This is a genomic window from Psychrobacter sanguinis (assembly GCF_020736705.1).
Taxonomy (GTDB): Bacteria; Pseudomonadota; Gammaproteobacteria; order Pseudomonadales; family Moraxellaceae; genus Psychrobacter; species Psychrobacter sanguinis.
In genome coordinates this window covers 1,095,757-1,326,442 of sequence record NZ_CP085990.1, presented here as the reverse complement: position 1 = coordinate 1,326,442, position 230,686 = coordinate 1,095,757, and the positions used below count along the sequence as shown (strand labels likewise).

193 protein-coding genes, 7 tRNA genes, 9 rRNA genes, 3 pseudogenes and 1 riboswitch are annotated in these 230,686 nt (G+C 41.6%); of the genes and pseudogenes, 92 read left to right on the top strand and 120 right to left on the bottom strand.

Going from position 1 to position 230,686, the window contains the following annotated elements:
• Positions 1–144: 144 nt before the first annotated feature.
• From ccmC to ccmE, 3 genes are all read left to right on the top strand, one after another.
• Positions 145–933 carry a heme ABC transporter permease CcmC gene (gene ccmC, locus LK453_RS05630; protein ID WP_201537623.1) on the top strand — a complete coding sequence of 263 codons (789 nt, stop codon included), beginning with the start codon at positions 145–147 and terminating at the stop codon, positions 931–933.
• A gap of 143 nt (positions 934–1,076) precedes the next feature.
• Positions 1,077–1,283: a heme exporter protein CcmD gene (gene ccmD / locus LK453_RS05625; RefSeq protein WP_007395870.1), complete on the top strand. Its 207-nt coding sequence runs from the start codon at positions 1,077–1,079 to the stop codon at positions 1,281–1,283.
• Positions 1,284–1,433: 150 nt separating this feature from the next.
• Positions 1,434–1,961, top strand: a complete 528-nt coding sequence (ccmE, locus tag LK453_RS05620; RefSeq protein ID WP_007395871.1) for a cytochrome c maturation protein CcmE — start codon at positions 1,434–1,436, stop codon at positions 1,959–1,961.
• A gap of 293 nt (positions 1,962–2,254) precedes the next feature.
• On the opposite strand, the gene LK453_RS05615 is transcribed toward ccmE, so the two are convergent.
• Entirely contained in the window at positions 2,255–3,274 is a 1,020-nt protein-coding gene (locus LK453_RS05615) for a putative bifunctional lysylphosphatidylglycerol flippase/synthetase (protein ID WP_007395872.1), read from the bottom strand.
• A 411-nt stretch (positions 3,275–3,685) separates the two neighbouring features.
• Positions 3,686–3,895, bottom strand: a complete 210-nt coding sequence (locus tag LK453_RS05610) for a cold-shock protein (RefSeq protein WP_096065671.1) — start codon at positions 3,893–3,895, stop codon at positions 3,686–3,688.
• A gap of 646 nt (positions 3,896–4,541) precedes the next feature.
• Between LK453_RS05610 and LK453_RS05605 the strand changes: the two genes are divergently transcribed.
• On the top strand, positions 4,542–5,003 hold the full coding sequence (locus tag LK453_RS05605) for a universal stress protein (protein WP_007395873.1): 462 nt from the start codon (positions 4,542–4,544) through the stop codon (positions 5,001–5,003).
• An 85-nt stretch (positions 5,004–5,088) separates the two neighbouring features.
• On the opposite strand, the gene LK453_RS05600 is transcribed toward LK453_RS05605, so the two are convergent.
• The 4 genes from LK453_RS05600 to LK453_RS05585 all read right to left on the bottom strand — a co-directional run bounded on the left by LK453_RS05600 (position 5,089) and on the right by LK453_RS05585 (position 10,131).
• Positions 5,089–5,508, bottom strand: a complete 420-nt coding sequence (locus tag LK453_RS05600; protein WP_201538078.1) for a YbaN family protein — start codon at positions 5,506–5,508, stop codon at positions 5,089–5,091.
• A gap of 31 nt (positions 5,509–5,539) precedes the next feature.
• Positions 5,540–6,571 carry an ornithine cyclodeaminase family protein gene (locus LK453_RS05595; protein WP_201541626.1) on the bottom strand — a complete coding sequence of 344 codons (1,032 nt, stop codon included), beginning with the start codon at positions 6,569–6,571 and terminating at the stop codon, positions 5,540–5,542.
• Between the two features lie 143 nt (positions 6,572–6,714).
• Positions 6,715–8,058 carry a branched-chain amino acid transport system II carrier protein gene (gene brnQ / locus LK453_RS05590; protein WP_201538074.1) on the bottom strand — a complete coding sequence of 448 codons (1,344 nt, stop codon included), beginning with the start codon at positions 8,056–8,058 and terminating at the stop codon, positions 6,715–6,717.
• Positions 8,059–8,643: 585 nt separating this feature from the next.
• Positions 8,644–10,131 (bottom strand): peptide MFS transporter, encoded by a 1,488-nt coding sequence (locus tag LK453_RS05585; protein WP_265088891.1) that lies wholly within the window; start codon positions 10,129–10,131, stop codon positions 8,644–8,646.
• A 577-nt stretch (positions 10,132–10,708) separates the two neighbouring features.
• On the opposite strand from LK453_RS05585, the gene LK453_RS05580 reads away from it, so the two are divergent.
• Positions 10,709–11,581, top strand: coding sequence for a bile acid:sodium symporter family protein (locus tag LK453_RS05580; RefSeq protein WP_201538070.1), 873 nt, complete (start codon positions 10,709–10,711; stop codon positions 11,579–11,581).
• A gap of 113 nt (positions 11,582–11,694) precedes the next feature.
• Here LK453_RS05580 and LK453_RS05575 read toward each other — a convergent pair whose 3' ends face one another.
• The 10 genes from LK453_RS05575 to LK453_RS05530 all read right to left on the bottom strand — a co-directional run bounded on the left by LK453_RS05575 (position 11,695) and on the right by LK453_RS05530 (position 22,546).
• Positions 11,695–12,111 carry a YajG family lipoprotein gene (locus tag LK453_RS05575; RefSeq protein WP_201538068.1) on the bottom strand — a complete coding sequence of 139 codons (417 nt, stop codon included), beginning with the start codon at positions 12,109–12,111 and terminating at the stop codon, positions 11,695–11,697.
• 157 nt (positions 12,112–12,268) lie between these two features.
• Positions 12,269–12,739 (bottom strand): hypothetical protein, encoded by a 471-nt coding sequence (locus LK453_RS05570; protein ID WP_201538066.1) that lies wholly within the window; start codon positions 12,737–12,739, stop codon positions 12,269–12,271.
• Positions 12,740–12,860: 121 nt separating this feature from the next.
• Entirely contained in the window at positions 12,861–13,325 is a 465-nt protein-coding gene (locus LK453_RS05565) for a hypothetical protein (RefSeq protein WP_201538064.1), read from the bottom strand.
• Between the two features lie 263 nt (positions 13,326–13,588).
• A complete protein-coding gene (locus LK453_RS05560; protein ID WP_201538062.1) occupies positions 13,589–15,214 on the bottom strand; it encodes a hypothetical protein in 1,626 nt (541 codons plus the stop codon).
• Between the two features lie 249 nt (positions 15,215–15,463).
• A complete protein-coding gene (locus LK453_RS05555) occupies positions 15,464–18,394 on the bottom strand; it encodes a valine--tRNA ligase (protein WP_201529330.1) in 2,931 nt (976 codons plus the stop codon).
• 341 nt (positions 18,395–18,735) lie between these two features.
• Entirely contained in the window at positions 18,736–19,227 is a 492-nt protein-coding gene (locus LK453_RS05550) for a YbjQ family protein (RefSeq protein ID WP_201538060.1), read from the bottom strand.
• Positions 19,228–19,350: 123 nt separating this feature from the next.
• The gene (locus LK453_RS05545) at positions 19,351–19,791 is read right to left on the bottom strand and encodes a YbjQ family protein (protein ID WP_007395888.1); all 441 of its coding nucleotides are present in this window, start codon (positions 19,789–19,791) and stop codon (positions 19,351–19,353) included.
• A 56-nt stretch (positions 19,792–19,847) separates the two neighbouring features.
• On the bottom strand, positions 19,848–20,399 hold the full coding sequence (locus tag LK453_RS05540; RefSeq protein ID WP_044298394.1) for a YecA/YgfB family protein: 552 nt from the start codon (positions 20,397–20,399) through the stop codon (positions 19,848–19,850).
• A 274-nt stretch (positions 20,400–20,673) separates the two neighbouring features.
• Positions 20,674–20,925 carry a PA3496 family putative envelope integrity protein gene (locus LK453_RS05535; RefSeq protein ID WP_007395890.1) on the bottom strand — a complete coding sequence of 84 codons (252 nt, stop codon included), beginning with the start codon at positions 20,923–20,925 and terminating at the stop codon, positions 20,674–20,676.
• Between the two features lie 205 nt (positions 20,926–21,130).
• A complete protein-coding gene (locus LK453_RS05530) occupies positions 21,131–22,546 on the bottom strand; it encodes a hypothetical protein (RefSeq protein ID WP_201538058.1) in 1,416 nt (471 codons plus the stop codon).
• Between the two features lie 97 nt (positions 22,547–22,643).
• Here LK453_RS05530 and serB point away from each other — a divergent pair, with 97 nt between their 5' ends.
• The 5 genes from serB to hemJ all read left to right on the top strand — a co-directional run bounded on the left by serB (position 22,644) and on the right by hemJ (position 27,869).
• The gene (gene serB, locus LK453_RS05525; protein WP_201541624.1) at positions 22,644–23,948 is read left to right on the top strand and encodes a phosphoserine phosphatase SerB; all 1,305 of its coding nucleotides are present in this window, start codon (positions 22,644–22,646) and stop codon (positions 23,946–23,948) included.
• A gap of 535 nt (positions 23,949–24,483) precedes the next feature.
• On the top strand, positions 24,484–24,936 hold the full coding sequence (aciT, locus tag LK453_RS05520; protein ID WP_227674358.1) for an AciT family ciprofloxacin tolerance protein: 453 nt from the start codon (positions 24,484–24,486) through the stop codon (positions 24,934–24,936).
• Positions 24,937–25,311: 375 nt separating this feature from the next.
• A complete protein-coding gene (locus tag LK453_RS05515) occupies positions 25,312–25,839 on the top strand; it encodes a hypothetical protein (RefSeq protein ID WP_007395894.1) in 528 nt (175 codons plus the stop codon).
• Positions 25,840–26,047: 208 nt separating this feature from the next.
• Entirely contained in the window at positions 26,048–27,211 is a 1,164-nt protein-coding gene (gene bioB, locus LK453_RS05510) for a biotin synthase BioB (RefSeq protein ID WP_265335048.1), read from the top strand.
• Positions 27,212–27,434: 223 nt separating this feature from the next.
• Positions 27,435–27,869, top strand: coding sequence for a protoporphyrinogen oxidase HemJ (gene hemJ / locus LK453_RS05505; protein WP_201529344.1), 435 nt, complete (start codon positions 27,435–27,437; stop codon positions 27,867–27,869).
• Positions 27,870–27,952: 83 nt separating this feature from the next.
• Here hemJ and LK453_RS05500 read toward each other — a convergent pair whose 3' ends face one another.
• The 8 genes and pseudogenes from LK453_RS05500 to LK453_RS05465 form a co-directional block, all read right to left on the bottom strand.
• Positions 27,953–28,753, bottom strand: a complete 801-nt coding sequence (locus LK453_RS05500) for a hypothetical protein (protein ID WP_201538052.1) — start codon at positions 28,751–28,753, stop codon at positions 27,953–27,955.
• A 246-nt stretch (positions 28,754–28,999) separates the two neighbouring features.
• A pseudogene (locus LK453_RS05495) lies at positions 29,000–29,454 on the bottom strand (IS630 family transposase).
• Between the two features lie 70 nt (positions 29,455–29,524).
• A complete protein-coding gene (locus LK453_RS05490) occupies positions 29,525–29,836 on the bottom strand; it encodes an IS630 transposase-related protein (RefSeq protein WP_227945197.1) in 312 nt (103 codons plus the stop codon).
• A gap of 303 nt (positions 29,837–30,139) precedes the next feature.
• Complete coding sequence (locus LK453_RS05485) at positions 30,140–31,195, bottom strand: IS701 family transposase (protein ID WP_227945196.1); 1,056 nt, start codon at positions 31,193–31,195, stop codon at positions 30,140–30,142.
• A 298-nt stretch (positions 31,196–31,493) separates the two neighbouring features.
• Positions 31,494–31,982: a hypothetical protein gene (locus LK453_RS05480; RefSeq protein WP_201537610.1), complete on the bottom strand. Its 489-nt coding sequence runs from the start codon at positions 31,980–31,982 to the stop codon at positions 31,494–31,496.
• Between the two features lie 50 nt (positions 31,983–32,032).
• Positions 32,033–32,749, bottom strand: coding sequence for a ribonuclease PH (gene rph / locus LK453_RS05475; protein ID WP_007395899.1), 717 nt, complete (start codon positions 32,747–32,749; stop codon positions 32,033–32,035).
• A 139-nt stretch (positions 32,750–32,888) separates the two neighbouring features.
• On the bottom strand, positions 32,889–34,655 hold the full coding sequence (locus LK453_RS05470; RefSeq protein WP_007395900.1) for an AMP-binding protein: 1,767 nt from the start codon (positions 34,653–34,655) through the stop codon (positions 32,889–32,891).
• A gap of 361 nt (positions 34,656–35,016) precedes the next feature.
• Positions 35,017–36,747, bottom strand: a complete 1,731-nt coding sequence (locus tag LK453_RS05465) for an AMP-binding protein (RefSeq protein WP_007395901.1) — start codon at positions 36,745–36,747, stop codon at positions 35,017–35,019.
• A 625-nt stretch (positions 36,748–37,372) separates the two neighbouring features.
• Between LK453_RS05465 and parC the strand changes: the two genes are divergently transcribed.
• Entirely contained in the window at positions 37,373–39,673 is a 2,301-nt protein-coding gene (gene parC, locus LK453_RS05460) for a DNA topoisomerase IV subunit A (protein ID WP_007395902.1), read from the top strand.
• A gap of 60 nt (positions 39,674–39,733) precedes the next feature.
• A complete protein-coding gene (locus LK453_RS05455; protein WP_227954069.1) occupies positions 39,734–40,924 on the top strand; it encodes a L,D-transpeptidase family protein in 1,191 nt (396 codons plus the stop codon).
• A 37-nt stretch (positions 40,925–40,961) separates the two neighbouring features.
• On the opposite strand, the gene LK453_RS05450 is transcribed toward LK453_RS05455, so the two are convergent.
• The 4 genes from LK453_RS05450 to LK453_RS05435 form a co-directional block, all read right to left on the bottom strand.
• On the bottom strand, positions 40,962–41,504 hold the full coding sequence (locus LK453_RS05450; RefSeq protein WP_201537606.1) for a hemerythrin domain-containing protein: 543 nt from the start codon (positions 41,502–41,504) through the stop codon (positions 40,962–40,964).
• Positions 41,505–41,809: 305 nt separating this feature from the next.
• On the bottom strand, positions 41,810–42,508 hold the full coding sequence (locus LK453_RS05445) for a hypothetical protein (protein WP_007395906.1): 699 nt from the start codon (positions 42,506–42,508) through the stop codon (positions 41,810–41,812).
• Between the two features lie 105 nt (positions 42,509–42,613).
• Positions 42,614–43,963 carry an FUSC family protein gene (locus LK453_RS05440; protein ID WP_007395907.1) on the bottom strand — a complete coding sequence of 450 codons (1,350 nt, stop codon included), beginning with the start codon at positions 43,961–43,963 and terminating at the stop codon, positions 42,614–42,616.
• Between the two features lie 53 nt (positions 43,964–44,016).
• Positions 44,017–44,574, bottom strand: coding sequence for a DUF421 domain-containing protein (locus tag LK453_RS05435; protein WP_007395908.1), 558 nt, complete (start codon positions 44,572–44,574; stop codon positions 44,017–44,019).
• A gap of 404 nt (positions 44,575–44,978) precedes the next feature.
• On the opposite strand from LK453_RS05435, the gene LK453_RS05430 reads away from it, so the two are divergent.
• The 6 genes from LK453_RS05430 (at position 44,979) to LK453_RS05405 (ending at position 49,971) form a co-directional block, all read left to right on the top strand.
• Positions 44,979–45,134, top strand: a complete 156-nt coding sequence (locus tag LK453_RS05430) for a DUF1328 domain-containing protein (protein ID WP_201541961.1) — start codon at positions 44,979–44,981, stop codon at positions 45,132–45,134.
• Between the two features lie 245 nt (positions 45,135–45,379).
• Positions 45,380–46,360 (top strand): metallophosphoesterase, encoded by a 981-nt coding sequence (locus tag LK453_RS05425; protein WP_007395910.1) that lies wholly within the window; start codon positions 45,380–45,382, stop codon positions 46,358–46,360.
• Between the two features lie 265 nt (positions 46,361–46,625).
• Positions 46,626–47,186 (top strand): 5-(carboxyamino)imidazole ribonucleotide mutase, encoded by a 561-nt coding sequence (purE, locus tag LK453_RS05420; RefSeq protein ID WP_007395911.1) that lies wholly within the window; start codon positions 46,626–46,628, stop codon positions 47,184–47,186.
• A 132-nt stretch (positions 47,187–47,318) separates the two neighbouring features.
• On the top strand, positions 47,319–48,512 hold the full coding sequence (locus LK453_RS05415) for a 5-(carboxyamino)imidazole ribonucleotide synthase (RefSeq protein WP_007395912.1): 1,194 nt from the start codon (positions 47,319–47,321) through the stop codon (positions 48,510–48,512).
• A 26-nt stretch (positions 48,513–48,538) separates the two neighbouring features.
• A complete protein-coding gene (locus LK453_RS05410) occupies positions 48,539–48,988 on the top strand; it encodes a YaiI/YqxD family protein (RefSeq protein WP_044298570.1) in 450 nt (149 codons plus the stop codon).
• A gap of 341 nt (positions 48,989–49,329) precedes the next feature.
• Positions 49,330–49,971, top strand: coding sequence for an NAD(P)H-binding protein (locus LK453_RS05405; protein ID WP_007395914.1), 642 nt, complete (start codon positions 49,330–49,332; stop codon positions 49,969–49,971).
• Positions 49,972–50,183: 212 nt separating this feature from the next.
• Here LK453_RS05405 and LK453_RS05400 read toward each other — a convergent pair whose 3' ends face one another.
• From LK453_RS05400 to glyQ, 7 genes are all read right to left on the bottom strand, one after another.
• Positions 50,184–50,699, bottom strand: coding sequence for a GNAT family N-acetyltransferase (locus LK453_RS05400; protein WP_007395915.1), 516 nt, complete (start codon positions 50,697–50,699; stop codon positions 50,184–50,186).
• Between the two features lie 27 nt (positions 50,700–50,726).
• A complete protein-coding gene (gene epmA, locus LK453_RS05395) occupies positions 50,727–51,716 on the bottom strand; it encodes an EF-P lysine aminoacylase EpmA (RefSeq protein WP_007395916.1) in 990 nt (329 codons plus the stop codon).
• A 69-nt stretch (positions 51,717–51,785) separates the two neighbouring features.
• Positions 51,786–52,958 (bottom strand): META domain-containing protein, encoded by a 1,173-nt coding sequence (locus LK453_RS05390; RefSeq protein ID WP_201537602.1) that lies wholly within the window; start codon positions 52,956–52,958, stop codon positions 51,786–51,788.
• A 57-nt stretch (positions 52,959–53,015) separates the two neighbouring features.
• Positions 53,016–54,152 carry a 4-phosphoerythronate dehydrogenase gene (locus LK453_RS05385; protein WP_007395918.1) on the bottom strand — a complete coding sequence of 379 codons (1,137 nt, stop codon included), beginning with the start codon at positions 54,150–54,152 and terminating at the stop codon, positions 53,016–53,018.
• 8 nt (positions 54,153–54,160) lie between these two features.
• Positions 54,161–55,495, bottom strand: coding sequence for an AI-2E family transporter (locus LK453_RS05380; RefSeq protein ID WP_007395919.1), 1,335 nt, complete (start codon positions 55,493–55,495; stop codon positions 54,161–54,163).
• A 317-nt stretch (positions 55,496–55,812) separates the two neighbouring features.
• On the bottom strand, positions 55,813–57,906 hold the full coding sequence (glyS, locus tag LK453_RS05375; protein WP_007395920.1) for a glycine--tRNA ligase subunit beta: 2,094 nt from the start codon (positions 57,904–57,906) through the stop codon (positions 55,813–55,815).
• 116 nt (positions 57,907–58,022) lie between these two features.
• On the bottom strand, positions 58,023–58,976 hold the full coding sequence (glyQ, locus tag LK453_RS05370) for a glycine--tRNA ligase subunit alpha (RefSeq protein WP_007395921.1): 954 nt from the start codon (positions 58,974–58,976) through the stop codon (positions 58,023–58,025).
• Positions 58,977–59,511: 535 nt separating this feature from the next.
• Between glyQ and LK453_RS05365 the strand changes: the two genes are divergently transcribed.
• On the top strand, positions 59,512–60,531 hold the full coding sequence (locus LK453_RS05365) for an IS701 family transposase (protein ID WP_201599183.1): 1,020 nt from the start codon (positions 59,512–59,514) through the stop codon (positions 60,529–60,531).
• A 106-nt stretch (positions 60,532–60,637) separates the two neighbouring features.
• On the opposite strand, the gene LK453_RS05360 is transcribed toward LK453_RS05365, so the two are convergent.
• Complete coding sequence (locus LK453_RS05360; protein ID WP_007395922.1) at positions 60,638–60,850, bottom strand: PspC domain-containing protein; 213 nt, start codon at positions 60,848–60,850, stop codon at positions 60,638–60,640.
• Positions 60,851–61,510: 660 nt separating this feature from the next.
• On the opposite strand from LK453_RS05360, the gene nadR reads away from it, so the two are divergent.
• Together nadR and pnuC are read left to right on the top strand one after the other, a co-directional pair.
• Entirely contained in the window at positions 61,511–62,551 is a 1,041-nt protein-coding gene (gene nadR, locus LK453_RS05355) for a multifunctional transcriptional regulator/nicotinamide-nucleotide adenylyltransferase/ribosylnicotinamide kinase NadR (protein ID WP_007395923.1), read from the top strand.
• A 115-nt stretch (positions 62,552–62,666) separates the two neighbouring features.
• Entirely contained in the window at positions 62,667–63,401 is a 735-nt protein-coding gene (pnuC, locus tag LK453_RS05350) for a nicotinamide riboside transporter PnuC (protein WP_007395924.1), read from the top strand.
• A 173-nt stretch (positions 63,402–63,574) separates the two neighbouring features.
• On the opposite strand, the gene htpX is transcribed toward pnuC, so the two are convergent.
• The gene (gene htpX / locus LK453_RS05345; RefSeq protein WP_007395925.1) at positions 63,575–64,474 is read right to left on the bottom strand and encodes a protease HtpX; all 900 of its coding nucleotides are present in this window, start codon (positions 64,472–64,474) and stop codon (positions 63,575–63,577) included.
• Positions 64,475–64,893: 419 nt separating this feature from the next.
• Between htpX and LK453_RS05340 the strand changes: the two genes are divergently transcribed.
• The 3 genes and pseudogenes from LK453_RS05340 (at position 64,894) to LK453_RS05330 (ending at position 67,723) form a co-directional block, all read left to right on the top strand.
• The gene (locus tag LK453_RS05340) at positions 64,894–65,343 is read left to right on the top strand and encodes an Mpo1 family 2-hydroxy fatty acid dioxygenase (RefSeq protein WP_007395926.1); all 450 of its coding nucleotides are present in this window, start codon (positions 64,894–64,896) and stop codon (positions 65,341–65,343) included.
• Positions 65,344–65,618: 275 nt separating this feature from the next.
• On the top strand, positions 65,619–66,203 hold the full coding sequence (locus LK453_RS05335) for a YceI family protein (protein ID WP_044298398.1): 585 nt from the start codon (positions 65,619–65,621) through the stop codon (positions 66,201–66,203).
• Positions 66,204–66,515: 312 nt separating this feature from the next.
• Positions 66,516–67,723, top strand: a pseudogene (locus LK453_RS05330) (low temperature requirement protein A).
• 103 nt (positions 67,724–67,826) lie between these two features.
• On the opposite strand, the gene LK453_RS05325 reads toward LK453_RS05330, so the two are convergent.
• Complete coding sequence (locus LK453_RS05325) at positions 67,827–68,066, bottom strand: DUF1653 domain-containing protein (protein ID WP_007395931.1); 240 nt, start codon at positions 68,064–68,066, stop codon at positions 67,827–67,829.
• On the bottom strand, positions 68,053–68,637 hold the full coding sequence (locus LK453_RS05320; RefSeq protein WP_201537600.1) for a GNAT family N-acetyltransferase: 585 nt from the start codon (positions 68,635–68,637) through the stop codon (positions 68,053–68,055). Before LK453_RS05320 ends, LK453_RS05325 begins: the two co-directional genes overlap by 14 nt.
• A gap of 311 nt (positions 68,638–68,948) precedes the next feature.
• On the opposite strand from LK453_RS05320, the gene LK453_RS05315 reads away from it, so the two are divergent.
• Positions 68,949–70,076, top strand: coding sequence for a transposase (locus LK453_RS05315; RefSeq protein ID WP_227954068.1), 1,128 nt, complete (start codon positions 68,949–68,951; stop codon positions 70,074–70,076).
• 120 nt (positions 70,077–70,196) lie between these two features.
• On the opposite strand, the gene tyrS is transcribed toward LK453_RS05315, so the two are convergent.
• Positions 70,197–71,432 (bottom strand): tyrosine--tRNA ligase, encoded by a 1,236-nt coding sequence (gene tyrS / locus LK453_RS05310; RefSeq protein ID WP_007395933.1) that lies wholly within the window; start codon positions 71,430–71,432, stop codon positions 70,197–70,199.
• Positions 71,433–71,792: 360 nt separating this feature from the next.
• Between tyrS and LK453_RS05305 the strand changes: the two genes are divergently transcribed.
• The 3 genes from LK453_RS05305 (at position 71,793) to LK453_RS05295 (ending at position 75,382) form a co-directional block, all read left to right on the top strand.
• Positions 71,793–72,848: an IS701 family transposase gene (locus LK453_RS05305; protein WP_227945194.1), complete on the top strand. Its 1,056-nt coding sequence runs from the start codon at positions 71,793–71,795 to the stop codon at positions 72,846–72,848.
• Positions 72,849–72,926: 78 nt separating this feature from the next.
• A complete protein-coding gene (locus tag LK453_RS05300) occupies positions 72,927–73,946 on the top strand; it encodes an IS701 family transposase (RefSeq protein WP_227945193.1) in 1,020 nt (339 codons plus the stop codon).
• Positions 73,947–74,083: 137 nt separating this feature from the next.
• Complete coding sequence (locus LK453_RS05295; protein WP_007395935.1) at positions 74,084–75,382, top strand: anhydro-N-acetylmuramic acid kinase; 1,299 nt, start codon at positions 74,084–74,086, stop codon at positions 75,380–75,382.
• A gap of 82 nt (positions 75,383–75,464) precedes the next feature.
• Here the strand turns inward: LK453_RS05295 and trxC are convergent, their stop codons facing one another.
• The gene (gene trxC, locus LK453_RS05290; RefSeq protein WP_007395936.1) at positions 75,465–75,902 is read right to left on the bottom strand and encodes a thioredoxin TrxC; all 438 of its coding nucleotides are present in this window, start codon (positions 75,900–75,902) and stop codon (positions 75,465–75,467) included.
• A 386-nt stretch (positions 75,903–76,288) separates the two neighbouring features.
• On the opposite strand from trxC, the gene LK453_RS05285 reads away from it, so the two are divergent.
• The 3 genes from LK453_RS05285 to LK453_RS05275 all read left to right on the top strand — a co-directional run bounded on the left by LK453_RS05285 (position 76,289) and on the right by LK453_RS05275 (position 79,070).
• Positions 76,289–78,097 carry a SulP family inorganic anion transporter gene (locus LK453_RS05285; protein WP_379652725.1) on the top strand — a complete coding sequence of 603 codons (1,809 nt, stop codon included), beginning with the start codon at positions 76,289–76,291 and terminating at the stop codon, positions 78,095–78,097.
• Positions 78,098–78,298: 201 nt separating this feature from the next.
• The gene (locus LK453_RS05280) at positions 78,299–78,625 is read left to right on the top strand and encodes a protein tyrosine phosphatase family protein (protein ID WP_201529397.1); all 327 of its coding nucleotides are present in this window, start codon (positions 78,299–78,301) and stop codon (positions 78,623–78,625) included.
• A gap of 112 nt (positions 78,626–78,737) precedes the next feature.
• Complete coding sequence (locus LK453_RS05275; RefSeq protein WP_007395939.1) at positions 78,738–79,070, top strand: protein tyrosine phosphatase family protein; 333 nt, start codon at positions 78,738–78,740, stop codon at positions 79,068–79,070.
• 317 nt (positions 79,071–79,387) lie between these two features.
• Here LK453_RS05275 and ahpF read toward each other — a convergent pair whose 3' ends face one another.
• On the bottom strand, positions 79,388–80,965 hold the full coding sequence (ahpF, locus tag LK453_RS05270) for an alkyl hydroperoxide reductase subunit F (protein ID WP_201538012.1): 1,578 nt from the start codon (positions 80,963–80,965) through the stop codon (positions 79,388–79,390).
• Between the two features lie 514 nt (positions 80,966–81,479).
• Between ahpF and LK453_RS05265 the strand changes: the two genes are divergently transcribed.
• Both LK453_RS05265 and rnr read left to right on the top strand, forming a co-directional pair.
• On the top strand, positions 81,480–81,707 hold the full coding sequence (locus LK453_RS05265) for a YdcH family protein (protein WP_201538014.1): 228 nt from the start codon (positions 81,480–81,482) through the stop codon (positions 81,705–81,707).
• A 545-nt stretch (positions 81,708–82,252) separates the two neighbouring features.
• The gene (gene rnr / locus LK453_RS05260; protein WP_201538016.1) at positions 82,253–84,568 is read left to right on the top strand and encodes a ribonuclease R; all 2,316 of its coding nucleotides are present in this window, start codon (positions 82,253–82,255) and stop codon (positions 84,566–84,568) included.
• A 164-nt stretch (positions 84,569–84,732) separates the two neighbouring features.
• Here rnr and LK453_RS05255 read toward each other — a convergent pair whose 3' ends face one another.
• Positions 84,733–85,488 (bottom strand): endonuclease/exonuclease/phosphatase family protein, encoded by a 756-nt coding sequence (locus LK453_RS05255; protein ID WP_007395943.1) that lies wholly within the window; start codon positions 85,486–85,488, stop codon positions 84,733–84,735.
• 356 nt (positions 85,489–85,844) lie between these two features.
• On the opposite strand from LK453_RS05255, the gene LK453_RS05250 reads away from it, so the two are divergent.
• The gene (locus LK453_RS05250; RefSeq protein ID WP_227954005.1) at positions 85,845–86,348 is read left to right on the top strand and encodes a winged helix-turn-helix domain-containing protein; all 504 of its coding nucleotides are present in this window, start codon (positions 85,845–85,847) and stop codon (positions 86,346–86,348) included.
• A 26-nt stretch (positions 86,349–86,374) separates the two neighbouring features.
• Positions 86,375–86,902 (top strand): IS630 family transposase, encoded by a 528-nt coding sequence (locus tag LK453_RS05245; protein WP_227954071.1) that lies wholly within the window; start codon positions 86,375–86,377, stop codon positions 86,900–86,902.
• Between the two features lie 166 nt (positions 86,903–87,068).
• Here LK453_RS05245 and LK453_RS05240 read toward each other — a convergent pair whose 3' ends face one another.
• Positions 87,069–88,181, bottom strand: coding sequence for an AOC03_06830 family ribosome hibernation factor (locus LK453_RS05240; protein ID WP_201538018.1), 1,113 nt, complete (start codon positions 88,179–88,181; stop codon positions 87,069–87,071).
• Between the two features lie 608 nt (positions 88,182–88,789).
• On the opposite strand from LK453_RS05240, the gene LK453_RS05235 reads away from it, so the two are divergent.
• Together LK453_RS05235 and LK453_RS05230 are read left to right on the top strand one after the other, a co-directional pair.
• Positions 88,790–90,961 (top strand): M3 family metallopeptidase, encoded by a 2,172-nt coding sequence (locus LK453_RS05235; RefSeq protein ID WP_201538020.1) that lies wholly within the window; start codon positions 88,790–88,792, stop codon positions 90,959–90,961.
• A 1-nt stretch (position 90,962) separates the two neighbouring features.
• On the top strand, positions 90,963–91,208 hold the full coding sequence (locus LK453_RS05230; protein WP_201529409.1) for a YheV family putative metal-binding protein: 246 nt from the start codon (positions 90,963–90,965) through the stop codon (positions 91,206–91,208).
• Between the two features lie 122 nt (positions 91,209–91,330).
• On the opposite strand, the gene ettA is transcribed toward LK453_RS05230, so the two are convergent.
• Positions 91,331–92,992 carry an energy-dependent translational throttle protein EttA gene (gene ettA / locus LK453_RS05225; protein WP_007395948.1) on the bottom strand — a complete coding sequence of 554 codons (1,662 nt, stop codon included), beginning with the start codon at positions 92,990–92,992 and terminating at the stop codon, positions 91,331–91,333.
• A gap of 525 nt (positions 92,993–93,517) precedes the next feature.
• Here ettA and LK453_RS05220 point away from each other — a divergent pair.
• The 3 genes from LK453_RS05220 (at position 93,518) to LK453_RS05210 (ending at position 95,225) form a co-directional block, all read left to right on the top strand.
• Positions 93,518–93,799: a GNAT family N-acetyltransferase gene (locus LK453_RS05220; RefSeq protein ID WP_201538022.1), complete on the top strand. Its 282-nt coding sequence runs from the start codon at positions 93,518–93,520 to the stop codon at positions 93,797–93,799.
• Between the two features lie 181 nt (positions 93,800–93,980).
• Positions 93,981–94,274, top strand: a complete 294-nt coding sequence (locus LK453_RS05215; RefSeq protein ID WP_007395950.1) for a 4a-hydroxytetrahydrobiopterin dehydratase — start codon at positions 93,981–93,983, stop codon at positions 94,272–94,274.
• Between the two features lie 237 nt (positions 94,275–94,511).
• The gene (locus tag LK453_RS05210) at positions 94,512–95,225 is read left to right on the top strand and encodes a metal-dependent hydrolase (protein ID WP_201541965.1); all 714 of its coding nucleotides are present in this window, start codon (positions 94,512–94,514) and stop codon (positions 95,223–95,225) included.
• A 48-nt stretch (positions 95,226–95,273) separates the two neighbouring features.
• Here LK453_RS05210 and LK453_RS05205 read toward each other — a convergent pair whose 3' ends face one another.
• Positions 95,274–96,260 (bottom strand): Lnb N-terminal periplasmic domain-containing protein, encoded by a 987-nt coding sequence (locus LK453_RS05205; protein ID WP_227674445.1) that lies wholly within the window; start codon positions 96,258–96,260, stop codon positions 95,274–95,276.
• Positions 96,261–96,282: 22 nt separating this feature from the next.
• On the opposite strand from LK453_RS05205, the gene LK453_RS05200 reads away from it, so the two are divergent.
• The 3 genes from LK453_RS05200 (at position 96,283) to LK453_RS05190 (ending at position 98,599) form a co-directional block, all read left to right on the top strand.
• Complete coding sequence (locus LK453_RS05200; protein ID WP_227674446.1) at positions 96,283–96,507, top strand: hypothetical protein; 225 nt, start codon at positions 96,283–96,285, stop codon at positions 96,505–96,507.
• Positions 96,508–96,657: 150 nt separating this feature from the next.
• Positions 96,658–97,548: a CBS domain-containing protein gene (locus tag LK453_RS05195; protein ID WP_007395953.1), complete on the top strand. Its 891-nt coding sequence runs from the start codon at positions 96,658–96,660 to the stop codon at positions 97,546–97,548.
• A complete protein-coding gene (locus LK453_RS05190; protein WP_201538026.1) occupies positions 97,541–98,599 on the top strand; it encodes a patatin-like phospholipase family protein in 1,059 nt (352 codons plus the stop codon). The genes LK453_RS05195 and LK453_RS05190 overlap by 8 nt, the downstream gene beginning before the upstream one ends.
• Positions 98,600–98,724: 125 nt before the next feature.
• Here the strand turns inward: LK453_RS05190 and LK453_RS05185 are convergent, their stop codons facing one another.
• A complete protein-coding gene (locus tag LK453_RS05185) occupies positions 98,725–100,506 on the bottom strand; it encodes a choice-of-anchor I family protein (protein ID WP_201541967.1) in 1,782 nt (593 codons plus the stop codon).
• Positions 100,507–100,841: 335 nt separating this feature from the next.
• A complete protein-coding gene (locus LK453_RS05180) occupies positions 100,842–101,423 on the bottom strand; it encodes a hypothetical protein (protein ID WP_007395956.1) in 582 nt (193 codons plus the stop codon).
• A 539-nt stretch (positions 101,424–101,962) separates the two neighbouring features.
• Here LK453_RS05180 and argA point away from each other — a divergent pair.
• Entirely contained in the window at positions 101,963–103,285 is a 1,323-nt protein-coding gene (gene argA, locus LK453_RS05175) for an amino-acid N-acetyltransferase (protein WP_201538387.1), read from the top strand.
• 229 nt (positions 103,286–103,514) lie between these two features.
• On the opposite strand, the gene LK453_RS05170 is transcribed toward argA, so the two are convergent.
• The gene (locus LK453_RS05170; RefSeq protein ID WP_201529421.1) at positions 103,515–104,273 is read right to left on the bottom strand and encodes an FKBP-type peptidyl-prolyl cis-trans isomerase; all 759 of its coding nucleotides are present in this window, start codon (positions 104,271–104,273) and stop codon (positions 103,515–103,517) included.
• A 624-nt stretch (positions 104,274–104,897) separates the two neighbouring features.
• Here LK453_RS05170 and LK453_RS05165 point away from each other — a divergent pair.
• Both LK453_RS05165 and LK453_RS05160 read left to right on the top strand, forming a co-directional pair.
• Positions 104,898–106,469: a mechanosensitive ion channel gene (locus LK453_RS05165; RefSeq protein ID WP_007395959.1), complete on the top strand. Its 1,572-nt coding sequence runs from the start codon at positions 104,898–104,900 to the stop codon at positions 106,467–106,469.
• Positions 106,470–106,750: 281 nt separating this feature from the next.
• Positions 106,751–107,428, top strand: coding sequence for an SDR family NAD(P)-dependent oxidoreductase (locus LK453_RS05160; protein ID WP_201529425.1), 678 nt, complete (start codon positions 106,751–106,753; stop codon positions 107,426–107,428).
• Between the two features lie 166 nt (positions 107,429–107,594).
• Here LK453_RS05160 and LK453_RS05155 read toward each other — a convergent pair whose 3' ends face one another.
• From LK453_RS05155 to LK453_RS05145, 3 genes are all read right to left on the bottom strand, one after another.
• A complete protein-coding gene (locus LK453_RS05155; RefSeq protein ID WP_201538389.1) occupies positions 107,595–108,260 on the bottom strand; it encodes a 1-acyl-sn-glycerol-3-phosphate acyltransferase in 666 nt (221 codons plus the stop codon).
• Between the two features lie 59 nt (positions 108,261–108,319).
• On the bottom strand, positions 108,320–110,209 hold the full coding sequence (gene parE / locus LK453_RS05150) for a DNA topoisomerase IV subunit B (RefSeq protein ID WP_201538391.1): 1,890 nt from the start codon (positions 110,207–110,209) through the stop codon (positions 108,320–108,322).
• A gap of 150 nt (positions 110,210–110,359) precedes the next feature.
• Entirely contained in the window at positions 110,360–110,998 is a 639-nt protein-coding gene (locus tag LK453_RS05145) for a YqiA/YcfP family alpha/beta fold hydrolase (RefSeq protein WP_201541969.1), read from the bottom strand.
• 199 nt (positions 110,999–111,197) lie between these two features.
• On the opposite strand from LK453_RS05145, the gene LK453_RS05140 reads away from it, so the two are divergent.
• Positions 111,198–111,458: a DUF1289 domain-containing protein gene (locus LK453_RS05140; protein ID WP_007395964.1), complete on the top strand. Its 261-nt coding sequence runs from the start codon at positions 111,198–111,200 to the stop codon at positions 111,456–111,458.
• 123 nt (positions 111,459–111,581) lie between these two features.
• Here the strand turns inward: LK453_RS05140 and rrf (LK453_RS05135) are convergent.
• From rrf (LK453_RS05135) to LK453_RS05045, 19 genes are all read right to left on the bottom strand, one after another.
• Positions 111,582–111,695, bottom strand: a 5S ribosomal RNA gene (gene rrf, locus LK453_RS05135).
• Between the two features lie 149 nt (positions 111,696–111,844).
• A 23S ribosomal RNA gene (locus LK453_RS05130) occupies positions 111,845–114,697 on the bottom strand.
• Positions 114,698–115,011: 314 nt separating this feature from the next.
• Positions 115,012–115,087 (bottom strand) — tRNA-Ala (locus tag LK453_RS05125).
• 13 nt (positions 115,088–115,100) lie between these two features.
• Positions 115,101–115,177 (bottom strand) — tRNA-Ile (locus LK453_RS05120).
• 61 nt (positions 115,178–115,238) lie between these two features.
• A 16S ribosomal RNA gene (locus LK453_RS05115) occupies positions 115,239–116,773 on the bottom strand.
• Positions 116,774–117,343: 570 nt separating this feature from the next.
• Entirely contained in the window at positions 117,344–118,024 is a 681-nt protein-coding gene (locus LK453_RS05110; protein ID WP_201538628.1) for a DUF938 domain-containing protein, read from the bottom strand.
• Positions 118,025–118,195: 171 nt separating this feature from the next.
• The gene (locus tag LK453_RS05105) at positions 118,196–118,486 is read right to left on the bottom strand and encodes a DUF6804 family protein (RefSeq protein ID WP_201538626.1); all 291 of its coding nucleotides are present in this window, start codon (positions 118,484–118,486) and stop codon (positions 118,196–118,198) included.
• A 124-nt stretch (positions 118,487–118,610) separates the two neighbouring features.
• Positions 118,611–118,724, bottom strand: a 5S ribosomal RNA gene (rrf, locus tag LK453_RS05100).
• Between the two features lie 147 nt (positions 118,725–118,871).
• Positions 118,872–121,724, bottom strand: a 23S ribosomal RNA gene (locus LK453_RS05095).
• Between the two features lie 314 nt (positions 121,725–122,038).
• Positions 122,039–122,114: transfer RNA gene (locus LK453_RS05090), tRNA-Ala, on the bottom strand.
• A gap of 13 nt (positions 122,115–122,127) precedes the next feature.
• A tRNA-Ile gene (locus tag LK453_RS05085) sits at positions 122,128–122,204 on the bottom strand.
• A 61-nt stretch (positions 122,205–122,265) separates the two neighbouring features.
• Positions 122,266–123,800 (bottom strand): 16S ribosomal RNA (locus LK453_RS05080).
• A gap of 616 nt (positions 123,801–124,416) precedes the next feature.
• Positions 124,417–124,767, bottom strand: coding sequence for a hypothetical protein (locus LK453_RS05075; RefSeq protein ID WP_201538674.1), 351 nt, complete (start codon positions 124,765–124,767; stop codon positions 124,417–124,419).
• A 186-nt stretch (positions 124,768–124,953) separates the two neighbouring features.
• A 5S ribosomal RNA gene (gene rrf, locus LK453_RS05070) occupies positions 124,954–125,067 on the bottom strand.
• Between the two features lie 147 nt (positions 125,068–125,214).
• A 23S ribosomal RNA gene (locus LK453_RS05065) occupies positions 125,215–128,067 on the bottom strand.
• Positions 128,068–128,398: 331 nt separating this feature from the next.
• A tRNA-Ala gene (locus LK453_RS05060) sits at positions 128,399–128,474 on the bottom strand.
• A gap of 13 nt (positions 128,475–128,487) precedes the next feature.
• Positions 128,488–128,564: transfer RNA gene (locus LK453_RS05055), tRNA-Ile, on the bottom strand.
• Positions 128,565–128,625: 61 nt separating this feature from the next.
• Positions 128,626–130,160: ribosomal RNA gene (locus LK453_RS05050) — 16S ribosomal RNA — on the bottom strand.
• Together the 16S, 23S and 5S rRNA genes with 6 tRNA genes alongside form the textbook arrangement of a ribosomal RNA operon.
• 731 nt (positions 130,161–130,891) lie before the next feature.
• Positions 130,892–131,533 carry a DNA glycosylase gene (locus tag LK453_RS05045; protein ID WP_201538656.1) on the bottom strand — a complete coding sequence of 214 codons (642 nt, stop codon included), beginning with the start codon at positions 131,531–131,533 and terminating at the stop codon, positions 130,892–130,894.
• Between the two features lie 401 nt (positions 131,534–131,934).
• Here LK453_RS05045 and upp point away from each other — a divergent pair, with 401 nt between their 5' ends.
• Positions 131,935–132,573 carry a uracil phosphoribosyltransferase gene (upp, locus tag LK453_RS05040; protein ID WP_044298037.1) on the top strand — a complete coding sequence of 213 codons (639 nt, stop codon included), beginning with the start codon at positions 131,935–131,937 and terminating at the stop codon, positions 132,571–132,573.
• 69 nt (positions 132,574–132,642) lie between these two features.
• On the opposite strand, the gene LK453_RS05035 is transcribed toward upp, so the two are convergent.
• The 4 genes from LK453_RS05035 to hemC form a co-directional block, all read right to left on the bottom strand.
• Entirely contained in the window at positions 132,643–133,398 is a 756-nt protein-coding gene (locus LK453_RS05035; RefSeq protein ID WP_201536215.1) for a hypothetical protein, read from the bottom strand.
• Positions 133,398–133,886, bottom strand: coding sequence for an acyl-CoA thioesterase (locus tag LK453_RS05030; protein WP_201536218.1), 489 nt, complete (start codon positions 133,884–133,886; stop codon positions 133,398–133,400). Before LK453_RS05030 ends, LK453_RS05035 begins: the two co-directional genes overlap by 1 nt.
• Before the next feature lie 117 nt (positions 133,887–134,003).
• Positions 134,004–134,813 (bottom strand): uroporphyrinogen-III synthase, encoded by an 810-nt coding sequence (locus LK453_RS05025; protein ID WP_201536221.1) that lies wholly within the window; start codon positions 134,811–134,813, stop codon positions 134,004–134,006.
• 43 nt (positions 134,814–134,856) lie between these two features.
• Positions 134,857–135,876: a hydroxymethylbilane synthase gene (gene hemC / locus LK453_RS05020; protein WP_201536237.1), complete on the bottom strand. Its 1,020-nt coding sequence runs from the start codon at positions 135,874–135,876 to the stop codon at positions 134,857–134,859.
• A 314-nt stretch (positions 135,877–136,190) separates the two neighbouring features.
• Here hemC and argH point away from each other — a divergent pair, with 314 nt between their 5' ends.
• The gene (gene argH / locus LK453_RS05015; RefSeq protein WP_201536318.1) at positions 136,191–137,576 is read left to right on the top strand and encodes an argininosuccinate lyase; all 1,386 of its coding nucleotides are present in this window, start codon (positions 136,191–136,193) and stop codon (positions 137,574–137,576) included.
• An 87-nt stretch (positions 137,577–137,663) separates the two neighbouring features.
• A complete protein-coding gene (locus LK453_RS05010) occupies positions 137,664–137,960 on the top strand; it encodes an oxidative damage protection protein (RefSeq protein WP_007394936.1) in 297 nt (98 codons plus the stop codon).
• Positions 137,961–138,077: 117 nt separating this feature from the next.
• Here LK453_RS05010 and phoU read toward each other — a convergent pair whose 3' ends face one another.
• From phoU to LK453_RS04980, 6 genes are all read right to left on the bottom strand, one after another.
• The gene (gene phoU / locus LK453_RS05005; RefSeq protein ID WP_201528350.1) at positions 138,078–138,818 is read right to left on the bottom strand and encodes a phosphate signaling complex protein PhoU; all 741 of its coding nucleotides are present in this window, start codon (positions 138,816–138,818) and stop codon (positions 138,078–138,080) included.
• Positions 138,819–138,923: 105 nt separating this feature from the next.
• Positions 138,924–139,835 carry a phosphate ABC transporter ATP-binding protein PstB gene (pstB, locus tag LK453_RS05000; RefSeq protein ID WP_379652726.1) on the bottom strand — a complete coding sequence of 304 codons (912 nt, stop codon included), beginning with the start codon at positions 139,833–139,835 and terminating at the stop codon, positions 138,924–138,926.
• A 96-nt stretch (positions 139,836–139,931) separates the two neighbouring features.
• Positions 139,932–140,828, bottom strand: coding sequence for a phosphate ABC transporter permease PstA (pstA, locus tag LK453_RS04995; RefSeq protein ID WP_044298034.1), 897 nt, complete (start codon positions 140,826–140,828; stop codon positions 139,932–139,934).
• A gap of 195 nt (positions 140,829–141,023) precedes the next feature.
• Positions 141,024–141,974 (bottom strand): phosphate ABC transporter permease subunit PstC, encoded by a 951-nt coding sequence (pstC, locus tag LK453_RS04990; RefSeq protein ID WP_007394932.1) that lies wholly within the window; start codon positions 141,972–141,974, stop codon positions 141,024–141,026.
• A 58-nt stretch (positions 141,975–142,032) separates the two neighbouring features.
• Positions 142,033–143,202: a phosphate ABC transporter substrate-binding protein PstS gene (gene pstS, locus LK453_RS04985; protein ID WP_201536241.1), complete on the bottom strand. Its 1,170-nt coding sequence runs from the start codon at positions 143,200–143,202 to the stop codon at positions 142,033–142,035.
• A 476-nt stretch (positions 143,203–143,678) separates the two neighbouring features.
• Complete coding sequence (locus LK453_RS04980) at positions 143,679–144,380, bottom strand: IS1 family transposase (protein ID WP_227953986.1); 702 nt, start codon at positions 144,378–144,380, stop codon at positions 143,679–143,681.
• A 95-nt stretch (positions 144,381–144,475) separates the two neighbouring features.
• Between LK453_RS04980 and LK453_RS04975 the strand changes: the two genes are divergently transcribed.
• Positions 144,476–144,778, top strand: a complete 303-nt coding sequence (locus LK453_RS04975; protein WP_265088904.1) for a septal ring lytic transglycosylase RlpA family protein — start codon at positions 144,476–144,478, stop codon at positions 144,776–144,778.
• 173 nt (positions 144,779–144,951) lie between these two features.
• A riboswitch (TPP riboswitch) is annotated at positions 144,952–145,093 on the top strand.
• 322 nt (positions 145,094–145,415) lie between these two features.
• Positions 145,416–147,416, top strand: coding sequence for a phosphomethylpyrimidine synthase ThiC (gene thiC / locus LK453_RS04970; protein WP_007394929.1), 2,001 nt, complete (start codon positions 145,416–145,418; stop codon positions 147,414–147,416).
• Positions 147,417–147,548: 132 nt separating this feature from the next.
• Here thiC and LK453_RS04965 read toward each other — a convergent pair whose 3' ends face one another.
• Complete coding sequence (locus tag LK453_RS04965; RefSeq protein WP_007394928.1) at positions 147,549–148,439, bottom strand: fructose bisphosphate aldolase; 891 nt, start codon at positions 148,437–148,439, stop codon at positions 147,549–147,551.
• Between the two features lie 497 nt (positions 148,440–148,936).
• Between LK453_RS04965 and LK453_RS04960 the strand changes: the two genes are divergently transcribed.
• The 5 genes from LK453_RS04960 to LK453_RS04940 all read left to right on the top strand — a co-directional run bounded on the left by LK453_RS04960 (position 148,937) and on the right by LK453_RS04940 (position 153,479).
• Entirely contained in the window at positions 148,937–149,455 is a 519-nt protein-coding gene (locus LK453_RS04960) for an META domain-containing protein (RefSeq protein ID WP_007394927.1), read from the top strand.
• A 406-nt stretch (positions 149,456–149,861) separates the two neighbouring features.
• The gene (locus LK453_RS04955) at positions 149,862–150,914 is read left to right on the top strand and encodes a DUF1852 domain-containing protein (protein WP_007394926.1); all 1,053 of its coding nucleotides are present in this window, start codon (positions 149,862–149,864) and stop codon (positions 150,912–150,914) included.
• A 31-nt stretch (positions 150,915–150,945) separates the two neighbouring features.
• Positions 150,946–151,977 carry a methionine synthase gene (locus LK453_RS04950; RefSeq protein WP_044298033.1) on the top strand — a complete coding sequence of 344 codons (1,032 nt, stop codon included), beginning with the start codon at positions 150,946–150,948 and terminating at the stop codon, positions 151,975–151,977.
• 52 nt (positions 151,978–152,029) lie between these two features.
• Positions 152,030–152,521 (top strand): flavin reductase, encoded by a 492-nt coding sequence (locus tag LK453_RS04945; RefSeq protein WP_007394924.1) that lies wholly within the window; start codon positions 152,030–152,032, stop codon positions 152,519–152,521.
• Between the two features lie 136 nt (positions 152,522–152,657).
• On the top strand, positions 152,658–153,479 hold the full coding sequence (locus tag LK453_RS04940) for a sulfite exporter TauE/SafE family protein (protein ID WP_007394923.1): 822 nt from the start codon (positions 152,658–152,660) through the stop codon (positions 153,477–153,479).
• 101 nt (positions 153,480–153,580) lie between these two features.
• Here LK453_RS04940 and glmS read toward each other — a convergent pair whose 3' ends face one another.
• The 7 genes from glmS to hisF form a co-directional block, all read right to left on the bottom strand.
• Positions 153,581–155,428, bottom strand: coding sequence for a glutamine--fructose-6-phosphate transaminase (isomerizing) (gene glmS / locus LK453_RS04935; RefSeq protein ID WP_007394922.1), 1,848 nt, complete (start codon positions 155,426–155,428; stop codon positions 153,581–153,583).
• 169 nt (positions 155,429–155,597) lie between these two features.
• A complete protein-coding gene (glmU, locus tag LK453_RS04930; protein ID WP_007394921.1) occupies positions 155,598–156,965 on the bottom strand; it encodes a bifunctional UDP-N-acetylglucosamine diphosphorylase/glucosamine-1-phosphate N-acetyltransferase GlmU in 1,368 nt (455 codons plus the stop codon).
• Between the two features lie 209 nt (positions 156,966–157,174).
• Positions 157,175–157,777, bottom strand: coding sequence for a phosphatidylglycerophosphatase A family protein (locus tag LK453_RS04925; protein ID WP_007394920.1), 603 nt, complete (start codon positions 157,775–157,777; stop codon positions 157,175–157,177).
• 89 nt (positions 157,778–157,866) lie between these two features.
• Entirely contained in the window at positions 157,867–158,910 is a 1,044-nt protein-coding gene (thiL, locus tag LK453_RS04920) for a thiamine-phosphate kinase (RefSeq protein ID WP_007394919.1), read from the bottom strand.
• Between the two features lie 297 nt (positions 158,911–159,207).
• Positions 159,208–159,942: a transcription antitermination factor NusB gene (gene nusB, locus LK453_RS04915; protein WP_007394917.1), complete on the bottom strand. Its 735-nt coding sequence runs from the start codon at positions 159,940–159,942 to the stop codon at positions 159,208–159,210.
• Between the two features lie 160 nt (positions 159,943–160,102).
• Entirely contained in the window at positions 160,103–160,627 is a 525-nt protein-coding gene (gene ribH / locus LK453_RS04910; RefSeq protein WP_007394916.1) for a 6,7-dimethyl-8-ribityllumazine synthase, read from the bottom strand.
• A gap of 152 nt (positions 160,628–160,779) precedes the next feature.
• Positions 160,780–161,550, bottom strand: coding sequence for an imidazole glycerol phosphate synthase subunit HisF (hisF, locus tag LK453_RS04905; protein WP_044298032.1), 771 nt, complete (start codon positions 161,548–161,550; stop codon positions 160,780–160,782).
• Between the two features lie 411 nt (positions 161,551–161,961).
• Between hisF and LK453_RS04900 the strand changes: the two genes are divergently transcribed.
• The 4 genes from LK453_RS04900 to LK453_RS04885 all read left to right on the top strand — a co-directional run bounded on the left by LK453_RS04900 (position 161,962) and on the right by LK453_RS04885 (position 166,397).
• Positions 161,962–163,677, top strand: a complete 1,716-nt coding sequence (locus tag LK453_RS04900; RefSeq protein WP_227671987.1) for a Na/Pi cotransporter family protein — start codon at positions 161,962–161,964, stop codon at positions 163,675–163,677.
• 271 nt (positions 163,678–163,948) lie between these two features.
• The gene (locus LK453_RS04895; protein ID WP_007394913.1) at positions 163,949–164,953 is read left to right on the top strand and encodes a homoserine kinase; all 1,005 of its coding nucleotides are present in this window, start codon (positions 163,949–163,951) and stop codon (positions 164,951–164,953) included.
• A gap of 219 nt (positions 164,954–165,172) precedes the next feature.
• Positions 165,173–165,406: a putative signal transducing protein gene (locus LK453_RS04890; protein WP_007394912.1), complete on the top strand. Its 234-nt coding sequence runs from the start codon at positions 165,173–165,175 to the stop codon at positions 165,404–165,406.
• Between the two features lie 76 nt (positions 165,407–165,482).
• Complete coding sequence (locus LK453_RS04885) at positions 165,483–166,397, top strand: class II glutamine amidotransferase (RefSeq protein ID WP_007394911.1); 915 nt, start codon at positions 165,483–165,485, stop codon at positions 166,395–166,397.
• 38 nt (positions 166,398–166,435) lie between these two features.
• On the opposite strand, the gene LK453_RS04880 is transcribed toward LK453_RS04885, so the two are convergent.
• On the bottom strand, positions 166,436–167,020 hold the full coding sequence (locus tag LK453_RS04880; protein WP_007394910.1) for a YchJ family protein: 585 nt from the start codon (positions 167,018–167,020) through the stop codon (positions 166,436–166,438).
• Between the two features lie 207 nt (positions 167,021–167,227).
• Between LK453_RS04880 and LK453_RS04875 the strand changes: the two genes are divergently transcribed.
• Positions 167,228–169,375 carry a neutral/alkaline non-lysosomal ceramidase N-terminal domain-containing protein gene (locus LK453_RS04875; protein ID WP_201536244.1) on the top strand — a complete coding sequence of 716 codons (2,148 nt, stop codon included), beginning with the start codon at positions 167,228–167,230 and terminating at the stop codon, positions 169,373–169,375.
• A 153-nt stretch (positions 169,376–169,528) separates the two neighbouring features.
• Here the strand turns inward: LK453_RS04875 and LK453_RS04870 are convergent, their stop codons facing one another.
• The 3 genes from LK453_RS04870 to LK453_RS04860 form a co-directional block, all read right to left on the bottom strand.
• Entirely contained in the window at positions 169,529–169,912 is a 384-nt protein-coding gene (locus LK453_RS04870) for a DUF2147 domain-containing protein (RefSeq protein ID WP_007394907.1), read from the bottom strand.
• A gap of 257 nt (positions 169,913–170,169) precedes the next feature.
• The gene (locus LK453_RS04865; protein ID WP_007394906.1) at positions 170,170–170,532 is read right to left on the bottom strand and encodes a hypothetical protein; all 363 of its coding nucleotides are present in this window, start codon (positions 170,530–170,532) and stop codon (positions 170,170–170,172) included.
• A gap of 141 nt (positions 170,533–170,673) precedes the next feature.
• A complete protein-coding gene (locus LK453_RS04860; RefSeq protein WP_044298030.1) occupies positions 170,674–171,612 on the bottom strand; it encodes a DNA/RNA non-specific endonuclease in 939 nt (312 codons plus the stop codon).
• Positions 171,613–171,913: 301 nt separating this feature from the next.
• Between LK453_RS04860 and LK453_RS04855 the strand changes: the two genes are divergently transcribed.
• Both LK453_RS04855 and LK453_RS04850 read left to right on the top strand, forming a co-directional pair.
• Positions 171,914–172,004, top strand: a tRNA-Ser gene (locus LK453_RS04855).
• Between the two features lie 283 nt (positions 172,005–172,287).
• Positions 172,288–173,640, top strand: coding sequence for a tyrosine-type recombinase/integrase (locus tag LK453_RS04850; RefSeq protein ID WP_201536255.1), 1,353 nt, complete (start codon positions 172,288–172,290; stop codon positions 173,638–173,640).
• 68 nt (positions 173,641–173,708) lie between these two features.
• On the opposite strand, the gene LK453_RS04845 is transcribed toward LK453_RS04850, so the two are convergent.
• Positions 173,709–174,467 (bottom strand): hypothetical protein, encoded by a 759-nt coding sequence (locus LK453_RS04845; RefSeq protein ID WP_227954067.1) that lies wholly within the window; start codon positions 174,465–174,467, stop codon positions 173,709–173,711.
• Between the two features lie 98 nt (positions 174,468–174,565).
• On the opposite strand from LK453_RS04845, the gene LK453_RS04840 reads away from it, so the two are divergent.
• From LK453_RS04840 to tnpC, 3 genes are read left to right on the top strand one after another with little or no spacing between them, the layout of a single operon-like run.
• Positions 174,566–174,961, top strand: a complete 396-nt coding sequence (locus LK453_RS04840; protein WP_201535522.1) for a transposase — start codon at positions 174,566–174,568, stop codon at positions 174,959–174,961.
• Positions 174,958–175,302: an IS66 family insertion sequence element accessory protein TnpB gene (gene tnpB / locus LK453_RS04835; RefSeq protein WP_227953988.1), complete on the top strand. Its 345-nt coding sequence runs from the start codon at positions 174,958–174,960 to the stop codon at positions 175,300–175,302. Before LK453_RS04840 ends, tnpB begins: the two co-directional genes overlap by 4 nt.
• Positions 175,303–175,344: 42 nt before the next feature.
• On the top strand, positions 175,345–177,102 hold the full coding sequence (gene tnpC, locus LK453_RS04830) for an IS66 family transposase (RefSeq protein ID WP_227945138.1): 1,758 nt from the start codon (positions 175,345–175,347) through the stop codon (positions 177,100–177,102).
• Here the strand turns inward: tnpC and LK453_RS04825 are convergent.
• Positions 177,047–177,622, bottom strand: a complete 576-nt coding sequence (locus tag LK453_RS04825) for a hypothetical protein (protein WP_201542278.1) — start codon at positions 177,620–177,622, stop codon at positions 177,047–177,049. The genes tnpC and LK453_RS04825 overlap by 56 nt on opposite strands.
• 550 nt (positions 177,623–178,172) lie before the next feature.
• Between LK453_RS04825 and LK453_RS04820 the strand changes: the two genes are divergently transcribed.
• The 5 genes from LK453_RS04820 (at position 178,173) to LK453_RS04800 (ending at position 182,821) form a co-directional block, all read left to right on the top strand.
• Positions 178,173–179,087 carry a YagK/YfjJ domain-containing protein gene (locus tag LK453_RS04820; protein WP_201536262.1) on the top strand — a complete coding sequence of 305 codons (915 nt, stop codon included), beginning with the start codon at positions 178,173–178,175 and terminating at the stop codon, positions 179,085–179,087.
• Positions 179,088–179,205: 118 nt separating this feature from the next.
• Positions 179,206–179,496 (top strand): hypothetical protein, encoded by a 291-nt coding sequence (locus tag LK453_RS04815; protein ID WP_201536265.1) that lies wholly within the window; start codon positions 179,206–179,208, stop codon positions 179,494–179,496.
• Between the two features lie 36 nt (positions 179,497–179,532).
• Entirely contained in the window at positions 179,533–180,525 is a 993-nt protein-coding gene (locus LK453_RS04810) for a DUF932 domain-containing protein (protein WP_201536268.1), read from the top strand.
• A 122-nt stretch (positions 180,526–180,647) separates the two neighbouring features.
• Entirely contained in the window at positions 180,648–181,781 is a 1,134-nt protein-coding gene (locus LK453_RS04805) for a YqaJ viral recombinase family nuclease (RefSeq protein WP_201536271.1), read from the top strand.
• Between the two features lie 122 nt (positions 181,782–181,903).
• Positions 181,904–182,821 carry a recombination directionality factor gene (locus tag LK453_RS04800; RefSeq protein WP_201536274.1) on the top strand — a complete coding sequence of 306 codons (918 nt, stop codon included), beginning with the start codon at positions 181,904–181,906 and terminating at the stop codon, positions 182,819–182,821.
• A gap of 85 nt (positions 182,822–182,906) precedes the next feature.
• Here LK453_RS04800 and LK453_RS04795 read toward each other — a convergent pair whose 3' ends face one another.
• Together LK453_RS04795 and LK453_RS04790 are read right to left on the bottom strand one after the other, a co-directional pair.
• Positions 182,907–183,419, bottom strand: coding sequence for an IS630 family transposase (locus LK453_RS04795; protein ID WP_322746167.1), 513 nt, complete (start codon positions 183,417–183,419; stop codon positions 182,907–182,909).
• A gap of 41 nt (positions 183,420–183,460) precedes the next feature.
• Positions 183,461–183,964 (bottom strand): winged helix-turn-helix domain-containing protein, encoded by a 504-nt coding sequence (locus LK453_RS04790; protein ID WP_227954005.1) that lies wholly within the window; start codon positions 183,962–183,964, stop codon positions 183,461–183,463.
• A gap of 150 nt (positions 183,965–184,114) precedes the next feature.
• Between LK453_RS04790 and LK453_RS04785 the strand changes: the two genes are divergently transcribed.
• On the top strand, positions 184,115–184,375 hold the full coding sequence (locus tag LK453_RS04785) for a helix-turn-helix transcriptional regulator (RefSeq protein ID WP_201536277.1): 261 nt from the start codon (positions 184,115–184,117) through the stop codon (positions 184,373–184,375).
• Positions 184,376–184,471: 96 nt separating this feature from the next.
• Here LK453_RS04785 and LK453_RS04780 read toward each other — a convergent pair whose 3' ends face one another.
• Positions 184,472–186,124, bottom strand: coding sequence for an RNA-binding domain-containing protein (locus LK453_RS04780; protein WP_201536280.1), 1,653 nt, complete (start codon positions 186,122–186,124; stop codon positions 184,472–184,474).
• Positions 186,125–186,439: 315 nt separating this feature from the next.
• Here LK453_RS04780 and LK453_RS04775 point away from each other — a divergent pair, with 315 nt between their 5' ends.
• The gene (locus LK453_RS04775; RefSeq protein ID WP_201536294.1) at positions 186,440–187,141 is read left to right on the top strand and encodes a CBS domain-containing protein; all 702 of its coding nucleotides are present in this window, start codon (positions 186,440–186,442) and stop codon (positions 187,139–187,141) included.
• Positions 187,142–187,871: 730 nt separating this feature from the next.
• On the opposite strand, the gene LK453_RS04770 is transcribed toward LK453_RS04775, so the two are convergent.
• The 4 genes from LK453_RS04770 to LK453_RS04755 all read right to left on the bottom strand — a co-directional run bounded on the left by LK453_RS04770 (position 187,872) and on the right by LK453_RS04755 (position 193,013).
• A complete protein-coding gene (locus LK453_RS04770; RefSeq protein ID WP_201536297.1) occupies positions 187,872–188,123 on the bottom strand; it encodes a hypothetical protein in 252 nt (83 codons plus the stop codon).
• 191 nt (positions 188,124–188,314) lie between these two features.
• Positions 188,315–188,524: a hypothetical protein gene (locus tag LK453_RS04765; RefSeq protein ID WP_201536300.1), complete on the bottom strand. Its 210-nt coding sequence runs from the start codon at positions 188,522–188,524 to the stop codon at positions 188,315–188,317.
• Positions 188,525–189,220: 696 nt separating this feature from the next.
• A complete protein-coding gene (locus tag LK453_RS04760; RefSeq protein ID WP_201542121.1) occupies positions 189,221–192,025 on the bottom strand; it encodes an SIR2 family protein in 2,805 nt (934 codons plus the stop codon).
• A 169-nt stretch (positions 192,026–192,194) separates the two neighbouring features.
• Positions 192,195–193,013 carry an abortive infection family protein gene (locus tag LK453_RS04755; protein WP_201536306.1) on the bottom strand — a complete coding sequence of 273 codons (819 nt, stop codon included), beginning with the start codon at positions 193,011–193,013 and terminating at the stop codon, positions 192,195–192,197.
• A 342-nt stretch (positions 193,014–193,355) separates the two neighbouring features.
• Between LK453_RS04755 and LK453_RS04750 the strand changes: the two are divergent.
• A pseudogene (locus LK453_RS04750) lies at positions 193,356–193,609 on the top strand (transposase); the annotation flags it as partial.
• A gap of 666 nt (positions 193,610–194,275) precedes the next feature.
• Positions 194,276–195,565, top strand: coding sequence for an iron-containing alcohol dehydrogenase (locus tag LK453_RS04745; RefSeq protein WP_201542123.1), 1,290 nt, complete (start codon positions 194,276–194,278; stop codon positions 195,563–195,565).
• 108 nt (positions 195,566–195,673) lie between these two features.
• Here the strand turns inward: LK453_RS04745 and LK453_RS04740 are convergent, their stop codons facing one another.
• Together LK453_RS04740 and LK453_RS04735 are read right to left on the bottom strand one after the other, a co-directional pair.
• Entirely contained in the window at positions 195,674–196,582 is a 909-nt protein-coding gene (locus LK453_RS04740) for a LysR family transcriptional regulator (RefSeq protein WP_201536315.1), read from the bottom strand.
• A gap of 233 nt (positions 196,583–196,815) precedes the next feature.
• Entirely contained in the window at positions 196,816–197,784 is a 969-nt protein-coding gene (locus LK453_RS04735; RefSeq protein WP_227945213.1) for an IS4 family transposase, read from the bottom strand.
• Between the two features lie 195 nt (positions 197,785–197,979).
• On the opposite strand from LK453_RS04735, the gene LK453_RS04730 reads away from it, so the two are divergent.
• A complete protein-coding gene (locus LK453_RS04730) occupies positions 197,980–198,387 on the top strand; it encodes a DoxX family protein (RefSeq protein ID WP_201536056.1) in 408 nt (135 codons plus the stop codon).
• Between the two features lie 166 nt (positions 198,388–198,553).
• Here LK453_RS04730 and LK453_RS04725 read toward each other — a convergent pair whose 3' ends face one another.
• Positions 198,554–198,880 carry a GNAT family N-acetyltransferase gene (locus tag LK453_RS04725; RefSeq protein ID WP_201536059.1) on the bottom strand — a complete coding sequence of 109 codons (327 nt, stop codon included), beginning with the start codon at positions 198,878–198,880 and terminating at the stop codon, positions 198,554–198,556.
• Between the two features lie 267 nt (positions 198,881–199,147).
• Between LK453_RS04725 and LK453_RS04720 the strand changes: the two genes are divergently transcribed.
• The 3 genes from LK453_RS04720 (at position 199,148) to LK453_RS04710 (ending at position 201,694) form a co-directional block, all read left to right on the top strand.
• The gene (locus LK453_RS04720; RefSeq protein ID WP_201536062.1) at positions 199,148–199,861 is read left to right on the top strand and encodes a pirin family protein; all 714 of its coding nucleotides are present in this window, start codon (positions 199,148–199,150) and stop codon (positions 199,859–199,861) included.
• Positions 199,862–199,898: 37 nt separating this feature from the next.
• Positions 199,899–200,831, top strand: coding sequence for a pirin family protein (locus tag LK453_RS04715; RefSeq protein ID WP_201536065.1), 933 nt, complete (start codon positions 199,899–199,901; stop codon positions 200,829–200,831).
• A gap of 251 nt (positions 200,832–201,082) precedes the next feature.
• Entirely contained in the window at positions 201,083–201,694 is a 612-nt protein-coding gene (locus tag LK453_RS04710) for a nitroreductase family protein (RefSeq protein WP_201536067.1), read from the top strand.
• 177 nt (positions 201,695–201,871) lie between these two features.
• Here LK453_RS04710 and LK453_RS04705 read toward each other — a convergent pair whose 3' ends face one another.
• The 3 genes from LK453_RS04705 to LK453_RS04695 all read right to left on the bottom strand — a co-directional run bounded on the left by LK453_RS04705 (position 201,872) and on the right by LK453_RS04695 (position 204,664).
• Positions 201,872–202,687 carry an SDR family NAD(P)-dependent oxidoreductase gene (locus LK453_RS04705; protein ID WP_201536069.1) on the bottom strand — a complete coding sequence of 272 codons (816 nt, stop codon included), beginning with the start codon at positions 202,685–202,687 and terminating at the stop codon, positions 201,872–201,874.
• Positions 202,666–203,772 carry an MBL fold metallo-hydrolase gene (locus tag LK453_RS04700; protein ID WP_201536071.1) on the bottom strand — a complete coding sequence of 369 codons (1,107 nt, stop codon included), beginning with the start codon at positions 203,770–203,772 and terminating at the stop codon, positions 202,666–202,668. Before LK453_RS04700 ends, LK453_RS04705 begins: the two co-directional genes overlap by 22 nt.
• A 178-nt stretch (positions 203,773–203,950) precedes the next feature.
• Complete coding sequence (locus tag LK453_RS04695; RefSeq protein ID WP_201536073.1) at positions 203,951–204,664, bottom strand: RluA family pseudouridine synthase; 714 nt, start codon at positions 204,662–204,664, stop codon at positions 203,951–203,953.
• 365 nt (positions 204,665–205,029) lie between these two features.
• Here LK453_RS04695 and trxA point away from each other — a divergent pair, with 365 nt between their 5' ends.
• From trxA to LK453_RS04680, 3 genes are all read left to right on the top strand, one after another.
• Positions 205,030–205,356, top strand: a complete 327-nt coding sequence (gene trxA / locus LK453_RS04690; RefSeq protein ID WP_201528289.1) for a thioredoxin — start codon at positions 205,030–205,032, stop codon at positions 205,354–205,356.
• Positions 205,357–206,493: 1,137 nt separating this feature from the next.
• Positions 206,494–207,762, top strand: a complete 1,269-nt coding sequence (gene rho / locus LK453_RS04685; protein ID WP_041773372.1) for a transcription termination factor Rho — start codon at positions 206,494–206,496, stop codon at positions 207,760–207,762.
• Between the two features lie 237 nt (positions 207,763–207,999).
• Positions 208,000–208,239, top strand: coding sequence for a glycine zipper family protein (locus LK453_RS04680; protein WP_201528287.1), 240 nt, complete (start codon positions 208,000–208,002; stop codon positions 208,237–208,239).
• A gap of 253 nt (positions 208,240–208,492) precedes the next feature.
• Here LK453_RS04680 and ypfJ read toward each other — a convergent pair whose 3' ends face one another.
• Positions 208,493–209,362 (bottom strand): KPN_02809 family neutral zinc metallopeptidase, encoded by an 870-nt coding sequence (ypfJ, locus tag LK453_RS04675; RefSeq protein ID WP_201536075.1) that lies wholly within the window; start codon positions 209,360–209,362, stop codon positions 208,493–208,495.
• A 702-nt stretch (positions 209,363–210,064) separates the two neighbouring features.
• On the opposite strand from ypfJ, the gene LK453_RS04670 reads away from it, so the two are divergent.
• Positions 210,065–210,424: a hypothetical protein gene (locus LK453_RS04670; protein WP_201541534.1), complete on the top strand. Its 360-nt coding sequence runs from the start codon at positions 210,065–210,067 to the stop codon at positions 210,422–210,424.
• A 357-nt stretch (positions 210,425–210,781) separates the two neighbouring features.
• Here the strand turns inward: LK453_RS04670 and LK453_RS04665 are convergent, their stop codons facing one another.
• From LK453_RS04665 to rpmI, 5 genes are all read right to left on the bottom strand, one after another.
• Positions 210,782–211,087, bottom strand: coding sequence for an integration host factor subunit alpha (locus LK453_RS04665; RefSeq protein ID WP_201536080.1), 306 nt, complete (start codon positions 211,085–211,087; stop codon positions 210,782–210,784).
• A 236-nt stretch (positions 211,088–211,323) separates the two neighbouring features.
• Positions 211,324–213,735 (bottom strand): phenylalanine--tRNA ligase subunit beta, encoded by a 2,412-nt coding sequence (gene pheT, locus LK453_RS04660; RefSeq protein WP_201536083.1) that lies wholly within the window; start codon positions 213,733–213,735, stop codon positions 211,324–211,326.
• Positions 213,736–213,837: 102 nt separating this feature from the next.
• Complete coding sequence (pheS, locus tag LK453_RS04655; protein ID WP_227674328.1) at positions 213,838–214,968, bottom strand: phenylalanine--tRNA ligase subunit alpha; 1,131 nt, start codon at positions 214,966–214,968, stop codon at positions 213,838–213,840.
• Positions 214,969–215,214: 246 nt separating this feature from the next.
• Positions 215,215–215,571: a 50S ribosomal protein L20 gene (gene rplT / locus LK453_RS04650; protein WP_007394884.1), complete on the bottom strand. Its 357-nt coding sequence runs from the start codon at positions 215,569–215,571 to the stop codon at positions 215,215–215,217.
• Between the two features lie 90 nt (positions 215,572–215,661).
• A complete protein-coding gene (rpmI, locus tag LK453_RS04645; RefSeq protein ID WP_007394883.1) occupies positions 215,662–215,859 on the bottom strand; it encodes a 50S ribosomal protein L35 in 198 nt (65 codons plus the stop codon).
• Between the two features lie 470 nt (positions 215,860–216,329).
• Here rpmI and hisIE point away from each other — a divergent pair, with 470 nt between their 5' ends.
• The 6 genes from hisIE (at position 216,330) to LK453_RS04615 (ending at position 222,039) form a co-directional block, all read left to right on the top strand.
• Positions 216,330–217,286, top strand: coding sequence for a bifunctional phosphoribosyl-AMP cyclohydrolase/phosphoribosyl-ATP diphosphatase HisIE (hisIE, locus tag LK453_RS04640; RefSeq protein WP_201536100.1), 957 nt, complete (start codon positions 216,330–216,332; stop codon positions 217,284–217,286).
• A 68-nt stretch (positions 217,287–217,354) separates the two neighbouring features.
• Positions 217,355–217,609, top strand: a complete 255-nt coding sequence (locus tag LK453_RS04635) for a Sec-independent protein translocase subunit TatA (protein WP_007394881.1) — start codon at positions 217,355–217,357, stop codon at positions 217,607–217,609.
• A 100-nt stretch (positions 217,610–217,709) separates the two neighbouring features.
• Positions 217,710–218,345: a Sec-independent protein translocase protein TatB gene (gene tatB / locus LK453_RS04630; protein ID WP_201536103.1), complete on the top strand. Its 636-nt coding sequence runs from the start codon at positions 217,710–217,712 to the stop codon at positions 218,343–218,345.
• Complete coding sequence (tatC, locus tag LK453_RS04625; protein WP_201536120.1) at positions 218,342–219,211, top strand: twin-arginine translocase subunit TatC; 870 nt, start codon at positions 218,342–218,344, stop codon at positions 219,209–219,211. The genes tatB and tatC overlap by 4 nt, the downstream gene beginning before the upstream one ends.
• 356 nt (positions 219,212–219,567) lie before the next feature.
• The gene (locus LK453_RS04620; RefSeq protein ID WP_201536123.1) at positions 219,568–221,082 is read left to right on the top strand and encodes a UvrD-helicase domain-containing protein; all 1,515 of its coding nucleotides are present in this window, start codon (positions 219,568–219,570) and stop codon (positions 221,080–221,082) included.
• Positions 221,083–221,268: 186 nt separating this feature from the next.
• Complete coding sequence (locus tag LK453_RS04615; RefSeq protein ID WP_201536126.1) at positions 221,269–222,039, top strand: hypothetical protein; 771 nt, start codon at positions 221,269–221,271, stop codon at positions 222,037–222,039.
• A gap of 224 nt (positions 222,040–222,263) precedes the next feature.
• On the opposite strand, the gene LK453_RS04610 is transcribed toward LK453_RS04615, so the two are convergent.
• The gene (locus LK453_RS04610; RefSeq protein ID WP_201536129.1) at positions 222,264–222,602 is read right to left on the bottom strand and encodes an ASCH domain-containing protein; all 339 of its coding nucleotides are present in this window, start codon (positions 222,600–222,602) and stop codon (positions 222,264–222,266) included.
• Positions 222,603–222,725: 123 nt separating this feature from the next.
• On the opposite strand from LK453_RS04610, the gene LK453_RS04605 reads away from it, so the two are divergent.
• Positions 222,726–223,709: a tRNA dihydrouridine synthase gene (locus tag LK453_RS04605; protein ID WP_201536132.1), complete on the top strand. Its 984-nt coding sequence runs from the start codon at positions 222,726–222,728 to the stop codon at positions 223,707–223,709.
• 178 nt (positions 223,710–223,887) lie between these two features.
• Here the strand turns inward: LK453_RS04605 and LK453_RS04600 are convergent, their stop codons facing one another.
• From LK453_RS04600 to LK453_RS04590, 3 genes are all read right to left on the bottom strand, one after another.
• A complete protein-coding gene (locus tag LK453_RS04600; protein ID WP_201536200.1) occupies positions 223,888–224,313 on the bottom strand; it encodes an MAPEG family protein in 426 nt (141 codons plus the stop codon).
• A 41-nt stretch (positions 224,314–224,354) separates the two neighbouring features.
• Positions 224,355–224,765, bottom strand: coding sequence for an OsmC family protein (locus tag LK453_RS04595; RefSeq protein WP_376751548.1), 411 nt, complete (start codon positions 224,763–224,765; stop codon positions 224,355–224,357).
• 325 nt (positions 224,766–225,090) lie between these two features.
• A complete protein-coding gene (locus tag LK453_RS04590) occupies positions 225,091–227,025 on the bottom strand; it encodes an autotransporter domain-containing protein (RefSeq protein ID WP_201541532.1) in 1,935 nt (644 codons plus the stop codon).
• A gap of 469 nt (positions 227,026–227,494) precedes the next feature.
• On the opposite strand from LK453_RS04590, the gene LK453_RS04585 reads away from it, so the two are divergent.
• Complete coding sequence (locus LK453_RS04585; RefSeq protein WP_007394871.1) at positions 227,495–228,016, top strand: RNA pyrophosphohydrolase; 522 nt, start codon at positions 227,495–227,497, stop codon at positions 228,014–228,016.
• 151 nt (positions 228,017–228,167) lie between these two features.
• Here LK453_RS04585 and LK453_RS04580 read toward each other — a convergent pair whose 3' ends face one another.
• Both LK453_RS04580 and LK453_RS04575 read right to left on the bottom strand, forming a co-directional pair.
• Positions 228,168–229,256, bottom strand: a complete 1,089-nt coding sequence (locus LK453_RS04580; protein WP_265578866.1) for an NAD(P)-dependent alcohol dehydrogenase — start codon at positions 229,254–229,256, stop codon at positions 228,168–228,170.
• A gap of 278 nt (positions 229,257–229,534) precedes the next feature.
• Positions 229,535–230,380 (bottom strand): NRDE family protein, encoded by an 846-nt coding sequence (locus LK453_RS04575; protein ID WP_201536149.1) that lies wholly within the window; start codon positions 230,378–230,380, stop codon positions 229,535–229,537.
• Between the last annotated feature and the right edge of the window lie 306 nt (positions 230,381–230,686).

Below are 230,686 nucleotides of genomic sequence, written 5' to 3'. Positions count from 1 at the left end.
TAATGTGTTCACTCTTTATCTTGCCTATAACTATAGTACGCTGATGGATCGCTTTTCATCCCATACGTAGCCTTATTGATCCGCGTGCTTTGATATTTATAAGCACTGTTTTGCTCACACCGTGGCTTACAAGGTCGTTTTATTATGCCAAATGCTAATTCATCACCTCAAAACCCTGGCTTTTTTTCTCGCCTATGGCAAGGATTTTTAGCCACTGTTGGGACTCGAGAGTTCTTTCGAATCTTCTCGCCCTGGGTAAAGTGGCTTGCAGCTATCGCGGCTATTCTGCTGACTGTTGGCAGTATCTGGGGTTTGGGATTTGCGCCTCCTGACTATTTGCAGGGCAACAGTTATCGTATTATTTTCATTCACGTGCCGGCAGCCAGCATCGCTTTATCTCTGTATTTTGCATTGGCAGTATTGGGTGTTATTTTCTTAGTATGGCGTATTAAAACTGCCAACTTGGTGGCGCAAGCGATTGCCCCTATTGGCTTTATACTGTGTGTTTTAAGCTTATTGACAGGATCTATTTGGGCCAAACCGACTTGGGGAACCTTCTGGGTGTGGGATGCACGACTCACTTCTATGCTTATTTTGGCTTTTTTGTATGCCGGCGTGATGGCATTGTTTGCCGCTTTTGAGCATACCCCAAACCGCGGTAAGGCGGCAGCGATATTATCCATCGTAGGGGCAGTAAACCTTCCTATTATTAAATACTCGGTAAACTGGTGGAATACTTTGCATCAAGGCTCTACATTGACCATTACTGAAGCCCCTAAGATGTCAATGGACATGTTGGCGCCTTTGTTATTAATGATTATAGGTACTTATTTTATGGTGGCTGCTTTGGCCATATACCGTACCAATACGCTAATTTTACGCCGTGACCAAAATAAGGCTTGGGTAAAAGAGTATATCCGAGACGCTAAATAGGACGCTGTTATTATCTAGGTAAGACAGTAATTTGTTTACTCAGTTAGAGCTATTAATTCCCCCTCTAACTTAGACAGACTTAGCCATGACCCCCTTCAAATTAGGAAGGTAAAGCCACGGTCATTAGCCAATAAAGGAGAACAATGGTGCAACCCTATTTTTATAGCTTCCAAGAGTTCTTAGCCATGGGCGAACACGGCGTTTATGTGTGGAGTACTTGGGCCATTACTGTATTGGCGATGCTCGGGTTTATTCTCTATAGCATAAGTCAACGCCGTCGTCTGATTACAGACTTAAAAACCCAACATGCCCGTCAGCAACAGCGCAAACAAGGAAATAAGTCTCAATAGTTGTCTCACCTAAAAAATATTTGCTTGAGTAAGCATATTGGTTTGGACAGAGAGTGAGCTTTTTTAGTTTAGTGACTTGTTGCTAAGACCGTATTACACTTTTATAAAGACCTCATGCTATCTTGAGGCTTAAAAATTAAAGGCAATTTTATGAATGCTGTGCGTCGTAAAAAACTGATTTGGGTCGCTGCTACTTTAGCAGGCGCTATCATTGCGGTTCTGTTGGTTATCTATGCCATCGGCCAACAAACAGATTATTATTTTGATCCCACTGCTATTGCTGCTGGTGAAGCACCGCAAAATAAACGCATACGTGCGGGCGGAATGGTGGTTAAAGACAGTGTGCGCCGCGATCCTAACGATGATTTGAAAGTTCAATTCGCCATTACTGATTTTCAGGCTACGGTACCAGTAAGCTATCAAGGTATTCTACCCGATCTTTTTGCTGAAAACTCTGGTGTGGTGGCTACCGGTGAAATGCAAGGGGATGTTTTCGTGGCCAGTGAAGTATTGGCCAAACATGATGAAAACTACATGCCACCTGAAGTGGCGGCTTCTCTCAAAGAAGATCATGCTGCCAAAGGGGTTACCCCAGACTCAGAGCGGTTTAGCCCGGCTATTCCTGTCAAAGACGCCACTGAGCAAGGCAACCATAGCACCAGCACTTTAGTCGAATAGTCTAAATTAAATCCACTTATTTCAACGACGTCTATTCAGTAGTGTTAGTTTAATACAAGATCTAATCACTTGTTCCTTACTAAAAGTCGTAAATAATAAAAAGGCAGCTTAACGAGGTTAAGCTGCCTTTTTTGATTGTCTTCTTGTCTTATAAAGCGTCAAAGAGGTACGGGGGCATTATCTTAAAGAAATACTTTTATCATTCAATAGCTCAATGACTAATGCATGACTTTAGCTTTAGCACTTTAGAATAAATGATATGAACGTTTAATCGATACTTTACTGCCCGTGATTTACTGCGGTTTACGCAGCCAACGCAACCAGACTTCATGACCAATAAAGAATATTACTGCTAGGAAGAAAGGCAGTAAATAATAAAGCAATCTGAACACCAGTAATACCGCCAGTAGATAAGTCTTATCTACAGAAGGCAGCGAGGCAATCATGGTCAGCTCGAAAACGCCTAATCCGCCTGGTACATGACTCAATATTGCTAAGATCATGGACTGAATAAAAGCAGAGAATACCGTGAAGTACCCTACTCCTGTCCCATGAGGCAAGAGTAAATATAGTACAAATGCCACACTTGCCAAGTCGATAATAGAGATAATAATTTGCTTTATTAGGATGGCTGCAGGCGGTAAATCAAAGCGCCAACCTCGTATCTGAATGTGGCGACCTTTATTACCTGACCATGCCACTAAGCCAACTACGATTGCAAATAGGCTGATACCAATGCTGCGTATGATTGCTTGATTGTGCAAAAAGTTTGGCACATCTATCGAGACTTCAGACAGTTGCATATCGAGCTGACCCATCATAGTAACGGTAGCTTCAGGGTGTAATGCCAGCGACAGTGAAACTAAGGTGGTAATACCGAAGGTAAACGCCATAGATACCAACCACACCACATTAGCGATACTCTCAGGCCTAATCTTATTTACCCCGTACATTCTAAAGCGTACCCCTGACGCTGATAAGATGGCCAACCCAATAGTATGACCAATCGCGTAAGCGGTAAAAGAGGTAAACGCCACCTTCCTAAAAGGCAACTCAATATGCATGTGCTTTAATGCAATACTGTCGTATAAGGTAAGCACCAAATAGCCGAAAGCCACCACCATTAGTGCCAGAAAAATATCCGTGTTCGGAATCTGTTGTATTGCGGCCAAAATTTCCGACAATTTAATAGTATGCGTAATGGTATATAGCGTTTTAATGGCAAGAAAAAATATAAACAGCGCCAACAAAAACAGTGTGCCACGTAGCAAAACTACTTTAGGATTTAGAATTTTTTTTGGGTTTATAGACATACTGCCACTTTATCAAGACACTGAAAATTTCAACGAATTATATATTATAGTCATAGCGTCTATAATAACAGCCTAGACTCTTAGTTTGTGCATATATAATACAAACAAGTGCTCTGGGGGACTTAGGAAATACAGCCTATCTACTGGCAACTATATTTATAGCTTCATTGATGCTAAAGATACGGATGACCTTCCTATCCTATGATCTGTCAAAACCAAAATAGAGGCTATAAACAGCATTGGAATAAAGGCTAGAGAAATGCTTTGTCTTAGAAACAACATCTTAACAATGTTTAAAAAATACAGAAGTTTAAAAAGTACAGACCAAAAAAAACGAGCCATAGGCTCGTTTCTTTGATTCATTTAAAGTAATGTTTTTAAATTATCATCACTCTAAATTATCTTAGCTAATTAGATAGCTGTGATACCGTGGGCTTGTGGGCCTTTAGCACCTTGAGTTACTGTGAACTCAACTTCTTGGCCTTCCGCTAAGGTTTTGAAACCTGAGCTTGCGATTTCGCTGTAATGTGCAAAAACGTCTGGGCCTGATTCTGGAGCAATGAAACCAAAACCTTTAGCTTCGTTAAACCACTTTACTGTACCTTTGATAGTATCTGACATATTCATCTTCCTAATTTTAAAACATAATGACCAATTTGGTCGGGTAACGCTTTGAGCAACTACGGTAAATCTTAAAACGGAGGATTAATGCTAATACTACGAGGTAATGATTTGCTGCGGGCTTCTCTCAAGCAGATGTGCATTATAGGACCCTATTTACTCTTTGGCAAGCTTTATTTTAAAATAACTTAAAATATTTTTAGAAAAAATTTAAAATATAGAGCGATTTCACGCTATACCCCTTGGTAAACATACGACACAGCCTATTACTAAACAGCACATTACTCTTAATTAAATTGCTCTATCGGTATACAACTTTGAAAGAACTAGGCAATTATGGGTAAATTTATAAACCATAACTGCCTAATAGACCAACTTTCAAACAAATTTAACAGTCAGATAAACAATTAATTAGCTAAATAGCTAAATAGCTAGCTGAGTATCTAACTGAACCAATCTAAGGTTTTTTGCCATGTTGTTTATCAAAAATATATAACTCGCGTTAAAATGATACTGCATCTATGATTAAATAAGCTTATGATAGTTATTAGAGAGTAGCGATAAAGTTTTCTCTATCCTCTATTCCTTTTTAATTTAACTTGTTTTGCTTCATTTATTTTCACTTATAACTTATATAGGTATCGCCATGAGCTATAAACATATTTTGTTAGTTACCGATCTACGCTCTGATGCAGATGTGGTTGCCCAAAAAGCAAAATACATCCACTCTCGCCAAGTGAATGCTCAGTTGTCGGTTTTACACATTGTTAAAGACACTGTGGTAGGGTTTGGTTATGAAATGGTGCCAGCAGCGACTCTATATGAAGAAATTGATGATGAGCGCTGTCAAACTGCGAAAAAAGATTTGGCAGAATTTTTAGCCCGTAATCAATTGGAAAGCACCCAACAAGAAGTTACCACTGCTATTTCAAGTAGCGAAGGTATTATCAATTATTGCGATAGAAATAACGTAGACTTGGTTATTATTGGTCGTCACGAACGTCATGGCCTATCGGCTTGGATAAATGGCGCCACAGTAGATGCGATTTTGCCCAACGTTTCGTGCGATGTGTTGGTAGTAAGACTAGAAAAACCTGTTAAAAAATAGAGCGAATGAAAGCTGGCCTTGGTAATAGATACTGTCAGCTAAGTATCGATGGGATCAGTTAGTAGCTGTCAATAGACTGAGATGGTTAGGCGTCTGGCAGTCGCCATAAATAAATAGCGACGCCAGCGCAAATCGATGCCACCAAACCAGCAATCCATATCATACCAGCGGGCACTGTGAAAAATAACATCGTGCTGGACAGCGCCATCATAATAGAGGCTAGCCATTTACCACGTCTAGGCACAGCGCGGCGCTCTTCCCAGTCGCGTATATACTTACCCATAAACCGGTGGTTAATGAGCCATAAATAAAAGCGCTCAGAACCACGAGCCCAGCAACCGGCTGCCAACAATATGAATGGCGCCGTAGGCATTATCGGCAATAACGCCCCTATCACTCCCAGTCCGAAAAACAATCCGCCTAGTATGAGATACAGCCAACGTAAAGAGGCATGTTTTGATTGATTTATTTTGCCAGTATAGTGCTGTTGAGTAGTTTCTATCATAAATTACAGGTCTCTCTCCTACTGTCTCAGCTTATAGTGATGCGCTCTGACCAATTTGATTTTGCTTAGCCACTTGAGCGATTTTTAAGGCCACTGCGCCATCAAAACTTGCAGCACCCACTGATTTAAACAAAGTAATACCTTTGTTTTTATTATCAGTATCTACTTTTAGACTGCCCGATACTAAATCCATCAATTGACCACTTAACTGATCCCACTGCCAGTCACAGTCTGGATTGTCATGTGCTTGAATCAAATCACCTGCCTCGTGCTTACCGCCTTCCAAATCATCAATAACCACGTAAGCACTTGCTTCAATAATTGAGTCACTGACTTCTTTCATATTAGGCTGATAAGCCCCTACAGCATTAATATGGACATTGAGCTTAACCTGATCGACCTCAAACAAGCCTTCGGTCGCGCGAGTGGCTAAGTTAATGATATCGGCGTCTTTCACCGCTTCCTCTATCGTGTCACAGACCGTAAGTGCCACATCCCACTGTGAGTAATCTCGCTCAAAGCTCTGCTTAAATTCTTCCGCTTTTTGCCGAGTACGGTTCCATAACGTAACTTCCTTAATAGCAGGACAAACCGTTAACACCGCATTGAGCTGCTCATAGGCCATACCACCGGTACCAACCACAGCCACGTGCTCACTTTGTGGATTAGCCATATATTTTGTGGCGACTCCTGATAAAGCAGCAGTACGCACTTGAGTGACGTAGATACCATCCATAAAGGCCAAGGTCTCACCCGTCGCTGTATCAGAAACAGTAATGGTAGCGACCGTCGTAGGTAACTTACGTTTAGGGTTGTCAGGACAAATTGTCACCAGTTTAACCACAGCAAATTCATTTTCGCCATCAAACACCACACAAGGCATAGAAAGGTGAGACCCCGACTGATGCTGTTCTGTGTCAGCGAATGTGGCGATCACCAATCGCTCCGGGGACTTAACCCAACTTGGATTTTCATTTTGCAGTTTTAAGAGTGCTTCGATGGCCTCAATCGCCATCGGCATAGTTAATTGCTGCTTTACCGTGTCCAAATTAAGTATCTGCATCCTAACCTCCTAGTTGTGTATTTTTTAGTGGCGTGTCTTCATTATTGTTATAGGTGTTTATTATCCTCGCTCATAAGCTTGGAGAACAAGTTGAGCTATGTGATATTTTGTCACATAGCTAACACGAGTGTAAAAATGACTCTTTATAACTGTGCCTCATCGGTACGCTTAATCAAGAAGCCAATTAATGCCATCAGTAAAGTAGGTACAATCCAGCCCAATCCAAGCTCTGCCAACGGCAATGTGTCTGTTAGACTCTGCCAAGGTAGCGTACCTGACACAATGTTCGACAGCATATCATTGAACGCAAATATGGTAGCGGTACCCACACCCAGTATGTACGTCATTGGCCGATGGGCAATCAATGGATGCATAAGCGACAGCAGCACCAAAGCGATACTGATAGGATATAAAAAGACCATAATAGGTACTGCAGTTGCCAAGATTTTCTCTAAGCCTAAGTTAGAGAAAATTGCGCCCATCACGGTAAAGATTAACACATAACGGCCATAGCTGATTTTGGGAAATATCTGATTGGCAAAACTTGAGCAGGCATTGATAAGACCAATACAAGTGGTCAAACAGGCCAAAATAACAATCATTCCAAAAGCCAAATTACCCGCATCGCCCATCAATTGGGTGGCCGCCATGGACAATAATACCGCGCCATTCTCATAGCCTTCAGGGCGATACATACCAATACCAATCCATGCCAGCCCAAAGTAGATTAATCCCAAAAATAGGCCGGCAATCACCGCAGATTGAATCATTACTTTAACCACATGCTGGTCATTGGTTACCTTATTATGGCCGCCCCCGCTCTCGCTGAGAATGGCATTGGCCAAGACCGTACCAAACGCTAAGCCTGCTAAAGCATCTAAGGTAAAATAACCTTCAATGATACCGGCCGACAAAGGATTGTCTCTAAACTGCTCGATAGCCATGTGATTACTAGGCGTCAGATGCATAAATGCCAAACCACAAAGCAAAGCAATGGTTATCAATAAAATAGGCGTTAGAAACTTACCTATCACATCGACCAATCGTCCAGATTGTAAGGCTAGGAAATAACAAATACTAAAAAACACCACCACATACAGCGTTAAACTAATGCCTTCGGGTAGATCAACAAAATGACGAAATCCCATCTCATAGCCGACGTTTGCCGCTCTAGGAATGCCATACATCGCCCCAATCGAAAGATAAATTAAGATGGCAAAAATATAAGCGAAAACGGGATGCACTCGGCGACCCAGACTCAAAAGTCCGCCACCTGATTTGGCAATGGCGATTAGACTCAGCATGGGCAAGGCAATGGCGGTAGTGATAAAGCCCAAAACTGCAGGCGTAAAATTGGAGCCTGAGTTCATGCCTAGCATCGGCGGGAAGATGAGGTTACCTGCGCCAAAAAAGAAGGACAGCAGCATAAACCCAAAAAACAAAGGATTGGTCGATTTTGTTTGTGTGACAGAACGGTCTTTGCCCATAAGGTATTAACCTTTTTATGTGAGGTTGAAAATCGAGCAATTGTATATGAGTAAAGGGGAGATGGCAAAAAACCGTACAAACTTTTAAGTAAGTACGGCTTGATATGTCAGCGGTTAACTTGTTTTGCTTATAGACATACCGAGATGCGTAGTGGCCTAAATTGTGGCTTGGACTAAAGTCTAAAGAAAGGCAGAACTATAGAAGATATTTATTTAAAAATCCTGCCTAAAAACTAAGCTTAAAACCCGAACTTAGAAATTAGGCTTAAAACTCAAACCGCTATTCATAATTAACTAGTTGTAGTTCCTACTAACCCGGTTACGGTGCAAGCACTCAAGAACAGAGAGCTGGTCATGATTAGCATTAAGCCAATTTTTAATTTATTGAAATTTAATTTGTTTAGCGTTGACATCAGCAATCCTTTTTTAATAAAAGTTTGGCAATCATAAAGCCTATTATAAAACCTGGGCAGGCTAGTTAATACCTTATGCCAGCCCCTATCTGGTATTGGCTCTTATTTTGACAACTATCATCTCGCAGTTAAATGAGCCATAAGTTACAGATTATTGCTAGTACCGCTCAGATTAAGCCGTGGGATCGGTGTCTACTTTTGGGTGTTGTTTGTCCCACTCATCCGCTGCATGCAGCATTTTTTTAATTACTCTAGAGGACACAAAAGCCACCACAGTTAGTACCACCGCAAAGACTGTCAATGCCATAAAGAAACCACCATAGCTTTCTACCGCGATGGCCTGAGTCAATTTTGCGCCTTTGTCTAAAGCAATATGAGTCGAGAGTACGGCGCCAACAATGCCACTAAACGCCATGGCCACCATGAATAAGCTCACCGAAAAGCTAGAGATGGCTTTGGGTGCTACCGAAAGAATATAAGCCACTACTAGGCTGCCCACGATAACCTCAGCGAAAGCTTGGAAGAAATGCACCAATAAGAATACTTCTGGTCGTAACACCACATCTTCCCCAATATTCAATAAAGCGGCAGTCATGATGGCAAACGCAATGGTGGTCAGAATAAAAGAAAAGCCTACTTTGGTGGCGGTACTGATAAATATATTTCGTTTTTCCAAGCGATTGGTAATAAAGGCGATTACCGGACCGGCAACGGCACACCATAACGGATTCATCACCATTGACCCTTCAGGTTGAATAGGAATTACCCCGAATAAATCGCCTCGCATGGTATTAATGGCCACTAGGGTCATCGATGTCATCATTTGACCATAATAAACAAAGAAAGCAACGGTCAAAAAAATCATGATTAGAATAGTACCCATACGTAACGCGGTAGAACGGGCTGTCGAAGCTAGCATGAGCTTTACAAAATAACCAATGGCCGCCGCGCTGATTGCGTAGACAATATACTGCCCTCTGTCCATGTCACTAAACATATAAAACACAACGGCCAACATAGCCATACTTAATAGAGCAAACTTTATCCAATTGTTTAGCGGTACTGGGGCTTTATCAATGTCATCCGCACCAGAGATCAAAGGCTTACGCAGCACAATTAGCGATAACACACTGAGTCCAGTCATGATTGCCGCCAGCATAAAGTTACCTTTATAAGCGATTATCAAGGTCAAAAAAGGGAAAACATATTGGCCTACAAATGCCCCTAAGTTATTCACCGAGTAGTTAATCGGATACACTTTTTCAAAATCTTCTTGTGAAGAAAAAGTGGTCTGGAATAAAGTAGGATAATTCGGTGACATCAGGCCACGACCATAACTGGCCAAAGCAATACCCATCAGACTCATGGCCACATTAATGCTGACAGCACTGATTAACAACAGCACATAGCCTAGGGTAAATGCAATATAACCTACTACCAAAGAGCGATACGCCCCCAATAGACGGTCGCCAATCACCCCGCCAGCGATAGAAAACAACGTCCCTACTGCCCCAAAGGCCCCTATGACCATTAATGTGTCGGCTTCGCTATATTGCAACTCTTCAAGGAAAAAGGGCGTCAAGACGATCATGACCCCATAAAAAGACAAACCGAACGCCATCTGGCAGAACATCATGACTAGGTTTCTTTTATTAAACACAGGCACCTCTTTTGTGGTATCGCCCATTCATCAAATAGGCGACAGGCAATCAAAAACTGAAAAAAGGTGCAATTCTAATCCCATAAAATTAGAAAAGCCACCAAATTGGTGGCTTTTGTGTCATGGAGTCTTCATCAGTTGTTTTAATGATTAAGGCTACTGTATGAAGTTTTAAGTGAAATTATAATTTAACTATAATTTATAACGAGCAATTAGGTTCTAAGTTGGTCTTATAAACATAAGAGAAGTTTTGTTCATTAGGAAATGCACGTTGCAACTCGGGCTTACTAAAAGTTTGATTTAACGTACGTGCGTTGAAACCTAAAATCAGGCATAATCAGATATGTAACAAAATACAGGTATTAAGTAAATTTACGAAAGTTTTTATTGGCTGTTTTAAGCTTGTTTCAAGTTTTTCAAAAACTTCTACGAAAGTCTACGGCCTTTTTAAAACTTAATCGATTTGCATCTACTTACCCCTATCACATATAAATAATAAAGTACGAATAGCGGCTTATTCTATACTCAGTTGTTTTTGAGATAGGAATAAACTTCACATACCTAAATGGATTTTAGTATGGACTCTCTTTCCGTGGCATTACTGCCACTTGTTTTAGGCTTTATCATGTTTGCATTAGGGTTATCAATGCAACTGGCAGATATAAAATACGTTTTCAAAGCGCCTAAACCTTTTTTAATTGGTTTTTTATCGCAACTGGTTATCCTACCTTTAGTCACTTTACTGTTAATTCTTTTATTTAAACCTAGCCCTGCATTTGCGTTTGGTTTTATGTTACTAAGTTTTTGCCCAGGCGGTGTTACCAGTAACGTGCTCAGCAAGCTGGTGCATGGTAATGTAGCGTTATCGGTGGCATTGACCTCAGTAATGAGCCTAGTATCCATTATCACTGTGCCTATTTTAACTACGTTTGCTTATCGCTATTATTTGGGCAATGAGTCTGGGCAAGTAAGCTTACTGAGTATGGGGCTAAAAATGTTTTTGATTACTGCCCTACCTGTGGGGCTGGGTATGTTGATTAATGAGAAAGCATCGAGCTTTACCAATAAACACCGCAATACTTTTATGAATGTAGCTTTGGTTTTATTCGTCATATTAGTAATTTTGGCAGTTGTTAGTAACCGCGAGATGCTTTTAAAAGAAACGGGTACGTTGACTCTGATGGTTACAACCTTATTGGTAACGCTGTTTATTGTTGGTGTTGGCTTACCACGATTATTGGGCGTGTCTTGGAAAAACGCTAAAACCATTGGCGTTGAAGTCGGTATTCAAAATAGTACGATGGCATTAGCGCTTTCTGGATTGCTCGCGATATCGGCAAATATGGACACAATGCTGCCCGCTTTTGCATTGCCAGCGGCCGTTTATAGCGTAGTAATGTATCTTCTGATTGTGCCGTATATTCTTATTTTTCGTAAGGTAGGTAATTAAACAAAGCGCTTAAATATCTTGTTGTTCGTTTATTTGCATCCGTTTAATTCACTAAGCTATTTGATTTGATTTGATTATGAAATACCATATAGCCATCTTTCAATAGTGGCGACTCATTGAGGATAGCTTTCCCAATAGTCCGCGATAACGGCTGGAAAACAATAATCTTTTGGCATGACGGTAATCGCAATTGGGGTTAATATGGACTTAGTCACACCGCCAATGCGGTCACATTGAGCCTTGTCGTCAATATCATAGTGAACGATGTGTATGGTGTTCTCTGGGCAGAGGTCTGAGCAGTGGAATTCTTCAATGACATTTATGCCGTGATGCACGCCGATTACTGAGCTCGATGTGTGCGATTGTGGTTGGCGGTCATCCTGCTTTGCAATGGTTATTAGCGCGGCATCGGATAAGGTGTCGTTAATTGTTGGTAGTTTTGGTTGATTAGGTGTGGTTATACAAGCGGTTAAGCTTGCTGTGGTTAGGCATACGGTGAGTAGTTTGGTTGCTCGTTTAATAATGGGCACGGCGTTTCTCTTTTATGGTTAAGGCAAGCTTCACTATAGCAGATACAAAAAACCGCAACAGTCTTAGGCTGTCGCGGTTTAATACATCACTTATTGTTTTATTTAACGTCGTATACTCAAATTCAATCTGTCTATAATCTTTAATAGACAAATTAATCTATAACGAGCAATTAGGCTCTAAGTTGGTCTTATAAACATAAGAGAAGTTTTGTCCATTAGGAAATGCACGTTGCAACTCAGGCTTACTAAAAGTTTGATTCAACATAAGCGCTTGTTTTGGTACTAACTTATCTACTTTAATGTATGAAAATACTGGCTCGTTTCCATACTGTAGTCCTATAGAGGTTTGCATAGGTATAAGCTGGTACTGCTCCACACTAACTTGCTTATAGCTACCATCGATATAACACTGAAAACGATAGTTATAGCTCATTCCATTCTTGAAGCTAACCACAGCCGCTTCACCATTCATCCCTGAAGTCATGGCCCAATAGCCGTCATATATACCTTGAGGTAATTGGTAGTTGTTACTAGGAGAATTAGGTGCCATACCGGTACTGGCACAGCCTGACAATAATAAGGCGCTACTGATCATGGCAGCAGCTGTAATCTTCATATGATAGCTCATAATCGTTCCTTGATTTTATTGGTTAAGTGAGTCATTTCATATTAACGCTATTTAAATCGTTTGCAAATATTATCGGTTATAAGAGACAGTCTTTCTGTAAACTTTAGCGTAAATTGTCTTACTAGATAGGCTTCCTACGCCAATAATATCCTATATGAAACCTCTCTTCTGCTGAATGACAGATAAAGATCGTATGGCAGATGGTACATTCACATTCATATGAAATTTCAAAAAAGCGGTCATGCTGTACTTTTTTTAATATTTTAACTAAACCTAGGCTTTCTTCTTTTTCAGGATCTGGCTTAATAAATTGATACTTAATACAACGACAATCACCATTTTCTATATATCTTAGGAAAGTAACCAACTCATCCATTTTTCTTAAAACTAATTGCCGTACACCATTATTCTGCCAAGTTTCAGTTCTTCTTAAAATTTGAAATTTCTCACGGTTTTTAGCAAGCTCTTTAAGAATATGCATATCTGAGATACTTAGTATTTCATGAACTTCTATTTCACTAGGCATGATCTCTTTTTCTTCAAAAGTATTATTTCTAATAGACTGTATGATGTCTTTCGTTTTCATATCACGCCTTATACTTATCTTGTCAAATTTACATTTCCCATTACTCTATCTCAGAGGATACTACTTTGATCCTGGCTGAAGTAAACCATAACTATGACACAGAAAATCAATTAAAAAGCACTTATCAAAATTTAGAAATGAAAAAACCGCTATAGTATTACTGTAGCGGTTTTTTGGCCCTAGGCACACTAGAAACTCACTTTTAAATGCTAGAGATGATTTTTAGTTGATTATATAATTTATTTGATCATTCGAAAATATGACTAGCGCTGAGTATGCCTTTTAATAGCTACTATTATCTGCCAAACTAGAATAGCGAACCATATGTAAAAAATTAAACTTATGAACTCCATGCCACTTTTATCTTTAAGGAATCCCCTAAAAGGTAAGAAGTTATTAGCTAAATCATTCAAGAAAACTGAAACACAATCAAACCAAGGATGTATCAGATATTCAAATTTTTCGAAATACCAATTGTGTGCATAATTAAATAATGTATAGATCAATAAGCTATATACAAGTAATCGTATAGGTTTAAAGTAATTTTCACCAAACTCAGAAATACAATAATTTATATTAAATACCAACCTCGCCCTTTTAGATTCATTAAACTCTATGATTTTCTTAAACTCTTTTAAATTTTTTGACTTCTTCAATTGCTTTATTAGACAATTATTTTTAGGCTTTGTATTATCTAACTCCTTTTTATAGGCTTTCATTTCTTTTACGAAAAACTTATTAGCTTCAATTTGATTACCAACACTATCGAAAGAATGTTTAATAATACGGAAGGTCTCTCTGTTTGTATTTGACTGACTTACTTCAGCTCTAAGGAAATTAGGAGTTTCTTTCAAATTTGCACGTTCAAAATCTAGACCAGAGTGAAACTTTGCCTCTCTAAAATTTGAAAAACTCATAAATGTTGTATATATAAACTCAGCTATATACTCTCTCTCACAATTACCTTTTATTCCAAACTGTACCTTTTCAAAACCAACAAAGTCATTAAAAATCATCTTCTGAAATTTAGTTTTGCGAAACCAACTTCCAAATACGTCAAATATTTTGTCAATATTGCTATCGTTCAGCTCTAAATTACTAATACAGGATTCTTTTACCTCAAACTTCTTCTTGAAGATACATTTGTATGCCTTGAACTCATTAGAAAAAAGATTGTTAATCTTGAAGTCTTCGTCAAATTGACATTTTTTAAGTAAAATCCTTTCTATAACACTTACAAAACCATCAGAGTTATTAAATACACTATCCTTGAAGTTTAAGTTAGATAGCTCAATACCTTTATCAAACATACAATTTTCAAATAGCTTAACACTAATATCTCTTGATTTTTCTTCACCAGCACTTCCTGTTAAACTTTCATAAAAATGACAACCATCAAAGATTGCGTTACCTGCTGATTCTAGTAATTCATACTCACTTATACCAAACCAATTTTTAAAAACACACTCATCAAAATAAATCTTACAACCTTTCAAATCCATATTGTCAGTGTAGATATCACATCTTCTAAAATGAACCCCTTTAAATGCTGCCAGTAACTTAAAATAATCGAAATCATCTATAGCTTTCCTTTCAGGTAACGCGATTCTATCAACAACTATTTCTATACTACCCAAAACTCTATAAGAAAAACTATTGTTTTTCTCGTTTCTATTTTCGAAGTCTCTTATCAGACTGATAATACCTTGATGATGCGAAAAAAGTGGGTCAGATAAATAATCCGCAATATACTCTCGTAATAAATTATAAAATTCTTGTAGTAATCCACTTCTTCTATCATCTTGATAACTTTGCTTTTCACAATGCAAAGCACATTTATTAAATGTATTAAAAACCTTATTGGAACAACCTTCTTCAATACACTTCATATTTTAAAAAACCTTCAACAAGCAATTTTGAATAACTTACTTTATTATAGTCACATCTCATTAATGCAAATCTAAAAAATATAAACGCCACCATAAAAATGGTGGCGTTTTTTATAGTTTTTGCTTTTGCGTGAGGGACGAGCGCCGAGCAAAGTCGTTAACAATCGCCTACGCATGACCCGCATATTTCTCACTGTTTAAATCAGTAAATGCTGAGGCCATGCTTTTTAGGCTTTTGCTCTGTTTTAATTACAAAGCTTTTAACTGCTCCATCTGCTCACTCATCACTTTAAGCTGACCTTCTAGCTCTTCTAACTTCGCCTTCTCCGCCTCGACGACTTCCGCAGGGGCTTTGCTGACGAAGCCTTCATTGCCAAGCTTACGAGCAATGCCATCAGCTTGCTTCTGTAGCTTCTCTTGTGATTTAGCCAGACGATTAAGCTCAGCGGTTGGGTCAATTAAACCTTTCATTGGGACCAACACACGAAGCTTACCGACCATACTTGATGAAGATAATGGCACCTCATCACCTTGTTTTAAGATGGTTAGGCTTTCTACTTTAGCTAGCGCTTTAAACTGATTTTCGATACGGTTTAGACGCTCTAGTTGCTCCTCAGTGATGTTCTCAAGTAGCACAGGCAGACGCACCGCATTGCCCAGCTTCATCTCACCACGGATGTTACGCACGCCAGCGATTAGCTCTTGTAGCCATGTCATGTCGTCTTCAACTTGAGCATTTACTTGAGACTCGTCCACTTCTGGGAACTTCGCCACCATGATGCTGTCGCTATTTTTGCGATCTAATAGCGGTGCAATAGTCTGCCAAATCTCTTCGGTCAGATACGGCATCATTGGGTGCGCAAAACGCAGCGCCGTCTCTAACACATGCAATAATACATAACGGATTTGTGCTTTGCGCTGCTCTGATACTGAGCTGTCGTTCAAGCTGGCTTTGGCAAGCTCTACATACCAGTCGCAGTATTCGTTCCAGATAAACTCATAGATATCGTGGCTGACCATATCCAAGCGATACTGCTCATAATGCTGATGAATATTGGCAACCGTCGAGTTTAGGCGGCTCATAATCCATTTTTCTGGCAGTTCCCAAACGTCCGCATTGGCTGCTGTATCGATAGGTAGAGCGTTACCTTCTTTGTCGACACAATTCATCAATACGAAACGGCTAGCGTTCCAGATTTTATTACAGAAGTTACGATAGCCTTCTACTCGTTTTAGATCGAAGTTAATGTCACGACCGGTGCTAGCTAAAGAGGTAAAGGTGAAACGTAGCGCATCAGTACCATACGCAGGAATACCTTCTGGGAACTCTTTGCGAGTCTGCTTCTCAATCTTAGCCGCATCTTTGGGGTTCATCATATTGCTGGTGCGTTTTTCAACCAGGGTTTCTAAGTCGATACCATCGATTAAGTCGATAGGATCTAGCACGTTGCCTTTAGACTTAGACATTTTTTGACCATGGCTGTCACGCACTAAACCGTGGACATATACGGTTTTGAATGGAACTTGTGGTGTACCATCTTCATTCTTCATAAAGTGCATGGTCATCATGATCATACGGGCAACCCAGAAGAAAATGATGTCAAAGCCGGTCACCAACACACTAGTCGGGTGGAAAGTTTGTAGTGCTTTTTGGTCTTGGGTATCATCACCCCAGCCTAAGGTACTAAAGGTCCATAAGCCTGAACTAAACCAAGTGTCTAGCACGTCTTCATCCTGACGCAGCTCAACGCTGTCATCTAGATTGTATTTGCTGCGAACTTCCGCTTCATCACGGGCAACATAAATATTGTCCTCATTGTCATACCAAGCGGGAATACGGTGACCCCACCATAGCTGACGGCTGATACACCAGTCTTGTAGGTCAGTCATCCAAGCCATGTACATGTTTTTGTACTGGGCTGGCACAAACTCAATACGGCCATCTTCTACCGCTTCAATAGCAGGTTTGGCCAATTGTTCTACTGCCACATACCACTGGTCGGTTAACCAAGGCTCAACGATAACGCCACTGCGGTCGCCACGTGGGGCTTTAAGCTGATAGTCTTCAATCTGGTCGAGCCAGCCTTCATCAGTAGCTTGCTCAACTAACTTCTTACGGGCTTCAAAACGCTCTAAACCAACATAGGCTTCTGGCGTAGTCTCAAGCTCAGGATTGCGGGTTTGCAGATTTGGGTAAATCTCCATCTCTGCCAAGATATGCGCATTTTTATCGAAAATATTAATAAGCGGGGTATTGTGACGACGGCCCAGCTCATAGTCATTAAAGTCATGAGCAGGGGTAATTTTTACCACACCGGTACCAAATTCGATATCCACATAGTCATCGGCGACAATGGGCACTTCACGACCAGTAATTGGCAAGGTAATGGTCTTACCCACTAAGTGGGCATAGCGCTCATCTTTAGGGTTTACTGCAACCGCTGTATCGCCCAATAAGGTTTCAGGACGGGTGGTTGCCACAACCACATAGTCTTTACCGTCTTGGGTCTTAACTGACTTATCAGTGAAGTAGTAACGGAAATGCCACAACGAACCTTTTTCGTCATGGTTTTCAACTTCTAGGTCAGACAAGGCAGTTTGGAACTTAGGATCCCAGTTCACTAGACGCTTACCACGATAAATTAAACCATCTTCATGCAAGCGAACGAATACTTCTTTTACCGCGTTTGATAAGCCTTCATCCATAGTGAAGCGCTCACGCGACCAATCCACTGAAGAGCCTAGACGACGAATCTGACGGGTAATATTACCACCCGACTCCTCTTTCCACTCCCACACTTTATCGATAAAGTCTTCACGGGTAAGGTCAGTACGTTTGATGCCTTCTGCATTTAGACGGCGCTCAACTACCATCTGGGTGGCGATACCGGCGTGGTCAGTACCTGGTTGCCATAAGGTATTGTCACCCAGCATACGATGATAACGGGTTAACGAGTCCATAATGGCATTGTTAAAGCCGTGACCCATGTGCAAGCTACCGGTCACGTTCGGTGGTGGTAAGGCAATAGAAAATGACTCATCGCTGTTGTATTTTGGCTGAAAATAGCCATTGTCTTCCCAGCGCTGATACATACCCTGCTCAACTTCACCTGGGTTATACGCATTTTCTAGCTGCTTTAAGGCTGACTGGATGGATGTCGTAAGATTTTGATTGCTCATAATAGAAGTGTCTTATCGTTGGTGACTGTGTAAAAGGATTAGAATTAAATAAAGGATCGAATTAAAAAGTAAATCGTAAGAATAAAATCTTCAGGTAGGTTGATTTTAACGCAGATGACGGAATTTTGTTAGATGGTGAGGCAATTTATGCCTCTACAATGGCAGGGCATCGGTCAAAAGGGAGGTTAAACGGATTAACTAAAGACGTATCATGGATAGACACGCTATAAATAGCTATAAATTGATAGCCTGTAGATAAAGAGCAAAACCAACATAGCAAAAACATACAACAAAAATAAATAGCAACGCCAAATGCTAGAATCGAATGCTACATGACATGGCTATACAGGTAGAGGTGGAGGAATTCGAGGATTATCCACGCTATATACAGCGGTGCCATAGGCGATCGCTTCGACCATACTACCGGTAAGATTGATACTGGTCACTTCTAGACGCAAGCCATACACTTGATTGTAGCCCAAAAACTGAGCTTCTAATTTCATGCGCAGCACAGCTTCACGGCGGGCACGATCTAATAAGGTCTCATAGGTGGTGAGGTTTTTGCCAAATAGACTCAAAATACGGGCGATAATCATTTTAAAGTAATCTTGAGCAATGACCACGCTACCCATGACCAACACACCTTGGGTGCCATCGCTGATTTTGGGCTGATAAAAGCGCTCACTTGAGACAATGATATGGCCTAGCTCTTTTTCAGCCACATCGAGGCGTTTAAGATGGTCCCCTTCATTAAGACGCCCAAAAACCCAGCCCAGAAAGAACAAGCCGATAAAAACGATATTATTAATAATAAAGTCAGAAACGGTATCCATTACAGCCGTATCCTAGGGTTATGCCCATCATTTAAGCCATTTGAGCCGTTTAAGCACTCTAAGCTATCACTATTTGTTGAATCGCTATTATGTAGCAAACTGCGAGTATCTATTAGACCCCGATTACTGGTCAAATTCATTTCTGTCTGTTTCAGCAGAGGGTAATGGCGGTATTGAAGGGCTCTGGGTTGCAACAGACTGAGGAGGATAGGTATTATTCGATAAATGGCTAGCACCATTATCAGGAACAGCTCTAACCGCAGTACCATAAACAAAAAGCTCAGAGGCGCCTTGGGCAATACTCGAGGTAGAAAAGCGTATACCGACAATGGCATCTGCACCTAACGCTTCAGCCTTAACCATCATGCGGTCTATTGCTTCTTGACGCGACTCTTCTAACAGCTCGGTGTAAGCGGTCAACTCACCGCCTACAATGTTTTTGAGACTGGCGAAGATGTCTTTACCCACATGCTTTGAGCGCACCGTACTGCCATACACCACGTCCAAACGCTCAGTAATGATATAACCTGGTAAGTGTTCTAGATTGGACAGTTGTACGCTCATAATTTACGCTTCCGTATTCACTTAATGTTTTATATTAAGCCAATATTTTTATTGAACTAGTCTTCTGTATGGAACAATAAAAACAGTTCGCTTAAGTTACCTTCGATACTATTGGCCATTTGAGCCAACGCATCATCATCACGACGAATGGCGGCTAAATCTTCATCTTCCTCACCGTCAACCGTATCAATACCACTAAATACCATCATCGGTAGGGTCAGCATCGCCACATCTTCACTACTGTCTTCATCGCTAAACCAATCGACATTTTCATCACCATACATGGCATCAACAAAGCCAATTGACCAAGCAGTTAACTCAGATTCTGGTGAGAAATCCATCTCTCCTGAATCTTCATCAATTTCTAGCGGCAAGGCAATGCCTTCCTCACTGTGTAGATCTTCTAGTAGTTCTGCTCGCCACTCTTTAATGGCCGCTTTTACCTCAGCACTTACTTTTGAATCTTGACCTTCGAACAACAGTGACAGCCAGTTAGGTAAAGGCTTACCCACGATGGTTGCCGTCAAAAATCCATGAGTAGCCACACTGTCTAGACCATGTTCATTGGCGTCAGAATCTAGGAAGCTTTGTAACTCTTCTAAAGTCATAGTAATCTCTTTTTTTAATTTAGGAAAATTGAGGGTTAGTGGCGCTATAGGTTGCGACAAAAGGCAAAAAGACAGTGATGAGCCTGATATGAAAGGACTATGAGTCCCGAGGTTCTATTCGAGTTAATAATTCGGTGGGGCTAATTTAATAGTGCTGATCCAATTGTGCTTGAGTCATCATCACTAAGTAAAGCACCCACTGTAGATCTGTGTATTTCCCACCAGATAGCGTGGGTCAAGAACAAAGCGGTCAGCATCGGGCTAACCGCTTATATTAATCTTCCTCTGCTTCGTCATCGAAGTCTTCATCATCAAAGTCTTCGTCATCGAAATCGTCAAAATCATCATCGAAACCATCTCTTAGCTCACGAGCCAAGCGCTTTTCTTCTAGCATATTATCGATAAGACGACGCTTCTCTAAACTGGTTAAGCGCGCAGCTTCCGCTTCGGCTTCGTCCACTTTTTTGGCATCATCATCGTCTTCGAAGTTTTCATCATCGAAATCATCAAGATCATTGTCACTCATTTCGTTATCCTCTTATCTTAATGGTCTGATTCGACCTAGTGAGTTTAGTTGCTAATCTAAGGTAATAACAGTACGGTATTGGTAACTGAGTTGCCCAAGCATAATCGCTAAGACAACTGTAAAGCTTATGAATAACCTATATCCGTCTTTCTAAAAACGCTAGTTTAATTAAGTTAGCCTATTTAGTTAATAGGTAATAACAAATTTAATTTAGCGCCGACAATAATACTGCGTCACGAACGTCTATTAAACGTTGCATCATTGAGTCACTCACTCCCTCTAGAGACGCACAATCACGCTCATAAACAGTGGTTGGATTCTTCAGACTATTAAGCTGAATGTAGCCGCGCAACTGTTTGATGCCCTCTACAGGAAGTAAAGCAAGAATCTCACCTGCTTTGGCATTGTTAATTAACAACTGCTCCATCTTCTCACTGGTGGCTTTATCACTCACCCCTGCCACTACCTGTAAGGCAAAGCGCTGTAGCTCACGATGCTTCATAAATGTCACTTCGTTCAGCATGACATAGGCTTTGGCCAACATCATTGCTGCTAATCCTGCCTTACTATGACTGGTCGTACCAAGAAATTCAACCGTTGCCCCGTTTTCATCGAAGACTGGCTTATTATTTAGTTTAATACCAAATAAAATAGGCTGTTTTAGCAGTTCATCAATGGTGCGCTGCAACAATTGGCTACACAACTCAAAATAGGGCTCTGATTTTTCAATCGCCAATGCACTCAATAATAGATTGGGGTCATAGAAGCGAATTTTAACGGTGGCCACTTCAATCGGTCTATTGGCCACAAGTGAGGGTTGTTTTTGTTCTGCTTCTGCTGCAGTCGCCTTCGAAGTAGTATTACTGTCAGCGGCATTATCATCTATTTTACTCAAAATGTCTTGCTGAGATTGCGCTGTATTATCGGTTGTCGCCAAGGCTTGTTCGTCTTGGCCCTCTTCGCCTTCTTGATGAGACTTAATATAGTCACCCAGTGCTTTATGAATACTTGGGCCACCTTGAGCTTTTATCTCATCGTCAGACCCTTCCCCTTCGCCAGGAAGACGTATCACACCTTGGCCTCGATTTTGAGTGATCAAATAATCTTGAACATCACGGCTAAGCGCTGCCAACTGTTCGCGAGTAGGACGGGCGACATAACCATATAACAACCAGATAAGCAGATGGGTAATAAACGAACCCAAAATAAATATCCACTGCGAAGCAATAATTTCACCATTACCGGTGTCACGAAGCGTCATGTCTACTTTACCAATGACGGTATCACCCATAATGACTTTACGACTGAGGGTCTTACCCTCTAACAGCTGAGCCTGCCCAGTTTGTATTAACACCTGATCATCAATGTCTTTTACAGTTAGGCTGGCGACCGTATTTTCACTGGTATATCTACCGGTTAAAACACTTAAACTCACTTTATCTTTGCTCAAGATAGGCAGTTTAACTTCGTCAATGAGTTGAACAAGCATTCTTTCGCCCGTTTGCATCTTAAGCTCATCAAGCTGTTGATTGGTGCTAATTAGCAGCAACGTGGTGTGAATAAAAAAGCTGATGAGAATAATTATGGCAAACAAGCCTTGCCGTGGCGCTAAATAGGTCATGTTATGCTAAACTTTTGTTGATAGGTAGGGGGTGTCCCATTCGGGCACGCTCTATTATTCCTAATCTTGCTTACGCTTACAAGGGGCTTAGCTCACCATGACCAAAAATACTACAACTAACTATCAAAATAATGCAATTTTGGCCTCTCAGGACACCTCAATTTCATTATCAACTGCCACTGCCAACTTTGCGAGCTTTGGTTCTGGCATGACAGCACATTTGAAAGCTTGGATTAGTGCCTTACAAAAAGCCAACGACTTATTGCCAAGTCATCTACGTTTTGACGATATAGACTTTGAAGCAGGCGCACATGAAAGTGGCAAAATATCCTTGAGTTTGATTGAGCAGTTAGAAACTTTACCTGTCTTTGCACTTTCAGTAGTGGTTCAAAAGCAGGCTTTATTACCTGTAGAATCTGGTGAAGACAAAAAGGCGGCGTTCGAAGCTCATATCGCAGAGTGGGCTACCCAAAATCCGTTGTGGCAAATTATTAAAGTGGTGCGTAGTACAGATACCCTACAAGACCGTACCGGAAGCGACCGTTTAACCCCTGTGCTTACCTATCGTTATATCTTGATGCCCACAGACACCGCTACTATGCAGCCTGGTAAAAAAGCAGCTGCCGCTCGCCTACTAGATGACGGCATTACCTCTCACCTACGCCAATTTATCGAAACCCTACCTATTACTGATAAATTAGGCGGTGACGCAGCGATTGACTGCCATATTGTGTCGTTAGCGAAGATGCTACGCCCTCACCGTGTGGCAGTATTTGACATGGACTCTACGTTGATTGAGCAAGAAGTAATTGTAGAGCTAGCGAAACAGGCCAATATTGGTGATCAAGTGAGTGAGATTACCGAATCTGCAATGCGCGGTGAAATTGACTTTGATACCTCTTTTAGTGAGCGCGTGGCCTTATTAGAAGGTGTTTCTAAAGAAGCTTTGGACCAAATTCAACAGCAGCTAACCTTGTCAGCGGGGGCACGTACTGTGATTGCCACCTTAAAGTCATTAGGCTATCACACAGTATTGGTGTCGGGCGGCTTCACCTACTTTGCGGAGCGTATTGCCAAAGAGTTGGGCATCGATGAAGTACATGCCAATGAGTTAGATATCAAAAACGGCGTGGTTACCGGTAATGTCAGTCTGCCTATCGTGAATGGCGAGCGTAAAGCGGCTCTGGTACAGCAAGTTGCCGAACGTATGAACATTACTACGGCTCAAGTTATTTGTGTCGGTGATGGTGCCAATGATTTACCGATGATGGCCATTGCTGATTTAGGCGTGGCTTATCATGCTAAGCCGATTGTTCGTGCGCGTGCTGATGCGGCTATTAATGCTACTGGTCTAGAAGGCGTATTATATGTCTTAGGCTATGCTGCTCAAGACCTATTATAAGACTTGTATTTAGAGTTTATTAAAGCCTATAAACTTATTTCCTATGCTGCCATGCCTATGACTCAAGTCTATTGATCAAGCCTATTACTTAGTGCTTGTGGTTCAAGCGCGGTAAGTTTAGAAGCAACAGCAAGTTAACCTTTTGACCTTATTTAATTGTTTAAACCAGAGCCAGACTCTACTGCTACTGACAGTAGCGATAGAGTTTGGCTTTTTTATTTGCTATTTGCAAAATTATCGTTTCGAAGACAAATTTTCAAAGAAAGGAGGTCAAAATAAGACTCACAGCCCACTGGTTACAAAATTTAATTTTTCTTTTTTTTATCTTTTTTATTTGGCATTACGCAGCGTCTAGCCTCGACGCCTGTGTCAAATTTCTGACAAAACAATACGACAATCATTGTCGTAAGTTCTCTAGATATTCTTTGTATTTTAATAAAACATCGGCATAATAACTATCAACCAATCGAAACAATCGACTTCCTACACACAGATATTGTGTTGTATCTGTTGACCGTTCATGAGGCAAAACAAAATGGCAACTTTCACCATTATGGCTACCAGCACGCCTGGGCTATCGGGTACTTTATCTTGGTCTACTTTAGGTTATATGCTTCTGTCTGTAGGCATAGTAGCCACCTTTTTATCGGGTCGTCGCTACCTATTAGGTTATTTACTGGGCGGCATGGGCTATTGGGTAATCATAGAAGGTATGCAGTCTATCGTAGTTAATGCGACCTCAATGAGCAGCGGTTATGGCTATCTGACGGCAATACTATTAAGCTTAGCTGTGGTTGGCTCTTATCTAAGCTATCGTTATAAGCAATTTGTTGAAACCTTAGATACTCAAAAAACAGGGGTTGAATCTTTAGGTCGCCGTGCTATTTCAAGATCAGTAGCGGCCAAGGCTAAAGGTCGTATACCTCATGAAAAGTATATCGAACATACCCCTATTTATAATAATTACAAGCCACGCTTTCGCAACTAAAACAGCCAAAATAATTATCCAAATAAACTGTTTTTCAATAGCGCCTCATTTATAAATGAGGCGCTATTTTATTGCAGATTGCAAACAAAAATTTAATACTGAGAATCGTTCACATAATTTCAAACTTAAATTTCATTTAATAATGGCATTAAGCAGATAGGCTATTTACTTAGACTTGCAAAAGGCTTACAACTGGCAATATAAATTAGCCTCAACATGGCTTACAATAGCGTTATTATTGTAGTGTGGCTTTAAATCTCTTGCTTAGCTAGCGTGCTTGTTTAGTCAATCGGTTTGTTTGGCCAATCAGCCTGCCTAGTCAGGTAGACAATTTTAAGCTTATGACCGTTTCATTCTTATTTTTTGGACTCAATTATGTTTTCTTTACCTGCATTAAATGTTAAATCTAACCCTTTAGATGTTCTATTAGCCGCAGTGGGCTATCGTCTTTCTATGTTGGCTAAAAGTGATGACCCAAACATTCAGCAAATCTTGCAAGACCGTCAAGTGACCATCGAGCTTGGCAGTGAAGCGGATGATATTGCCCGTTATTATGTTTTTGACAACGGTAGCTTCAAACAACATAGCGGTAAGGCTGATGAGCCTAGCTTACGCATCGATTTTAAAGACTCAATGACTGGTGTTAAGCTGCTGACAGGCGGTGACGTTGCAGCATTTATGACAGCCATTCAAGACAAAAACCTAAAAATGGAAGGCGATTACAGCTTACTAATGTGGTTTAACCAATTGGCCAAACATATTGTTCCTGCTGTGCCTGAAGAGCTTAAGCCTCTACTAGAAAAAGCACGTCCATTGGCTGAGAAAGCACGTCCTCTAGCCGAGAAAGCACAGGGCTTAGCTTCACAAGTCTTCAGTATGGCCAAACAAAAACTGTCTAAATAAAGTTTGATCTTGGCATTAATTGCTAGCTAAATTTTACAGTCAATTGATTTGATTGATATTAATGCCTAAGTGGCTTAATGCTACTTAGGCATTTTTGTTGCTCTATTTAGGAGCAATTAGATGATACAATTAGGTTACTGTTAATAAGATACGTCTCTTAGTGGGGCGATTTCTACTCTATAAATGCTAACTTACAAAGGATTGTTGTATGAGCACCTTGGTGAAACTTATGGAGCCTGGTACCAGCGCTTGCTTAGACAATAACAAAAAAATGACGTCGTCTACTCGATTTATGGCGCAGGATAACCTGATTCAATCAGACGCAGAACACGATACCTCCTCTACATTCAGCACTGATATCCCTCATGAAATCAGTCGTGAGAAGGTGGCATCATTGTTTGAATTGCCTTTTATGGACCTATTACTACAAGCTCAGGCCGTCCACCGTCAACACTTTCCTGCCAATGAGGTTCAAATAAGTACATTGTTGTCTATTAAGACCGGCAACTGTCCTGAGGACTGTGGCTATTGCTCACAATCGGGTCATCACCGTGATAAGACTGGACTACAAGCAGAAAAACTACTAGAAGTTAATAAAGTACTGGCCGCGGCCAAAGCAGCCAAAGCTTCAGGTTCTTCTCGCTTTTGTATGGGTGCCGCTTGGAAACATCCCACTGCCAAAGACATGCCTTATATTGCTAACCTGATTAAAGAGGTAAAAGCATTAGGGCTTGAGACTTGTATGACTTTAGGTATGTTAACTGCAGAGCAATCAGAACAGTTGGCAGAGGCCGGACTCGATTATTACAACCACAATTTAGACACGTCGCGCCGCTATTACGATCAAGTGGTCAGTACCCGCAGCTACGATGAACGCTTGGCCACCATTGACCATGTGCGTCGCTCAGGTATCAATGTTTGTAGTGGTAGCATTGTGGGCATGGGTGAGAGCCGCGAAGACCGTATTGATTGGGTGTATGAGTTGGCAAGTATGCCTGTGCCGCCAGAATCTATACCAGTAAACCTTCTCGTACCGATTAAAGGCACCCCTTTGGGTGACAAGGTATTGAGTGAGGGTCAACTTCCGGTACTAGAATGGATAAGAACCATAGCCGTCACTCGTATTTGCTGCCCCAAAAGCTATGTTCGTCTTTCAGCCGGTCGAGAAAGCTTATCTGATTCAGAGCAGGCATTGGCGTTTATGGCAGGGGCCAACTCTTTCTTCTATGGTGATAAACTACTAACCACTGGTAATGCTAGCCAGTCCAATGATGATCGATTAATGAAAATGTTGGGATTGAAAGCAATGCCGCCTAAGCCTGCCTTAGCAGTGATAGATGCGTTGAGTGGCCAAAAAAGCTATGTGTCATAAACGATAAATGATAAGTAATAATAAGTCTAGAAGTCAGCCTGTCAATGAGAACAAGCGCAAATGCGACAAATAGTAGGTTCAGTTAGTAGATCCAATTATTAGGTTCAGGAAGTTCGAAAAAGACACATTATTTTATAGAAAGATAGGTTATTTTATATAAGAGCTATAAATACTCGGTGTGATATTTTAACGATTAACCAATCCGTAAGTGAGAGCAGCAACTATGGCAGATTATTTCAATTGGATAAAAGCAGCACATGTTATCTCCATGGTGTGCTGGTTTGCCGCCATTTTCTATTTACCCCGACTATTCGTTTACCACACCATGAGTGAGGATAAAGTGAGTCAAGACCGCTTTGTCATCATGGAACGTAAGTTGTTTCGGGGCATCATGACCCCAGCGATGATTGCCACTTGGCTTTTCGGTCTATGGATGTTGGTACTGGGCTGGGAAGTTTATAAAAATGAGGGCTGGCTACACGTTAAGCTATTACTGGTGGTTTTATTATCCGCTTATCATGGCCTATGTGGGGTCTATCGTAATAAACTTATCGAAAACCCGCAATATAAAAGCCATGTATTCTGGCGTTGGTTCAATGAAGCGCCGGTGTTTATTTTAATTGCAGTAGTGGTATTAGTTATCGTCAAACCGTTCTAGGTCTTCTCACTGAGCTTCACTACGACTAAACCACTACCACCATATCTACCTGCTCACTTACACACTACTCCCAGTTTATCTGCCTATAAGCTGGGCCGCATCACATTATAAGTATGAGAAACATCATAGACTTTATAACGTGCCGGTTCATTTCGCCTCTCACCGGCGTAGCTTAAAATTAAAGCCTCATTGGTATCGCGATTGAGCCAACCCACAAACAGACCGCTGTGCTCTATATCGTTATAACTATGATTGACATAATACAGCCAATCGCCCGGCTGTATCTGACTGGTATCTATAAAAGGTCCGGCTGGATATTCCCCCTTAAATACAGTTTCCTTTCTTACCCCCGCCCTATTAAATGCCGCATTCAAATAATCCCAGCAAGAGCCCTTAATAATCTCTTTATTGTCTAATGCCATTTGACGTACGGTACGCAATACCTGCTGACTAGGCATTGAGGCTATTTGCTCAGCACGATATAAGGTGTCGATATATTCGGGACTGATGTTCGGCGCTGAAACATAGCTTTGATAAAAGCTGGCGGTACCCGGCTGACCAAAAGCTGGACTGCTACCAAAACTAGGCGCAGAACCAAAGCTAGAACTCGTGCCATAAGCAGGGCTAGGTTGGTAAAAAGTTTGGCTCTTCTGACGGATAAGGTCGGCTAAATCATCAGCATGCAGTAGAGAGCTGGACAACATCACCATACTGGCTACAGCAACCTCAACTAGGCGTCTAGCCACTGTAGATTTAAGCGTTTGTACTTTATATTGAAAAAACGAGAAACGTGATTTTTTATGCATGTTAAAAGTGGACACATCCATGTCGTCCTCCTTAATATCAAGCCAATGTGAGGGTTTAGCGTTTTTAAATCGTCTCATTTAGTGCCTTAGACGACTGGGTAACAACCGCTAAGTTATTGAAGCTATTAGTAAATTTATTAATTCTAAAATTCTGACCCTTCAAATATAAACCAAGTTAACTCATTAACTCAAGTGATATAGTCATAAGTAAGTAAATGAGTTGCAATACAGCTGAAAGCAAGTACTACTCTAGTAGACTTAGCAAGGTTAACCCTGCGACATTTTACCTTGCCTGTGACTATCCTATACCTATAGTTAAAGAACTTATAAACTGTCACAAAGCCAAAGAAAATAAAAGAACAAAGTATCGATACACTGCAGACGCCAGTCTTTACGTTTACGCTTGATCCAAGCCCAGGCTTTTTCGATGGGATTTAAATCTGGGCTATAAGGGGTAGCCATAAAATACAGTGTCCTGCATCATTAATAAGCTCTTGAATATCAAGTCTTTTATGGAAGGTGGCGTTGTCCATAACAACAACGCTGTTCTTAGGTAGGTTTGGCAGTAGCAATTGTGTCACCCAGCTATAGAAGACGTCGGCATTGACATTACAATCATAAAGGCCAATGGCGAATAGTTGATTATTGTGAATAGCACCGATAGCATTGGTTTGATTCTTTAGTTGCCAGTTATAACTGCCAAAGCACGGTTTGCCTTTATAGGAATAGCCGTGTGGTCGGTTCTCATGAGACTTAAAACCACTTTCGTCTAAATAAATAATAGCTCTATCGCTTTCTTCAAACTCAGACAGTTGTTCAAGAAATAGACGCCTTAGATCGTCATCTGCTTTAGGGTGATTTAGTGTCTTTTTTTTGAGTAATGCCGAGACGCTTGAGAGCTTTTCCTATGCCTCTGTCGCTACAGTTAAATCGCCTTGCTCGTTCATAATGATAGTCATCAGGATAGGCTTTGACATCTGCTATAAGGGCATCGTTGTCTATCTTACTAGGGATTCGTTTGCATTGTTTGCGCTCAAGCCGTTTCTTCCAGTTTTGTATATTGGTTGGGCTAATTTGATACTCTTCGGCTAACTCTCGAAAGCTGTAGCCTTCGTCAAGTTTGCTAAGAATCATTTGTCGGTAGTCTTTTGAATATGCCATAAGTTTTAGTGTACCACTTTATTCGTTCTTTGACTATATTAGCCTACCTTTTAATCAGGGCAATCGCACTACAAATTGATTTTAGCTACATTTTAATTAATTATTGACCTTTTACAGATGTTATCACCAATTTTCGGTCGCAAATAATAAAAATACGAGATACATAAAAATATTTTAGTTATAGTTTCTAACTATTTAACACATTTTATTTAGATAACCTAATTTAAAGCGGCTATTTTCTATAGTGCGATTGCCCTGACCTTTTAATCTTGTCCCTATTAGCCTTATACTTATTAACTGAAGTTACGCAGCCCTAAGCAAAGTCAGCTCATCGAAAGCCGCTTTTGAAGCCGCGACAAGAAGTTTAGCTTTAAGTGCGAAATGATTTAATTTAGTGGTTAACTTCAAACATTCAAGCTTAACCGTAGCACAAATAGATAAAAACACATGATTGTGCATTGCCCGTTTAGAATGGGCAGGCGACTTAGCCAAACTGGCATTTTGCTTGAGTGACTTATGAAACACTTCTATTGCCCAGCGTTTTTCATAAAGACTCATGATCTTATCAGCAGGGAGTTGTGAATCAGTACATACCAAATATAGCACACCTAAGCTACCGTCTTTGTTTGTAAAGACTTGGCGTATAAAGACAACCTCATGTGGGTAGTCTTTTAAATAGCCTGTCATGGCTTTTTTATCTGGTAGTCCTATCTCATCAATTCGCTGATAACGAGACTGTTTTTTGTCTTGTAGATTCAGAGCGATTAAACGATTGGATTTAAGGGCTGCGATTACATGCTTATCTTTTTTGCGAATATGCTTTAAAGTCTGTTTACTGGTAAACCATGAATCCATCAGCACATAACGGAACTTAACTTGGTTGTGGCAAGCGGTATCAACCATGTCTCTTAGTAACTCATTCTTGGTTATCGTGGCTTTGCGTTTGGTTTTTCGAGTACTGATATCACTGTAGCAAATCGGTTTGGTGACAATGTGAAAGGCTATTGGTATCGAGACACCCTCACAATGGTACAAACAGTTCAGTAGGTTGATGCCTTTGACTGTGGTGTTTGTCGTATGGTCATAGTGCCAGCAATTTGTCTCATTTTCTTTGGTATGGGGTTTTGCTTGTATGGTGTCATCAAATATCAGTACACCGTCTTCGTTTTCTATATCACGTATGGTCGGTTTGACCTGTTGCCATAGATGCTTTGAAGTGTACTCGCTATTTGTTAAAAATCTGGTCACAGCATCATGACTGATGCTACCCTCCATCATCGCCGATAAGCCTGTGGCTGTGGTTTGACCAAAGCTACTGAGTTGATAGTCTGTGTATAAGTCAATCATGTCTTTATTCATGGTGGCAGTATAGCGTTTGTTTAGGTCTTTGCGTAACTTCAGTTATTAACGCTCATGGCTAACTCACCGCTTATTTAGAGCAGTGTTATCGATATTGGACAGAAATAAGATTTACAAGGAAGTAGAGACAGTTATAAATGTTGAGAGGGTGAGGGGCGAAAGAAAGGTACACAAATAATCGAGAGGACTACTTAAGAACAGCAATAGACAAGAAGGCCCTGCTATAAAGGCCTATCCATAAGAATATGCAACTCAGAGAGCTGTAAATGTACGATAGCAAAGAATTTTGTAAAAGCGACTAGGAAGACTGCATCTTGATATTGGCATTACGTTTGCCAAACTGCTGACCTTGCAAGATGGCCCGCATTACTTGAGCTTCTTTTTCGGTATCAAAGCCAGATACCTGACATTTGGTATTGCCCTCTGCTGTCGTTATGGTCAATGAGGTGCCATTAACACTGACAGTTTCATTGGCACCTACAATAATCTGTTGGGTTTTGCCAAACTGATTTTGTACAAACATCCCTGGCTGTACTTTTACTAAGCCAGAGTTGATGTGATTTTGAGTCCCTTTTTGAGCGTTAAGCAGTCTATTAAACACATAGCTGCCCACGACCAATAATGCCAAAGCGCCTATCGCAAGACGCTCTGGCAGCAAACTCATAGCGATTGCCACACCCAATGCCCCAGCCAATAAAGCCACACTGAACCAAAATACGCCATTGCCCTGACCACTTGCTTTGCCTGACAACGTTATGTTGGCACCATTATCCGTAACCTGTAGCATAATTTGTGTATCCTATTGGCTGACTGAGCTAACTATGGACTAATAATCGTTTACCAGCCCAGGGCAGTTTGTTGTAACTTAATCAAATCAGCAATGCCTTTTTCAGCCATCGCTAGCATTTTGTCGGCTTCAGCACGGGTGAAAGGCTTCTCTTCAGCGGTACCTTGAATCTCAATAAACTCGCCTTTTTGAGTCATGACCACATTTAAGTCCGTATCACAGCTTGAGTCTTCTTCATAATTCAAATCAAGCAGAATTTCGCCATTTTTCACCCCAACAGAAACCGCAGCGACCAAACCGACTAAGGGATCTGCTTTCAGTTTTTTCTTTTGTTGTAGTGACTCTAATGCATCAATTAAAGCAATAGCCGCCCCAGTGATACTCGCGGTGCGGGTGCCGCCATCTGCTTGCAATACATCACAATCTAGATAGATGGTATTTTCACCCAGTTTGTTCAGATCAACCATCGCTCTTAAACTACGGCCGATTAAACGCTGAATTTCTTGGGTACGTCCAGACTGTTTGCCACGAGCGGCTTCACGCTGATTGCGGGTATTAGTCGCACGAGGTAGCATACCATATTCTGCCGTTACCCAACCTTGTCCTTTGCCTTTCAACCAGCGAGGTACGCCTGATTCAACACTTGCGGTACAAAGTACCTTGGTATCGCCAAAACAAACCAATACTGAGCCTTCAGCATGTTTGGTGTAATTACGCTCAAAAGTGACCGTACGCAGTTGATCCAGCTCGCGGTTATCTATACGCATTGCTAAGTTATATCCTTTATCTTTGATTCAGTGGTTATTTGAGAGGGCAGGTAAAGCTTAATAAGCCCCCTGCCCCTGATAAGTTCGGTCATCGTAACGTGATGACTAAGCAATAGCAAGTATTAGTCGTCGTCGAAAACTACTCTAAACCTTCCATTTTACGAAGCTCTTTACGTAAGATTTTACCGACGTTTGACTTAGGTAGTTCGTCGACAAACTCGACAATACGAGGACGCTTATAACCGGTCAATTGTTTTCTACCAAAATCAATCAGTTCTTGCTCGGTTACCTTCGTACCTGGTTTTTTCACCACAAATATTTTAGGATCTTCACCGCGATTGTCACTTGGAATGCCGATAGCACCTACTTCTAATACTGCAGGATGCTGTGCCATAGCCTCTTCAATTTCGTTGGGATAAACGTTAAAACCAGATACCAAAATCATGTCTTTTTTGCGGTCGACGATTTTGATAAAGCCTTTTTCATCTAAGATACCAATATCGCCTGTTTTGAAGTAACCATTTTCAGTGAAAGCTTCTTTGGTGTCTTCAGGACGGTTTTGATAGCCCACCATAACCTGTGGTCCTTTCACACAAATTTCACCACGCTCACCCACTGGCATCTCATTGCCTTCATCATCAATTAAGATGATATCGGTGCCTGGTGCAGGTACCCCAATCTTAGCTGTAAACTCAGAGATATTCATTGGGTTAAAGCTCACCACAGGTGAAGTCTCAGATAGACCATAACCCTCTACAATAGGCAATCCGGTAATGTCATGCCATTCTTTAGCCACACTGGGTAGTACTGACATACCGCCACCAATAGATGCTTTTAGATTAGAGAAATCCAATTTTTTAAACTTCTCATTGTGGACCAATCCATTGAACAAGGTATTTACAGCAGGAATATAAGCCGGCTTGTATTTGTCTAGATCCTTAATCAAACCCTCTAAGTCGCGTGGGTTAGGAATAAGTAGCGCCGTATAGCCTGCATGCATAGAGTACATACCACATACCATAAATGAGAACACATGGTATAAAGGCAGGGCAGCTAACAGAACCTCACCACCATTGGTGTCTCCAAAAGCAGCTCTCATAACCGTGTCAATCTGTAACATATTGGCAGTAAGGTTACCGTGGGTCAGCATGGCTCCTTTGGCCACCCCTGTGGTACCGCCAGTATATTGTAATAACGCCACATAACTTTGGTCCAACTCAGGACGCTTATACTGATGTGCTGACACTGAGTCCAAAGCTTTTTTAAACTTAACGCTGTTTGGTAACGAGTAGCTTGGTACTATTTTTTTGATATGGCGTACCACAGTATTAACCACTAGGCCTTTTACCGTACCAAGCATATCGCCTAAACTACAGACGACTACGTGTTCGATATCACCTTTGTCTTTCACGTCTTCAAAAGTCTTAGCGAAGTTCTCAACGATAAATATCGCCTTAGCCCCACTGTCAAGCATTTGATGTTCAAGTTCACGACTGGTATATAGCGGGTTGACGTTGACCAAAATCATGCCGGCACGCAAAATACCCAACGAAACGATAGGATATTGCAAAATATTAGGCATCATAACCGCTACTTTATCGCCCACTTTAAGCCCTAAAGACTGTAGGTAAGCAGCGATTTGACGACTACGATTGTCTAACTCACGATAAGTCAGCTTAGCACCCATACAGATGTAAGCATCACGATTGCCATAACGGGCGAAGTTGCGTTCAAATACTTCCAATAAAGAGGTATCATCCGCAGGCTTTTCAATCGAAGAAGCTAATCCATAACGTTCATACGACTCGAGCCAAGGGCGGTCACTAGGAATGTCAGGATAGGTCGGGAAAATACCGTGAAGTTCACTTATGTCGTTTTGATTGGTAGGATTAGATGCTGTTGTCATTTCGTTACCTATATAATTATTTAATAAATGTATTATTAAAAACAACCCTTTATCTAATAAAGAGTTATGACAATAAAATTGAGTAAAAATGTAAGGTGATTACGGTTTATAGTACTTTTTTTATAACCACTTTGTTATAACCATCAACCCTACATTTATGTTTTTGGCATTTGTAAATAGCGGAGATTGCTTATGTAAGCTTGTTAAGCCTGTATAACAAATCCATTTTCTTCTTTTTTTCACATAAAAAAAGGACACGCCAATTGCTCGTATCTTTTTTAATTAATCCCATTGAGTTTTTATTGTACTCGGTAACTACCCAAACATAAAGTATGATATTTTAAGTTATTTTGTACTAAAACTAGGCTTTATTCTTTGCTTCTTCAATAGCACGTAAATCCTTACGTAAAATCTTACCTACGTTTGATTTGGGTAACTCATCAACAAATTCAACAAAACGCGGACGTTTATAGCCGGTTAGATTCTGTTTGGCATAATCTAGAACTTCTTGCTCAGTCAAGCTTGGGTCATTAGCCACGATAAAGATCTTCGGCACTTCGCCGCTCTTATCACTTTCAACCCCAATTACCCCACACTCTAAGATTTTGGGATGATGTGACATGACGTCTTCTACTTCGTTTGGATAGACGTTGAAACCTGAGACGATAATCATGTCTTTTTTGCGGTCAACAATCTTGAAGTAGCCCTCTTCGTCCATTACTCCGATATCACCGGTACGGAAGTAACCATCTGGGGTCATAACTTCAGCCGTTGCCTCTGGACGTTTCCAATAGCCCTTCATCACCTGAGGGCCGCGCACGCTAATCTCACCGCGTTCACCAATAGCAACTTCGTTGCCTTCTTCATCTAGAACGGCCATATCTGTCGCTGGGAATGGCACCCCAATATTACCAGGAAACTCATCTAGACCCATAGGGTTGGCTGAAGCAACTGGCGAGGTCTCTGATAAACCATAACCTTGAACGATAACGTTGCCCGTCCCTTCTTTCCACTTCCTAGCGGTGTCTGTTAGTACAGCCATACCCCCGCCCATAGACATCTCAAGCTTACTATGATCTAGTGATCGGAAATCTTCATTATTAATTAGGCCGTTAAACAAAGTATTAACTGCTGGGAAGAAGGCCGGTGGATAATCTTTATAAGCTTTAAGCAAGCTTTTGCCATCACGTGGGTTGGGCACCAATGAGTTAATACCCCCTTTGCGCAATCCGTACATACAGCAAACCGTAAATGAGAAAATATGATATAGCGGTAAAGCGGTCATAATAACCGGCTGCTCATTTAATTCCTCATACTTGTCAAAAGCATCGCCGATATAAGTATCGGCTTGAATCAGGTTAGCAATTAAATTGCCATGAGTTAACATTGCCCCTTTAGCAACCCCTGTGGTACCCCCAGTATATTGCAGCACCGCCACATCTTCTAAACCAATATCGGTAGGACGTTTATATTTCTTTTTAGCCCCAACTTTCATCGCTTTTTTAAAGTTAACGCTGCCTGGAATATTGTAAGCAGGTACCATTTTCTTAACATGGCGAACCACAGTGTTCACGATAAAGCCTTTTACCGGACTCATTAGGTCGCCCATAGACGCAACGACCACATGATCCACGGTCTTGCTAGCAATATCAGCATAAGTTTTGGCAAAGTTTTCTAGGAGAATAAGGGCCTTGGTATCTGAATCTTTTAGCTGATGTTCAAGCTCATGAGTGGTATAGAGAGGATTGACGTTCACCAAAACGAAACCGGCACGGATAACGCCTAGGATACAAACTGGAGATTGTAGAATGTTGGGCATCATTACTGCCACTTTATCGCCTTTTTTTAGGCCCCGTGACTGTAAGTAAGCGGCGATATTTTTGCTGTAGGTATCTAAATCATCAAATGATAGCTCTTGATTCATACAGACAAAGGAAATTCTGCCATTATACTTAACAAAGCTTTCTTCAAAGATTTCAATTAAAGAGGTATTGGCTGGTGGCATTTCAATATCGTATTGCATGCCAAACTTTTCGTAAGTTTTTAACCAGGGTTTTTCATTGCGACGAAATTGAGTGGTTTGATTGTCCATAATCTATGGTACTCCTAAAGCTATGCTTAATTTGCTTAAACTGTATGATGTAATGGCACATTTCATTGTTAAAGAACAATTAAACGGCATCTTATGTTAATTTGTTATCTAAAATACACTATTTATCTTATAAATGACAACTAATATATTGATAACGCAGGGCAATCGCACTATAGAAAATAGCCGCTTTAAATTAGGCTATCTAAATAAAATGTGTTAAATAGTTAGAAACTATAACTAAAATATTTTTATGTATCTCGTATTTTTATTATTTGCGACCGAAAATTGGTGATAACATCTGTAAAAGGTCAATAATTAATTAAAATGTAGCTAAAATCGATTTGTAGTGCGATTGCCCTGATTGATAACGGCTGAACTATACTGTGCTTAAGTATCCCTTTAAAATCAAGAGACTTTCAATTAAAAAGCTTATAAAATTGAGGCTCTCTAAAATACAATATCTGGCGTCATCAGTTGACGCATAGAACCTTTCCTACCTTTTTTAATCACCCAATATCCTATACGATATCCTTATACGATACGCTAACTCTATAGTGGTTAGATTGACCCTACTGTTATAATGACTAAATAACTTTTTATATAAAATAAGGCAAAATTACCGATTATGTCTGATATTTCTAATATCCCACCTAGCGCTACTGTCATACCTACTGAAGCAATGGATACCCGTTCTGTCGCTGAATTTACCGAACAGGCTTATCTGAACTACGCCATGTATGTCATCATGGACCGTGCCCTACCGCATATTGCCGATGGCCTAAAGCCGGTACAGCGCCGAATTATTTATGCCATGAGCGAACTGGGTCTTAAGTCGACTACTAAGCCTAAAAAGTCTGCACGTACTGTCGGTGATGTTTTAGGTAAATATCATCCTCACGGTGACACAGCCTGTTATGAAGCCATGGTATTGATGGCTCAGCCTTTTAGCTACCGTTATCCACTAATTACTGGGCAAGGTAACTGGGGTAGCCCCGATGACCCTAAATCTTTTGCCGCCATGCGCTATACCGAAGCCAAGATGTCAGCTTATGCCAATACGTTATTGGCAGAATTAGCTCAAGGTACAGTAGATTGGCAAGATAACTTTGATGGCTCAATGCAAGAGCCAGTGACTCTACCGGCACGCCTGCCCAATATTTTATTAAATGGTACCACCGGTATTGCAGTTGGTATGGCCACCGATATTCCGCCGCATAACCTAAATGAAGTGGTGCGTGCCGCCGTACGTCTGTTAAAAAATCCTGAACTATCGGTCAAACAGCTTACCCAGTCGATACCAGCCCCAGATCTGCCCACTCCTGCGGAAATTATCACCTCCAAAAAAGACCTACAGGCAATGTATGAGTCAGGTCGTGGCAGCTATAAAATGCGCGCTGTTTATCATGTCGATAAGCAAGAAAAGAACCTAGTTATTATCGATGCACTTCCTTATCAAGTTTCTGGCAACAAAATCCAAGAACAAATCGCCAAGCTAATGATTGAAAAGAAACTGCCTTGGGTAGTGGATATTCATGATGAGTCAGACCATGAAAATGCGTGTCGCATCGTGTTAGAGCTGCGTTCTACGCGAGTAGATGTAGACCGAGTAATGAGCCATTTGTTTGCCAGCACCGACCTTGAGACCAGTTATCGGGTCAACATGAACATGATTGGGCTTAATGGTAAGCCTCAGGTCAAAAACTTAAAAGAAATCTTAGAAGAATGGCTAGTTAGCCGCCGTCAAGTGGTGACCCGTCGCTTACTATTCCGTCTGGACAAAATTGACAAACGCCTACATATATTGGCAGGTTTATTAATTGCCTACCTCCATATTGATGAGGTCATTCGCATTATTCGTGAAGAAGACGATCCAAAAACAGAGTTGATGAATCGCTATGATCTGAGCGAAGTGCAAGCCAATGCCATTTTAGACATTCGTTTACGTCAATTAGCCCGTCTACAAGAAATTGAGCTACGTACCGAAAAAGACGAGCTAGAGGCTGAGCGTGCCATTATTCAAGAATTACTCGATAATCCTGAAAGCCTGACTAACTTGATGATTGAAGAGTTAGAGGCAGACATGAAAGAACATGGCAACAACCGTGTTTCACCTGTGGTAGAACGTAATGAAGCCACTGCCCTAAAAGAGTCTGACTTAGTGCCTAGTGAACCCATTACCGCTATCCTATCAAAAGCGGGCTGGATTCGTGCTGCCAAAGGTCATGATGTCGATGCAGCAGGCATGAGTTACCGCTCAGGTGACAGCTATCAGGCCCATATACGCAGTAAATCCAATGAGAAGATTTACATTATGGACAGTACCGGTCGCAGCTATAACATTGATGCCCACACCTTAGCTTCTGCCCGTGGACAAGGTGACCCACTGACCAGTGTATTAAAACCTGCCTCTGGCGCCAGTTTTGAGCAACTGCTTGCCGGGGAAGACGAACAACGTATTATTTTGGCCAGCTCACAAGGCTATGGCTTTATTAATACCCTAGGCAACTTAGAAACCAATCAAAAAGCAGGTAAAAACGTCATTAACTTTGACCAAGATGCCAAACTGCTTAAAGTGGCTTATATTGATGCCAAACCCATATCAGATGAAGATACTGGCAGTGAAGCACAAGCGCAAGACCAAATCGCTGTGGTCACTTCAGCAGGCTATTTATTGATATTTGATATTGATGAATTACCAGAACAACAGCGTGGTAAAGGCAATAAGCTGATTAACCTTAAAGACGGTGAACAAGTAATTGCCGTCACTCCGATACATCATAGTGACAGCTTGACCGTTACTGCGGGTAAACGTCATGTGACCTTGAAGCCAATGGACTTAGCCAACTATACTGGTAAGCGTGGCAACCGTGGTGGTCAACTACCCCGTGGCTTCCAAAATGTGAGTGACATTGAGGTGGCAGAGTAATATTACTCTGCCTATCTGATAAATAACCATGCCCTTATAAATCTTGAAGTGAGAAAATTAATGTTGTTTATGCCTTCTACTTTGAGGCAGTTACCGTTAGGTAAACGCTTGCCAAACCGTGTTTTGATAGTTTCAGCTTTAATGACATCATTGACTCTCACTGCTTGCTCTCCCTCTAATAGCGAGACACAAGGTGTTAATTCAGACTCTGTTGAACAGTTTAAGAATGACCTATTAAGTGTATTAACCCCTGAAGCGTCTACGGAGACGCAAACCGAAATAGAAGCACCTGCTGAACCGGTAAAACAACTACAGCCGAATGTCAGCCAGCAATTTATTGGCACCACGGACTCACAGCAGCGTCTGGCCAAAGCCTTACCCGAGTTGCCTTACGACATAACAGACTTGCCACCAAAAGCGCAGGAAGTTAACCAGGCAATGTGGACACCTGAAGCGCCACTTGATGAAAACTTAATACTAAAAATCCAAGCGCTACTTACCTACAATCATCACTCTGTGGGGGCGGTAGATGGACGATTTGGAGAAAACGTCGTCAAAGCATTACAAGTCTTTCAAGAAAAGAATGGACTGCAAGTCACCGGCGATATTGATTCTGAAACTTGGAACAAATTGACCGAAGACAGTACTATTAATGAACAACCTGTCTTGGTTAATTACACGTTGACTGATGAGGACGTGACTCTAATCTCTAATCCTAAAGGGCAGCAGTTTGAAAGCGTGCTTGAAGCGGTCGCTGAGAAGTTTCATATGAGCCAAGGACTGTTGCTTAGACTAAATGCCGATACTTCCTTTGAAGCGGGCAATACTATTGTGGTTTATAATCCCTATCAGCCCAATGCTATCCCTGTACACCGAGTGGTCGCTGTGAAGAGTAAAAACCTGCTTTATGCGTATGATGAAAATGATACGCTTGTGGCCAGCTATCCGACCACGATGGGCAGCGTCTATAAACCTTCACCTAATGGCGAGTATAAGGTGTTGAGTCGCATTAAAGATCCCACCTATAACAAAGACTTTAAGAACCCAAAAACTGCTTTACCCCCCGGTCCAAACAACCCAGTAGGACGTGTTTGGATCGGTATTAATAAGCGTAGCTATGGTATTCATGGCTCACCCAATCCAGAAAGAATCAGTCGTCAAAACTCTTCCGGTTGTGTGCGCTTAACCAACTGGGATGCACTGGGGCTGTATGGCACGATTGAGGAAGGTGCCAAAGTAGAGTTTCTGTAGCATAAATATTAGATCTTATATTGGCGTACCGTCATCATTAACGTAACGCCAATATAGGCACCACCAAATCCTCTTCATCGGTTAGATGCTGCGATAAAAAATCGCTACCCGTAATTAGATTGGCATGCAGACGGTCGGCCAATGCTTTATCTTCCTGCTGCGCTTTTGCTAACTCATCATTTAAGCTTTGTAACTCATCCAATAAGGCATCCAGCCTAACATGATCTCGCTCCAGTATCTCAAACCCCGTTTTTAACTGAGGATAGGAGCTAACGAACTCTGGGAAAAATCCATGGTCTTCCACGCTGTGATGCTGATGTAGCTTTAGTACATGGGTGCCAATGCGCTGTAAAACCTGAGATCGATAATTATCCCAATTTAAAGCTCCCATCAAGTACTCTTCACTAAGCTGTCTCAAAATACGCTGACGCTTACGAATATTGGTATGTACATTTAGCCAGCCAGAAGTCTTGTAAGCGTAATCTGAGGAATACCATTGATTAGGCGGTAACTTCTCTAATAAAAAAAGCCAATCTGACTGCAAACGAGTCTCGGGATGACGGGGTTTGACAGTAGTCATTAGTAAAATCAGCTGTTTTTTCCAAAGTACTCTCCTTTATATAATAGCACCCATCTAAAAAGAATTATTAATTAACAATTCTAAATAAAATGGTTTTAATGTGTAGTATTAATATAATATTATTATTAGGAAAAACAACTGCTAACTGGGTATATCATTTGTAATACAGACAGTTTGTATGGGCCTCAGTTTTAAACCAGCATTTTAAGACCAGCAATTTAAAATCATTAATTTAAAAACGGCTAGTTTATAGGGACGATAGCCTGCCAGAGCACTTATTATGAACAGTTTGGCTTTGATAGTGGCTATAAGTGATGCCAAACCTCATTGAAAATCGCTTCTAAATTGGCTCTCATTTCGAGGGTTAGCTTAGTGCATAAATGTCGTAAACCATGTACTGGCACGCCCGCCACTTCAGTATAGGCATAATAGGTTTCCATCTTTCCCATCAGTGGCAGTTGTCTTAGCGTTATCTCCTGACCTTCACCGTATTGATCTAAAAATCGGGCAAAGGAGCGCCAACCCATACAAATAATATGTTTCGGCTGAATCTGCTCGATATCAAGTTGGGTCAGGGCTTGATGCTCTGCTTGCATCTCAGCGGGTAACGCCAATAACTGTGCTTGAAGCACTTCCTCTTTGGGCGCGGCAAAATAGGACACAAAGCTAGTCTCAGCACAGTTCTTAAGACGATTAATATCACCGCCACAAATTACATCAACGATGCGATTAGCATAACGGCTGCCCCGCTTTACATCATCAATATACTTACACTCGGTGATTTCAAATTCTTTCACCACTGCTTGAGCACGGCGTGCCTCGATGTCGCCCCAATCTTCTCGGTTACTATGACCAGGATTGATACTGACAAATAGCATATCGGGATGCGTGGGTTGTCCGGTAATGAAGTTACCGGTATAACACAGTGGATTTTCTCCTAGGATCAGATTTGCTTCTGCCACAAACTGATTTATTCTTCGTTGTTTGTCTTCAAAATAATTCATCGTTATTGCCCCTTCAATTTACTTTCGCTGTCTCTACACCTTTCCTCCTAACTGACGGCGGACGGCTCACGTCTTATGGCTGATTGTTATGGCTAACAATCAGCGTTAAACATCTAAATCGCTTTCGCCGCCATGGGCATGCATACGTCGTTGTTCTTGACGTTGATAACGAAGTCCTGAACCTTTATACCACTGAGCTTTACTGTCTTGAAGTAAGTCACTTAAGCTTTGTAATTGGCCTTGCAACGTTTGAGTTAACCAAAAATAACCTTGCCATTCAAAGGGAAGTGTATGCACGCTGGGATAATCGGATACTTGAATACGGGTAATGGGTCGAAACATTTCATCGCTTGGACTTCTTAGCACAGCGGCAATATGTCTCATACCTTGAGTCAACTCACGGTGATAATGGTCGACTAGAATTCTATTTTCTTCATCTATCGGACTGTGTGCCAGCTTAGGCGCGGCACTCAACAGTAAGTCAATAGTGCCTATAATATTGCGATGTGTGCGCTGAATCATATCTAAGGTAGCCACTTCTATACCAGATTCTCTAGCAGTGGCAGCAATATGCCCCCGCACCCGCAATAGCCGCTTATTAATTTCTTTGAATTGTGCCACCATATCAGTATTAACATAGGTGGCTGCAGAGGTATGTGTACCTATTTCATTGGTCGCCGCTGTGGTAGCCCCCAAATCTAAATGCACATGCTGGGCTTGCACTTGCGACGAGTCAGAGCCGGATTGAAAGGCATTATGATTGAAATTAGCACTGTCCTTATTAACCCCAATGGCCGGTGAGCCCGCTTCCGACTCAGCAAACCGATTGTCTAGCTTCGGGTCAGAGATATACGCCTCTACCCCATCGTACATATTGGCACACGCTTCTAAATTATTGGCCAACAAAAAACGCCACATTAGCGTCGACTTCAAGGGCACAATTAACGTGGCCGCTACCGCAATCAACGTCCCTATTAATACATTTAGACCCCGTGCCAGCCCATCGGGTCCGACACTGTCATCACTGGCGATAATCATGCACATCGTAATGCCGGTTAGCAGACCAATATAGCCCAGTTTTTTAATCGAGTAATAGCCGATAACCGAGCTTATAAGTCCTACTATTAGATAATATATCCACGCCACACCAAACAGATTTAACAAATGATGGCTTATCCACAATAATAATAAGCCCACAACAAGACCCAACAAGGTACCGATTATCCGCTCTTTGGCTTTGGTATAAATGGCGCCTTGATACTGTAACAACCCTAAAATGATAAATACGGTAATGGTCGACCACTCCGAATGAGGCATTCCGCTCCATTTGCTAATAAGCAGTGAAGTAACCACCGCGGTACCAAGTCGCATCGCATGTAATACGTCTGCATGAAGATAACGGGCATAAGGCTCTACTAATGGCGCCATTAAGCGTGATTTTAATGATTTATTCATGGTCTATAATTCTGCTGTAATCGGCACAAACAGCTTATTGCTCGGCCTTCGGACTATTTAAGTTTAGCATTATTAATTAAATGCTCACACTCTCTAATATCTTCAAATAAATCGATATCCGGTATGGTATCGTCTTGTTTACTCACGCTCATATCACCCGTGGTTTCCATTACTAGCGCAAATACTTGGCTTTTGGATTTAATGCCATTTTTGCGTAGGACTGTGCCAATGTCATGTTTTGATAGACTCGCCTCAGCGATATTATCCCAATAGTATTCGCCATGCGCCATTAATACGATCGGCTCATTATCCACCGCTTTTTTGAAGGGTTTAACTTTACGGCACAGAAAGGAGACGCTGCCTTGTAGTATGAATAATACCGCTATTGCCAACAGGCCTTTGCTTAGCGAAGGTGACTTTGATAACACCGTTGATGCCAAAATACTGCCCACAGCGACCGTCATTGCAAAGTCGTAACTGGTTAATTTTGCAAAACTACGCAAACCCATTAATCGAGTGAATAATATTAACCCAAAACAAAGCACGATACCCGTGATAGCGATAGCTACCCCTTCTTGCCAGTCCATCACAAACCATTTTGACCAATCCATAATATGTCCTTAACTTTTTTGAAAATTTGATTTAATCGTACAAGTTCTCCTTACACTAACTTCACTGATCATTTATTGAATCGCCTTTGGTTCTTTAATCAGCTCTTATTGCTAACTGTCCCTCTAGCCCTCTATAGCTCATTGAGCCTCTCATTAGTCATAGGGCTATTTTGAACTGAGGATAGGTTATGATCAGCGGCAGTCTGCAAAGTGATACCTAGAGTAATGTATAGTAATGTGACGAAATGTCTCTACAACACAACAATAGTACACTGAATGTATAACAATAACTTACGCTTTAGTTTTTAATCTCGGTTATTATTGATTCATGTTTTAGAGCTCGTTCAAAATTTATAACTGAACCGATTAATAAAAATTAACAACGGTTTTACAAGGAGGATATTATGTTTAGATGGGCTATTATTTTTGCGGTTATCGCTCTAGTGGCAAGTTTACTAGGCTTTGGTGGTGTGGCTGGTTTAAGTAAAGACTTTGTCTACATCTTCTTAGTAGTTGCAGTGGTATTATTTATCATTGGTTTTATTTCACGTAGAACCTAAATTGCCCTTAATGCTTTTTTATAAAAGCTTATGGTAATTTATGCTCTTTATAGTAACTACTTGCTTTTATAGTAACTAGTAAAGTCAAAAAACAAAAAAACACCTTCGGGTGTTTTTTTGTTTTTTATTATAATAATCAAAATCTTGTATAACGCCTCTGTCTGATTTAATACAGCAAACCGTGTCCTGTGCCATACTCAGTACTGCAAGCTACCACTCTCACTTTATCTGAAGGGAATCCATCAATGATTTATGACGTAATTGGAGACATTCATGGTCACGCCGATAAATTGGAAGGTCTACTCGAAAAGTTAGGCTATACGTTACGTGTGCATGAAACGTTAAATATTAACTACTATCAGCCTCCCGAAGGAAATCGTGCGATATTTATCGGTGACTTAATTGATCGCGGACCACAAGAGTTACAGACCCTTGAAATAGTCTATGCCATGATAGATGCCGGGGTAGCGGATGCAGTGATGGGCAACCATGAGTACAATGCTTTGGCATACGCCACGCTAGATAAAACGGCGATGCAGCAAGCTAATTGTAACCAAAACCTCTATTTACGTTGTCATAATGACACCCATAATCGCCAGCACCAAGCGTTTTTGGAGGAAGTGCCTTTTGGCTCGGAGGCACATCACTACTGGCTAAAGCGATTTGCTGAGTTGCCATTGTGGATAGAAACTGAACACGCTTGTTTCGTGCATGCCTGTTGGGATGTGGATAATATGGCGGTACTAAAGCCTATGCTAACCGAAGACAACCGTATTACCGAGGAAGCTTTGCAACGCACTGGACAAAAGCATTCGCTTGAATATGAGGCGTTAGAACGGGTTCTCAAGGGCGTAGAAATACCATTACCTGAGGGTATAAGCTTCACCGATAAAGACGGGGCAGTGCGTCACCGTATGCGAGTCAAATGGTGGCAGGGTTCGCTGCAAGGTCAACGCATTGTCGATATTGCTCGAGCACCCTACTCAGATTTGGCGCAGATTCCACAAGATATAGTTGTTGAAAATTTAGACTTTCAGCTGAAGACGCAAAAACCAGTCTTTATCGGTCATTATTGGCTAACGGGAGATCCGCAGCCTTTAAGTCCGCAAGTGGTCTGTACTGATTATTCAGCAGCAGGCACCGGGCACTTGACCGCTTATCGCTTTGATAGCAACAAGCCTTTGCCCCTGTCCACAGATAACTTTGTACAGTATATTGCGTCTTAAAATTATGTTGCCCCTTGGCATTGGCTTTGGCTTTATCTATCAGTAAATGAGCCAACCTTTGAATAAACTCTAAGTAAATCCCAGACAACGCCTAACTAAAACCTATAATTTGCTGTGTCGTGTGCAATTCTTCTAGTTGGTGTTTTGGTTGAATGACGAAAGTGCTGAATAACTGAACTGCTTAATGACTGAAATTTTTAAAAGTTACTTTTTATTAAGTTAAAAATTTTGTATGATGAATGTTTTTTGAAAGGAAACTCAAACCATGGCAAACGCCACAAATAACCCGCAAACCGATGCTCCTCTTGGACCTATCCAATCTCCGGCCGGCACGCCAAAAGTGGGTATTATCATGGGCTCTCAATCTGATTGGGCCACCATGAGTTTGGGTGTGCAATTATTGGCAGACTTTGGGGTGCCATTTGAATGTGAAGTGGTTTCAGCACACCGTACCCCTGATAAATTATTTGATTATGCTAAGTCTGCCAAAGACAAAGGCCTACAAGTAATCATCGCCGGGGCTGGTGGTGCCGCTCACCTACCAGGTATGTGTGCCAGTCAAACCGAGCTGCCTGTATTGGGTGTTCCGGTGAAATCATCAACCTTAAGTGGTTGGGACAGCTTATTATCAATTGTGCAGATGCCAAAAGGTATCGCTGTCGGTACATTAGCTATTGGTACTGCCGGGGCTTATAACGCTGGCCTGTTGGCCATTCAAATCCTAGCCCTACAAGACGAAACACTGGCCAAACAATTGGTTGAGTTCCGTCAAAAGCAAACTGAAACTGTATTGGCTAGCCCGACACCAGGCGTAATCAATAGCTAAATTTGCTATACTTTACTGATTAATTTATCAACAAACTGGTGCTATTGGCACCTTTTTGTTTTTATATTTCCTCTAAGTTTTTGTAACCCTTTTAAGTTCCTATAACTTCTTTAACTGTATTAAGAGCCAAATATGACCACAGCCAACGCTTATCCTGCTAGCCAAACTATCCGCACCATTGGTATTTTAGGTGGCGGTCAACTCGGTATGATGTTGGCCGAAGCGGCCCTACCCTTGGGCTATCGCTGTATATTTTTAGAAGATGCGCCCAATTGCCCTGCCTCCCTATATGGCGAAGTATTTACCACCGAACAGCTCGATGACTTTGTGGCAGCCGCAGATGTCTTTACCCTTGAGTTTGAAAACACACCGGCCAAAACGGTCGCTTGGTTAAAGCAACTTTCTGACGAAGGCACTAAGCAAGGCATGTTCCCGCCTCCAGAAGCGCTAGAAGTGGCTCAAGACCGCTTAAATGAAAAAAATCTATTCAATGAGCTAGGTATCAAAACGGTTCCGTTTATGAGTGTCAACTCAAAGGCAGAACTTAAAGAAGCCAGTAGCCAACTTGGACTGCCACTGGTATTAAAAACCAGCCGCGGAGGCTACGATGGAAAAGGGCAATTTGTGGTAAAAACTGAAGCGGATATTGAAGAAGCCTGGGCCAGTTTAGGTGATGCAGTAACCGGCAAAGGCAACCTAACCCCGACCCCAGCACCGCTTATTGCTGAAGGTTTTATTAACTTTAGTCGTGAAGTATCGATCATTGCCACACGCGCTCAGGACGGCACAATGCGCACTTATGATTTGGTTGAGAACCATCATCACAATGGTATCTTGGCCAAGTCACATGCCCCTGCAGTAGGTACCAGTCATTTATTACCAGCAGCAAAATCGGCAATTGAAACCTTGATGACCCACCTAGATTATGTGGGTACTATGGCTTTAGAGCTGTTTGTCAGCAAAGATGAGCAAGGCAAAGACACTATCTTAGCCAATGAGATTGCCCCTCGTGTACACAATTCAGGGCACTGGAGTATTGAAGGTGCTGTTACCAGTCAGTTTGAGAACCATATCCGTGCAGTAGTGGGTTTGCCTTTAGGTGATACAGACAATGTCTATCCTTCAGTAATGTTAAATATCTTAGGCGAGTATCCAGACTTGGGCGAACTGCTAAAAATCGATGGCGCTCATTACCATACCTATCATAAAGAAGAGCGTGCTGATCGTAAGATTGCCCACGTTACGTTGATGCCAAACGATGTGGCTGCCTTAGACCAAGCCATCGATAACTTGGTTCGCATTCTACCCAACAAAATGGGTCTTTAGTAATGAGTAATGCCTCGAAAAGCGGTATGACTATTTGGATTGATGCGGATGCTTGCCCTTTGGTAGTGAAAGACCTCATTACCAAAACGGTCCTCCGCACCAATACTCCCGCTATTTTTGTTGCCAATCAGCCCATTAAAGTGCGTAAGTCACCGCTTATCACCATGAAAGTGGTCGGCTCAGGCTTTGATGTGGCTGATGACTACATTGCTGATAACGTTGCACCGGGCGATTTGGTAATTACCAGCGATATTCCACTGGCCAATGATGTACTCGATAATGGTGGGCAAGTGTTAACCCCGCATGGCATTATTTATGACAAAAACAACATCAAGCAAAAGCTAAATGCCCGTGATTTCATGGACACCATGCGTTCTACCGGCGTGCTTGATTTGACTCAGATGGGTGGCCAAAAGCCCTACTCTGATAAAGATAAAAAGCAGTTTGCTGATGGCTTAAATAAGTTGGTGCGTTAAGCTTTTAGCGCACTCGTCTTTTCAGCATTACTAATTTCTATCTAATTAATTGTGACCTGATTCATTAGGTTGCCTGTTCTATCCCTAACGCCTAATACTTGATACCTATTTAACTCATTGTGAGCCAACAATTACTATTTTTAGTATGGATTGTGGGCTTCGACTTGCAAAGCCTATACACTCTGCAACCAATCTCTAGCGTGTTCTCTACAACCTCTCACCCAATCCTATCGCTATTATTGTTACAGTAGCTATTGTCAATTAACGTCAAAATAAAAGACCGTTAATTAAATAGAACTAGACACTTAAAAACAACTAGAAACAATAATAGGAAAGTATTTATGAATATTTTAGTCATTGGCGCCAGTGGTCGAGTGGGCTCTGAATTGGTACAACAGCTTTTAGAAAAAGGCCATAAAGTAACTGGTACTTCACGTGATGATAAACGTTTATTCGAAAACGACAATTACACTCATATGACATTAGATTTAACCGCTGAAAAAGAAGAGATTGCCAAACAAATAGCGGCCAACTTTGATGCCGTATATTTCACAGCAGGCTCAGGAGGTAAAGCAGTATTAGAAGTGGATTTACATGGCGCAGTTAAGACCATGCAAGCCGCTCGAATTAAGGGACTAACGCGCTATATTATGCTAAGTACGGTATTTTCATTAGATACTAGCAAGTGGAACTTACCAGGTATTAATGAGTTAAAAGACTACTACATCTCTAAACATTATGCCGACCAATATTTGGTTGAGAACAGTACTTTAGACTACACCATCGTTCAAGCAGGTGCTCTAAAAGAACGCGCACCCACAGGTAAGATTGCCATTAATGCAGAATCCGCAGGTGAGAATGCCATTAAGGATGTGGCTGCTACTTTAGTAGCAGTATTGACAGCGGAAAACACCTTTAAAAAAGTATTTAGTATTCAAAATGGAGATACCGACATTACCGAGGCAGTCGCTCAAGTGAGCTAAGCTAAGTTTTGAAAATAACTAAGATTATGCGGAATAAGATTGAGCTAAGTTGAGTAAAACGACCTCAATCTTCCAATATTCTAGACCTAAGAAAGCAGTCTCAAAGGCTGCTTTCTTATTAGGTTTGTTCAATGATTTGTTTAACAGCTAATGCAAATTACCCCGACAAACGGCTGCTACAGAATTTTCTTAACAAGCCAAACTTTTTTAAATTACAGCAGTATTTGCATTTTATAGGCAACTAAATGCTGATTGCCCTCGTTATTAGCCTCATTACTTTCGGCTACTTTCTCGTAGATATTTCCAGTACACTCAAAACCATTGGCTAAATAAAACGGCTGGGCGGTCAAAGTGGACTCTGCTGTTAAAGTGCTAATACCCTTGTCTAGATATGCTCGCTTCACTTGATTCAGTAGTGCCCTACCAATACCCTGTCCTTGACTATTTGGCGCCACATAATTGAGTAATATCTCTCCCTGAGGTGATACTAATATAACGCCTTTTATCTGACCTTCCTGTCTAAATATCCAAGTAATATTATTGACCATCCACTGCTTAATATTACTTTGGGTCTTATTAGCAAGCCACTGCTCGATAGCTTCTGGGTTATTTTGATGATCAGCGACACAGGTGCGAATACTGTCTCTTATTACGCTTACAATCCCTTTTACATCTGACTCTTTGATATTCAACTCTTTGACATCTAAAGTGCTTACTAACTCTATCATCGGCTTTCCTTTTTAGCTGTTCTACTTCTAGGCCCGACCTATCCCAAAGCCAATAACCTCATCAATGCTTTTAGCCCCTGTCACTACCATTAATAATCTATCTATGCCCAAGGCAATCCCACTACACGCTGGTAGATGATCACAAGCGGCCACTAGACGCTCATCAATGGGCATAATAGGTAGTCCACGGCGGGCTCGCTCTTCATTATCCGCCTCAAACCGGGCTTGCAAAGCAGCTCCATCTGCCAACTCATCGTAAGCATTGGCAATTTCTATACCGTTTATATATAGCTCAAAGCGCTTGGCAACCTCATTGCCCTGTTCATCGGTCTCTACCTTGGCTAAGGCCGCAGTGGCAGGCGGATAGTCGGTAATCAATGTCGGCGACTGATAGCCGAGGTTAGGTTCAACCAAATGACTAAACAATACATCTAACCAGCCTTGACGGTCTTCTCCTAAATCCAATCCGCCCAGAGCGTTTTTCTCGGCAGCTGCCTTGATTGTTTCAAGACTGGCAGTTAACGGATGGATGCCCACATAATCGATGAAAGCTTTGCTATAGCTGTAATAGGTCAAATTCTGTGACTGTCCATAAACGGTGGTTAATAAATCAGACAGTTCAGCAGCCAGTGCCTCAAGGTCAAAGCCAGGACGATACCATTCGAGCATGGTGAATTCGCTATTGTGACGGCTACCAACTTCATTATCTCGAAACACCGGACAAATTTGATAAATCGCTACCTTCCAACTTGCTAGCATTCGCTTCATCGCAAATTCAGGTGAAGTATGTAAATAATGGGTTTGTGGCTTATCCTGTACCGTGACGTTAGTCGATATCGACGGCACAAAGACATCGGTATTTCCTGCCTTTGACATCAATGGGGTCTGTACTTCAAGCACCTGACGTTCTGCGAAGAACTGACGAATTTGAGTCAACATCTGCGCTCGCTTGTGTGCCATTTTGAGGCTCATGCTAGGATGATAGTCGCAGCAGTTGGCTGGGTTTGAATTTGACATAACTTTTTCTTAAAGCAATTTTATGAATCAATGAAATATGAGTGTTAACTAAAATGTTTCAAGCCGTTTTTACCATTTGGATGTTTTCTCAACACTTCTCCAAATAAGCTGCTCTCCAGTATCTAGATCTTGTATTAGTATATAAGTGCCCTCTGCCAATTTTAAATCCGTATTGCTAGAAGCCTTATCTTTATTGTCCTTATTATTTGGATAATAGTTTAGGGTCAAATGACTGGTTGAGTGGTGCATAAGCTCCCTTAGGGTTTCCTCAGCTTTTTCGCGTGCCCTACCACAGCCCATCACAGTTTGCATACCATAACCAATAAGCAACTTATTCGTGGGTGTTAGTACGTATTCACCACCGATGCCATTACAGTCTGAATTGAAACTGGCATGAGAAAACGTGTCATTATTATATAAATCACGTTTAACAGTATAAAAACTAGCAATGACAGGAATATCCGCATAATTAAACGCTTCAATTGACTTGCCATTAATATCAATAGCTTGCCGCAATTCCCAATTAAAGCGTTCAAGGGTGTCTCTATTTAACAAGGTATTTTCGATACTGGTTTTAGAAACAGGTTTAATAGTACCCTTGAGGACTATTGTCGTACTTTTCTTAGGATATATTTCGGCATCTAAATGAATAGCTAAATAGGCATTATCCGGCAGTGTAGTAGGAATATCAGTGGGTTGCTTGTTTTGAGCAAGCCATTGAAAACCAAAACTTTTAGAAATATATTGCGTTTGTTGACTTTGTCTAAATATTTTTTTGAGTTCTGACAGCGCTACATCTTGGTCATCTGTTCGCTGTGAATCACAACTAGACTTCGTATTGATACCATCATAAACATAAGGGTAGTCCCCTGCTAACATATTCAAAAAAGACATATCATAGCGCTGACAATGGTCTTTAAAAACCAACATATTCGGGCGTATGTCTAGGGTTAAAGATTGAAGATAATCGATAGGCAAATTTTGTTTTGAATCTTCTATCTCCACCACTTTCCATAGGTAGCGATTGAGTATCGAGAAAGCCGGCTGTTCATAAGTAGGCTTTGGGGGTTCAGGATAAATAGGTGTTTCAGAGGACTCAATAATGATTATTTCACTGTTTGGGTTGGGCGACTGTATGCTGAAAGTTTTTTTACTATTAGCATCATTAGAGGCACCCGCGTTTAAAGAGGATATTATCAGTAAGCTTGTTACTAGAAGCTTGTAACTCTTTAATCCCTTCATACCGTTGCCTCTTGCTTCCTCAAAATCGAGTTTAGATAGTAACTGATTATAACAACCCTATTGAAACAGCCACTCACGGCGCAAGGCATAATTTTTGCGTAATGCATCGAAGTCAGGACCCAGAACGGCATGAGCTTCATTATCAACACTTTCTCTTAACAAGGCACCATCAGCTTCAATATCATAAAATTTAGGCAACTGCTCAGGCGCCTGTTTTAACTGCTGCCAGCGATACGGATTCTCTGGTAACAGCTCATCCATCAAATATACAGCCTCTACGGCGACCTCTCCCAAGCCTTGAGGTCCAAAGACATTCAAAAACTCATCAAAAATTATTTGGGTGCCACGCAGTTTACCCTCAAGTGTGTAGCCAGCAATATGCGGTGTGGCAATGGACAACTTATTAAGCAGCCCAGCGGTGACAACCGGCTCATGCTCAAACACATCTAATACCACTTGGCGCTGAGGGTTGTTATCAAAATCAAGCAGTAAATCTGCTTCGCTAATCACCGGCCCACGCGCTGAATTGATTAATATCGTGGTATTAGGTATTTTTGTCAGTGCTTGTTTATCTATCAAGTGATAGGTCGGATAGTCGCTATCTTCAACTTCAGTTAGCGGCACATGCAGGCTAATGACATCACTTTGGGTCAATACTTGTTCAAAGCTAGCATTATTAATATCAGACGCTGGCAATAAAGGGTCATAGCCGAGTACTTTCCAACCAAGGTCTGCCGCATAGCCCGCTAAGGTACTGCCTATGTTGCCTAAACCGATAATACCCAACCTAACGGACACGGCTTGGCTGTCACTTATGCCGGAGTTATCAGAGAGCCAATACTGCGGGCGGAGATTGAAAATAGCGGTCAACACATACTGCGCTACCGAGTGTTTACTGCAACCCGCGGCATTCGAAAAATAAATGCCTCGCTCACGTAAATAGTCTTGGTCAACATGATCAGTCCCAATAGTGGCAGAGCCTACGTATTTTACGCTGTCATTATCTTTTAAAAGCTCAGCATTAACCTGAGTAACTGAACGAATTAATAAGGCATCCGGCTGATACTCAGCGATCATCGCAGCATCAATATCACGTCCTGCCACGGCAATGACGTTAATAGTCTGCTGTAAAATCCGTTCATTAAAATAATCGTGTAAATGGGCAATATTACTATCCGCAAGTATAGTGAGCATGATAGATACTAATCCTTATCTGAATGAGGGGGCGATTTTTGCTCTGTCGCCTCGCCTGACTGCGTCTCGCTACTCTCTGGCAGGTGTGGTTTTTTATTGCTTATGTGTTCGCTACAGTTGTCATCATCACTGATTATATCCACTTTATCTGCCCCATGTAGCGCTGAATCAGCAAACGGATACTTGCTAAACGACACCACATCTGGAGAGATTTCAAATGACATTGGACGGTCTGCAGGCTTCCACTGATGCTGGTTTAGCTTGGCATAGTACGGTGCAAAAATAACATTGCGGTGTTGATTAATCCACTCACGCCATACAGCTAACGCAATGGCCAATACCACAGGGCCAATAAATAAACCCACAAAGCCAAAGGCCGTTAAGCCGCCCAATACCCCAATAAAGATAATAATAAAGGGAATTTTGGTAGCACCAGAGATGACAATCGGCCGAATTAAGTTATCAACCCAACTAATCACCAACATCCCCCAAAGTGCCAAACCAATAGCTTCAGGGGTGTGCCCTTGAGTCAATAACCAGATAGCCACGCCCATCCAGGCAAAGGGAGTACCAAAGGGAATTAGCGCCACAACGAAGGTCATCAAAGTCAATAAGATAGGACTAGGCGCCCCTGCAACATAATATCCAATACCTGCCAATATGGCTTGGGCCAATGCGGTCAAACCAATACCATAGACCACCGCTTGTGTGGTAGAGCCAACAGAATCGATATAATCATCAATACGATTGCCAATAATATTACGCAGCGCCTGACGGATTTGCTTCATCAAATTAATGCCATCACGGTAAAAGAAGAAGATGGTCATTAGTGCCATACCCATTTTGGCCATGGTACTAAGTGCCACATCTAGGGCTACTTTTCCATAATACAAATGCGACTGCAACCAGGCTCGAAATGCACTCAATGATGCTTCTGGATCTTTGTTAATTTCCCACAAGATATCTCTAACTTGCTGACCAATGACCGGCAGATTTTTGATTTCTTCAGGAAGGTCAACATAGCCCACTTTAATTCTATACAATAAATTGCTGTACAAACTCACTGCTTCTTGCTGCAGTACAAAAAGACCTAGGACTACTGGTACGCCTAGCATCAATGAAATACTCACCGTCATGATACCGGCACTGATATTGGGGCTAAGTTTAACTTTTTGATGAAAGAAATTATAAACAGGAAAGGTCACGTAGGCCAAAATAGCGGCCCATAGAGCTGGCACAATAAAAAACTGCACAACTCTAAAGCAAAGAATGAATAATATCACCAATAGAGTAGCTGTCAGCACCCGTTGTGTGACCCGCTCCCGTGTCCAATTTTCAATCATACCAAGCGCATATCCAAATTATGTGAGGGAAAATAACTCAATCTAGAAATAATCTAATAGAAAAATTAGACTGATTTGTAACAACCATATCAGGCCTATTATGCGACAACAACCTTTAAATGAGTAATGATAACTTGTAACTTTTACTTACAATATTACTGCTAGAGCCACTTTGCTATCTCTGACGATAGTTAGCCTCCTAAATTCAAGTTTAAATAGATTTCGACGCGTAAAAAGAGGGCAAAACAAGATGTTATGCCCTCTTTTAATGATGTATTAACTCAACAATAAGCTTAGTCAATACATGACAATACCGATTAAATCTGTAATTCACCCACATCGGCTACGGTTAAAAATAGCTCACGTACTTGTTTTAGCAAGGTTAAGCGATTGGCTTTCAGTGCCTCATCTTCACTGTTCACCATAACATTGTCAAAGAAACCGGTTAGAGGTGCTTCAAGCGTCGCCAAAGACTGAAGAATCTCATTATAGTTGGCGTCTGCTTGTAAAGGAGCAACCGTCGCTTCCGCTTTGGTCACTGCTTGATATAACGTTTTCTCAGCTTCTTCAGCCAGTAAGTCTTCAGTTACTTGATCACTGACTTCGCCTTCAGACTTGGCGAGGATGTTGGCCACACGTTTGTTAATCTCAGCCAAAGTAGCCGCTTGTGGTAAGTTGCGGAACTCGCTCACCGCATGCAGACGTTGGTCAAAATCTAAAGGTACATGAGAGTTAATTGCTAATACGGCTTGGATGCTATCGACACTGATACCTTGTTCAGTGTACATCGCCCGATAACGTGAATTGATAAAGTCCATAACCTGAGTGAGCGTTTTGCTCTCATCAGCCAGTTTACCTTGATAGTTATTAATCGCTTGTTCCACCAGCTCTTTCAAGTTAATCGGTAGCTTTTTCTCGATTAAAATACGCAGTACCCCAATGGCAGAACGACGTAAGCTAAACGGATCTTTAGATCCTGTAGGCGCTTGATCGATACCAAAGATACCCACTAAAGTGTCTAGGCGATCGGCTAAGGCCAAACAAATACCAATTGCTGTTTGTGGCAATACATCACCACTGAACTTAGGCAGATATTGCTCTTCAATGGCTGCAGCGATGGTTTCAGGTTCGCCATTTAGACGGGCATAATAAGTCCCTGCCACCCCTTGAAGCTCTGGAAACTCACCAACCAAAGTACTGGTCAAATCTGCTTTTGATAGCATGGCTGCGCGCGTTGCTTGTTCAACCTCAATATCGGCATAATCAGCAATAGCATGCTCTTTTAATTGGCGAGCAATAAATGTGGCTAATTTGGCAATACGTTCAGATTTTTCCCAAATCGTTCCCAACTTATCTTGGAAAACACGATTTTTTAGACTTTCTGCCATTTCGATTAATGGTTGCTTCTGATCTTGCAGGAAGAAAAACTCAGCATCTGCCAAACGCGGACGCACTACTTTTTCATTACCACTGACCACTTGGCTGGGGTCTTTTGACTCAATATTACTGATAAAGATAAAGTAAGGCTGTAGCTTGCCTTCTTTGTCGGTTAGACAGAAGTACTTTTGGTCCGCTTGCATGGTGCTAATTAAAGCTTCTTGTGGCACTTGTAAGAAGCGTTCTTCAAAGCTTGCACGTAAGGCCACTGGCAGATCAACCAATGCCGTCACTTCATCTAATAGGTCTTGAGGCACAATGGCTTCGGCGTTGACTTCATCAGATAGCTTCTGTACCGCTTCAACAATTAACTGCTGACGGCGGTCAAAATCAACGATGACTTTTGCGGCTTCTAATACGCTTTCATAATCCTTAGCATGTGGAATGACCATAGGCTCTGGTGAATGATAACGGTGACCCAAGGTTTGATTGCCTGACTGCAAGCCTTGAATGGTGGCCGGAACAACTTGGTCGTCTTGCATCAATACCAACCACTTCACAGGACGTACAAACTCCTCACGGCTTGCTCCTGAGCGCATACGCTTGGCAATCGGTAAGTTATCTAGAGCATTTTGGAAAATATTAGGCAGCAGCTCAGTGGTTTCTTGACCTTGAACGGTAAGCTCATAACCAATGTAGTCACCCTTATCAGTTTCAATGGTCATCAGCTCACTGACATCAATGCCCAAGCCTTTGGCGAAGCCTTCTGCCGCGCGCGTCGGTTTGCCTTCACTATCGTAAGCTGCTTTGACCGCTGGGCCACGCTTTTGCTCAATACGGTCAGGTTGTTTGTCACTAATACCTTCGATAAGTAACGATAAGCGACGTGGTGCTGCCATTACTTTTAGGCTGTCATAGCTGATATCAGCATCTTTCAACTGACTTTCGACACTGGCTTGTAATGAATCACGTAATGGCTTAAGGCTTTTTGGTGGTAGCTCTTCACTACCCAGTTCAAATAAAATTGTACTCATGAGACTCTCTGTTTTAGAAGATGTTATAAATATTTATAGGCTATAAACGGCGATAAGAAACTGATTTATCAATTTTTCAGATGTCACCACACGCAGAGAAAAACAGTTATTAATAGCTACTTTTCTGCTTTCTTATCCGCTGCACTCTCATCTTTCGGCAAATACTTGTTAAGAGCGGCTTCTTTATGTGCCTCATCTGCCAACGGGAAGCCAAGCTTAGCACGAGCTTGAACATAGCCTTGTGCTACTTTGCGGGCCAAAGTACGTACTCTTAGGATAAAGCGCTGACGTTCAGTCACTGAAATAGCACCACGGGCATCCAATAAATTAAAGGTATGAGAGGCCTTTAATACCATTTCATAGGCCGGTAATGGTAAGCCTGCTTCTACCAACTTATCTGCTTGTTGCTCATAAAAATCAAACAAATCAAACATCTTAGGCACATCAGCGTATTCGAAGTTATAGGTCGACTGCTCGACTTCGTTTTGATGGAACACATCGCCGTAAGTCACTTTGCCAAATTCACCATCGGTCCACACCAAGTCATAGACGCTGTCTACGCCCTGAATGTACATGGCCAAACGCTCTAGACCGTAAGTAATCTCTCCGGTAACAGGGAAACACTCAATACCACCAACTTGCTGGAAGTAGGTAAACTGGGTTACTTCCATACCATTTAACCAAACTTCCCAACCTAGTCCCCATGCACCTAAAGTAGGTGATTCCCAGTTGTCTTCTACAAAACGAACATCATGAGTCAACGTATCAATACCGATGGCTTCTAATGAACCCAAATACAGCTCTTGAATGTTAGGTGGATTTGGCTTCATGACCACTTGGAACTGATAATAATGCTGTAAGCGGTTAGGGTTATTACCATAACGGCCATCTGTTGGGCGACGTGAAGGCTGCACATAAGCTGCGTTCCACGCTTCTGGGCCTAAAGAACGTAAAAAAGTTGCGGTATGAAAAGTCCCCGCACCCACTTCCATATCGTAAGGCTGAAGTACCACACAGCCTTTTTCCGCCCAATAAGTTTGCAAAGTTAGAATCAGTTGTTGAAAAGTCATAATATCGCCACGTGTTGGTTTTGATTAAATAATGAAATAAGAGTAAATAAGTCAGTCAAATGCGACCGCCTATCGTTAATTTTTTGAGGGGTAAGCTTTAATACGCTCACCTTACTAAAAAAACGCTATTTTATCTATATTGTAAGCCGAATTGATGCAAATATAGACAAAAAAATACCTAGACGGCGAACCATCTAGGTAGGAGGAAAAGTATGCTATCGTGGCCAACTAAGTAACCACTCCTGTTATTGTATTTATACGAACATCTGTCAAACTATTGAATGCAATAAACTAATATCTAATAAACTAGAATTTAGTCCCTCTTTTAAGATGGACTAAGAATGGTCGAGTGACAAGATTTGCGTCACTCTAAAAAAACCATTCAATGTTTATCTCAATGACAGCTAGATTATTTATATTGTTATTATATAATTATTTATAATATACAGGGTTATCTTAATGTTTCAGGATTAGGACTTACGCAAAACCAGAGATATATTGCCAACCTAAAGCACAGCGTAGTACCATAATAGTCATGAAGAAGCCTAAAGTAACCCGACTAGATTATTGCCAATATCTCATGGTGAGCCAAATAAACTACACCATCACCAACTATGCTGATCATCATCCTGAGAACATCAGTCATGACCGTATCAACCGTTATATTAAAGGTGACAAGCTCAAACCTCGTCTAGTATGGGAACAAGTTAAACAAGACATTGTCGCCGATGCTGAGGGTTACTTGCTCTTTGATGATACCGTATTAGACAAAGATCACAGTCATAAGATAGAACTGGTCAACCGCCAATATAGTGGCAATGCTAAACGATTAATTAAAGGCATTGGTCTTGTAAACTGCATCTACGTTAACCCGCATACCCAGCAGTATTGGGTTATTGACTACCGTATTTACGACAAAGCCATCGATGGTAAAACCAAGCTTGATCATTTAAAAGATATGTTACGACACACGATCGAGTACAAGCAATTGGTATTTAAAACGGTGCTCATGGACAGCTGGTATGCCACTAAAGATATCATGCTGACTATTGATGGTTTAGGTAAAATCTTTTACTGTCCGCTTAAGAGCAACCGTTTGGTTGATGATTCTAAGGGGCAACGCGCTTATACCTCAGTCAGTGCTTTACAATGGACTGAGGCCGAACAAGATAATGGCAAATTAATTAAGATCAATAAATTTCCTAAACACTATAAAGTGCAACTGTTTCGGGTTGTGGTGAGTACTCACCGCACGGATTGGGTCGTAACCAACGACACCACTCAAACAAATCGTGATGACGTACAACAGGTGTGCGCCATACGCTGGAAAATTGAGCAGTTTCATCGTGAGATTAAGCAATTAACAGGTATAGAGTCTAATCAGTGTCGAAAAGCACGTATTCAGCGCAATCATATTTGCTGTTCTATATTAGTTTGGATAAGTTTGACCCGTATTGCTAGGCAGACAAAGAAAACGGTATATCAGTTAAAACATGGCTTGCTGGATGACTATCTCTGCGAGCAGTTGCGCTCGCCTAGACTGATTGTTGCGTAAGTCCTAAGGATATTACGCATAGAGCGAACACCCTGAATAACTTACGCCTGAGTTACATGCTTACTCATCACTTCTCCAGTCTTGTTCACCATTTTCTAATAAAACACTACACATAAGACTCTGCGGTAGCTTTTGGCATAATCAACCAAAGAACCAAGTAAACTAGAATACCGGGGACGGCGGCACTGGCACTCGAAATTATCACAAACAAAATACGTGTTAAGTTCGGTGACCAACCAAAATATTCAGCAATACCGCCCATCACTCCTGCTATCATACGGTGGTTACGTGAACGGTGTAGTTTTTTTAATTTTCCCATAATATTTTTCTCCTTTTAAAATATCACTGTACCAAAGTGAATCGTTAATCAAGTATGCTAATTGAACGTCATTTTTGAAAATAGGCACTTTAGATTTAAATGACTCAAAAACTAGTTACTTAAAAAACTGACTTAAATTCGAAAACCCAATTAAACACTTGGTTAAAGATCCGATTAAAATCCAATTTAAGAATTGTTAAAAAATTTTTCAACCATTTATTCAAAAAAATTAACTAGAAGCAAGTCAACGAATTAACCTTATTTGGCCATGATATCCTATAAATTTGTTACAGTAGAGTTTACATCTACCCTAATCAATTTAACTTATATTATTATAGCGCTCATTAAAAATATTGCTGTTTATGGTTTGCACTAACTTTGTAACTTTGTACTAAAAAAGCCTTACTCAAAACTGGCTTATCATGTAATCAATTTGGTAGATAAGGCTATATTTTAACTTCTGTTCTAATAAACTTATCAACAGAGCAAGCTTAGTCACTTTTTAAAAATCCGGATTATTTTGACAGCAGATTGAGTGGCAAAAACTCAGTACTTAAAACCAAAACACTATTAAATAAAACTAAAATAAACTAAAACAAACCTCTTTATCAAATCTATCGAACACGTTAAAAACCTAATTGAGTAAATAAGGATTAGATTATGCAAAAATCAGGACTAATGATTGGCCATTTTGAGCCGCTACATTTGGGCCATATTCGCAGTATTTTACATGCTTCATCGTTGGTTGAAGTTTTACACATTGTCATTACCAAACACCCCAACCCCAATCCTAAATTTCCAGTCACATTGCAAGACAAAGCGCGTTGGCTACAAATGGCATGCAGTGATTTGCCTTTTATCAAAATTCATACTTGTGATGATTTCTTGTTCCCGGTACACGATAGTATTGAAGATATTGCCATCAATATTGATGCCTACAATGCCAAAATTGATTATATTCAGGACAAATTTCAGATCGATGAAGACAATGTGCTATTGGTGACTGAAGGCCATCCTTTATCGAAACCTGCGGTCACCTCAGCGTTAAACATTGACGTCACCACAACGCCACTTCATCCTGAATTTGATAGTACTGCTATTCACTACAATCCTATTGCCAACTGGGATATCATCCACCCTGAAGCACGTGGCAGCTATACGCGTACAGTCGCTATTGTCGGCGGTGAAAGCTCGGGTAAAACCACCTTGGCCCATAAGCTTGCCAACTACTATGGTGCTGATTTGGTACTAGAGATGGGCCGACTCTATGTCGGTACTGACCTTGGTGGCACTGAAGAAGGGCTGCAATACAGTGATTATGGTCCCATTGCTTTAGACCATGCTCAAGCGGTGCGTGAGACGATGTACCAAGCCCAATCCCCTATTACTATCGTTGACACTGACTTCGTCACGACTCAAGCATTTTGTGAGGAGTATGAGGGTCGTAGCCATCCTTTTGTCACAGCTTGTATAGAAGAGTTTCGTTTTGACCATACCTTATTTTTGGCCAACAATACGCCTTGGGTAAATGATGGTATGCGCTCGTTGGGCAGTCATAATGATCGAGAACGTTTTGAAAATAGGCTGAGCGCAATTTTTGAGCGTCATCATATCGAAACTCATCGCATTACTAGTCCAGATTACTTTCAGCGGTATCAGGATGCCATCGCCTATATTGACCAACACGTTTTTAATAAATAAACTGCCATAACAAACGAACGGTATAACAAGCAAATCGCTTCTATAGATAGCCACCTAGGTCTGTGCTTAAGCCAATCACAAACCTTGTCGCTGAATTGTCAGATTAAGGACTTACATGCGTATCCAACTATTAGATAACCTCACCGGAAAATGGGCAATGCAATGGATTGTTGCTTGGTTTGTCTTCGGTGTCATAGCACTCAGCACTGGCTTTTGGCTGACCACAGAACATACCCAGCTAGACTGGTTTTACTTAGGTGTTTCCTTAGTAGGGCTGGGCTGTGTGGTGTCTTTGTCTTTCCGTAGGAATGTGATGGGTAATGGCCTAGGCATGGCGGCCACCGCAGGTGAGGTGGTGGTTCAAGGTACTTCAGGCGCTGTGGGTCTCATGCTGGCCCCGCTGTTTAACTTTTTTACTCATGTTTATGGCTTATTTTACTGGTCAAAAAACACTGACCCCGATGGCAATATGGTCCCCAAATCAGCCACCAAGTGGGTGTGGATAGTGACCCTCGCTTTTATCGCCATTGGTCTGACTTTATTTCCTATCGTTAACGAATGGTTGGCCCAAAAGGGCTATGCCGTGGTGCAAGATGACGGTAGCCAGTTCTTAGGCATGATCGACTTCTACTGGATTAACGTGTTTGCTTTTGTACTGTCCATTACCGCACAGGCAACAATGATCCTTCGTTACTCTTTTAACTGGTGGATATGGATTGCAGTGAATTTTGTCTGGTTGATTGTTAACTTGATGACTGGTAACTATATCTTTGCCATTCAAACCATGGTCTATCAGATTAACTCATTCATTGGGTTGTATGAGTGGCAACGTAGTGCCGAAGAAGCCTAGCAATCAGTTTATAGTGCGTTTTACTGGCTATCCATAGCTATCAGTGGCTGTCAAACATAGTAACTTCTCTACATAAAAAAATACCGCGAATCATTCGCGGTATTTTTTATGCTGTATAAGTAATAACTTCTAAATATCATCACTCATTAAGCCACCAAAGAATCAAATCAAGCCTAGTTAGCGTTTCTCAACGCTGCAATACGATCATCTAATGTCGGATGCGAGCGGAAGAAATTGGCAATACTAAAGCTTTGTGATTGACCACTAGAGATGGCAAAAGCTTGCATACTCTCTGGCATCTGGTCTGGACGCTGTTCCGCAGGACGTAATGCATCAAGCGCACTGATCATCTTATTGCGACCTGCTAATTTGGCGCCCATCGCATCGGCACGGAATTCACGTTGACGTGAGAACCACATAACGATGGCCGAAGCTAAGAAGCCTAGTAAGATATCCATCACCATACTGGTAATGAAATAACCGATACCTGGGCCGTCTTCGTTTTTAAACACCACTCTGTCGACGAAGCTGCCAACGATACGAGCAAAGAACATCACAAAAGCGTTCACTACCCCTTGTATTAGGGCCAACGTTACCATATCCCCATTGGCGACGTGACCAATCTCATGTGCCAAAACGGCCTCTACTTCATCAGGAGTCATAGTATGTAGTAGACCAGATGACACCGCTACCAACGCTTTATTTTTATTCCAACCGGTAGCAAAGGCATTGGGCTGAGAGTTATCAAAGATACCCACTTCAGGCATATCGATATTTACTGCTTTGGCTTGCTTCGCTACGGTCTCTACCAACCACTGTTCAGTCGAATTTCTGGGTTGCTCAATGACCACCGTACCGGTTGATCTTTTGGCCATCCATTTTGATAAAAACAGTGAAATCATTGACCCCACCATACCATATACGGCACACATCACTGCCAAGCTACCGAAATTTACACCCCCAGCACCATGAACGGAACCTAGGCCAAAAAAGGCGGATAAAATACTAAACACAATACCGAAAACCACCAGTACTGCTAAGTTGGTCAATAAAAACAGGCCAATACGCATCATACGTTTATACTTCCTTTAAATATATTTAAGAGACAGCCCTCGATTATAAATATTAGCCAAATCTAATCTTAGGACTGCAACTGTCATGCATGACCTAATAAAATGGGGCCATCCCCTAATAAATCAATATCTCGTGCCTGAGGCAAATAACTGGTTAGCTTATTAAATTGCTAATGGAATAGTCATTCGCTAGAGGAGTTTACTTTACAACCGCTTACTGCAATAATGAATGAACTGAATAGATATACGATGAGGTTTACGCTCTATTTTGTCTGTACTATCTATTCCGTACTATTTATTGTGGCTTGCTACTTAGTATGACCTGCTGTCTACTATGGCTCGTTTTATTATGACTCGATCAGTTAGTACAAGCTCATTTTCCCACGTTCATTATTTTCATCACTAATAAGGATATTAGGATGGCATCACGTAAACGCTCTACAAAGCGTAGCTTAGACCAATGGTTAGCAGAATATGCTGTTAGCCATCAAAACCCCATTAATAAAAAAATCCACTGGCTATGTGTGCCCACAATTTTTGTGAGTATTTTGGGTATGGGTATGTCACTTGCTGCTTGGTTGACTATCGTACTCGCTATGCTAGTGGCCATCTTCTATCTTAGACTGTCTACCCCACTATTTATCGCGATGGGCATATTTATGTTAGTCAGTATGTCAGCCATTGCCTTACTACCTCTAGGCTTTAAAGCATGGGCTCTGATCTTTGTGGTGGCATGGATTGGACAGTTCATCGGTCATAAAATAGAAGGCAAAAAACCCTCATTTTTTGAAGATTTACAGTTCTTATTGATTGGCCCAGCCTGGGTAGCCAATACCTTAATGGGACGAAAAAACAAACCTGCCGCCTAATCCAACTTCGGGTTATCAACAGTTATAACCAAAAGACAACCAAATGGCTGCGTTTTAGGGAAGACTAATCTCCAAAACTTGATAAATTTTTGTTAAACTATCGGCGGTATATATAAGCCCTACTTATTACCGATGTTTGGCTTTGGTATGAACTGACTACCCTAAACTTGTTAATCCGCATTTGCTAAGTCATGGATACAGGTTATTTGATAACGATAATTTATTTAATCTTGTTCCGATTTAACCCATCAAGGTCTTTTAAAGGAGAACCGACTGTGAAATTATTAAAAAACACATTAAGCATTGCCCTACTTGCTGGCTTGGGCACTTTAAGTGTTGCCAGTAATGCGGCCACTTATGAAATTGATCCAAATCATGCCAATGCCCGTTTTTCTGTTGATCATTTTGGTACTTCTACTAACGCTGGTGGCTTTTATGGTCTTACAGGTATTGTAGATTTTGACCAAAAAGCTAAAAAAGGCTTTGTTGGCGTTACTATTCCTATCAGCAACCTAGATACTGGCAATAAAGCTTTCAATAAGCACTTAAAATCTGCAGACTTCTTTAATGTAGAAAAGTACCCCACTGCCTATTTCAAATCAACAGAATGGCAGTTCGATGGTGATAAAGTGAAAGCAGTTAAAGGCAATTTAACCCTACTTGATCAAACTCATCCGGTCACTTTAAAAGCCACTAAGTTCAACTGTTATGATAGCCCTATGTTAAAAACTCAGGTATGTGGGGGTGACTTCGAAACCACTATCGACAGAACCAAATGGGGTATCGATACTTATACCGATGGCGGCATGATGAAAAACATCAAGCTAAATATCCAGATCGAAGCGGGTTTAAAAAAATAATCCTGACTGAAACGATCTGATATAGACAAGCTTTCAGTCATCAAATAGTTATTAAGTAGTTATCTATTAAATAGTTATCAAAGCTCATGACTGGCTTGTCTAAGTTAAGACTGTCGATGTGAATACCGTGCTTTAAAAAAGAGGCGATACTTAATATATTAAGTATCGCCTCTTTTTACACCCAGTGTTTGACGTTGGCGAGGAGCTCTCAACTCTCCGCTCTCTTTTACCGGTTTTAGCTCCCTAATTATTACCTTTGATTTAATCTTAAGTACTGCATTGATTTTAAATACTGCATACTGGAATCTGATAATGAACTTTCTGCCTGCTGTCACCCGAATTTATGCCCGAGACCCTAGTGAGCCACACCGGGCTTCAACCACCCTCGAGCTGTTATTCGATTTGGTTTACGTTATTGCGGTCTCAGCAGCGGCTGAAGGATTTTATCATCGTCTGAGCGAACATGACCTAACCGGATTCGTGACCTTTACCTTGGCGTTTTTCATCTTATGGAATGCCTGGACCAGCTTTACCTGGTTTGGCTCAGACTATGATCCAGACGACTTACCTTATCGCCTGTCTACCTTATTGCAAATGTTTGGCTCTTATTAATCGCAGCCAATATCAGTCAGTTTTTTGAACAAGGTCTAATATGGATTGGCGTCGCCGGCTATGCCATCATGCGACTTGCCAGCTGTAGTCAGTGGTACCGTGTTTACAAACATGTTCCTGATCATAGACAAGTTGCCAAACATAGTATGCTCGGCCTACTGACTTTACAAGCCATGTGGATCAGCTGGCTTTTTCTACCGTCCTCATTGCAGACCCCTGCACTTTTTTTATTTATCATCGCTGAGTTATTGATGCCAATATGGGCCCGTGCCGAACAGTTCAATAATTGGCATCCCGTACATTTGGCCGAGCGCTATGGGTTATTAACGATTATTGTTTTGGGTGAAGGTATATTAGGTGTGAGTGGCACTATTCGTTATTTACTGGCAGATCCGGCTTACAGTGCTAGCGATATTTTATTGACAGGGTCAGGCTTGGTTGCTCTACTCTTTGCCATATGGTGGCTGTACTTTAGCGTGCCCTTCGACAGCATCTTACGAGAAGAGCGTCGTCGGCATGACTTAATCTCATTTGGATATGGGCATTTTTTCATTTTTGCGTCGCTGGCAGGCATTGGCAGTGCGCTAAACTTAGTCGCTGATGCCATGGACTACGCGGTTGATCCATCGGCTTCGAGTACTCAGGTAACTATGCCGTATGCGATGGGCATGGTTATGATACAGCTGGCTGCATTTTTAGTAACGCTATGGCTATTACGCCGCTTTATTTGCCGCAACTCGCATCATAATATCCTGACATTAGTGGTTGCTTTGGCTATTTTAGGCGGAAGCTTTTATGCTGTGGTCTTAGGTCTGCCTATCACTTATGGCATTTGGCTCAGTGTGCTAGCGCCTATTATGATGACCGTCAAATTTAATCGTGAAAAAGCCAAAGCCAAAAAAGCCTAGGTCTACAACCACATTTCAAAAAAATGCAGCTCAAAAAATATAGACTAAAAATAACCAAAAAAAGACAGCTCGAAAGCTGTCTTTTTTATAATCTGTCATTCGTCTAGTCTGTGAGCTCTTTGATTAACTCAAAGCGAGGCACGGATTGACCTTCAACTACTACGGTTTCGGTAAACATCTCAAGCGGACGTACCCAAACGCCATATTCTCCATACAAACAGCGATAGACTACTAGCGCTTCCTCGGTCTCTGAATGATGCGCGGTGTGCAAGACTTGGTATAAATTGCCTTTGTAATGACGGTAGATACCTTGAGGAATAGAGTTACTTTTATTTTTGCTCATGACGTTTCAACTTATTGCTAAGATTGTTTTTTGCATCTGGCCACTCATTGACCGTCATACTATAAACAACGGAATCGGTAATCGTGCCATCTTGACGGATTCTATCACCCCGAATAACGCCATCTCTTTTCAACCCTAAGCGCTCGATTGCCCGTTGCGACTGACTATTTATAATATCTGTACGCAGACCTATGGTTTGATACTTTAATGTCTCAAAGGCATGAATCATCAGCATCAGCTTACAGGTAGTATTGACTCGGCTACGCCAGTACGACTTGGCATACCAAGTATAGCCAATTTCTAACCGTTTCACTTCTGGCATAATATTATAAAAACTGGTAGAGCCAATCGCTTTACCGGTCATCTCATCAATCACAGCAAATGCCATTCTGTCAGCTGTTTCGTTGGCTTTGTTAATATACTCAGCCATTTTCTGTGGATTAGGAACAAAGGTATAAACTGTTTCCCATAGCGTGCCATCTTTACAGGCTTCAGATAAATCAGGAGCATGAGCCATCGTTAAAGCTTCAAGAGTGATACCATTATCAGAAAGTCTGATAGGTTTTATCATATTTATTCCCAGTTGGTCATAATATAACTCAGCCATTGATAACTATTACTAGCCATTAAAAATATTAGGGGCCATTAAAAAGGGCTGAGCTTTCAAAAACTCAGCCCCATCATAGGTCAAAACCAATTGTTTAAGCAATTAGTTAGGCAATAATTTAACTTATCGTGCGTAATTCTCCACCTATAATCTTTGATTTAGGTGGAGATGTAAGCACGGGCGACCTATTCTAAGGATTTAGGTTTATTGCTGATAATTGATGCTAAATGCAAATAATGCTAAGTTATACCTATATTCAAGTTGACTGACAAACCATGCTTAAAGCCTATAAATACAGAATTTACCCAAACAGTGAGCAGCGAGTGCTAATCGAAAAGCATTTTGGCTGTAGTCGGTTTGTGTTCAATTGGGCGTTGGCATTGCAAAAACGCTACTATGCTATGTTTGGCAAATCATTATCACGTAGCAAAATCCAAAGCCATTTAGTAAAAAAGAAAAAGAAAGCTCAGTTTGCATGGCTAAACGAGGTCAATAGCCAATCATTACTTAATGCCTTACTAAATATCTATACCGCTTTTACTAACTTCTTCAAAGGTCATGCCAAATTTCCACGGTTCAAATCTAAAAAAATCCCACAGCGTAGTTATCAATGCCCTCAACATTGCACCGTAAACTTTGAGCAAGGTATTATCAATCTACCTAAAATAAAAGGCATCAAAACCGTATTTAGCCGTGAATTTGTTGGTAATATCAAAACCGTTACTATTAGTAAAACCGCCACAGGCAAATACTATGCAAGCGTACTGGTTGATAAAGCTGATATATTGCCAACGCCTACGACCATTGAACCTAGATTAACGGTTGGCATTGACTTAGGTATTAGTCACTTACTCAATCTATCAGATGGTAGCAAATTTGATAACCCAAAGCATTTAGCCAAAGCCAGTAAACGACTTGCTATACAGCAAAAAATCTTTGCTCGTAAACAAAAGACCAGTAAGAACTATCAAAAACAAAAATTAGCTGTTGCTCGTATTCATGAAAAAGTACGCAACCAACGCTTAGACTTACATCACAAAATCACGCATAGCCTTATCTGCGAAAACCAAGCGACAAGCTATGCGATAGAAGATTTAGGTGTGAAAAACATGGTAAAGAACCGAAAACTTGCCAAAGCGATTAATGACGTGGGTTGGGGGCAGTTTGTTACCCTGCTTACCTACAAGGCGAATTGGTATGGTAAAAACATTCTAAAAGTGAGTCGGTTCTTTGCCAGTAGTAAAATTTGTTCGCATTGTCATCACAAATTAGATACTCTGCCGTTGTCAGTCAGAAATTGGACGTGCCCTAGCTGTCAAACACAGCATGACCGTGATACCAATGCAGCAAGCAATATACGCTCTCAGGCGTTAGCTGATGTAGCAGGACGTGCTACTGTGTAAAGAGTTCCTCCATGCCTATACCTATTAGCGTAGGTGGCATGGCGAAAGGTAACAACTTAGGTTGTTATGGGTCGCAAAGATTCCCCCACCATAATCGTTAGGTTTGGTGGTGGGAGTATGTCAAGCAATAGTCACTTTAGCAAAGGCTTTCTTACCAGCCTGAATCACCACAGTTTGACCCGAAGTCAAACTAAAGCCCGCATTTACCTCTTCCCCATCGACCTTCACTGCATTGCGTTTTAGCATGTCTTTAGCCGCTGCACTGTTTTTAGCCAGATCCGCTTGGTTTAGAATCTGAGTAATGAATAAGGCTTCTTGACCTGCTTCAAGCTCTAATGTCACTTCAGGCAAATCTACTGGCAGCTCACCATCAGCTAAGACGTTACCGGCTGATTTATGAGCATTTTCTGCCGCTTCTTTATCATGGAAACGCTCAATCAGCTCTTCAGCCAAGATACGTTTGATTTCTTGCGGGTTACGGCCATTTTCCATCTCCGCCATTAAGGCATCCACTTCTTCCATTGGCTTAAAGCTTAAAAATTCAAAATAGCGATGGATAAGCGTGTCTGGCATAGATAAAATCTTTTGGAACATAACGCCAGGTGCATCTTCAATACCAACATAGTTGCCTAAAGACTTAGACATTTTATTAACGCCATCTAAGCCTTCCAAAATAGGCACCGTAATACACACTTGTGCTTCATGGCCATAGCGACCTTGTAAGGTGCGACCCATCAATAGGTTAAAGGTTTGATCCGTACCGCCCATTTCAACATCTGCTTCAAGAGCGATCGAATCATAGCCTTGCACTAAAGGATATAAAAACTCGTGAATAGCGATTGGAGTTTGTGAGGCATAACGCTTGGCAAAGTCATCACGCTCAAGCATACGCGATACGGTGAGCTGGCTGGCCAACTGAATCATATCCCCAGCACTCATCTCATTGAACCACTGTGAGTTAAATACTACTTTGGTTTTGTCTTTGTCCAAGATCTTAAATACTTGCTCGGCATAGGTCTTAGCATTGGCCAAAACTTGCTCATCAGTTAATGGAGGACGTGTAGAGTTTTTACCGGAAGGATCACCGATTTTGGCCGTATAGTCACCGATTAAGAAATAGATTTCATGACCTAAGTCTTGGAAATGCTTTAGTTTATTGATTAGAACTGTGTGCCCTAAGTGTAAATCAGGCGCTGTTGGATCAAAACCGGCTTTAATTTTTAAGGGACGACCCAGCTTTAGCTTAGCAATCAAATCTTCTTCTGAAAAAATCTCATAAGTACCACGTTTAATAATGGCAAGTTGTTCTTCAATACTTAAGTTATTTGTTGATTGTTCTGATGTCGCTTGGCTCATATCTGCCTCAATAGTTGGGTAATGAATAGGAAATAACAGTCTAATCAGGACTATGTTAATGAGTATGAAAAATGAATGCTAGGATTTTAAAGAAGAAAACAACAAAAAGCTATGATAACCCTTGTTTTACACGCTTACTAAAATAGTTTGGGCTAAAAAGCTCGGTTCAAAATAGGCATTTAAAACCCAGTCTCAAAAAACGTGCTCAAAATACATAATCAAAAGCTAAACTGGTAAATCACAATGACCCCTTTATTGAGCTCAACAACCTTCAGCCCTCTAGCAATACGATTATCAATGCCTCTCTTAGCTAATTAACTGAAGTTACGCAAAGACCTAAACAAACGCTATACTACCACCATGAATAAAGACATGATTGACTTATACACAGACTATCAACTCAGTAGCTTTGGTCAAACCACAGCCACAGGCTTATCGGCGATGATGGAGGGTAGCATCAGTCATGATGCTGTGACCAGATTTTTAACAAATAGCGAGTACACTTCAAAGCATCTATGGCAACAGGTCAAACCGACCATACGTGATATAGAAAACGAAGACGGTGTACTGATATTTGATGACACCATACAAGCAAAACCCCATACCAAAGAAAATGAGACAAATTGCTGGCACTATGACCATACGACAAACACCACAGTCAAAGGCATCAACTTACTGAACTGTTTGTACCATTGTGAGGGTGTCTCGCTACCAATAGCCTTTCACATTGTCACCAAACCGATTTGCTACAGTGATATCAGTACTCGAAAAAACAAACGCAAAGCCAGGATAACCAAGAATCAGTTGCTAAGAGACATGGTTGATACCGCTTGCCACAACCAAGTTAAGTTCCGTTATGTGCTGATGGATTCATGGTTTACCAGTAAACAGACATTAAAGCATATTCGCAAAAAAGATAAGCATGTAATCGCAGCCCTTAAATCCAATCGTTTAATCGCTCTGAATCTACAAGACAAAAAACAGTCTCGTTATCAGCGAATTGATGAGATAGGACTACCAGATAAAAAAGCCATGACAGGCTATTTAAAAGATTACCCACATGAGGTTGTCTTTATACGCCAAGTCTTTACAAACAAAGACGGTAGCTTAGGTGTGCTATATTTGGTATGTACTGATTCACAACTCCCTGCTGATAAGATCATGAGTCTTTATGAAAAACGCTGGGCAATCGAAGTGTTTCATAAGTCACTCAAGCAAAATGCCAGTTTAGCTAAGTCGCCTGCCCATTCTAAACGGGCAATGCACAATCATGTGTTTTTATCTATTTGTGCTACGGTTAAGCTTGAATGTTTGAAGTTAACCACTAAATTAAATCATTTCGCACTTAAAGCTAAACTTCTTGTCGCGGCTTCAAAAGCGGCTTTCGATGAGCTGACTTTGCTTAGGGCTGCGTAACTTCAGTAATTAATTAGGACTTACGCAAAACCAGAGATATATTGCCAACCTAAAGCACAGCGTAGTACCATAATAGTCATGAAGAAGCCTAAAGTAACCCGACTAGATTATTGCCAATATCTCATGGTGAGCCAAATAAACTACACCATCACCAACTATGCTGATCATCATCCTGAGAACATCAGTCATGACCGTATCAACCGTTATATTAAAGGTGACAAGCTCAAACCTCGTCTAGTATGGGAACAAGTTAAACAAGACATTGTCGCCGATGCTGAGGGTTACTTGCTCTTTGATGACACCGTATTAGACAAAGATCACAGTCATAAGATAGAACTGGTCAACCGCCAATATAGTGGCAATGCTAAACGATTAATTAAAGGCATTAGTCTTGTAAACTGCATCTACGTTAACCCGCATACCCAGCAGTATTGGGTTATTGACTACCGTATTTACGACAAAGCCATCGATGGTAAAACCAAGCTTGATCATTTAGAAGATATGTTACGACACACGATCGAGTACAAGCAATTGGTATTTAAAACGGTGCTCATGGACAGCTGGTATGCCACTAAAGATATCATGCTGACCATTGATGGTTTAGGTAAAATCTTTTACTGTCCGCTTAAGAGCAACCGTTTGGTTGATGATTCTAAGGGGCAACGCGCTTATACCTCAGTCAGTGCTTTACAATGGACTGAGGCCGAACAAGATAATGGCAAATTAATTAAGATCAATAAATTTCCTAAACACTATAAAGTGCAACTGTTTCGGGTTGTGGTGAGTACTCACCGCACGGATTGGGTCGTAACCAACGACACCACTCAAACAAATCGTGATGACGTACAACAGGTGTGCGCCATACGCTGGAAAATTGAGCAGTTTCATCGTGAGATTAAGCAATTAACAGGTATAGAGTCTAATCAGTGTCGAAAAGCACGTATTCAGCGCAATCATATTTGCTGTTCTATATTAGTTTGGATAAGTTTGACCCGTATTGCTAGGCAGACAAAGAAAACGGTATATCAGTTAAAACATGGCTTGCTGGATGACTATCTCTGCGAGCAGTTGCGCTCGCCTAGACTGATTGTTGCGTAAGTCCTATTAATGAACAATAGTAAATAAATAGGCCTCTTTCAGAAACCTTAACTCACTGCATTTGTTATAATGACCCACCATACGTGCATCAAACGCATGCATTCTCATATTACTCACAAATAAAATGTAGTAGGCCCATGACACATAGCGAATTAACACCATCAGACAGCCCATTAGAAAACTTGGCACAACTGGAGTCTGCTTTATCAGAGACCCTTTTTGATAGTTTTGACAGTGGCTATTACATCGGCATGATGTCAGGGACCAGTCTGGATGGAATGGATGCAGTTATTTGCCAATTTTATGACTCTGACAGCGATAAAATCATCGCCACTCATAGCAAACCATTTCCAGAACATTTAAGAGATACGCTGTTGGCATTGTGCCAACCCAATGGATTTACCACCTTGGCACACCCGGTCAAAAATATTATTTTGGAGCAGCAACCCCAAAGTGAACTTGAATGGTTTGGTTGGGCCAGTTGTGAATATGCCGAATTTGCCAGTGCCGTGGTTAATGAATTACTTGAGAAATCAGGTATCAGTGCCGATGAAATACTTGCTATCGGCTGCCATGGTCAGACCGTACGTCACCGTCCCAATTTAGGCTTTAGTCTACAATTGGTAGACCCTAATATTATTGCTGAGCGCACTGGTATTAGTGTGGTTACTGATTTCCGTCGTCGTGATATGGCGGTGGGTGGACAAGGGGCGCCTCTGGCACCTGCTTTCCATTTGGCCCAGTTTGCGACAGACGCTGACAAAGACCAAATTATCGTTAATCTAGGTGGTATTGCCAATATTACTGTATTACCGTCAGCACAGGCGGATAAAGTAACCGGCTATGACACCGGTCCTGCCAACCTGTTGTTAGATGCTTGGTATCAAAGCCAACACCCTGACGCTGACAGTCTTTATGATGAAGAAGGCAAATGGGCTCAGTCAGGCTCCGTGAACCCTGCCTTGTTGTCACAGTTAATGGCGCATCCTTACTTTACCCAAGCAACGCCTAAAAGCACCGGCCGAGAAGAATTCAACTTAGGTTGGCTTGTTGAACAAATTGAACAACTAGACGCTGACACTCAACAGGCTATCAACGCTGATGCAGCGTCGGTACAGGCCACTTTGACCCAGCTTACTGCTCAAACATTATGCGACGCCATTGAATCAGAAGCCAAACAATTAAACCTTACTGCAGGCGACATTATCATTTGTGGTGGCGGTGCCTATAACCCCAACTTGTTGACACAGATTGCCAATTTACTGCCTGAGTGGCACGTTACCACCAGTCAACAGTTTGGTATTGCCCCTACTTGGGTAGAGGCGATGGCATTTGCCTGGCTGGCCCGTCAAACCATTATAGGTGAGACAGGAAATTTACCAGCCGTCACTGGCGCTACCAAACCAGTAATACTCGGCCAAGTTTGCTTTGCTTAAGCTAAAACAAATATAGGTCACGCCGCGTTCTTAAGCCTGCTAACCCAGTTAGCAGGCTAAGCCATTAAGTTAGGTCAGCAAATTAGGCCAACGACTGTACCCACTGTACAATTTGATTTCTCGGCAAAGCACCGGACTGACGGGCAACCTCTTTCCCACCTTTAAAGGCCACCATAGTCGGTAAGCTTCTAATACCGTAAGCAGCAGAAGCCTGTTCATACTTATCCGTTTGTAGCTTAGCAAAAACCACATTGGGTAACTGCTGAGCAGCCTGCTCAAATTGCGGAGCCATCATATGACAAGGCTGACACCAGTCCGCCCAAAAATCGACAATGGTTAATACCTCATTTTTTTGGATGGTCTTATGGGCGGTTTGGCCGGTTAATACCACAGGGGCTGCGGTCAATAACGCTTGCTGGCATTTACCACATACGGGGCTTTCACTCATACGCTGAGCAGGGATTCGGTTAGTAGCGGCGCACTGTGGGCACACCAAATGTACTGATTGGCTATTACTCATAATCTGATACCTTTTATTATTTATTATTTACTCTTATCGTTTGTCTTTACCCTTCATTCTAATTGCTTATTCTAGAGACTCATTTTGAATTTTTCGCAGTCTGTCACGTTTTTAATACGACAGGTTGTTAACATAACAGGCTCTCAATATTGACGGGCTTTCAATATAACCGCTGCTTATCCTTAGTGGCGACTGACATTATCTAAATCTAACATTAACAATAGATAACAGATAAATATTCAATTGTTGTCATACGACATCTCAATCAATCTGTTATATTATACAATTATATATATTGATACTTTATTTCTGATTTCAATAGGCCAAGCTAATACCGTTTAAACGGTATTTGATGTCGGATAATAAGTGGTTAGTGAGAAGCAATCGTGGCGAACAAACACCCATTAAGTGATCACCCTAAGACCGAAAGCTGGCTTGCCAAGTTATTGCCTGAAAGGTTGCTGCCTGAATGGGTGTCAACTTATGATACCGCTCGCTTGCCTGCTGATATTATCGCTGGACTGGTGGTGGGCATTTTAGTCATTCCCCAAAGCTTAGGTTACGCTGTGTTGGCAGGCTTGCCACCGGTATACGGAATATATGCCTCTATTGTACCGGTCCTAGTCTATGCATGGGTCGGCTCAAGTAACGTGCAAGCCATCGGTGCAGTGGCCATCACTGCCATCATGACCGCCAGTAGCCTACATGGCCTAGCCATAGAAGGCAGTGTGCAATACATTATGCTTGCCAGCTTGCTGGCACTGATGATGGGCAGCATACTGTGGTTGGCCGGTAAACTCAGGCTTGGCTGGATTATGCAGTTTATTAGCCGCGGTGTATCAGCAGGTTTCGTCAGTGGCGCTGCGGTGTTGATATTTGTTAGCCAATTAAAGTACCTGACCAATATCGCGGTCAGTGGCAACACCTTACCAGGCTATACCGCTTCTTTAGTAACGCAATTGAGCACATTCCACCTCCCGACTTTTATTATTGGGGGGAGTGCGTTTATCTTATTTATGTTAAACCGCTATGCCAGTGGTTTGTTATGGCAATCTTGGCTACCTGCGTCCAAAGCAAAATGGGCAGGTCGGTTATTTCCCTTGGTCGTGGTTATTGTTGCTATCTTTTTAAGCCACATCGCTAACTGGTCTAGTCGCGGCATTCGGGTTATTGGAGAGATTCCAACTGGGTTGCCTATGCTATCAATGCCTGAGTTTGAATCTTTATCCCAAGTAGCGACTATGCTACCAACCGCAGGCCTCATGGCATTAATTGTCTTTGTCTCTAGTAGCTCTGTGGCCAGTACTTACGCCCGTTTACGCGGTGAGAAATTTGATGCAAACCAAGAGCTTAAAGGACTGGGTTTAGCAAATATTGCAGGGGGCTTTAGTCAAAGCTTCCCAGTAGCGGGCGGCTTTTCACGTACCGCCATCAACGTAGATTCTGGGGCCAAGACCCCTTTAGCCAGCCTCATTACCGTAATTATCATGGTGGCGACTTTATTAGTGCTAAATGAGGCTATCGCTCCGCTCCCTTATGCGCTTTTGGGGGCAATGATTATGGCCTCTATTGTCAGTCTTATTGATGTCGACACCTTCAAAACAGCCTTGAAGACTGACCGTTTAGATGCCATGAGTTTCGCCGCTACCTTTATTGGTGTGCTCATTTTTGGTCTAAACATCGGTTTAGTCATCGGTATTATCGTCTCCTTTGCCGGTCTAATCTGGCAATCGAGCCACCCTCATATTGCGGTAGTGGGTAGACTTTTAGGAACCGAGCATTTTCGCAACATTCATCGCCATGATGTGATTACCTATGACAACCTGCTTATCATGCGGGTCGATGAAAGTTTATTTTTTGGTAACAGCGAATCCGTTTACGGTCGAATCAAAGAAGCGCTTGAGGAGTACCCTAAAGCTTGCGAGTTGGTACTCATCATGTCGTCAGTCAATCATATTGACCTTACGGCGCAAGAGATGCTTATTACTCTGAATCGTGAATTGATGGCGGCCAATAAGCGCTTACACTATAGTTTTATCAAAGGTCCTATTATGGATGTCATTGAGCACACACCAGTGATTACAGAGCTATCAGGTCGAGTATTCTTAAGTACCATGCAAGCTATTACATTGCTCACCGATGACTCTCTTCATAACGATAAGTACCCTACAGTTCAAAAAAGAGAATTTGAATAATCCAACATAGCAATACTTATTCAACAAAATATAGCTACAATTAAGCTAAGCCTCTGGGTTTAAAATGTTAAAATCAGAGTTACTTACTCTTTTATTATCTTATATTCGAGGTTATTTGGTGTTGTTTAACACAAAAATCCAAATTTATTGCCTCAAATATTGGACTCACTAGACTTTATATAGCAGACAGAACTTAATACCATGAGCGATTCGTTAACCATATACAAGCAAATTTATCCCATTCAATGCCCAAAACTCTCTGAGATGGGATACCGCTCGATTATAAATGTCCGCCCTGATAATGAAGTGGAAAACCAACCTTCAAGTGAATTGTTGTGTTCTGCGGCCACGCAAGCCAACTTAGCGTACTCTTATATCCCTTATGATGAAGAGCGTTTAAGCTGTGCGACAGTGGCACATTTTGCTGAGCAATATCATAAAATGCCAAAGCCTATCATGCTGTTTTGTGGCTCTGGTGCTCGTGCCAAGTTGTTATATCAAAGTGCCTTAATGCAAGGGCTGCTATAGTTTAGATTTAGCATTATTTCACTTATTATAAAACCCCTACTTAATACTAAAACTGAAAAACATTCAAAATCTCAACACATAAAACCTCAACATCTAGAATAAGGAACTCCATATGAGTCATCAAGTTAGTTTTGCCGGTCAAATTACACCAGAACAGGTAAAAGAAGTGGCCGCTCAAGGCTTTAAAACCATTATTAATAACCGTCCAGATGGTGAAGCACCTGACCAACCTACCAGTGCTGAAATTGAAGCAGCGGCAAAAGAAGCTGGCCTAGCCTACAAAGAAATCTCATTTGCGGGTAATGAATTAAACATGCAACATGTTGAAGATTTTGCTGATTACTTCAATCAAGCAGAGCAACCTATTTTGATGTTCTGCCGTACCGGTAACCGTTCTAATGGCTTATATGAAGCTGCCAAACAGCGTGATATGTTAGACGACTAGTTTCGAACTGTTACTTTTAAGCCTGTAACTCGCTGCTATAACGCTTGCTTACTTGCATTAACTGCGCCCGTCCAAAATTTGGAGGGGCGTTTTCGTTTATACCCTTTTAATAATCATATTGGATAACCTTATATAATGAGGCCGGTGAAATATTGAGTTTAGAGGGTGTATTAGGGGGTTAATCGCTAGTTTTTAATACTAGCTACTTTAGCCACTAAGAAAAACAAAGCTCATAAAAAACCACCCCAACTAGCACTAGCTGGGGTGGTTTTTATAAAACTTGGAACTAATATTTCAGTTCAAATTTATGGTCTAACTTACTGCATGACTAGGTATTCAAATGCTGACAAGGCCGCTTTTGAACCCTCACCCATGGCGATGTTGATTTGCTTGAATGGTACGGTAGTTACGTCACCTGCTGCGAAGATACCACGGCGGTCAGTCTTACACGCTTCATCAATTTCAATCTCGCCGAAGCGGTTCATATCCACGAAGCCTTTAACAAACTCTGAGTTTGGTACCAAACCAATTTGTACGAACACGGCTGACAAGTCTTGCTCTTTGGTTTCACCCGTGGTGCGGTCTTCATAAACGATCGAAGTTACCTTACCATCTGTGGCTTTAATCTCTTTTGTGGCCGCAGAAGTAATGATATTAATGTTGTCGATTGATTTGGCTTTATTGACCAACACTTGGTCCGCTTTTAAGTCGTCAGCAAACTCAAACACGGTGACATTTTTCACAATGCCTGCCAAATCTAGTGCCGCTTCGATACCAGAGTTACCCCCACCCACGACAGCAATATCTTTACCTTTGAAGAATGGACCATCACAGTGTGGACAATAAGCAACGCCACTACCAATGTTTTCTTCTTCACCAGGAACGTTCAATTTACGCCACTGCGCCCCTGTCGCTAAAATAATACTGCGGGTTTCAAACTGCTCGCCCGTATTTAGATGAATAGTGTAATTTTCATCTTCAGTCTCGCTAAGCTCTTTCACACTGACGTGCTCTTTGATGGTGATCTCATACTCTTTTAAGTGCTTTTCAAAGTTCGCTGATAACTCATTACCTGTGGTTAACGGCACTGAGATTAAGTTTTCGATACTTTGGGTGTCTTTCACCTGTCCACCAATACGGTCAGCGATAAGTGTTACTTTAAGACCTTTACGTGCGCTATAAATCGCTGACGCCACACCGGCTGGACCACCACCGATAACTGTCACATCTTGACGCTCTAACTGCTCAGCATCATCTTCTACGGCAGACAATAAATCAGGATACTGCTGCTGTAATTTATCAATAATACGTGCAGTATCTACTTTACCATTTAAGAAAGGTTGACCATTTAAGAATACTGCTGGTACCCCTTGAATATTGTTGGCTTCAACCTGCTCTTGGAACAGACCACCATCAATCATTTCGTTACTGATACCGTCATTTAACAGCGCAAACTGGTTCAGCGCTTGCACAACTTCTGGACAGTTGTGGCAAGACAAAGACACATAAGTCTGGAATTGAAGTGGCTGACCAATACGCTTCACCATATTCTGAATACTTTCATCAAGTTTGAGGGTGTGCCCGCCTGCTTGAAGAATAGCTAAGATTAACGAAGAAAACTCATGGCCACCTGGGATACCACTAAATACAATACCTGTTTCACTTTCTTTTGAGTCAATCTCAGTGGTAATTTTAAAACTGATTGGGCTAGGTAAACTAGCATCCTCAGCACCTTCATCAAAGTTAATTTTGTCAGTTGTACTGGCAATTTGCTTCAGAAAGTCTACCAACTCTGCCTTTTTGTCATGATTACCTTGACCAATAACAAAACGGATTGGACGAGTCATATGTTCGCTATAACTTTTTACTGCATCTAATAAACCTTGGTCTAACATAACTGGCTCCTCGTAGAATATCTTTATTTTGAATGTGTTGTGTCGTTGCTATATCTGTCGCAAGACAAGGCCTTACCTACCATTGAATCTGCCTTTTTAATATATGTGCTATCAGACAGACTTTTATCACTCTTTTATATAACGGCCTTTCTTTGTCATGCTTATATTATCGGGGCTTAAGGCAGGAACAACAAGCTGATAAATCTTAATCATGCAATTGATAAAACTAAACTAATATTAATTTTCATTCTAAAATACAAAACTACTGGCTTACAATTTACTGTGGTTCTGTCGTAATATAACTGCGTCCCTTAGGCTCATTAGTGGGATTGTAATTCGATAAAAATAATCGATTTTAGTCGTAGTTTTTATTTCTTATTTTGGGTACAATTTAGTAAAGATTAATAAGAAATATAACGCTTTCTCCAACCAGTGGATGGTAAATATCAACTCAATAATTTTTAATTATTTATCATCTATATATAAGTTTTAAACCTACTAAAAGGATAATATTATGTTCCCTGAACATCGTGATTTAATCTCTGAGCTTAAAAACACTGACACTCATTTCCAAAAAATGTTTAAAGAGCACAATGATTTAGATACGCAAATCGATAAGCTTGAAAACGACGTGGTTAAATCAGTAAGTCGTGAAGAAGAAATCGAAGATATGAAGCGTCGTAAGTTGGCACTTAAAGATGAGATTGGTCGTTATTTAGATCAAAAAAGCCAAGAAAAATAGTCTTAGGTATTTAGTTGATCAAATAGAAGCTACCTATATAGCACTTAATATATAGTCTCTTCTAAACATAGCATCTGATAAAGCCCTGCCCTTACCGGTAGGGCTTTATTAATTATTGGCCTCATTTTATCGGTTGCTAGAATGCCGATGAATAACTTATTATTAGAAGGTCAGATTATTAGAAGCTCCAATCATTTAAGAAATCGTTAAATAATTAACAGTCAAAAACTTCTGTTTACGTTAGTTAACGAGTACTATCATAGTTGTGCATACTTATTAACTCTTTTTTTATGTTAATATAGCTTCGATAGGCGTTATTTTGGCCTAGCATATTTTTATAACCTCTTCTTTTATACAATAATTAATAATCTAAATGACTTTATATTGGCTTCTTTGTTTATGATAAGAATCCGATGATAGATGCCAATAAATAAGTACTAATAACTTTAATCTAGCAATAATTTTAGTCTAGTAATGACTTTAGCCTAATGATGGCAGTCTTTTTACTAGCACCCCTCAAATACAAATAACTCATACGGTATTATATGACCTGGAACGATCCTAACGCACAACAAGAAGCTCAAAACTATGACAACCCTATTCCTAGCCGTTTGCTCATTTTGCAAACTTTGGCCGATAAGGGTGAGCTTACTCACAAACAATTGGCTGAATCATTTGGTATAGATAATGAAGACCAATTTGATGCCCTTGGCAATCGTCTAAAAGCGATGAGTCGCGATGGCCAAGTTAACCGCGATGGCAGACCTTATAAGTATCGTGCTGTGACCAAACAAGATGTGGTCACCGGTACTGTGTCTGCACACGCTAAAGGCTTTGGCTTCGTTGTACTAGACGATATGCCAGATTTGTTCTTACACGAAAAACAAATGCGCTGGGTATTTAACGGTGATACTGTTAATGCCATTGGCACCACTACCGATAATAGAGGCCGCACAGAAGGCCGTATTGTTGAGGTAATTGACCGTCAGCAGACTCATTTTATCGGTACTTTGGAAAAAGACGATGAAGGGTATACGGTTAGTTTATCTAGCCCCAATAATCATCAGCCGATTACTGTCACTGCCCAAAACGTTGAAGCTTTGAAAGCCAAACCTGGCTATCCGGTTAAAGTGGATATTATTGACTGGCCCACTCAGCATGAATTCGCCACCGGTAAAATTATCAACGTAATGGACGATGATAATGACCGTGAAGTGATCATCGAAACCACTTTATTAAACTACGATATTCCAAGTGAGTTTGGTGCTGGTGTGCTAAAACAAGCCAACAGTTATCAAGAACCCACTGAAAAAGAAATCAATGGTCGTACTGATGTTCGTCAGTTGCCTTTAGTGACTATCGACGGGGAAGACTCGCGCGATTTCGATGATGCGGTCTATGCCGAAAAACGTTCAGGTGGTAACTATCGTGTGGTGGTGGCCATTGCTGATGTGAGTCATTATGTCACTCCAAACTCAGCGCTAGACCATGAAGCCTTTGAACGTGGTACTTCAGTTTATTTCCCACATCATGTGGTACCGATGTTACCTGAAGTGTTGTCTAACGGTTTGTGTTCTTTAAACCCAGGTGTTGACCGTCTTTGTATGGTGGCAGACATCAAGCTATCACGCGCCGGTAATATCACAGGCTATGAGTTCTATCCCTCGGTCATGCATTCTCAAGCTCGCTTAACGTATAACCAAGTAAACGATTACTTTGATGGCAACTTGGAGAATGTTCCTGAGTCGCTAACTGGCAATAAAGACGTTAAAAAATCTGTCGATACTATGCATCAGTTGTATAAAGTGCTGGTTAAAAAGCGCGAAGAGCGTAATGCGATGGAGTTTGAAACGCCAGAAACCTACATTAAGTTTAATGAAGAAGGTGGCATTGATGCTATCGTGCCTCGTACCCGTGGCGATTCTCATAAACTGATTGAAGAGTTGATGCTATTGGCCAATACGTGTGCGGCTAACTTTGCTCTAAAAAATGAGCTGCCTGTGTTATACCGCAACCACGACAAGCCTGACTCTGAAAAGTCGCGTACCGTACACGAGTATGCGAAAAACTTTGGTATTAGTTTCCCAGAAGAAAATCCAACTCAGGCCGATTATAAGCGCATCATTGAAGCCACTAAAGACCGTCCAGATGCTGTCAGTATTCACAGCATGCTATTGCGCTCTATGATGCAAGCCAAATACTCGCCAGATAACATTGGTCACTTCGGTTTAGCGTATGATGAGTACTCGCACTTTACTTCGCCTATTCGCCGTTATCCTGACTTAATGTTACACCGTGCGATTAAAGCCAAAGTAACCGGTAAGAAGCAACCAGAAATGGACTTCACCCTTGAGGAAGCCGGTCAGCAAACTTCAGATACTGAGCGCCGTGCCGAAAAAGCCTCTCGTTTCGTAGAGAGCTGGTTGAAGTGTCATTATATGAAAGACCATGTTGGTGAAGAGTTTGATGGTGTGGTTACCACTGTAACCAGTTTTGGTTTATTCATCAACTTGACCGAGTTATTTATCGATGGACTAGTGCACATCTCTAATGTGGGTAAAGACTACTTCGTTTATGATGAAAAACAGCAGCAGCTTATTGGTCAAGACAAAGGTACTGTCTACGGCTTAGGCGACTTAGTACGCATTAAGGTAGCTGCAGTCAATATGGACTTATTGCAAATTGATTTTGAGCTTATTGCTAAGCTTAAAGCCAGTGCGCTAAACCAGACTAAGAAAGATGATACGGCGACTAAGGCAAAGCAAAAACAGTCTAATCAAAATGGTCAAAGTAAAGGCGCTGATGAGAAGAAACCTTCTCGTCGCCGTAATAGCCGAGGCCGTGGCAAACCTAAGTCTTAAGTTAGATTATAAGTGAAACCTGCTTAAGCGGATAAATTTCACTTAACCAAGGTTATTAAAAAAGAGCTGTCCAAAATGGACAGCTCTTTTTTTTAGGTTAGTTGCTTAGCCATAGATGCAGAATAGAATAATAAGTAAACGCTATTTGCTTTGACGATGAAAGTTTATGGACAAAGCTCCGCACTGATAGGCAGGTGATCGGATAAGGAAGACCATGGTTTACCTTTGTGTACCCATGCTCGTTTAATTTTTAGGTTACGCACATAAATACGGTCTAAGCTAAGTACTGGAAGTTTGGCAGGATAAGTGGGCAATAACTTGTGATGCATTTCCATAAAAGCTTCTGTCATATTCAGCTCATCTGCTAACTTCTGACAAGACACTTTTTTCCAATCATTAAAATCGCCTGCCAATATTAAAGGACGATTTTGATCAATGGTATCGTTAACATAAGCCGCAATCGCTCTGTACTGCTTTTCTCTATCGTTCTCTAACAGATTTAAATGGGCACACAATACAACTACAGGTTCCTCCCAACCTAGCGGCAGCACTTCACAGTGTAGCACCCCCCTTTGTTCAAGCTTATTCACAGTAATATTGACATTGTGCTTGGGGTCTAAAGGATGGCGACTAAGTACAGCATTGCCATGATGACCATTGCCATACTCCGAATTTTTGCCATAGCTGTGTTGACAGTCCAAAAACTCTCCAAACCACTCATGCTGCGATTGGTTCGGATATTCATTGTATTTGAGCATGCGCTTCAAGTTCTGACCTTGTACTTCTTGCAAGCACATAATATCAGGATTGATTTGTTTTAGAGCCAAGCCCATTCTTTGAGTGACCACATGGCGGTTTAGCGGCGACATACCTTTGTGTATGTTATAGGTGGTCACCGTAATACTGTTAGAATTAATCATTTTTAATTTACTTATTTTTATAATATTTTTAGAAGTTTAAGAGCAGTATGAATTTTAAGAGCAATAAAAAGAAAAGAAAGTATATCGGTTTCTTTCTAAACTAAGGGCTATTACCGATTATGGATCGTTATTAATAATTATTCATGTTTTAGCTTTAAAATAACTTTAGCCTTAAAACAATTATAGTATTAATCACTCAATGTTTTGAGGGATATTCGTTTTTAAATTCTAATAATTGTTAATAATTATTTATAACCTTTCTTTATGCTTCTATCACTACTTATTGATTCTACCTATTATACCAATTCCACAAAATAATATACAATATAATCAACTCAACAACATAATAGAATCATATGCCGAAAAAGACCCCTAGAAATCATAAACTCACAGACCACGATTTTCTGCAACTATCTAAAACAGAAGGCAATGCCAGAGCGCGAATCAGACTACTCATGCTGCATCAACTGAGTCAAGGTCATCCTATAGCGACCGTAGCAGAGAACTTTGGCTATAACCCTAGAGGCGTCTATACCATAAGAAGGAAATACTGGTTGCATGGTATCACTAGTGTCTATGACGCAGCTGGCAGAGGCAGAAAGAGTCTTTTAGCAGAAAAAGACATAGAACCATTCAAACAAGCGATAGTAGAAGCTCAGCAGCAAAGAGGTGGTGGTAGGCTCACGGCAAAAGACATCGCACAAATCGCCAAGGAACAATTTAACGCCAACTATACCCCTAAAGCGATCTATCCTCTCATGAAACGTATTGGTATGAGCTGGATATCTGCGCGTAGTCAGCATCCTAAGGCAGATCCTAAAGTCATGGAGGCATATAAAAAAACTTCCTTGAGCAGGTAAAGCAAGTTCTACCTGATGGTGTTGATATCAAGCAAGTTGATATATGGTTTCAGGATGAAACACGTATTGGCCAACAAGGCTCTATCACAAGGGTTTGGCACTATAAAGGACAAAGACCTCGAGTCGTCAGGCAACAGCAGTTTGAATCGACTTATCTATTTGGTGCCTTTAATCCGGCGACAGGTGAGAGTGTTGGACTTGTTCTACCTTATGTGAATAAGCAAGCCATGGCATTGCATATGGAGGAAATCAGTAAAGCTGTTCCTGAAGGTCGGCATGCCGTGGTGGTTATGGATGGGGCGCTATGGCACCAACCAAGTTTGGATCAAGACAATGTGACCATGCTTAAATTGCCTCCCTACTCACCTGAGCTTAACCCTGCTGAACAGGTATGGCAGTACCTTAAACAGCATTGGTTATCTAATCGCTGTTTTGAGAGTTATGATGCGATTGTCGATGCGGCATGTGACGCTTGGAATGCATTGTGTAATGAGACTAACTTAATTAGGTCTATCACTCAGCGGGAGTGGTGCGACTTGAGTGTTATTTTTTAGAATTGGTATTAGATCGATAAACCTTAGCCCATAAAAAAACACTGACATAAAATCAGTGTTTTTTCTATCAGCTCATTATTTTATCAGTTCACTACTATTCGCAAATTAATAACGGATAACTACTAACAGATAATTAATGGCTATAAATGATTAATGAGACAAAAATCTAATAGCGAGTTACCAAAGCAATGGGTAGGTCATCGCCCATCAGTTCTTCAGGTAAGAACACCACCTTACCGCCATTGTGCATCACATGCTCAATGATATCACTAATCGCATCATCCGTTACGCCTTCTGCTGCAGGATCGTCAGCCAACGTTAAAGTCTGTGCTTTTTCATCGATTTTCGCAGGCTGCATATAGCCACGACGAACATATAGAGTCTCGCCAGCACCTTGGAAGGCAGAACGATAAATTTCTTGTAAATCAGTACGCAAAACATCTGCACCACGGGCTTTATCAATTTCGCCTAAAGCAGCTTCATGAAGCGACGTACGATAGTCCTCTACAGCTTCTTGTACTCCATCAACGATATGCTGAGCACTGCCCTGCTCTAAGTCAGTAACATTAGACACTGCGCCAATGATATTTTCTGGGCGGTCACACACTTCTTTATAGTAACTAATATTTCGATTGTCACCGACAAGCACTAACGGCATTTTATGCTCGCCCCAAAGCTCTTGGACACTTTTATCAATACGGTTAAAGTATTCTTTTAGAACACTATTTTCGTTGTTGGCTGAACGGTCAGAGCCGCCATCGCCTGTTTTATATAAGCTGTTATTTTCAATAGGGAAAGGAATATTTTCCATATTGTTCTGGGCAGCATCATCTGCATCAAACTCTTTAACCACACGGTTATTAGCGGCTTCAATGAGACGGGCTTGGTCACGACCTAGCACCACAATATAGTAGTGAACGGCACTTGCCATATCACGAACCAAATCACGAGTAGCAAAGCGTTCATCAATGATCACACGCTCTTTGGCATCAAACGGTAAACGCACTACTTGCGCATCATCTTTGCTCGCAAAGATAGCCAATGTGTCTAAATTATAGTTATGGTTTAAATCGTTTGTTTTAGCGTGAATATTTTCTAAGATAGTAGTTGCTGTATTTTTGTCGTATTCATCAGTAATACGCTCTTCCGCAACTTTAAGTTGGTTTTTTAAGGCAATAGGGTCTTGCTCATTATCTGGATGCTGTCTATGCGTTTTTACAAAGATACTAACAGCAGGCTTTGCGGTTGTTTCACGTAAACTTTTTAAAGTGGCTTTCATAAAGTAATCCTTTTTATAGTTAATTTATTAATATCTAAACGGTTATGACTCAAAAGCTAAATTCTATCTATTGTTTATAATTATCTAAGCTTATCGTTAGTTATTATTTAAGCTTATAGGTATAGAAGATTATAGGTGTTAAGCCATGTCTTATTCTGACAGGTCTTATTTTATAAACTGATACCTATAATTTAAAAATCCAGTCTTATGCAACTGGGTCTTATATATTGGCTTATTTATCTAGAATATTTATAAATCTATAAGCTATATTTAATAATTCCTATCCCTTTACCTTATCAACCAAAATCCTTATTAGCTATAGGGTGATTGTAAACAATATTAGTAGATTGTCGATGGTTGTCACCGTTATGTAATTATCATTATGAATTGATAATAGTCATTCTCTTTATTCTGCTATTACTCATGCTAGATCTGCTTTTAACAGCACTCAATGGTAATTAGAAACGCTCTTTGTTAACTAGCCTTATGCTGAATAATATTGACTAAAGCACTTTAGCCTTAGGGTGCGTTTATTAATGACTTGCAATCTTAGGTAATAGACTCAATAGTTATAAGTACCTTCACTTTTTATCGTTATGGACTTGTTTATGCAAACTCCCTCTTCTACCATCGACATTGATCCAAATTTAAAATTGGTTGATTTTAATCAGGTAACCCCAGAACAGTTAAAAGCTCAAATAACTGAGGCCATTGATTCTGGTAACCAATTTCTAGATAAGTTGGATGAACAATTTGAGCAACAACCTGACGCTGTAGTACAGCCGCAGCCAGCCTTAACAGATATTATTGAATTTGATCATATCGGGCTTAATTTAGACCGTAGTTGGGGCATCTTATCTCATCTTAACAGTGTGATGAGTAACGAAGACATTCGTGAGGTACATCATGAGATGCTACCGCTACTGTCTGCGTTTAGTACTCGTGTCGGTCAAAATAAACCGCTATATACCCGCTATCAAGCCATCAAAAACGACCATACTTTTTTTGATGCGTTAGAGCCTGCCCGCCAGCGTGCTATTGAACTTGCTATTCAAAGCTTTGAGTTATCTGGAGTGGCATTGGATGCTGACAAGCAAAGCGATTATGCTGAGATTCAAAGTCAACTCTCTACCCTATCAGCGAAGTTTTCGGACAATATTTTAGATGCCACTCAAGCTTATGCATTGCCTTTAAAAGAAGAACAGCTTGCTGGTATTACTGAAAGTGGGCTTGCCATACTGAAAGCAGCCGCTGAGCAGTATATTGCCAAACAGTCAGAGACTGGCAAATCGTTAGAAGATAAGCCTGAGTATGTGGCCACACTAGATATCCCAGTATATCTGGCAGTGATGACCCATGCGGATGACCGAGACCTGCGTGAGACTCTTTATAAAGCTTATGTTACCCGTGCCTCAGAACTTGATAACCACAAAAACAGCAAAGATGAGTCGTTGGACAACAGTCAAGTCATGGCTGAGATTCTGGCACTGCGAGCGAAGAAATCTAAGCTATTGGGTTTCGATAACTACGCCCAAGTTTCGCTATCTCGCAAGATGGCAGACAGTGCCGAACAAGTAGAAAGCTTCTTACGTGATTTGGCTGAAAAGGCAACGCCAGCAGCCCAACGTGATTTAGAACAATTAAAAGCCGAAGCCATTAATTATGGCATCGATAATATTGAGCCTTGGGACACTGCCTATCTTGCCGAAAAAGTAAAACAAGCCAAATTCAAATTGTCACAAGAAGAAATTCGTCCGTACTTCCCTTTACCTAGAGTGATTGACGGCTTATTCAGTATTGTGAATAAGCTATTTGGAGTACGTGCTGTAGAAATGTCGGATAAAGTCTCTTTATGGCATGACGATGTTCGCTTCTATCAGCTGTTCGATAAAAATGAAGTGGGCGATGAGCGCTTAATTGGTGGCTTTTACTTTGATCTATATGCCCGTAGCGGTAAACGTGGCGGCGCATGGATGAGTGGTTTCCAAGCCCGTTATGAGTATTTAGGGGCAAGTGACACCTACTCACAGTTGCCTGTTTGTTTTATGGTAGGTAACTTCACGCCACCTACTGCTGACAAACCTAGTTTGTTAACTCATGATGAAGTGCTGACCTTATTCCATGAGTTTGGGCATGGTCTACATCACTTATTGACTGAGGTCAGTATCAGCGATGTGGCAGGCGTTAATGGGGTTGAGTGGGATGCTGTCGAACTACCAAGCCAATTTTTAGAAAACTGGGCTTGGAACTCTGAGGGCATTGCGCTAATCAGTGCTCATGTAGATTCAGGTGAACCACTGCCTAAATCTCAGCTTGAAGCATTATTGGCGGCTAAAAACTTCCAAAGCGGTATGCAGACTCTGCGCCAGATTGAATTTGCACTGTTTGACTTATTAATTCACGCTGCTTCACCAGCACCGGATTATCAGGGTATTTTATCGACTTTAGATCAGGTACGTGACGATGTGGCGGTGACACCAACCCCAGATTATAACCGCTTTGCCAATGGCTTTAGTCATATCTTTGCCGGGGGCTACGCGGCCGGTTATTACTCTTATAAATGGGCAGAGTTATTGTCTGCAGATGCCTTTAGTCGCTTTGAGGAAGAAGGTGTGTTTAATGCAGCGACTGGCCAAGCTTTCCGTGAAAACATCTTAGCCGTTGGAGGTAGCTTGCCTGCCAAGACCAACTTTGAGAACTTCAGAGGTCGTGAAGCCAGCATTGATGCGCTACTTCGTCATGGTGGTTTCGTTGATGAAAAAGATGGCGAGGTGGCCTGATATGCGTTATCAATCTACCCGTCCCAAGCGTCAGTTTTTAGCGGGCGTTAGTTGCCCTAAGTGTCAGACAATGGACGCTGTGGTTCAGGTTCAAATATTTGAACCTGAAGCTGACGAATACATTGAATGTACCCACTGTGGCCATATCGAAAGACGTCCAGACCCTGAAGAGATTATTGAAAAAAATAACCTAGCCAATGATGCCATGTCGACAGGTACTTCAGGCACGGTTAAGTTTTTGAAATAACGACATACAAAATTTAGAACATAAAATAAAAGCCAGATATCCGCTCTATACAATGAGCGGCTATCTGGCTTTTTTACGGTCAGTAATGTATCACTGACTATAATCGCTTAGTCTAAGTAAAACTAGCTAGAGATTTTCTTATATTTCATGCGTTTAGGACCGGCATCGTCACCCAAAGTTTTCTTACGATACGCTTCGTACTCTGAGTAGTTACCGTCATACCATACTGGGCCTTCTGGCTCAAACGCAAGGATATGAGTGGCAATACGGTCTAAGAACCAGCGGTCATGCGACACAACTAGAACGGTGCCTGGGAAGACTTGAATCGCATCTTCTAGAGCACGTAGTGTTTCAACGTCCAAGTCGTTTGATGGTTCATCCAGTAAGATTACGTTAGCGCCTTGCTTTAGCGTTTTCGCTAATTGTAGACGGTTACGCTCACCACCGGATAAGTTGCCCACCAGTTTCTGCTGATCTTGACCTTTGAAGTTAAAGCGGCCAATGTACGCACGGCTTGGGGTTTCATAGTCGCCTACTTTGATGATGTCCAGACCGTCAGAGACTTCTTCCCACACCGTCTTGCTGTCATCTAAATTATCACGAACCTGACCCACATAGGCAACTTTCACACTTTCACCCAGTTCGACAGTTCCGGTGTCAGGTTTATCCAATCCTGTCATCATATTAAACAGAGTGGTTTTACCGGCACCGTTTGGACCAATAATACCTACGATGGCGGCTGGTGGCACATTAAAGCTTAGGTTTTCATACAGTAGACGATCACCGAAAGATTTTGAGATGTTGTTCACCTCAATTACTTTATTACCTAAACGTGGACCTGGTGGAATATAAATTTCAGAAGTTTCGTTACGCTGTTGGAATTCTTTAGAGTTTAACTCTTCGAAGCGCTGGATACGAGATTTAGATTTGGCCTGCTGACCTTTCTGATTTTTACGAACCCACTCAAGCTCTTTCTTCAGCGCTTTAGCAAATGATTCTTCTTGCTTGTTCTGCTCTTCTAGACGCTTGTTCTTTTGCTCTAGCCACTCAGTATAGTTACCTTCATAAGGGTAGCCATAACCACGGTCAAGTTCAAGAATCCACTCAGCCACGTTATCAAGGAAGTATCTATCGTGGGTAATAGCAACGATAGTACCGCTAAAGTTCTTCAAGAACTGCTCTAGCCACGCCACAGATTCAGCGTCCAAGTGGTTGGTTGGTTCGTCAAGAAGTAGCATGTCTGGGCGAGACAATAATAGACGACAAAGGGCCACACGGCGTTTTTCACCCCCAGATAATTTGCTAACTTCAGCATCCCAAGGTGGCAGACGTAACGCGTCAGCAGCTTTTTCCAGCTGAGTGTTTAAGTTATGCGCATCCCATGCTTGGATGATGTCTTCCATCTTACCTTGCTCTTCAGCAAGCTTATCGAAGTCAGCGTCTGGTGCGGCGTACTCAGCGTAAATCTCATCAAGGCGTGCCAAAGCATCTAAGGCTTCACGCATACCATCTTCAACGTTGCCACGCACATCTTTGCTATCGTCAAGCTGTGGCTCTTGTGGTAAATAACCGATTTTAGTACCGGGTTGAGCACGGGCCTCACCACTATAATCTGTGTCCACGCCAGCCATAATGCGTAGTAAAGTTGATTTACCCGCACCGTTAATGCCTAGAACCCCAATTTTAGCGCCAGGGAAGAAAGACAAACTAATGTCTTTCAAAATTTCGCGCTTGGGTGGAACAAGTTTTGATACCTTGTTCATGGTATAAATATAGTGTGCCATTAAGACTCCATTACTTAGATTAATCGCTATTGAAAACTAATTAAAACTTAATTAAAAACTGAATAAATAGTTAACTGGCATTATCGCATATTGGCCTAAAGTTATCATCTAATGTCTTGGTTTATTGTTACAGTAGATGAGTTTTACAATATCCCCTCGCTTTCCGAAAAAAGTTATATTTTCAGCCTATTTCATTATTTTAAGCCCTTATCGCTATTGACGTGAACACTTATGATGTTTTGACAATTTAAAAGTCGCTAAAGGCACAATAATACTATTCAATAATGGTTTTGCTTTGTGCTAGAGTAGTCAAAACGAGCTTATAATAATGACTTGAAAATGACCCACGTAATTGGCAAATAACCAACATATCACTGCCAAATAAGCATCAATATGCGGTCATAGCTCAATGTAAAATAATAAGTTGTGAAATAACGGTTTATAAATAAGCGTTAATAAACTAATCATCAATGAAAAAATCATCAATAAAATAACCATCAGTACAATAACAATGAGGAGACCTTTATGACGCAGGCAATCGACATTACTCACAATCAAGCGGCGAACCGTTTTGAAACCACCATTGAAGGGCATACTGGTTTCATTAGCTACCAAGACCAAGGTGACCGGATTGTCTATGACCATACTATTGTTCCCTCTGAACTAGGCGGAAAAGGAGTCGGCTCAGCTTTGGTAAAACACGCTTTAGATTATGCCCGTAATGAAGGCAAAAAAGTGATCCCTACCTGTTCTTTTGTGGCGTCTTATATTAACAAACATGCAGAGTATCAAGATCTACTGCTGTAAGGTTTAAATAAGAAAGAAATAAGCACTAAGCCGTCTCAAATAATAAGTAAAAAATAAGTAGTAATCGCTACTTAGGTAGGCTCTCAGACCATAATTAATCCTATATAATAAGCGAGAGACTGCATTGTCTGTGCTCTAGCATATTAATATAAGCATCTTTGACTTTATTTAGGAGGGCTTTATGAGCCATCTCGCCGACGCTCAAGTTGAACTACAATTACAAGATTTAGAAGGGTGGACCAAAGAAGGCAATGCCATAGTTAAAACCTTCGTGTTTCATGACTTTGTCGAAGCCATTAGCTTTATGGTTCAAGCTTCTTTCCGTGCTCAGGAATTAGAACATCACCCTGAATGGACCAATATCTATAATCAAGTCCATGTGCGCCTAACTACTCACGATTTAAATGGTATTTCAAGCCATGACATTCGTTTGGCAAAACGCATGGAAGAAATCTTACACCAAAAAACCTTTTAAGCTTAAAATAGCGTCCCTTAAGACGTTATTTAGCGTTGAGGCAATAGTTGGCGTTTAGTTTTATTAGGCAGCTTTTAATTAAACAAGAGCTGCCTAAATTATGGGCAATACAAAGACAGCAGTTACTTTTAGTGAGAACTTTTGGTACTCTTTTTGTCTTTAATACTTTCTGTCTTTAATAAATATTATCTGGCACTATTAGCCATCTCATTCATACTATCATTAGGTTAATAATACGTGGCAAATTTTAGAACCCACCTCACTGGCGGTTTTGCGGTCAGTGGGGTTTTGGGCTTGGTAACCTATAAGGCCGGTTTAGTAGACGCATATGAGTTTTTGATGTGTGTATTGGCCGGCACTGTGGGTGGTCTACTTCCCGATATCGATTCAGACAATTCAACTCCCATAAAAATGGGATTTGACTTGGTATCCTTAGCGACTGCTTTTGCTTTAGTGATTCATTGGCGCAGTGAATTATCTTTAGTGTCTATGATCCTACTATGGCTCACCGGTTATTTACTAATGCGCTATACCGTGTTTTCCATTTTCACGAAATTAACGGTACACCGCGGCATTATTCACTCTGTTCCTTACATGTTGGTCTTAGCCTTAGGTCTGACCTGCTTGAACTATTATGTGTTAGAAACCTCTTCTATCGTAAGCTGGTTTTATGGCGCATTTTTATTCTTAGGCTCTCTAGTTCATCTTGGCTTAGATGAAGCCTATAGTGTCGACTTACTCAACCGACGTTTAAAGCGCTCTTCAGGTACAGCGATGAAATTTTATCAGGACTCTCAGCGCTATTACTATGTGGGTCTTTATACCATCTTATTGATGTTCATTTTCATAGCGCCACCTTTTGATCCCTTCTTACGTCAGGTCAGTGACCCCGTAACATGGTGGCTACTCAAGGATTCTATCTTGCCTGAAGTCCTGATGCGGCAGATGTAGGTGCTTGCCTTCCCTATCAAACTGGCAAGTCTTATTCAAAAGGCCAGCCTAGGGCACCAAACGTGGCTGCGGTAAACCTTGACGGACTTTTTTTGAATAGGCATCTGGATCTTGGTTGTCCTCAAAGCTAAAGTCCGCTACCTTTGGATTAACGTGCGCCTTAATATACCACTGATCTATATCCCAATGGTGCGGTGCCCCATTAATCTGCTGCGGTAACAAACCTTCATCATATAAATAATTGGGCACATAGCCTGAAGCTAAAATTCGATAATCCCAGGGGAACGATTGAGGATCAATCGCTCGAGCCATGTCAAAAATAACCGTGGTACAGTTCCTAATCAGGGTGTTATACCATTGAGGATGTTGTTGTAACTCCTTAGCATGTTGCAAATAAGCCATAAATAGCTGCTGTACCTGCGGTTGAGTCAGGCCTTGAATAGGGAACATATATACCTGCTCACCACGGACATTACTGCGGGTATAGACAATGTCTCGTTCTTCTGAGGCGACCACCGCCAGTTCAAATTGTTTGACGAAACCCCCAAAGGCTGAAAAAGACTCATCTTCTTCTTTGCGTATTTCGATAGAAAAACTTAATGGACGCTCATCTTCAAATCTAAAGCTCAATAGCGTATGACCTATTTGCTCCCCCATCCAATAAGAATTAATAATATCTACGCCGCTAAGCTTATTTAAGTCAATGGTGCGCTCACTCCAGCGCTCTTTGGCCACCACGTCTTGCCCGCCTTGTTCCACTGCCTTGTAATAATAGGGCTGTGTAGGTTGTATTAATTTTTCAGACCCTGGTGCCCGTACCCAATCGAAATTACGCACATTGTGTAAGGTAATTAAATTAGGACTGCGGGAGTTTTGGGTAAATTGTAATACTTGACTGACTTCTGGCATCCATGATCGGTCTTGCTTGGGAGGCAACCACACAAACCAAGCCGCTAGCATCAACCACAGAGACATAAATCCTACTAGCCACTGTTGCCAATATCGATCTTGGTTAAGCGTCACTTTAAGGGTCATAATACTGAATAAAGCAATGCAAATGACAGATAGCCAACGCAAAACATTATACTCTGCCAAATGCACCCAAAATATAAGTCCAGCCCAGAGAACTGCTAGCAAAAAAACCAGTGAAAATAGAACCTTACCCAGAGTGACTGCTACTTTCTTTACCCCAGTATTAGGGTTCCCTATTTGGCTATTTGTAGGCGTAAGTGAGCTGTTTTTTGACATAATAAGTGATATCCCGGATGCAGTATTGGGGTAAGTGTATTTTAGTCGCCATAACTTAGCAAATCGTAAGACACAGTGACAATACAAAATAGCCGACAAAATATTGGGGTTTGGCGTTGAATATAAATCTTCCTTGGGATAAAGTGAGAGCAACTAAATAACCATACGAGGTGATATTCTCCCCATGTCTGATGACAATTCTGGCACAGCCAGCTGGTCGATGCGCGGTTTAAAGCGTTGGCTACATACTGCCCCTGAGACTCGTGACGAGTTGATAAAGCTGGTACAAAATTCCCATCAGTTTTTAGAGCCTGATACTGTAGATATGTTGGAAGGGGTGTTAGACCTACCTGCTACTCAAGTTCGTGAAATCATGACCCCTCGCCCGCAAGTAGAAGGTGTCCGTGAACACGATACATTAGCAGATATCATGGATATGATAATGGAGACCAATCACTCTCGTTATCCGGTCTTTGACAGCCAAGATGATGATGCAGTTATTGGTATCCTATTGGCAAAAGATTTGATTCCATTGTTGGTTAATATGATTCGCCAAGAGGAGGATGTGGACATCTCTTTTCGCTTGAAGTCATTAATTCGTCAGCCTCTATATATCAGTGAAACCGCACGTTCTGATACCTTACTACGTTCTTTACAGCGCACCCAAGTTCATATGGCGGTGGTAGTCGACGAGTTTGGCAACATGGTTGGCGTGGTTACCATGGAAGACCTGCTAGAAGAAATTGTGGGCGATATTGTTGATGAGCATGATGACTTTGATGAAGACAGCGATATTAATAACATCATTCCTCATCCTGAGAAGCCGAATACTTGGATTGTTCAAGCCTCAACCTTGATTGAAGACTGCAATGAAGAGCTGAACACCACTTTTGATGACACAGACGTGGATACCATGGGCGGGCTTGTGATGCAGGAATTAGGCTATGTGGGCGACCTAGAAGGTGAGCATGTCATTACCAAAGGTTGGAATATCTCGGTCATTGATGTAGAAGGCCGTTTTATCAAACTGCTAGAGCTTACCCCTTTGGCGGATGAGTTATCCGACGATGCGTAACCCTGTAGCCGCTAAACCGGTTTCACAGATTTCGATTGGCATTTTTAGTACATCAGCTTATCTAAAGTCTGTTGTAGTGGGCTTAAGTCTGACAGGATCGCTACTGTTAACCGCCTGTAGTACTCTTCCGGTAGATGACAGGGCGACTTCTACTTCCTCTACTAATACCAAACGGCCAGTAATAGCCTTGGTGTTGGGGGGTGGCGGTGCCAAAGGCTTTGCCCATGTTGGGGTCATCAAAGCATTAGAAGCCAATAATATCACCCCAAACTTAGTCGTTGGCACCAGTATCGGTAGTTTTGTGGGTAGTCTCTACGCCAGTGGCAAGTCTGCTACTGATTTAGAATCCATAGCACGTACCACACCTGATAGTGAACTCACTGACTTTACCCTATCCTACCAAGGGATTATTGAAGGGGAAAAACTTCGTAATTTCGTGAACAATCAAGTCAATCACAAACCTATTGAGTCTTTCCCTATCCGCTTTGCCGCCGTGGCTGCCGAAAAACACACGCTACAGAAAGCTGTCTTTACTGAAGGTGAAGCGGGTCTCATTGTACAAGCGTCGAGTAGTGTCCCCAATGTATTTATCGCTCCTCGTATTCCTGACCCTAAAGCGTCAGGACAGATAGGCAAAAAGTATGTGGATGGCGGGGTAGTCAGTATCGTGCCAGTAGATGCCGCTAAAGCCTTAGGGGCCGATGTCGTCATTGCGGTTGATTTGCAAGTGGATAAAGAGTCACCCTCTCAAGCAGGATCAAAGAACAAAAGCCTCTGGTCGCTTATTGAGCAAGGTTATAATACCTATAATAAAGGGTCGACTGCCGATAAAAAGTCTGGACCTTATACTCAAAACTACGAAACCATCAATAAGGCAGAAATAGGGCGAGCAGATGTTATTATTCGACCCGATGTTGCTAATATCAGTGCTATTAGTACTGTAAATCGTGAAGCAGCCATTGAAGCGGGCGTCAAAGCCACTGAACAAAACTTGCCGACGATAAGAGCTGCGATTCAAAAAGCTCAGCTAATCTATAGTCAGTCAAACTAGTCAGCCAACCCCTTAGCCCTTTTTGACTATGAGTTAGAAGATCGGCATTTAGAAACTCAAAAAAATAGGATAAAAGTTATAGTTAATGACTTTTATCCTATTCTACATTTATTGTGCGGTTCTAGCTATTTTGCTGCTGCCGTTGAGAAGTCTAATTCAAAGACTCGAGAACTACCACTAACCTCAAAGCCAACCAACAGTAATGGCTTGCCAGAAGGAGAGTTTTCCGTAGATATAAAGGTTAACCCCTCAGGACCTAAATCTCCATCTGCATTGGCCGGTGCACTGCCCTCTTTAGCCGCTTTTAATTTTTTATCATCAAATGTACGTGTGTTTATTTCGCCTAAAAATTTAGCCTGCTTAGGATTGGTCACATCGAAAGCCATGATGCTTGAGATACGCTCAAGGCCAACGAAAGCAATAGTCTGTGAACCTACTTGACCGACAGCTACCCCTTCTGGCTCTACCCCTTTATTATCACTGCGATCATCAAAGTCGTTCTTGTCATTGCTGGCATTAAAGTTATTTGGATATTTTTGGGCCGTATACTTACCCATGAAGCTGCCACTGTCAAACACTGGTGTTGTCAAATTATCAACATCCCAAATACTAAATGAGCGAGCGCCAAAACTGTATAGATTCTCATAGATTCCATCCCCATTGCTATCACCGATTGAGGCTGAAAAATCAATTTTACCCAATGCTTTTTTATCACCACAGTCTAGGTTATGACAAGCTTGACGGTTAAATTTTGCAGGGTCAGTCTTAATATCATTAAAGCCCACCTGCTCATCAAATTTACCCCATTCACGAGCGTCACCCTCATTGGCAGTGATAATATATTCTTTACCATCGACCGTGTAATACGCAATCGCATCTGGCATGTACATGCCCATAATAGGCCACGTTGTAATATTGATGGCCCCATCTTTATTACTGACATCTAGCTCATTACCCTCTATCGAATGGTCTTTAGCACCCAGTGGTTTAAGGTTGGTCACTTGAGCACTTGCAATATCAACAACTGCAATCGCATTGTTTTCTTGTAAGCTGACATAAGCTGTCTTGTTGTCTTTATTTACCACAATATATTCTGGCTCTAAATCTTCTGCTACTGTACTTTTGGTACCATCTGCTTTTTTACCAAAGATGCGTACACCTGCGTCAATTAGCTGTTGCTTTTGGCTATTAAACTTGTTGAAAGTCGCCGTCTTAACGATAGGGCTTTGAATGTTTTTCAGATTAATAATACTGATAGACCCTTCAGCATCAACTTTATATTCTTCATCTGGCTCGCCCTCATTAGCCACTAACAGATATTGGCCATCATGGGTGAAAGTGACCATATCTGGTAACGCACCGACTTCAATTACCTGAACACGTTCAAGAGTCTTAGCATCAAATAGCACCACATGACCGTTATCAGTTTTTACGTTGGCTTGGACAGCGAGTGCTATCGTATCTCCCTGTATTGCCACGCTATTAACGACGCTGCCAATATCAGATACCACCAATGAACGTACCAAGACAGGTTTATGAATATCAGATAAGTCGATGACATCCACTTTCTTATTTTGAGCATTGACTACGAAGCTACGTTTTGTTGCTGGATGAAAAGCGATAATTTCCGCCGCTGATTTGTCAAAATTGCCATGTACATAGCTACCAGCGGGATTAAAGGTCACGCTTTTATAGCGTGTAGTAGCCGCTTTATCACTGCTAACTTGCCCAGTTACCATTTTATTATCATTTGTTTGACTGTTTGCTCCTTGGCCAGCACAAGCTGATAACAGCAAACTTATTGAGAACGCCCCTGTCATTATTAAACTATTGGCTATAACTTTATATGATTCAACGTCAGTAGTTAATTTAGTATTTAAATCGGGTTCATTTAGAGATGATGACATGAAGTGACCTTATAGGGAGTAGTTAAAATAGAGAGTGGTTAAAGAATTAAAAGCACTTAAACAATAGAGATTATTTAAAAAATGGAAATTGTGAATAAATTGACAGTACTTTCAACAAACTCATTAATCTAACAAAGGCTTATTAAGCCTTAATGACACTTAGCTATACTCCATAATGCCATTCGATATCATTGCAATACAAAAAGCCCATTACTCCAATAATGAAGTAATGGGCTATCGTTACGACTTTAATTAGTATGTTTTAATCGACTTAATTTAACTCTTGGGTTAAATGAGGGAAGCCGATACTTAATTAATGTCTATAAAACTTAAAATTAACGAACCACAGCACGATATTTAACCACTGCCGTTTCATTCACTCCTAAGCCTTCGATGTTCCAACGTAGTTGCTTATACATGTCTAAAGGCACATCTTGCATTTCACCATTAATACGACCACGTAGTGGCATACGGTTGAAGTTAGTACCATCTACACTAGCAGAAGCTGTATCTGGAGACACTTTACCTACCAACTTAACTTCATCAGGAATGCTCATTGTCACAGTCATATTACGCATACGGTCTGAGCTATTGTTGGTAAAGTAGCTATGATATTCAATAACGTTACCTTTTTTCAGACGAGTTGTGGCATCAATAGGTTTTAACGCAGGCTGACCTTGGGCATCAACACTGATTAAAGCAGCAACGGTTTTGGTGGTTACTTTACCGGCCTGATTGGTTTGACCTTGTTGCATAACCGCTGCGTTTTGCGCATTGCTTGGGTTACTCATTTCAGGCTCAGGCGTCGGCAACATGGCTTGTGCGCTTAGGCTACCTGCCAACATCACTGACGCTACTGCTGTAACACTAGCGAACTTAGCAACCAATTTAGAGGAAGTTGAAGCAGAAAATTTCATAGGATACCTTTCCTTTTAAGTGAGGGTTATAAAGTGTTGTAAAATATTAAAAAACTTAGTCTGTATCAGCAATCTTAACCATAGTGTCTATACAATCAAGACCTTACGCCTATTTTGTCTGTCATGCTTATTTTATCTATATAGGTATTTCGTCTAGTCTCTATAGTTATTAAGCATAGTCATTAAACATAATGATTAAGTCATCAATTGAATTAATTATGGACTGATTTAATAAGCAAACTAGATTCATGTGACTGACACGCTATTATCGAAACGCTGTTATTATGATCATTAAAGATAGATTGTCTGATTTTACACCTTTAAATTATACAGGCAATGTCAGTATAGACATAAAGGCGAATACAGTTAAGAGCAGATTCAAAACAGATAGTATGCGACAAATTGGCGTAACTAACTGTATTAAGTCAGTTGCTTGGCTTTTACTAATAAAATAAAGATAGCCCAAGTTGGCATTTTTTGCTATCGTAAAAGCGTATATTTTCCTCTAATTCGCCTCAAGCCTATTGTGATATTTTGATATGAATGATACTGCTATGCCACAAATAACTCCTGACTATGTCCATTGGTTCCGTAATTCTGCGCCTTATATCAATACCCATAGAGGTAAAACGTTTGTCATTATGTTTGGCGGAGAAGCGGTTAACCACCCCAATTTCAGTAATTTAATTCATGACTTCGCCTTACTGCATAGCTTGGGTATTAAACTGGTACTGGTACATGGGGCGCGACCACAGATTGAAAAGAACTTAAAGCAGCTAGGGATCGACTCTCCTTTGCACAAAGACATCCGCGTCACACCGCGTGAAGCAATGCCTACTATTTTAGAGGCTGTCGGTGCCATTCGCCTGCAGATTGAAGCTCAATTGTCTATGGGCCTGGCCAACTCACCAATGTATGGCTCACGTATTGATGCCGTATCAGGCAATTTTGTCACTGCCAGACCTTACGGCGTAAGAGATGGCGTAGATTATCAGATGACAGGTGAAGTACGCTCTATCGATGTAGAAGCCATCAAAAACAACCTGCTTCACAATCATATGGTGATTTTAGGTTCTATGGGCTATTCTGCAACAGGCGAGATTTTCAACTTACTGGGTGAAGATGTGGCCTTAAAGGCTGCGGTTGCCCTCAATGCGGATAAATTAATTTTCCTTGGCGGTGAAACTGGTATTAATGAAGAAGGTCGACTGTTACACGCTATGATTCCGAATGAGGTCGATCGTTTCTTAAGAGACCGTGACCTTGAGCGTGAAATTTATTACTTCTTACACTGCGCAGCACAAGCTTGCCGTGAAGGTATCCACCGCACTCATATCATTTCTTATGCTCAAGATGGCGCTTTACTAGAAGAATTATTTACCCGCGATGGTTCAGGTACCTTAATCAGTCATGATCCTTATGAAGAAATTCGCCGTGCGACTATTGATGATGTGGTCGGCTTGATTGAATTGCTTTCTCCTCTAGAGGAACAAGGTATCCTGGTACAACGTTCACGCGAACGCCTAGAGCAAGAAATTGAACTGTATAGCGTTATCGAACGTGATGGTATGATCTTAGGCTGCGCTGCCCTTTATCCGCTTGATGAAGACTCGGCGGAGGTGGCCTCTATTGCCATTCACCCTGATTATCGCAATGGCAGCCGTGGTGCCGACTTATTGGCTTTTCTAGAGCAGCAAGCCCGTAGTCATGGACGTCACAACTTATTTGCTTTAACCACCCGTACGGCACATTGGTTCATTGAGCAAGGTTTTGAGGAAGTTAGTGCAGAGATGCTACCTGAACCTCGCAGAACCGCTTATCACAATGGCCGAAATTCCAAAGTTTTCAAAAAACCTTTGTAATTTTTACCGTTGTTAGCGACTAACTAACTATTTATCAACTAAGCTATTTACCAACTAAACTAGGTACCAACTAAAAACGCGCCAACTCATTTGAGTGGCGCATTTTTAATAACCAAAAAAAAGACCTGCTTAAGCAGGTCTTTTTTTTATCACTGATATCTCTTTTTAAACTTATGCTAGACAAGTCAGTGACTAATATGACTCATAAAATGCAATTAGTGCAGCTGACTTATTGAGCAGGCTGCGCAGGCATCTTAGGATTCACTTCAATCATTTCTACTTTAAAGATTAAAGTACTGTTAGGATCAATACCTGAGTTACCTGTTTCACCGTAAGCTAAGTCAGCTGGGATATATAACTCGTAAGTGCCGCCTTCTTTCATAAGTTTTAGTCCTTCAGTAAATCCAGGAATCATACCCTCAACTGGGAAGACAACTGGTTCGCCTCTATCATATGAGCTATCAAACACCGTACCGTCTAGCAACTTACCTTCATAGTTGATTTTTACCATTTCACTATTGCCGACTGGTTTGCCGGTACCTGGTTTAATCTCTTTATACTGTAATCCAGAAGCAGTAGTTTTTACCCCTTCTTTTTTAGCGTTTTCTGCTAAGAATTTATCACCAGCTGCTTTATTTTTGACGGCGTCTTGCTTCATTTTTTCCATCATTTCAGCTTGTTTCTTTTCTTCGTACTTGGTCATAACTTCTTGCATTTGCTCTTTAGTCAGTGCTGCTTTTTTATTGCCGTAAGCATCACGGAAGCCTTGTTCGAAGGTATCTAGATTAAGATCATTCAAAGATTCTTTGTAACTTTCAGCAGTGGCATACCCTATGCTGTAGCCTACTTTTTCAAGTTCAGCACTTTTTTCAGTTACTGTTGAGCTTGAGCTGCTTTGATCAGACTTATTACCGTTATTCGCACAACCAAAGGCTAAAGTGCTCATTAAGGCCACTGCTAAAAACTTAGGTACCATTACTTTGTTCATAAATAAACTCTATTTTAAGTGAAATAATAATCTAATGAGTCGGATAAATAGCCAGACAACATCGAAAATAATAAATGTCTGACATCCTATCACTGAATACGGCTATTTTAACGTTTAAACCACCAAGTATCACGAGACAATTGTAATAAAGATGACATTAAATGTTTCTTATAATATTGGAACCCATCATATCAAAATCGCAGATTAAGCACCACAAAGGCAAAGAAAATCATAGAATTATTGTATAGAAAATGTTAATAAAGCCCTTTTATGTCACAACTTATCACATAAATTTAAACTTATATTAATAAAAGCTATTTATTATTGCTGCTTAATCCGCTACAGTGGTCTCGTTAACTATCACTCTTTTATGTGACATATTAGGAAGTGATAGAGGTTAAGGGTTTTCACTAATTAATTAGCATAAATAATTCATTTAATGGAACCATTAATTTCATCAGAGATTTTTTAATCTACTGTTTATTTTAAAACATTAATTTAATGCTTTGTTTATCAATAACTTAATAAACTCAGTTTGGCTTAACACTTAAACTTAAAAATACAAAGTATATACTGGGGCCATTTATAGGCCCATTTATTGAATTACATTATAGGAGAAACAGCATGGACAACATGTTTGTTTGGTTTAATAACAATCTAGGCGGACCTATTGGCTCGATTATCGCAGCCATTTTAGTGTTCGTTATTGGTTGGTTAATTGCCATGGCACTTGCCGGCGTTGTTCGTAACTTACTTGCTCGCGTTAATTTAAATCAACGCATGAATACCTCAACGGGTAAAGCTTACGATTTAGAAAATATTATCTCTAAAGTCGTTTTCTGGTTTATTTTCTTAATGGCCATTTCTGGTGCATTAAGCATGCTTAGCTTAAATGCTATTTCTGCTCCATTTGCCAATATGATTGACAGTGTTCTGTCTTTCATCCCAACACTTCTTGGCGCCGTTATTATCGGTGTGATTGGTTGGGTAGTGGCAACAGTTGCCCGTACCGCAATCAACACTGCGCTTTCTAAAACCACATTAGATGAAAAACTAAGTGCAGAAGCCGGTGTTCAGCCTATGAGCAATACTATTGCTGATATGGTGTATTGGGTAATCTTGCTGTTTATCCTAGTTATTGTTTTAGGTCAATTACAGTTAGACGGTCTATTTGCCCCTCTAACTAATATGCTTAATAAAGCCGTCAGCTACCTTCCTAATATCTTTATGGCAGGCGTTGTATTCTTTGTGGGTTATATCGTTGCTAAAATTGTTCGTGGCATCGTCACCAACATGATTTCAAGCTTAAACCTACAAGGCTTTGCTGAAAAAGCAGGCATCAGTAACAGTCGTGAAAATAGCTTACCAAATATTGGTGGTTCACTGGCTTTCTTACTAGTTATCATTCCAACGACTATCATCGCTCTTGATGCGTTAAAGATTGAAGTTATCTCTCGTCCAGCGACCAATATGCTGAACAAAATTATGAATGCGTTGCCAAACATCTTTACGGCAGCGGCTATTTTAATCATCACTTACTTCATCATGAAGATGGTAGCGAATGTGGTGAAAGGTCTACTTGAAAATACAACCATTAATGCTATTCCTGCTAAAGTGGGTCTTGATAGTGCGATGGGTAAAACTCAAGTATCAGACTTGGTAGCTTACGCAATTATCTTCTTTGCTATGCTATTTGCCGGTATCCTAGCTGCTGATCTACTAGGCTTCGAGCAAATTAGTGCTATTATTACCATGTTCATCGCCTTTGGTGCCGACATTATTCTAGGCGCAGTTATCCTATTCATCGGTTTCTGGTTAGCCAACATCATCGCTGGTGTGGTTGAACGTTCTGATAAAGGATCACAATTCTTAGCAAATATTGTTCGTGTATTAATCATGGGTCTGGTATTGGCAATGGGTCTAAAAGCAATGGGTATTGCAGACTCTATTGTTAACCTTGCTTTTGGTCTTACTTTGGGTGCAGTTGCTGTTGCCTTTGCTCTATCATTCGGTCTTGGTGGTCAAGAAGCTGCTGCTCGCTTCTTACGTAAACTTCAAGACAAAGCTGAGACAGAAGCTGAGAAAGCGAAAGTTGAGAAAGCTATCGCTAATACTGCTGAAAAGACAGGTGATGCCCCTTCAATCACTACTATTTCAGGTGATGAGCCAACCATTCCTACTTCAGATGATAAATAAGAAGTAGTGAATTAACGGTTTAATAGTAACGTTATATTCAAAGAGGCAGCCTTTATAGGCTGCCTTTTTTATTGTCGGTTTGTTTGATGGTCTCGCTTTGACTTGTTTAGCTTATAAGTATCTTTGAGTTATGTTTGAGTCATCTTCCATTAAGCATGATAGATCCAGATAAAGACAAACCCGTTACTTAAACCCTTAATATGGCAGTTGCTATCCCTGCTCTTTCTTGTCAGAATCATAATAGACACTTATAAATTTATAAACGAACAGGTTAAGAGTATATGAAGCGATTTAATGATAAAGCCATTATTATCACTGGGGCGGACTCTAGTCTTGGTCGAGTAACTGCACTACAGTTAGCACGGGAAGGGGCTAATGTGATTCTGTTAGGTACCAATAGTACTCTGTTAGAACATATAGCCAGTGAGCTTCCTGAAGACCATACTTGGATAAATACCGGCAATCATTTAGCCGTTACTTGTGATATTACCAATGAACAGCAAGGTGAAAGATTGGTTAGCCATATATTAGATAAATACCATAGAGTGGATGGTCTAATAAATATCAATACTGAGGTTAAAATCAGCCAAGCACTTTTGACAGAATTGGCTAAAACAAAAGGTAGTATTGTCAATGTCTCCTTATTATCTGACACCAGTGAGCAGTGGTCATTAACCGCTTATAAAAAGGCTTATGAGGACTTAACAGCGCACAATAAGCAACTTGCTTTAGACTATGGTTCTAAAGAAGTTAGAGTGAATGGGGTACATGCTGGTCTGACGGTTGAAGATAGTGATGACATTGATAATGTGGCACTCTTCACAGAACAAAGCCCATTGAGTAAATTACTGCATATGGAAGAGATTGCAAATGCCATCTTATTTTTAGCAAGTCATGAATCGAGCATAATTACTGGTACCACACTTGCCGTAGATGGTGGGCTAAGCCTAACCCTTTAATAGCCAACTACTAAGTTTTTAATGGGCCTTTAATAAGCTTTTAATTACCTTTAGACGACGATGAATCATTACTGCGATATATTGATTATAGCCTTCCACTGAAAAGACCTATCTAAATTTAGATAGGTCTTTTTTCATAAAGGGTTTATTAGAAGATTACTAAACTTTAATCATTAACATCTTGTAAAACTTTTGACATCTTCTCAGGATATTTAGGCACTACCCCTTTATATTGAGATAAGATTTTTTGCATATCTGCATCAAAATCGTCACTGGGCGTGACTGGGGTCATAAACCGTATTTCTTTAGTCTTATAATCCATGGCAACAGGGATAATTGGCACCTCTGCTTCTTTAGCAATGTAATAAAATCCCGTTTTCAATTTTTCGGTATAGCCTCGAGTGCCTTCAGGCGCCAGTCCTAAAAATAACGAATCACTACGCTTCATGCGGTCAATGGTCGCCTGTAACACAGTCCCTTTCTTATTTCGATTAATGGGAATAATACCTGCCCACTTAAAAAATGAAGATAAGACGGGGTATTTAAACAAACTATCTTTGCCCATTATCTTGATATCTATATCATAACCAAGGATGAATGGAATTGCATATAAACCATCGAAATTTGAGGTATGCGGTAACGCCAGCAGAACTGCTTTGGGAACGTTGGGGATATTACCTACTACTTTCCAGCCCAGAGATTTAAAAATCGTACGAAATACAGGTGCGACAATGCGACCCTTGCGTCTTGGTACCTTATCGCCCAAAGCCTTATGGCTAAATCTTTGCCTGATGTTCATTGGGGCATTTTTTAACGAGTCATGCTTAGACATTACACTGCATCCTTACTTTAACTTCCATTAGTTCTAATACTTTATTCAAAAATTTAAAATCACACGATAATATCAGCAAGATCACCTTTACCCTCAAGCCACGTCTTACGATCAGACGCTCGTTTTTTGGCCAGAAGCATGTCCATTACGCTATTGGTCAACTGCATATCATCCATATCTAATTGGACCAATTTACGCGTATCAGGATGCATGGTGGTCTCACGCAATTGCTCAGCACTCATCTCACCCAAACCTTTAAAGCGGGTAATTTGCGGCTTTTTATTACCAGGCACCTTGCTTAAGATATGCTCTAATTCAGCCTCATCTAGGGCATAGTGAACTTCTTTGCCGATATCTATTCTATATAGGGGCGGCATAGCAACAAACAAGTGACCCGCATCAACTAATGCTGGGAAATGTTTGACAAATAGCGCACAAATTAAAGTCGCAATATGTAGACCATCAGAGTCGGCATCGGCCAAAATACAAATTTTGTCGTAGCGAAGCTCTGATAAGTCATCAGATGCTGGGTCCACGCCAATAGCAATTGCAATATCATGAATTTCACGACTTGAAAGTACCGTATCGGGGGAGACTTCCCAAGTATTCAAAATCTTACCACGCAGGGGCAAAATAGCTTGGAAATGACGATCACGGGCCTGTTTGGCACTACCACCCGCTGAATCACCCTCTACTAAAAACAACTCAGCGCCGTCACGTACGCCACCACGACAATCCGCTAACTTGCCAGGTAATGCAGGTCCTTGCGTAATTTTTTTGCGGGCTACTTTTTTGGCAGACTTTAAACGCTTACCGGCTTTCGAGATAGCCAATTCGGCAATTTGAGCACCCAAGTCAGCATGTTGGTTTAACCATAGGCTAAAGGCATCTTTGGCTTGGGCTTGTACTGCACCTGCCGCTTCTCGACTAGAAAGTCGCTCTTTGGTCTGACCTGAAAATTGTGGCTCAGAGAACTTAAGAGACAAGATATAGTTGACCCCGTCCCAGACATCTTCTCCGGTCAATTTAACATTGCGTGGTAATAGGTTATGGATTTCACAAAATTCACGCAGTGCTTCTAAGATGCCTGTACGTAAGCCATTAACATGGGTACCACCTTGCGCTGTAGGAATCAGGTTAACATAGCTTTCTTGAATAGGATGACCGCCTTCAGGTAACCAAGATAAAGCAAAGGTAACCCCAGCACGCTCACCGTCTTTGGCTTCATATACAAAATAGAAAGGTTGTGGCGGTAGCGTTTCTAGGCCATCAAGCTGTTCATTGAGATACTCTACGACCCCATCAGCGAATTGCCACACTACTTTATCTTTATTGGCTTCATCATAAAATTCAATGGTCAAACCCGCTGCTAATACTGCCTTTGCTTTTAGATTGTGCTTAAGCTGCTTGACGCTGAATTTAGGAGTGTCAAAAAACGAATCGTCCACCCAAAAGCGAACTTTGGTGCCTCTTTTGCGCTTATTAGAACTTACTGACTCTGTTAATTTAGTGACAGGAGCGCCATTTTCAAAGGCAATATCATACTGAATACCGTCACGCCATACAGTCACCTCTACCCGCTTAGACAAAGCGTTAACGACAGAAATACCTACCCCATGCAGACCACCAGACACTTGATAGTTACTGGTATTAAATTTACCCCCTGCATGAAGACGGGTCAGGATAAGCTCGATACCTGTTTGATTAAATTCAGGATGGATGTCTGTTGGCATCCCGCGTCCATCATCTTCCACGGACAATGAGCCATCCTCATGCAGCTGCACCTTAATAGTCTTGGCATGACCCGCTAGAGCCTCGTCCACTGAGTTATCTATCACCTCTTGTGCTAAGTGATTAGGACGGGTGGTATCCGTATACATACCAGGGCGGCGACGTACTGGTTCAAGACCCTCTAAAACTTCAAGTGACTGTGCTGTATAATTGCTCACAATAATATCCTTTGCTTAATTAAGCGTTTAATTATTAGCCATATTATAACTAATATCGTAAAACATAGGGGGTTAGTAAAAGTATTAACGACAGCAAATGACGTAAAGAAAACAGCACGGTAAAAGAAGCCAATTCACAAAAATAGCGATTTACCGCAAGGAAATTAGATAGTCCATAATCATAGGTAGTTGACTTTCGAAATCCGTCATACGGTGATCGCCACCTGATTGCAGTGCTACCTCAACCCCTTGTAAACGATAAAATTCAGTAGCAATCCTAGGATCTAATAGTTCATCGCCCTTTTTAATAACAGCAAACACTTTCTTAGGGTATAAAATCTGTGTCAGCTTATGACTGCCAAACCAATCTAAGTCTCCTAAAGTAATCCCCCATCCCCCAGTCGTACGATAAATAACTGTATCATTACTATCATCACAGGCAATACTGTCTATTACAGTATCATTGACAAAGCGTTGTAAGCTAACGTGAGGCTTGGTGCTGGGGTTTAACAGAACCGCAGGACATCCTGTCTCATTACTGACTAAACTTGCAAAATAGCCACCTAGAGAGCTTCCCATAACCATCGTGGAATTAAGAGGCTGAGATGGGGTTGAATGTACTGATTGAACCAAATTACACAGCTTAGAAAATACTTCATCGGGTGATTGATTCAAGTCAGGTCTAATCACTTCTACGTCAGGATGATAAGTTCGACAATATTGCTCAAGTAATTGGCCTTTTATCGAGTTGGCGGTGCTATCAAGACCATGGATATATATAATTCTCATCGCAAATCCTTTATATTTAACTGGCTCAGCAAGATTATCACGAATGAAAGGCTTAAAGGAATCATGCTAAAATTGATTAAATCACAAAAGGTTATTCTACTATAGGCTATCGCCTTACCGAGTTGCCTTTGTTCATCAATTTTAGCGTTGTAGCAAAACTTAATTGGTTAGATCAATACCTAAAGACAGGATAAAAGTCATGTTCGATCAAATTGAAATGTTTGAAATTGACAATCCCTGTATTGGGGTATGCCAAAGCAATAAAAAAGGATATTGCTTCGGCTGCTTGCGTAGCCGCGAAGAAAGACAATTATGGTTAAGAATGACCAATGAGCAGAGACGAGAGGTATTACGGCTTATCGTAGGACGTAGACAACGAATAGAGCAAATGCGTAGTCGGCAAAAACAGCAGATGGCATTTGATTTTGAACATGATGTAGAGATTGATGATTTATTTTAGAGTCAAAGCAAAGCAAATTATTTAGTAGTAATATTTTTAGCAGCAGTGGCTATTACGAAATTAAAACCCAGACATAAAAAAAGCCCCCATTCAGAAATGAATGGGGGCTTTTAAGGTATAGGGAGCTGACGATGACCTACTCTCACATGGGCGAACCACACTACCATTGGCGCAACGATGTTTCACTTCTGAGTTCGAGAAGGGATCAGGTGGTTCCATCGTGCTATTGTCGTCAGCAAAGGGGGTATAGATATGAGTTGGTTAAGCTATTAGCTCAACTTTGTTTGACTATTATATCAGAACCTGAATCAATATATTATCAGGGTGATATCGAAATAATTATAGCTTGCTCTTTATAAGGAGCTACAAAACCACTTGGGTGTTGTATGGTCAAGCCAAACGAGCAATTAGTACAGGTTAGCTACACGCATCACTGCGCTTCCACACCCTGCCTATCAACGTCCTAGTCTTGAACGGCTCTTAAGGGAAATCTAATCTTGAGGTTGGCTTCCCGCTTAGATGCTTTCAGCGGTTATCCAATCCGAACGTAGCTACCGGGCAATGCCATTGGCATGACAACCCGAACACCAGCGGTTCGTCCACTCTGGTCCTCTCGTACTAGGAGCAGATCCTCTCAAATTTCCAACGCCCACGGTAGATAGGGACCGAACTGTCTCACGACGTTCTAAACCCAGCTCGCGTACCTCTTTAAATGGCGAACAGCCATACCCTTAGGACCTGCTTCAGCCCTAGGATGAGATGAGCCGACATCGAGGTGCCAAACACCGCCGTCGATATGAACTCTTGGGCGGTATCAGCCTGTTATCCCCAGAGTACCTTTTATCCGTTGAGCGATGGCCCTTCCATACAGAACCACCGGATCACTAAGACCTACTTTCGTACCTGCTCGACTTGTGGGTCTCGCAGTTAAGCGCGCTTTTGCCTTTATACTCTATGAACGATTTCCGACCGTTCTGAGCGCACCTTCGTACTCCTCCGTTACTCTTTAGGAGGAGACCGCCCCAGTCAAACTACCCACCATACATTGTCCTCGGTATTGTTATACCTGAGTTAGAACCCCAACATGACCAGGGTGGTATTTCAAGGATGGCTCCACAAATACTGGCGTATCTGCTTCAAAGCCTCCCACCTATCCTGCACAAGTCAGGTCAAAGTTCAATGTAAAGCTGTAGTAAAGGTTCACGGGGTCTTTCCGTCTAGCCGCGGGTACACAGCATCTTCACTGCGATTTCGATTTCACTGAGTCTCTGCTGGAGACAGCGCTGCCATCATTATGCCATTCGTGCAGGTCGGAACTTACCCGACAAGGAATTTCGCTACCTTAGGACCGTTATAGTTACGGCCGCCGTTTACTGGGGCTTCGATCAAGACCTTCGCATACGCTAAGCCCATCAATTAACCTTCCAGCACCGGGCAGGCATCACACCCTATACGTCCACTTTCGTGTTTGCAGAGTGCTGTGTTTTTAATAAACAGTTGCAGCAGCCTGGTATCTGCGACTGCTAGAAGCTTACGGAGCAAGTCCTTCACCTCCAGCAGCGTACCTTCTCCCGAAGTTACGGTACCATTTTGCCTAGTTCCTTCAGCAGAGTTCTCTCAAGCGCCTTGGTATTCTCTACCTGATCACCTGTGTCGGTTTAGGGTACGATTCGTTTATGACTATAGTTTAGAAGCTTTTCCTGGAAGCATGGTATTTGCCACTTCGCTGTACAAGTACAGCTTGCTATCAGATCTCAGTATTAACAGCCCGGATTTGCCTAAGCCGTCTACCTACATCCTTCCACCTGGACAACCATCGCCAGGCTGGCATAACCTTCTCCGTCCCTCCATCACATCATAAACAAGTATCGGAATATTAACCGATTTCCCATCGACTACGCCTTTCGGCCTCGCCTTAGGGGTCGACTCACCCAGCCCCGATTAACGTTGGACTGGAACCCTTGATCTTCCGGCGTGCGAGCTTTTCACTCGCATTATCGTTACTCACGTCAGCATTCGCTCTTGTGATACCTCCAGCATACCTTACGATACACCTTCACAGGCTTACACAACGCTCCCCTACCACTTGAAACAATTTTCAAATCCGCAGCTTCGGCTCCTAGTTTGAGCCCCGTTACATCTTCCGCGCGGGCCGACTCGACTAGTGAGCTATTACGCTTTCTTTAAAGGATGGCTGCTTCTAAGCCAACCTCCTAGCTGTCTATGCCTTCCCACTTCGTTTCCCACTTAACTAGGAATTTGGGGCCTTAGCTGGCGGTCTGGGTTGTTTCCCTCTCCACGACGGACGTTAGCACCCGCCGTGTGTCTCCCGGATATCACTCATCGGTATTCGGAGTTTGCATCGGTTTGGTAAGTCGGTATGACCCCCTAGCCGAAACAGTGCTCTACCCCCAATGGTGTTCGTCCGAGGCGCTACCTAAATAGCTTTCGGGGAGAACCAGCTATCACCGAGTTTGATTAGCCTTTCACCCCTATCCACAAGTCATCCCCTGGCTTTTCAACGACAGTGGGTTCGGTCCTCCGGTGCCTGTTACGGCACTTTCAACCTGCTCATGGATAGATCACTCGGTTTCGGGTCTATACCCTGCAACTATACGCCCTATTAAGACTCGGTTTCCCTACGGCTCCCCTAACGGTTAACCTTGCTACAGAATATAAGTCGCTGACCCATTATACAAAAGGTACGCGGTCACCCAACAAGTGGGCTCCCACTGCTTGTACGCACACGGTTTCAGGTTCTATTTCACTCCCCTCACAGGGGTTCTTTTCGCCTTTCCCTCACGGTACTGGTTCACTATCGGTCAGTCAGGAGTATTTAGCCTTGGAGGATGGTCCCCCCATCTTCATACAGAATTTCTCGTGTTCCGCACTACTTAATATGCTTCATTATATGTTTCGAATACGGGGCTATCACCCACTATGGCCAGTTTTCCCACACTGTTCTTCTACATATAAATCCGTCGGCTCCTCCCCGTTCGCTCGCCGCTACTAGGGGAATCTCTATTGATGTCTTTTCCTAAGGGTACTGAGATGTTTCACTTCCCCTCGTTCGCTTACTAATAAATTAGTATACCTAGCTTACGCTAAGTGGGTTTCCCCATTCAGAAATCTCCGGATCACAGGATATTGCCGCCTCCCCGAAGCTTATCGCAGGCTGTCACGTCTTTCATCGCCTCTGACTGCCAAGGCATCCACCATGTGCGCTTAATTACTTGACCATACAACCCCAAAGGGTCTTTAGTCTGTAATTATAACGATATCACCTTGATAATTTACGCTTGATTCAGTTCTCTTTACTTTGATAACCAACCCCTTGGGATAACAACTGATGTCATTAAAAGGTTGGTTATCTGGTTAGACAATGGCTCAGTGAATGATTCATCGTCTAACCGTATATTACAACTCATATCTATGTTTTTAAATAGTGATAACGTCTTCATCAGATCGTCATATATTTTCTGTATAAAACAGAAGTAAGTAATCAAACAATCACTTAATTCTATTTTATGCACTCTTAATCCGTAATCCAATATGGTGGAGCCAAGGAGAGTCGAACTCCTGACCTCCTGCGTGCAAGGCAGGCGCTCTACCAACTGAGCTATGGCCCCGTATCGGGATAAGTGGTGGGTCTGATAAGACTTGAACTTATGACCCCCGCGTTATCAACACGGTGCTCTAACCAGCTGAGCTACAGACCCTTAAGAGCTTGCTAAATCAAAGAACAACTTGTTGTGAATTCTTGCTGACCGAATGCGTCAATAAGGAGGTGATCCAGCCGCAGGTTCCCCTACGGCTACCTTGTTACGACTTCACCCCAGTCATCGACCACACCGTGGTGAGCGCCCTCTAAAAGTTAGGCTACCCACTTCTGGTGCAATCAACTCCCATGGTGTGACGGGCGGTGTGTACAAGGCCCGGGAACGTATTCACCGCGGCATTCTGATCCGCGATTACTAGCGATTCCGACTTCATGGAGTCGAGTTGCAGACTCCAATCTGGACTACGATAGGCTTTTTGAGATTCGCATCACATCGCTGTGTAGCAGCCCTCTGTACCTACCATTGTAGCACGTGTGTAGCCCTGGTCGTAAGGGCCATGATGACTTGACGTCGTCCCCGCCTTCCTCCAGTTTGTCACTGGCAGTATCCTTAGAGTCCCCGGCCAAACCGCTGGTAACTAAGGAAAAGGGTTGCGCTCGTTGCGGGACTTAACCCAACATCTCACGACACGAGCTGACGACAGCCATGCAGCACCTGTATTCTAATTCCCGAAGGCACTCCCGCATCTCTGCAGGATTCTAGATATGTCAAGACCAGGTAAGGTTCTTCGCGTTGCATCGAATTAAACCACATGCTCCACCGCTTGTGCGGGCCCCCGTCAATTCATTTGAGTTTTAACCTTGCGGCCGTACTCCCCAGGCGGTCTACTTATTGCGTTAGCTGCGTCACTAAGGAATCAAGTTCCCCAACGACTAGTAGACATCGTTTACGGCGTGGACTACCAGGGTATCTAATCCTGTTTGCTACCCACGCTTTCGAACCTCAGTGTCAGTATGATGCCAGGAGGCTGCCTTCGCCATCGGTATTCCTTCAGATCTCTACGCATTTCACCGCTACACCTGAAATTCTACCTCCCTCTCACCTACTCTAGCCCAACAGTATCAGATGCAGTTCCCAGGTTAAGCCCGGGGATTTCACATCTGACTTATTAAGCCACCTACGCTCGCTTTACGCCCAGTAATTCCGATTAACGCTTGCACCCTCTGTATTACCGCGGCTGCTGGCACAGAGTTAGCCGGTGCTTATTCTGCAGCTAATGTCATCGTCTATGGGTATTAACCATAGAGTCTTCTTCACTGCTTAAAGTGCTTTACAACCAAAAGGCCTTCTTCACACACGCGGCATGGCTGGATCAGGGTTGCCCCCATTGTCCAATATTCCCCACTGCTGCCTCCCGTAGGAGTCCGGGCCGTGTCTCAGTCCCGGTGTGGCTGATCATCCTCTCAGACCAGCTACAGATCGTCGCCTTGGTAGGCCTTTACCCCACCAACTAGCTAATCCGACTTAGGCTCATCCAATAGCGAGAGCGCAAGCGCCCCCTTTTCCCCGTAGGGTGTATGCGGTATTAATACGAGTTTCCCCGTGCTATCCCCCACTACTGGGCAGATTCCTAAGTATTACTCACCCGTCCGCCGCTCGTCAGCAAGAAGCAAGCTTCTCCTGTTACCGCTCGACTTGCATGTGTTAAGCCTGCCGCCAGCGTTCAATCTGAGCCATGATCAAACTCTTCAGTTTAATCTTGCTATGAAGCTCTTTAAAGAAGCTTCTAAACTTGGCTCATTCAATACTAGCAAATTGCTTTTCCGTATGTTTCATATAATGAATTAACTTCGAGTTTCTTTACTAATAAAGAATGATAATTTTTATAGTTAGTCACATCACCGAAAAGATGATATCCCAACTTTAATTTTTAGCATTCTAAATCAGCAAAAATCCACACAAGTTGTTCTTTGATTTTAGCTTTTAAATAGTATCTTAGCTTGTCGTCCAAGCCTAAGTTAAATCTTTTGCTGCACTCAGTTATTATTAATTAGTAATAACGTTGTTGCTTAGCAGGCTGACTATTATATACATTTCAATATCGTTGTCAACACTTAATTTTAATTCTTTCTAAGTGAACCAGCTTTCAATCTCTCGATTTATTGCCTCATGTCCGTCTTAGTGAGGGCGTATTATAGACCCTTAATTTTTTCTGTCAACTGCCTTTTTAAAGTTTTTTCTAATTATTCATTTTCTAATGAAATTTACCCGCCCTATCTCTAGTCGTTCACTCGCATTAGTAAAATAGGTTGATGGTTATATATCTCAAAGTTCAAACTTTGTTTTTTTAAAAACTAAAATCTCGTTATTAGCAAGCATCTTATACTGCTTATCTAAGATTAGTTGATGCTGTTTGGCTAAAGCAACGACATCCTCTTTATTACGAATACCACTGTTTGGATCTCGCTGACGCAAATGCTTATCAAACTGTCTATTACTATCACTGCTATATTGGCCGTTCTCATTAAACGGTCCGTATATTATGAACTTACCATTAATAGGCAGTGCTTCCCCGACTAACTCAAATAACCTCTCAACCAAAGGCCAAGCAATGATATGTAGGGTATTAGCAGTGAAAACAGCATCATATGGCAAATTACCGGTTTGGCTATTCATAGAGTTAAGGGATTTAGGTATATCATCCGTAGTCAGATCAAAGGCTAAGGGCGGATGTAAATTAGGCGCAGGATGTTGGTCGTGCCACCCTTGAATAACTCCATGATTATCAACCAAATCGCTGGTTTGCCATTGTAAATGAGATAATCTGGGGGAGAAATAAATGCTATGTTGCCCAGTGCCTGAACCAACTTCAAACACATAATGGTAATTTTGAAGTTCTTGTTGCAACACACTCAATATTGGATCTTTATTATTTTCGCATGCCTGAGAAAATGGTAACTTCGATCTAGGGGTGATATCGGCGCTTTCTACACTTTCTTCGTTCATAACCCCTCTCACTTCATAAATTGAAAATGGTTAGATTAATATGTATATGCTTTAAGACTTTTAAGACTAATCGCTAACCTCATTGCACGATAATCGACTTAAATAATTAAGCCTCTTAAAATATGTGTAACTTATTAGATTGATTTCGCAACGATTGAATCGAAGAGCATTCTATGCTTGCTGCAATTTAGGACTGACAATAAGCAAAAATATTGCTGAACAAGCGTCTATAACAGTCCATATCTCTTTCGAGAGATAAACTTTTATCAGTGGGTTAAACAGTAATGCCAAAATAATAAAGACCCAAGGCAATATTGATTCTTTTTTCTCAAAGGTCACATAGGCAGCCCAAGCAAATACAGCACAGGCGATAAGTCTTAATAGTGTGTAGTAGCCATAGGGTAAAGGAAGTATTCCTAGAAGCAGAAATCCAACTGCTAAAAATATGACTTGTTTTGGCATGTATAAAATCCGGTAAAAAGTATGAAATTATTATGCCAACACCATATCACAAACCCAATGAAAAAAGCCTAGACAAAGGAAAAAGCCCCCATTCAGATTTGAATGGGGGCTTTTAGGTATAGGGAGCTGACGATGACCTACTCTCACATGGGCGAACCACACTACCATTGGCGCAACGATGTTTCACTTCTGAGTTCGAGAAGGGATCAGGTGGTTCCATCGTGCTATTGTCGTCAGCAAAGGGGGTATAGATATGAGTTGGTTAAGCTATTAGCTCAACTTTGTTTGACTATTATATCAGAACCTGAATCAATATTATCAGGGTGATATCGAAATAATTATAGCTTGCTCTTTATAAGGAGCTACAAAACCACTTGGGTGTTGTATGGTCAAGCCAAACGAGCAATTAGTACAGATTAGCTACACGCATCACTGCGCTTCCACACCCTGCCTATCAACGTCCTAGTCTTGAACGGCTCTTAAGGGAAATCTAATCTTGAGGTTGGCTTCCCGCTTAGATGCTTTCAGCGGTTATCCAATCCGAACGTAGCTACCGGGCAATGCCATTGGCATGACAACCCGAACACCAGCGGTTCGTCCACTCTGGTCCTCTCGTACTAGGAGCAGATCCTCTCAAATTTCCAACGCCCACGGTAGATAGGGACCGAACTGTCTCACGACGTTCTAAACCCAGCTCGCGTACCTCTTTAAATGGCGAACAGCCATACCCTTAGGACCTGCTTCAGCCCTAGGATGAGATGAGCCGACATCGAGGTGCCAAACACCGCCGTCGATATGAACTCTTGGGCGGTATCAGCCTGTTATCCCCAGAGTACCTTTTATCCGTTGAGCGATGGCCCTTCCATACAGAACCACCGGATCACTAAGACCTACTTTCGTACCTGCTCGACTTGTGGGTCTCGCAGTTAAGCGCGCTTTTGCCTTTATACTCTATGAACGATTTCCGACCGTTCTGAGCGCACCTTCGTACTCCTCCGTTACTCTTTAGGAGGAGACCGCCCCAGTCAAACTACCCACCATACATTGTCCTCGGTATTGTTATACCTGAGTTAGAACCCCAACATGACCAGGGTGGTATTTCAAGGATGGCTCCACAAATACTGGCGTATCTGCTTCAAAGCCTCCCACCTATCCTGCACAAGTCAGGTCAAAGTTCAATGTAAAGCTGTAGTAAAGGTTCACGGGGTCTTTCCGTCTAGCCGCGGGTACACAGCATCTTCACTGCGATTTCGATTTCACTGAGTCTCTGCTGGAGACAGCGCTGCCATCATTATGCCATTCGTGCAGGTCGGAACTTACCCGACAAGGAATTTCGCTACCTTAGGACCGTTATAGTTACGGCCGCCGTTTACTGGGGCTTCGATCAAGACCTTCGCATACGCTAAGCCCATCAATTAACCTTCCAGCACCGGGCAGGCATCACACCCTATACGTCCACTTTCGTGTTTGCAGAGTGCTGTGTTTTTAATAAACAGTTGCAGCAGCCTGGTATCTGCGACTGCTAGAAGCTTACGGAGCAAGTCCTTCACCTCCAGCAGCGTACCTTCTCCCGAAGTTACGGTACCATTTTGCCTAGTTCCTTCAGCAGAGTTCTCTCAAGCGCCTTGGTATTCTCTACCTGATCACCTGTGTCGGTTTAGGGTACGATTCGTTTATGACTATAGTTTAGAAGCTTTTCCTGGAAGCATGGTATTTGCCACTTCGCTGTACAAGTACAGCTTGCTATCAGATCTCAGTATTAACAGCCCGGATTTGCCTAAGCCGTCTACCTACATCCTTCCACCTGGACAACCATCGCCAGGCTGGCATAACCTTCTCCGTCCCTCCATCACATCATAAACAAGTATCGGAATATTAACCGATTTCCCATCGACTACGCCTTTCGGCCTCGCCTTAGGGGTCGACTCACCCAGCCCCGATTAACGTTGGACTGGAACCCTTGATCTTCCGGCGTGCGAGCTTTTCACTCGCATTATCGTTACTCACGTCAGCATTCGCTCTTGTGATACCTCCAGCATACCTTACGATACACCTTCACAGGCTTACACAACGCTCCCCTACCACTTGAAACAATTTTCAAATCCGCAGCTTCGGCTCCTAGTTTGAGCCCCGTTACATCTTCCGCGCGGGCCGACTCGACTAGTGAGCTATTACGCTTTCTTTAAAGGATGGCTGCTTCTAAGCCAACCTCCTAGCTGTCTATGCCTTCCCACTTCGTTTCCCACTTAACTAGGAATTTGGGGCCTTAGCTGGCGGTCTGGGTTGTTTCCCTCTCCACGACGGACGTTAGCACCCGCCGTGTGTCTCCCGGATATCACTCATCGGTATTCGGAGTTTGCATCGGTTTGGTAAGTCGGTATGACCCCCTAGCCGAAACAGTGCTCTACCCCCAATGGTGTTCGTCCGAGGCGCTACCTAAATAGCTTTCGGGGAGAACCAGCTATCACCGAGTTTGATTAGCCTTTCACCCCTATCCACAAGTCATCCCCTGGCTTTTCAACGACAGTGGGTTCGGTCCTCCGGTGCCTGTTACGGCACTTTCAACCTGCTCATGGATAGATCACTCGGTTTCGGGTCTATACCCTGCAACTATACGCCCTATTAAGACTCGGTTTCCCTACGGCTCCCCTAACGGTTAACCTTGCTACAGAATATAAGTCGCTGACCCATTATACAAAAGGTACGCGGTCACCCAACAAGTGGGCTCCCACTGCTTGTACGCACACGGTTTCAGGTTCTATTTCACTCCCCTCACAGGGGTTCTTTTCGCCTTTCCCTCACGGTACTGGTTCACTATCGGTCAGTCAGGAGTATTTAGCCTTGGAGGATGGTCCCCCCATCTTCATACAGAATTTCTCGTGTTCCGCACTACTTAATATGCTTCATTATATGTTTCGAATACGGGGCTATCACCCACTATGGCCAGTTTTCCCACACTGTTCTTCTACATATAAATCCGTCGGCTCCTCCCCGTTCGCTCGCCGCTACTAGGGGAATCTCTATTGATGTCTTTTCCTAAGGGTACTGAGATGTTTCACTTCCCCTCGTTCGCTTACTAATAAATTAGTATACCTAGCTTACGCTAAGTGGGTTTCCCCATTCAGAAATCTCCGGATCACAGGATATTGCCGCCTCCCCGAAGCTTATCGCAGGCTGTCACGTCTTTCATCGCCTCTGACTGCCAAGGCATCCACCATGTGCGCTTAATTACTTGACCATACAACCCCAAAGGGTCTTTAGTCTGTAATTATAACGATATCACCTTGATAATTTACGCTTGATTCAGTTCTCTTTACTTTGATAACCAACCCCTTGGGATAACAACTGATGTCATTAAAAGGTTGGTTATCTGGTTAGACAATGGCTCAGTGAATGATTCATCGTCTAACCGTATATTACAACTCATATCTATGTTTTTAAATAGTGATAACGTCTTCATCAGATCGTCATATATTTTCTGTATAAAACAGAAGTAAGTAATCAAACAATCACTTAATTCTATTTTATGCACTCTTAATCCGTAATCCAATATGGTGGAGCCAAGGAGAGTCGAACTCCTGACCTCCTGCGTGCAAGGCAGGCGCTCTACCAACTGAGCTATGGCCCCGTATCGGGATAAGTGGTGGGTCTGATAAGACTTGAACTTATGACCCCCGCGTTATCAACACGGTGCTCTAACCAGCTGAGCTACAGACCCTTAAGAGCTTGCTAAATCAAAGAACAACTTGTTGTGAATTCTTGCTGACCGAATGCGTCAATAAGGAGGTGATCCAGCCGCAGGTTCCCCTACGGCTACCTTGTTACGACTTCACCCCAGTCATCGACCACACCGTGGTGAGCGCCCTCTAAAAGTTAGGCTACCCACTTCTGGTGCAATCAACTCCCATGGTGTGACGGGCGGTGTGTACAAGGCCCGGGAACGTATTCACCGCGGCATTCTGATCCGCGATTACTAGCGATTCCGACTTCATGGAGTCGAGTTGCAGACTCCAATCTGGACTACGATAGGCTTTTTGAGATTCGCATCACATCGCTGTGTAGCAGCCCTCTGTACCTACCATTGTAGCACGTGTGTAGCCCTGGTCGTAAGGGCCATGATGACTTGACGTCGTCCCCGCCTTCCTCCAGTTTGTCACTGGCAGTATCCTTAGAGTCCCCGGCCAAACCGCTGGTAACTAAGGAAAAGGGTTGCGCTCGTTGCGGGACTTAACCCAACATCTCACGACACGAGCTGACGACAGCCATGCAGCACCTGTATTCTAATTCCCGAAGGCACTCCCGCATCTCTGCAGGATTCTAGATATGTCAAGACCAGGTAAGGTTCTTCGCGTTGCATCGAATTAAACCACATGCTCCACCGCTTGTGCGGGCCCCCGTCAATTCATTTGAGTTTTAACCTTGCGGCCGTACTCCCCAGGCGGTCTACTTATTGCGTTAGCTGCGTCACTAAGGAATCAAGTTCCCCAACGACTAGTAGACATCGTTTACGGCGTGGACTACCAGGGTATCTAATCCTGTTTGCTACCCACGCTTTCGAACCTCAGTGTCAGTATGATGCCAGGAGGCTGCCTTCGCCATCGGTATTCCTTCAGATCTCTACGCATTTCACCGCTACACCTGAAATTCTACCTCCCTCTCACCTACTCTAGCCCAACAGTATCAGATGCAGTTCCCAGGTTAAGCCCGGGGATTTCACATCTGACTTATTAAGCCACCTACGCTCGCTTTACGCCCAGTAATTCCGATTAACGCTTGCACCCTCTGTATTACCGCGGCTGCTGGCACAGAGTTAGCCGGTGCTTATTCTGCAGCTAATGTCATCGTCTATGGGTATTAACCATAGAGTCTTCTTCACTGCTTAAAGTGCTTTACAACCAAAAGGCCTTCTTCACACACGCGGCATGGCTGGATCAGGGTTGCCCCCATTGTCCAATATTCCCCACTGCTGCCTCCCGTAGGAGTCCGGGCCGTGTCTCAGTCCCGGTGTGGCTGATCATCCTCTCAGACCAGCTACAGATCGTCGCCTTGGTAGGCCTTTACCCCACCAACTAGCTAATCCGACTTAGGCTCATCCAATAGCGAGAGCGCAAGCGCCCCCTTTTCCCCGTAGGGTGTATGCGGTATTAATACGAGTTTCCCCGTGCTATCCCCCACTACTGGGCAGATTCCTAAGTATTACTCACCCGTCCGCCGCTCGTCAGCAAGAAGCAAGCTTCTCCTGTTACCGCTCGACTTGCATGTGTTAAGCCTGCCGCCAGCGTTCAATCTGAGCCATGATCAAACTCTTCAGTTTAATCTTGCTATGAAGTCCTTTAAAGAGACTTCTAAACTTGGCTCATTCAATACTAGCAAATTGCTTTTCCGTATGTTTCATATAATGAATTAACTTCGAGTTTCTCTACTAATAAAGAATGATAATTTTTATAGTTAGTCCTCATCCCGAAAAGAGATAAGCCCAACTTTAATTTTTAGCATTCTAAATCAGCAAAAATCCACACAAGTTGTTCTTTGATTTTAGCTTTTAAATAGTTGACTTAGTACGTCGTCCGTATTAAGTTGTGCTATTAAAGGATACTCTATCTTCAATTCGAAGATTGGTTAGCCTTAGTAGCGAGCCGTCTAGTATATCTTATTCAAAATATTTGTCAACAGCTTTTTTAAATTCTTTATCAAGTCATCGTAATCAAACCAAAGACCGAAGTCAATATTCATTAACTACGTTGTCCCGATGAGGTGCGTATTATACGCGTTTTGTATCTGGTGTCAAGGGTTTGTTTTGTTTTATTTAAGTTTTGTTCGTTTGGAACAGTTTTCAAATAATTCCCTTAACTGAGGAACGTATTATATAGACTTTGAGCAGTAGGTCAACCTTAGTCACTTATAAATTCCAAATTAATTTAGCACCCTATTCAATTACATATTGTCATACCAAAAGAGTTGATACGACATATAGAACCTTCATTACTTATGTCCTTACTAAATGACTCTTTCTTCCAGGTATTTGCCTTATTATCTCCAGTAGCAACAAAAGGATCTTTGCTATACGTGAGCCTATTATCACTTCGCGTTTTGACAAAGTGATTAGCAAGCCATTTAATTCCTCTGCTATTATTAGTCGTATCTAATGGAACAGTTTGATACATAGACACATTATTACATTCAGGCTTATTAACTGAATTTTTATCACAACTAATACTTGCAGTTGCTAAAGAGGCAATAGAAAGCAGCGAAGTAATAGATATGATATGCTTTATTCTCATCGAACAATCCTTTCTATATAATCTAATTAAATTTACGTTAAGTTACACTAATATTATATATATAGTATTAATAAATAGTCTATTAATTTATTTTAGATATGAATCAGATATGGTTTATTCAAATTTTAAAGCTGAAAAAGGAAAAAGCCCCCATTCAGATTTGAATGGGGGCTTTTAGGTATAGGGAGCTGACGATGACCTACTCTCACATGGGCGAACCACACTACCATTGGCGCAACGATGTTTCACTTCTGAGTTCGAGAAGGGATCAGGTGGTTCCATCGTGCTATTGTCGTCAGCAAAGGGGGTATAGATATGAGTTGGTTAAGCTATTAGCTCAACTTTGTTTGACTATTATATCAGAACTTGAATCAATATTATCAGGGTGATATCGAAATAATTATAGCTTGCTCTTTATAAGGAGCTACAAAACCACTTGGGTGTTGTATGGTCAAGCCAAACGAGCAATTAGTACAGATTAGCTACACGCATCACTGCGCTTCCACACCCTGCCTATCAACGTCCTAGTCTTGAACGGCTCTTAAGGGAAATCTAATCTTGAGGTTGGCTTCCCGCTTAGATGCTTTCAGCGGTTATCCAATCCGAACGTAGCTACCGGGCAATGCCATTGGCATGACAACCCGAACACCAGCGGTTCGTCCACTCTGGTCCTCTCGTACTAGGAGCAGATCCTCTCAAATTTCCAACGCCCACGGTAGATAGGGACCGAACTGTCTCACGACGTTCTAAACCCAGCTCGCGTACCTCTTTAAATGGCGAACAGCCATACCCTTAGGACCTGCTTCAGCCCTAGGATGAGATGAGCCGACATCGAGGTGCCAAACACCGCCGTCGATATGAACTCTTGGGCGGTATCAGCCTGTTATCCCCAGAGTACCTTTTATCCGTTGAGCGATGGCCCTTCCATACAGAACCACCGGATCACTAAGACCTACTTTCGTACCTGCTCGACTTGTGGGTCTCGCAGTTAAGCGCGCTTTTGCCTTTATACTCTATGAACGATTTCCGACCGTTCTGAGCGCACCTTCGTACTCCTCCGTTACTCTTTAGGAGGAGACCGCCCCAGTCAAACTACCCACCATACATTGTCCTCGGTATTGTTATACCTGAGTTAGAACCCCAACATGACCAGGGTGGTATTTCAAGGATGGCTCCACAAATACTGGCGTATCTGCTTCAAAGCCTCCCACCTATCCTGCACAAGTCAGGTCAAAGTTCAATGTAAAGCTGTAGTAAAGGTTCACGGGGTCTTTCCGTCTAGCCGCGGGTACACAGCATCTTCACTGCGATTTCGATTTCACTGAGTCTCTGCTGGAGACAGCGCTGCCATCATTATGCCATTCGTGCAGGTCGGAACTTACCCGACAAGGAATTTCGCTACCTTAGGACCGTTATAGTTACGGCCGCCGTTTACTGGGGCTTCGATCAAGACCTTCGCATACGCTAAGCCCATCAATTAACCTTCCAGCACCGGGCAGGCATCACACCCTATACGTCCACTTTCGTGTTTGCAGAGTGCTGTGTTTTTAATAAACAGTTGCAGCAGCCTGGTATCTGCGACTGCTAGAAGCTTACGGAGCAAGTCCTTCACCTCCAGCAGCGTACCTTCTCCCGAAGTTACGGTACCATTTTGCCTAGTTCCTTCAGCAGAGTTCTCTCAAGCGCCTTGGTATTCTCTACCTGATCACCTGTGTCGGTTTAGGGTACGATTCGTTTATGACTATAGTTTAGAAGCTTTTCCTGGAAGCATGGTATTTGCCACTTCGCTGTACAAGTACAGCTTGCTATCAGATCTCAGTATTAACAGCCCGGATTTGCCTAAGCCGTCTACCTACATCCTTCCACCTGGACAACCATCGCCAGGCTGGCATAACCTTCTCCGTCCCTCCATCACATCATAAACAAGTATCGGAATATTAACCGATTTCCCATCGACTACGCCTTTCGGCCTCGCCTTAGGGGTCGACTCACCCAGCCCCGATTAACGTTGGACTGGAACCCTTGATCTTCCGGCGTGCGAGCTTTTCACTCGCATTATCGTTACTCACGTCAGCATTCGCTCTTGTGATACCTCCAGCATACCTTACGATACACCTTCACAGGCTTACACAACGCTCCCCTACCACTTGAAACAATTTTCAAATCCGCAGCTTCGGCTCCTAGTTTGAGCCCCGTTACATCTTCCGCGCGGGCCGACTCGACTAGTGAGCTATTACGCTTTCTTTAAAGGATGGCTGCTTCTAAGCCAACCTCCTAGCTGTCTATGCCTTCCCACTTCGTTTCCCACTTAACTAGGAATTTGGGGCCTTAGCTGGCGGTCTGGGTTGTTTCCCTCTCCACGACGGACGTTAGCACCCGCCGTATGTCTCCCGGATATCACTCATCGGTATTCGGAGTTTGCATCGGTTTGGTAAGTCGGTATGACCCCCTAGCCGAAACAGTGCTCTACCCCCAATGGTGTTCGTCCGAGGCGCTACCTAAATAGCTTTCGGGGAGAACCAGCTATCACCGAGTTTGATTAGCCTTTCACCCCTATCCACAAGTCATCCCCTGGCTTTTCAACGACAGTGGGTTCGGTCCTCCGGTGCCTGTTACGGCACTTTCAACCTGCTCATGGATAGATCACTCGGTTTCGGGTCTATACCCTGCAACTATACGCCCTATTAAGACTCGGTTTCCCTACGGCTCCCCTAACGGTTAACCTTGCTACAGAATATAAGTCGCTGACCCATTATACAAAAGGTACGCGGTCACCCAACAAGTGGGCTCCCACTGCTTGTACGCACACGGTTTCAGGTTCTATTTCACTCCCCTCACAGGGGTTCTTTTCGCCTTTCCCTCACGGTACTGGTTCACTATCGGTCAGTCAGGAGTATTTAGCCTTGGAGGATGGTCCCCCCATCTTCATACAGAATTTCTCGTGTTCCGCACTACTTAATATGCTTCATTATATGTTTCGAATACGGGGCTATCACCCACTATGGCCAGTTTTCCCACACTGTTCTTCTACATATAAATCCGTCGGCTCCTCCCCGTTCGCTCGCCGCTACTAGGGGAATCTCTATTGATGTCTTTTCCTAAGGGTACTGAGATGTTTCACTTCCCCTCGTTCGCTTACTAATAAATTAGTATACCTAGCTTACGCTAAGTGGGTTTCCCCATTCAGAAATCTCCGGATCACAGGATATTGCCGCCTCCCCGAAGCTTATCGCAGGCTGTCACGTCTTTCATCGCCTCTGACTGCCAAGGCATCCACCATGTGCGCTTAATTACTTGACCATACAACCCCAAAGGGTCTTTAGTCTGTAATTATAACGATATCACCTTGATAATTTACGCTTGATTCAGTTCTCTTTACTTTGATAACCAACCCCTTGGGATAACAACTGATGTCATTAAAAGGTTGGTTATCTGGTTAGACAATGGCTCAGTGAATGATTCATCGTCTAACCGTATATTACAACTCATATCTATGTTTTTAAATAGTAATAACGTCTTCATCAGATCGTCATATATTTTCTGTATAAAACAGAAGTAAGTAATCATTACCTTCATTATAAAGATGAATCACTTAATTCTATTTTATCTACTCTTAATCCGTAATCCAATATGGTGGAGCCAAGGAGAGTCGAACTCCTGACCTCCTGCGTGCAAGGCAGGCGCTCTACCAACTGAGCTATGGCCCCGTATCGGGATAAGTGGTGGGTCTGATAAGACTTGAACTTATGACCCCCGCGTTATCAACACGGTGCTCTAACCAGCTGAGCTACAGACCCTTAAGAGCTTGCTAAATCAAAGAACAACTTGTTGTGAATTCTTGCTGACCGAATGCGTCAATAAGGAGGTGATCCAGCCGCAGGTTCCCCTACGGCTACCTTGTTACGACTTCACCCCAGTCATCGACCACACCGTGGTGAGCGCCCTCTAAAAGTTAGGCTACCCACTTCTGGTGCAATCAACTCCCATGGTGTGACGGGCGGTGTGTACAAGGCCCGGGAACGTATTCACCGCGGCATTCTGATCCGCGATTACTAGCGATTCCGACTTCATGGAGTCGAGTTGCAGACTCCAATCTGGACTACGATAGGCTTTTTGAGATTCGCATCACATCGCTGTGTAGCAGCCCTCTGTACCTACCATTGTAGCACGTGTGTAGCCCTGGTCGTAAGGGCCATGATGACTTGACGTCGTCCCCGCCTTCCTCCAGTTTGTCACTGGCAGTATCCTTAGAGTCCCCGGCCAAACCGCTGGTAACTAAGGAAAAGGGTTGCGCTCGTTGCGGGACTTAACCCAACATCTCACGACACGAGCTGACGACAGCCATGCAGCACCTGTATTCTAATTCCCGAAGGCACTCCCGCATCTCTGCAGGATTCTAGATATGTCAAGACCAGGTAAGGTTCTTCGCGTTGCATCGAATTAAACCACATGCTCCACCGCTTGTGCGGGCCCCCGTCAATTCATTTGAGTTTTAACCTTGCGGCCGTACTCCCCAGGCGGTCTACTTATTGCGTTAGCTGCGTCACTAAGGAATCAAGTTCCCCAACGACTAGTAGACATCGTTTACGGCGTGGACTACCAGGGTATCTAATCCTGTTTGCTACCCACGCTTTCGAACCTCAGTGTCAGTATGATGCCAGGAGGCTGCCTTCGCCATCGGTATTCCTTCAGATCTCTACGCATTTCACCGCTACACCTGAAATTCTACCTCCCTCTCACCTACTCTAGCCCAACAGTATCAGATGCAGTTCCCAGGTTAAGCCCGGGGATTTCACATCTGACTTATTAAGCCACCTACGCTCGCTTTACGCCCAGTAATTCCGATTAACGCTTGCACCCTCTGTATTACCGCGGCTGCTGGCACAGAGTTAGCCGGTGCTTATTCTGCAGCTAATGTCATCGTCTATGGGTATTAACCATAGAGTCTTCTTCACTGCTTAAAGTGCTTTACAACCAAAAGGCCTTCTTCACACACGCGGCATGGCTGGATCAGGGTTGCCCCCATTGTCCAATATTCCCCACTGCTGCCTCCCGTAGGAGTCCGGGCCGTGTCTCAGTCCCGGTGTGGCTGATCATCCTCTCAGACCAGCTACAGATCGTCGCCTTGGTAGGCCTTTACCCCACCAACTAGCTAATCCGACTTAGGCTCATCCAATAGCGAGAGCGCAAGCGCCCCCTTTTCCCCGTAGGGTGTATGCGGTATTAATACGAGTTTCCCCGTGCTATCCCCCACTACTGGGCAGATTCCTAAGTATTACTCACCCGTCCGCCGCTCGTCAGCGAGAAGCAAGCTTCTCCTGTTACCGCTCGACTTGCATGTGTTAAGCCTGCCGCCAGCGTTCAATCTGAGCCATGATCAAACTCTTCAGTTTAATCTTGCTATGAAGTCCTTTAAAGAGACTTCTAAACTTGGCTCATTCAATACTAGCAAATTGCTTTTCCGTATGTTTCATATAATGAATTAACTTCGAGTTTCTCTACTAATAAAGAATGATAATTTTTATAGTTAGTCCTCATCCCGAAAAGAGATAAGCCCAACTTTAATTTTTAGCATTCTAAATCAGCAAAAATCCACACAAGTTGTTCTTTGATTTTAGCTTTTAAATAGTTGACTTAGTACGTCGTCCGTATTAAGTTGTGCTATTAAAGGATACTCTATCTTCAATTCGAAGATTGGTTAGCCTTAGTAGCGAGCCGTCTAGTATATCTTATTCAAAATATTTGTCAACAGCTTTTTTAAATTCTTTATCAAGTCACCGTAATCAAACCAAAGACCGAAGTCCATATTCATTAACTACGTTGTCCCGATGAGGTGCGTATTATACGCGTTTTGTATCTGGTGTCAAGAAGTATTTCAATTTTGTTGGAATTTGTTGTTATAAATCAACATCAAACTCTTTCCTCTCGACAGCGCACTAGTATATAGCTTATTTAAGATTGGTCAATAGGAGAATCAACTTTAGTTTGATTTTTAAAACCTTCAGATAGTTAGGCCACCCTATTATATGATCAACTATATAAGTAGCTAGATGAGCAGATTGTTCTCATATCATTCTACTCTAACCCTTCTATTTTATAACCCCTACTCTGACCTAATCCTACTCTAAACTTTGCCCACTGATTGAAAGAAATTTCGATAGGCTTCTACCTTCTTATCAAGCGATAACGGATAAGCACGTGAAGTTGACGGTAATCTATATAGAGTTAAATCACGGCCTGCATAAGGGTAAGACATCTGTTGATTGGTTTTAGGCCATTTTGACTTTGGTAAGGCCTTACCCTGTTCTTGCTCCAATAGCTGCATTAAAATTTCGGTCGCTTTACCGCCGGTGGTAAAAATAGTGTGTACTTTAGGCACTTGAGCCAAAATTTCCTTTAAGTCCACAGGCTCTACTATTGTTAAGTGCTTATCAGCAGCATTGCCTTGCTCACGTATGGCCTTTTTGACAGTAGGACAAGAAGCAATACCCCTATCTTTCATAAAGGCAATAATTTTTTCAGGATCAAATGCTTTTTCTTCACCCTGTCTAAAATGGTCAGCATCTTTAAAGAATACTCTGCCATAAATACGCCACATGTCATTATAAAAATTAGGATAATGGAACGCCATACCCCATTTATCTGCAGTTGGCGGAAAAGTACCCATCATCATGATAGTAGCATTACTCGGTAGAACCGCTCCAAACGGATGCGTTTCTACCACTGTGCCATCGGCCATCTGCTCTAAATTATGACTGTTCAACATTTACTCCCAATAACTTCTATATATACATATCAATGAATAGTCTATGGCGCTTTATATCCATAGTAATAAATCAGTAATGCCCATTGTCTAACATTGGCTTAATTAATTCATGCTCTCTTACGTTCTTTTAATGCCTAGAATGCCTTAACGCTTAAACACCTTAATAACAGTTTAATATCGAGAGATATTCCTTCCAAACGAGCGTTATAGATGTTTTTCTTTTACTTTGGTCTATCTTCTAGGGTATCTAAATCAGGAAGTTTGTCAGTTGCTTTTGTTTTATTGGTATAATTGTTTTGTTAATTGCAGTCATCTTCGACAATGCAACATATTTTCCAAATATGACTCCCTTCCAAATTCAAGCAAGCTGTCCTAATTCTGACGACGGTCAAAGAGGTCTTATGAACAACCTAAATATTGAGATAATCACCCACCCCCTTGTACGCCATAAATTAAGCTTAATGCGCGCCAAAGATTGTAGTACTTATAAATTCCGCACTTTAACCAGTGAGCTTGCCCGCTTAATGGCCTATGAAGCGTGTCGTGATTTTGAAATTGAAGAATTCGACATGTTAGGTTGGGACAATACGGAAATTAAAGGTGAGCAAATCGTTGGTAAGACGGTGACCATTGTTCCTATCCTACGTGCTGGACTAGGTATGCTAGATGGCGTATTAGACCTTATCCCAACGGCTAAAATCTCAATGGTTGGCCTGCAACGTGACGAGGAAACCTTACAACCTGTGCCTTTTTTCGAAAAATTAGTTGCTGATGTGGACCGTCGTCCTGCGCTAATTATTGACCCAATGTTAGCAACAGGCGGATCAATGGTTGCTACCATTGATATGTTGAAAGAAAAAGGGTGCTCAACCATCAAAGCACTGGTACTTGTGGCAGCGCCTGAAGGCGTACGCTTAGTAAACGAAGCACACCCTGATGTTAAAATTTACACTGCGTCTTTAGACAGTCATTTAAATGAAGATGGCTACATCATCCCTGGCCTAGGCGATGCAGGTGATAAAATCTTTGGCACAAAATAAGCATCTCTTAACTGTAGAAGGTCTAAAGTTATACTATCCGCTTTAAATCTACTTATTTGTCATTTGCGCTTAGCCTATCGTGTAATGCCTAATCAGAGATGACAACTCTGGTTGGGCATTATTATTATTATGGGTGTCTTCTTTGATCAGCGTAAGTTGGCTAAAATCTAATATCATCACTTCATTGCGTACCGCATCCGAGGTATGCTTATTATGCTTCACTGCAAATGCTTTCACGCTATCTGAGCCCACCGTTATTAGATTAAATATAAGTGGCGTGGCATTTATGGGCTTCACCCCACCTTTGGTTTTAGATAAATCACTATACTTTAGCGCCTGCTCAATGGCTTTAAATGGGTTTAGCGTTGTAGTAAGTAACTTCTCGCTGCGTACCGACATAGGTAGCTTGCCCCCAGTCAGCAATACTTGTCCTTTGGGCAATCGCTGCGTGTGTCTCATCAACTCATGTTTTAGTATTTCTGGCATGTCTGCATTGAACACATCTTCGGTTTGTTGATAAAAGGCACTAAAACTCCGCTGGATGTAACGACCAAAAACAGTGAAATTTATCCAGTCTTGATATACCGGCTGCTCTAATAACAGCTGGCTAAATTGCTTTTGATAACTTATCAAATTAGCTGCAATATAGGAGGCACTGTTAGGAACTTTTTCAGTAACAGCGAAGTTTTCAATAAGATGAATCAAAATTTGCTGCGCAGAATTAAAAGACTGTTGTTGCCACTGTAAGGGATATAGAACTGTATCGAGATTGGATAGCGCAGGAACTAACTGCGCTGTAGTTTTGCGATTGAAAAATGAGAACATCAAAATTCCGGAGTGTAACTGGCCGTTTTTTCAAAGGCCAAGATAGTGTCACGCTCTGCCTCAGTCCAAGCTAATTTCGCACTGGCATTCTTGTTCAATCGAACCAATACCGAATCTCCAGTAGCGACGACGGTCTGTTGTGCTTGGCTATAGTAGCAGTATTCCATCACGATACTGGTATTGCCAAGCTTCTTAGTGCGTACCCCGACCAACAAAGTATCAGGATAAACCACTGGCTTTAAATAAGAGCAGCTAGATTGGGCTAGAACCGTGGTCACTTCATCTGAGAACGCGCCTATTTCTTGTAAATAGTTAATACGTGCTGACTCCGCATAGCGGTAATACACCACATTATTAACATGATTAAAGGCATCCATGTCGTTCCAGATAACAGGCTGAACATAAATACTGGCAAACTCTGCCAAAGCTTCAGGTTTTTTGAAATCAGCAGGTAGATTTGAATTTGAATCTAAAGTAGGGTTAGTCATTGAACTAAATCATCTCCACAGCATATATTAAATAGCTTTTAGTTATTGTTTTAGGAATCTTAGCCTTAGTCTTGTTTGACTTCAGCTTTATTTATTAGGTTTATTTACTAAGGCCGATTAGTTATTAATCAGTCGCTGGATACCTTGCCAAACTTCATCATCATCAAGATGCTCAATACGCATACAGTTTAACTGCAAGTCTTGCAACGTATCGGTCAGCCGTTTTCCAAACGTTAAATAATCAAAGTCGCTGAGTTGAGCGGCGTCTGTAGAGGTCATTCTATCGGTCTGCCATTCTGCAAACAGCATTCTCCAATTGGTAAATGCTTCGCCACTACTTATCAAAGTAATAGGTTTAATAGGCGCAATGGGTTCAGATTTGGCAGATAAAGTTACCAGTTGCTGCTGTAGCCTTGTAAATTTATCGAGTGCATCAATCGGACAACGGCGCTGATACCAAGCAATGGCATCTACCGTCACCCCGTTTTCCTGTAGAAAATTAACCAAGACCCGTCGACCGCCACGGCCACGCCAGACCAAAATATGGTGACCTGTGCTTAACGTATTTAATGAAGGCATCTTTATCATTCCCTCATTGCTATACTCATCAGGACACTGCACTTGCCAGCCTGCAGCGCGTAGGACTTCTGCCGTTGCGTGACCAACGGCAATAACAGCACACTTTGGGATAAAACCTTGCGGGCAAGCTGCCAATCCCATACGTGCCGCTGTTGGACTTACCACAACCAAAGCTTGATATCGCTCTGGCTGCTGATAGAAGTCTTTCTGATATTGCAATTCACGCCCACTAATATCGACAGGGGCTAACTCTAATAACGGCATCTCTAACACAGTCATCCCCCTGTTCTGCATCGCTAAGCTTAGCGGCTGGGCACGACTGGTGGGACGGGTATTGATAAAAATCATGACAACACTTCGAGTCAAGGTAGGTTTACATCAAATCTAACAGCTATTGGTCTTTCTTATCTGAGTAGATAGCAGCTAAGATACTATCTGCTCCTAATGACAATAGCTCATCAGCCACTTCGATACCTAATTGTTCTGCTTGCGCTTCACGAGCCGCTTGATCACCGCTTAGTTCGATACGTTTTTCGGCTTTAAGCAATGTTGTTCCATCTTCAGAACCAACACGCCCACGCAACCATAGTGTCTTTTGGAAAGTTTGTTGATCAGACGGTTCTGAGTCTTTCTCAATTACGGCATAGGCAGCAATAGGCACTTGGCAACCGCCTTCAAGTCTTCGATTTAAGGCACGTTCAGCTTTTAGACGAATACGTGCTTGGCCATCGTTAAGTGGTTTCAACAACTCTAGTACTGCCTCATCGTCACTGCGACACTCAATGGCCAAAGCACCTTGACCTACCGCCGGCAAACTGATGTCAATATCAATCTCTTGTTTGATACGTTCACTTAACTCTACTCGTTTGAGACCACTGGTCGCTAAAATAATCGCATCATACTCGCCAGCATCTAATTTGCTTAAGCGGGTTTGCACATTACCGCGTAGAGACTTAATTTGTAAGTCTGGACGGAAAGCTTTTATCTGACACTGACGGCGTAAACTGGCAGTACCTACTACCGCACCTTCGGGTAAGTCTTCTAGTTTGTCATAAGTATTAGAGACAAAGGCATCGGTAGGCGTTTCGCGCTTACAATACGTACCTAGTATCAAACCTTCAGGTAATTGCATAGGCACATCTTTTAAGGAATGTACTGCAATATCGGCACGCCCATCATATAAGGCCTGTTCTAACTCTTTAACAAACAGTCCTTTACCGCCAATTTTAGCCAAAGGCGTATCAAGGATTTTGTCACCTTGGGTCACCATCGTTACTAGGTTGACTTCCAACTCTGGGTACAAAGATTCTAGACGTGATTTTATGTGCTCTGCTTGCCACATGGCCAAAGGGCTTTTTCGAGTGGCAATATTTAAAGTTTTTAAAGTGGTGGTGTGGGCTGATGTGGTCATAGTTATCTTTTAATAGGTTTAGTAAATATAATAGAAAGTAAAATTAAGGGGTAAGACCTGATTGGTGCTTAAGACAAGTCTCACTATTACCTTGCTTATTTAACCATAAATGGCCGTCTATTTCAGTGATGTTATGTTGGAACGTTGCCTAATTTAACTGAACCGGTTAACTAGCAAGGCGACCTTGTCCTTTGCTATACTGCAAACTCTGTGCATTTTACTGGATTTGGACTGATATGACTGCCAACAACTCAAACAAGACTTCTGATACACAAGAAAATAAACCTAACGTTACTAGTGGCCAAGGTCAACAAATGTGGGGTGGCCGCTTTAGTGAAGCCACCGACAGCTTTGTGGCTGCGTTCACCGCCTCTGTCGGATTTGACCAACGCTTTGCCAAACATGATATTCAAGGCTCAGTTGCTCATGCCACGATGCTCGGACGCTGCGGTATTCTCACGTCCGAAGAAGTGGATACTATTATTGAAGGTCTACATAAAGTACAGCAAGAAATTGACGCTGGCGAGTTTAACTGGTCTATCGCTTTAGAAGACATCCATATGAACGTCGAATCTCGTCTAACCGACATTATTGGTACTGTCGGTAAAAAACTACACACTGGCCGTAGCCGTAACGATCAAGTAGCCACCGACATCCGCTTATGGTTACGTGAAGAAGTGGATAATATTGTCGAGCTATTGGTGAAGTTGCAATCAGGCTTATTGAACCTAGCCGAACAGCATACTGATACCATTATGCCAGGTTTTACTCACTTACAAACCGCACAGCCGGTCAGCTTTGGTCATCACGTCATGGCTTGGTTTGAAATGCTAAATCGTGATACCGAGCGCTTAATTGATGCCCGTCGTCGTATCAATCAGATGCCTTTAGGCAGTGCTGCGCTTGCTGGGACTACTTTCCCAATTGACCGCACCATTACTGCTGAGCTTTTGGGTTTCGAAGGTATTTGTCAAAACTCACTAGATGCCGTCTCTGACCGTGACTTTGCCATTGAATTCACCTCAGCAGCTTCTATTTTAATGATGCACCTATCGCGTATGAGTGAAGAAATTATCTTATGGATGTCTGCACAGTTTGGCTTCGTGCAAATTCCTGATCGCTTCTGTACTGGCTCTTCTATCATGCCGCAGAAGAAAAACCCAGACGTGCCTGAATTGGTTCGCGGTAAAGCCGCTCGTGTCTTCGGTCAACTGATTACTCTACTGACTTTAATGAAAAACCAACCGTTGGCTTATAACAAAGACAACCAAGAAGATAAAGAGCCTTTATTTGATTGTGTGGACACTCTAACGGGTTCTTTGCTTGCTTTTGGTGACATGCTGCCCAACATCATACCCAATAAAGAAAATATGCGCGCCGCCACCATGAAAGGTTATGCCACTGCGACTGATTTGGCCGATTATCTGGTACGCCGCGGTGTTCCTTTCCGCGATGCTCATGAAGTGGTAGGCAATGCTGTCGCACTAGGTATCAAAGAAGGCGTTGACTTAAGCGAACTAAAACTTGATCAGTTACAACAGTTTAGTGATGCTATCGGTGATGACGTGTTTGACTATTTAACGCTTGAAGGTTCATTGGCAGCACGTGACCATTTGGGTGGTACGGCACCAAATCAAGTTTTACAAGCTGTGGTCCGTGGTCGAGAGCGTTTGGCCCAGTACAATATCGACGTCAAATAAGCGAAGCGTCGGCACCGTTTAGAATTCGGTCTTAAAGCATACCTTTATCTTTAACATATACTTTCATCATTAACATAGGATAGGACAATGACAGCTACTTTTGATCCAAAAGCGAATATGGTATTTTGCCGTAAATATAAGCAAGATTTGCCCAAAATGCCAAACCCACCATTCCCTAACAAAAAAGGCGAAGAGATTCAAAATACTGTTTCGAAAAAAGCATGGGATGAGTGGTTAGAATTACAAACTATGCTTATTAATGAAAACCACTTGAGCATGATTAATCCAGAAGCTAAGAAATTTATCACTGAACAGCGTGAAAAATTTTTAGACAATGCGGACTATGAACGTCCACAAGGATGGACACCAGAGTCTGAGAAATAATTAAAGTGCTAAATTTAAAGTCATAAAGACTAGCACCATAAAAAAGGAGAGACCGCGGTCTCTCCTTTTTTAATAATAAAATAGTTTCTTATTTGGCTGTTTATTGTATGTAAAGTATTAGGGGTTATTACGAGAAGCAATGATATTTGATGCTTCTTGTACTGCCTGCTCTACAGTCAAGAAATCGGTATGACGCACGTCCTTGCCACTGGTGCAGTAAATAATTAATTCAGCAATATTTCGAGCATGGTCACCTACTCGCTCTAACGCCCGTAACACCCATAAAATATTGATAACCTTGGAGACATGACGACTGTCTTCCATCACATAGGTCATCAAAGAGCGACTGGCGGACTGATATTCTTCATTGACGATTTCATCACTTTGCAATACTGAAAAGGCTTGCTCAGGATCCATACGTAAGAAAGCCTCTAACGCTTCTAATAACATCACCCGAACCTGATTCGATAAGTGCTGAACTTCAGAGTAGCCTCTGGGTGACACTCCTTCCTTATTAAGCTTACAAGCCATACGGGCAATCTTACTGGCTTCATCACCAACCCGTTCCAGATCAACCACCCCTTTGCTTAGTGCCATAACCAATCTTAAATCACTGGCTGTGGGCTGACGCTTAGCGACTAATAATACCACTAGCTCATCAACTTTGATTTCCATCTGGTTAATCTGAGTGTCTTCCTCAATAACCTTTTTGGCCAATTCAACATCACCATCAACTAAGGCATGCGTGGCCAAAGTCACCTGCTCTGCGGCCATTCGACCCATGGTCATGAAAAGATCAATACATTCCTGTAAGTCGTGATCAAAGCTTCTTGATGAGTGCTTTTCAGTAAGCGGCATAAAATATTCCCTCATTACTCTTATAATATAAAAGCCAGAAACCTAATAGAAATTGGCGTCTGGCTCTATCTAATAACTCTAAGGACTGTCTAGACTAAATTAAGTTTAGCCATAGCGACCTGTAATATAGTCTTCGGTCGCTTTTTGAGCAGGATTGGTAAAGACTTGATTGGTTTCACCCATCTCAACCATATCACCTAAATACATATACACGGTATAGTCTGAAACACGAGCTGCCTGTTGCATGTTATGAGTCACAATGGCAATAGTATAATCGTGTTTCAAATCTTCAATCAAATCTTCAATAGCACCGGTTGAAATAGGATCTAACGCAGACGTTGGCTCATCAAGAAGCAATACTTCTGGCTTAGTGGCCACACCACGAGCGATACATAGACGCTGCTGCTGACCACCTGAAAGTGACAAGCCTGATGCTTTAAGTTTGTCTTTTACTTCAGGCCAAAGTGCTGACTTTTTCAGTGCCCATTCTACGCGTTCATCAAGCTCAGCTTTGCTAAGCTTTTCGTACAGACGTACGCCAAAAGCAACGTTGTCATAGATAGACATTGGGAATGGTGTTGGCTTCTGGAACACCATACCTACACGAGCACGCAATAAGTTAACATCAATATGCTTATCTAAAATATTTTTACCATCAAGATTAATCAAACCTTCAGCACGCATGCCAGGATATAAGTCATACATACGGTTAAAGGTACGTAATAAAGTAGATTTACCACAACCTGATGGACCGATGAATGCGGTTACTTTTCTCTCTGGAATATCAATGTTGATATTTTTAAGAGCTTTAAAATCACCATAGTAGAAGTTTAAATCGCGAACTTCCAACTTAGCCTTAGGCATATTTTCTGGCATATCTGCCATAGTTTGCTTATTAAAACTGGCCGTATCAGGCTGGGCAATTTGAGATCCGGTATTCATAGGCATACCCAATAGGCTCCCCTCTGAAGTGGTTTTAGTTTTGTTCACTGGGGTTTTCTCTACTAAATCTGTCATAATCTTGTCCTGTGCTTCATATATTTGGGCTTACACGAATAAGCTAGGTCTATCTATTAATAAAAAATCAAGTAACTACCTTATAGAGTGGCGTTGTTAATGACTTTGATCCTTACCGCCGATTAATCTGGCAACAATGTTTAATATAAGTACTGTCATGGTAATCAGTAATGCTGCTGCCCAAGCTAAGGTATGCCAGTTTTCATAAGGACTAGAAGTAAACTGATAAATAGTATTGGGTAAGTTGGCCATTGCCTGATTCATATCTGTACTAAAGAACGGATTGTTGAAGGCGGTGAACAGTAAAGGCGCAGTTTCACCCGCAATACGAGCGAAGGCCAATAAGACACCTGTGGTTAAACCAACACGGGCCGCTTTTACAGTAACCGTAGTTACTAATTTCCACTTTGGTGTACCTAATGCATAAGCTGCTTCACGCAAGGTATTAGGAACCAGATTCAACATATTTTCTGTGGTACGTACGACCACAGGAATTACAATCAAAGCTAAAGCCAATGCACCAGCCCAACCTGAAAAATGCTGACCTTTTACCATTAGCGCGTAGATAAATAGACCAATAACAATAGAAGGTGCTGATAATAAGATATCGTTTAAAAAACGGGTTACTTTGCCCAGCCAACTGCCTTGAGCAAATTCTGCAAGATAAATACCGGCCATCATTCCTACAGGGGCACCAATAAATAAGCCAGAAAATGCCAACATAATCGATCCCACGATAGCATTACGTAACCCACCTTCTGTCTGCGGTGGCGGCGTATCTGTTAAGAATACAGGCATGTCTAATAGCGCTTGGAAGCCTTCAATAAATAGTGTAACTAATATCCAAGTTAACCAAAATAATCCAAATGCCATTGCTGAAATGGCAAAGAACAATCCTAACTTGTTAACAAAACGGCGCTTATTATAAAGCGACTTATTGTAGCGGTCCTCAAAACGGGCACCATGATTGAGACTGACTTCAGCTGAACGCATTAACTGTTTCTCCATTTCGCTAAAACTGTCTGGGCTAAAAACCACATTATTTATTGGCTAAGCATTACCGTGTTTGATTAGCAAAATCTTAATTATTCGATTATTAATATTAGATATTAAAACTGGATTTATAGCGGCATATTGCCGCTATAAAATTTTTCGAAATAAGCAATCTAAGTTGTTTTAACTCTCGTTTTAATTACCTGCTTTTTTATCAATACGCATCAACATCAATTTTGATATAGACAGTACGATAAAGGTAATAACAAACAGAATCAGACCTAAGTGTAGTAATGACGCTAAGTGTAGCTCACTGCCTGCTTCTGCGAACTCATTCGCCAAGGCCGAAGTAATAGTGACACCTGAGGTAAATAAACTTGGACTGATGTTGTAAGCGTTACCAATTAAGAAGGTAACGGCCATCGTTTCACCTAGAGCACGACCCAAACCTAAGATTATGCCGCCTACCACGCCCGCTTTGGTATAAGGAAGAATGATCTTAAACATTACTTCCCAAGTTGTGGCTCCCATACCATAAGCCGACTCTTTTAGAAGGTCTGGTACTACTGAGAACACATCACGCATGGTGGCAGCGATAAAAGGAATAATCATGATGGCCAGCACTAGAGATGCTGTAAACATGCCTAAGCCAATAGGCGCACCTGAAAACAATTTACCAATCACTGGTAAAGGTGCCACATGTTCAATAAACCAAGGCTGAATATAAGTACTAAAGAAAGGAACGAAAATAAATAAGCCCCACATACCATAAATAATAGAAGGAATACCTGCTAATAATTCAATGGCAATACCTAATGGGCGCTTCAAAAAGGCAGGGCACAGTTCCGTTAAGAAAATGGCGATACCAAAACTTACCGGAACTGCAATTAAGATAGCAATTACTGAGGTCACCACGGTACCATAAATAGGGGCTAAAGCCCCGTATTGGTCCCCTACTGTATCCCAATCATTACTGGTGTAAAAGCCCAGACCAAACTCTTGAATACTGGGCCATGCACCAACAATTAACGACAGTAAAATCCCACCTAATGACAACAATACCAGTACCGCAAACGCCTTTGTCGCATTGACAAAAAGGAAATCGTAACGCTTTTGCTTTGCTAACTGGGAATGTAAATCTGCCATAACAGCCTCATTGTTAATTACTAAATAAATCTCATAATGGCCTTTAAGGCACTATGAACTACTGCGCTGGGGTATAAACAGGTTTACCATCTTTATCAACTACTTCATTCCATTTTGCTTTGAATAAAGCCACTGCTTTATCAGAGAATGGTACATAGTCTAAGTCCATTGCATCTTGGTCACCGCGGGTATAAGCCCAATCAAAGAAGTTCAAGACACCTGCCACTTTTTGTGGGTTTTCAGGATTTTTGTGAACTAAGATGAAAGTCGCTGCTGCAATTGGCCAAGCTTGATCAGTTTCAGAGTTGGTGATGACTTTGTAGAAGCCTTCTTCTTTTGACCAGTCAATGTCACCCGCTGCTGCAAAAGTTTCTGCTGAAGGTTGAACCACATTACCTGCTGCATTTTTTAGAGCAGTGTGAGACATTTTGTTTTGCTTAGCATAGGCATATTCAACATAACCAATTGAGTTTGGCATGCGAGTTACGTTACTAGCTACGCCTTCGTTACCTTTACCGCCAACACCTGTTGCTGAAGTAGGCCACTGAACTGTCTTATCTACCCCAATTTTGTCTTTCCACTCTGGAGAAACTTTGGCTAGATAATCAGTAAAGTTAAAAGTAGTGCCTGAACCATCAGAACGGAATACAGTAGTAATAGCCGTATCAGGAAGTTTTAAATCTGGGTTTAAAGCAACGATCGCAGGATCATTCCACTTAGTAATTTTGCCTAAATAAATATTAGCTAACGTTTCGCCGTCTAGCTTTAGTTGACCTGGCTCAACGCCTTCTAGGTTAACAACAGGAACCACACCACCGATAACGGTTGGAAACTGAATAAGACCTTCTTTTTCTAACTCTTCAGGTGTCATAGGAGCATCTGATGCGCCGAAATCTACTGTTTTAGAAATAATTTGTTTGATGCCGCCAGATGAGCCGATTGACTGATAGTTAACTTGACCCTTAGTTTCTTTGTTGTAATCTGCTGACCATTTAATATAGATAGGCTGTGGGAATGAAGCGCCCGCACCTGTAATATTCATCTCAATGCCTTCAGCTGACTTAAAGCCGCCTTCAGAAGCTGTACCGGTTGTTGCTGCTGAAGTAGAACCTTCGGCAGGGGCAGCGGCTGTGGTATCGTCGGTGGCAGCTGTATCGTTTTCTGATTTATTACAAGCCGATAAAGTAAGTACGCTGGCTACAGCTACGGCTAACAGTGAATAACGCATGGTCTCTCCTAAAAAGTTATAAGTGTTATAAATGCAGAGTGTCAAATTGAGCCATCTGGATTTTGAGTGCTTCACAGTCGATAAAAGCACCCTTAATTAGAATGAGGTTATTCTGACGTTTAAATATGACAGTTTGATGAAACTTAAATTAATTGTGGAAATATCGTAACTTTTGCGAAGGTATTTGTTACAGAATTGTCAGTAAATTAAAGTAAATGGGAGCTTATGGCCAAAAATGCGACATTTATAATCTTTACATTATCTTTACCCATTAGAAAGGTGGGCTAAATCTAAGACCTGTAGACTACGCTCTCGATGTTTTGGTGCAGACAATTTTATTTTGCTAACAACTTAGGCTTCTACGCCTAGATGTTCTTCCAAAATTTTATTGCGTTAATTTGTTCCAACCATTCATTAGATTACAGGTATTACCTATGAAAAAACTTTTTGGTGGTGGTTCAAAAAGTAGGCTGACATTAGACATATCCATGATTGATGTAAAAGAAAGCTAAATCAAAGGCTTTAAAGTGATTTTCCAGCTTTTTAGAAAAGTTACAACTTCGCCTAAATGCTCGCCTTACTCGATGTCTGATAGTGCAATTATTACCTTCAATACCGACCGTGAAAAACTTGCCAATGACTTGGGTAAAGCCCTTAAAACCGGTAACAAAGCTATCCCAGGTATCACTAGCGATTCTAGCACAACTTACGCCTAAGGCTTGCAGTTTAGCTTTAAGCTTTTTGACAGTGTTAAGGTCTCGTTTTCCCCACACATAGGCAACAATTTCACCTGTGTCACGGTGATAGGCATAAATTAGCCATTGTTTGTTGGTCTTCTTGCCTACGAATGTCCAAAGCTCATCGACTTCAAGACAGTCGTATTGCCTTTGCTTGGGGGTTATTTGGTAGTGACACTTTTTTAGGGTGGCCAGTACTTTGCCTTTGCTGATTCTCTCAACGCAAGCGATGTCTTTTATGCCACTGCCTCGAACCATAAGATGGCGTATTTTGCTATCTTTTTGGGAGTGACAGCCTTGGTACGTTAAGGCATGGTCGCCAATAAACTGCCGTTTGCAGTCTTTGCATTTATAGTTTTGTTTACCATAGCTTTTGAAGCCATTTTTCTTTATACTGTCACTTAGACAGGCTGGGCATTTGATGTATAGTGTGATTTGCATTTCACTATTTTATCAATTTCTCAGCCTGTTTTTTTTCAGCCTACTTTTTGAACCACCACCAACTTTTTATGCCATTTACGCTGATGTTAGCTACGATGTTAACAGTGCCCGCCAATGCAGGTATGGCCTCGTGGTATGGTCCAGGCTTCCATGGTAAAAAGACTGCATCTGGCGCTATTTATAATATGTATGCGATGACTGCAGCTCATAAATCGCTTCCTTTTGGTTCCAAAGTAAAAGTAACTAACCTAAATAACAACAAATCCGTGGTCGTTAAAATCAATGACCGTGGTCCATTTAAGCCAGGTCGTATTATCGACTTATCCAAAAAAGCCAATCAGATGATTAGCTGTAACTTATGCAAAGTAGATGTGGAAGTGTTAAGAAGGGGCAAGTAGCCTCGGTATTGTCCTTATGTCACCGCGCCAATTCGATAAACGCCAACTATTAAGTTGGCGTTTTTTATGGAGAGAAGGTTTGGAGTAGTGATAGTTTAATTGAAGTGAGCTTTAGTTGAATTGAGCACTGTTAATGTTTTCAAAGTTTGATAAGATAGCCCTATCATCACGATCATTAAGACTCGGGGTGCAGACCTTCTTTTTTAACTAGTAGCATTACTACTCGCTACTGTCTCTAAAAAAGCGTCTGCTGAGACATCACCCGTTGAACCTGATGCGGTTAATACCGCCGTAGGAAAGTCATTGCAACTCCCTTATACCTTATATAGACCTGTTAATAGTCATAGCGTACCAAAGCTATGTTCTAATTTATGTAATAAGTAGCTGGTTTATTCCGGCATGCTATTGTTAGGCTTTGTATTCTTATAGTTTGTTCCTTTCTGACATACAACTCTTAAGCAATAGCTATAATCCTTACATAAAGTCGATTATTAGAATTTAATATATTAAAGGGTACTAATAGATATAAGCTGTCTTAGTTGACAAAGCCTGCACTCACCGAGTCTTTATTTTTATAAGGTTTACACTTCTAAACCAAATTGGCATTACGCCATTTAGATAAAATAAGGACCATTCCATGAGTAACTTAGCAAGCACAGTCAAAACTCCTGCTCATCGCAGCTCTACAGATGAACGCTTTGATGAAGAAGCACGCGACTTAACTCGCAACCTACCCGCCTCAAAAAAAGTATATATCGAAGGCTCACGTCCTGACATCCAAGTACCCATGCGCGAAATCACCCTAACAGACACGCCTACCGGTGGGTTTGGATTAGAAAATGGCGAAAAAAACCCTCCTTTTTATGTTTATGACACCTCTGGGGTGTATACCGACCCCAATGTCGAAATTGACTTGACCAAAGGCTTACCGAAACTGCGTGAAAAATGGATTGAAGAACGCGGTGACACCGAGCGCTTAGAAGGCTTGTCTAGTAACTACGGCAAAGAACGTGCCCGCGATATTACCACCGCCAACATACGCTTTGCTCATATTGATAAGCCACGCCGGGCAAAATCAGGGCGCAATGTGACCCAGATGCACTACGCTCGACAAGGTATTATTACCCCTGAAATGGAATATATCGCCATTCGTGAGACCCAAAAGCAAAATGAGCTAACTGACCTGCGTCAACATGCTGGTGAAAGCTTTGGCGCCAACACTCCTAAAATAATTACTCCTGAGTTTGTCCGTGATGAAGTGGCAGCCGGTCGTGCCATTATCCCTAACAATATTAACCATCCCGAATCAGAGCCAATGATTATTGGCCGTAACTTCTTAGTGAAAATTAATGCCAATATTGGTAACTCAGCTCTAGGCTCAAGTATTGATGAAGAAGTGTCAAAGATGACCTGGGCAACTCGCTGGGGCGCGGATACCATCATGGATTTATCCACCGGTAAAAATATTCACGAAACCCGTGAATGGATTATCCGTAACTCCCCTGTCCCTATCGGTACGGTACCTATTTATCAAGCCTTAGAAAAAGTTGATGGCGTCGCTGAAGATTTAACGTGGGAGATTTTCCGCGATACTCTTATTGAACAAGCCGAACAAGGGGTGGATTACTTTACCATTCATGCCGGCGTGCTACTGCGTTATGTCCCATTAACTGCCAAACGCTTGACCGGCATCGTATCCCGTGGTGGTTCAATTATGGCCCAGTGGTGCTTAGCGCATCATAAAGAAAGCTTCTTATACACTCACTTCGAAGACATCTGTGAAATCATGAAGCAGTATGACGTTGCTTTTAGTTTAGGCGATGGCCTACGCCCTGGCTGTTTGCAAGATGCCAATGACGAAGCTCAGTTCGGTGAGCTACGTACTTTAGGCGAATTAACACAAGTCGCTTGGAAACATGATGTCCAAGTTATGATTGAAGGCCCTGGGCATGTCGCAATGAACCGTATTAAAGAGAACATGGACCTACAGCTTGAAATGTGTCACGAAGCGCCTTTTTATACCCTTGGTCCATTAACCACAGATATTGCACCTGGTTATGACCATATTACCAGTGCTATTGGTGCGGCTATGATTGGCTGGTTTGGTACGGCCATGCTGTGCTATGTAACCCCCAAAGAGCATTTGGGCTTGCCTAATAAAAAAGATGTCAAAGATGGCATTATCACCTACAAAATCGCCGCTCATGCCGCCGACTTAGCCAAAGGCCATCCTGGTGCACAGGCTCGAGACAACGCTTTATCCAAAGCAAGATTTGAGTTCCGCTGGGATGATCAGTTTAATTTAGCTTTAGATCCTGATACGGCGCGTGAATATCATGATGAGACCTTGCCAAAAGACGCTCATAAATCGGCTCACTTCTGCTCAATGTGTGGGCCTAAATTCTGCTCAATGAAAATCACTCAAAATGTGCGTGAATATGCAGCCGGTTTGCCTACAGGTGCAGAAGTCACTCCAAGTACTGGTGAGCTGTCTGATGATGTGCATTTGATTAAAGAAGTGGACACTGAGCTTGTCAGTCAAGTGGGCGAAGCCAGCTTTGATGAAGTACAAGAAGGTATGCAACAAATGAGTGAAAAATATAACTCTGAGGGACGCCAGCTTTATAAGCAAGTTTAGCCATTAAAAGCTAATCTACAAAATTTTAAAATTAAACAACAAAAAAGCTTGAATCCTTCTATAGGAATTCAAGCTTTTTTTATACTGATTAAATAAGGCTTGCTGTTAAAGCAGTTGTCTTATTTGAGTTATTTATACTTTAGAGGCGTTATAGATTTTATCGATAGATGCATCGATAGTTGCTGCAAACTCTTCGTCAGTTTGTGATTTTGACAAACCTTCAGTGAAAGCACGTGAGAAGCTAGCAATCATACCTGGATTTTGTGATAGACGCTCACATGATTCATCACGGCTATAGCCACCCGATAGCGCTACTACTTTAAGAACTTTTGGATGGTTTATTAAATCACTATAGAAACCTGGCTCTTCAGGTAAAGATAGCTTAAGCATAACTTGTTGATCACCGTCTAAACGATCAAGGTTACGAAGGATTTCATCTTTCAAAAGTATTTCACATTGTGCTTTTTCTTCGCTCTCAATGTTCACTTCTGGCTCAACGATTGGCATTAAGCCTTTTGATAGGATTTGCTTAGCCACATCAAATTGCTGTTGAACCACAGTCTCGATACCATCTTGAGTAGCTTTGTGAATAACAGAGCGCATTTTTGTGCCAAAGATTGGGAATTTCTTCGCTTTGTCTAATAGGCTATCAAGCTCAGGCATTGGCTTCATAACTTGAACGCCATCCATCTCATCAGCAAGACCTTTATCCACTTTTAAAAAAGGAACGATATTTTTATCTTCCCATAGATAGTTAGCAGTAGGCTTACCATTTACTTCACGGTCCATAGTGTCTTCAAACAGAATTGCCCCTAAAACACGCTCACTGTCAAAAGTTTCACAAGTCATAATACGCGTACGCATTTCATGAACTTTAGCAAACATTTCATCATCGTTTGAATATTCGCTTTCTTCTACGCCATACATACGTAACGCTTTAGGAGTACTGCCGCCACTTTGGTCCAAAGCTGCGATAAAACCTGTGTCGTTTTTGATACGCTCTAGCTGTTGCTGATAGCTCATAATTTTTCCTATTTCAATTAATGGAGTTAAATTAAGGGTGAATAAAAAGGTAAATTAAAAATACTGCTTTAATTTTTGTTGTAAATTTAACATAGCTCAACTGATAAATCCGTTGCCCTATTGTTTAATGGCTTATAGCCAAAGCCTAAGACCTTAACAATATGGATAATAGTGACTGACCTATGATTTTCGCTCTATTATACGCTAATAAGCCTAAAAAATAAGCCTGTCCACTATCAAAAAGCTTTCTACATTACGTCCTATATTAGTAACTGTTTGGGCTTTATAGTATTGGAATGGTTATCCTCTCTTGTCAGACAATTTTAGCTTTGTAATAATGTAAGGATTAACCGTCTATGATTAATTGGCTAATGGCTACAAAATAATATTTGAAAAGTAAAAAATTATCGGTTTATTAAAATGAAAAAATATATTTATAAGAAAATAGATTCATAAAAACAGGTTTATAACAACCGTTCACCTTTAAAGGACAATATATGAAAACAATCAACGTAATTATGATGTCAGGTGCTCTTGCTATGGGGGCATTAATAACAGGTTGTCAAAGCACTACCGCGATGCCTCATACTAATAATCAGACTAATAGCACCATCACTACTTATCAAATTACTGATGCGGCGTTGCAAGCCAATAGCTGGCAACTGGTAGATGCAAAGACCTCTAATGGTAAAAAAGTAGATGCCCTATTCACTAATGCAGCCAAACCATTAACTTTAAACTTTATGACAGTAGAGGGTGATAATCTAGTTACGCTTAACAACACTTGTAATAACATCTCAGCACCTTATACGGTTGTTAATGGAGAAGTTAAGTTGGGTAATATCATGAGTACTATGATGGCTTGTCCTGATGCTGAAGCTAAATTTGATGCAGCAGCAGTGGCTTCTGTTGTGGGTAAATATACGCTAAGCCAAGGTGCTAATAATACCCCAATGTTAGTTGTTACTAATAACAATCAAGTGGCTCACTTTAAAGCGGTAGCAAAAGTTAAATAATTTTTTGCAATAACCATAGAGGATACAGTTTACTTCATCGATTTTATTTTTTTATTTAATAGGGAATTATCTTTGTTCTTAATAACATCTAATATTAATTGAGAATGATCCTGTATTTTGTTGAGCAATAAATTATTTCATGCTAAGTTTAAATCAACGCTCCAATTTCAAATTGGAGCGTTTTTTTATGTTCTAAATATTGAAAACTCACTTAAGCTATAAATTTTTAACTGTCTTATTTTAATTGTCTAACTTTGCCTGTCTATCCTCTATCTTAAAAACAACTAACTTGAATAAAATTCATTATTTCATAAAGTTTAATCGTTTTTATTCATGTAGTGTTCATGTTTAAATTACCTCATACAAAAATTTGGTTTTATATCAATAATTAGGGTAGTAACACGCTATGAGTAAAATTTTTACATATTCAATTAAGACGATTCGTTTTGATGAAAATTATCAACCTGCAGACAGCACACGTCTCACCACTAACTTTGCTAATTTAGCGCGCGGCGAGCAGCGTCAAGAAAACTTACGTAAAACCTTAACCATGATAAACAATCGCTTCAACGCTCTGGCTCATTGGGACAACCCTACTGCAGACCGTTATTCAGTTGATGTGGATATTATTTCTGTAGATATGGACATTGAGGGCAAAGGTCACACCTTCCCTATTATCGAAACCTTAAAAACGACGATTGTGGATCACAAAGACAACACACGTATTGAAGGCATGATCGGTAACAGTTTTTCCTCTTATGTACGTGATTATGACTTTAGTGTCGTATTGTTGGACCACTTTAATAACCATCCTAGTGAACCGATACCAGAAAGTTTTGGTATTTTGCATGGCAAATTATTTCAGGATTTATTGAATTCAGAGGCTTATCAAGCTCAATTTACTAAAAAACCAGTAATTTGTCTTAGCGTTTCAACCAGTAAAACCTATTACCGTACCGCCAATCAGCATCCTGTATTAGGGGTGGAGTACCGACAAGATGAATATTCATTAACCGATGAATACTTCCACAAAATGGGCTTAACCGTTCGCTACTTTATGCCTGCAGGTAGCGTGGCACCTTTAGCCTTTTACTTTGCCGGTGACCTATTGAGCGATTACACCGACCTTGAGCTAATTAGTGCCATTGCGACAATGGAGACTTTCCAAAAAATCTATCGACCGGAAATTTACAATGCTAACTCTACCGCCGCTGCCGTATATCAACCGAGTTTGACCTATCAAGATTATTCCTTGACTCAAATCGTGTATGACCGTGAAGAGCGTAGTCAGTTGGCCGTAAAACAAGGAAAGTTTACAGAAGAGCAGTTTATTAAGCCTTACCAACATATTTTGGAAGAGTGGGCAGCAAGTTATGAGCCTGATAATCAAACCAGCGAAAAACAGACCTCTCAAAAACAAGCCTCTCAAAAACAAGCTAAAAATAAACACGTTGCTTAACCCAAGACAAAAATAGAGAAGATTGATTACCATGACAAAAATATTATTACCAACTTCAACCGCAGGTAGCCTACCGAAACCTTCTTGGTTAGCAGAGCCTGAAAAACTTTGGTCACCTTGGTTATTAGAAGGCGAGCAATTGATTGAAGCCAAACAGGACGCTCTTCGAGTATCACTACAGGAACAACTGCAGGCTGGGATTGATATTGTCAGTGATGGTGAGCAGACTCGCCAACACTTTGTCACCACCTTTATTGAACACCTTGATGGGGTAGATTTTAAAAATCGAGAAACCGTTAAAATCCGTAATCGCTATGAGGCAAGTGTGCCGTCCGTAGTAGGTGCAGTAAGCCGTCAAAAACCTGTCTTTGTGGAAGACGCTAAATTTTTACGTCAACAAACCAATCAGCCGATTAAATGGGCACTGCCTGGTCCAATGACGATGATTGATACGTTATATGATGGCCATTATAAGAGCCGTGAAAAGTTGGCCTGGGAGTTTGCTAAAATCCTAAATCAAGAAGCCAAAGAGTTAGAAGCCGCTGGTGTCGATATTATCCAATTCGATGAGCCTGCCTTTAATGTGTTCTTTGATGAAGTAAACGACTGGGGAATCGCCACTTTAGAGCGCGCCATTGAAGGTCTAAACTGTGAAACGGCGGTGCATATTTGCTATGGCTATGGTATCAAAGCCAATAATGATTGGAAGAAAACATTAGGTTCAGAATGGCGCCAATATGAAGAAGCGTTTCCTAAGCTGCAGCAATCTAAGATTGATATTGTGTCACTCGAATGTCAAAACTCTCGTGTGCCCATGGATTTGATTGAACTGATTCGTGGTAAAAAAGTGATGGTTGGCGCCATTGATGTGGCCACTAACACGATTGAAACGCCTGAAGAAGTTGCTAACACGCTTCGTGCCGTACTTAAATTTGTTGATGCTGACAAGCTCTACCCGTCGACTAACTGTGGTATGGCCCCTTTGTCTCGCCAAGTGGCAAGAGGCAAACTTAATGCCTTAAGTGCAGGCGCTCAAATTGTCCGTCAAGAATTGATAGCCTAATAGTTATGGCTTCCTATATAGAAAAGCACTACCCAAATTTAGGAGTTACGTGATGATTGAAGCAACTAACTTTAGAAATGCTATGTCATTACTGCCGACCGCAGTCAATGTCGTTACTACAGAAGGTCTATCTGGCGCTCATGGCTTTACGGCCTCGGCCGTCTGTAGTGTGACAGACAGCCCGCCTACGCTATTGGTCTGTATGAATACTACGTCTCGATCACATGGGCATTTTATGGAAAATAAAATATTAAGTGTCAATGTACTGGGCGCACAGCATGAATATATATCCAATACATTTGCCTCTAAATTATGTTCAGAGGAGCGATTTCAACAGGGCACTTGGACTAAATTAGTCACTGGATCTCCTGTGTTGGTAGATGCATTGGTCAGCTTTGATTGTGAGATTGAGCAAGTTCAGGAGGTTGGGACGCACAGTGTTTTTATGTGCCGAGTGGTTGCCATTAAACAAAGCGAACAAGATGAAAGTTTGGTCTACTTCAACCGTACTTATCATCAAGTGGGTCAAATAGAAGCTGTTTAAGTCAATCAAGTCAGTCTTTAAGTCACTTAAGTTATTTCTTAATTCAATATTGTGGCTTAAATCCGCTTTATAATCATCACCAAACTATTTATGCTTAAACTTTTAACCCTCCCTTAAACTATGAAGTGAATCTCCCGTGGAACTAATTATCTTTTTAATAATAGGGGCTCTAGCAGGATTTGCTGCAGGGCTCTTTGGTGTGGGCGGTGGTACCATCATTGTTCCGCTACTGTTTATTGTGTTTACTCAAATGGGCTATGACCCAAATACCATTATGCATTTGGCATTAGGTACCTCACTGGCGACCATTATTGTCACCTCGATAAGCTCGCTTATGGCGCATAATAAGAAGGGCTCTGTAATGTGGCCGGTGTTCAAGAACCTAGCCCCTGGGATGGCATTGGGCTGTTTCTTTGGGGCCGGCTTGGCCGGTCAAATATCGGGGCTACATCTACAGATTATTGTCGGTATATTCTTGCTGTGGGTAGCCTATAGGATGTTTTTCGGCAATAAAAAGCCGGCGACCAGTGCGACCAACACTAGCAATGCCTCTGTCGCACTGCCTTCAACGCCTAAGCAGTTGGCAGCAGGAGGCGTGATTGGTATTGCCTCGGCTATTTTCGGTATCGGCGGTGGCAGCTTGACTGTGCCTTATTTGACCCGTTATGGCGTAGTGATGCAAAAAGCGGTGGGCACTTCTGCGGCATGTGGTCTGCCCATTGCCGTTGCTGGCGCGTTGGGCTTTATGCTATTTGGTATGCAACAAAAGGTTGATGTACCCAATACCATTGGATTCGTACACATCTATGCCTTTTTGGGTATCAGTGTGATGAGCTTTTTTACTGCCAAACTGGGCGCAAAAGTGGCACACATTCTATCGCCTGCCATGCTAAAGAAATGCTTTGCCATACTACTTACGGTTGTGGGCTGTTACTTTCTCTATAAAGGATTGCGTTAGGTTCTAATTTGATATGCTCCGCTCAAACACTCAATCAAAAAAGCCCCTACCAAAATCTGGTAGGGGCCTTTTTATAGGTCAGCTAGTAGTAAATCTACAGCCTATTCCACTGTAACGCTCTTAGCTAAGTTACGTGGTTGGTCCACATCGGTACCGCGCATAACTGCCACATGATATGACAGGAACTGAACTGGAATACTGTAAACAATAGGCGCCAGATGCTCATTTACATCTGGCACGTTAATAACATGAAGACGCTCATCACTAACTAATTGACTAGATTCACTAGCAAACACAAATAGTTCACCATGACGGGCATGGACTTCTTGCATATTGGCCTTAAGTTTATCTAGCATACTGTCTTTAGGGGCCAACACCACAATTGGCATGTCTTTATCTACCAAAGCCAACGGGCCATGTTTTAGCTCACCTGCAGCATACCCTTCAGCATGGATATATGATATCTCTTTTAGCTTTAAGGCACCCTCTAAAGCTAATGGGAACTGAACACCGCGTCCTAAGAATAGGGTACTTTGCTTGTCTTCAAACTTCTGACTCATTTTCTCAATAGGCTGATCTAGCAGTAAGCTGCGCTCTAATAAGCCTTTTAGGTTGTGCATCTCGGTCACAATTTCCGACAGCTGATCGGCATCAATACGTTGCTGTACTTTGCCTATTTTTAATACCAATAGCATTAATGCAGCCAATTGAGTGGTAAAGGCCTTTGTTGACGCCACACCAATTTCCACACCCGCAAGTGTTGGAATGAAAATATCAGTCTCACGCACCAAAGATGAGGTCGCCACGTTACAAACACTTAAAGTGGTTAGCCCTTTAATCTCACCCGATTCAGCCTTACGCTGAGTTTCGCGTAACGCAGATAAAGTATCTGCTGTCTCGCCCGATTGTGACAAGCAAATAATCAATGTATCGTCTACCACAACAGGATTGCGATAACGGAACTCACTTGCTACTTCGACTGCGCAAGGTAGGCGAGTTAAGTTCTCGAACCAATATTTGGCTACCATACCAGCGTGATAACTGGTACCACAGGCCAATACTTGAATATTACGAACTTTTGATAAAGCGGCTTCATGACGCTGTAAAAAATCTTCTCTTAGATCTTTTTCATCGGCACCCATATCAATAGTACGTGCCACTGCATCTGGCTGCTCATAGATTTCTTTAAGCATATAGTGCTTAAATTCACCTTTATCGGCATTATGATGCTTGGCATCTAATTCTGTGATATTACGTACCACTGGTTTACCGTCGGCAAATACTTCAATGCTATCACGCTTAATAACTGCAATATCACCTTCTTCTAAATACATAAAGCGATTGGTAACTGGTAATAAGGCCAACTGATCCGAGGCAATAAAGTTCTCACCAATGCCCACACCAATGACCAAAGGAGAGCCAAGACGCACAGTGATTAGCTCTTCTGGATTATCGACATGAATCACGCCCAAAGCAAACGCACCATGTAATAAAGGGACAATTTTCTCAACCGCTTTTAGTAAGTTATTGGTCTCTTTGTACGCCTCTGCCACCAAGTGAGCCACAACCTCAGTATCGGTTTCAGAAGTAAAGTTATAACCCTTCTCTATTAATGCTTCTTTTAATGGGCCATAGTTTTCAACAATACCATTATGGACCACAGCTACTTTACCAGAAACATGCGGATGAGCATTGTGCTGTGCTGGTTCGCCATGAGTGGCCCAACGAGTGTGCGCAATACCTAAGTTGCCTTTAAAATTATCAGCGTCTTTTTGTACTGCATCAACCAGTGCTTGGACTTTTCCCACTTGACGCTCTCGGTGCATTTCACCATCACGAATGACGGTTAGACCTGCTGAGTCATAGCCTCTGTACTCTAAACGCTTTAAGCCTTCTAACAACACATTTGATATATTACGTTCGGCTACGGCGCCTACTATTCCACACATAAAAAATCCTTAAATCATTATAACTGACAAGGTATTACAGTGCTGACCATCGTCCTTGGTCCACTCTTTACTTATCACTATTATTCATTGGTTATAAGCTTATAAATAAGGCTAAATCCATAGACCTTTTAATTAAACTTAGCTTGATCCATTGCCCTGAGTAATTATATTATTTCTTTTTTTCAGGGCGTTGGTAATTATCTTTTTGAACCTGACGACCACGGCCAAGGGCCAACGCCTTGTCTTCTACATTTTTGGTAATAACGGAGCCTGCCCCAATAGTTGCGGTATGGCCGATAGTAACCGGCGCTACTAGGCTGGCATTGGTACCGATAAAGGCATTATCTCCTACCACTGTTTCATGCTTATTAATTCCATCGTAATTGCAGGTAATGGCACCGGCACCAAAATTTACTCCAGCACCAATCTGAGCATCACCGACATAACTCAGATGATTGACCTTACTGCCCTCACCAATATAAGATTTTTTGATTTCTACAAAGTTGCCTAGACGTGTTTTATTGGCTAAGACTGTTTTTGGGCGTAGATGAGCAAACGGACCAATGCTTGCCTCATCTCCCACTTCTGCTTCATCAAACACACAGTAAGGTTTAACGTGGACATTATTACCGATGCGGGTATCTTTAATGATACAGCCAGCTTCAATAGTGACATTACTGCCTAAATTTACTTTGCCTTTTAGAACCACGTTAATATCAATAAACACGTCTTGACCCACAGTCACTTCTCCGCGAATATCAACGCGATTTGGATCCGCAAACTGTACCCCTTGAACCTGTAAATCTTCAACTAATTTAGCTTGCCAGCTGCGCTCTAAACTGGCCAACTGCTGACGGTTATTCACCCCTTCAATCTCAAACTCATAATCAGGCTCAATGGCAGCAATTGCAATACCATCAGCCACTGCCATCTTCACGATGTCTGTCAAATAATACTCTTGCTGAGCATTGTCATTTGACAAGTTGGGCAAGTATTTATGCAATAGCGCATTATCGACACAATAGATACCACTGTTAATCTCACAGATAGCCTGCTCTTCTTCACTGGCATCTTTTTGTTCAACAATAGCCGTAATATTTCCATTGTCGTCACGCTTGATACGACCTAAACCAAAAGGATTGTCTACTGTCAGTGTCAGCATAGACATACCTTCGACATTCGCTTGTTTTAGGCGGGTTAGAGTTTTAGCGCTTACTAGAGGCACGTCACCGTATAAAATTAAGCTTTTACCCTCAGTAGGTAGCTCTGGCAAGGTTACTTTTACCGCATGCCCTGTACCTAACTGCTCAGCCTGCTCAACCCAAGTCAGTTCATAGTCTGTCATAGCTTGTTGGACTTGATCACCACCAAATCCATAGACCACAATGGTCTTGTCGACATTCACACTCTGGCATGTATCTAAGACATGAGCCAATAACGGTTTGTCCGCCAGTGTTTGCAAAACTTTAGGCTTTGTAGATTGCATACGTGTGCCTTTACCCGCTGCAAGAATAATCGTCGTGAGTGTGGTAGTCATAAGCAGTTAACTCTTAGCAATAATAAAAAGTAAATCAGAAACTAAAAAAATGGAATATATCAACTTAAGGTTTTAAGGTTCATCCTAAAGCAAAGATATCTTGATTCCTTAAGGGCTACCCTCTAGTCTATCCTAATAATGTAACAAAATGAGTAAAGTTTCTTCAGTTGTACTATTGTTGCATCAACTTTTACAGTTACAGTTGCGTATTAAGCTCCATAAGTATTGGGATAAAACATCAAGATACTGGCAACAATCATCAACCAAGCCACCAAGGCCATAATACCGGCCAAAATGTCATCTAGCATGATGCCTAGACCCCCAGTTAGTTTTCTATCTGCCCATCTGATGGGGTTGGGCTTAGCAATGTCAAACACTCGAAATAAAACAAAGGCCAAGACTATTGAAAACCAATAATATCCCAAAGTTAAATTATCTGAGGCGTAAGTCATGATAAAGGATAGTGGTAATAGGCTAATCCACATACCTGCCCATTCATCCCAAACAATATGTGGATCATCATGTACTTGCATTAATATTGACGTACGGTCACAAATCCAAATACCAAGGATGCTAGCCAAGATAGTAACCACCAAAAAAGCTGCAAATCCGAGCTGTAATAAAGGCAGAGCAATGATTAATCCACCCACAGTTCCCCAAGTACCTGGCGCCCGCTTAGGTAGTCCACTACCTAACCCAATACCTAACCAATATACCACTTTATCAAGAGCAGTAGCACCAACAGGCAACGGCGGGCACACGTTGGCTTTACTAATATCTGGCTTATGATTCATCTTAGAGTCTAGTGACATAATGATTTCCTAGTAATCAGCTGTCTATCAATCGTTCGGCGGCTTATTATTGGACACGTCGGCTTATTGTTGGATATAGAACTATTAAGCTATCCCTTAAAATGCTGATAACCCTCTAAATCAGGAAAGTCATTAAATGGGAAAGGGTTTTGCTCAGTCACAGCATTGCCTTGATATATGAGTTTAATATTGGGCCCAGCGCTCCCTTTCTCCACTTTATCTCTTTCAATGACTTCACCAATACAGGTGACTTGCGTCGTCATTGAGGATAGTAGGTACTGTGATAAGTCCACATGCGCCGGTACTGTAAATATTAACTCGTAGTCGTCTCCCCCAGTGAGCTGACATTTTAAACGCTCACCCAAATCAACTTGCTGTAAAGGGGCACTTGTCGGTAACTTTTCTAAATCTAAGCGTATCGCCACTTTACTTTGCTGACAGAGGTGTCCTAAGTCTTGAGCCAAACCATCAGAGACATCCATCATCGCTGTCGCTAGGCCACCATTGGCCAATGCTTGACCCAGAGCAAGACGCGGGGTGGGCATATGCAAACGATGAGCCAATTGCTTACCTACTTCAGTATCAGGATGATACAGCGCATAGCACGCATCGCCAATCGTCCCAGAAACGTAGACTTTGTCCCCCACTTTAGCCCCATTGCGATAGATAGCTTGAGTGGTAGAGGGCAACAGCCCATTTGCGGTAATACTGATAACTAACTTATCATGCCGAGTGGTATCACCGCCAATAAGCCTGACCCCAAACTGGGTGCAGGCATGAAACAGTCCTTTGGCAAATTCGCTCAGCCAAGCCTCAGTAGCTAAGCGCTGAGGCAAGGCTAAGGCCAACAAAATACTGTGTGGCTTAGCCCCCATGGCCGCAATATCGGATATATTAACGGCCACTGCCTTGTAACCAATGGCAAAAGCTAGGTCAGACACCTGCTGCCAGTCATCACTAAAATGGCGTCCTTGAACCAACGTATCGACACAGGTCACCCATTGGCTCGGTGATGTGACGGCAATCACCGCTGCATCATCCCCCAAATCCTTGATAATTGAAGCATACCCTGTGCCCATTACTTGAGCATCTTGAGCCTTAAAATAACGGGAAATAAGCTCAAATTCAGTCATCAGTCTTCATCCTAAAGTTTGAGAGAGTCGATACTTTGTGGAATATTTATTGGGACATATTATGGTCTATTAATTTATTAGTCCATTGAAACACAGTATAGCTACTTGTTTGGCTTCACGACTACCTTTTGTCTTGTTCGTCCACATTAAGACTATGGAATTCAAAACCATGACACTGAAAACTATGAAACAAAGGGCCATCTATCAAAATTAATAGATAGCCCTTATTAAAATCTTGGCCCAATAACCCAGTTAGCCTAGCAAATTAGCGCTGCTAGGCTAAAGCCTTGTATTTAGCTACTTCTTAGGCTTTAATCCTATTCTTGGTTTTGGTTGACGAGTCGGCTGTTGCTCGTCGTTTACATCACTGTTTAATGAAACCGTATTTTCGTCAGTATTTACGGCTTGCGCCTTGGTTTCATCTGCATTTTCATCTATTGCTGTGGTTTGTTTGGCAGCTTTTGCTTGTTGTTTCTTCTGTTTATAGCCAGTGTCATTGTCCGCTTCTACTTCGACAGCTCGCAGCTGTGCAGCCAACTTATCCATTACCGCATTAATTAGTTTATGGGCGTCGGTAGCACCAAAATGCGTATTAAGTTTCATAGCCTCATCAAGCACAACTTTATAAGGAATGTGCAAGCTATGCTTAAGTTCATAAGCACCAATGAGTAGAACGGCATGTTCAACCATGTCTATTTGATCGATTTGACGGTCTAAATGCTCAGCAATTAAAGCTTCTAGCTCATCAATCTGTTCAGGAATTTCACGCATCAACGTGTGATAATAACCCAGATGTACCGTATGCATCGCATTGCTCGCACGCGTACGTGCAGCGATATCATGTGGTGGATTGGCTTTCCATTCGCCCTTCCCTGTTTGCTCGAAGCGATGATCCGTCATTAACCACTCATACAGCCCTTGCAGTGCAAAACGACGCGCCTTACGGACGGCAGCGTGGCTGGTCTTATAACTAGATTCATTGATATCGAACTGATTGTTGTCTTCAGTTTGTGCCGGATTTTGAGTGCTCATGTATATAAATACCTATCATCAAAGAGAGAGCTTTGACATTACTATGGGTTATTAACTAAGAATAATTTAGGGATAAAGCCACCGTAGCCGAAACTACGGTGGCCATTACATTAACGATAATAGCTTAAATTAAAGCGTCTAGCCAAAGACCAACGAAGGGCTAGTCTTCGTCAGCATCGTCATAATCAACATCAAGTTGCGACAATACGGCAATCATCTCAAGCGCAACCATAGCGGCTTCAGAGCCTTTATTACCGGCTTTAGTACCAGAACGTTCGATGGCTTGCTCGATGCTATCTGTGGTTAAGATACCATTGATAACAGGGATATTATAATCCATTGAAACGCTGGCTAGGCCACTTGCTGAGCTATTCGCGACGACGTCAAAGTGTGGGGTACTACCACGGATAACCGCGCCTAGTGCTACGATAGCATCGAAACGGTCTGATTCAGCAGCACGCTGGGCCGCTAATGGCAATTCAAAAGCACCTGGAACACGAATCACACTAATATTGCTACCCGATACGCCATGACGCAATAAAGCATCGATAGCACCATCTACTAATGACTCTACTACGAACGCATTAAAACGTCCTACAACGATGCCGATGCGGGCATCTGTATTTTGATACAAATTGCCTTCGATATGAGTAATGGCTTCACGTTGTTGTTGTAAATTTTGCATAACGACATCCTAATCCGAATGATGAAATAAAATTACAGCTATGATAACATTTTTTAAAGACGGTTTTAGAAGGAATCGTTATTAATAATTGAGTCAATAGCCACAAAAATGTAAATACTAAGGGCAGATGATATCCTGTCGTCCTTAAGTTGCTATAGACGCATTTCAATCCCTTGATCAGCCATAAACTGCTTTGCCTCAGCGATACTATATTCGCCAAAGTGGAAAATACTGGCGGCAAGTACCGCATCTGCCCCACCTTCAAGCACACCATCTGCCAAATGTTGTAGATTACCGACACCACCTGAGGCAATTACCGGTACATTAACCGTGCTAGTAATGGCTTTCATTAACGCTAAGTCATATCCCTTTTTGGTGCCATCGCCATCCATCGAAGTTACCAATAACTCGCCAGCTCCAAGATCAGCCATCTTAGCAGCCCATGCTACGGCATCAATCCCCGTAGGCTTGCGACCGCCATGGGTGAAAATCTCCCATCTTGGCTCACCATTCACATCGTCAACACGCTTAGCATCAATTGCCACTACAATGCATTGGCTGCCAAACTTGGCTGCGGCTTCACCAACAAACTCAGGGGTAAACACGGCTGCGGAGTTAATAGCCACTTTATCGGCACCCGCATTAAGTAAGTTACGAATGTCTTCAATTTTGCGCACACCACCGCCCACAGTCAATGGCACAAATACGGTTTCTGCAATGCGCTCAACCATGTCATAAGTAGTGTCACGGCCATGATGAGTGGCGGTAATGTCCAAAAAAGTAATTTCATCAGCACCTTGTTCGTTATAACGACGTGCCACTTCTACTGGATCACCGGCATCCTTAATATCCACAAACTGTACGCCCTTAACCACACGACCATTGTCTACGTCTAAACATGGAATTATTCTTTTTGCCAACATTGCCTTCATCCTGTTTCTAAAATTTTGAAAAAATACTGCTTTAAGTTAGTGCTATTCTTTGTGCATAACCAACAAGCATTATGCCTAGTATCTGTCTATACCACTAGTCCTGCCCTCATTTTAGCAAAAACAAACCCGAAATAAGGCAGTTGTCTTTGGACAGTAATCATTGAATGGCTGTTGAAACATTAGTCTGGCTTTTTAATTAATAAATATTAGCGGTTGCACATGGTTTACTGCGACTATTTAAGCTAATCTATGAAGCTATTGGCCTAATGAATCTGCCTGTGTACCTCTATGAAAAACCGTTACCTTAACAGCATGGTGCCCACCTTTGTCCTGCGGCACTACAAAAAAACAAAGTACCTTGGGCTTTTGCTACTGCTGGTAGCCCTGGTCTACTCTTTTATCATGAACTCAGCTTGGATGGTGCTGTGTTATGGATTGGCTTTGTTTTTATTTGGCATGCAGTGTATTGAGGAGGGATTGCATAATACTGCTGGTGGAACTCTAGAGCGAGTGATGGCTAAAAGCACCGCTACGCCAGCCAAAGGTTTTTTGTTCGGTATTTTTTCGACCTTTCTATTACAGTCAACGACTCTGGTCTCATTACTGACTATTGCCTTTCTAAGCACAGGCATGATTACCTTGTCTGGCGGTTTGGCTGTCATCTTAGGGACCAATTTAGGGGCAACCAGTGGTGCTTGGCTTCTGGCCTTAGCCGGTCAAAGTGTTAGCTTAAGCCCTGCCGCGGTTCCGATGTTGGTGGTGGGCGTTTTTATCGGTTTTTTAGACAAGCGGCTCAAGTTTTTTGGACAAGCTTTGGTTGGTATTGCCTTAATTTTCTTAGGGATTGACTCTATTAAGGACGGCTTTGGCGCCTTTGCTAATATTGAACTAAACAGCATTGAAGCCAGTGGCATTAGCCAAGTCCTGCTATTTACCTTAATCGGCTTTCTACTAACCTGTGTCCTACAGTCCTCGCATGCCACATTAATCTTGATCTTAGCGGCACTAGCCGCAGGTCAGATTACCCTCACCCAAGGTTTTGCAATTGCCTTAGGCTCCAACTTAGGCAGTAGCTTTACGACCGCTTTGGTAGGCATGCTTAGCAGCGATCGCAATGGACAAAGATTGGCTCTCGCCCATCTCATTTACAACTGGGTTACTGCGCTACTGGCTTTAATACTATGGGTACCCTTAACTTATACGGTGGCTTGGGCTGCAAAAATAGCGGGAATGAGCTCTCCATTACTACAACTGGCTCTATTTCATACTTTGTTCAACGTATTGGGAGTCTCTGTATTTTGGGGCATCCAGCAGCAGTTTATTGAAAAATTAAAGGTATTCTTACCTGACAAAAGACCGAAAAAACAACTGCCTGATGACTCTGAGGCCGTCTTGCCCCGTCACTTGCACAAGAATATGTTAAAGGCCACAGACACAGCTATTTCTGCGGTTAGTCAAGAAACCCAGCACTTAACTACTTTAGCATTGGAGGTGATTTGTCACGCTATTTACGTGCCTAATGCTGAGTTATACCGTCCTGCAGGTCGGCTAACCGATCCTAAACTTCCGCTTAAGTTAGATGTACAAACCATCTATGAGTGGCAAATAAAACCTCTTTATAGTGAAATTTTAAATTTCACCAGTAAAATTGATGTCAATCATAATGGTAAGTTGCAAAAGAAATTGACTGAGGCTCATATTGCTGCCTTCCATGTGGTAGAAATAGTCAAACAAAGCAAGCACTTACAAAAAAACATGCATCAATTCCTAAGTAACCCTGACGCTGAGGTTTATCGAGATTATATGGCACTGCGCCAAAGCCTATTTGAGATGTTGCTTAGCTTTAATGCTGTTCGCTCTTTGTTTCAGCCCAGCAAGGAGTTAGATAAAGAGTCTTATGCCAAGCTAATTGAAGAAAAACAACTGGCTTTAATCAATTTTATTGAAAATAGTGAAGAGGCTCACTTACCTCATACCCAAGTATTGGATAAGCTAAGGGAAAATCAGATAGATAAAATGCAAGCCTCATCTTTAATAAATGACATGAACTATGTGCGTCGAATTAAAACCGGACTGTCCGAAATATTAATTAGTTTAGACAACAGCCAGTTTCGATAATAGCCAGTTTAAATAACAGGAATACAAAATCTTGATCTCGAAAAATTAGCAATTGTAGTGAGATTTAGCTTACAGCTGATTTAATCCTACTTTAAATAACTGGCATTTCAAATTATTGGCCGTACCTTATCAAAGTTAGGCGTAAAGCTCATCATCACTACTTGCCGACTTTTGCGTATAATGAGACTATAGTTAAATTACCCCATTTCTTTTCTGTCTATACTTTATTCATTCTATTTATTCTTTAACCCTAACCTATTAAGAGAGCCTCATGTCTGTTTATACTCACCTTTCAGATGACCAGTTCACCGCTTTTTGTCAAATGTTTGGCGTTTCTTTTGCCAAGGCTATTCCCATTACCCAAGGTATCAAAAACTCTAACTGGTTTATCCAAACCACTGAAGATGAAGAAGGCAGCTACTCTTACGTATTTACCTTATTTGAAGAGCGTCCGCCTGAAGATATTGCCAAAATGGCCACTATTTTAAACCGTTTAAAAGACACTTTACCGGTGGCAGCGCCCTTAATAAAAGTAGAGTCTGAAACAGATCAGCATTCGCCTTATGTGATTCATTATGAAAATAAGGCCATTACCCTTGTGCCTTGCTTATCAGGCAGTCATCCAAAGCAGACAACACCTGATATGTGCCGCAGTATGGGAGCGGCGTTGGCCACACTGCATACCGTATTGCAAAGCTTAACACCAGCCGAAGAGTACGGAGTGCCTTTGTACCCTTGGCATGAAGTACGTGATCGTGAAATTCAATTTATGCCCGCCGATGAAGCGAAACTAATGTCTGACATTTGGCAAAATTATGACCGTTTTCCACTGGATACTTTGCCCAAAGGATTATGTCATTTAGACATGTTCGCCGACAACACTTTGTGGGATTTGGACAAGGGTAAAGAGCAATTAACCGGATTACTTGATTTCACTGAAGTCAGTGTAGAGCATTATGTGATGGACATTGCCATTACCATCAATGACTTTTGTACCACTTGGGGCAATGCCAATGATGGTGAGTCTGTCAACTTCGATACCGAAAAAATGCAAGCGTTTCTTGCCGGCTACCAGAGCCAACGCTCTTTAACTGAAGCAGAACAGCAAGCACTACCTATCATGTTGGCCATGGCCGCAGTAACCTTCTGGCTATTACGACTAAATGTGATTTATTATAACCGTGAGCAAGGTCGTACCGGTGATAGTATCATGGTCAAAAACCCAGACTTAATGAAGCGCTTGGCCGCTTACCACTGGAGTCAAGTCAGCATTTAATACAATATGACATAGTGAAAGTGGGATTGTAGCCTAGTGTTCATGCCCATAGTACACCTCGGTCATTGCCATTTAATTAAAACTAATCTGTAAATTGACAATGACCTTAACGATTGTTTCACGTGAAACATTATATAAAACTGAGCACTACGCTATATTCTGAGTTATATACTTAATAAGTTGTTTGCTCAAAATTACTGAAATAGAAGAGGAAACACTATGAACAATCAAGTTGATGATTGGCAAAAGCTAGGAAGTTATGATACCAATATCCAAGCAGAATTACATGCCAACTTACTAAAAAACAATGACATTCAAGTATCATTGCAAGCATTAAGTGCCATTCCAGGTATGAACTCGGGAGCGGTACTGTGGGTTCAAAAGCAAGATTTTGATAAGGCTCAGCAAATTCTAGACAGTATTGAAGTTACTCCAGATGCTGACTTTGATTAAATGATAATTTGGACTCAGCGGTAATTTAAATTAAGCGGTAATAGGTACAGATAATAGATAAGGCGGTATAGTTTAAATGTGTCAATTATTAGGTATGAATGCCAATACGCCGACAGACATTGGCTTTAGTTTTACCGGGTTTCATAATCGTGGCGGCAAAACAGACCATCATAGTGATGGCTTTGGCATTGCTTTTTTTGAGCCAAGTGCTTGTGAAACCTCTGACCAAGCCCCTACGCTAAACCGTAGCAGAGGACTTAGAGTCTTTCATGATGATAAGCCTAGCTTCCGTTCACCAGTTGCAGAACTGGTAAAGAACTACCCGATTAAAGCTTTAAACGTGGTGGCCCATATTCGTAAAGCGACTCAAGGCACCAATTGCTTGGCTAATACCCACCCTTTCGTACGCGAGGTTTGGGGTGAGCAGTGGGTATTTGCCCATAATGGACAAATGAATGAGGGCTTTATCAAGCGCTGTCAGCGTTTACAAGACAATGGCAACAGCGAGTATTGTCGCCCTGTCGGCACCACAGACTCAGAGACAGCTTTTTGCTATTTGATCAATCGCTTAAAGTCCACTTATAAGCAGCGCCCCTCAGATCAAGAGCTGTTTAAGTTTCTCACCACACAATGCCGATATTTGGCAGCTAATGGGTTATTCAACTGTTTATTGTCTAATGGTGACTGGCAGTTGGCATATGCCAATTCGTTGCTGTTCTATTTAACCCGTAAGGCACCTTTTGGAGAAGCCAAACTTGCCGATGATGACTTATCCATTAACTTTAGTGATGTGACCACGGACAAAGACAAAGTCAGTATTATTGTCACTGTGCCTCTGACTGAAAATGAGGCTTGGCAACAGTTGGCCGTTAATGAGTGTTTGGTATTCCGTGATGGAGATATCGTGTTTAGAGACACTCCTAGCCTGCGCAAATACTTGACCATTGAAGAGGGTATCGCTATTGCCAGAGAAGTGGGCGCTAGCTTATAAACTCGCTTAATAAAGCGTGATATAAAATCCAATTTGACTTATAAGAACTGGCCACAGCAGCGCTTGAACCTCTCTCCTGAACCGCAAATACACGGCTGTTTCTGAGTCACATTAAGATCAGTAGTCGGGTCTAGAAAATACCAAACTGTCTTGGAGTTCTGTTGATGTGCTTGCGAATTATGAGGGGCAGTCTTCACAAAAGTGGATAGCTCATGATGAGCCGACAGTCTTGGACTGCCTAACTGATCGTCATGATAATAAGCTTTAAATTCAACCTGAGAATGTCGTTTACTCACTTTGGGATTGTGATCAATAATTTGCAGCCCTGCCCAATTTGTCTGCTCCGCCCACTCTTTAATGGCTTGTCTATCAAGTAAAGACTGCTGAGCTGGTACGGTTGTCTCAATAATATAGTCCGGTAATACTTTAACAAATGCAGAATAACGCGACCGCATTAATGCTTCGCTGCTGTCGGCAATCTTCACCCCTTGATGCAGCGGTTGGCAACAGTCACTATAAGCGATTCTGACTTGGTCTTCAGCTAGGCTACCTGCCAGATTCGACACACTGGATTCAGTCAGATTATCGGGAATAATACGACAAGGACAAACTTGGGATACCATAATTAAAACCTATAGTTAACGCTTAAAGTTATAAAGCTCGCAGTTATAATGCCATCTAGTCTAATTTAACTTAATCTAAGATAAGCATACGTGTTAATAAATTCGCAGTCGCTATTTTCAGTTACTATTTTAAATCATTAAATTAAACCCTTAAAAACCTGTTTAAGCAATCTCATACTGAGTCATTTACTGTTAAGAGGGCCTTTTATGCTACTTGTTTCACTTTGTGCCACAACGCTTGCTCTGAATTCAAGTGCTTGCCTTTATGACCCAGCTCAGTCACAACCTGACTCACCGCAAAACGTAGCGGCCGTAGATTCCTCTGTTTTGTCTTCAAAAACTGCCTCTAGTCCCTCAACATCACCGGCATCGAACTATTTAGTCGGTGTGGGTAAAACCGATATAACAGGGGCGGCCGCTGAAACGGGTATGTTTGGCTACGCCGTTAATCAGGTGGTCGAAGGTCTCAATGACCGCTTATATGCCCGTGCTTTTATTATCGCGCAAAATGATCAACCTGAACAAAGCCGTATTGTGTATGTGTCTGCAGATATGGGGGCAATGTTTGTTTCAGTAAAGCTTGAGGTTATCAAACGCCTGCAAGCGGAATTTGGCTCCCTATACAATGACGACAATGTGATGCTAACAGCGACTCATACACACGTTGGCAACTCAGGCTTTTCGCATCAACGACTGTACCAGATTGCCAGTCAAGACGATACAGGTGCAGGGTATAGTCGTCAAAACTTTGACGCCATAGTTGATGGTATTGTACGTTCTATAAGACAAGCCCATAACCGTCTGGCCCCTGGTAAGCTAACCCTAGCTCAAGGTAAGTTAAAAGGCGCTACTCGAAACCGCTCGTTATCCGCCTATCAGGCCAATCCTGATGCCAAAGATTTTGACAACAGTGTTAATGACGTAATGACTCAGTTACGCCTTGACGCAGCAGATGGAACGCCTTTAGGCCTAATTAATTGGTTTGCCATTCATCCTACCAGCTTTAGCAACCAATTTAGCCACTTAAGTGCTGACAATAAAGGTTATGCTCAATGGGGCGCGGAGGCGAAGATAAGTCAACGCTCAAATCCAGATTTTGTGGCCGCTTTTGCTAATGCCGATGAAGGAGACGTGGTCGCTGCAGGGGGAAATGCCAATTCAGCACCTGGCTTTGAAGGCAGCAAAGATGAATGGCAAAACGTGATTCGGGACGGCTCACTTCAGTTAAATAAAGCACTTGAATTATGGGACCAAGGCAAACCAGTGTCTGGCCCTATTGACACTCGAGCACGTTGGATTAATTTGGCAGGCTACGAGGTAGCGCCAGAGTTTACTCAGGGGGCAGGCAAGCAAACACTTTGTCTGCCCGCTCGAGGATATTCATTTGCTCCTGGGGCTGAAAATGGACCGTCTAATATACCGGGTGTCTATGAGGGCATGACTCGTAAAAGCTTACGCCTGAGCGATAGCGTCAACAAAGTAGATACCTCTTTACTGGGTACCGCCACTCGAAGTGCCTTTGGTATAGTGTCGTCGGTTAGCCAAGATGACTGTCAGGCTGAAAAACCGGTACTTCTGCCTACGGGATACTGGGGCTGGGTCAACAAAGAACAGCCAGTACAATTAATGCGCATCGGAAATCTTGCATTGATTGGCATCCCTGCGGAGCCGACCACAATGGTGGGTCGCCGTTTACGTGAAGCGGTAGGCAATGAATTGGCCACATCTGGAGTAGATACCTTGGTAGTGGCAGGACTGGCAAATAACTATAGTGGTTATCTCACTACCCGCGAAGAATATGCTCAACAGCATTATGAAGGCGCGTCTACTGAATTTGGTCCTTATCAAGCCAATGCTTATCTACAAGAATACGTGACTTTGGCCCAAGCCATGCGCGATGGGCTTGCTGTCACTAGTGATGTCACGCCCCCCGACCGCTCTAAACAAAACTTCGCCGAAAGACCGGGTGTGTCGTATGATGATAAACCTGCACAGCAGCAGTGGGGACAAGTATTACAACAGCCCAATCCAACTTATAAAAAGGGCGATACGGTACAAGTGGTTTTTCGAGGCGCCCATCCTAAGAACAACCTTAGAACCGAAGACAGCTTTTTAATTGTTCAGCGTTTACAACAAGGAAAATGGGTCGACTATAAAAAAGACAACGATTTTGACACTACCTATAGTTGGCAACGTGAAAAAGTGGCGTATAGTCGCGTTACTATCGACTGGAGAATTGGTGAGGACACTGCTTCTGGCACTTATCGTATTGTGCATCAAGGTGACTGGAAAAATGGTTGGGACGATACGATTACCCCATATAAAGGCGTTTCTCACTCTTTTAAAGTAGAGTAAATACCTGCCCCTATTCTCTGAGCTATATTCAAAAAGAGTATAGTCCTTCGAAAATAGTGCCCCAAAAAACAGTCTCTCAAAAAACAAGTACAAAAAAAGCCAGATATTGCTATCTGGCTTCTTTTATCAATTTAGCTAATTAGCTTAGCTAAATTATTGCTTTTTCCAAACTTGACTACGTGAGAATGGACCTAAGTGACCTTTAAGTTTTAAGTCGCTGCCTTTCAATTCCGCAGTTAGACGATAAGTTTTGTTATTTTCTGGATCAGTGATTTGACCACCACTGTATTTACCAGCACCTTCCGCTTTTAGACCAGACATTACAGTACGGCCCACAAACTTTTTACCTTCGGCACGGTTGGTAGAAATGATTTTACCAGTCAATACGCCATTAGATTCAGTGATTTTCACTAAAGCTTTAGGTTGACCGTTATCGTAAGTTTGCCATGTGGTATTGGCTAATGGATCAGCAGCCATCGCTACTGTTGCTAGACCTAACGCTGAAAGCGCTAAAATAGATTGGTTTAATAATTTCATAATACGATTCCTTTCGAGAAAATGTGTGAAGTTAGTTTTGGCGGCTTTAGCAGCACATCGACTTGGAGTTCAAAATGGCTAAAACCGCTACTCACTAATTCATGCTGTTTAAGATATCTTAGACAGTGAATAGACGCTGGTCAAGATATTTTTTTATTTAAATACCCTGAAAGGTATGATTAATTATAGCCCTTAATAAATAAAAAAAAAGTGTTAAATCAATAAATTATTACGCTTATATTTTACAATGGTTAGATTTATGAAAAAGGATTGTCTACTTCCTTACTGGATTGCTCCTGATCATCCAATAACCCTTGTTTTTCTAGAGAGTCTTGAAGACCTGCTTTAGAGTCAGTCGCCTGTAGCTCAGCCACCATAAGATCAAATAGTTTTTGTAGCTTTAGGGCCTGACTCAGTCCCTGCTTATCTTTGCGGATCTCAATATCACCGTATACGATAACTTTGTCTGTTTGATTTTCGAAGGTAAGCTCACCTATTTGTAAGCTTTGATGGTCATTGTCATAGGGTAGAAATGAGAAGGTCTCCCCTTCTGATACCTTATTAGACTCGTTAGGATTAATACTTTCGTTATTTAACTCATTGTCACTATCTTGTGTCATAACTTATAGCTCCCTTTTATTATTAGAGTATTAATTTTCTGATAACAGCCTATTTATTATTACCACATTAATTAAAAATAGGGATTACTTCGCACACTTTTCTTATCTAATTACTTGCTTAAACCAATTGTATACTAAGAATTATTTACTAAGAAAGTTATCAGCCAACCATCGTAGAATCTCAATTAAAATAAGATACCACAAGGGTTTTTCACTTTGATTATCTGTTGGTTGGTCGGCTCTGTCTGCAATGTCGCCCACTTTAACGGGTAATGGCATTGCTTCAGATTTCGCGTTAGGCGCAATGGAGGGAAATGCGTCAATACCTGAACGCAGTGCCAACTCATCAATACTAATAATTTCTACCCGTTCGCTATCATCGTTGGGCGCATAATAGACGCCTGCTTGCCCAGTCGAGGGAATGTAAACCGCTTTAAAAACGTGAGTTGGTATCAATACACGGTTGTTTAATTGCGAAATTTTGCGTCCTTTAAACACCACGCCCGTAACAACGTACACTTCACCATGTTTTTTGGTCAAATAACGGGTGACAGACTCAATATTGCGCCAAAGATAACGATTGTTTTCAGGCGACTGCGGAATAATATTGGCCAAACTAAAGCTATCATATTGTTGATCAACATTGGCCATATCGCCATTGGGCGCTAGATGTCCACGGTCATATCCTGAGCCTTTATAATCTGACAACTGCGCTCGCATACTACTGGGCAATCGGCTCTCAGGATGAAAACTGTCCTCACGAGGAATATTTTCTGCTTGAGACAACCTATCTCGAGTTAAGTGTTCCGCTGACCACAAAGGGGTTTTTGATAGCCCCGAATACAAGGTAGCAAAACCATTAAAGCATAAAGGCACACTGTTGTTTAGGAGCTTTTGTTCTAAATAATCTGGGGCTGTGGCTTTGTAAAAATTTTGCCCACAGTCCCTAAAATCATTGGCCCAGGCTGTTAAAGAAAAAAGTATACTAAAACTGATCACTATCGCTTTAATGAAGGTTGGAGTACCTGCATTTCCTAATAGGTCAATTGTGTACCCCTCTCGTACTGTTCGTTTAAACATGTTCACCTTTGGCCACTTTTCTGTCTGCTGTTGGCCCCTATCATTTACCACTTTTATCGCCTCTATTTTACTGCCTTTATCTAGGGCTAAGTCTCGCTCATTAATCGCCTTAACAAAGCACAGTATGCCGTATTTACCAAAAGAAAGTTATGCTAACAATGGGCGTTGTCGCTGTAAAGCATTTATAATCAATAAGCGTCACTAATTGACGTCAGGCGTAATTAAGCGGTATAAGTGATTAAATACACTCCGCAAAGATGACATTTGCCTTGCCTTTAGGTATACTGTACGCCTTCAAAACGGTGAAGTGGCTGAGTGGTCGAAAGCGCACGCCTGGAAAGTGTGTATACGTTAATAGCGTATCGAGGGTTCGAATCCCTCCTTCACCGCCAATCTTATAAAAATCTAGTTTTCCTATCTTGTCCTACCCTATCCCAAACACTGCTTAAAACCTTTATAAATAACGCGTCTAGCGTTTTTTTTATGTCTGCTGTTTTTCCAATCTATCCTAACATAACCCACCTATCCCGTGGCTTGTGTTGGTCTATTCGTTGGTCTATTATTCATATACACCTCAATTAGACCAACATTCTATCTAGTTTTATAAGTCTTAGACCAACATAATTGTCTTAACGCTTTAAACATATAGCTCGTAGGTATAGGAAATAGACCAACATGTTAAGTGATAGTAAGATCCGTAAGCTTAAGCCAACTGATAAATGCACCCCTTCTCGTCCAGATAAATATAGCGATCAACAAGGCTTACAATTACTGGTACGTAGCTCAGGCACTCGAACATGGGTAAGTGCTTATCGCTTCGATGGTAAGCAGCAGAAGACTACTTTAGGCACATATCCGCAGATGAGCTTAGCAGAAGCTAGAGTAGCTAACTCTGATATTAAGGCTTTAGTAGCTAATGGCGTAAATCCAAAGAATAAAAAACGTCAAGATAAGCTTGCGAACGAGCAAGCTAAAATGTTCAATGACTATGCGCTTGAGTGGTTAGAAGAACGTGAACGAAACGTAAAGCCTCGTACCTATCAGCAAGACTACAATCGAATGCACAAAGACGTGCTACCGAGCTTTAAAGGTATCGCTTTAAAAGATGTGACATTTGAAGATTGTAAGTCGATGGCAGATAACATTGAAAGTAGAGCTGAAAAGGGAACACCACCACGAGAAGTAACCAGACGCACTATTGATCTTGCTGGCAATATTCTTAAAAGAGCTAAGAGAGAACGCCTAATTGAGGTAAACCATACAGAAGGTTTAAAAGAGCTGTACCCAAAAGCGAAGACTAAGCACATGAAACACGTTGAGCTTAGTGAGTTACCTAAGCTCTTACAAGATATTGAAGGCTATCATGGTCATGAACAGACTCGATTGGGCATGAAGTTTCTAGCTTATTCATTCTGTCGTACTATCGAGCTACGTATGATGAAATGGGAGCATATCGACTTCCCTAACCGTTTATGGCGTGTTGATATCGACAATCTTAAAATTGCGCGTAAGCATGTCGTACCACTATCAGATCAGATGCTAACCATATTAGAAGAGATGAGACCCATCACAGGACAATATGAATACGTGTTCTATCACACTGGCATGCATCAGCCGTACAGCGAAGAATTCATTAATAACGCCCTAGATATATTAGGATATGCTGGTAGACAGACCGGACACGGTTTTCGTCATATCGCATCCACTAATCTAAACGAGCTTGGCTATATGGGAGATGCCATCGAAAAGCAAATGGCACATGATAAAAAAAGTAGCATTCGCGCAGTTTATAACCACGCACAGCACTTAGAGGAGCGTCGCAAAATCATGCAAGTATGGGCTGACTTTTTAGACTTATTGAGAGATAAAGGCGAAATTGTAGACTTTCAGACAGCGCGGCAGCAGATTGAGAGTTCGTTAAATAACTATCAATATGATGGTCTTGAAGCAATCGATAAACGAGACCTTATTCAAGCGCTCATTAATAAAGGTATGACGAAGATAGAGCTGCAGAAGCTATTACAATAACTCATTCTTACAACGTTAGTTGTTAAAAATACGATATCAAATAAAGTAGTTTTACATACTAGAACCATCTATTTCTTATTAGAGATTCTGTCATATTTATCTTTAATCAACTGACCTACAACTTTTGAGGCAGAAGTGGTTCCTTCTGCTTTCATAATAGAGTCCAGTAGATCTTGATCTTTTTTATAAATCTTTATTTGGCTTAGATCTTCGTTCTTACTGCTCGCTGAAAGTTTAACCCAAGCGTCTTTCATGTTCTCTATGACTTTAGCTCTATATGATATTACTGGTATCGGCTTGAAATCAAAGTTAGGGTCACTTGTATCTATATTTTTAGTAAAGATTTCATAAGTGTAATCTACGTTTGATAGAACATCTAGACTAGCCAAAATTAAATTGTATTTGTCTTCCAAAGAGACGGGTATGAATATCTTATGAAGCACAAGATAGTCTCTCTTGTCTGAGCTTAGATAGTTATAAGCCCATTCAATTTGATCGCTGTCATCACCCTTAAGCCACTTTATTTCCCTGTCAGTACGATTTTTAAAATAGTGGGACTTAACTGTTTCAATTTTGCCTATCAACTGATGTTTGTTTAGATATACATCGTTTGCATAATTTGGAAAGTTGATATGGGTGTTGTTGAAATGATTGACCTCATATTTCAAGTAATTTGAAATGTAAGGAACTAGCTCCTTATCTCCAACCAAAGCTTTATTATGTAGAGTATCACGGACTAGATAAGCGATGTGCAGAGCACTACGGAGATCTTCTCTTATCCATCCTAGCAAACTATCTGGTAGTTGATTATTGTTTTTAAAACACATCAACTCGGTTAAGTACTGTAAGCATCCGACCATCCCATCTTTTTTTCTATTAAAAAATGCGAGATAGTGTCCACGAACAAATAATCGTGGACACTAACATGACAACACAACCCCCTAATAAGCCCAAACGCAGAACTTACAGCGGCGAGTTTAAAGCACTTTTAGTAAAAGAAGCGACAGACTCAGGTCGATCAATTGCCAGCATTGCCCGAGAGCATGGCATTAACCAAAACCTTCTACATAACTGGAAACGCCAGTATCAGCGCACGCAGACTCAAGCTGACACATTACCTGGTGCTATAAACAGTCCTCATGATCCAAACCCGCACTTTATTCCAATTCATCTTGAGCCTGGAATCACGCATCTAGGCTCAGCCTCCGTCATAAAGAACATCAAACTGCAAATCACAGCTCGAGCATCTGGGGCGATAAGCCTCAACATTAGCCAAATAGACACTCAAAGTTTGATTGACCTACTACGAGGACTGCAATGATACCCATCACTCACATCTGGCTATCCACCGCACCTATGGACATGCGATGTGGTAGTGGCAAACTACTGGCCCACATCATCACCGAACACCAAAGCATTCGCCCTCACTGTGCCTACCTGTTTTACAACAAAGCAGGCACACGCCTAAAAGTATTCATTCATGATGGGCTTGGCGTATGGCTTTGTAGCCGTCAGCTCGATGACAATAAATTTCATGGCTTAACCAAGCCGCTCACCACCACTCAGACTGGTATCAGCATCAACCGTGAACAATTTAATGCCTTAATCAGTGGACTGCCTTGGCGTAACATGGGCAAAGATAAATTAACCCCCATCCTATAAATAGCAGATGACAGGCAAATAAAACTCTGGCAACATATCGCCATGACTGTTGCCAACTTATCCGACTTATCAAAAGACCCCACTTACGCCGAGCTTCTGGTGAAAATCCACCTGCTTGAACAGCGTAATGAGCACCTGCAGCAACAAATTGATCAAACAAATACAAGTCACGATCAACTACAGCAGCTTTTTAACCAAGTGGTTGAAGAAAACCACAAGCTGTATGAACAAGTGCTTGAACTCATCGAAAAACAAAAGCGGCTTATTCACCGGCTCTATGGACAAAAAAGCGAAGGCATCACTGACAGACAAACCCACTTAAACTATGAGGCGGCGCAAGAGGACTTAGCGCAGCTTGAACAAATCCGAGATGAATACCTTAGCGGCTTAAGCCAAGATGAGCTTGCCAAGCTGCCTGCTATTGAACTTACTCAGGCAGAAACCCTCATTGATCAGGGTGAGCTTAAAGCCGTCAAAGAGAGCACAGATGAGCTGCCAGCTTCAGCTACTGATCAGCCTAAAAAAACAAAGCGTGCTAAATACACAGTGATTCCTGACAACCTTGAGGTGAAAACCCAGGTTCATGAACCACTTACCACCGTCTGTGACTGCGGCTGTCAAATGAAGCGAATTGGGGAGGATAAACAAGACAAACTTGGCATTATCCCTAAGCAGTTTTATATTGAGCGTCACATCTACCCTAAATGGGTATGCCGTGAGTGTGACATCATTCATCAAGCGGCTACCCCCAAGCAGATTATTAACAAAAGCATCGCCACCCCAGAGCTGCTTGCACACATCCTTATTAGCAAATATGCAGACCATCAGCCGCTATATCGGCAGAATATTATCTATCAGCGAAGTGGGGTAAATATCCCCGATGCTACTATGGCAGATTGGGTAGGACGCTGCGGCGTCGCCCTTGAGCCTTTAGTCAGTCGCTTGCATGAACTATTACTGTCTGAGCCTATCTTACATGCCGATGAAACCCCGGTATCTATCATGAAGAACCATGTAAAGGTAGGTGGTAAATCATTAAAAAAAGGCTATGTCTGGGCGTATCTTACGCCACAGCACAACTCATTAAAAGCGGTGGTCTATGACTTTGCCGAAAGTCGTCGTAATGAGCACCCTAAAGCCTTTTTAGATAAGTGGCGCGGTAAGCTGGTTTGCGATGATTACAGCGGGTATAAGTTCTTATTTCATCAAGGTGTGACTGAAATCGGTTGTCTGGCTCATGCACGGCGTAAGTTTCATGAACTGCATGTCACTGGGCAAAGTATCGTGAGCATTGAGGCATTAACGTTATTTAGGCAGTTGTATGCTGTTGAACGTGAGATTGATGAGCGATTTGAAAAAAATACACCTCCAATACCAAGAGATCCCCAAATAGTTCGGCAAATCAGGCAAGAAAAAGCCAAACCGATTGCCGATAAGCTGCACCAATGGTTACAAGAAAAAAGGCAGTTAACCACTAAAAATGCCAGTATTAGTAAGGCGATGGATTATTGCCTGAAACGTTGGCAGGCGCTGACTCAGTATCTAGATGATGGCAGGCTGCCGATTGATAATAATTGGGCGGAGAATCAGATGCGTCCGTGGGCACTTGGGCGTAAAAACTGGTTGTTTGCCGGTTCGCTGCGAAGTGGGCAGCGGGCTGCGAATATTATGTCAATCATTCAGTCAGCTCGCTTAAATGGTTTGGATGTGTCTGCTTATTTGACAGACGTGCTAAGACGCCTGCCTACTCAAGAGGATCTGGATGAGTTGTTACCTCATCGCTGGGTGCCACCGCAATAGGGGGTGGTCGGATGCTTACTAAGTACTGAATTGGGTATTGCTTAGATTTGAATATATTTACTAATTGTGATTTAAAAGCCAGCTCACTAATCTCAATATTATCTGATGAATTCTGCTCATACATATTATGCGCAAATACCAAGCTCTTACACTCATCATGATTCAAGCGTTCAATCACTTTGAAAAAATTGTCTAATGCTTCTCTATTACGTTTTTGGTAATGAATATTAGAGTCAGCATTAAACTTAAGTTGATTAGCTAAGTAGTATATATTAGCCTTATTTACCACCTCATAAATGGGTTCAAAATTTGACTGGCCATCACTCTTGATGAAATCTGCGTTAGTGGAGTTCGCAGTAACCAATTTTGCATCTGAATTTTCATTTTGTATAAGTGAAGTATCTTCTTCATAAATAGATGATTCGTAAATCTCACCATTAATATATGTGTCATCGTCGTCGTCATCAAAGTCGTCATCGTCATCGTCATCGTCATCAGCATCGTCAAAGTCGTCTTGCATATCAAAACCCCTATAAAAAAGATCATAAAAAGTGGTATAAAAGTCCATATTAGTAGAAAAAAACTATGTTTTAACTACATACAAACTCCCTAATATAGGGGTGTGAGCAGTCTTATTCCCTTTTTTTAGCTTAAAATAAACTGTATTTTGGCTTTCATCTTGTCGTCTTAACTATACATCGAGTTTAACCCTTGTTCTAGCACTAAATTTAGATAGTCTTGTTCCTCACATCACCACTTCGTTTAAGGGCTATATACGTAAGTTGGATCGGGTTATCACACCACTAAACACAGACACTATACGATACATTTTGTAACCCTATCTGCTAACTCCATTTCGACACAAACCTGAACCCTGACGACAATTTACTATAAAGTTTAAATGGCAACTACCAAGCACACGACGAAAAAAATGAACGATGCCCTCATTCTTAGTTGGTTATTTATATTATTAATAATATTAATAATTACTACTCAATATTCATGAGTAAGAAAATACAGACTTGGTTGATATTTATGTACAACAACATAAATATCAACGGAGCACACTCATGTCATATTCACTCATTAACCAATCACAACTTATTGACAACATCGATAAGCTCGTTAGAGACGTCGTATTCCAAACTGTCAATTTTGACGATATTAAGAATCGTTTGAATGCGTTATATCGTCCCTTCATGGAAAGTCTAAATCCTGATTTCTTTTACTCACAGACCATCGATGCATTTGTCTACAGTACCGATGCTATTGTTGGTGATTCATATCCGTCTGATATCATTTGGGATCATAATAGGACACAACAATTCATTATCAATCTATCGTGCTACAGAAGCACGATAGAACTTGAATATAACGCTTGGCGATATCAGGAGGGCCAGAATAGAAAGAATCTTGAGAGTTACGTTAGAAACTTGATTAATCACTATTCAAAACTACTATTCGTTCGTATTGATTTAAAATACTCACAAGAAAATAGTCATACTGTGACCATTGAGGATTTTAATCGTCACATGTCTAAGCTTAGAGAGCTAATTAGTAACAAGCAAACTTGCTTTGCACATTTGCAAGGCAACGCGTGGGCGTTGGAGCAAGGGTATGAGAACGGAGGTCTTCATTGTCACTTACTACTAATCTACGATGGATCGGAAAGACAAAATGATTGGTTTATAGCTAAAGAGGTAGGTGAGAAGTGGCAGGAAATCACGAATGGTACAGGAGCTTATTATAATTATCACAGTACTGAGCGGAAGCAAAAGTATCAGATAAATGATCGCTTAGGCATTGGTATGATTCATCGTGATAACCCACAGCAGGTAGAAAATGCGGTCTGTACTGCCCTCTACTTAACCAAACCTGACAAGGTGGGTCAGCACTTAAAAGTCTGGCTGCCTAGCATGCGCACCTTTGGTCATGGCATTTATAGAACGGCTAAGCGTCGAGGTTTACCACCCATAGCAAACTAATTTCAAATACATACTACTGTCATGAGATCTAGCATTACTGTCTTAATACCCATCCCTTCTAACCATTAAAGGTCTGCTTTGTACAGACCTTTTTTATGCCGTTAATAAAGGAGTCCTTATGAAAGTAGTTTGTCCATACTGTCACGCGTCTTCTGTTTGTAAATTATCTGATGCTGCTGCTGAGCAAGCTGTTGATCAGCAATTGAGCTCTGCTGTACTGAAAGGTGCTGCTCGCGAGCTATGCCAGTCGCTAGAAGTTCACCCGCTTATCAAAGTAGTAATGGGCATGACGCTTATCGTTACTTTCCAATATCTTAAGTCTAATTATGGGTCATTACCCTTGGTGCAACAGCCTTATCGCTGTGAGAACTGCAATCAAGTCTTCACGGTGTTCTATCCATTTGTTTAAGCCTCAACTTCACTTATTAATACAGGAAATACTCTCATGGCACATTTAATCGAAAACATGGCATACGTTGGCGAGACCCCTTGGCACGGTCTCGGTAATCAGTTGCCTAAGAATCAACCTATCGAGGTCTGGGCAAAGGAGGCTGGTATGGACTGGCGTATCGAATCATCCGATGTCAGCTACATGGCAAACAATGATAAAGGTCAAAGCCTGATCTTGCCCTTTGATAATAACAAGGTGTTGTATCGCTCTGACACGCTTGAGCCATTGTCAGTCGTCAGTCAGCGTTACCAAGAAGTTCAACCACGCGAGATATTAGAATTCTATCGGGATCTCACCGAGCAGTCTGACTTTGAGCTTGAGACGGCTGGTGTTCTAAAGGGTGGTCGAAAGATGTGGGCATTGGCCCGTACAGGTCAGTCAGCAACGCTTAAAGGCGGTGATGTCAGTAATGGGTACTTGTTACTCGCAACGGCGTGTGACGGGACTCTGGCGACCACAGCACAGTTCACCTCCATCCGTGTGGTCTGTAATAACACCTTAGCGATTAGCCTCGCTAATGGCAGCGGTGGTGTGGTGAAAGTACCACACAGCACCTCATTCGATGGCGACAGAGTGAAGCAGCAATTGGGCATCTCTGTTAAACAATGGGATGAGCATATGTATCAGATGAAGCAGTTAAGTCAGCGCCGTGTCACTCAGGCACAAGCGGCTAATTATCTGAACCGAGTGTTCAATGATCAGGACAATGACATCATTCTGTTTAACCGTGCTAAGAGGGAGAAAGATGCTATGCCCAATGCGAAGGCAATGAATCAAGTGATGAGCATGTTTAACGGTCAAGGTCGCGGTGCGGATCTGGATGCAGCGCGTGATACCGCTTACGGGCTACTATGCGCGATGACAGAGTTCGTTGATCATGAGCGTAGAGCCATGTCAACCGACCACAGATTAGACTCCGCTTGGTTTGGGGCTGGGGCAAAGCTTAAAGACAAAAGCTTAGAGGAAGCCTTTGCACTGATTGCTTAAAAGATCTTAGTACATGTAACCCATTAAACCACGCTTCAGGGCGTGGTTTTTTTATGCCTGTTGTTTGTCATCACTGTATCAACAACTGCAAATCTATAAACACTTTATCAAAGGAATTTACTATGACTATGATCGCATTAAATAATAGCACTCAGCCAAGACAAACTAAACGTGCAACGGTTAGCGCTAAAGCAAACCTGAAGGCTAAAACTGCTATAGATAATATACCTAACAGAAAGGACAAAACAGTTAAACCATCCACCACTAGTCAATCAGTATCTGCTAAACGTTTGGTCAATACCAAAGATCTCAGTCGTGAGGACTGGCTACGATTTCGAAAGCAAGGCATTGGCAGCTCTGATGCCGCAGCAGCTTGTGGTATTCATCCGTATTTGTCCATACTTGAGCTATGGATGATTAAGACGGGACGCATGACCTTAGACATCGATGATCAGGCAAATGGTATTGAAGGGTATGCGCCACTGTACTGGGGCAATACGCTTGAGCCAATGGTGGCAAAATTCTATCAAGAGCATACAGGCAATAAGGTACGCCGCGTCAATGCCATCTTACAGCATCCTGAGCCTGACAAAGCCTTTATGCTCGCGAATTTAGACTATGCCATCACGGGTAGTGACGAGGTACAGATTTTAGAGTGTAAAACCGCTGGTGAGCATGGCGCTAAGTTATGGAAGCATGGCGTGCCGTTATATGTCACCTGCCAAGTACAACATCAATTGGCAGTGACAGGTAAAACTGCGGCGCATATCTGCGTGCTACTTTGTGGTCACGAAGCTAAGATTTATGAGGTTGAGCGTGATGAGCGCTTGATTGAGTCGATCATCGAGCAGGAGCGTCTGTTCTGGCAGTACGTAGCAACAGACACCCCGCCAACGCCTGATCATTCAGAATCTTCTGCACGAGCAATAAAGCAGCTTTATCCCACCCCTAAGCCCTCAAGCAAGGTCGATCTACGAAACGATGACGGTGCTAACAAGCTGTTTGGTAAGCTGCTTAGCTATCGCGACGCTATGCAAGAGGCCGAGCAGCGACATGACCAGATCAAGCATCAGCTGCAAACGCTGATTGCAGATAATGAAGTGGCTGTATTCTTGAGTGGTGCGATCTCATGGAAGCGCTCTAAGGACAGCATTGGCCTTGACAGCAAAGCCATTATCAAAGCTCATCCTGAATTACTCGTGCAATTTAGTAAAACCAAGCAAGGCAGTAGACGCTTTGTCATTCTAACCGACTAAGTATCTATCCAACCGATCAACACATCACATAAATACCGAAAGCCAATGCATAAAAGCCCACCCTCACAAGTGGGATTTTTTATAGCTAAACACACTTTATTAAACCCATAAGGAATAACACCATGATTAAAGGTCTCACCATCACCCCGCCCGTTCTAGGACGTATTAGCATTGGACGCGTCATTATAAAAGATGGCAAACGTCTGCCTGCCAAAGACGATCAATTCACTATCACCAGCCAAATACAGAATAAGGAGGGCTGGATCAATCATCCACTTGATGAAAAGCTACGTAAAAGCAAAATGGATAAGCTCAGACAAATCCCTGTACGCATGCTGTTTAATGATCCTGAGCTAAACCTGCGAGCTGAATACACCTTGTTCGATCGTCAAACTGGACGTCCACTATGTGTGGGTGACGGTGAGCAGTGTCAGCGCAGAACAGGCAATGGTGTCGAGCAATTACCATGTCCATCCCCTGATCGCTGTACACTGGCACAAGGCGGTGCTTGTAAGCCGTATGGCAGACTGTACACCAATCTCTCTGAGGACGATGAGCTGGGTACGTTTATCTTTCGCACGACTGGCTTTAATAGTATTCGAACGCTTGCAGCAAGATTGAGCTACTTTGCCGCAGTATCGGGCAATAAGCTATCCTGTTTGCCACTGCAATTAACCCTACGCGGTAAAAGCACCACGCAAAGCTATCGGACGCCGATTTACTTTGTAGATTTGACATTGCGTGATGGTGTGACGCTTAAAGATGCCGTGTCCAATGCGAAAGCCATTGATACGGAGCTTAGTGAACATGGCTTTGATCAAGCGGCGTTAGAAGCAGCGGCAAAGCGTGGCTATGTGAACTCATGCTTTGAGATTGATATTGATGAGGTGTTTGCAGTCGTGGACGAGTTTTATCCAGTTGAGAGCAGTGATGCTAACCAAAACCAACAGGAGCAAGGACGCTTACAGAATGGCTTAGCGACTAATCGCTTGAGCAGCATTGAGCAAGGGCTACGGCAAAGTGTGACCGCTGTAAGTTGAGTAATATAAGTAAAAAGCACGACATAAAAAGGAGCTGATGATTCAGCTCCTTTTTTTATTGTCTCAGTTAAGTCTAATACCAATTCTAAAAAATAACACTCAAGTCGCACCACTCCCGCTGAGTGATAGACCTAATTAAGTTAGTCTCATTACACAATGCATTCCAAGCGTCACATGCCGCATCGACAATCGCATCATAACTCTCAAAACAGCGATTAGATAACCAATGCTGTTTAAGGTACTGCCATACCTGTTCAGCAGGGTTAAGCTCAGGTGAGTAGGGAGGCAATTTAAGCATGGTCACATTGTCTTGATCCAAACTTGGTTGGTGCCATAGCGCCCCATCCATAACCACCACGGCATGCCGACCTTCAGGAACAGCTTTACTGATTTCCTCCATATGCAATGCCATGGCTTGCTTATTCACATAAGGTAGAACAAGTCCAACACTCTCACCTGTCGCCGGATTAAAGGCACCAAATAGATAAGTCGATTCAAACTGCTGTTGCCTGACGACTCGAGGTCTTTGTCCTTTATAGTGCCAAACCCTTGTGATAGAGCCTTGTTGGCCAATACGTGTTTCATCCTGAAACCATATATCAACTTGCTTGATATCAACACCATCAGGTAGAACTTGCTTTACCTGCTCAAGGAAGTTTTTTTATATGCCTCCATGACTTTAGGATCTGCCTTAGGATGCTGACTACGCGCAGATATCCAGCTCATACCAATACGTTTCATGAGAGGATAGATCGCTTTAGGGGTATAGTTGGCGTTAAATTGTTCCTTGGCGATTTGTGCGATGTCTTTTGCCGTGAGCCTACCACCACCTCTTTGCTGCTGAGCTTCTACTATCGCTTGTTTGAATGGTTCTATGTCTTTTTCTGCTAAAAGACTCTTTCTGCCTCTGCCAGCTGCGTCATAGACACTAGTGATACCATGCAACCAGTATTTCCTTCTTATGGTATAGACGCCTCTAGGGTTATAGCCAAAGTTCTCTGCTACGGTCGCTATAGGATGACCTTGACTCAGTTGATGCAGCATGAGTAGTCTGATTCGCGCTCTGGCATTGCCTTCTGTTTTAGATAGTTGCAGAAAATCGTGGTCTGTGAGTTTATGATTTCTAGGGGTCTTTTTCGGCATATGATTCTATTATGTTGTTGAGTTGATTATATTGTATATTATTTTGTGGAATTGGTATAATCATCGGACTGCATAGGATGCAGTAAAAAAATATAGGACTCGGTAAGTATATGAGAGCAGACGCTCTCATTCGCTTATCAGGAGCTAGTCATGGAACAGTTAAACGGAAACACTCAGGAAAACACATCAATACCAAGCATACATCAGATACCTCGCATGCTGCCGCTAAAGCAAGTCATACATTATACAGGGCTTAGCAGCACAACGATTTACGACATGCTTGATAAAAGATCAAATCGTTATGACCCCACCTTTCCTGTTCAGGTGAAGCTATCAAGGGGACGCGTGGCATGGGTTGAAAGTGAGGTTGGCCTGTGGATTGAGAGCAAGATAGCTGCTCGATTTCATTGAGCCTATGAAAATAAGCCGCGTAGTGTGGCTTATTTTTTGGCTATCTTTAGCTATCTTTAGCTATCTTTAGCTATCTTTAGCTATCTTTAGCTATCTTTAGCTATGAGGAAGATACCACACTCTATCTTTAGAAACGACTAAGCCTTCTTTACGCATTTTCTGTAAGATATAACGAACTCGATTTTTACGTTGATCTTTAGCCAACACTTGAGGTAACTTGTTATCAAGCATTTTTTCAAAGTCACTAAGCTTACCTTTTTGGAAAGATTGAAGATATCCAATAATTAGTCCCTGATAATGCATGTCATCCAAACCACGCATCTGCATATACTCCGCCTGCTGCTCCGTATGCCTCGCAACATCAGCGGCGATCATATAGTTGTTTTTGCGCCCTTCTATCAGTGATTTTTTGCGCAATGTGTCAGCTTCGTCTTCAGTGATTGATTGCCCTTTTTGTAATCTATCAAGTGACATAATGTCATGTAATGACAGATTATCAACTTGCGCTAATTGCTTAGCGTACTCTTGATCCAGTACTTTACCGGTGAACTTCACTCGCACTCTATTGTCTGATAAGTCATAATCTGGCAAAGGGAAAAAGCGCTTGTACTGAATCTGATACATTTTTTTGATACCACTACCAATGGTGTCCATCATATTTAGACTAACCATAGCATTAACTAAAAATGGATTATGATAGCTCGCTTCAGGCGCATCTTGTAGCAAGACTTTCTCGATGGTCTTAGGAATGAACTCACCACTATTTTGAAAAATCAGTGTCGAGTCTTCTTTTTCAACCACCGTAATGCGTCCACCAAGACGATAGTCTTGATGACCAATGGCATTACTTAATGCTTCACGGATGATATAGGGGTCGTACTGCTGCACCTCTTCAGGGAACAGCGTACCAGCAGGCATATAGCGGTAATTTAGATTGCGAATTTTTTTATAAACCTCGTTCAAGGCTAACAAAAACGGTGGCTCAAAATGTTGATAGTCTTTTTCAATACCATCAACACCCTTCAGAATCCAAGTAATATGTGCTTGCGCTGGGCTTAAAAAATACGTGGATTCATAACGTCCCAATAAAATAATCGCTGTATTGGTGATCTGACCACGAATAGTAATTTTGGCTTTATTTAAAAAGGTGATGTCATCCCATCCTTGGAGATCCTCAGTCAAACGCTTGTTTTTATCAGCAAAGACTTGTCTAGCAACAGCGATGGCTTTAGAGTCAAGATCTTCAAGTGTTGCCTCATGGCAAATCTCAGCACTCCAATCATCCGCTTGATTTTGCCATAGCTTACGGCTTTGATCGGGATAATGCTTAAGTGGTTTAGTTAGACTACCAATACGAATATAAGGCTCATGCAAAAAGCTGATGGGCGTATCTGTGGCTGCTGGGATCTCAAACAGCACTACCGCTTTATCATCAACCTGTAGCTCATGAATGGTAAAATGAATCTTAGGGCTTAAACGGCTAACCAGCCAATGCTCTAAGTTTTCGTTGCCTTTGGCTTTTTTTATTTTTGGGCTAAAACTTGTACCCACAATGTGATGCGTGCCGTCTTCTACACCAAACACCAAATAGCCGAATTTCTTTCCAACCAAACACGCGCCATTGGCAAGCGCAGATATACGCTTGCCGACCTCTTCAGGGCTATGAAAGTTATGCTTAAACTCAAGCCATTCTTGTTCGGTTGGTTGTTGAGTTAGGCTCAGAACAAAATTTTGGTAGTAGTTGGACATAAGGACACTCTATAACTGACTAATGTAAGTGATTATAGTTAAAAAAACAGATTATAATAAATACTGTAATTTTTAAATAAAGTCTGGGTTCAGTAAAAGGTCAGGCAGACCGCCTTAGCAAATATAAACCACAGCATTTTGTTTAAAATGACGACACAAACTAAAGCTAGTGTTTTTGTCAACTGGTTAAGCAAAGAAGCTACCTTCTCGCTATTGACCATCAGGACTCTTGTCATAACTATCGATTATATTTAAACCTTGTTTAGTAAGCTCTTCTTTTAACTCAGCAACAGACTTCGATACATTAGGAATAATATGAATAATTCTGAAAATTTTTTAGAGACTTATAATAATCTTGATCAATACCTTAACAAGGAAGTGAGAGCTGATAATCATGTCGGTTATGCAAATAAAGTAAAAAATTCAAAGAACGCTATTGTGAGTAGATTTAAGGATGAACTGCTATCTTTTGGCACTTTGAGAAACGCAATAGTACATAACCCTAAAATAGGTAATAAGGCTATTGCTGAACCTCATGATAGTACAGTGAAAAGGTTTAATGAAATTTATGAAATGATAATTAACCCTAAAAAAGTAATCCCTACCTTTCAATTTGATGTTTTGGGGGCACAGAAGGATGATTATATCAATGATATCCTTAAGAAAATGAAGCAAAAATCATTCTCTCAATTCCCAGTGTTAGATTCAAATGGAACTATTATAGAGTTAATCAATAACAATACTATCTCACGTTGGCTGGCTTCTAAAATAGATGAGAATGGAACAATTATTATAGACGGTATAACTATCGAAAAATTGATGCCAGAAATTGAATTTAAACATAATTATAAGTTTATTTCTCGTGAGACCTCGATATATAAAGCTTACGATCTATTTTTGAACCATATAAACGAGAAAGAAAGAAATCTTGATGTTCTGTTTATTACCCATAGTGGAAGAGAAACAGAAAAGTTGTTAGGTTTGATTACTATTTCTGACTTATCCCCTTTAATATAAAGTGGTTCAAGATTGTTCAAACCTAGTGGTTATGTCAGTAAAGATGCCAATACTATTGCAAATAGCTCTGTCAGTAACAACTGCTGGATATTGCGGTGTAGGTGTAGGTGGAGAAAAAGGTAATACGACTTGCTATATATATAAAAATAATAAGCTTAAATAAACTCTAAGGTGTTAATACGACTATACTGAAGGTGCATCATCTTCATATAGCTTTAAGTATGTGATTCATACAGCTAAAGCTTTTAGTAAGATAGAAACAGCAAGCGACTATGATGAAGCTGGTAATGTAATTACATTGAATAGTGAGCCTGCAATCGAGAGATATAGTCATCCAAAAACTAGAAAAAATTGTCAACGATGAATACGCATAATCAGGTAAAAAACTTTAACCTGCTATAAAATTATTAGTACAAAATTTGAAATTTGTAGTTAATTACTATTAGGTCTGAAAAATTAATAAAAGATCAGCCACTTAATTTACGAAGTGGCTGATCTTTATTACGAACTATAGACATACTCTTTTAGTCTACTTCACTCATTCAAATACAGCTCTGCCATCTCATCGAACTTAGCCTTCACCTCATGGCTTCTTCATATCTAATAATTTAAAAGCTGATGTATCAGTTACCCATATCGCTTTAGATAGTAACGCCTCTAGTCTTTCTACAAAAATAAACTTAGCTTTATCTTGATACCATTGATCGATGAAATTTTTAACGTTAACGGCTCACATATTTGGAGCTTGCTCATCAAAGTTTTGCCCTAAAGTTTGCTTGGCTAAGAACACACGTATGATGTCCAATAACACCACTTGATTAGTTGCCTTGTTAGCCTTCGACTGATTAGCTAACAGCTTACTGCTACGCATGGTGTTGCATTGGTTAGGTGGAATAAACTCGTAACCTAGCGTGGTGAGCAAAGTTAAGTCAGGGAGCTTTGAGCTGAATTCTTCCTGAAAGTTGAAACTGAGGTTGATCATATCTGCCCACTTTAGACATATCGTTTGTTTAGTTTTACCGATTGTAGCCTAAAATGCTACGAAAGCCGTAACAAAGAACTGCCGAGGTTGCGAGTTACCCAAAGGGCACTAAGCATGGCGGTTATGTTGTATGCAGAATTTTCTGATAGTAGAGGTTTAACTCACCACATAATTCAAGCCTAAGTAAAGAATTACTTATGACCAATCATTGCGAAACTACCATCAGATTTCTTCATTGAGTATTTATGACCATCTTTTTTAAGAATAATATCTTCACCACATTTAGGACAACATTCATTCATTTCAAACGAGTCTTCGTCAGAAGCGGCAAGATTATCCATAAAGGACTCAAGATCATCGTAACTAAGTACGTTATTACAGTTAGGGCATGTTTCTGACATAGTGGTTTCCTTAAATACTCAATTAGTGGATTAGTTTTTTTAACAACATTATTTCTGTCTGGCTGCATTAAAACTTTATATCCACATATTGAATAATTTCAACCAACATGGCAATATATATTTATCCTAATTATATTAAACAGCTTTGTTTGTAACCTTAATATTAATAGTTCTATTTTACCCTGTAGGGTTGATATCTGACTTTACAGTTTGGAACGCTTTAAACGACGTCGCACTTTTTGCATTTATATATAACACGTCCGCTAAGCTCACCAAAGGAGAAACGAGTATGGTAACAACTATTTTAAATAAATCTTACAAGGTCTTACGGGGATGAGAGTAAGTAAAAAGGTTACAAAGATTGAGTTCAGCAAAGGTTCGACCTATGTCCCCACCATATATGAAACCGCCCTAATGAGGGCGGTTTTTCTATCACATTAATTGTTTAGCCTACATCTCTACGCAACCACCACTCGCTTCTTACCCGTCAACAATACCTGCAGCAGGACTTGTTATACGATACTTGAACATAATTCCTACTGGACGTATACGGCCAAGAGCGGGCATTTGAAAAACCACTAGAATCAGGCTTGATTCAAAACTTGACTCTCCCGATAAGATTTAGACATTCTGTCGCCAAACCTAGACTACGAAGAGGATCTATATTTTAACTATTTTTCTATTTTAACGACATACTCAAATTAATGAAAAGTTGGGGAGGTGTTTATATTGATCTATTAGATCGCCTAACTCTTTGTTTAGCCCTGCTAACGTGTCGATTTCTTTCTCATCTATTAAATGTTGAGTTAATTTTTTGAGTGAATATATCTGTGTTGAAAACTTTTTGCCATCACGAAACTGTTCCAAATATTCATCTAGCTTCGTAACAGCCTCTGCTTCAAAATCTTTAAAACCCACAGCAACTGACCAAAGTTCAAATTCCCAATCATCTATGCCTTTTGTTTTTGATTGAGAAATGACTTCCTTAATGAATCCCTTAATAGTATTTCGAACATTAGTATTCGAAATATTAAAGATGCTGTAAAGCAGAGATCTCGAAAATTTACGCTGATCTTCTGGTTTGTAAGTTCCAAGTTCAGACACCAGCCGGCGGACTCGGTCCTTATCAGTGTATTCGCCTTTTACTACCCCAATATAACCGTATAAATTGCCTATAGATCCATTGAGTACCGCATGGTGATCCCAACCATGGGCTGTTTGGGAAGTGATTTTATCGATTACGGTGTTTAATATATTTATCAAAACGTCAGTTTCAATCTCCCGCTTAAATAAACTGTGTTGGTGTGCTAAAAATTCATTTATTGCCTCGTAAGTCCCGATAGTTGTTGAACTACTAGTAATTAACTGGGAAAACTCCCTCATAACTTTTGAAATATGAGTGTCACTCAAATCAAGAAATGCAAGTAATCGCACGCTGTTTTCAAATTTAGTTTCATGACCGTCGGTTAAACTTCGATCTTTTATTAACCGATTGGTTAAGTTTGGCAAAATGGTAGAAACAATCCATTCTGAACACTCATCACTAGCGTTTAGACGAAGTTGATTGGAATCCTCATTTTTAGAAAATACTCTGAGCTCTGACCGTAGTTCTTTTGATGAATAGAATTGGATGGCTGAGTAAAATTCATATTGATTGAGCTTTACTATTCCTTTGAGTGATTGACGGAGTACGGAAATCTTGACGAAGTCTCTCATAATCGCTTTATATGGGGCATGCTGATCAATCATTATGTGATTTTTCAACGCAAACATTAACAGATTAATGTGTGTGGAAGTTGGTTCATCTGCATTGTTGTTAAAACTCATTCCTCCAGCTTTTATACTTTCAACGGTTTTTGTGAGTTCAAGTATCTTTTTTGTACATTCGTTTGCTTTTTGATGAACAGAGTGCAAGGCTAAAAAATCATACAAGACTTGATTCTTTTTTATCTCTGATCTTGGAAATTTAAAAAATTCATCTTGAAGCTCTACTTCCATTTCCTTTTCAAATTCTTTTCTATTTTCTGTAGAAAATGAGTACTTGAGCCTCCATAAAATCGAGTTTTTATTAAAAAGCGCTATCAATAGCATTGAGTATATTTTATGCCTTTTACAAGCAAGAATAAGTTCGGAGTTCTTCTTAAATGCTAATTCATCCTCGCCAAATTTATAGCGTTCATAAGTTTCTGATGACAAAGATTTTATAAAATCATTACTTTTGCATTCATATTCTGAAAAAGATATGTGTTTCCTATCTTGCTGCTCTAGGTTTTGAGCTGAACCTATTTTCTCGTTCACAAAGTATATTATTTTCCCGCTATCATTATCGTTGGGTAAAACGATACCTTTGATATGAGCTAGAGCTAAGATAGAAAGGACGTCCGTAAGTCTTGGATTTTTTCGATAAAACTTTTCTTTTTCACCTTCATCAAACAAATCTATGCGAGATAGGATCTTCAAGAATTTTTCGTGAAGCGACCTTATGGTGTCGCTGTAGTCCGTAGTCAGGACTCCTTTGGGCTTGAATAACTCTAATATATTTAAGCCATCGACATCGTAACGAAACCCACAGTTTGTTATCGCTCTCCGTATTTGATCATGAGTTATTGAATTTAGCTGTTTTAGGTGTTTTATACGCTCGTATAGGAAACTGATAACTTCCCGCTCATCGTTCGGGTCTACTGCTCTAACATCTTGAATGATAGATGTTAAAAAAGATTGAGTTAGCGCTGACCTTTTTTCTAAATGCTGAATTTCATCAGTAGAATAGCTTTCACTATCTAGCACTAATGTGGTGACCCCATGATTTCTCAAGTAGCTTTCTTGAGGCTTGTCTGTTTTGAAATTTATCAAATACATCGGAGGAGCTGACGAGGAATGGCTTTGCATCCATTTCATTATGTGCTTAAGGTTAGTGTCATTATAGGAATACCCTAAAAACAGAACTGTATGTGTGGAGAATACAGACTTGATATAATTCTCTATAAGTGGAAAATTTCTTGAATAGTTGAGGTAATCATCTTCTTTGAAAACTATATTGTGATTTTTAAAATCACCATGGATTTTAATAAATTTATTCGGACTAGTTGAACTGACTAAGTCCTTGTCTGTACATATCTTATCGTATAGATAGCCTTCCTGCTCTATTGCATTTTCTATGATGTAGTCCCAGTTGGTAGTGATTATTACGCGTGGGCTTACCTTCAAAATTGTACGATGTAAACTCGATGGGGTGATGTCTTCAGGAAAATATTTCTTTAATGTTTGGTTGTATGTCTGCTCTCCAAACTCAAGATAATATAGTTGAGCTAGTTTTAAATAATCTAGCTCTTCATTTATCATTAAGTCTGACTTTAGTTCAGTTATTAGATCATTCCACAAAGGCAGCTTTATATAATCAGTATTAGAGCTTATTGATATACCTGCACCGACAAATATAGCTAATCTATCATCTTCATTAGCTTGCTTTATGTTTTTAATATGAACATTGTGCGGGTGCATTCTAAAATCCTTTTGCTTCTTAATAGTTAGTTGCAGTCAGAGTAAGCCTTAATGTCCGCTTTGGGTCGAAAGCGGTTGCTCTTGCGATACCATATAACGCCCTCAGCATGCGCGGCTTTGTAGTAAAGTCGAAGCCGCAACGAAAAAGCCGTCGCCGTGCCTGCGATTGCTAGGTTTTCTTGGCATGTAGCACCTCCATAATGAAAACCACTAATGTATGTGAAACATTAACCACAAGCCGTGCTTCAGCAACCACGATGCTTGGCGGACTGGAGCCACGTCCATGTGCTGAACCTATATGTGACCTAAAAGCGCCCACACCATCAATGATTGATGAAATACCTTTTAGCACTTTATGCTGATCTGCGGCCAAGGTGACATCAGCGTTCAAGCTTAGGTGAGGGTGCACGACCGCCCACAATGGCATAACATTCAATTTATTTGGTGTCACCAAACTGAAACACTCTATGTAAAACTTCAGGGTAGACTCAATAATCGAGCATGCCGCAGTGACTGATGCATGTGGGTCAGTTTGAATATGCTCCACCGCTCTCTCAAACTCTTTTTCAATAGACGAAAAATTGCCCGACTTAAAATAGTCTTCTAACGTTTTAGATATGGGAGTTGACCCAGCTTGAGTAATGTAGCCATTCAGTCGGTACGAAAGCTGATTTTGTGCCAAAGCTGCTTTAATCCGTTCCTGACCCTCTACCATTTTTGAAGGCAAATTGTCAAAAAACGATGACGATGGTTCTTGATCCATGTAGCCCTGAATAATCCTGCCAAGCACCTCAAGTGCATCAATTTCTGGATCGTTATTGCAACGCTTTAGCCAATCACTACATTTTTTCTCACAATTCCCTTCTGGTGCATCACCGGGAGCACCACTTTCCATGAATAGTGTTTCTAACTTTGAATGACTGTAATAATGGCCTGCAATTACTGAAGCGACAGCACCTATTACAGAGTTTGGAATATTATCTATCAATCTCTGATCTCCATGAGTCTAACGTAAAGTTTCAGCGGGCACAGCGACCAAAAGGAGCGATATTGAGCGCAGGACTAGGTATCTCCCGATTGATCGGTCCGCTAAGTTCTTGCGACATATTTATGAGACTCAGTAACTTTATCACTTTTTGAAAAATCCTGCTCAATTTGTATTAAATTTTCATTACTCATATCCTAAGCTATGCTGAAGAAACTGTAGAAACAAACTTTGTAAACTAGTTAGATCTCTTGCATAAGTTATTGCTAGCCCTTGATACTCGTTAGGGGAGGCCGATAAAACGGTACTTTCGCAAGAGGTTTAGGGTATTAATAGGAGTTTATCATGACTAAAAAATTTAGAACCTACAGTGCAGCTTTCAAAGCAGAAGCCGTCAAAAAGATAGCAGATAATAACAGCAACTTGCATGCGACTGCGCGGCAGTTAAGAATAGTGATATAAACGCTATCCAATTGGAAGAATAAAGCGAGAGAAGAAAAGCTAAAAGGCAATACGCTCCTGAGCTTATGTCAGTGCTTGGAGCAATCAAACAGCCCAAACGGCAATTAAAAATAGCTGAAGAGGAACAAGAGATAATGAACTACCCCCTACCTCAGAGGTAGGGGACTTCTGCAGAAAGCTGTCAAATGATGCTTATGCCACTACATATAGAGGTGAAGGGGTCATTGGCATCGTTTGGCGTGGTGGTAAGTAGTATCAGAAGGTTTGAGCGATGAAATAGAAAAAGAAATCCAAACAACCGAAAACGCTTTTTTAGTGATAGTATATATTTGAGATCATATAACGGCTTAGAAACATTTAGTTACACTTAGTCAAGATATAAATCCCTTTATTTGTCTCGCATCCAATACTTAGAAAGTGTTGGTCTAATAGTTGGTCTATACCAATAAATATAAATAAAATTTACTTTAAAATCAAAAATTTATACAATAAGTACGACTTCCTCCTTCACCGCCATTATTTTTATATCCTTTCTTGTTATATTTTCCCTTGTTACATCCTTTTCTCTTCCTATCTGCTTGATATCATGTCAAAATAGTTTTAACAGTATTTAATTTTAGTACTATTTAATTTTAACGGTATTTAACATATTAGAGCTAAAGGGCTTTAACTCTGATTTGTTTAAGTTAAACTCTATAGTCACTCTGTTTTACCTGCATTTTATTTCCTTAATACTTGCAACCTGTTTACTATAGCTATACTGTTATCACTCTTAATCTAGCCATATAAAAAAGGATTTTTCTATGCCAGTTAACAAGGCAGTTGCCACTTTACAACAAGCTTTTACTCCCAATAAATTAAATCATGCTGGTTATCTGGCCGTCGCTAAAACTCGTGCCAAAGCCTTGCATGCCTTTTCCTTAGTTGTTCCTATTCCTAGACCTCAACTATTTATCGGCGACCAGTCATGCTTTGAGCTCTGCGATATGATGATTAATGAAGGGGCGACCAAAGTCTTAATCGTCACTGACTCTGTTTTAAATCAATTAGGGATTCCTGATAAAATCACTGATTATTTACAACAAAAAGGGATTGGTTTTCATTTATACGATGGTATCACCCCTGATCCGACTTTCAGTGTGGTTGAGGCGGGCATTAAGCACTCAGTAGATAATAACTGCGATGCTATTCTAGCTTTAGGCGGTGGTTCGGTCATTGATGCGGCGAAAGTTATTGCCATGAGTCAGGCCAGCAAGCGTAAACCTCAAAAATTAATGGGACTACTTAAAGCGGGTAAAATTATGCCCCTTTACTGCATCCCAACCACAGCAGGTACTGGTTCTGAAGCTACGTTAGGCGCGGTAGTTTCTGATGATAAGACACATCAAAAATCTCTATCCATTGACCCAAGAATGGTACCGCTAGCGGCTGCAATCGATCCGGTAATTATGAAAGGTATGCCACCGCATATTACCGCGGACACCGGTATTGATGTTCTAACGCATGCTTTAGAGGCCTGGATGAGCGTTAACGCCAGCAGTGAAACCGATTATTATGCTGCTTCGGCCACACGCGGTGTATTCCAATACTTACCTGTGGCTTACAAAGACGGCGGTAATTTAAAAGCCCGTGAAGAAATGGGCGTTGCAGCGCACTATGGTGGCATTGCATTCAATAAAGCTGGCTTAGGATATGTGCATGCCATTGCTCATCAGTTAGGTGCTTTTTATGGTATCCCGCATGGTCGTGCCAATGCTATCGTACTGCCTCACATTCTTGATGCCAACCGTGATGTCTGCCAACATAGATTGGCAGCCTTAGCCAAAAAAGCAGGGATTGTTAATGCAGAACAATCAAAGGCAGAAGACGAACAACTGGCTGATCATTTAATCGCTCAAGTCAGAACTTTGATTGAAGAGACCAATATTAACCGCAGTGTTGAAGGCATGAATCAAAGTGATTTCAAAAAATTTGCTAAGGCCGCAGCAGCCGAGGTTAGAGATACCTATTCAGTGCCAAGATATTTTACCCAAGCTGAAATCATTGAGATTTTAAATAAAATTAAAGACCTCAGTGAGTCGTTAAGTAAATAACAGACTTAATAAATGGGTTTGACAAGCCTACTGATATCAATAGCCCTTTACCGTAATGGTAAAGGGCTATTTTTATTGGTTTATCAAAGATATGCGTTAGCAGACATTTTAAATATTATCCCAATAAGGCTCATCGCCAATTTGTTCAATGATATAGTCAATTAACAACCGACAGCGTTGAGATAAAAATCTATTTTTGGGATACACCGCATAGGCAGTCAAAGTCGGCAAGTGATAGTCTTCCATTACTGGCACTAGCTCACCTTTGGCCAGACTTTCATACGCGATAAAGGTAGGCATATAAGCAATGCCATGACCTTTAATCGCCATATCAAGTAAGAAATTACCATTATTGGCCTTGATACGAGAAGAGGTTTCAATCTTGTGACGTTGCCCGGTAGCATCAATAAGCAGTATTTCACCTTGCTTATTTTGTAGCCCGTATTGTAGAAACGAGTGTTGTTTTAAACTTTCTATACTGTCTGGTATACCTGCTTGCTTGATATATTCAGGACTGGCACAAAGGACGCGTCGTATTACTGTCAATCGTTTGGCTTGGTAGGAGGAATCTTTAAGCTCGCCAATACGAATGGCCATCTCATACCCCTCCTCGACTAAGTCAATTTGACGGTCAGAAAAATCAAGCTCAAAACTTAATTGCGGATGCTGCTGTGCATAATTATGGATAATGTCGTTTAGGTGCATTAATCCAAAAGATAGGGGGGCTGTCAATCGCATAGTACCTTCTAGTTGCGATGCTACCCCACTGATTTTCTCATTCAGTAGTTCTACTTCACCCAAAATACTACAGGCTTCTTGATAATATTTTTGACCCGCTTCTGTCAAAGTAGAGTTACGGGTCGTCCGACTAATGAGCTGAGTATTCAAACGCATTTCTAACTCTTTTAAGCGACGGCTAACCGCTGACTTTGCAATATTCAACTGCTCGGCAGCTTTGGTGATGCTGCCTGCATCTACCACTCTAATGAACATCGTCATATCTTCAAGCTGTCCCATACCCTATCTATCCTTATCACTTAATGTCGTATCAACCTACTTAATTGTTCTGAAAATGAGAACTATCAATTGCAATTATTAATGTTTATCTATTATAAGTCAACAATTACAATAGCGTCATTACTTAGTCACTATAAACAACATTAATTCAATCTAAGGATTTATTATGAACTCATTAAATCATAGCAACGATTTACACAATAACAGCGCTTTCTCTGCACACGACAAAAAAATCATCCCCACCGGATTTTCATAGGTTTAGGGGTTAAAAAGCTAACTAACTGTCGAAAGACAGTCTTATCATTGTTAAAAAACACCAAACGAAGACCTTCAATCAATAAATCCAGACCAAGCGCAAACAAACTGGCTTGAGGTCGAGCGTTTGACTTCAACTTGCGTTTTAACGGCTTATCTTTGTCTTTATAAATACCGACATGATAAGCCCAACAAAATGCTAAGGCGTTCACTGCGACTAATTTACTGACCCGATCAAGATGGGTTAAGTGGGTATCTTCAAGATTAAAGCCACTCCCCTTTAGACAAGCAAATAAAGTCTCAATTTCCCAACGCTTGCCATAGCTTATCATCGCATCCACTGTTTCTAGTTGATTGGTTGCCACAATCACTAAACCGTAGTCTTTATCACGCTTGGCAAATACTCGAACCAAACAACCATCGACAGTCAGTATTCGCCCATGTCGATATGTTTCTTGATGGCCAACATGGCGAAATAACTCTTTAATCTGTACCAACTTGCCATGATGATTCTTAACTTTACTGTTCTTCTTAATCCGTATGGCAAAGGGTATGTGATTATTGGTGAGCCAGTTAAACCATTTTTCGCCAACAAACTCTCTGTCTGCTACTATCATCTCAAGGTTATCTTTGCCAAATTGTTTGATAAACCGCTCAATAAGTTCACAGCGTTCAAGATGGTTTGTATTACCTCGCTTATCTAGCATTTGCCAGTATAAGGGGATGGCTATCCCTTTATATACCACCCCTAGCATAAAGATGTTGAGGTTACTTTTACCCCATTTCCAGTTGGTGCGGTCAATGGTTAAGGTGACTTTGCCTAGCCCAAACAGTCGATATATCATTAAAGCTAATTGATCATAGTCTATCCTCGCTTCGGCAAAAAATCGCTGTAGTCTGCGATAGTGACTGTCGGTCTTGCCACCCTTAGGAATGTGTCTTGCTATTTTTTTTAAGATTACTGCTTTGAGCAGTAATCAGGGCTATTATCATTAAGCTCAAACATGTGATTCTTGCCTTGTTCATACTCAGGTTTTGGGTTAAAGTTTCACTAAGTCTGTTAAAGTTTGGCATGGTCTGATTCGTCTTAAAAATTACTATTATGCCTTTGCTTTAACAGACTTTTTTGTTTTTTTTGTCGTGTGCAGAGCAGCGCTTTACAAAATGGCAGTGCACTATTGGGCCGTTTCCTACTGGTTGCTATTTTCATTTTTTCAGGCTTTACCAAGATTACCGGTTACGCAGCCACTCAAGGGTATATGGAAGCCATGGGCGTACCGGGCTTCATGTTACCTTTGGTCATTATCTTAGAAATATTTGGCGGTTTGGCAATTTTAGTAGGTTTTAAAGCGCGTTTAGTGGCGCTATTGATGGCAGGTTTCAGCATCGTTTCAGCCATCATCTTCCATGCAGATTTTGGTGATCAAAACCAAATGATAAACTTCATGAAAAACCTAGCGATGGCAGGTGGTTTCTTGATGATTTTCGTTAATGGTCCAGGTGCTTATTCAATCGACGAACGCAATCACAATGTTAACAACCGTATCTAAATAGATTTGGTACTGAGTTAGACGTTGGATTTAATTAAATAAATAGATTATATCGAAGTTTCACTCATAAGCTGTCCTATATAAGTTCAGCCTATGAGTGAAGCGCTTTGTCAGCATGCACTTTATCAATCATGCCTTTTATGAATTTAGCATTGGTTGCGATTCATTAAGGCGTAGCGTTATGGAACACAGAGTTAGCTTGATACTCTGGATGCTTATCAATATAAGATTTTACATAAGGACAAATCGGTTTAACGCGTAGGTTTTTTGCAGCAGCGTCCTCCAAAAGATGTTTAACAAAATAACCGGCAATACCGCGGCCGCCTAATTCTTTTGGCACTTCAGTATGGAGATAAGCAATACCTGGCTCTCCTAAGCTGGTAGTGAAATATTCATAATCTTCGAAGGACACATAGCCATCGACATGCAGCTCAAAACGATTGGCCTCTTTATTATCAATAATTTCATAATTCGATTGTTCTTGATTTGTCATATTATTTTCTCTTTTTATGGGTGAGTTTGTTTTTTTATAAGCTAATAAAGCAAGCAGTGTTGGCAAACTAGCCGATACTGCCTACTCTCTTATCGTTATGACGATATCGGACATTATGACGATGTAAGACTTGGATAATCAACTGCTACCCGGCTACAGTTACACTTGAAATAATAATTACAACGATTATTATGTAGTCAAGTTAAATCTTTATCCGGTTTTATTAAGTTTATATTTTATAGCTTAATATTCAAATAAGGATAAGTTATGAAAACAATAGTTCAGGCGGCTAATACCCGTGGTGGCTCTCACCATGGCTGGTTAAAAAGCAAACATACTTTTAGCTTCGCTGATTATTACAACCCTCAACGTGTGGGATTTGGTGCTTTACGGGTTATCAATGATGACCATGTCGATGGAGGGATGGGCTTTGGCGATCACTCACACGCCAATATGGAAATAATCAGCATCCCGCTATCAGGAAAACTGAAGCACGGCGATAGTATGGGCAACCATGGCATTATTAGAAGTGGTGAAATCCAAGTTATGTCAGCAGGTACTGGCATAGTACATTCAGAGATGAACGCCGATGACATAGCACCTGTAAAGTTTTTGCAGATATGGGTCGTACCTAATAAGTTAGACGTCACCCCACGCTATCAACAAGTAAGCTTAGTTGACCTATTGATTCATAACCAATTTAGCCAAGTACTGTCTCCTCATCCTGAAGATGCAGGCGTTTGGATTCATCAAAATGCTTGGTTTAGTGTGGGCGAGTTTGATAAAGGCGTCACCACCACTTATGCTCTAAAATCTGCATTGAACGGTGCTTACGTTTTTGTGATTTCAGGCAAGGTAGTCATTGATGGTCAAACCTTGGATCCAAGAGATGGACTTGCGGTCTCTGAAACCAAAAACTTCACCATGGATGTGCTTGAAGATGCCCAAGTCTTAGTGATGGATGTACCGCTTAACAGTTAATTATTAAATTTATTACGATGAAAATTATAGGTGCTTTATGAAAACTGAAATATTAGATCCTCGTTTGGCAGATGTCGGCGGTATTCCTATCGCTCGCTTGTTACCTAATAAAGGAAAACAACCTATTGGCGCTTGGTGCTTTATGGACCACGCTGGTCCTGCTGAGTTTGGTGACGATGAAGAGGGTATGCAAGTGGGTAGACACCCGCATATTAATTTGCAAACTTTTAGCTGGATGATTGATGGAGAAGTACTTCATAAAGACAGTATTGGTAACGAAAAAGTCATTACCAAAAACCAAGTGAACGTAATGACAGCCGGTACCGGTAATGATCAGGGCATTAGCCACACCGAACAGAGTGTGTTCCCTGATACTGGCGGATCTGCAGAAGCTTGGCGTGGTATGAATATGGTGCAGCTATGGATTGCGCTACCTCTAGATCAGAAAATAGAACGTAACTTCCATCATTACCCTGAGTTGCCAAGCTGGAAAGAGCAAGGCGCTGAATATGTGTTAACCACAGGTGATTACACCACGCCTAAAGGAGAGAGTTATAGTGCTCCGACCATTCAATACAGCAAACTCATTGGCCTAGATGTGCATTTGGTTGAAGATACCGAAGTGTCTTTGGTGTTAGAGCCAGGCTTTGAATACGGCATCCTAATGGTCGTTGATGGCATTGAATATCAAGGCAAAAAGTATGAGCAAAATCAGATGATTCGCTTTGATGATGTTAGCCAAAAGACCCTCATTAGCGTTAAAGGTACCAAAGGCGCCCGCTTTATGCTGCTCGGTGGAGAGCCTTTAAATCAAAAGGTACTGCTATGGTGGAACTTTGTCGCTGACAACAAACAAGATATCGAAAAGGCCATTACTGACTGGAACAATCATCACCCTCGTTTTGGTAATGTCGATTCTGAATTAAGAAGATTAGAGGCACCAGCGTTACCGGAAGGCTTCAAAGGCTGATTGTGTAACATTAATTCACTATCAATATTCATTGTTAAATAAATTTTACAAAAATTACATCACAGTTTGGGTCTAATATTTTATAATTAACCTTAGTTAATTGATCAAAATATTAAGCAAGGCGTAGACCTTAACTGATGACAGCAACCCTATATAAAGTCTTATTAAAAAAGCTTAATACAAGGATAATTGCTGACAGTAATTCAATCTTAATATTTTAAATCCCACTGTAAATATATCGGAGAATAATTATGTCAAACTTACAAGATTTGCAAACACTTGCTGAAGCACGTCGTTCAATTTATGCCCTAAACGATCAGCTACCTGTAGACAAAGATCAAGTTGTGGATTTGGTTGAGCATGCTATCTTGCATACCCCATCAGCTTTTAACTCTCAATCTACTCGTTTGGTAGTTCTATTCGGTGAAGATCATAAAAAACTATGGCAAATCACTGAAGATACCCTACGTAAAATCGTGAATGACGATGAGATATTTAAAGGTACTGAAGAGAAATTAAATGGCTTTAAAGCCGGGGCTGGTACTGTTCTTTTCTTTGAAGATCAAAATGTTGTGAAATATTTGCAAGAGAACTTTGCTTTATATGCCGACCGTTTCCCAACTTGGTCTGAACATACCAGTGCCATGCATCAATATGTTATTTGGACGGCTTTAGCCAGCTTAAACATCGGTGCAAACTTGCAGCATTACAACCCAGTAATCGATGAAGAAGTGGCCAAAACTTGGAACATCGATTCTAGCTGGAAACTTGTTGCTCAGATGGTATTCGGAGGTGTTGAGCAAAAAGCAGGCGACAAAGAATTTGCGCCAATCGACAGCCGTTTAAAAGTTTTTGGTAAATAATCCAATAAACTGAATCTAATAAAGTGGATTTAAAAGTTAAACTGGGTCTAAGAATCTTAACTTAACGCTTAAGTCATCATCTGACCTAATCGTTAAGCAATAAAAAAGCAGCCTCAAATTGAGGCTGCTTTTTTTATGGCGATTGCTTTTTATAATGACCACTATAAGACTATATTACTATTTACTTTTGGCTTGGCGCTTAATGCCTTGCTTTTGAAAAATATCAATAAATCGCCCTGAGGTTTGTGGAAAGATGTTGGCCACCTTAGCCACCACACCGCGGCTTTGAGGTAGCATTATTTCCATAGGGCGACTTTGTAAGGCGTTACCCAATATCGCGTCTACCACTTCATCGACCGTTAAAGTACGGTTACCCGAGAAAGTTAATGCCGCTTGCTCCTTGTCTTTTTGCTGATCAAGCATGGGGGTTTGAACCGCGTCAGGGCAAACGGTAGTTACCGCAATACCATAAGGCGCCAATTCTATACCGGCTGCTAATGAATAGGAGCGTACCGCATACTTACTGGCACTATACAAAGACAGACCTGGAACAGGCGACAGTGCCGCCATAGAAGCCACATTGATAATATGGCCTTTACCCTGTTTGCGCATGGGCTCTATGACGCTTTGAGTACCGTAGATGGTACCTTTGACATTAATATCGAAGTGAAAATCGACTTCATCTGGAATGACAATATCAGTCACCCAGTTTTCCTTTAACACGCCCGCCACATTGCACATAATATCGATGGTTGACCATTGTGCCAACACCTTACTTACTACACCTTGCCACTGCTCAACACGTCTTACATCGAGTGGATGTAACATTAAAGTGCCGCCATCATCAACCAGCTTATGCTCAGTATAGTGACTTTTTAAAGCGTCATAATCAATATCACAGACACAGACTTGCTGTCCTTGCTCAAGCAAACGCTGACACAAAGCCAGACCAATGCCTGAAGCCGCTCCGGTTACGATACAAGTTTGCGCCACAGGCCACCTCGCTTGCTATTGGTTTGAGTTTTTGGAGTAAACTGACCAAACTCCAGCTCTCCCATACGCACTGTGGGATCGGTACCAGGGAAGAGATAATAGCCATCTGATTCAGAGGACAACGCCATGTTAAAGAATCGCTCATCTTTAGGGTAAGGACCTGCCACGGTCTTTTCTTGAATCATGGACAGATATTGGTCTACCCCAAACTCTAAGGTATTGCCATTCATGACCACCTCAGATTGGGTCAATTCGGCGTAACGGGCTAGGCCTTTGATTTTGGAATGTTGCGGCGCATAAGCATCCATACTTATGCCATTTTCTGAAGTCACTAGCAGACCTTGATCAGTATGGGCAACAATAGAGTGATTACCTTCGGTGTGGCCTTTGGTATGCATTAAGGCAACTGAACCATCTCCTAAAAACACATCGCCATCAATTAACTCAACCCGACTCTCATCTACACCTTCAATGCCATTAGGGCAATACCATTGGTTTTGCCAAGGCAGTAAGGCTTGGGTGCTCTCCCACTCCTCTCTCATTACCAGCAGTTTTGCGTTGGGAAATATAGCAGATTGTCCTGCACCCCCAAACCAACGGGTAATATTTTGAGTATGCAGATGGTCATAAGTGATGTAATCGACGTCTTCCGGTGCCAATCCTATACTTTTAATAGCGTCTAATACGGTACTGACTTCTTTGACTATCATTTTTTCAACGGGCTTTGAGAACATGCCCATGTCTTCTACCATTTGGTGAAAATAAGGTGTCTCTCTTTGGTGTTCCCAGCCAGAGGGACTGACCAAAAGCGTCTTTAGCCCTTCTTCGCTATCAAATTGAATGACAAACAGCTTATTACAAATGTGTACATAAGGGGTCAGCAAACCAAAGGCATTAAGATAGCCATACTTACTAGGATAAGGGATTCGAATCAACTCAAAGGTTTTATAAAATTTAACTTTGGGGTTGGCGAGCATTGTCTTGCGAAAATCTTCGGCCGCAGCACGCACATCCTCGACCCTATCTAAGGGCTTGGCAGCGTCACGGGACGATTTAAAGTGAGAAACTGAGTGAATAATACTCATGATACATTCCTTGTTATCAGTGTGGGTTACAACTTCCTTATATAAAATACTACTTGTGGCAAACTATTAAAAGCCTCAATTGAGACTTTAGCAGTTTTTAATAAAGAAAATTAGTAAAATTTTGCCTAACCAGTCGTAGCTAACCTTTAAAAGAGAACCCTACTAAAAGGAAATCATACTAAAAGGGAACCACACTCTCCCATGCCATCCAAGTATTCATCGTAGGGTGTTTCAAACGCAGCTTATGAGCGTGCAAATTCAGCCGTGGTGATAAGTTCAATGCTTCTCCTTCAGCATAGATAGGGTCACCAATAATCACATGACCTAAATGCACCATATGTACCCGCAGCTGATGGCTACGGCCTGTCACTGGATGTAATGCTACACGGGTAACGGGCTTACCTTGACGTAGCTCATGGTGTAGTACTTCATAATGGGTCAAGGCATGCTTCTTCCAGTTAGGATCAGCAACGTGCTTTGGCTTAATGCTAGGCTCATATCGCACTGGGATATTAATCTCTCCCTTTTTACCTGGCGTTGCCAACGTGCCATTGACAATGGCTTGGTACTCTTTTTGCGGGATACGTTCGATAAACTGTTTGCTAATGTGGGTCTGAGCGGCTTTATTTTTACCGAATATCATAAGCCCAGAGGTATCCATATCAAGGCGATGGATTAACTTAACCTCAGGATTGGCCCGCTCTAGTCTAGACAATAAGCTGACCTTTAAGTCTTTACCATCAATACTGAGCAATCCTGCTGGTTTATCCACCAACAAAATATCATCGTCCTCATAGACAGTTATTTGAGTCATAAAGTCCTTAAAGAACTGCTCATCGTATTGAGTTTCTTCAAGATTGAGTTGATTAACGGTCTCTATTGATATTGCCATAACGGGTCGCAATTTTTTGGAAAAGGTGAAAGTTTTAGAATCTGTTTTGATATAACCAACCATCCCAGATTCTAACCAAATTTAGGCGGCTCAGTATATCATCAATCCAACTGATACCAATCATTAACCATATTTAACGGGCGAAAGACAAAAGTTGAAGCAATAAATGGTAATATAGTCTCAATAATGGATGGTAGGACCTTTGGCATTATTTACCCAGTTATTATTAACCTTCTATCATACTTACTTAAATGTAAAGGCCGCACTTAATAATAAGTTTCAAGCTATAATCAACTGTCCTATCTTCCTATTCTTTTTTACAATAGTTACCCTTATGATATTACTCTCTATAAAAGGAATGAACCATGTCAGATTTAATCATTAACACCACAGATGCTAATTTCGACCAAGATGTTGCTCAGTCAGATGTACCTGTACTAGTAGACTTTTGGGCAGCTTGGTGTGGTCCTTGTAAAGCCATTGCTCCTATCTTAGAAGAAATCGCTGATGACTATAATGGTAAAGTGAAAATCGTTAAAGTAGATGTCGATGAAAACCCTGAAACTGCTAGCCGTTTTGGTATTCGCAGTATCCCAACGTTAATGGTTTTCAAAGGTGGCGAAAAAGTAGATACTGTTATGGGTCTACAGCCTAAAGCTGACTTAGCCGCTTTATTAGACAAGCACCTATAATAGCCATAAGCGATTGGTTTTAAATTATTTATAATTCAAGCGAGAAGCGACTGTTTTTGACAGTCGCTTTTTTATTGTCAGTTGAGTAGACCAGCTATCAAACTTAAAATATTGAAGAAATCCTCGTAATATAAACCACTTATCTCTCACAAATACGCCCTAAAATGCGTTTTAAACTCACAAAACCATTGACATGACGCGGGTAAACACCGTATAGTTTGACTCCTAGAGAATACCTATTGTCAATTTGCGAGCCATACTAAAGACTGATCCCTATCAGGACAGCTTTACTGTGATTATGCGCTTATCTGCATGCAATCATTGCTTAATCATCCCTTATCTAAATGCTTCTGTTTTGACCCGCGTATGACTTAACCAATACGCCAGTTGATAGTCTTTTATTGATGATTTACAGTCAGATACTGACAAACAAAATATCTTCTCTCACTTTCTAGTTTTACCGAATATCCTATCTGTACCTGATAACTAATTTATTGTGAAATAATAGGTTTGGCACTTATTCAGTTTGGCACTTATTTAAATATTTGCTTACCATGCTGTTTCAAATTGGGTTTGATTATGGCGTCATTGTGGGCTCAGTCTGATAGCGTTTGATTTAAATCATTACTATTAGTTGATGGCTATTAAACTAGCTAAGCCAGCTGCTATATAAGTCAGTCACTATAGAGTTGATTCATGACAATGCCCATTATCTCAGGTGATACATCCTATTTAATCTACGGGCAATCCAAGTACAGATAAAAAACCTTCTCTAGCTAAGTTTGAACCGCTGGTGCCTTTTAATCCACCCATGGTCACTTAGTAAAGTAGGTTTCCTAAATTAGTATTATAAATATCTGAGTACCAACGTTTTTTTCTCTGCTTTATCGATAAGCAGTCATTGTAAATAGCTAGGTCTCTACTCTTATATCCAATGAAATTTAGATCTTCTTGAGCTAAGTAAGACTATTCATGTTAATGACACACTCTGTTTCCTATCTTTATTTTCCATCAATCCTATCACTGTGTAGCGATGTCTTTGTATCGCATGCACTTCTATAACCTATCGCATATGCATAGTTTATATAGGCGTACCGGCAGCTGACTATGACTCAACAACCATCAAACGAAACTTCTATGAACCTCACTGAATTAAAAAAGAACTCCGTTGCTGAATTGCTAAACATTGCAAAAGAAATGGGGCTAGATAACCTTGCGCGTAGCCGCAAACAAGATATTATCTTCGCTATTCTAAAAAAACACGCTAAAAATGGTGAAGCTATTTATGGCGATGGCGTACTCGAAGTACTTCCCGATGGATTTGGCTTTCTACGTTCATCAGAGGGCTCTTATTTAGCCGGTCCTGATGACATTTATGTTAGTCCAAGCCAAATCAGACGTTTTAGCTTAAAAACAGGCGATTCAATCGCGGGTACCATTCGACCTCCAAAAGACTCAGAGCGTTATTTTGCGCTTCTAAAAGTAGGCGAAATCAACTTTGATACCCCAGACCGTTCACGTCATAAGCTTATTTTTGAAAACCTTACCCCCCTATTCCCCACCGAACAATTAAAACTGGAAATGGGCAACGGCACCACTGAAGATTTAACGGGTCGTGTAATCGATTTGATTGCTCCAATCGGTAAAGGCCAACGATCAATCATCGTGGCGCCACCAAAAGCGGGTAAAACCGTTTTACTACAAACCATTGCCCAATCTATTACTCGTAACAATCCAGAGTGCTATCTGATTGTACTGCTGATCGATGAACGTCCTGAAGAGGTAACTGAGATGCAGCGCACGGTCCGCGGTGAAGTTGTGGCATCTACCTTCGATGAGCCACCTCAACGTCACGTACAAGTGGCTGAAATGGTGATTGAAAAGGCCAAACGCTTGGTAGAGCATAAGCAGGACGTGGTTATCTTACTCGATTCAATTACCCGTTTAGCCCGTGCTTATAACACCGTTGTTCCCTCTTCAGGTAAAGTACTGACGGGTGGTGTCGATGCCAATGCATTGGCACAACCCAAACGTTTCTTCGGTGCTGCACGTAACATCGAAGAAGGCGGCAGCTTAACCATCATTTCAACTGCTTTAATAGATACAGGTAGTAAGATGGACAGCGTTATCTTTGAAGAATTCAAAGGTACTGGTAACCAAGAGATTACCTTAGAGCGTGATCTGGCAGAAAAACGTGTTTTCCCAGCGATTAATATCAAAAAATCAGGTACTCGTCGTGAAGAGCGTTTACTTGACGAAGATACGCTACGAAAAGTATGGATTTTACGTAAGCTATTGCAGCCAATGGATGGGGTACAGGCCACAGAGTTTTTACTTGATCGTTTAAAAGAAGCCAAAACCAATGACGACTTCTTTGATCAAATGAAACGTAAATCTCAAAACTAAGTCTTTACAGTACTTTGTAAAGTACCCCTAAAAAAAGATCCCTCATTGGGGTCTTTTTTAGGCCTAAACGTAACCTTTCTTCACTGCAGACACACCAGCGTAACAACATTTACGTATCAAAATCAAAGACCAGTCATTTTGATACAGGGTTTAATCATCGATAGTTTAATATTACAAGTTATTAATACTTTCCCCATTTTTTCGTTTCTCATAACGCCTCACAACAAGGAAGACACTATGAAACTTACCAAAACTCTTGCTTTAGCAACCATGACTAGCTCTGCTCTATTTTTAGCGGGCTGTAACTCAACAGGCGGTTATAACTCAATGAACAACACTGCTAAAGGTGCTACTGCTGGCGCTGTCGCAGGTGCTTTAATTAAGTCTGGTGGTAATAGCAAAGACATCGCAAAAGGTGCAGCAGCTGGTGCAGCGATTGGTGGTGTTAGTGGTTACGTTATTGATCAAACTAACTAAAATAATTTTGATTAATTAAGCACTTATTTTTAGTTCTTTATTGATTAAATAATTAGAGTAAGACTAAATCATTATGATTTGATAGTATGAAGCTTTTATAGTATGTGTTTCAAATATTATTTAACTTGTAGCTAGTTACATTATTATTTAATCATTAAAAAAGCCTGCAATTTTTGCAGGCTTTTTTATGTTTAGCTATTATAGAAACAATCATATCAATTCAAAACTAAGATAAATCAATAAAAAATCTTATTTAGATAGACCCTGAAAAGGTATCACAATTGTTAATATTTCCACTATTTAGACCACGGGTGAACCAATTAACACGTTGTTGACTGGTTCCATGGGTAAAGTTATCTGGTGATACTGTACCTCGAGTTAAGCGATCATCTCCAATCTGGCTAGCAGCATGTAGCGCCTCATCAATATCGCCGGGTTCTAAGAAATCAACACGTTGTTGATTATAATTAGCCCAAACTCCTGCAAAACAATCTGCTTGCAACTCTTGACGTACGGATAATTGATTGGCTTGAGTTTCATTTAATTGACGTCGTGCTTCAGTCACCTTTTGAGAAATGCCAAGTAATGTCTGCACGTGATGTCCTACTTCATGGGCTATAACGTAAGCTTGGGCAAAGTCACCTGCTTTATCCTGGTTTTCAGGATTAGCTGATTCCTGCTGATCTCCAGATATACCTAGGCTATTACGCATTTCAGCAAAGAACGAAGTATCTAAATATAATTGTTGATCGCCAGGACAATAAAAAGGGCCCGTTGCAGAGGTAGCACTACCACAAGCAGAATTCGTACGTCCATTAAATAGGACTAAAGTAGGTTTTTTATAAGTACCGCCTAAGTCTTTAAATATCTGGTCCCAAACATCTTCTGTATTTGCCAGAATAGTCTCTACAAACTGAGTATCGCGACTGTCATCATTTACGGGTTGAGTACTACTACTACTACCAGCGGTTACGCTTTGGCCAGTTTGAAAGGCAGTCATTGGGTTCACCCCAAATACCAACCACAGCACTAAACCAATGATAATACCAAATATACCGCCACCGGCAGCTTTACCGCCGCTCATACGTACGTTTGTGCTACGTCTATCGCCTTGCCATTTCATATATAGTTCGCCTCTATTATCACTTAAACTTCTTTGGGCGTCTAATAATAGCTGCCTCTTAATGTTTAGTCGTTAAATTATTTTTTGGAAATCATTTCATTGCAAATCACTTAATTCTAAGCCACTCAACTTTAAGCCGGTTAGTTTTAAGTCACTTAGTTATAGACTATAAGTCATTTATTTATAGTCTAGTTGTACACATATAACTCAATAACCAGATATTTCATTAATCTCCGGCTAAAATTTTTGATGCACGATATTCTGTTAAAAAGTATAATAAGCAAATATTTGAGGGTTACGCTATGAATTATTGCTGATTAACTCAAATATTTACATTTAGTCACTTTTTATCCAAATTATTTTGTAGCTTTTTACAAGTAAATCTATATTATATGCAAACATATAAAACTAGAGTTTAGAACACCTGCCAATTTAATAAATAGCTATTTTGTATATTTATTGGCTAGTGCAGTCGAAACTTACTGGTAATTTGTTCCAATCGTTTCGTTAAAAATTGTATCTAAATATAATGTTTAACCAAATTTACTTTAACTTGTAATATTAGTGATGTATAATCGCTAACGAATTCTGACTCTGCAAAATTGTATTTATATTAAGTTAATCGACAGCAATACTTCTTATTTCTGCGTAACTTTTTATAAGGTGTTGTGTCAGTTATATTTCACTTTCTTGGAGAAAATTATGAAACTTAAGCTACTTGCACTTTCAGGTTTAATGGCAGCAACTATGGGCTTAACAGCTTGTGACAGCAACAAAGAAAACGCTGTTGAAGACGTTAACGATGCTCAAGAAGAGTTACAAGACGCATCAGCTGAGCTTGACCAAGCCGCTGCTGAAGGCGAAAACACTGCTGCTGCAGACGCTGCTGTAGCTGATACTCAAGCTGCTGCTGCTGACGCTGAAGCTGCTGCTGCTGCTGGCGACGCTGAAGCTACTCAAGAAGCTAACAACATTGACGCTGCTGCTGACGCTGCTGCTACTGATGCAGAAGCTGCTGCTGACACTGCAACTACTACTACTGAAACTACTACAGCTCAGTAATAGGGTATTAGACCTGTCTATTGCTTAGTAACTTTACTTTGTAATAGTATAAAAAAAAGAGAGCCTATTGGCTCTCTTTTTTTTGCTTTCTTAATAGATAGTTTTAATAACCAATTTTAATAGATAGCTTTAATAGACAACTGGGCTATTTATTTTTTATTACGCAGTATCTATTGATTGAAAAAGTGGTAATCATAGTTCTAGTATTGCTAAATTCAGAACTTACTACTTCTAGTGAGTAGTAAGTCATAGTGTTATTACTATACCCATACTACCCAACCACCCACTATTGAAAACCAACCTAATCAATTAAAATTGAGGTTATGACTAAGATTAAGTTTCAGGCTAGGAGAAAGATTAAAACTGCTGACCTTCTACTTGGCGACGCAATTTTTGACTAGCCTTAAAGGTCACTACTCGACGTGCTGAAATTTGTACTTCCTCACCCGTCTTAGGGTTTCTTCCAGGTCTGCTTTTCTTATCTTTTAAGATAAAATTGCCAAAGCCTGAAAGCTTGACGTCTCTTCCCTCTACCAAATTATCATATATCTCATCAAAAAAGGAATCTACTAACATCCTACCCTGTTGTCTAGTAAATCCAAATTTACTTACTAAATGATCAATGATATCTGCTTTAGTCAGTGTTTCTGGTTTGTCCATCATTACGGCTTCCTTATCGTCTAAAATCCTTAATTGGGCCTTAAAAGACCCAGAATTATAATTATATTAACACCTTATGAGCATCCTACTCAAAAGGTACCCTCCTAATACATTATTCAATTTTAAATCAAATGTTAGGAAATGGAGGTTAGCCCTCCATTTCCTAAGCAAAAGTAAAAATCAAACAATGTGTCAAAAACTCAATAGCCTTTATAGCAATAATAAACAAGCAATTGCCATTAACTGTCTCTTAACTGCGCCCCATGTTCACTCTCTAGCGCAGTGATAACACGTTGCATTGACTCGTTTACTACCTCATCTGATAAGGTCTGTGCAATGTCTTGCCAAATTAAAGCAAAAGCCACTGAACGCATACCCTCTGGAGTATGCTCGCCTTGATACACATCAAACAACCAATGCTGTTGTAACAACTCACCCCCAGCATTGCGAATGGTCTGTGATAACTGTTGACGAGGAATTTCTGCATCTACCAGTAGAGCAATATCACGGCGCACTTGTGGAAACTTAGAAGGGCTTGCAATAGTTTGAGTCGCTCTGGCCTCTTGCAAAATAGGTGCTAAAGCCAATTGCGCTACCCACGTCGTCGGTAAATCAAGCTTCTGTGCCACACTGGGATGAAGCTGACCTAACCAGCCAATTACATTGCCATCGATTAATAGCTCAGCGCTTTGTCCAGGGTGTAAAAATGCCATTTCACTGCGCTGATAACTGATGCGCGACTCTTCTAAAGTTGCAGGAAGTAGCTGCTCTACATCGTGTTTTAGATCAAAAAAGTCCATAGGACGATTGCTATGTGCTTGTTCAGGATTGACATCACCTGTGGCCACAATAGCTAAGCTTAGAGTCTGCACTAATTCATCAATCGTCGCACCAACGAAGCTCAAGCCCGTTTCAAAGAAACGCACACGCGGCTGCTGACGGTTTAAATTATACTGCACGCAAGGAATCAAGCTTGATAGCAAGGTACGGCGCATCACTGCTAAATCTGCAGAAATAGGGTTAGCCAACGCCAGTAAATTACCCAATTTAGCATCATCCAATGCTTTTTCAATCTTCTCATCACTAAAGCTAAAGCTGATCGCTTCCATATAACCGGCATCGACCATGGTTAACTTTAAACGATGTGTCAAATCTGCTGTATCGTCATAACGCATGTCAACACCCAGATTTGGTAACGTACTTGGGATGTTGTCATAACCGTAGATACGGGCAATCTCTTCGATCAAATCTTCTTTAATTTCAATGTCAAAACGATGACTTGGTGGCAAACAGCTTAACACAGTTACGCCATCCTGTTGCTGCTCTTCCACCTTAATCTCTAATTGAGTCAAGATATCGATAATACGCTGCTTTTCGATCTCAATACCAATCACTTCAGCAACTTTGTGTAGTGGCAACTCAACCGCTGCTCTGGTTGGCAGTTTAGCTACATTTTCGACCACAGTAATATGGCCAGCCTTACCGTTAGCGATACCGCTAATCAAGTTAACCGCACGGTTTAAAGCGGTCATAGGTAACTCAAAATCTACCCCACGCTCAAAACGCTGCGAAGCATCTGTGTGTAGCCCAAAACGACGGGCACGACCTGCAATAGCTAACTGATCGAAAAAAGCACTTTCTATAACAATATTAGTCGTACTGTCAGTGACACTACTGCGCATGCCACCCATGATACCTGCTAATGCCAAGATACCTTCATCATCAGCAATGACCAATTCATCACCCTTTAAAGTAATGGTTTGTTCATTAAGCAGCTCAACTTTCTCGCCCTCTTTGGCAATACGTACCTGAATCTTGCCTACCAATTTGTCGGCATCAAATGCATGTAGGGGTTGACCCAACTCTAATAGCACATAGTTGGTCACATCGACTAAGAAATTATGCAAGCGCTGCCCACTTTGTAATAAGGCTTTTTGCATCCAATCAGGAGTTTCGATGCTACGGTCAATATTTAACACAGGCTGGGCCAAATAACGTGGACAGGCCTCTACTGCTTCAACAGTAACCGCTTGAGTCGTATCAACTTCACCTTGTTGCATGGTTATTTCTGGCGCAGTCGTTGCTAGACCATTAATCACGCCTATTTCGCGGGCAATACCGCGTACACTAAAGCAGTCACCACGGTTAGGGGTAATTGAGATGTCTAAAATTTTATTGTCTAACCCAAAGTACTGACGAATATCGAGTCCGATAGGCGCATCTTCAGGTAGCTCGAGCAGACCATCGACCACATCTGGTAGATCAATTTCTGAAGCGCCGCATAGCATGCCTTGTGACTCTACACCGCGCAGTTTGCTTTTTTTAATCTTAAAGCCTTTGCCATCTTCACTAGGCAAATTGGCCCCGATGGTTGCTACTGGTGCGCGCATACCTACGCGTACGTTTGGAGCACCGCAAACAATCTGTAGTGGTGCTTCAGCATTGATATTAACCTGTGTCACGCGCAGCTTATCCGCATCAGGGTGCGGCTCGACACTGATCACTTCACCGATAACCACACCGCTGAAATCTGCCGCAACAGCTTCAATATCATCAATTTCAAGGCCAGCCATAGTTAGTTGATCGGCTAGAGCCTGTGTATCATTATTGGGGTTTACCCACTCGCGTAACCATTGTTCGCTAATTTTCATAGAATTCTCAAAAGGCTGTCAAATTATTATGTTTGTTATAGGATATTAATTGACTTGTTAAAACAGTCGCTCATTAATATCTAAATGTCGCTGTCTGCAAGCTTATCCAAATTGGCGTAAGAATCGAACATCGTTTTGGAAGAACAAACGTAAATCATCTATACCATAATAAAGCATGGCAAAGCGCTCAATACCCATGCCGAAGGCAAAGCCGGTATATTTTTCAGAGTCGATACCACAGTTGGTCAATACTTTGGGATGGACCATACCGCAGCCCATAACTTCAAGCCACTTACCATTGTCTGCTAGGATATCCACTTCAGCTGATGGTTCAGTAAATGGGAAGAATGAGGGACGGAAACGTACCGTCAATTGCTTACCGAAGAAGGCTTCTAAAAACTCATTGATTAAGCCTTTTAGCTCTGCAAAAGTGGTGTGCTCCGTCACCATTAAGCCTTCAAGCTGATGGAACATAGGAGAATGCGTTTGATCGGAGTCACAGCGATAAACACGGCCTGGACAAATAATACGAATCGGTGGTTCACCCGCTTCCATGGTACGAATCTGTACTGGGCTGGTATGGGTGCGTAGTAAATAATGTGCGTCAAAATAGAAGGTATCGTGCATGGCACGCGCAGGATGATGCGACGGAATATTCAATGCCTCAAAGTTATAATAATCACTTTCAACTTCGGGACCTGTCGCTACGTTAAAGCCTGCTTGCATAAAGAATTGCTGCATACGCTGTGCGGTCATGGTTACTGGGTGCAATTGACCTTTTTGTTGACCACGAGCTGGCAACGTAATATCAACACGCTCGGCATTAAGCTTGGCCGTCAGTGCCGCTTCTTCTAAAGCTTGCTGCTGGGCATTAAGCGTATCAGTAATTTGAGTACGTACTTGATGCAACCAACCCCCTAGGGTCTTCTTGCTATCGGCATCAAGCTTACCCATTTGTTTTGACCAACCGGTTAAGGCGCTCTTTTTACCTGTTAGTGTTACTCGCATTTGCTGCAAGTCAGCACTATTTGCAATCTCACTAACCGCAGATTTAGCTGCCTCAACATAGCCTTGTAAGTCGGCTTCGGTTAACTCACTTAAAACATCAGATAAGCTTGGCAGACTGGCAATAAGCTCAGCTAAGCCACGTTTATTCTCAGCAGGGCTGTTTGATGCCGTAGTGTCTTGAGCAGATGTTGTGTTGTCAGGGGATGAAACGTCAGATTGAGTCATGTAAGCATTCTCAGAATTTGTTGGCTAATGGCAGCCTTGGTACGATATCAGGTACCTAGAGTTTAAGCGTATTCACTATTGGCTGCAATTTAAATGTGGGCCGCAATTTAAGCGTTTATATAATAGTTATGAATTTTCAGCTTCAGTAATTGTAAGCAAATAAAATAAAAAAAGCCATCATATGCGATGGCTTCTTTTATAACAATAATAACTACTTAGTGCTTAATTTGTCTACATTAAAATAAATTAAGCTAAGGCAGCTTTTGCTTTTTCAGTCAATGCAGTGAATGCAGCAGCATCATGCATAGCGATGTCAGCTAGAACGCGACGATCGATTTCGATGTTTGCTTTTTTCAAACCATTGATGAAACGGCTATAGCTTAAACCATTTAAACGTGCACCAGCGTTGATACGAGCGATCCATAGACGACGGAAAGTACGTTTTTTGTTGCGACGGTCACGGTAAGCATACTGACCAGCTTTAGTTACAGCTTGTACAGCTACACGATAAACTCTTGAGCGAGCGCCGTAATAACCTTTAGCGCGCTTTAAGATTTTTTTGTGACGACGGTTTGCTTGAACACCACGTTTTACACGGGCCATAAAATACTCCTAATAAATTGATTTGCCTGAACTTATACTGTTAATACATTAAATTAAAAATAGTATAAGAACGTTAGAAATTAAGTGGGTTTATAAATAAGGGCACATACGGCGAACCGCAGCTACATCAGCAACATGTACCAGTTTCGTACCACGTAATTGGCGAATACGTTTAGGAGACTTTTTGGTCAGAATGTGACGTTTGAACGCTTGTTTGCGTTTGAAGCCGTTAGCAGTTTTTTTGAAACGCTTAGCAGCGCCACGCTTAGTTTTCATTTTAACTTTCATAAGAACCTCTTATTCTTTGTTGCCAGTATCAGCGATTATCAAAAGATAACAGCTCACTTAACAGCCAAGGGAAAACCTGTTCGTCAGTGTGTTTACTAACCCTTATAAACAGCAATTAATTGCTCGATATAAAGATAATTACAGCACTGCCTTGAGGTGGGAAGCGCGCATTATATCAGATACCACAGTGTTAACCAACTAAAATCATACCTTTAAGCGGATTTTAAGTTCTACTCTTAAAACTTTAGACCTTAGTCTCAACATGAGTATCAACACATTGCATCACAACAATACTGCATCATAAAAGGCGATGTAACTTGCGGTATAAATGCCTCACTTCATTCGCTACAATGTAATGCTGTCTTTTATATAAACCTATATACTACAGTATTGAGTAGCTATACCAGCATGACCCCAATCTTAACCTTTGACCATATTTAGATATAACTTGATTAATAGGGTGCCGCCTCATGTCCAATCCCAATACACCAGCTAGTGAAAACCACAACCGTCTTAGCACAGATGATGTTAATAGTGATAACCACGAATACCCAGTATGGTTAGATGAGATTAGCTATACTGCCGATGGCTTAGTACCGGCAATTGCTCAAGATAAGACCACCGGTGAAATCTTAATGATGGCTTGGATGAATCGAGAGTCCTTGCTGCTTACCGCTCAGACCAAGACTGCTGTTTATTTTTCGCGTTCACGAGGCAAGTTGTGGCACAAAGGAGAGACATCAGGGCATACTCAAATTGTTCATGACATTCATTTAGACTGTGATGCCGATGTGATTGTGTTAACAGTGACCCAAATTGGCGATATTGCCTGTCATACTGGACGCAAATCTTGCTTTTACCGTAAGCTAGATTTGACATCAGCGTCACCTAGCTGGGAAACCGTAGCGCCTGTCCTTAAAGACCCAGATGATATTTATGGCACTACTTCCTCTGACACAACGAGTGCTATAATAGCAACGGTCGATAATAAGACCCGAGAGACGCCAAGTATGGCGACAAAGACGGCGACCTCTATCGATGCCAGTACGGTGCTAAAACAGTTAGATGCGGTAATGGCAGAGCGTAAACAAGCCGATGCCAAAAGCTCTTATGTGGCAAGCTTATATGCAAAAGGGCTGAACAAGATTTTAGAAAAAGTAGGTGAAGAAGCAGTAGAGAGTATTATAGCGGCTAAAGACTTGGCTTTTGCCAATAACGCCACGAACACTATGATTAGTGCAGATAATGAGACAGCCCCTGAGTATCAGGCTTTAACTGACGATCTCATCTATGAAATAGCGGACGTTTGGTTCCATACAATTGTCACATTAGCTTGGTTTAATATACAGTCCGATCGTGTCTTGGTAGAGTTAGCAAGACGGTTTGGGCTCTCTGGTATTGATGAGAAGAACAGCCGTACTCAATAGGCTTCTGTTTATCTTAAATGGTTCGAGAGTTTTCACTAAATTAATGAGTTGAATAAAAGGACACTATCATGAGCCTATCTCCAATGCAGTTATTAATTATCCTCGGCATTGCTGTGCTTATCTTCGGCACCTCTAAATTAAAAAATGCGGGCAAAGACTTAGGCGGCGCTGTTAAAGGCTTCAAAGATGCCGTTAAGGATGAAGAAGAGGCGCACGCCAGAGCCAAAAACCAGCCAAAAGTTCTTGATCACGAGACCGCTGATACCCCAGAAGTAAAAGTGACCGTAGAAAAAGTAAAGGCTGAAGACACTCATCAATCTTAGGTTCTATTACAGACGTTTGTGCTATTAAAATTGTTTGTGCTACTAAAATAATAGATAAGTACAGTAATAGAAAAATACAGTGATGGGATATTAAGCGGCTATGTTTAACTTCAGTTTTTATGAGCTTATGGTGTTCGGTATCATTGCGCTCATTGTTTTGGGTCCCGAAAAATTACCGCAAGCCGTACGGACGGTAGGTACTTATTATTCTAAGTTCCGACGTACCATCGGTACCTTAAAGGCTGAAATGGAAGCTGAACTGGATTTGGCAGAAACTCGGCAGCTTATGCAGCAAGAGTTGGCTAAAATTCGTCAGTCAGAAGCACAAATGCAAAAAGAGATGGCCCAACTGCGCGGCAGTTTGCAAGAGTTTGAACAACAAAACTCACAGTTAAAACAAGCGCCGCTTGGGCAATCTACTGCTCAAGATAACTCTGAAACAGCCAGTGAGACATCTGCTCCAACACTCACTAAGAAAGATATTGAAAAAGATGGGCTATCTGCGGATACTCAGTCAGATACAAACTACACCTATCATACCTCAGTCGACAGTGACCCGGCTCATCAGCTCAGCGCTACCATGACCCGTCCTTGGAAAAATATGTGGTTTTTGTTAGGAGACTATGACAGAGCAAGACGCTTGCCACCCGCGCCATTTTTACCAAATTATACCACCAACCCTTTGTTATACGATTTAACTCCTAGCTCAGCTAAGCCTACTGAGGTCAAACCATGAGCTTATTCAAAAAGAAGAAACAGCGTTTTGTTTCTGAACACGACGACCGTTTAGACACTAGTTTAAATGACAACGGTGTGGACTCAATATCAGACGCTCCCTCTGAAGAAGCCCTAGCCGATATGCCACTAACCGAGCATTTGGTCGAGCTAAGAATGCATTTAATCAAAATAATGGTGGTGATTACCGTTATATTCTTAGCTTTAGTAGGCTTTTCACGCGAGCTTTATGACATCATCTCTGAGCCTTTGGTAGAAATCCTACCCACTGCTTCAACGATGATTGCCATTGACCCTGTGGCCAACTTTATGGCCCCTATTCGTCTGACTTTGCTGACGTCAGCCTTTTTTGCTATGCCGTTTATTTTGTATCAGATTTGGGCTTTTGTGGCACCAGGGTTATACAAGCATGAAAAGCGAATAGCGGTGCCTATTTTATTGTCTTCAATCGTCCTATTTTATACTGGTGTGGCATTTGCCTATTTTATCGTGTTGAAGCGGGCGCTTAGCTTTTTAATTACCTTCTCGCCCTCTAGTGTCGTGCCCATGACTGATATCGAGAGTTATCTCAGTTTTGTCACCAAGCTATTAATGATGTTTGGCTTTACTTTTGAGATACCGGTTGTGGTGCTTATTTTAGTAGTCACGGGTCTTGTCTCGGTGGCCAGTCTGGCTGATAAGCGTCGTTATGTTATTGTAGGCTGTTTCGCAGCGGCAGGGGTAATGTCGCCTCCTGATGTGCCCTCTATGTTCTTACTCGCCATTCCAATGATTTTGTTATTTGAACTGGGTTTGCTTTTCGCGCGCTTACTGGTGAAAGAAAAGAAAGCAGTTTCTGAGGAAGAAGCGGACTCTGAAGAAGCATAAAAGCGGATAAAATAGCCGGTTATTAATACAGGGTTTGGATTATCCGTTCTCGATAATCTGCTATAATAAGCAAATGCACCCTGTAATAATAATCTGGTTGCTGTATTTACTATCCTCTACTGTTTGTCCAATATTTCATTCTATTGCCTTTAGCTATAAGCAGTTGTCAGTCTTATAGTGGGCGCTTAAATCATAGGCTGTACAAGCTACCATTGCCTCGTCAATGGTTTTTTAACGCTAAATTTAAGGTTAGTTTTAACCCTCCTTTTGCTCTATAAACAAAGTTGGCTTGCTGATATTAAGTTCGCTTTGTTGCCCTCTGACTTTGTCCCTCTTTTTAATCCATAGGTAATAATATGTCTGTAACTGCTTTATCGTCTGCACCCATGCCGGCTTATATGAGTGACCCGACCGATGAACAGTTGGCCGCCTTAAACATGGCCATGGATGGTAAATCTTTTAAGGTAGTGGCATATGCCGGTGCTGGTAAAACCACAACATTAAAGCTTATCGCTGAACGTTTACGAGGGCGTGGTTTGTACTTAGCGTTTAACAAGGGCATCGCCAATGAGGCCAAGCAAAGATTCCCAGGGCATGTCGACTGCCGTACCTTTCACTCTTTAGCCTACCGCCATGTGCCACGTGATATTACCGCTAAGTTATCATTACCCAGATTTTCGCCAAAACGCTTGGGCGATGATTTGGGATTGCGCACGGTTCAAGTTCGCCGTCAGATGGAAGGTAAAACCAGCTATATCAATCTAACCCCTGCCCGTCAAGCCCGTTTTGTCAGTGATGCGGTGAGTAATTTTTGTAGTACTCATGCCAGCTACCCTGCCCCGCGCCACCTAATTTTCCCCAGTTGGATATCGGCGGCTGACGAAGAACAACTGCGTGAGATACTTTACCCTGCGGTAGAAAAGCGCTGGTTACAGTCTATTGATGCCAGACATCCTGCTGGTATTGGTCATGATATTTATCTCAAGTTATGGGCATTGTCTAAGCCTATTATCCCTGCTGAATTTATTTTGTTTGATGAAGCTCAGGATGCCGATCCGTTAATGATGGGTATTTTGACTCAGCAGCAGCAACAAGTTATTTATGTGGGCGATGCCCATCAGCAAATTTATGAGTGGCGCGGTGCGATCAATGCCATGAAAAAACTACCTTTGCCACAAACCTTATTGACCCAATCCTTTCGTTTTGGGGAGGACATTGCAGATGTGGCCAACTTATTTTTGAAAGCGCTGCAAGAAGAAGTACCGCTTCGAGGCAATCCTAATAAAACCTCAAGCACCGCTAAAATAACCACCCATGGCAAAAAGGATGCGATTCTATGCCGTACCAATGCCTCAGCCATGGCCCAACTGTTGGCAGGTCTAAAGAACGGTCATAAAGTGGCGTTACAAGCGGATGCTGATAGAATGCTTAAATTCTGTAAAGCGGCTGAGAGCTTAAAGGCAGGCAAATCTGCTTACGGGGTGCCAGAGCTTGCTTATTTTTATAACTGGAGCGATGTTCAAGATTATGCGGAGACCAATGAAGGCAGTGACCTTAAGACATTGGTAAAGTTGGTTGATGACCATGGTACCGAGGTGTTGTCACAAGCGGTAAATAGCCTGACAGATGTGCGTGATGCCGACTATGTTATCTCTACCGCCCATAAAGCAAAAGGTCTTGAATGGGATCGGGTGCAGCTCGATGATGACTTCTATTATGATGTGACGCCGAATGGAATTAAGATTAGTCCTGAAGAACTACGTCTACTTTATGTGGCTTGTACCCGAGCCAAGGACAATTTAGACATTCACAATATCAGCGACTTAATCTCTGGCTTCAAGTCGGGTAAAAAAGTCATTTACGGGTCTTAATGAACGAGACAGTACGTCCACTATTGTCTAAATTACAACTGAGTCAACATTACTCAAATTTAAGTAGTAAACGATAATTTTTAACTATAAATTTTTACAATAATTTTTATAGCACTAGCAGATACTAATTATTAAGCAAACTATTTCAAACCCTTAATCAGATTGTTTAGAAACAAGGAACTGGTTATGACAAACTTCAAGTTTACTCAAAATAATGGTGTTATAAAAAGTAATATTGCGCTAAAAAGTATACGTTTATCCTGTTCCACCCTTTTATTTTTAGGTATTACTGGCTGCCAGTCTTCTGCGCAGCCTTCGACTACTCAGACAACACAAACTATTCAACACACACAGCAAACTTCTCCGGTAGTAGCAAACCACGCATCATCTAGCCATGTGCCACATAACTCATCAACTGCTGCAAAACCACCATTTACCGAAATACCTCTCATCACAGATGCCAACCGTCCCCAGTCTGTACCTGGACTCGTACCGCCATCTGCTATTCCTGAATCATGGCGCTTAGCTCCTATTACCGCTTCTGAAACTGATTCGGTTTATAAGACGGAATGGAAGAAATCTGAAATTGGCAGGAAGTGTCCTCTATTGGCCCTTCCCTCCACCGCTAACTCTCACCTCATTGATAGAAGTGTACGGCGTGCCAATTTTTCGGGAGGTTGGGGCGTGGCTTATGATTTACCTGCTTTACGTAGTGCTTATGGTGTGGCGCTTTCAGGAATCAGTGACCCTGCAGGGAAAGGCAGTATTTGGAATGACCACCTTGTGTATCAAGATGGCACTGAGTTGACTTATGGGCGTGAAGGGGGTGATCCTAACGGAAAATGGTTGGCTTATTTGACGTTAGGCGATAATCATTGCTTTTATAATATTTGGAGTACTCAGGGTAAATCACACTTAGAACAAATCATATCAGAGTTACGAGTGGTAAAGCCTTAACCTTTTAGACCTTTAGCCTAATATTATCATGGTCCTTAGCCACTGTTATTGAAAATTTAACTCTTTAATAACAGCATAATTTTGCTTTCTATTTAAACTTAATAGCTAAAACAGTCACTAACTTTGACAACTTCAAACCGTTCACACACAAGTAAGTCTCGGATATCGAAAGTAATATTGAACTCTTTAGCGAGAGACTTAAAAAACTTAATATGCCCGTTCCATCAATATTCATAACTACCGTCGCCCTCGCCTTCGGCTAAAGCAAAATCCAACGGTACTTCTTGCATCGGCGTAAGGCTAACTTCGGTAATTTTAATCATTGCTACCGGTTGGTCTGTACTGTCTAAGATAACTTGATGTAAGCCAACTTGTGGCAAGGGCTCACCTTCTATTTCATACAATTTATATAATGAACAGGTGGCTGTCTTCTTACCTCTAACCACCAGTCTTGCCAATTCATCTGGCTCTGTACCAAACTGCCAAGCAGTTATGGTTACATTGGACTGACTGGTCTCTCGTTTATATTCTTCTATAAATGTTTGCGTCTTATCATTTATCACTATTTTTCTTATCCTTTTATATTTTTCTTCTTTTAATTTCGCCCTATTTAGAATATCAGGCTAGTGGCTGTATTCATACAGATAAGTTATGATGCCCCTCTCAAACCCACACGTGTAATCGATATGTCTTTTGCCACCCAATTTTTCTCAAAACCCGTGCGCCTTCTTGCCCCTATGGAAGGACTCACTGACCCATTAATGCGTCGAATACTGACCCAAGTTGCCAGCGATTTGGGGCGTCCCTATGATTGGTCTGTTAGTGAGTTTATTCGGGTGACTCAGCATGTGCTGCCGGATCATGTGTTTTACCGCTTTGTGCCTGAGCTAAGAAATGACAGCCGAACTAACAGCGGCACCCCCATTCATGTGCAGCTACTGGGCAGTAATCCAGAATTGATGGGTGAAAACGCTTTAGCAGCCTGTGCCCTTGGTGCACCTGCTATAGATATCAATTTTGGCTGTCCAGCAAAGACGGTTAATAATCATCGCGGTGGCAGTGTGTTACTCGATGAGCCTAGCCTGATGCGTGATATTATTTCTGCGGTACGCGATAAGACACCTTCTCATATCCCCGTATCGGCCAAAATACGTCTAGGCTATACCGATACTAGTAATATGAATGATATTAAAAAGGCCATCGCTGACAGTGGCGCTAACTGGCTGACGATACATGCTCGTACCAAAACGCAAGGCTATAAGCCTCCCGCTTATTGGGAAAAAATTACAGGATTTACTGAGCTGCCCATTCCGGTTATTGCCAATGGCGAAATTTGGAATCATGAACAGGCACTACGCTGCATCACCCAATCGAATACGTCTCATTTAATGCTAGGTCGAGGTGCCGTAACTCGGCCCGACTTGGTGGCTCAAATTGATACGCCTGCCGCTTTACTGACGTGGCACGAGTTAATACCCCATCAAATTGCTTTTCTTGAAGGAGAGGCCAAAAGTGATAAGGTGTTGGTAGGACGTTATAAACAGTGGTTAGGGATGCTCAGTAAAGGCTATCTGGAAGCCAAAGTGCTTTGGGATAGCATTAAACGGGTACAAGACAAGCAAGACATTATTAATAGGCTACGGTCTCAAGCTTATAATGATTCACTATAAGAGCAGTAGCACATTTTAAGAATAATAATTCATTTTAAAAAAGGAGCGCAGCTTAGGCCAAGCTCCTTTTTTAGGTATACAGTTTAATTTATGGCATTTTATGCAGGGCAGCTCAGACCATTGGTCGATTAACTGACTTTATTCAACAGCCCTACTATAACCAATCACAATAGACCGCTTAGAAGGCCATTTTAATCGCTAAATAAAATAGCATAAAGCAGCAGGCCATCGATAATGTCCAAATGATAGACCGTAGTGTTGGCAGATTAACGATATAAGCGATACCATAAATCACCCGTAACATCACATACACGACTGCCAAGTAGTTAATCACCACTTGAGGCACAAAAAACAGCATGGCCACGATAACAGACGCTAAAAAGATAGGTAAACTTTCATAGCTATTTTGCTGGGCAGCATTGGCACGTGCGGCTCGGCCAGTATACTTTGCTACCACATCACGCGGATGGCTATTGTCAGCCACACCGAATCCACCCAATACTTTGGCCAATATGGCAAATAGCAGTGGCAAGACACTGGCAATCATCATCGACCAAATGGCCACATTTGCCGTATCTGGTATTAAAGCAAAGAACCAACTCATCATATCTTCCTTAGATTGTGGACTATCTGGCCTGACCGATTTTAACTGGCCACTACTTCAAAACTGTGTGTCACTTTGACCCCACCTGCTGCCAGCATTTTACTGGCTGAACAGTACTTATCTGCTGATAACTCTACCGCTTTGGCCACTTGTTTTTCTTTGACATCCTTACCGGTTACCACGAAGTGTAGATGAATATCAGTAAAAACAGCAGGAACCGTGTCAGCACGTACAGCCGATAACTCGCAGCGTACATCTTGGATGTCTTGACGGCCTTTTTCTAAGATACCAACCACATCATAACTGGCACAGCCACCCAAGCCTAACAGGATCAGTTCCATAGGACTTGCACCGGCTTCTTTATTGCCATCGATATCGACTTGTTTTCCAGAGGGGGCAGTACCCAAAAAATGTCTGTCTTTTTGCCACACCACATTGCCTTGTAACGGCATAGATTTTGGGTCTTGTTTAGGCGCCTCAGTACTCATAATTTTCAACCTATTTGTTTGCTATTATTTATAAAAATATTGCTAGTAACCGTCTTATAAAGCATGCGGTCATTACTATTTAAAAACTAGGTTAATCGTACCACGCTCTTCGGTCGATGCAAATAAGCTTCGCGTAATCATTGTCTTCAGCTTAGCTTATCGACCATTTAGCTTATCGACTATCTTGCTACCGCCTAAAACCAAAAAGGCTGAATAGTCACAACTATTCAGCCTTAGTCTTATTTCACTGTAAACTGTAAATTAATGAGTTAAAGCAATTCAGAGAATACTATTTAACTAATTCAATAAATACGCTGGTGATATCGTCGTCATCGCCTGAAGCATACGACACGCCAGCACTGCCAAAGAATGACTTAAACTGACGAGACAATCCAAGGCTAGCCCCAAAGCTGTCATCATCAAGGCTGGCTTTTGGTGCTGTAAATGACATGTCAGACAACGTGTTTACTCGTGCTGTGACTTCTTTATGATTATCGTCTAACTGTTTTTGATAATGGACATCACCAAATACGTTTAAGTTGTTGCTCAAACGACTATTGGCTTTCACCCCTAACGTGCCATATACCGTATTATATTTCTGCTCATCAAACTGCATGGCAATAGGGTCATCTGCTGCCCCTTCTTTAATTGCATCAAGCTTAACACGGTTGGCCGTAGCACCAAGATAGGGCGTTATTGTGGTATTAGTAAATTGTGCCATATTGCCCATCTGCATCGGATAACCGGCTTGCAACGACGCATAATAGCGGCTGCCATCGACATCTGACTTATAGTTCCTAGTATAGTTATCTAGACTCACCTTACGGTTTATTTCCATATCAATAGTGCTATAACCTAATGCTCCATTTAGCTGTACTTTGCCTAGGTTATGACTGTGATACAAGCCAAGCCCTAGCTCATCAAAATCAACCTTATCAAGGCCAGTACGCTTGCTACTGTCTAGTTCTGATTGACTCAGATTGGCATAAACCCCGGTCATCGCATTCGGTAAGTTATTATGAGCAAAGTCTAGCCCCAATAGCAGCTGCGCATTACCACTGCTTTCAAATCCAGCCACATCTAGCGAATTGATATTTGCAGACACCCACCCTTCCGGACTCGTGCTCTGTAGAGTGTGATTTTGGTTTTGACGCTGATTGATATGAGTTTGTAGACGCTCATTGGTGGCTAAGCCAGACTGTGTGGCAATATGTGGTAACACACTGACCTGACTTGGTGCAGTGACTACTGAATTGGCATAGTCAGCAATCATGCGGTGTGCACGTCCTGTGGGATGCACGCCATCTGCAAAGAAATAGCTGTTTTCCGCCCCTGGCTTATCTAAGTCCGCTCTTCCACACTCAACAGAACTGGTATTTTTACAGGCTTTGTCAGTGACATTACTAAAACCATAAGCGGTCGGATTTGCTGCTACCTGTTGTACTAAGCTAAAAGTATCTAACGGGATAACATTGGCCCCTGTATTTTTCACACCTGAATATAATGCTTCATTATATTGGTTCACTAAACCAGTACCAAACGTTGCTAAAGGCGTGCCTACGAAGTTTGGGGTTAACCCAACATCTGGAATATTTGGGACGACAATATAGTTGGCACCATTATCGTGTAGTTTTTTAACCGTCGCCACTTCATCACTTACCGCAGCAGATATAATATTTGAAGCATTAGGTACATCTTTTACAACAGCAAATAAATCATTTGCTCCCGTCCATACCGTATACAGACCCTTTGAATCAATATCTTTATCAGCCAAATAGCGATCTACTTGACTGCGTGTTGAATAAACAGGGAGAGGTTTGCCAGTCGTGTCTTCATATTTATCATGTTGCAAATCGATCCCGGATCTAGCACCACCAATCGCATAGTTATTACCAGTCGTCATTTGCTGACCCGTTGCCTCATCATAAGTATTCTGTACTGAGTTTAATCCTAAACTCTCTGCAAAAGGCGTGGCCCAAGTGTTATCAGGGTTAGTAGTATATTGCCCTGACTGTGGATGACCTAGTGCTTCAGTCGCTTTTTTAAAATAACCGCCATCGGTCAAGCTATCCCCAAAAAAGGTGACGCTACTATAGTCACTGGCATGGGCAACACCCACGCTAGATAAGGTAATGGCCAGTATCGCTTTTGATAACCTTTTAAGAGAAGGTGTATAAGTGCGATTTTTCGCAGAAGAAGGTGTACTGGAATAATTTGCAAACATCTGGACTTCCTTGTCAGTAATTAAGTGTTAAATGCAAATAAATGGAATCAAAACCATATGGTGAACAAGTGTACACTTGCCGCCACATTTAGGCAATATTATTAACGTTCGTTATTCATGTCTTTATCATCTTATAGTAGATGATAGACCCTCTCTACTCTTTTATCTTAAATTGACATAAGTTATTTATACTGCATTGATTTATTTATATTTTTTAATTTTATTTTTGCTTTTGACTGAGTAAATCAACGAGGGATAATTTGCAACCTTCTAGCGAGGCTGTGAAACATTTTATATCAAAATATAGTTACCATTTAACATCAAATACTGGTTTAATAGTGTTAATGATTTTCAGTTTGTCTAATTTCTGTTAACTATTGGAAATTAAAATGATAATAGATATCCAAAGTTAATTTCGAAATAATAAACTGATTATATTTCAACATTTTTAAATTTTAAGGTTATCGTCATGATTGATGCAGACGGCTTCAGAGCCAATGTCGGTATCATCTTGGCTAATACACAAGGACAAGTACTATGGGCAAAACGAGTTGGTCATGATTCTTGGCAGTTCCCGCAAGGGGGTATCGATGAGGGGGAAACGCCTCTCGATGCTATGTACCGAGAGCTGTGGGAGGAAGTAGGCTTATATCCTCGACACGTTCAGCTTCTAGCCGCTACTGACAACTGGCTGAGATATCGCCTACCTAAACGTTACATACGTCATGGGCAGTATCCTTTGTGTATCGGACAAAAACAAAAGTGGTTTTTGCTCCAGCTAGATGAGCCGAATACTGAACATATCCGCTTTGATACAGCCAAACCAGAGTTTGACCATTGGGAATGGGTCAGCTACTGGTATCCGCTAGGTCAAGTGGTTCATTTTAAACGGGGCGTATATCGCCGTGCATTGCGCGAGCTGGCACGCGAGTTACCGCTTAAAAAAGAGTTGATTTTACCGGAACAAACTAATCATTTGCTTCCCGTTTAATCACCAAACTTTTTATCGTTAAAGTGATAATAGTTAAAATAATATTTATTGTAGTATTTAATCAAAAGAGGCCTGTATCCAGTGATACAGGCCTCTTTTTTTATTATAGTACTCTCTTATAAACTATGAATGCGTTAGTAATAGTGAGCAGTTAAGGTTTAATAGCCACTTTTAGCACCCCGTCGCGTTGATGCATAAATAAATCATAAGCCTCAACGATATCATCCAAAGCATAGGTATGGGTTACCATCTCAGATAGGTCGATACGTCCGGATTCAATCACATTCAATAGACGGCGCATACGCTCTTTACCGCCTGGGCATAATGCGGTACGTATGGTGTGATCGCCTAAACCAGCGGCAAAATGAGCCATAGGAATGGTTAAATCCTCGGAGTAAACGCCTAAACTTGAAAAAGTGCCGCCAGGTTTGAGTATTTTTAGGCCTTGTTCGAAGGTCGACTGTAAGCCGAGCGCTTCAATACTGCTGTCTACACCGCGACCTCCTGTGAGTTTCATAACTTCATCCACCACATCCACTTCTTTGAAGTTTAATGTGATATCTGCCCCCATCTTCTTAGCCATTGCTAAGCGCTCATTATTGCCATCGATGGCGATAATAGTAGAAGCGCCTTTCAGTTTAGCACCAGCAGTGGCACACAGCCCAATCGGCCCTTGGGCAAAGATTGCAACAATATCGCCAATTTGAATATTGGCATTTTCCGCCCCTTTAAAGCCGGTCGACATAATATCAGGACACATCAATACCTGTTCATCACTCAAACCGTCTGGCACAGGCGCCAGGTTGGCCTGTGCATCAGGAACCAATACATACTCTGCCTGCGTCCCGTCTATAATATTGCCGAAGCGCCAACCGCCTGTGGCTTTGTAGCCGTGACAGGCGCAAGTCCCATCAGGTTGAATATAGCCTCCGTCTTGAGAAGGGAGTCCATCTTGGCAAGCATAAGAGCTAAAGCTGGGACAAATAGCACCAGCGATAACCCGCTGTCCTTCTTCATAACCCATGACAGCACTGCCTAACTTTTCAATAATCCCCACTGGCTCATGGCCTATCGTCAACCCTTGGGCAACTGGATATTCTCCTTTGAAGATATGAATATCAGTCCCGCATATGGTGGTCGTGGTGATTTTAATCAGCGCATCGTTGGGACCTACGTCTGGTATCTTCTTTTCGGTCAGCTCAATTTTGCCTGGTTCAACAAATATTAATGATTTCATCATACTCATGTCGTACTCCTTGTGTGTTTGTTCTTTTGATCCTTATTGGTAATAAGCATTGGTGATAACTGTTTAATTACCCCTAAACTATTACTCACCACAACCAGTATAACGATTAAAATATGTCCAAATGACGAAATAACCTTATTTTTATTAGGGAATTTAGTAACTGTATTTTACCAAGAAATATGAAGGTGTTTTATAAGAAGGCATTGTATGAGACAACACTTCTTATAAGAGAGTTCTTTATAAGAAAGCTGTTTATAAAAGTCTTACAGTTCTTACGAATGTTTGATCAGGTACTCACGGCTTTTTAAGATTAATTTCGATAAGGGTTCAGCGGTTTTGTTATTGCTATTGGCAAGCTTGCTCAGGGTCAAAATACTTTGAGTCCTAGTGCCATAATTCGGCAACTCTGGAGTATCAATACAAATCGAAGATAAGGCTTGCTCCAAAGCAGGAGGCACACCGGTATCAGGTAGCTGCTCATCAGGGGCTTGTTGCGTATCTGTCAGCACCTCCCAAGCAGCAGGTAGCCAATAATCCTTATCTCCATTGTGAAAAGCTAGACTTTCACTGATTAAGGGCAATACCTCTTGGCGTACCCAACCTCGCAAACGTTCAGACTTAAACCAGGCATTGTCTGGTTGGCCATTGGAAATAATATGTAATCCGCTGTGTAAAGCGGTCGGCGGATAACCTCGATTATTGACTATCACTGCCTGTTTGTCATCGCCGACAATCAAGTTGAAGCCCGCATAAGCTTGCAAATTCACTTGTCGAGCATAGGCCAAAGGCGATAAATCACTGGTCAAAAAGCCGGTAACCAGTTCCCCCCGAGAATGCTGATTTGGGGCAGCCTGTACCCCATCCCGAAAGTTTAATACCGCCGCCCAACGTCCATTTTGACTAGATACATTTTCGGACTGCACGTTATCGGACGATAATGTCTGCTGATGAATGCCTAGCCAAGTTCCGCCACTTTGGTCATCACGACCGGCATAGATGGGCATATCTATCCATTGATGAGCCGGTGTTGTCGGTCGTTGCAAAAACTCATCTCTATTGGACAGCAGTACTAACGGCATCTCATCAAATAATTGCCAAGCAATGGCGGCGATACACATAAGGCTTCCTTAATTTTATTATTGCTACTTAGCGCTCAATGCCCGCTTCTAAAGTAACTGGAGACTGATAACTAACAATCACTACTTTGATTTTACAGCCTATTCTCATTTATGAAAGTAGCAACTTATGAATCTAATGTTTCATAAAAACAGAGTATCTAAGCTCAATTGACTGTCCCAAAGTTAATTTCTAGTGTTTCTTTTTACCTATTAATAAACAGCTATTTAAGGTGCATTAATTACAAATTAACCATAATGACTCAAAAGCGCGCAGATTTATCGCTATAAATAAATGTTTTGGTGCAA

Coding starts and splice junctions, on each gene's coding strand:
- rho (WP_041773372.1), top strand. CDS start 206,494: ATGAACCTCACTGAATTAAAAAAGAACTCCGTTGCTGAATTGCTAAAC.
- LK453_RS05220 (WP_201538022.1), top strand. CDS start 93,518: ATGACGCAGGCAATCGACATTACTCACAATCAAGCGGCGAACCGTTTT.
- LK453_RS04975 (WP_265088904.1), top strand. CDS start 144,476: ATGTTAACAGTGCCCGCCAATGCAGGTATGGCCTCGTGGTATGGTCCA.
- serB (WP_201541624.1), top strand. CDS start 22,644: ATGACCAAAAATACTACAACTAACTATCAAAATAATGCAATTTTGGCC.
- pstA (WP_044298034.1), bottom strand. CDS start 140,828: ATGCGTTCAGCTGAAGTCAGTCTCAATCATGGTGCCCGTTTTGAGGAC.
- LK453_RS04745 (WP_201542123.1), top strand. CDS start 194,276: ATGCCAGTTAACAAGGCAGTTGCCACTTTACAACAAGCTTTTACTCCC.
- nusB (WP_007394917.1), bottom strand. CDS start 159,942: ATGAGCACTCAAAATCCGGCACAAACTGAAGACAACAATCAGTTCGAT.
- LK453_RS05470 (WP_007395900.1), bottom strand. CDS start 34,655: ATGACAACAGCATCTAATCCTACCAATCAAAACGACATAAGTGAACTT.
- LK453_RS05535 (WP_007395890.1), bottom strand. CDS start 20,925: ATGAGTGACAATGATCTTGATGATTTCGATGATGAAAACTTCGAAGAC.
- LK453_RS05280 (WP_201529397.1), top strand. CDS start 78,299: ATGAGCGATTCGTTAACCATATACAAGCAAATTTATCCCATTCAATGC.
- ypfJ (WP_201536075.1), bottom strand. CDS start 209,362: ATGAAATGGCAAGGCGATAGACGTAGCACAAACGTACGTATGAGCGGC.
- LK453_RS05415 (WP_007395912.1), top strand. CDS start 47,319: ATGACCACAGCCAACGCTTATCCTGCTAGCCAAACTATCCGCACCATT.
- ccmE (WP_007395871.1), top strand. CDS start 1,434: ATGAATGCTGTGCGTCGTAAAAAACTGATTTGGGTCGCTGCTACTTTA.
- LK453_RS05400 (WP_007395915.1), bottom strand. CDS start 50,699: ATGATAGAGTTAGTAAGCACTTTAGATGTCAAAGAGTTGAATATCAAA.
- LK453_RS05545 (WP_007395888.1), bottom strand. CDS start 19,791: ATGAGCGTACAACTGTCCAATCTAGAACACTTACCAGGTTATATCATT.
- LK453_RS05480 (WP_201537610.1), bottom strand. CDS start 31,982: ATGCTACAGGTTACGGATAATGGTGCCAACATAACGTTGTCAGGCAAA.
- LK453_RS04590 (WP_201541532.1), bottom strand. CDS start 227,025: ATGTTTGCAAATTATTCCAGTACACCTTCTTCTGCGAAAAATCGCACT.
- LK453_RS05165 (WP_007395959.1), top strand. CDS start 104,898: ATGGACAACATGTTTGTTTGGTTTAATAACAATCTAGGCGGACCTATT.
- LK453_RS05615 (WP_007395872.1), bottom strand. CDS start 3,274: ATGTCTATAAACCCAAAAAAAATTCTAAATCCTAAAGTAGTTTTGCTA.
- LK453_RS05240 (WP_201538018.1), bottom strand. CDS start 88,181: ATGAAAGCCACTTTAAAAAGTTTACGTGAAACAACCGCAAAGCCTGCT.
- rpmI (WP_007394883.1), bottom strand. CDS start 215,859: ATGAAAGTTAAAATGAAAACTAAGCGTGGCGCTGCTAAGCGTTTCAAA.
- LK453_RS04895 (WP_007394913.1), top strand. CDS start 163,949: ATGTCTGTTTATACTCACCTTTCAGATGACCAGTTCACCGCTTTTTGT.
- LK453_RS05465 (WP_007395901.1), bottom strand. CDS start 36,747: ATGGACAATCAAACCACTCAATTTCGTCGCAATGAAAAACCCTGGTTA.
- LK453_RS04740 (WP_201536315.1), bottom strand. CDS start 196,582: ATGGGACAGCTTGAAGATATGACGATGTTCATTAGAGTGGTAGATGCA.
- LK453_RS05275 (WP_007395939.1), top strand. CDS start 78,738: ATGAGTCATCAAGTTAGTTTTGCCGGTCAAATTACACCAGAACAGGTA.
- LK453_RS05170 (WP_201529421.1), bottom strand. CDS start 104,273: ATGAACAAAGTAATGGTACCTAAGTTTTTAGCAGTGGCCTTAATGAGC.
- LK453_RS05500 (WP_201538052.1), bottom strand. CDS start 28,753: ATGAGACGATTTAAAAACGCTAAACCCTCACATTGGCTTGATATTAAG.
- LK453_RS05385 (WP_007395918.1), bottom strand. CDS start 54,152: ATGCTCACTATACTTGCGGATAGTAATATTGCCCATTTACACGATTAT.
- ccmC (WP_201537623.1), top strand. CDS start 145: ATGCCAAATGCTAATTCATCACCTCAAAACCCTGGCTTTTTTTCTCGC.
- LK453_RS04945 (WP_007394924.1), top strand. CDS start 152,030: ATGATTGAAGCAACTAACTTTAGAAATGCTATGTCATTACTGCCGACC.
- LK453_RS04960 (WP_007394927.1), top strand. CDS start 148,937: ATGAAAACAATCAACGTAATTATGATGTCAGGTGCTCTTGCTATGGGG.
- ahpF (WP_201538012.1), bottom strand. CDS start 80,965: ATGTTAGACCAAGGTTTATTAGATGCAGTAAAAAGTTATAGCGAACAT.
- LK453_RS04840 (WP_201535522.1), top strand. CDS start 174,566: ATGACAACACAACCCCCTAATAAGCCCAAACGCAGAACTTACAGCGGC.
- LK453_RS05300 (WP_227945193.1), top strand. CDS start 72,927: ATGAAGAAGCCTAAAGTAACCCGACTAGATTATTGCCAATATCTCATG.
- LK453_RS04890 (WP_007394912.1), top strand. CDS start 165,173: ATGAACAATCAAGTTGATGATTGGCAAAAGCTAGGAAGTTATGATACC.
- hisIE (WP_201536100.1), top strand. CDS start 216,330: ATGTCCAATCCCAATACACCAGCTAGTGAAAACCACAACCGTCTTAGC.
- LK453_RS05035 (WP_201536215.1), bottom strand. CDS start 133,398: ATGTTCTCATTTTTCAATCGCAAAACTACAGCGCAGTTAGTTCCTGCG.
- purE (WP_007395911.1), top strand. CDS start 46,626: ATGGCAAACGCCACAAATAACCCGCAAACCGATGCTCCTCTTGGACCT.
- LK453_RS05230 (WP_201529409.1), top strand. CDS start 90,963: ATGCGTTATCAATCTACCCGTCCCAAGCGTCAGTTTTTAGCGGGCGTT.
- LK453_RS05195 (WP_007395953.1), top strand. CDS start 96,658: ATGTCTGATGACAATTCTGGCACAGCCAGCTGGTCGATGCGCGGTTTA.
- LK453_RS05140 (WP_007395964.1), top strand. CDS start 111,198: ATGTTCGATCAAATTGAAATGTTTGAAATTGACAATCCCTGTATTGGG.
- LK453_RS04770 (WP_201536297.1), bottom strand. CDS start 188,123: ATGATCAACCTCAGTTTCAACTTTCAGGAAGAATTCAGCTCAAAGCTC.
- LK453_RS04800 (WP_201536274.1), top strand. CDS start 181,904: ATGATTAAAGGTCTCACCATCACCCCGCCCGTTCTAGGACGTATTAGC.
- rplT (WP_007394884.1), bottom strand. CDS start 215,571: ATGGCCCGTGTAAAACGTGGTGTTCAAGCAAACCGTCGTCACAAAAAA.
- htpX (WP_007395925.1), bottom strand. CDS start 64,474: ATGATGCGTATTGGCCTGTTTTTATTGACCAACTTAGCAGTACTGGTG.
- LK453_RS04980 (WP_227953986.1), bottom strand. CDS start 144,380: ATGCAAATCACACTATACATCAAATGCCCAGCCTGTCTAAGTGACAGT.
- LK453_RS04880 (WP_007394910.1), bottom strand. CDS start 167,020: ATGGTATCCCAAGTTTGTCCTTGTCGTATTATTCCCGATAATCTGACT.
- LK453_RS05030 (WP_201536218.1), bottom strand. CDS start 133,886: ATGACTAACCCTACTTTAGATTCAAATTCAAATCTACCTGCTGATTTC.
- LK453_RS05325 (WP_007395931.1), bottom strand. CDS start 68,066: ATGAGCAAAAATAAAAGTAACTCTATTCCTCAAGGTATCTACCGTCAT.
- LK453_RS05445 (WP_007395906.1), bottom strand. CDS start 42,508: ATGAATTATTTTGAAGACAAACAACGAAGAATAAATCAGTTTGTGGCA.
- LK453_RS05580 (WP_201538070.1), top strand. CDS start 10,709: ATGGACTCTCTTTCCGTGGCATTACTGCCACTTGTTTTAGGCTTTATC.
- upp (WP_044298037.1), top strand. CDS start 131,935: ATGAACAACCTAAATATTGAGATAATCACCCACCCCCTTGTACGCCAT.
- LK453_RS04845 (WP_227954067.1), bottom strand. CDS start 174,467: ATGTGTTTTAAAAACAATAATCAACTACCAGATAGTTTGCTAGGATGG.
- LK453_RS04695 (WP_201536073.1), bottom strand. CDS start 204,664: ATGGCAATATCAATAGAGACCGTTAATCAACTCAATCTTGAAGAAACT.
- tatC (WP_201536120.1), top strand. CDS start 218,342: ATGAGCTTATTCAAAAAGAAGAAACAGCGTTTTGTTTCTGAACACGAC.
- LK453_RS05315 (WP_227954068.1), top strand. CDS start 68,949: ATGCTTAAAGCCTATAAATACAGAATTTACCCAAACAGTGAGCAGCGA.
- LK453_RS05425 (WP_007395910.1), top strand. CDS start 45,380: ATGATTTATGACGTAATTGGAGACATTCATGGTCACGCCGATAAATTG.
- LK453_RS05455 (WP_227954069.1), top strand. CDS start 39,734: ATGTTGTTTATGCCTTCTACTTTGAGGCAGTTACCGTTAGGTAAACGC.
- LK453_RS04860 (WP_044298030.1), bottom strand. CDS start 171,612: ATGTTTAAACGAACAGTACGAGAGGGGTACACAATTGACCTATTAGGA.
- LK453_RS05440 (WP_007395907.1), bottom strand. CDS start 43,963: ATGAATAAATCATTAAAATCACGCTTAATGGCGCCATTAGTAGAGCCT.
- LK453_RS05215 (WP_007395950.1), top strand. CDS start 93,981: ATGAGCCATCTCGCCGACGCTCAAGTTGAACTACAATTACAAGATTTA.
- LK453_RS05190 (WP_201538026.1), top strand. CDS start 97,541: ATGCGTAACCCTGTAGCCGCTAAACCGGTTTCACAGATTTCGATTGGC.
- argH (WP_201536318.1), top strand. CDS start 136,191: ATGTGGGGTGGCCGCTTTAGTGAAGCCACCGACAGCTTTGTGGCTGCG.
- LK453_RS05485 (WP_227945196.1), bottom strand. CDS start 31,195: ATGAATAAAGACATGATTGACTTATACACAGACTATCAACTCAGTAGC.
- LK453_RS04775 (WP_201536294.1), top strand. CDS start 186,440: ATGAATAATTCTGAAAATTTTTTAGAGACTTATAATAATCTTGATCAA.
- LK453_RS05235 (WP_201538020.1), top strand. CDS start 88,790: ATGCAAACTCCCTCTTCTACCATCGACATTGATCCAAATTTAAAATTG.
- LK453_RS05555 (WP_201529330.1), bottom strand. CDS start 18,394: ATGAGCAATCAAAATCTTACGACATCCATCCAGTCAGCCTTAAAGCAG.
- LK453_RS04785 (WP_201536277.1), top strand. CDS start 184,115: ATGGAACAGTTAAACGGAAACACTCAGGAAAACACATCAATACCAAGC.
- LK453_RS05405 (WP_007395914.1), top strand. CDS start 49,330: ATGAATATTTTAGTCATTGGCGCCAGTGGTCGAGTGGGCTCTGAATTG.
- LK453_RS04885 (WP_007394911.1), top strand. CDS start 165,483: ATGTGTCAATTATTAGGTATGAATGCCAATACGCCGACAGACATTGGC.
- tnpB (WP_227953988.1), top strand. CDS start 174,958: ATGATACCCATCACTCACATCTGGCTATCCACCGCACCTATGGACATG.
- LK453_RS04715 (WP_201536065.1), top strand. CDS start 199,899: ATGAAAACTGAAATATTAGATCCTCGTTTGGCAGATGTCGGCGGTATT.
- LK453_RS05010 (WP_007394936.1), top strand. CDS start 137,664: ATGACAGCTACTTTTGATCCAAAAGCGAATATGGTATTTTGCCGTAAA.
- LK453_RS04670 (WP_201541534.1), top strand. CDS start 210,065: ATGAAACTTAAGCTACTTGCACTTTCAGGTTTAATGGCAGCAACTATG.
- LK453_RS05205 (WP_227674445.1), bottom strand. CDS start 96,260: ATGACCCTTAAAGTGACGCTTAACCAAGATCGATATTGGCAACAGTGG.
- LK453_RS05340 (WP_007395926.1), top strand. CDS start 64,894: ATGGCATCACGTAAACGCTCTACAAAGCGTAGCTTAGACCAATGGTTA.
- LK453_RS05365 (WP_201599183.1), top strand. CDS start 59,512: ATGAAGAAGCCTAAAGTAACCCGACTAGATTATTGCCAATATCTCATG.
- thiC (WP_007394929.1), top strand. CDS start 145,416: ATGAGTAACTTAGCAAGCACAGTCAAAACTCCTGCTCATCGCAGCTCT.
- LK453_RS05550 (WP_201538060.1), bottom strand. CDS start 19,227: ATGGATACCGTTTCTGACTTTATTATTAATAATATCGTTTTTATCGGC.
- bioB (WP_265335048.1), top strand. CDS start 26,048: ATGAGCACCTTGGTGAAACTTATGGAGCCTGGTACCAGCGCTTGCTTA.
- LK453_RS05200 (WP_227674446.1), top strand. CDS start 96,283: ATGACAGATAGCCAACGCAAAACATTATACTCTGCCAAATGCACCCAA.
- LK453_RS05160 (WP_201529425.1), top strand. CDS start 106,751: ATGAAGCGATTTAATGATAAAGCCATTATTATCACTGGGGCGGACTCT.
- parC (WP_007395902.1), top strand. CDS start 37,373: ATGTCTGATATTTCTAATATCCCACCTAGCGCTACTGTCATACCTACT.
- LK453_RS05600 (WP_201538078.1), bottom strand. CDS start 5,508: ATGATAGAAACTACTCAACAGCACTATACTGGCAAAATAAATCAATCA.
- LK453_RS05110 (WP_201538628.1), bottom strand. CDS start 118,024: ATGAACGAAGAAAGTGTAGAAAGCGCCGATATCACCCCTAGATCGAAG.
- LK453_RS05105 (WP_201538626.1), bottom strand. CDS start 118,486: ATGCCAAAACAAGTCATATTTTTAGCAGTTGGATTTCTGCTTCTAGGA.
- LK453_RS04615 (WP_201536126.1), top strand. CDS start 221,269: ATGACAAACTTCAAGTTTACTCAAAATAATGGTGTTATAAAAAGTAAT.
- LK453_RS04955 (WP_007394926.1), top strand. CDS start 149,862: ATGAGTAAAATTTTTACATATTCAATTAAGACGATTCGTTTTGATGAA.
- LK453_RS05530 (WP_201538058.1), bottom strand. CDS start 22,546: ATGACCTATTTAGCGCCACGGCAAGGCTTGTTTGCCATAATTATTCTC.
- LK453_RS05145 (WP_201541969.1), bottom strand. CDS start 110,998: ATGAGAATTATATATATCCATGGTCTTGATAGCACCGCCAACTCGATA.
- LK453_RS05560 (WP_201538062.1), bottom strand. CDS start 15,214: ATGAAGTGTATTGAAGAAGGTTGTTCCAATAAGGTTTTTAATACATTT.
- tyrS (WP_007395933.1), bottom strand. CDS start 71,432: ATGAGCCAAGCGACATCAGAACAATCAACAAATAACTTAAGTATTGAA.
- LK453_RS05360 (WP_007395922.1), bottom strand. CDS start 60,850: ATGGGAAAATTAAAAAAACTACACCGTTCACGTAACCACCGTATGATA.
- ribH (WP_007394916.1), bottom strand. CDS start 160,627: ATGCAAAATTTACAACAACAACGTGAAGCCATTACTCATATCGAAGGC.
- hemC (WP_201536237.1), bottom strand. CDS start 135,876: ATGACCACATCAGCCCACACCACCACTTTAAAAACTTTAAATATTGCC.
- LK453_RS05565 (WP_201538064.1), bottom strand. CDS start 13,325: ATGAAAACGAAAGACATCATACAGTCTATTAGAAATAATACTTTTGAA.
- LK453_RS05390 (WP_201537602.1), bottom strand. CDS start 52,958: ATGAAGGGATTAAAGAGTTACAAGCTTCTAGTAACAAGCTTACTGATA.
- LK453_RS05155 (WP_201538389.1), bottom strand. CDS start 108,260: ATGTCTAAGCATGACTCGTTAAAAAATGCCCCAATGAACATCAGGCAA.
- phoU (WP_201528350.1), bottom strand. CDS start 138,818: ATGCCGCTTACTGAAAAGCACTCATCAAGAAGCTTTGATCACGACTTA.
- hemJ (WP_201529344.1), top strand. CDS start 27,435: ATGGCAGATTATTTCAATTGGATAAAAGCAGCACATGTTATCTCCATG.
- LK453_RS04900 (WP_227671987.1), top strand. CDS start 161,962: ATGAACTCAGCTTGGATGGTGCTGTGTTATGGATTGGCTTTGTTTTTA.
- hisF (WP_044298032.1), bottom strand. CDS start 161,550: ATGTTGGCAAAAAGAATAATTCCATGTTTAGACGTAGACAATGGTCGT.
- LK453_RS05255 (WP_007395943.1), bottom strand. CDS start 85,488: ATGATTAATTCTAACAGTATTACGGTGACCACCTATAACATACACAAA.
- LK453_RS04865 (WP_007394906.1), bottom strand. CDS start 170,532: ATGACACAAGATAGTGACAATGAGTTAAATAACGAAAGTATTAATCCT.
- LK453_RS05570 (WP_201538066.1), bottom strand. CDS start 12,739: ATGAGCTATCATATGAAGATTACAGCTGCTGCCATGATCAGTAGCGCC.
- LK453_RS05265 (WP_201538014.1), top strand. CDS start 81,480: ATGTTCCCTGAACATCGTGATTTAATCTCTGAGCTTAAAAACACTGAC.
- brnQ (WP_201538074.1), bottom strand. CDS start 8,058: ATGGGCAAAGACCGTTCTGTCACACAAACAAAATCGACCAATCCTTTG.
- tatB (WP_201536103.1), top strand. CDS start 217,710: ATGTTTAACTTCAGTTTTTATGAGCTTATGGTGTTCGGTATCATTGCG.
- LK453_RS04780 (WP_201536280.1), bottom strand. CDS start 186,124: ATGTCCAACTACTACCAAAATTTTGTTCTGAGCCTAACTCAACAACCA.
- LK453_RS05435 (WP_007395908.1), bottom strand. CDS start 44,574: ATGGATTGGTCAAAATGGTTTGTGATGGACTGGCAAGAAGGGGTAGCT.
- LK453_RS05410 (WP_044298570.1), top strand. CDS start 48,539: ATGACTATTTGGATTGATGCGGATGCTTGCCCTTTGGTAGTGAAAGAC.
- LK453_RS04600 (WP_201536200.1), bottom strand. CDS start 224,313: ATGAGTTGGTTCTTTGCTTTAATACCAGATACGGCAAATGTGGCCATT.
- nadR (WP_007395923.1), top strand. CDS start 61,511: ATGCAAAAATCAGGACTAATGATTGGCCATTTTGAGCCGCTACATTTG.
- LK453_RS04925 (WP_007394920.1), bottom strand. CDS start 157,777: ATGTCACTAGACTCTAAGATGAATCATAAGCCAGATATTAGTAAAGCC.
- LK453_RS04710 (WP_201536067.1), top strand. CDS start 201,083: ATGTCAAACTTACAAGATTTGCAAACACTTGCTGAAGCACGTCGTTCA.
- LK453_RS04585 (WP_007394871.1), top strand. CDS start 227,495: ATGATTGATGCAGACGGCTTCAGAGCCAATGTCGGTATCATCTTGGCT.
- glyS (WP_007395920.1), bottom strand. CDS start 57,906: ATGAGTACAATTTTATTTGAACTGGGTAGTGAAGAGCTACCACCAAAA.
- LK453_RS05320 (WP_201537600.1), bottom strand. CDS start 68,637: ATGATAAAACCTATCAGACTTTCTGATAATGGTATCACTCTTGAAGCT.
- pstB (WP_379652726.1), bottom strand. CDS start 139,835: ATGACAGATTTAGTAGAGAAAACCCCAGTGAACAAAACTAAAACCACT.
- LK453_RS04820 (WP_201536262.1), top strand. CDS start 178,173: ATGTCATATTCACTCATTAACCAATCACAACTTATTGACAACATCGAT.
- LK453_RS04720 (WP_201536062.1), top strand. CDS start 199,148: ATGAAAACAATAGTTCAGGCGGCTAATACCCGTGGTGGCTCTCACCAT.
- LK453_RS05295 (WP_007395935.1), top strand. CDS start 74,084: ATGACACATAGCGAATTAACACCATCAGACAGCCCATTAGAAAACTTG.
- aciT (WP_227674358.1), top strand. CDS start 24,484: ATGGCAACTTTCACCATTATGGCTACCAGCACGCCTGGGCTATCGGGT.
- LK453_RS05490 (WP_227945197.1), bottom strand. CDS start 29,836: ATGGCATATTCAAAAGACTACCGACAAATGATTCTTAGCAAACTTGAC.
- thiL (WP_007394919.1), bottom strand. CDS start 158,910: ATGACTGAATTTGAGCTTATTTCCCGTTATTTTAAGGCTCAAGATGCT.
- LK453_RS05045 (WP_201538656.1), bottom strand. CDS start 131,533: ATGTTGAACAGTCATAATTTAGAGCAGATGGCCGATGGCACAGTGGTA.
- LK453_RS04605 (WP_201536132.1), top strand. CDS start 222,726: ATGTCTTTTGCCACCCAATTTTTCTCAAAACCCGTGCGCCTTCTTGCC.
- epmA (WP_007395916.1), bottom strand. CDS start 51,716: ATGTCAAATTCAAACCCAGCCAACTGCTGCGACTATCATCCTAGCATG.
- LK453_RS04805 (WP_201536271.1), top strand. CDS start 180,648: ATGACTATGATCGCATTAAATAATAGCACTCAGCCAAGACAAACTAAA.
- LK453_RS04825 (WP_201542278.1), bottom strand. CDS start 177,622: ATGCAAGACGACTTTGACGATGCTGATGACGATGACGATGACGATGAC.
- LK453_RS05075 (WP_201538674.1), bottom strand. CDS start 124,767: ATGAGAATAAAGCATATCATATCTATTACTTCGCTGCTTTCTATTGCC.
- pstC (WP_007394932.1), bottom strand. CDS start 141,974: ATGGCAGATTTACATTCCCAGTTAGCAAAGCAAAAGCGTTACGATTTC.
- LK453_RS05605 (WP_007395873.1), top strand. CDS start 4,542: ATGAGCTATAAACATATTTTGTTAGTTACCGATCTACGCTCTGATGCA.
- ccmD (WP_007395870.1), top strand. CDS start 1,077: ATGGTGCAACCCTATTTTTATAGCTTCCAAGAGTTCTTAGCCATGGGC.
- pstS (WP_201536241.1), bottom strand. CDS start 143,202: ATGCGTTATTCACTGTTAGCCGTAGCTGTAGCCAGCGTACTTACTTTA.
- LK453_RS04810 (WP_201536268.1), top strand. CDS start 179,533: ATGGCACATTTAATCGAAAACATGGCATACGTTGGCGAGACCCCTTGG.
- pnuC (WP_007395924.1), top strand. CDS start 62,667: ATGCGTATCCAACTATTAGATAACCTCACCGGAAAATGGGCAATGCAA.
- LK453_RS05380 (WP_007395919.1), bottom strand. CDS start 55,495: ATGATTGAAAATTGGACACGGGAGCGGGTCACACAACGGGTGCTGACA.
- ettA (WP_007395948.1), bottom strand. CDS start 92,992: ATGGCACACTATATTTATACCATGAACAAGGTATCAAAACTTGTTCCA.
- LK453_RS04725 (WP_201536059.1), bottom strand. CDS start 198,880: ATGACAAATCAAGAACAATCGAATTATGAAATTATTGATAATAAAGAG.
- glyQ (WP_007395921.1), bottom strand. CDS start 58,976: ATGACTTTTCAACAACTGATTCTAACTTTGCAAACTTATTGGGCGGAA.
- pheT (WP_201536083.1), bottom strand. CDS start 213,735: ATGAAAATTAGCGAACAATGGTTACGCGAGTGGGTAAACCCCAATAAT.
- argA (WP_201538387.1), top strand. CDS start 101,963: ATGAATGATACTGCTATGCCACAAATAACTCCTGACTATGTCCATTGG.
- glmS (WP_007394922.1), bottom strand. CDS start 155,428: ATGTGTGGAATAGTAGGCGCCGTAGCCGAACGTAATATATCAAATGTG.
- LK453_RS04950 (WP_044298033.1), top strand. CDS start 150,946: ATGACAAAAATATTATTACCAACTTCAACCGCAGGTAGCCTACCGAAA.
- rnr (WP_201538016.1), top strand. CDS start 82,253: ATGACCTGGAACGATCCTAACGCACAACAAGAAGCTCAAAACTATGAC.
- LK453_RS05540 (WP_044298394.1), bottom strand. CDS start 20,399: ATGACTTTAGAAGAGTTACAAAGCTTCCTAGATTCTGACGCCAATGAA.
- LK453_RS05250 (WP_227954005.1), top strand. CDS start 85,845: ATGCCGAAAAAGACCCCTAGAAATCATAAACTCACAGACCACGATTTT.
- LK453_RS05430 (WP_201541961.1), top strand. CDS start 44,979: ATGTTTAGATGGGCTATTATTTTTGCGGTTATCGCTCTAGTGGCAAGT.
- LK453_RS04620 (WP_201536123.1), top strand. CDS start 219,568: ATGTCTGTAACTGCTTTATCGTCTGCACCCATGCCGGCTTATATGAGT.
- tnpC (WP_227945138.1), top strand. CDS start 175,345: ATGACTGTTGCCAACTTATCCGACTTATCAAAAGACCCCACTTACGCC.
- LK453_RS04870 (WP_007394907.1), bottom strand. CDS start 169,912: ATGAAATTATTAAACCAATCTATTTTAGCGCTTTCAGCGTTAGGTCTA.
- LK453_RS04575 (WP_201536149.1), bottom strand. CDS start 230,380: ATGTGTATCGCCGCCATTGCTTGGCAATTATTTGATGAGATGCCGTTA.
- LK453_RS04595 (WP_376751548.1), bottom strand. CDS start 224,765: ATGCCGTTACAAGGCAATGTGGTGTGGCAAAAAGACAGACATTTTTTG.
- LK453_RS04965 (WP_007394928.1), bottom strand. CDS start 148,439: ATGAGCTATCAGCAACAGCTAGAGCGTATCAAAAACGACACAGGTTTT.
- LK453_RS05595 (WP_201541626.1), bottom strand. CDS start 6,571: ATGCAGATACTTAATTTGGACACGGTAAAGCAGCAATTAACTATGCCG.
- LK453_RS05180 (WP_007395956.1), bottom strand. CDS start 101,423: ATGAAATTTTCTGCTTCAACTTCCTCTAAATTGGTTGCTAAGTTCGCT.
- LK453_RS05450 (WP_201537606.1), bottom strand. CDS start 41,504: ATGACTACTGTCAAACCCCGTCATCCCGAGACTCGTTTGCAGTCAGAT.
- LK453_RS04875 (WP_201536244.1), top strand. CDS start 167,228: ATGCTACTTGTTTCACTTTGTGCCACAACGCTTGCTCTGAATTCAAGT.
- LK453_RS05515 (WP_007395894.1), top strand. CDS start 25,312: ATGTTTTCTTTACCTGCATTAAATGTTAAATCTAACCCTTTAGATGTT.
- LK453_RS04580 (WP_265578866.1), bottom strand. CDS start 229,256: ATGATGAAATCATTAATATTTGTTGAACCAGGCAAAATTGAGCTGACC.
- LK453_RS04850 (WP_201536255.1), top strand. CDS start 172,288: ATGTTAAGTGATAGTAAGATCCGTAAGCTTAAGCCAACTGATAAATGC.
- LK453_RS05185 (WP_201541967.1), bottom strand. CDS start 100,506: ATGTCATCATCTCTAAATGAACCCGATTTAAATACTAAATTAACTACT.
- LK453_RS05610 (WP_096065671.1), bottom strand. CDS start 3,895: ATGTCAGATACTATCAAAGGTACAGTAAAGTGGTTTAACGAAGCTAAA.
- LK453_RS04760 (WP_201542121.1), bottom strand. CDS start 192,025: ATGCACCCGCACAATGTTCATATTAAAAACATAAAGCAAGCTAATGAA.
- trxC (WP_007395936.1), bottom strand. CDS start 75,902: ATGAGTAATAGCCAATCAGTACATTTGGTGTGCCCACAGTGCGCCGCT.
- rph (WP_007395899.1), bottom strand. CDS start 32,749: ATGCGTATAGATAACCGCGAGCTGGATCAACTGCGTACGGTCACTTTT.
- LK453_RS05305 (WP_227945194.1), top strand. CDS start 71,793: ATGAATAAAGACATGATTGACTTATACACAGACTATCAACTCAGTAGC.
- LK453_RS05025 (WP_201536221.1), bottom strand. CDS start 134,813: ATGATTTTTATCAATACCCGTCCCACCAGTCGTGCCCAGCCGCTAAGC.
- LK453_RS04680 (WP_201528287.1), top strand. CDS start 208,000: ATGAAACTTACCAAAACTCTTGCTTTAGCAACCATGACTAGCTCTGCT.
- glmU (WP_007394921.1), bottom strand. CDS start 156,965: ATGACTACCACACTCACGACGATTATTCTTGCAGCGGGTAAAGGCACA.
- LK453_RS04700 (WP_201536071.1), bottom strand. CDS start 203,772: ATGAGTATTATTCACTCAGTTTCTCACTTTAAATCGTCCCGTGACGCT.
- LK453_RS04765 (WP_201536300.1), bottom strand. CDS start 188,524: ATGTCAGAAACATGCCCTAACTGTAATAACGTACTTAGTTACGATGAT.
- LK453_RS04815 (WP_201536265.1), top strand. CDS start 179,206: ATGAAAGTAGTTTGTCCATACTGTCACGCGTCTTCTGTTTGTAAATTA.
- LK453_RS04790 (WP_227954005.1), bottom strand. CDS start 183,964: ATGCCGAAAAAGACCCCTAGAAATCATAAACTCACAGACCACGATTTT.
- LK453_RS04665 (WP_201536080.1), bottom strand. CDS start 211,087: ATGATGGACAAACCAGAAACACTGACTAAAGCAGATATCATTGATCAT.
- LK453_RS04635 (WP_007394881.1), top strand. CDS start 217,355: ATGAGCCTATCTCCAATGCAGTTATTAATTATCCTCGGCATTGCTGTG.
- pheS (WP_227674328.1), bottom strand. CDS start 214,968: ATGACTCAATCTGACGTTTCATCCCCTGACAACACAACATCTGCTCAA.
- trxA (WP_201528289.1), top strand. CDS start 205,030: ATGTCAGATTTAATCATTAACACCACAGATGCTAATTTCGACCAAGAT.